The organism is Youhaiella tibetensis (assembly GCF_008000755.1).
Classification (GTDB): domain Bacteria; phylum Pseudomonadota; class Alphaproteobacteria; order Rhizobiales; family Devosiaceae; genus Paradevosia; species Paradevosia tibetensis.
Map to the genome: position 1 here is coordinate 56854 of NZ_CP041690.1, position 222042 is coordinate 278895.

A 222042-nucleotide genomic window follows, 5' to 3' on the forward strand; every position below is an offset into this window, starting at 1 on the left:
ACGCGCTTTCCGGGCTCGCCACCGCCTATGCCTGCAGCTCGCGCGTGCTCTATATCTGCGGCCAGATTCCGTCCGGGCTCATCGGGCAGAACCATGGCATGCTCCATGAAATTCCCGACCAGAGCGGCATTCTCAAGTCGCTGACCAAGTGGCATGGCATTGCCCGCCGGCCCGAGGATATTCCCGCCCTCGTCCATCAGGCGTTCGTCGAACTGCGCTCGGGCCATCCGCGCCCGGTGGCGCTCGAGCTGCCCCCGGACGTGCTCCAGGCCAAGGGCGTCAGCGCCGTCCTGCCGCGCGCCCAGCCCGATCCCCTGGTCCCGCCCGCCGCCGCCATTGCCGAAGCCGCCGCGATCCTTGCCGCTGCCCGGTTCCCGGTGATCCAGGTCGGGGGTGGCGCTGCCGCCGCCGATGCCGGCGAGGCCGTCCGCGCCCTGGCCGAATGCCTCCAGGCCCCCGTCGTCATGACCGATGGCGCCCGCGGCCTGCTCGATGACGATCATCCGCTGGCCCTGACCTCGCTGGGCGGCCGCGCCGTCTTCCCGCATGCCGACGTCGTCATCGCCTTCGGTACGCGCTTCATCGACGGCATGGCCAAGCCCACCCATGCCGACCCGGCAACGCGCTACATCTACGTCAACGTCGATGTCGGCGCCGCCGGCGCGCCGCGCGTGCCCGGCTGCTTCGTCGAGGGCGATGCCGCCGCAGCTGCCGCGGCGCTGCTTGCCGCGCTGCCGGCCGGCGAGCGCCCCTCGGCCGCCGCGACGGTCGCCAAGGTCAAGGCCTGGAGCGCGTCCCAGACCGACGCCATCCAGCCCCAGACCGACTACGTCCGCGCCATCCGCGCCTCCATGGCCGATGACGACATTCTGGTGAGCGAACTCACCCAGGTCGGCTACTTCTCCAACATCGCCTTCCCGGTCCACGCGACGCGCTCGTTCGTTACGCCCGGCTACCAGGGCACGCTCGGCTATGGCTTCAACACCGCGCTCGGCGCCGCTCACGGCAACCCGGGCCGTCGCGTCGTCTCGCTCAATGGCGACGGCGGCTTCGGCTGGGGCATGCAGGAACTAGCGACCCTGGCGCGCGACGGCTACGACCTTTCGGTCGTCGTCTTCGTGGATGGCCATTACGGCAATGTCCGCCGCATCCAGCAGCGCGCCTTCGGCAACACCTTTGCGGTGAACCTGGCCAATCCCGATTTCGCTCAGCTCGCCGGCGCCTTCGGCCTGCCCTTCGAGGGCGTCGATTCTCCGGCCGGCCTCGGTGCCGCCCTCGAGCGCGCCCGTGACCGCAAGGGCCCGGCCCTCATCGCCGTATCGGTGAGCGAGATGCCCAGTCCCTGGGCCTTGATCCACCCCTTCGTGCCCTCGCCCGTCGCGCCCCCACCCAATCCCCTGGGCGAACCGGCCAAGGCCTGAGGCCGCTTGAGAATGGATCAGGACCGGCCGGTGCAGACCGAAGCGACCATCGAGGTGATGGTGTGGCGCATCTCCTACGAGACGCCATCGGTCCTTTCCTTCGACCTGCGCGCGCTCGACGGGAGCCCCTTGCCCCCGTTCGAGCCCGGCGCCCATATCGACCTGCACCTGCCCGATGGGCTGGTGCGCCAGTATTCCCTGATCGGCCCGACCGATGCCGGCGGCTACCGCATCGCGGTCGCCCTCGACCGCGCCACCCGTGGCGGCTCGCGCTGGCTCCATGCCGGCGCCCGTCCCGGTGCGCGCCTGAGGATATCGCCCCCGCGCACCACGTTCGGCCTCGTCGAGGATAACCGCCCGGCCATCCTCATCGCCGGGGGCATCGGCATCACGCCGCTCCTCGCCATGGCGCGTCGCCTCGCCGAGCGGGGCGCCGAGTGGCGCCTGCACTATGCCGTGCGCTCGCGTGCCGAATGCGCGCTGATCGAGGACCTCTCCGCCCTTGGCGGCGATCTGCGCCTGCATGTCGATGACGAGAGCGAGGGCCTGCTCGATATCGCCGCGATCGCGGCCGGGGCCCCGCCAGAGGCGCACCTTTATTGCTGCGGCCCCGCGCCCATGCTCGCCGCCTTCGCCGAAGCCACCGCCGCGCGCGATCCGGCCGGCGTTCATTCGGAATCATTTGCCCCTGCCGTCCCGGCGGCCGACGACGGCGGCCTCACGGTCGTCCTCGAGCGCTCGGGCACGACCCTGCGCGTTGAGCCCGACCAGACCATTCTCGAGGCCATGGAGGCGGCCGGCCTGCGCCCGCCCCATTCATGCCGGAACGGGGTGTGCGGAACCTGCGAAACCCGCGTGCTGGAGGGCACGCCCGATCACCGCGACAAGGTGCTCAGCGATGAAGAGCGAGCCGCGGGAAACACGATGATGATCTGCTGCTCACGCGCCAGCACGGCGCTGCTGCGGCTCGATCGCTAAGGGAGGAAGACCATGACCAACAACGGATCGGCCTATTACCGGCCCGAGCCGACCTATTTCGCCGAGCTGACGCAAGTCGGGCGCGGTACGCCCATGGGCGAGTTGCTGCGCCGCTACTGGCACCCGATCGGGCTGGCCGCGGACGCGACCGCCACGCCCCGGACCGTGCGCGTCCTGAACGAGGACCTTATCCTCTTCCGCGACGGCAAGGGCCGTCCGGGCCTCGTCCATCCGCGCTGCGCCCATCGAGGGGCCTCGCTCTATTACGGGCGCGTCGAAGAGGCAGGCATCCGCTGCTGCTACCATGGCTGGCTTTTCGACACCGAGGGCAATTGCCTCGAGCAGCCGTGCGAGCCCGACATGGGTGCCCAGACGCGCGGCCATGTGCGCCAGCCCCACTATCCGCTCGAGGAGCGTTACGGGCTGATCTTCGCCTATATGGGGCCCCCCGAGCGCAAGCCGGTGCTGCCGCGCTATGAGGTGCTCGAGAACCTGGCCGAGGGCGAATTCCTCGAGACCGATGATTCCAGCATCGGCAGCGGCGGACCGGTGATCGTGGATTGCAACTGGCTCCAGCACTACGAAAACGTGCTCGACCCCTTCCATGTCCCGATCCTTCATGGCTCGTTCAGCGGCGACCAGTTCAACGCCAAGATGAGCCTGATGCCGCGCGTGACGTTCCACTACACCCCGCGCGGCGTCTCGAGCCTGCAACTGCGCGACCTCGAGGCCGGCGAGCACCAGCGCATTACCGAGGCCGTGGTGCCCACGATCCGTGCCGTCGCCAGCCCCGTCGCCACTGTCGACGGCCCCTGCAGCCTTCTCGGCTGGGTGCTGCCGATCGACGACACCTCGTTCCGCATCTATTCGGTCGGTCGGGTGAGCGAAGCGGGGACGCTGGCCAAGATCCGCTCCAAATACGCCGGCAAGTACTGGCACGAACTGACCGAGGCCGAGCACCAGAAGCTCCCCGGCGACTACGAGGCGCAGGTGGGGCAGGGCGCCATCACCTATCATAGCGAGGAGAACCTGACCTCGACCGACCAGGGCATCGGCATGCTGCGCCGCATCCTGCGCCGCCAGGTCGACGCGGTCGCGTCCGGCAATGATCCGATGGGCGTGGCCTTCGACGCCGAAGCCGCCCTCGTGCGGTTGGACGCCGGCTCGCGCGTCGTTCCCAAAGAGGCCTGATCGCCGTTTCCGGCCCGCCCCGAACGGGTGGGCCGGTTGCTTCTCGCCCTCAGCCCGCCTGTGGCGGCATCAGGGGCGGCACCACCCCGTCGGCATAGCGCTTCTGGATCTCGCGGGTCACCGATTTGACCGTGGCCAAGAGCTGCATGTCGGGCTCGGGAATGAGCAGCGAGGACGAGAGGATCACGCCCACCGAGGCGCAGATCTGTCCATCGGGCTCGAAGATCGGCGCGGCGATGCCGCCTAACCCGTTGCCGCGCGTATCGGTCTCGAAATCCACCCCGTACTTGGAAAGGTTCTCGAACACCCGCGGCGGGATCGGCTTGCGATTCTCGAAATAGTAGAAGAGCCGCGCCGCCGGCGAGCCGGGCAGGCTCAGCACCATGCCCGGTTGCACCATAATGCCCGGTTCGAAGGGGTTCGGCACGGCATGGACAACCATCGCCCCGCCCTTGGTCGGCGTGGTCAGCAGCGCCGTGTGACCGGTCTGCGCGCACAGTTCGCTCAGGTATGGCCGGGCGATCTCGGCGACATTGCTGCGATAGACCGCCGCCCGCCCGAACTTGAAGAGCTTGCGCCCGAAGACATAGCCTTCCCCGTCGCGCGCATGGTCGACCAGGCCCAGGCTCATCAGGGTCTGCAAATGCCGCGAGACGCGGGCTTTCGTCATATCGAGGGAACGCGCCAGCTCGGTGACCCGCACCGGTCCGGGAGCATCCGCAAGCGCATCGAGAATCTGCACCGCCACCTCGACACTCTTAACAGTAGCAGCCGATTTCAGGTCGTCGTCTCCGTCTGGAATGGATTGTTTCATAACCGATTTTTCCACTGGCCCGACATCTAGCATATGTCTCGCCAACCAAGAAGCATTTCCACCACGCGAGACGGACCCCGAGCGCGCCGCCCGCCTCCCGCAAGAGCCTCTCGGGGCAGGGGGCTTGCGCCGATCGCGCCGGAGGCGTAAACGGCCGCTATCGCGAGAAGCGACCGCCCGCCCCGATTTGGCCTTTTGGCAGGTGGGCAAAGGGACAAGCCCAACTGTCCCCGTGCGGTCGAATACACGCCACCCATGCCGTTCTCCGTGCATGGCTGGCCAGCGGTTCCATGACAACCCCGGCCCGATTTCGGGCCCCATGCGCGACGCCGGCGAGGCGCCTTCGGGCCGCTCGGCGCGCGCCGATCGGAACTTGCTATGAACAAGCCCCTTATCGTCATCTTTTCCGCCATTGGTCTCGACGCGGTCGGGATCGGCCTCATCTTTCCCATTCTCCCCCGCCTCCTCGAGGAGGTGACCCGGTCCGCGGACATTGCTCCACTGATCGGCATCATGACGGCGCTCTACGCCATCATGCAGTTCATTTTCGCGCCCGTCCTCGGCGCCCTGAGCGACCGCCTCGGTCGCCGGCCGGTTCTGCTGATCTCGCTGGCCGGCGCCACCATCAATTACGTGGTCATGGCCTTCGCGCCCCAGTTCTGGATGCTCCTGCTCGGCCGGGCCATAGCCGGGCTCACCAGCGCCAATATCTCGGTGGCCACCGCCTACCTCACCGACATCACGCCCCAGGAGCAGCGGGCGCGGCGCTTCGGTCTCTTCAACGCCATGTTCGGCGCCGGCTTCATCATCGGCCCGGTTCTGGGCGGTGTGCTCGGCGACCACTGGCTGCGCCTGCCCTTCCTCGCCGCCGCCATCCTCAACGCCATCAACCTGCTGCTTGCCTGCTTCGTTCTGCCCGAATCCCATCCGCCTACCCCGGGGCGCATCAACCTGCGCGAGCTCAACCCCCTGCGCCCGCTGCGCTGGCTGTTTTCGCTGCGGCCCCTGCTGCCGGTCGTGCTGGTCTTCTTCGTGCTCAGCGCCACCGGGGAGGCATATGGCACCTGCTGGGCGCTCTGGGGTCAGGATGCCTTCCAGTGGAACGGCCTCTGGATCGGTCTCTCGCTGGGTGCCTTCGGCATCAGCCAGACCCTCGCCCAGGCCTTCCTGCCCGGTCCCGCCGTCAGGCTCATGGGCGAGCGCGCCACCGTCCTCACCGGCATGGCGGGCGCGGGCCTCGCCCTCCTCGCCATGGCCTTCACCAGCCAGGGTTGGGTGGTCTTTGCGGTCATGCCCATATTCGCCCTGGGCGGCATCGGGGTCCCGGCGCTCCAGGCCCTCGCGACCCGCATGGTCGAGGAAAGCCGGCAGGGCCAGCTCCAGGGCGTCATCGCCTCGACGGTCAGCCTTGCGTCCATCGCCGGCCCGCTGGTCTTCTCCACGCTCTATATGGCCGTGCGCCAGAGCTGGCCGGGCGCCATCTGGCTTTCGGTCGTCGCCGTCTACGCGCTCGCCGCCATCATGGTTGCCGCCCTGCGCTTCGCTCCCGCGGCGGCCCCGCTCGAAGCCTGATTACCGGCGCCGGCGCTAGAGGTGCTTGAGCACTCGCGCCGGCACCCCCGCCACCAGCGTGCCGGCGGGAACGTCCCGGCTGACCACCGCGCCGGCCGCGACCACCGCATCGTCCGCGATGGTGACGCCCGGCAGGATGGTCGCGGCCGCTCCGATCCAGACATTGTTCCCGATGGAAATGGGCCTGGCCACGATGCCATTGCGCCGCTCGGCAGGAGACAGCGGGTGCCCGGCCGACACCAGGTTGACCTTGGGGCCGATCATCACGTCGTTCCCGATGCTGATGCCGCCCATATCCATGAAATGGCATCCCTGGTTGATGAAGACATTGTCCCCGATCGTGATGTTGAGCCCGCAATCGGTCGAAAACGGCGGAATGACCATGAAGCGCTGCCCGACGGGCTTGCCGATGAGCTCGCTGAACGCGGCATTGAGGCCCTCCAGGTCATCGAACCCGATCTCGCTCAGCCGCGCCGAAAGCCGCACGGCACGCTGGACGTTCTCGAAGCGGGCGCGACCTTCGGCGGAGCGGGCGGGATTGGTCATGATGGCGGGTTCCCCGGGGCGAATCGGCCGCGATCGTACCACCCTTCGCTCCTAGCCGGCCCGCCGTTCCTCCCCCGTACGGGCCGCCTCGACCACCGCCTCGAGTTCGTCGAGAAACTCCTGCTGCGCCCGGGTGGGCGACCAGCCGTCACGCAGCGTCAGCCCGATGGGCCGGAAGGTATCCGGCAGCGGCACGGCGAGCTCATGGACCGCGCCCAGGTCGAGATCGGGCTCGATCTGCAGGCGCGAGATGAACCCCAGATGGTCCGAGACCTGCAGCAGTTCGCGCATCAGCACCATCGAGCCGGTTTCGATCAGGCTTCGCGGCGCGAGTCCCTGCGTCTCGACCAGCCGCGTGAAGACCTGTCGGGTCGGCGTGCCCTCGGCGGCCACCACCCAGGGAAAGCCGGCGATATCGGCAACGCTCGCCGGAGGGGTGCCCCGGCGCAGCGGATGATCCTTGCCGCACACGATGATGAGTTCATCCTCGAACAGCGGGCGCTGCACCACGTCCCCGATCGGGGCGGGGTTGCGCAGCGCCCCGACCAGGAAGTCGATCTCGCCCCGGCGCAGGCTCGTGAGCATGTCCTCATAGGGCCCGTCGAGAACCTTGATCGGCAGTTTCGGCCGGCGAACGCGGAAGCGGGCGATGGCGCGCGGCAGAATATAGGAGCGCGATAGCGGCATGCCGCCGATGACGAGCCGCCCGACTTCCCGGCCCAGCAACTCGCCCAGCTCCGCCTCGCCCTGGTCCAGCTCCACGAAGGCCACCTGCGTGGCCCGCGTCAGCATTTCGGCGGCGCGCGTGGCGATCATGCCATGCGGGGTGCGCTCGAAAAGCGCGCGCCCGATTTCCCGCTCGAGCCCGGTAATGGCCCGATGCACCGTTGGCTGCGCCAGCCCAAGGCGCCGCGCCGCCAGCGTGAAGTTTTCCGCCTCCGTCACCGCCACCAGCGCGACCAGCTGCGCGGTGGTCGCGGTGATGCGCAGGCGTGGCGCCAGCTCGCTCAATGTCGGATCGAGAAGCCCGAAGGCGCGTCGCACGCGCCGGGCCAGCACGGTTCCGGGCTCGGTGACGAAAAGGCCCTGTGCGCGGCGCTGGAAGAGTTCGGTCTCCGGCTCCCGTTCGAGCTTGCGGATCGCCTGCGTCACGGCCGGCTGGGATACGTGGCAGATTTCGGCCGTGCGCGTGATCGAGCCGTGGTCGACTACCGCCAGGAACGCCCGCAAATGCCTCAGGTTCGCTCTCATCGTCGTGCCGCCAGCACCGCGTCGAGTAGCCCGGGCAGGGGCCCTGGCCCGACCTCGAGGTCCAGCGCGCCCATCTCGTCCTGCCAGAGGGCGGTGGCGGCCGAAAGCCGGGATGGCAGCCGGAGCTCGGTCAGCGTCGCCACCACCTCGCGCATCTCGGCCGCCCGCCGGGTGCCGTGCTCGAGCATGCGCCCCAGGTTATAGGCCGTGCGCGCGGCCCAATCGATCTCCGGATCGGACTGCGCGAACGAGGCCAGAACCGCCTCTTCCACCCCGGCGCGGCGCGCCGCCAGCAGGCACTCCGCGGTCAGCGCCTCGAGGCCCTTCACCAGCACCGAGCGGATCATCTTGACTGCCGAAGCGTCGCCCACCGCGGGCCCCGCAACCTGCCCGTCCATGCCGAGTGCCGTGATCGCTGCCAGCGCTTGCGTCGCCTCGGGCCCTGCCAGCAACACGGGCGTCCGGTGCCGGCGCGGATGGACCGGCGCCATGATGGCCATGTCGACATAGTGCCCCCCGGCCGCCTCGATGGACGCGGCTGCGGCGCGTTTGGTGCCCGGCGCGCTCGAAGAGCCATCGAGCCAGAACGTCCCAGTCCGCAGGTGTGGCGCCGCCGCGCGGGCCACCGCGACCGCCTGGTCGGTCGGCACCAGCGAGAACACCGTCGTCGCCCTTTCGAGGAGTGCCGCGGGCGTGGTGACGGGCACGACGCCCAGCTCGGCGCAGGCCGAGATCATCTGCGCCCGTTCCGGTCCCTCGACGAGCTTGAGATCATAGGCCGCCATCTCGCCTGCGGGCAGCGCCCAGCCGCGCGCAAAGGCCTGTCCCGCCTCGCCGAATCCCACCAGCCCCAGTTCGCTTTCTAAAGCCATTTGCGCCTCCCCGAGGCACCTTGCGCCCGCCTTGGTCCCAGGCAATTCCATTTCCCGGCGGGGTCATAAGTTTGCGCTATAGCAGACATCGCTCGCACCGCGAAATCGCCTGTGGGGTCTGGCCGCGCTCCTTGCTGGAGGGGAGAGGTGGCGTCGAGGCTATAGCAATTACTTATGGACCGGTGGTCGTTTTGAAATGGCTTCAGGTTCTGGTTTCTCCCAACAGTCTGCGGCATGCGCGGGAGGCTACGCACGCTGCCGCGACCAAATGGGAGGATCGACGATGATCGCAAAACGACTTCTGGCCGCCGCTGCCCTGGCGGCATTCTCGCTGAGCCCGGCCCTGGCCGACGAGCTCTCCTTCGCCAACTACATGGCCCCGACCAATCCGTACGAGGCGGGCGCCTTCATCCCGTTCACCGAGATGGTCAGGGACATGACCAACGGCCAGGTGACGGTAAAACTCTATTCGGGTGGCGAACTGGGTGCCGGCCCGGTCGAGCAGTACAACCGCGCCGTCGATGGCGTGGCCGACCTCGCCATCGGCCTGCCGGGCTATACCGCCTCCAATTTCCCGCTCACGCTCCTCTCCGAGCTTCCGGGGGTGCTGACCGAGGCCGGCGGCACCCAGACCCTCTGGGACCATATCGACCTGCTCAAGGACGAATATAGCCGCGTCCAGCTCATCAGCCTGTGGAGCAATGCCCGGAACGTGCTCTACATGCGCGACACGCCCGTCCGCACCCCGGCCGATATCGCCGGCAAGAAGATCCGCGTGCCTTCGCGCAATGCGGGCCTCATCGTTGAGAGCTGGGGTGGCTCGCCCGTCTCCATGCCGGTTTCCGACATCTACAACGCCCTCCAGACCGGCGTCATCGACGGCGCCATGATCGATGGCACCGCCACCGGCGCCTTCAAGCTGGGCGAAGTGGCCAAATACGTCACCACCGGCATGAACACCACCATCTCCCCCTTCTTCATCGTCATGAACAAGGACCGGTTCGATGCCCTTTCTGCGGACCAGCAGCAGGCGGTCAAGGAAGCGGGCATGAAGGCGTCCCTGCTCGCCAACCAGACGCAGCTCGAAGCGGCGCGCGCCGGCATCGAGGCCTTCAACGCCATGGACGGCAAGGAAGCGATCGCGCTTAGCGCCGATCAGGCCAGGGCGTTCGACGATCTTTCCGCCCCCATCCGCGATACAGTCGTCAACGAAGCCGAGGCCAGCGGCCTGCCCGCCAAGGCCTATGTCGCCGCGCTGATGGGCAAGTGAGTTGAGCACGCCGCAATCTGGGGGCGCCCGATGGCTGGCGGTGGCCGACAAGGCCACCCTTGCCCTCGCCACGCTGGCGGGGATCGGCTTGCTGATCCTCGTCGGGCTGGTGGCGGTGGGCGTGGTGCTGCGCTACGTCTTCGCCCGGCCCATCGTGGGCATCAACGAGATCGTGCAGATGGTCTCGGTCGCCGTGGTGATGCTGGCCTTGCCCTGGTCCACCTCCCAGGGAGTTCATGTGCGCGCCGATGTGCTCGATGAAGCCATCGGCCCCTATGGGCGCCTCCTCGGCGACATCCTTTCGCGCGCGCTCTCGATCGCCGTCCTCGCCATCCTCACCCAGCGCGCCTGGGTCAAGATGCTCGATACCCTCGCCTATGGCGATGCCAGCAACATGCTGGGCCTGCCCATCTGGCCGCTCCATGCGCTTCTGGCCCTGGGCGTGGCGGTGACCATCCCGATCCTGGCGCTGCAGATCCTTTCCGCCCTGGCGGACCATTTCAAGGTGCTCAAGTGAGCGGCACGTTTCTGGGCGTCATCGCCATTGCCGGGCTCTTCGCCCTTCTCATCCTGCGCACGCCCGTGGCTTTCGCCATGCTGATCGTCGGCTTCTTCGGCACCTGGATGCTGCGCGGCCTCAACTCGGCCGGTGCCGTGCTGATCACGGAGACCTATTCGACTGTCTCCAACGATTCCCTCATCGTCGTGCCCATGTTCATCCTGCTCGGCAAGGTCGCCTCGCGGGCCGGCTTCAGCCGGGGGCTTTACGACGCCGCCTATGCCTGGGTCGGCCGTTTCCGGGGTGGGCTGGCCTCGGCCTCCGTGCTCGGCTGCGCTGCCTTCTCGGCGGTCAGCGGCTCCTCGGTCGCCACCGCCATCACCATCGGCAAGGTGGCCCTGCCCGAGATGAAGCGGCTCGGCTATTCGTCAGGCCTGGCGACGGGAGCGGTTGCCGCCGGGGGCACGCTGGGCTTCCTCATTCCGCCCTCCACCGGCTTCGTGCTCTACGCCATCCTCACCGAGGAATCGATCGGGCGGCTCTTCATGGCCGGCATCCTGCCGGGCCTTTTGCTCACCGTCCTCTTCATGGTCACCATCTGGATCATCGCCGTGCGCGATCCCCGGGCCGGCCCGCGCGGCGAGGACATGAGCTGGCGGGCGCGCCTGAAGGCCTCCAGTTCCTCCGCGCCGCTCCTGGCCGTGATCGTGCTCTCGATCGGCGGCATCTATGCGGGCGTCTTCACGCCCGTCGAAGCCTCCGCCGTCGGGGCGGCGCTGGTCATCCTCATCGCCTTCGGCATGCGGGCCATCGGTCCGCGCGGACTCTGGGATGCGGTGCTCGAAACCGTCAAGACCTCGGCCATGCTCTACATGATCATGGTGGGCGCCAACGTCCTCAATCCGTTCCTGGCCATGACCGACCTGCCGCGGGCCCTGGGCTCGACCCTTACCGGGTTCGGGCTGGGATCCTATGGCACGCTGGTGCTGATCCTGCTGACCTATGTGGTGCTGGGCATGTTCCTGGATGGGCTGGCCATGCTGGTGCTCACCGTTCCGATGTTCTTCCCCGTGGTGACGGGGCTGGGCTTTGATCCCATCTGGTTCGGCGTCGTGGTGGTGGTCGTCATCGAGATGGGCATGATCACCCCGCCGGTCGGGCTCAATGTCTTCGTCGTCAAGACCGCGGCCCAGGACGTGCCCATGGCCACCATCTTCCGGGGCGTCACCCCGTTCCTGCTGGCCATGCTCGTCGGGCTCGCCCTCATCATCCTCGTGCCGCAGATCGCCCTGCTCCTGCCCAACTCGATGTTCGGCTGAGCCAGGCAAACCGCGGGGATCGGGCGGTTCCCGCGGCGTTTTCCGTCAACGCCATAGCGTCCGCTTATGGGCGGGCCCGCCTTTCGATTTGGCTAGTCCGCCCGGCCTTTGCCAAATGGGCGCAAATGGAATTCAGGAGGGGATAATTGACCCAATCCAAGACTGCTCTCGTCATCAGCGCCCATGCGGCCGACTTCGTCTGGCGCTGCGGGGGCGCCATCGCCCTCCATGCCGCCATGGGCTACGAGGTGACCGTGGTCTGCCTCTCGTTCGGGGAGCGCGGGGAGTCGGCCAAGCTCTGGAAGCAGCCCGGCATGACGCTCGATCGCGTCAAGGCGGCGCGGCGCGACGAGGCCGAGCGGGCTGCCGAAAAGCTGGGCGTGCATGACCTCGTCAGCTTCGATCTGGGCGACTACCCCCTGCGCCTCGACGACGAGGACAAGTTCCGCCTGGTCGACGTGATCCGCCGGGTGCAGCCGGCCTTCATGCTCAGCCACTCCCAGTACGATCCCTACAATACCGACCACATGTATGCCACCCAGGTGGCCCTCGAGACCCGCATGATCGCCCAGGCCTGGGGCCACAATCCCGGCCAGAAGGTGCTCGGCGCCTCCCAGCTCTATCTCTTCGAGCCGCACCAGACCGAGCAGATGGGCTGGAAGCCCGATGTGTTCCTCGACATCACCGAGGTCTGGGACAGGAAGCGCGCCGCCATCGAATGCATGGAGGGCCAGGAGCACCTGTGGGATTTCTACACCCGCGTCGCCCAGAACCGGGCCAACCACTTCCAGCGCAATTCCGGCGGCCAGTCGAGTGGACGCGCCGCCAAATACGCGGAAGGCTTCCAGTCCGTCTTCCCCCGCACCGTGGATGAGCTCTGATGGAACCCTGCTTCGACATCGCGCACCTGGCGCATGTAGAGGTCTATACCGACAGGTTCGAGGAAAGCCTCGACTTCTTCACCCGCGTCTATGGCCTTTCCGTCTCCGGGCGCGATGAGACCTCCGCCTACCTGCGGGCCTGGGATGACTACGAGTTCCACACCCTCAAGCTCACCCGCCACCACACCACCGGCATGGGGCACGTGGCCTATCGCGCCGCGAGCGAGGCGGCGCTGATGCGCCGCGTCGCCGCCATCGAGGCGAGCGGGTTCAAGACCATCGGCTGGGTCGATGGCGATCCTGGCCACGGGCGCGCCTTCCGCTTCGAGGATCCGTTCGGGCACGTCTTCGAGATCTATTGGCAGACCCGCCGCTTCGAGCCGCAGAGCGCGGGCGAACGCCCCGCCCTCAAGAATACCGCCTCGGCCTTCACCGGCGCCGCGCCGCGTCGGCTCGACCACCTCAACCTCCTCGCCGAGGACGTCAGCGAGTTCCGCCGCTTCATGCAGACCTGCCTGGGCACGCGCGTCACCGAGATGATCCAGCTCGACAATGGCCGCATCGGCGGCTGCTGGTTCACGGTCAACAACAAGTCCTACGATCTGGCCTGCACCGAGGAGCATGGCGGCGGGCAGGGCCGGTTCCACCACGTGACCTATGCCACCGATCAGCGCGAGGACATCCTGCGCGCCGCCGACCTCTTCCTCCAGAACGGCGTCCACATCGAGACCGGCCCCCACAAGCACGCCATCCAGGGCACCTTCTTTCTCTATGTCTGGGAGCCCGCGGGCAACCGGGTCGAGCTGGCCAATTCCGGTGCGCGCCTGGTGCTGGCCCCCGATTGGGAGCCGGTCGTCTGGACCGAGGCCGAGCGCCGCAGGGGCCAGGCCTGGGGCCTCAAGACCATCGAGACGTTCCACACGCACGGCACTCCGCCGGTGCCGAAAAAGGGAGGATGAGCCATTGTCCGGTATCGTCGTTCAGACCATCGCACGCGCCAGCGCGGCCACCATCGAGGGCCTTGCCGCTGCCGGTGTCGCCACCGTCCATGAGGCCCAGGGCCGCAGGGGCATGCTCGCCAGCCATATGCGTCCCATCTATGCGGGCGCCCAGGTCGCCGGCTCGGCCGTGACCATTTCCGTCCCTCCGGGCGATAACTGGATGGTCCATGTCGCCATCGAGCAGCTGCAGCCCGGCGATATCCTGGTCCTGGCCCCGACCTCCCCTTGCGACAACGGCTATTTCGGCGACCTGCTGGCGACCTCCGCCATGGCTCGCGGCTGCCGGGGCCTTATCATCGATGCCGGGGTGCGCGATATCCGCGAGCTCACCCGCATGCAGTTCCCCGTCTGGTCAAAGGCCGTCTCGGCCCAGGGCACCGTCAAGGAAACCGTTGGCTCGGTCAACGTTCCGCTGGTCTGCGCCGGCGCGCTGGTCGAGCCGGGCGACGTCATCGTGGCCGATGACGACGGCGTGGTGGTGGTGCGGCGCGCCGAAGCCGACGCCGTCCTCGAGGCCGCCAACAGGCGCCTCGCCAGCGAGGAGGCCAAGCGCCAACGGCTCGCCGCAGGCGAACTCGGCCTCGATATCTACGCCATGCGCGAGAGCCTGGCGGCCAAGGGGCTCAGATATGTCTGAGGGTATCCCCTGCCTCATGATGCGCGGCGGCACCTCCAAGGGCGCCTATTTCCTCGCCCGCGACCTGCCCGCCGACGAAGCCGCGCGAGACCGCTTGCTGCTGGCCGTCATGGGCAGCCCCGATCCGCGCCAGATCGATGGCATCGGCGGGGCCGATCCGCTGACCTCCAAGGTCGCGGTGCTTTCCCCGTCCAGCCGCGACGATGCGGATGTGGATTACCTCTTCCTCCAGGTGTTCGTTGACCAGCCCATCGTCTCGAGCGCGCAGGGGTGCGGCAATATCCTGGCCGGCGTCGGCCCGGCCGCCATCGAGCGCGGTCTCGTCCCCGTCGCGGGCGAGGTCACCGCGGTGCGCATCCACATGGTCAATTCCGGCGAGGTTGCCGTGGCCCAGGTGCGCACCCCGGCCGGCCGCGTTTCCTATGACGGCGATGCCCGCATCGACGGCGTGCCCGGCACCCACGCTCCCGTGCCGCTGATGTTCCAGAACATCGCCGGCTCGATGTGCGGGGCCCTGCTGCCCACCGGCAAGGCCCGCGACACCATCGAGGGCGTCGAGGCCACCCTCATCGACAACGGCATGCCCTGCGTCATCATGCGGGCCGCCGATTTCGGCCTTTCGGGCCAGGAGACGCGCGAGGAGCTGGAAGCCGATGGCGCGCTCAAGGCGCGGCTCGAAGCCATCCGCCTCGAGGCCGGTCCGCTGATGAACCTGGGCGACGTTGCCGCCGCTTCCGTGCCCAAGATGACGCTGGTTTCGCCGGCCACGGGCGGGGGCGCCATCAGCACGCGCAGCTTCATCCCGCATCGCGTCCATGCCAGCGTCGGCGTCCTCGCCGCGGTGAGCGTCGCCACTGCCTGCCTCACGCCCGGCAGCACCGCGGCGGCCGACCTTGCCCACATTCCCGCCGATGGGAGGTTCCTCATCGAGCACCCCACCGGCGCCCTCGAAGTCTATCTGGATCTGGCTGCCGATGGCGCCATCCGCGGCGCCGGCACCATCCGCACGGCCCGCAAGCTTTTCGACGGCCTCGTCTTCCCGCGCTGAGCGCCACCGGCTATTCCGGGGCGACGGCCTCGACGATATGGGCCTGGATGGGGGCGCTGACGGCGCCCTTCCCGTGCCGGGCGGCGATGGCGGCGGCCACCCGCTCGGTCGCCGCCGCGAGCCCGTGGGCGTCCCGCGCCTCGATCTCGTTGCGCAAAAGCGTTCCCTGGCAATAGGCCATGGCCGGTATGCGCGCCGAAGCCGCGCGGCTCTCTTCGGCGCGGGTCTCGATCGTGACCGGGGCGAATCCGGCTTCGGCCAGTTCACGCGCGATCAGCGTCCTGTCATGGTAGCCATGCGGCGTACGCGCCATGAAGAGCGGCGGATCGTCCGGAAAGATCTCGCCCAGCGTCCGCGTCGCCTCCTCGGCAAAGGCGTTCGCCTCGATGCGGTCCCAGACGCTGAACACGAACCGCCCGCCCGGCCGCAGCACCCGTCGCGCTTCGCGATATCCGGTGACCCGGTCGGGAAAGAACATGGCGCCGAACTGGCAGCACACCACGTCGAACGCGCCATCCTCGAACGGCAGCGCCAGGGCATCGGCCCGCTGCCAGGCGATTCCCGACCCCTCGGGTTGCCGGCTGGCGGCATAGTCCAGCATCGCCTGGTTGAGATCGGTGGCCACATAGCGCGCCCCGGGCGCCAGGAGCGGCGCCAGCACGCGCGTCACCACCCCGCTTCCCGCCGCCGTTTCCAGCACCGCGCCCGGCCCAAGCGCCGCCACGCGCCGCGCCATGTCCTGCGCATAGGGCTCGAAGATCAGCGGCACCATCCACCGGTCGTAGTTTTGCGGAATCGAGCCTGAAAAGGCCTTGTCGGCTTCGAGCATGACCTGCCTCCCGGGGCGATCGCACCGGGCAACAAATCTATCACCAAACCGGCGCGGCCGGGTAAGCCCGATTTTGTTACGCCGCGCAGGCCGGGTCGCGTGGAGGCCGGGTCGGCGCTAAAGACTACCGGTCGGCCGGCCGCGGCACCCAGTGCTCGGTGTCGTGGTCGGGGTGCTGGCGGTTTGAGGCCGTTATCCGCGGCAGAAAGCCCATCGGATCTTCCGAGTAGGTCGGCTTGTCCCCGGGCAGGTCGGGCAGGTACCCATACCAGGGCACCCGGCTTTCGATGCCGTATTGCACCACGGGCGGCACGCACCCGGGCTGGTCGAGCGCGCCCACCAGGACCCCGATATCGGGAAAATCCGGATAGTCGAAGATCATCGGCGTGCCGCAATTGCTGCAGAAGCCGCGCCGCGCCAGGTCCGAGCTGCGGAACCAGGAAAACGCCCCGCGCGTCACCCGAAACGAACTCTTGAGCACCGGGCAGATCACCGCGAACGGCCCTCCGACAGCCTTCTGGCACATCCGGCAATGGCAGACATGGACGTTCTCGGGCGGCGCATCAAAGGCAAAGCGCACCGCCCCGCACTGACACCCCCCACTCATGCTATATGGCTCCATGCCCCCCTCCAATCCGTGGGTGCCATTGTGCCCGGCGCGGGCGGCCGGTCAAGCCGACGGTGGAGCCAGGTCGACGAGAGCGACAGAGACCGCAATGGAGCCTGCCGTCCGACCCACGCCATCCGCTGTGGTTGGCGCCTTACTGCCCTACGTCCGGTCGCTTCCAGATCGAGGTCGGCATGGCACGCCGGCTCGAAGAAATCCATGTGATGCGCTGCGGCAAGAGCAACTGTGACACCCTGCGGCGGGCGGAAGGTAACAAAATGGGTGAATCCTTGAGGAGAAGGACCTATGAAGCACCGGAGTCAGAGGGCTATCACCAATGAAGCTTACGATTTTCGGGGCTGGCTACGTAGGCCTTGTCACCGGCGCATGTCTTGCAGATGTCGGCCATCAGGTGCTCTGCGTCGATGTGGATGCAAAAAAGGTTGCCCGGCTCAACGCTGGCGAAATTCCGATCCACGAACCAGGTCTTGATGCGATCGTCGCCCGAAACAGAAGCTTCGGAACGCTCGAGTTTACGATCGATGTCGCAAAGGCCGTCGACCACGCGGACGTGCTGTTCATCGCCGTGGGTACGCCGCCCGACGAAAGTGGGGCAGCGGACCTGAAATATGTGCTCGCCGTGGCCGAATCCGTCGGCAAGCTGATGGCCGAGCCCAAGGTGGTGGTGATCAAGTCCACGGTGCCGGTTGGAACCAGCGATAAGGTCCGATCCAAGCTTTCCCAGGTGCTGGCGTCCCGCAATGTCACACTGAACTTCGATGTCGTCTCCAACCCGGAATTTCTTAAAGAGGGTGCGGCGGTCGATGACTTCTTGAAGCCGGACCGCATCATAGTCGGCACCGAAACGAACTACGCGCGTGAGGTGATGAAGGAGCTCTACAAGCCCTTCAACCGCAACCATGACAGGGTTCTGTACATGGACTCTCGCTCTGCGGAGCTGACCAAGTATGCCGCCAATGCCCTGCTGGCAACAAAGATCAGCTTCATCAATGAGATCGCCAATCTCGCTGAGAGGCTAGGCGCGGATATCGAAGAGGTGAGAAGAGGTATCGGTGCCGACCCGCGCATCGGCTATCACTTCATCTATCCTGGCCTGGGATATGGGGGCTCGTGCTTTCCCAAGGACGTTCAGGCGTTGGGGCGCACGGCCACTGAGCTTGGGTACGACGCCCCGCTGATCGCAGCAGTCGAAACCGTCAACAACCGCCAGAAGACCACCATGTTCGGCAAGATCGCTGCACACTTTGGTGGTGCAGACAGGCTTGGCGGCAAGCGTATTGCCGTATGGGGTCTGGCTTTCAAACCCAACACCGACGATATGCGCGAAGCCCCATCGCGGACCTTGGTTGAAGCACTTTGGCGCAGCGGCGCCACCGTTACCGCCTACGATCCGGTCGCTATGCCCGAAACCAGGCGCATCTACGGCGATCGTCCGGACCTTGTTTTCGCACCCGACAAGTATACCGCGCTCGATGGCGCTGACGCGGTGGTGGTCTGCACCGAATGGCAGCAGTTCCGTGCGCCCGACTTCGACGAAATGGACAGGCGCCTCGCATCAAAAGTGATTTTCGATGGCCGAAATATCTACTCCCCGGAACATCTGAGGCGAGATGGCTGGACGTATATCAGCATCGGTCGCCCGCCAGTGACCGGTGGCACTTCCTCCCAGTGAAGTAGCCGACAATCGATGCACCCGGATCAGGGTGCCCTTCTCGCTGCCTTTTGCAGGCTTAACGCCACGCGTTCCGCTGTCTTCCCGTCCCACAACGGTATGGTGGCCGGCCTTCGGTGATGGAGCAGGGCCTGTGCCACGGCACCCTCTATGTCATCGACCCCAATAAGCCTGTTGGTGCCCAGCGACAGGGTGATTGGACGTTCCGTTGAATTACGCAGCGTAAGGCACGGAATGCCCAGATAACTTGCTTCTTCCTGGATACCGCCGGAATCGGTGAGCAGAAATGCCGCCTTCTTTATGAGAGCCATGAATGGCAGGTAACTGCAGGGCGGAATCATCCGCACGCCGGCGTCGGCCAATAGGGCATCCAACCCTTCGCGTTCCAGTGCCCTGGCGGTACGGGGGTGCACGGGAAACACCAGGAACGCCTGTCGGGCCGCAACGCAGAGGCGGTCGACGATCTCCTTGAGGATTTTAGGGACGTCCACGTTAGATGGCCTGTGGAGGGTCACCACGCCGTAGACCTCCGGTAGCGCAAATCCAAGGTCCGGGGTCAGGTCGTAGGCGTCGACGGCAGCCTCGAGGTTCACCAACGCGTCAATCATGATGTTGCCGACACGCTCGATCCGCTCGGCCCCGATGCCTTCGCGGGCGAGGTTCTCGTCTGCATCCGCAGAAGGCGTCCACAAGAGATCGGCAATCGAGTCTGTGAGGACGCGGTTGATCTCTTCAGGCATTGAGCGGTCAAAACTGCGAAGCCCTGCCTCGAGATGCGCTACTGGCAGTCCCAGCTTTTTCGCCGTCAGTGCGCAGGCGATCGTGGAGTCCACGTCTCCCACCACCACCACCCAGTCGGGCCTGTCCTGCTCAAGGCACAACGCTTCATAGGCCACCATGACCGATCCGGTTACGCGAGCGTGCGACCCTGTCTGTGCATTTAGGTGATGATGGGGAGCAGGAAGCCCGAGATCGCGAAACATCCAGTCGGACATGTTGAGATCATAGTGCTGGCCGGTGTGGACGATCACCGGTTCGCACCAGGAACTGTTCGACAGCACGCGCCAGAGTGGCGCGATCTTAACAAAGTTTGGCCGCGCACCCACAATCAGATGAACGCGAACGCGGCTTTGGCCCTTCTCCGTCATGGCGATCCTAGAGGCGAATATCGGTATCCCCGGCAGGGAAGAGATACTTGAGGTCGTAGACGATATGTGCGGACTTGCCAAAGCGGCGAATGGCCTGGCTCCCCATATCCCGGAACTGATCGTGGGCGACCGCCAGGACTATCGCGTCATACACCCCCTCGGCAGGCGTCTCGGTCAGGGTGACCCCGTATTCATGTGTGGCCTCCTGCGCGTTCACCCAAGGATCGTGGATGTCGACGGCGACGTTGTATTCGCCCAGCTCACGGACGATATCGATCACGCGAGTGTTGCGCAGATCGGGACAGTTCTCCTTGAACGCCAGTCCCATGATCAAGACGCGTGAGCCGTTCACGTGGATTCTCTTACGCGTCATGGCCTTGACGAGTTGGGAGACCACATAAGACCCCATCCCATCGTTGAGACGGCGGCCGGCAAGTATTATCTCGGGATGATAGCCGATGCTCTGAGCCTTGTGGGTCAAGTAGTATGGATCCACGCCGATGCAGTGCCCACCGACCAGCCCCGGCCGGAACGGAAGGAAGTTCCACTTCGTCCCCGCAGCCTGCAGCACCGCCTCGGTATCGATCCCCATCTTGTTGAAGATGACCGCCAGCTCATTGATCAGGGCGATGTTGAGGTCGCGTTGGGTATTTTCGATTACCTTGGCTGCCTCGGCGACGCGAATGCTGTCGACCTTGTGGGTCCCTGCCTGGATGATCTGCTTGTAAAGAGCATCGACCAGATCGGTGACCTCCGGCGTCGATCCCGACGTCACCTTCTTGATCGTCGCGACGCGATGCGTCTTGTCGCCGGGATTGATGCGTTCGGGGCTGTAGCCGGCGAAGAAATCGACGTTGAACTTGAGCCCCGACGTCCTTTCGAGAACGGGCACGCAGTCTTCTTCCGTAGCCCCAGGGTAAACCGTCGATTCATAAATGACGATATCGCCCTTCTTGAGAACCTTGCCGATAGTCTCGCTTGCACGCAGCAATGGGGTCAGGTCAGGGCGCTTGTGCTCGTCGATCGGCGTCGGCACGGTCACGATGAAGGTATTGCAGGCTTTGAGATCGTCGACGGCAGACGTATAGCGCAGGCTTTTCGATGCCAGAGCGAGGTCGGACTGGTCCACCTCCAGCGTGTTATCGAAGCCAGACGCAAGATCTTCGATCCGGCGCTGGTTGATGTCGAAGCCGACCACCGACCGCACCTTGCTGAACTCTATCGCCAGCGGCAGGCCCACATAGCCGAGGCCGATTACGGCCAGCCGAACGTCTTCAAGTTCCATATTTGCTATCCGTTCCGGCGTCAGACACTGAAGTAGTCGCGATACCAGGCGACGAAATTAGGCACGCCGGTCTCGATTGAGGTTGATGGGGCGTAGCCGGTGTCGCGTTGGAGCGCACTGATTTCGGCGCGAGTGCTGGCGACATCGCCGGGTTGCATATCCATCATGTTGAGGCTGGCTGTCTTACCCAGCGTCTTCTCGAGCACTTTGACGAAATCGAGGAGGAGAACCGGCTGACCGCGGCCGATATTATAAAGACGATAGGGTGCAATGCCGCTGCTGCCCGGCGACGGATTGGCCGAATCCCAGTTGGCGTCGATTGTCGGGACGACCTCCAGGACCCGCAGAATGCCCTCGACGATATCGTCGACATAGGTGAAGTCCCGCGCCATCTCGCCGTGATTGTAGATATCGATGGGCTTGCCAGCCAATATTCCCTTGGTGAACTTGAACAGGGCCATATCCGGCCGTCCCCAGGGACCATAGACCGTAAAGAACCTTAGGCCGGTGCACGGCAGGCCAAAAAGGTGGGCATAGGAATGCGCCATGACCTCGTTCGCCTTCTTCGTGGCGGCATAGAGGCTCATGGGGTGGGCTGTCCCGTGAGTTTCTGAAAACGGTTGGGTGCTGTTGGCGCCGTAAACGGAACTGGTCGACGCGTAGACCAAATGTTCGACCTGATTGTCTCGACAACATTCGAGGATGTTGGCGAAGCCTACCAGATTGCTGTTGATATAGGCCGACGGGTTCTCAACCGAATACCGAACACCAGCTTGAGCCGCGAGATTGATCACCTTCCGCGGCTTATGCTCTGCAAATACCTTGTCCAGAGCATCTTTGTCCGCGAGATCGGCGCGCACCTCCACGAAATTTGGCGACTGCCTCAAAATCGCGAGTCGGGCCTCCTTGATAGCCGGATCGTAGTACGCATTGACCACGTCATAGCCAACGACTTGTCTGCCTGCTGCCAGCAGGCGCCGGGCGGTGTGAAAGCCGATAAAGCCTGCGGTACCGGTGACCAGCACGGTCATAAGCAATCTCTTTGGGGATGGTAGAACTCCGCCGTTTAGTGCCCGATGGGCGTATCAAATGCAACTCCATTAGCTTCCAGCCGGTCGTCCCGTCCAAAGTTGCTCGAGGTGCCGCGTGGCAAAGCCGTTGCCCGGTACGGCGATGGCCCCTAAATAGCTCCACGGTCGCAGGTCACCTGGAAAGCGACCAAATACTGGCGGGAAGAAATGGCCGGGCAGCGTGTTATCATTTTTGGAAATCAGGCGTTCTCTCTCGTCAATTTTCGCGGTGCCCTCATGGAGGACCTGCGCCGACGCGGCCACGAAGTCCTGGCTTTGGCGCCGGACTTCGATGACAGCCTGCGCGAGCGCCTTGCCGCTTCCGGCATCGAGGCAGTCTCCCTGTCGTTGTCGAGAACAAGCGTCAACCCGCTCAAGGACCTGCGCGACCTCGCTCAACTTTGGCGCATAATGCGCGATCTCAAACCAGACGTCGTCCTGGCCTTCACCATCAAGCCGGTGGTCTACGGCACACTCGCCGCAACTCTTGCAGGAGTTACGCGTCGACACGTTCTGATCACCGGCCTGGGCTATGCCTTTTCCGCGAGCAGCAGCCTCCGCGACCGCTTCGTCCAGGGTCTTGCTCGCACGCTCTATCGAGTCTCCCTGCTCGCCGCCCACGTGGTCTTCATGCAGAATCGGGATGATGTGAACGAATTTGTCGCTCGCAGAATCGTAGCACGAGACAAGATCACTCTCGTCAATGGCACCGGGGTCGATCTCAAGGAATGGCCGGTCGTGGCCCTCCCCGATACACCGGTCGTGTTCGCCCTGGCAGCCCGGCTGCTGGGAGAGAAAGGCATACGTGAGTACGTCGCGGCGGCCCGGCGGGTAAAGGCCATCCACCCTGAAACGCGGTTCCTTCTCCTGGGAGGGCTGGATACCAATCCCGCCGCAATCTCCCTCGAGGAGGTGAAGGGCTGGGTCGAGGACGGGATAGTCGAATGGCCTGGACATGTCGAAATGCGCGAATGGCTGGAGCGCACGAGTGTCTATGTCCTGCCCTCCTACCGGGAGGGTGTGCCGCGCAGCTCCCAGGAGGCGATGGCGTCAGGACGTCCCATAATCACGACAGATGTTCCCGGCTGCCGTGAAACCGTTATTGACGGCGAGAATGGCTTCCTCGTGCCACCTCGCGACGTCGATGCGCTCGTCAGGGCGATGGTGCACTTTCTCGAAAACCCTCAGGACATCGCAGTCAAAGGACACCGCAGCCGTCAAATCGCCGAGGAACGGTTCGACGTTCACCAGATAAATGCGCGCATGTTCTCGGCGATGGGGCTTTGAACAGCCAGCCCTGCTTGACTATTGGCCCATGCATTGCCTGTCGAGCCAGTCCTGCAGCATCAACACTGTCCAGAGCGGATACTGCAGGTTTGCCTGACCGGAGAGGTGGGTAGTCCATGCGGAAGTGACCTGCTCGGGATCCAGCAACCCATGCCGGGCTATCGCCTGGGGCGACAGCAGATCCCCCGCCCATTCGGACAGTTCATTGCGCAGCCAGTGGTCGATCGGCACACCGAATCCCATTTTCGGTCGATTGGTGATTTCCTCGGGAACGTACCGCTTCAACACTTGCTGGAGCAGCCATTTGCCCTGGCCATTGCGATACTTCATGCGCATCGGCAGCCGCAGCGCGAATTCGATGACCCTGTGGTCCAGCAGCGGAACCCGCGATTCGAGGCTAACCGCCATGCTCGCCCTATCCACTTTCGTCAGGATGTCGTCCGGGAGATAGGTCAGCGTATCGAAATACTGCATGCGGTTGAAAAAGTCAGGAATACGTTCCGCTACGGTCTCATCCCACAGCATGCCCTTGTGCTCCCGTGCCCCCGGTACGAGGTTGTCGGGCTCATGCCACTGGCTGATCAGGCCACGATAGAGTGCATCTTGACCGTTTCCGTCATCGGAGAGAAATGTGCCTGCAAGCTTGTGCATCTTGTGGCCGAAGCGAGACGGACGACGCGATGGCGGAATGAGATGGCCCATCACGTCCCAAGCCTTGGCCGGCACCGTTTGAATGGCATTCCCCGCCAGAGCCATCGCCCACGACGGCACGCGATGTGTCTGCTGCCAGATTTTGGTGGCGTAGAAATAGCGGTTATAGCCGCCAAAGCTCTCGTCTCCGCCATCGCCTGACAGGCTGACGGTCACGTGCTGACGTGCCAGCCTGGAAACGAGATAGGTCGGAATCTGCGAAGAGTCCGCAAATGGTTCATCGTACCATTCGGTCAGATGCGGAACGACGGCCTGCGCATCGGCAGACGTAACGTAGAGTTCGGTATGGTCTGTGCCCAGATGCCTGGCGACCGACTTGGCGTGCTTGGCCTCGTCATAACCATCCTCGTGGAAGCCGATCGAGAATGTGCGTACCGGCCTATCGCTTTGCGCCTGCATCAGCGCCACGACGGTCGAACTGTCTATGCCGCCCGACAAGAAGGCGCCCAGGGACACGTCCGCCACCATCTGACGCTTCACCGCATCCCGCAGTAGATCGTCCAAAGCGACTATCGCTTCGGCGTCGCTGCCGTTGAAGGGATTGCGGTTGGCCGCCTCCAGTGCGTTGTCCAGGCCCCAGTACCGTACCGTCTCGGGATCTTTGCCATTGCGCAAAACCAGCATCGTGCCGGGCAGGAGCTTGTGGGTGTCGCGCCAGATCGTGAAGGGCGCAGGCACGTAGCCGTGGCGCATGTATGCTGCGACCGAATCCCTGTCGATGGAAGGCGTCCAGCCAGGGTAGGCGCGCAACGCCTTCAACTCGGAGCCGAATAGGAACACGTCGTCGTCCTGAGCCCAATAGAGGGGCTTGATTCCCACCTGATCGCGCACAAGGGTCAAGTTGCGGTCCGCCCTGTCCCAGAGGGCGAATGCGAACATGCCGATCAGCCGCCTCGCGGTTTCGGCCAGGCCCCATTCCTCGATGGCCGCCAGCACGACTTCAGTATCGGAGTGGCCGCGAAACGTTGCCCCCTTGCGCTCCAGCTCGACGCGCATGTCCTGGAAGTTGTAGATTTCGCCGTTGTAGACGATCACGTAGCGGCCGCTTGCCGAGACCATAGGCTGGTGGCCGGCCGGCGACAGGTCGACAATGGAAAGTCGCCGATGACCGAGGGCTATGCCCGACTCTGCGTCCACCCATTGGCCCTCATCGTCGGGCCCTCTATGGACCAGCCGATCGGTCATGGCTTTCAGCGTTTGCCGCATGGAGTCCGGTGACGCGGACCGTCGATCGAAAAAACCTGCAATTCCACACATATGGTTCTACTCTTGCGCCCCGGCAGCAATATTATCATCGGACCGAGCTCGCCAGGCGCGGCTTCCATTATTCAGCAAGAAGGCAGATAGGCCGATCATGCCAAAAACAATGAAAATTGCGGCGACATAAGGTGCCAGCGAAAACAATATTTCACGATTAACCTGAATTCCGTCCAGATATTCGGGGCTATAGTAGAGCTCGTTGTCTTCGCGACTAGCGACCATCTCGAAGATGTTGTCCATGTCGTCGAAGCCGACATTGGCGTAACTTGCGTCAAATCCCGCTCGCAGGCTCCGATCGTCAACGTCGTAGCGATAGGGCAATGCGCCGAAATCCGGGTCAACCAGGTATTCGCCGCCCTCAAGCTGTACAAGGGTAACCACATGCCCATTCAGGCCGAAAGCCGCCGCAGGTATCCCATTACTTTCAAGCACTCGAGCCAGGATTATCGCGCGCTGGTGGCAGAAACCGCAGAGCATCCGCTCCCCAAATAGCCCCTGACGCCAGTCGAATCGAAAGCCCAGGACCTTCATCAGTCTGGACGTTGCAAACTCTACCGCCGACAGGCTGTAGTCGGTCGGATTGCAGTGATAGGTGGACTGGTGGACCATCTCGTTTATGCGCGTGACATAACCGAGTTCGCCTTCGTTGACCCTGCGCGTCATTTCGGCAGCTTCGATATCTGCGAAACGACGTTCCGCGATGTAGTGGAAACCGGCAAAGCTCCCCTTCGGATCCCCAGGCGGCTGGTATGCGTGAAAGAAGTGCGCCGAACCCGATATTATTAGGAAGACACAGATCGTGACACCGAGGATCGATGCGAGGTGGGGCTGCCGCAAGGCGAAGAATTTCTCAACCAAGGCTGGCCTCTTTCCGACACGTATAGACTATGGTGACCCTTAGAACGCTCAAAGGGGAAGCGTCTTCGTCGTACAGCCGTTCAACCACCAAAACCGATGAGTTCATCAGCCCGTTTGTCTCAGATCTATATTTCATCCATCGCCTAGAAAATTTCGGGCCGAAGGCTCTTCGACAATCCGCGTCCATCCCGAACCGATTGATACAGAGTTTCGTACGCGTCGATACAGGCGTCGAGCGAAAAAAGTTGTTCGACACGCTCCCGCGCTGCCACGCCCATGAGCTGTCGGTCGCGCGCCTCGCCCAATCGTTCGAGCGCGTGAGCCAAGGAGCGTTCGTCGTGCGCCGGTACGACAAAGCCCGTCAAGCCGTCCGAGACCGCTTCAGCATTGCCGCCAACATCGGTTACCACCGCCGGCAGGCGTGCTGCCATGTATTCCAGCACGGCATTGGAGAAGCCCTCTTCGTGTGAAGCCAGGACTCCGACGTCTGCCGCCTTGAGCAGAGACGGTACGTCTGTTCGTGGCCCAGCCCAGATTACTCGATCCGCCAGACCGAGACTTTCGGCGCAAGCTCGCAGTGCACCGAGAATGCCATCATCGCGGCCCACGACGATCAATCGCCACCGCTCGGGCAACTCGGCGATTGCCAGCGCACGGAGCAGATCCTCGTGTCCCTTGTATGGGATAAGGTTGGCAACCTTGATAAAGACGAGCTCATCCTCGCCGATCCCCAGTTCAACGCGCACTGCCGCCCGGTCCTGGACGTCCGAGAAGGGGGCGAGATCAATGCCGTTGCGGATCAGCCCCAGCCGTTCCAGGGGCGCTCCCTCGGTCTTGAGGTCGGCGACCACCGGCAGAGAATTGCCGATGAGCGCGTCCATCTTTCCGTGCAGCCATCGTTCCACCCGCGCCATGGAAGGATGCTTGCGTTGGTAGAAGTTACGGCTTCGGCGGCTCATCACTTTTCGCGGTGACCCCGTGAGCAGGGAGCATAGTCCACCCAGCAGGTATGCCTGTGGGAGAAAAAAATGAACAGTGTTCGGTCGGGTAGTGAGTAAGTGAATCGACAAGGACCAAGAGGCTACGATCAGCCTCAGCATTCTGTAGGGAGCATTGGCAGGTCCGGGCGCTAGCGCAGGAGCGTAGACGCGTATCCCTTGTTCTTCGAGCAGGCGAGCCTGTGCGCCGGGCTCGGAAAGCGCAAAGACCTCCACCGTGTAGCCTCGCTTGGCAAGCTGCGGAAGCACCTGAACAAGGTGCCGTTCCGCTCCGCCGTAGTTGAGGGAACCAATGACGAAAAGGATTCGATCGCTCACAGCCGCCGGTCCGCCTCTGTCATCCGGTCTTTCCGTAAACGTCGATCGTTTCCTTGATCATACGCTCCACCGAGAAGCGTTCCCGCATGCTGACGGGCCCACGGTCTCGGGCGCGCTTCCTCAGGTCGGGGTCCTTCAGTACCTTGAGTATGCCGTCCACAAAATCGGAAACAGCCTGGCTGGGGATGATCACCCCAGTATCTCCATCAGTAAAGACCTCGCCAACACCCCCGACGTCTGACGCGACGACCGGGACGCCCTCGGCCTGAGCTTCCACCACCACGTTCGGCAGCCCTTCCACTGACGATGTGAGCAGGAAGACGTCCATGGCGGCCAGCAACTCAACCGCGTCGGGCCGGCGCCCCAGAAGGCTGACACTGCCTCTGAGCGGCGAAGACTCAATCCTTTTCTTGAGGTCCGCCATCATCGGGCCATCGCCAACAATAATGAAATGCGCGTCCGTTCGCGCTTCCTTCGTCCGTTCAGCAATATCCAGCCACAGATCGGGCTGCTTTTCCTGTGACAGCCGCATGATGGTGCCCACCAGTGCGGCGTCGACGGGAATGCCCAGGGTGGCACGAATGCGACGGGAAATGGCCTCGCGATCCCCGCTCAGTGCAGGAAAATCGAAACCGTTGCGGATCACGCGGATGTCCGCTGTGAGGCCCGCCCATTGCCTATAGTCACGGGCGCCCGCCTCCGAGTTGTTGAGGATCGTCACGTTGGGCTGCTTGGCAAGTAGCCTATAAAGCGGCCTCATGTACCTCTGATGGAAAGGAAAGTTGTGGGGCGCCAGGCTGCGGCAGCCGATCACCACCTTCGGAACGCCGGCAAGCACTGCAGCGATGCCGGCCGTCACGTTGATGTCATCGAGCCAGGTATGCACGATTTCCGGCCGCCGTTCGCTGAACACCCGGAAGTAGCTGAGGAAGGCGTCTCGGCGTACGCCGAGCCGTCCCATTGCCTGCACGACCAAAAGTTGGCGGGAGGTCAGCTCCCCCGTCGAACTTGCTCGCAGCGCCTCGTCCCAGAGGTGCAGGCAGGGAATCTCGGCTTCCTCGAGCGCCGGATAGAAGAAATCATACGGCGGCACCAGCGGTTGGGCGCACAGCAGTGAGATATCCGTGACCCCAGCTGCCTTAAGGCCCAGCAGCGTATTGGCGGTCTGGCGTTCGCTGCCACCCGGCCCCAGCGAACCAGTCACGAGCATGACCCGGCCGGCAACAGCTTTGGTTGGCGAGGGACGCGCGGCGATATTGCGCCGAATGACATCCACCGAAAATCCCGGCATGGCTTGATCGAGCAGCCGACCTACCGCAGCGCGGCTGAACCGGTATCGCAGAGAGCCAGCGCCGGCGGCAACGAGAAGTGCGGCTGTGCTGGCGCGCACTGTTCCAAGATCCCGGTCGTGGAACACCACGTGTCGAACCTTGCGCCGCATCAGATGATAGGTCGTCTTGACACCGAACGGCCACTGCGCTCCTGGCACGAAATAGTGAAGTTCTGCAGAAAGGCGTCCCGGAAGCGTCAGCGCCCCAGCCGCAGGGTCCCACCCACCGCAACGATCCGGAAGCAGATCTGCAAGGGCGGGATCGGCACCGGTCAGGATGACACTTTCGACGTCAGGCCGGGCCAGCAAAGCCTCCGCCGCCGAGGCATCCGAGTTCCACAGCATTGCCGTCACCGTTCCCTTGGCACGGCCTCTCCGTTCATCAAGAGCCGCAGCAACGCCTTCCGGCGACAACAGAGGAGGTTGCCGTTCTTCGCTTGCCGCGATTTTCGGACTTCCAGAAAGCAGGGCGGCCTCGAACCTCTCGGCTACCTGTTCAATCCCGAAAGCGTCCAAGCTTGCCCCCGAAGGGATTGGCCCAGCCGCACCGGAAGTCTCCCATTGCTGGAACGATTCAGCCAGAGCCGCGAGTATTCCCTCGTAGTCCTCAGGATCGACCACCGGGCAGCCGGCGCCTCGCAGCGCCTCGGCGGAAGCGCCGCGCCCAGGTGTGATGCCCAGGATCGGGCGTTTCAGCATGAAATAGTCAACGATCTTGCTCGGCAGGAACACACTCGTATCCGCCGGCGCGTCAATCAGGAGCAAAAGATCCGCCGACTGTGCACTCGCGAGGCTTTCCAGGTAGGTTTTGCTGCCCGTGAAGGTCACGAGTCCGTCCACCCCGAGATCGGTGGCGGTTTGTCGCAACGCGTCGTCCGCATGGCCGATGAGTTCGAGCCGCAGCGCAATGTTGCCGTGCCGCGCATCCGCCAGAGCCTTTACGGCGCGCAAGACAAGGTCGGGTTTGCGATGCCCGTAAAAATTGCCGGTGTGCACGATGCGCATCACCGGCTCCTGCGCCTTTGGTCGTTCCAGAAGCGGCAGCAGATCGGGCTCCATACCGTGCGGAACGACATGTACCTTTTTCTGCCATTCTGGCGGGTACTTGGCCATCACAAGATCGGCAGTGTACTGGTTGACGAATATCACAGCATCGGCCGAGCCGATCACATCCCGCTCTTGGCGCAAAGCTGCCGCGCGTTCGGTTTCACTCGAAAATTGTCGATAGGCGCTATCCACCCAAGGGTCGCTGAAGTGGGCGATCCACGGAAAATCGGGCAGGCTCCGCTTCAGCCTCAACCCCACCGCGTGGTCGACCCAAGGCTGCGCGAAGGTAATCATGGCGTCATGTCTGCCGTCGCGAATCTCTCGCCGCATAACTTGCGCGGCGCGACGCACCCAGTTGTCCGTCCTGATATCGGCAGGTGGCCGGAATCGCCGCCAGAGCCTTAGCCATATCGGGCTTGGCTCTTTCTCTTCACGAAGCTCGACTGGAATGCAGTGGTAGGCGCCGTTGTAGAAGTCCTGCAGCCCGCTATCGATCGTTGCAAACGGCTCCGCATCGGGGGTCACCGTCACTACGGTCGTTTCCCAGCCACGGGCCTGAAGACCTCGTAGAGACCGGGAAATTTGCAGCGAACGAGGAAAAACCAGCGGCGGCATCGTCCATGACAGGGCCAGCAATCGTCCTTTTAGACCAGCCATCGCCGCATCCACAACTCGAGTATCAGTACGTTCCAAAGCCGGTGTCGATCCATCATGCCGGCCGTCCGATCGGTGCCGGCGCGCACGACCGCGGCAAGGGCCTCTGGCGTAAGCCAGTTCGTCAGTTGCGCGGAAGGCGATAGCATGTCTTGGGCCCATTGCTTGAGTTCGGTCGACAGCCAACCATAAACCGGCACTGGAAACCCCTGCTTGGGGCGATCCACGATCTCGCGCGGCAACCGCGCCTCGGCATATCGCCGAAGGATCTCTTTGGAGCGATAGACACCGTTCACGGAGGGACCCGCCTTCAGTCGAGTGGGCAGGGCGCCCGCCCACTCTACAAGGCGATAATCCAAGAACGGCGTGCGCAGTTCGACAGAATTGGCCATGGACATGCGATCGGCCTTCATCAGCAAGTCCTCGACCAGCCAATCCTGCGAATAGAGGTACAATGCCTGGTTGAGGGGTGGCTGGTCTCCGAGTTGATCCAGGATCTGCCGCGGGCGATCGAAACTGTCAGGCCACGTCCCATTGGCACGAAGCAACTGCAGTTTGTCTGCCGAGGACCAGTAGTTGGTCATTGAAATGGGCTCAGGCACAGCACGCTGATCGCAAATAGTGGATGCATCGGACCGCAACCGGGCAAAGCGTCCCGAGATGCCTGCCAACAGCCCGCCCAGGCGGCCATTTGCCCAGCGAGGAAGGGCGGCCCTTGCTGCCGCCGCTCGATCCCAAAGCTGAGCTCTCTGCTCGAAGTTGTAGCCGGCGAAAATCTCGTCGCTCCCCTCCCCGGAGAGGGCTACCGTCACATGCTGCCCCGCAAGCTTTGAAACATAGTAGAGCGGTACGGACGCCAGATCGGCCATGGGCTCATCGGCATACCAGACCAGATCCGTGAGAAAACCCATGAAATCAGAGGCGCCGATGGACACCTCGTGGTGGTCAGTGTCGAAATACCGCGCAACCGTTCTGGCATAGGGCAACTCGTCGGTTTCCGGTGAACCGGCGAAGGAAACCGAAAACGTCATCAGCCTGTCGGTCGAGTTTCGCGCGGCGCTCACGACTGCGCTTGAGTCGAGGCCGCCACTGAGGGTTATGCCCACTGGCACATCGGCGCGCATGCGCAAAGCCACTGCATCCTCGAACAGGTCTGCAAATTCCTGATCATAGACCGCGTCTGGACGTTCTTCGCTCTTGTCCGGCGCCCGCATGGGCATTTGCCACCAGCGCTCGACACGGGGCAATGGATCCTCAAGTTCCATCGTCAAAACATGCCCTGGGGGCAGCTTGGATATTCCCATCCATATGGAATCGGGAGCAGGCACATAGCGGAAGGTCAGGAAGTCCCAGATCGCACGAGGGTTCACCTCCTTGTCGACCAGGCCGCTGGCGAGGATGGCCTTGATCTCCGAACCGAAGACGAGGCCACCTTTGACCGGCGCGTAGTAGACGGGCTTCACTCCGAGCCGATCACGAACGAGATGCAGGCGCTTTGTCCGTCCGTCCCAGATGGCGACGCCAAACATGCCGTTCATACGGTGAAAGCCGCTCAATCCTTCCCGTTCGTAGAGGCGAAGCAGAACCTCGGTGTCAGAAGAGGTACGAAAGGTACAACCCTGGCTTCGCATCTCCGCCCGCAGCGCCTCGTGGTTGTAGACCTCGCCATTTAGCATGACCCAGATATTGCCATCCTGGCTGGACATGGGCTGATGCCCGCCGGCCAGGTCGACGATGCTCAAGCGGCGAAAGCCGAACCCAACACCGTCGTCGACATGAAAACCTGAGTCGTCGGGGCCGCGATGCACGATCGCGTCGGACATGCGACGCAGGCGGGCTTCAGCCTCGTCGCTCCGGTCAAGATTGCCGATCCACCCCGTGATACCGCACATGAGCTAAAAACCGGCCCGCTCAAGACACTTTGCGGGCGATTACATGATGACTTGCATGATCCATCGTCCGTCGGATGTCGCCAAATCCAGCGCGCTGCAGCCACAATTGGATTTCGTAGAATGAATAGGTGTCGTTTATTTCGGGCGAAACCGCGTCGAACCAGCCGCCGGCCTGGTCCCCCTTGAGGCCCTGGAGGAACTTTAGCCGGTCGTCAAAGCTCATCACGCTAGTGTGGCGACGTAGGCTCTCAACCTCGGTGTAATATGCGAACTCTCCCGAATCCCGGCCGGTCGGCTCACCGTAGAGCATCAGGAAGATGTAGCCGCCGGGCTTCACCAGCGACGCAATGTTGCTGAAGGCCCCATAGGTGTTGCCGGTGTGATGCAATACCCCGAACGACCAAACCAGGTCGAACGTCGAGGATAGATCGATAGGTCTGGTGAGGTCGTGCTGCCGGACAACAACCCGATCACCGAACTCGGCGCAGGCCCTCCGGGTGTGATCGACACCGGACGCGGATTGGTCGAGAGCCGTCACCAAAGCTCCCATCGACGCCATCGCCCACGAGAACCGGCCAGATCCGCACCCGGCATCCAGCACCGTCTTTCCAGTGAACCAGTCCCGCGGAAGCCCGCTATACTGGCAGACAAGCCTGGGTTCACGCTCGCGAATCTCAGGGTGGTTGTCGATCCAGCTGCCGTCATCCGTGTGACCCCACTGGTAGTCAAAGCTATCCTTGGTCTGACGCTGCATAGGCAGGTCGTGAATGATGTCGGCCGTAAGGTAGCGGACAAGCGAGCGCAGCCGGCTGACTTCGAGCTGAAGATAGTCGCTTTCGTATCGCAACTTGCGGACTTCCTCGGCCAGGCCGGGGGGAGTAGTGGCATCCGCCGGCAGCAGACGCTGCAACAAAGTCCTCAAGCCCATTTCTATCCTGTTCTTTCACTGGGTTTGGCGCTTAGGGCCGATTTCCTGGCTGTGTCCCGATCAATGCGGCAGCTTCGGTGCCGGTCAGGGAAACGAGGCGACGAGCTGACAGGTGCTGCATGGCTCGTTCGAAAGGAGCCTGACCAATGACATGGGCCGGATCACCATACCATGACAGGATGCCCGGAATACCTTGCTCGATCAGGGTATCGACAGTTTCGATCATGAGGTCTGCATAGTCCTCGGACAATGCATAGTCGCGTCGATCCGTAAGGTAGGTCCAGGAATCGAGAATGGTCGTAGGTGCCCGGACAGATCCTGACGTGGGCAGTTCGACAAGGCCCCCAACGTCATAAACCGGGCCATGCGCATAAGCGGCCGTAGGACTGGTGGTAGAGCAATAGCGATAGCCAAGCTGGCGGGCCAAGGAGTAGACCAGTTCCAGGTGTTCCGGCTCCTGGAAATGTCCAAAATGCGGAGCGCGGAAGCCGGCCGGCGCCCGACCGATTACCTCCCTAACCGCTTGATGCCCTTGGCGGATATCCTCGGCGACGGCGGCTTCGTCCATTTCGTGATAAAAAGTCGTACTCACGTACCGGTCCTCGTGCCAGGCGGCATGAGGCAGGTATCCATGGTTGATGAATTCTACGCCTTGCGTGGCCAACGACTCATAGACGGCGGCTCCGTTGCGCAACTGCGTACCGGGAACGGCCATCGTCATCTTGATGCCAAGGCCGCCGAGAAAGGCATGAAGCTCTTCGGATGCGGCTATATCGAGATCGGTGTCGCAATCAAATGAAAGGAACAGATAGAGCCGGTCCAATCCGGTGTTCCTTGCTTTGTCGCCAAGAGCGGCAAATGGTCCAACTGCTGGGACGTACGGGGCGTTCCCCGCGTCGGCGCCGCTGAAACGGCGACTGATCACGCCCATTGGATCGTGCAGCAACCGCTTCAACCGTCTGCCAGCACGGTCCAGCTCTGCTTTCACCATTGTGGCTTCCCGCCGGTCATCCACAGGCTCCAGCCCCACCGGCGGGCCAGCGCTTTGGTGAAGGGGAGGGGAAACCGCCGTCCCAGTTGAGGAAGCCAAGTATTGAGGGCTTCCGGCACGTCTGTTCCGAGGATGCGAACGTCAAGCTCGTCAAACTGCGGCATCAGATCGCGACGAATTTCCTTGGGGGTCACGGGCCAGGTATGAGGGTTGCCTTCCTGCCGCGCGCCATCGCCATAGCGGCTGGATAGCTCGAGGCTGTCAAGGAACTCGCGCTCCATGTTGATGTAGCCCTCCTCCCATCCGACGAGGATCTTCGATAGGATCGAATGCCGGTGATAGAGCATGAGGCCGGCTCGCCCCCCCGGTTTCAAAACCCGGTACATCTCGGCGATCGCCTTGCGGATTCCCGGCGTATGATGCACGACGCCCCAAGAATAGACGAAATCGAACTGGGCATCGTCGAATGGAAGCCTTTCGGCATCGACCTGCCGGATATCCCCTTCCAGTCCGAAAACGGCGAAGCGCTGGCGTGTCTGCTCGACTGCCACCGGATTTAGGTCGATGGCAGTTATCTGGGCGCCCTGCCGGGCCCAGTTCATCGCCATGCAGCCCATGCCGCAGCCGATTTCGAGGACCCTGGCGCCGCGATAGCGATCATAATCGAAGATGCGACCGAATGGGGCATTCGCCAGGTGAATTGGCTGATTCCACCGATAGAATACCTGATCAGCAAGTTCGAAGAACCGGCGTGAACCCAGTTCAGCTTCTTCGATCTGGCCGTCGGGAAAGGTGTAGACCGCCCGGCCGTGGTCTTCACCATAGGTCATGGGCGCGGCCGCCCACCATCTGCGGATGTTGTCCTTCTTCTGACCTGCGAAGTCAGGTTCTTCGTGTTCCGGCCGGTGACTGTCGCTCATGTCCGCCCCCGCATGCCGTCCACGGTTGCCAGCACAGCACCGACCGGGAAGGCCACGACCCCCGCAAGGAGCTGGACCAGCCGTGTATTGGCAAGAAAACGTCGCCAACGCAGCTTGCGACGGGCGTTGTTGTCGAGTGTGAAAAGTCTCCGACGACCGTTTAGGACGACCACGCGCTCCAATGCGGCGGTCAGGGCCTGCTTTTCCATAGCAGTCCAGGAGAGACCGATCGCATCAGGATAGGTCAGAATGATGGTATCATACCGGTCCGCCGGGATGGAGGCGCGATGTGCGAGCTTGGCAACGGACACGCGACCGAATCCTGGCGGAGTCACGGTCTCAACGTCGCCGCCGAGGCTCGCATCGATCAGGAGATCACATGTGCTGAAATGCGCCTGGCCCAAGAGGGATTGTATCATGTCCAGCTGATACTCGCGGCTACGCGGATTGGCATAGTGATCGCGATAGGTCGCAACGAACTGGCGCAAGCCAAACAGTGTCAGGATATCGACCACACGGCCCAGTCGCGGCACATCAAGACGCCACGGCCCCTTGCGGGTAGCGCCTCCGCGATAGCCGCACAGCACCACGAGCGCATTGCCGACAAGCCGTGGGGGGCCGTTGAAACGGGCGGCTAACTCCAGTGGCTGATTCATTCAAACCCGTCATTGTTCGAGATGGTCACTTCGTGGCGACCACATACAACGATGACGCTTGCTTGGGCAACACAACCCTTCCCACCGCCTCGAACAGGTCATCGAGCACCTTATGTCGACGCAGTTGACCATCCAGTCGCCAGTCAGGAGGCCCCCAACCCATGTGCTTGACCTCGCTCACCGTGAACCCGGCCGCGCGCATCCTTTCGGTCAATACTTCGGCGGTGTAGAAATGCACGTGATCTGTGGTGGCCAGGACATCCGGCGCCCGGCGGTAAGCCCATTGCCACCACCATGCTCCCTCGTTCGGCGTTCCCAGAACCAGAAGCCCGCCCGGCTTGAGAATTCGATGAATGGTTTCAAGGGCGGCCATGTCGTCGGGGATATGCTCGATCACATGGTTGAAGAACACCACGTCAAAGGCATTGTCCTTGGCCGGATAGTCGAGGATATCGGCCAGGAACAAAGTGGCGTCGGCCATCTGCTTGCGGGCACGAACGAGCCGTACGGCATTGTAGTCACTGCCGTAGAGCTGCTCGGCGAACGCGCTGAGCCAGACCATATGCGTGCCGTCACCGCATCCCAGGTCGAGCAGTGCCTCGGCTTTTGTACGGCCACGCCGCGCCAATTCGCGCGCTAGCAGATCCTGCACATAGAGGCGCCGCTTCTTAAGATGGTGACGCCAGGGGGAAACTGCCTCCGCTGGCTGTTCTTCGAGGTACCAGCCTGGATTGACCTGCCGCGCTCGCGCGATATCGCTTTCATGCGCCACCGGATCGGCGACCAAAACGGCGACACCGTCTTCGGCGGGGTAATGAGCACCGCAAGCGGTGCAGAGCACTTCATTGTCGGATATCGCCAGCTCGCCGGATCGGCAGCGGGGGCAGCGCAGGCGGGAGTAGTCTGCAGCACTTTTCGTCATCAGGCGGGCATCCCGGGCACGGCGGCGCCGCGCTTCGCCAGTATAGTTCGATAGATCCCGGCGAACTTGGCCTCCGTGATCGCTGGCGACCAGTGCGCGTTGGCATGGGCAAAGGCCCTTCGTCCCAATGCCGCTCGCTCCTCATCGTCCTCCAGAAGCTGCCTCAGCGCTCCAAGATAGTCGTCGACGGTGTTTTCGACCAAACGCAGGAAGTCACCCTCTTCGAACTCTGGCACCGGAGCTCCGATGCGGCGGTTGATAACGACCGGGAGCCCCGTCAACACCGCTTCCAGCACCGACTTGCTGATCTCCCAGTATTCGGTGTGCACGGCGAATATATCTGACTCGGCAAGCAGGTCGCAGAGCTTGTCATTGGGAACGGCCGGCAAGAACTTAACTCTATCGGCCAAGTTCAAGTCGGCAACGAGTGCCTCCAGTCGAGGCCGGATAGGTCCGTCACCTACTATGCTGAACTCTACCCGTTCCATGAGGGCGATCGCTCGAATTATGTTCTCGGGATTCTTCTCCTCGAACAACCGGCCAACGTAAATGATGCGCGCCGGATCGTGGAGCGCATAGTCCGACTTCTTTCGCAGGTAGAGCTTGTTGAGGACGTTGTAGCAGACCTCGACGTGCTCGACGCCGACTCTCTCGAGGTAAGGAAGAATGGGCTTGTAAACCGGCATCACCAGGTCTGCGTTTCGCAGGGCCTCGCCTTCCAGGTAGTCATAAAAGCGATTATGCCGAACTTGGCTGGGCGCAAGATCCGCCCCGACGTGGCGCCGTACCGGGTTGACATCGGGGTTGATGTGGAGGCTGACGACGTAAGGTATGCCCAGACGAGCCTTGATGCGGCTGGCCAGATAGGTGTTCCAGTCGGCGCCGTGGCACCGGATCATGTCGGGAGCGATCTGCCGCGCGATCTCGACCCCGCCTTCTGCCCATTGCCGCAACCGCCAGCCAGCCAGCCAGGCCGGACGCTTCCCCACAAGGTTGAGATCGTCGGGATAATTGTGAACGGTGAGCCGGGCGCGCCCCACAGTGTGCTGCAATTGATCGAGCGGTGGCCGATCGTCAGTCGTGGTAAGAATGTGAACTTCGTCAAAGACGCCGCCGGGGTTGTAGTACTCCGGCTGGTATTCCCCCTTGATCAGGATGTCGGAAATCCGGTCGGGAACGATAACGAGCAGTTTGGCCACTAGGTGCTCCCAACGGGCTTGCGGGCGGAGAGGATAACGGAGGGTCTGCCTGGATTGTAGAAGTCAACGAAGCGTGGCCAGTAGCGCATCATATTTGCCAGATTTCCAGGTCGTAGCGCCATGGATAGGCCGGTGCCGAGTTCCTGCAGCTCAAATCCGCGTCGTCTTAGGCTCCCCAGCACTTCCCAATTGGTCCGGCAGAACACGGACGTTTCGAAATACCGTGAGTCCCGCCCCAGCGAACGCAGATATTCGGCGGCCTTCTTTCGGTCGTGGCGCAGTTCAGGTTTCCATGGCACATGGTAATGCGCCTCGAGACGCTTGGCTGCATAATTGGGGCATTCTATGAGAACCATCCCGCCTGGGCGCAGGATTCGAAAGGCAGTCTCCAGCATGTCGTCGCAGGATTCGATGTGCTCCAATACGTTCCAGAACGCGACCGCGTCCAGACTGTTCTGGGGGACGTCCAACTTGGTAGCGTCACCCATGATGAACACTGCTTCCGGGTCATCCTGGGGCCGGACGCGCTCCAGCCGGCGTCGGGCAAACTCTACCTCGAAGGGTGCTATTTCCACACCGGTGACATCGAAGCCGGCCTCACGACCCGCAACCACTGTACTTCCAAAACCGCAACCGATGTCGAGCACCTTCGCGCTGGCAGGCAGGCGTGCCAGAAGCACCTGAACGACATACCCCGCAAACGAATAGCCGACATAGTTGGCTAGATGGGCGCGGATGGCCTCCTCCGTGAAGGCACCCGAATAGAGGCGATGGAGATATTCCGTTAAGCCGTCTCTCTCGCTTTCGAGGAACGGAGGATCGCGAAAGTCCGAGTCCATTATCATTCATCTCTCGTCATAAAGACTCTGGAACCAAACAAACGAAAGACGTTTGACACAATTCATGTTCAGCACGGCCCGCCCTCCATAAACCGGTAGCCTTCGGTCACCCCAGATATAGCGGGCACCAACCTTCCAAGTCACCTAAAGGCAGGGTCGTTTGAAACTGCGGCAGCCAGTAAAAGAAAAGGCTCGTTTTAGCACTTCTCGCACACCAAAACGTGTCGGAAAGCATAACGTCGGAGGATCGGCAGCGAACTGATCCACTCATCGAGCATTCGTCCAGCGACGCGACGCGACAGAAGTGTCTTCCATCCAGGATGAAGCAACGGCCAGAGCCAGCGAGGCTTATCAGCCCACATAGGAAGAATCTGAAAGCATCGATGTTCGATGATTCGTAGTCCGCTAGCCTGGCATATTGAATCAATCGACGGCACATCAACTCCGCACAATTGCGAAAGGTCGGGATACTCTCTGCAGACAATTCCGTTTAGTGACCTTTCGTTCCCAAGGTCTAGAAGGCAGCGTCCGCCTTGGCGCAGCACCCGCGATATCTCAGAAAAAACAGATTCGACATCTGCGACATAATATAAAGAGCTAAGGGAGTATAGAGCATCGACCGCCTCATCCTCAATTGGGATACTTTTGGCATCACATTGTATGAAATCTACGTTACCAATCCCGCTTTGCTTCGCGGCTTTCTCGGCAAACTCGATAAATGGGGCGCTGAAATCCAGTCCGATACCTCTACGTCTTCCCCGCGCAGTTTCGTGCAGATGGACGCCTGAACCACAGCAAAGATCGACGATGACATCGCCCGGAAGATATTGCTCGATCAGGTCGAATTTTAGGCGCAACATCCTTTCGACGTAACTACCATCTGCAGATGGACGCGATAAACTAATTGTTTCAGCCTTATAGATGCCAGATGTGTATTTTTTGCGCGTGGCATCTTCTATAGCTCTTCTGTCAATCATGAAAGTTCTCGGCAAAGTCGCGAATGGAGCGCTTTATCCTCTTTAGTTCCTGCGTCGTCAGATTTGGTCGAATAGGAATGTTTAGAACGCAGCCTTTTAGAGCCTCCGTTCGCGGAAGCGCGCGCTGATTGTAGGCTGCAGCAAACGGACGCAAATGTAAGGGGAAGTACATTTCTTCAGTCTCGATACCCCAGTCCAGCAGGTGCGCTCGAAATCGGACCATCAAACTCGGGTTTGAGAAGACCACGGACAGCTTAGTGTATACGTGACATGCAGGCGTCTGAGTCTGAAATAGGTTAGGTGTCAACTCATAACGAAGAAATGAGGCATTGTTCTGTCGAGTGCTAACAATATAATCAAGCTTATCGATTTGACTAATCATGATAAGCGCGTCCCGCGAACTCATTCTGATAGTGCTATCGTATTGAGTAACTAATGAGCGGTCGATCGGTGTCGTATTACCTTCGTGCCGACGATTCCAGTACCGCTTGGCGAAATAGGAGAAGCGCCCGCGGGAAGCGTAGTCGGGCTCATCTTTTAGCATGAAGGCCGCACGCTGGATTTCGTTTTGGTAAACCGACGCGATCAATGCCCCGCCGGCGCTAGCCATAGCATTCTTACCCATGCCGAACGAAAGAATCCGTAAGTCGACGACTTGGCCCGACTGGGACTTTCCGAACGCATGACAGTCATCTTCAATGACAAAGACACCATAATTTCGAGCCGTTTCAACTACGCGATCTAAAGCCATCTGCTTGCCGCAGGTATTTACCGCTAAACAGGCCAGCACTGTGTTGTCAATGTGGCCAATGATATCATCTTCACTGGCAAGAAGATCGTCGTCCACATCGACGAAAAATGGTACTAAGCCTGCTTCAATAATAGGGTCGTAAATACCGCGACATCCAAAGCTTGGAAGCAATACCTTCTTGCGATCAGGATTTTGCTCTGCAAGGACTTGTAGTCCAAGGGCGAGAGCAGATCGACCGCTACCCGTGAGGACCAAAGCGTGTGATTCTGGTATCTCTAGTACGCTACGCAATTTTTGATCAAGACGGTGGCGGCTGCCGGCACTACCTGAGTTACTCATCGTTCCGACTGCAAATTCGCGCTTATCCCAGAACGGACGCATAAAGCGAATAGGCGTCCATGCGCCGCGTTGAATGCGGCGACAAGCGGCAAACGTCTTGGCTTGAAGTGAGCGCACAGCAAAGATGCCGCGCCAAACGACGTCTGCAGTCGCGGTCGACGTGCGTTCACCAAGTACTGCCGCTACAAGCCGTCTGCCGCTGGTGGCAAGTCCTCTTAGTGTCATAGCGATCTTTGCTTCAGCGGCGCGCTTTTCGAGGGAGGATTCATCGCAGCCATGAGGTTACTTTCTTGGCAAGAGTCCTTGCCCTGCCGGTGTGGGCCGGACCTCCACGAAGCACCTCGGCCGCCGCCTGTGGTTTGGCAAACTGCCGTCGTGCCCTAAACAGCCGATGCGTTTCGCCGCCAAACTTTGTCTTGAAAGTCGTAAGCCCCTGCTGCTTGGAGTTGTCGGTTCCTGGAAACACAGCGCCACAATCATACCACAAGATGCCGCTCCGTCGTGCTCCCAGCATCGCCTCCCAAAATAGAAGATAGCCCGAACCCGAAGTCGCACTTCCGGTTGCAGAGCATCCGGTGTGATAGTAGGCGGCCTCGCCGAACCAAGAGTCGTTGTGATACGCGACCGCGGTGCCGTCTTTATCCCGCACGCACCAAAGGGCAGCATTGCCCCGAGGGGCCATGCGCTCCGCGATCCCGGCGAAGTAGGATCGTGGGTGAGGGGGAACTCCCGTCCGGACATAGGTTTCGCAGTGTAGCGCGTAATAGTGATCGAGAGACTGGAGCCAGTCGACTCGCTCGACGCAGTAACCAGCATCCTGAGCTAATCGAATCTGCCTGCGCGCATCAGAAGAGAAACCCTGCCAGATAAGTTCCTCCGATACACTAAGATCAATAACCTGAGATAGGCCTGAAACATCCTCGAAACTGCTGAGCGCCAGTGGATTGACGCCCCATGCTGCTGTTAATGAAGTCTTGGTGACAGGCATCAGCGTCACCTCAAAGGCCGAAGCGCCAGCCCTTAGTGCAATCTCAGCACTCTGCGAGAGTGCTTCGTCCATGACTCTGCGCCTAGCTTTGGGCGTCAAACCAGCGACTAGTATTGGTCCCGCCCCGCCCCATCCCGAGGAGGCCGCAATGCCGCTGTGGGGGTTGAGCTGTAACGGCACCACCGCGATAAGCTTGCCGTTTTCCTGCATGGCGAAACTTAGGTCCTGGAGGCCCCATCTCTCAACCTGCAGGATTAACTCCTGCCATTCGTAAAGCGCGAAGGTCCAGCCGTCGGGGGAGGCGCGCACTATCGTATCCCATTCCAGTTTGCCAACAGCGTCTCGAGACAAAACCGCCCGACTGCTCCCGCTTGTCTTGCTCCCCATTAGGCTGTGCTCCCTACGCGCAACGCCAAGTAGCCACACAAGCTCTACGTATAGCCGTAGATTTGGGGCATCTCCGCCTGCACTCGCTCTTCGAGATCAGCAATTATCTCTGGGGGCAGCTCGGTTCGATAGCCTGCAACCTTCCCGTTCCTGATGTGAAACGCGTCTGGGTTGCTCCTGTCCCCGTCACCAAAGGCGTGAAACCCTGAAGATTTATAGACCAAACGAGTGCCGGAGGCCTCCAGCCCCTTAAGATTTTCGAACGATGAAAAGGATACAGCGTCGCGGATCGCGTTCTCGTCGACGCGCTCTTCGAGGAAAGCCACCAACCGAGACAACTGGCCAGTCGTATCCCTATGAGTGTCCTCATATCGCGCACAAAGAAAACTGCCAACCGCCGTGTGATGGTCAGCCCACAACTGATAAAATCGTAATAGCTTGTCCAAGCCAAAGACTGGGTCGCTAACGAAATCGCGTAACGTGCCGGAATATTGCGGCGTGGATCTGTGCTTCCAGTGCATAAAACTAGAAACGAGAGTATCAAGCGGGTGGCGGACGAGCAATATGACCTTTTGTTCCAGGAAAGGGGCTATTACATTCTGAAATGTAAGTTCACCAGAATCTTGGTCTGACCACTCAAGGGGCTGGTGAGTAAATATACCCGTAGGTCCATCGTAGCCGCGTGATTTCAGCTCCGCCATTTCGACTGGGTCGAAAAGTGGTAATTCGGGCAGGTTGTGTAAGCTGCGTACGTAACTACCCAGTAAGATGCGAGTCCATGTATTGCCTGTTTTGGGATAGCCTATCGAATAAAAGTCGAAGGCAGTTTTCGCTGGACGAGCGTTTTGCCTTCTATTCTGAAACCAGTTTCTAAGATAATTGGTCACCGCTATTTACCTCCTTCACGCAAAGCCCAAGTCGAGCGATGCGCTGCGCCTTGGTAGCTGTCGAGGCCAACGCCCGCGACGTATCCGCCTAGCTCGACGGCGACGGACATCGCATTCGGCACACAATCCAACGACGTCACCTGAGCGCGCGAACCGCCGTAGTTCCCGTGGTCAATCATGATATGGTATGTGCCCTCTCCGATGCGGAGTTCTTCGATGCGGCACTCGATAACACCGGAAGCGGGAACGGATAACTGTTCAGAACTGTGCGTGCTGTGAATGGTCGCAACCCGTTCAGCAAATTCGTTCTGCAACAACACCGAAAAGTACGGGTGGGGCGCGTTTGAATTTTCGTAGCCGATCCGCACTATGAAAGGTTCGCCCGTCTGGAATCGACGGGCCTCCGTACCGTCCGCCTTGTGCGTGGAGACCCAGCGTAGAATCGAATTAGTTGCACCGAGCCTTGGCGCGACGCTGATGTCGCTGCAGGCCACGTGGTCAGCCACCTGAACTATTTCTTCGTCGAAATGGTGCAGCTTCTGCATGTACTTGTTCAGCGCATCATTGGCGCTGCCTTGGAACACGCATTCCCCCGCCTCCAGGACGATTCCGCTCTTGCAGATTGATCGAACCGCCCGAGCATTGTGGCTGACGAACAGCACGGTGCGGCCGTCGTTGGCGATGGACTCGATATTCTTCTGGCTCTTCTCACGGAAAGAAGCGTCACCTACAGAGAGCACCTCATCAAGGATCAGGATGTCGGAGCGCAGCATCGATGCCACAGCATAGGCCAGGCGCACATACATGCCGCTCGAATAGCGTTTCACTGGCAGGTCGATGAATTTCTCGATGCCCGCGAAATCAACAATCTCGTCAAAGCGGGCGCGGATTTCCCGCTGCTTGAGGCCCAGCAAGGCGCCCGCCATGAACACGTTCTCGCGTCCCGACAGATCGGGATGAAAGCCAGTACCCACTTCAAGGAGCGAACCTATCCGTCCGTGCAGCTCCGCGCGGCCCGTCGTGGGTAGCGTAATGCCTGAAAGGATCTTGAGCAGGGTGCTTTTGCCCGAGCCGTTGCGTCCGAGAATGCCGACGATGTCACCGCGCTTGAGCTCAAAGCTAACGTCCTTGAGCGCCCAGAAGTAGTCTTGCTCTTCGTGGGCGAGAAAAGGCAGGAACTCGGCGAGATGGGACCGCGCCAGGTCCAGACCTTTCCTTTGCCCCTGGTGTGGCAGCAGGTAGCGCTTTCCCAGTCCCTCCACGCGAACGGCGATTTCGCTATTGGACATCGACCGTCACCTTCTCATACACGGAAAACACGAAGAGCCCGGTGACCAGCAGCACCAGCGTCAGGCCCATGGCCACGTAGAAGCTGGGGGTAAGGTGAAAGTCCTGCCCGAGCAGTATCCAGCGAAACAGCTCGACCGCCCAGTACATGGGATTGAGCTGGTAGATGGGCATGAACCGTTCCGGCACCATCGACGGACTGTACAGGATAGGCGTGAGGTACATGCCGGCCTGCAGAACGATGGTGAGCAGCGGCCTGATGTCACGCAACCGCACCATGAGGGCCGCGACCCACAGGCCTATCGCCGCCGCGCCCAGGCCAACCATCGCCAGAGCCGGCAGAATGAGCAGGTATTTCCAGCTGGGAAAGAACCCGTAGACGGCGGCGAGAATGATGAGAATGGCGACCGTGATGAGACTGTCGAAGAGCTCTCGAAACAGCGCCACCATGGGCAGGATCAAGCGCGGGAAATAGACCTTGGACAACAGCGCCATGTTTTCCTGCAAGGACCCTGCGATGGCTTGGGTCGCCCTGCTGAACAGAAGCCAGGGGATCAGGCCGGCGAAGGCAAAAACCGGGTAAGGAAAACCATTGGTGTCGACCCGAAGCACGGCACCGAAGACGACTGTCATCAGGGCAAGTGTCGCCAGCGGTTCCAGGACGGCCCATAGGCCGCCGAGCAGCATCTGCTTATAGCGGCCAGCGATCTGCCGATAGGTGAGCAGAAGGCCCAGTTCCCGGTGCTGCCATACCTCTCCTAAGTCCGGAAGTGTGCGGCGCGATTTCGCTTCGATGATCTTGAGTGTCATTTAACCTGAGGGCTTGTCCCGGTTTGCCTGAAGGCGGCGGCGGGACGGCGGCAAAGACGTAATCGGACCCAGCCGCAAATCGGGCGCACATAATCACGTTTCAGCGCCCGTGTCACGCCTGACCGAGGAGCCAGGCGGGGGGCATCTACCGTGTCTCGATCTATCGTGCGCCTCGGCTCAGCAAAACCGTGGCAACCGTCTTGAAGAGGATGAGGGCATCCAGGTCGAAAGAAAGGTGCTTAATATAATAAAGGTCGTACGATAACTTTGATAATGCTTCTTCGGAATTTCCGGAGTACCCGTAATTCACCTGGGCCCATCCGGTAATGCCTGGAAGCACGAGGAGGCGGGCAGTGTATTTTGGGATGTCGCGCTCATAGTTCCGAGCCAGGTCTATGGCCTCAGGCCGAGGGCCGATCAGGCTCATCTCGCCCCTCAGCACGTTGTAGAGCTGAGGCAATTCGTCAAGGCGGAGCTTTCTGAGAATGTCGCAGCCGGGGATGATGCGGCTGTCGCCCTCGCGCGTGGCGCCCCCGGCGGTTCCCTTGTACATCGTGCGGAATTTGTACATCCGGAAGCTGCGCCCGCCAAAACCGCGTCGCAACTGAACGAACAAGACCGGCCCACCATCTCGAAACCAGATATAGCCAGCCACGAAGACCGCAAGGGTAAGGCTCACCGGAAGGGTCAGCACGACCACGGCAAGATCAAGGAACCTCTTGGTCTGTGCGTAGAGAAATTGGGAATAAGTGTAGGCCAGGTGCGACACGTCGAAACTCGAAACGTCGAGCCGACCGTGCCAGATCTCGATGTACCTCGTCCATGACATGATCTCCACGCCGCCGAGGTAGCATTGCGCCAGCATTCCCGACCATTTTTCGGTGTGGTGTGCTTTGGGGTCGATCAGCAGCAGATCAATGTCCGAGAGGTCGGCATCAGGTCCGGAGAGGACCGGAATGTTCTTGCCGATCTGCCGGAGTACATCGTCCGTTTGAGAAAACGGCGCCAGGGCCACCCTGACGACCATGGATCGCTGAAAGCGGATATTGGCGTAGGCCATGACCACTGTCCCGACGGGGATGCAAACAGCGATGGCCACGTAGCTTATCGGCACCCGAAACGCGGACAGCATGCTGACGGCGAAGCTGTAGAGGACCAGCATAACCACGCCGGACGATACTATCGGAGCCTCGTTGCCTCGAAACGCAGCCAGTAATATCCCCGCAACGGCAGGTACAAATGCGAGTACGGCGACGGCAACCATGATGTTGAGCCAGTCATCCCGACCAGGCAAGGTCGTCAGGAACGCATAGAGCGCGACCTGAGCGAGAATTACAGTCAACGCCGGAGCAAGAAAGCCGCGGAGATCGCGCCAGTACCTGTGCTTGCGTCGACGGCCGCCTCTCTCTGTGAGATCGAGGAGGGCTTGAGCAGTCGTGATCGAGCGGCGTCCGCCTTTAGTCCGCTCGGTCATGGCTTGCAGTGGTCGAACGCTGAGAGTGCTTCGACAGTCAGCGCCTTCCTCATCCTCGTTCCCTTTTTATGACGACAGCATGGACTGCGATTGCAATATCAGTGGCAACCGACCCTGCCAATACGAGTTTCCCCACGCGCCTTCCTGTTCCCTTGGACGAGTGTGTTCGGGTTGAGACTGCGCGCCCGACCGTCGGGCCAGCGCCAGAGTGGGAGCGGCGAGCGTCGGGGCCGAAGGTAGCCACCAGGATGCGGGGCGAGACCGGAACAAATCCAATGACGTGAAATTGGCGCACCCGGCGAGATTCGAACTCACGACCTCTGCCTTCGGAGGGCAGCGCTCTATCCAGCTGAGCTACGGGTGCTCTGGATGCCGGGGCGGGGCCGCGGCTGATTGGGGCGCAAACTACAGAAAGCGGGGCGGTTCGGCAACTGGGGCCGAGCGGGTTTTTAGGAGGTGGGGAAAGCCCCTCAGAACGGGCAGCGAATGAGGAATTCCATCCACTGGCCCGAGCGCGGGTGGGTAAAGCCGAGCATTTCGGCGTGAAGCTGGAGACGGTCGGCGGCCGCGAGAGCTTCGCCTTCCGCATAGAACGGATCGCCCAGGATCGGATGGCCGAGGTTGAGCATATGGACGCGGAGCTGGTGGGTGCGCCCGGTGATCGGCATCAGCTTGACGCGCGTGGTGTTGCCATCGCGCGATAGCACCTCCCAGTCGGTCTGCGAGGGGCGGCCGCGCTCGAAATCGACGCGCTGGCGCGGCTTGCGCTCCCAATCAGTGGCGAGGGGCAGGTCGACGCGGCCCCGGTCTTCCTCGAGCAGGCCCCAAAGGCGGGCTTCGTAGAACTTTTCGGTCTGGCGTTTCTCGAACTGGATACCGATGCGCCCGTGGGCCCATTTGTTGAGCGCCATGACCACGACCCCCGAGGTGTCCTTGTCCAGCCTGTGGATGGTCGAGGCCGTCGGGTAGCGTTCGCGCGCGCGGCTTTCCAGGCAATCCTTGAGCTCCTCGGGCTTGCCGGGGACCGAAAGAAGACCGGAGGGCTTGTCGAGCACGATGATGTCCTCGTCCTCATGGATAACCGTCAGGTAGGGCTCCATGGGCGGGGTGTAGATGTACTGGTTGGGAAGCTCCGGGGTCATGGCCCGCCTCTTAGCAGAGGCAGGCCGCCCGGGACAGTGTGGTTTGAGCGCAGCGCAGTGGTGGCGCGCAGCTCGTATAGAGCCCGCCCAGTGCCGTATAGGCGCGAGCGGCGACCTGTAGTTTGAGCCACCCAGGCAAGTCAATCATCGCCGCTGGCCATGGCTGGTCAAATATGGCAATGACGGCGCTCCTGCCATTATGGCGCCGCTTTTGCACCATACTGGCGTTACTCTCGGAACTGTTGAGGACGCTCCGCCTTTGCCTTCCCGCCTGCGTTTCCTGCCGCTCGTCGCTGCGGCTGCCGTTCTGGTTTCCGGCTGTTCGATGTCGGGTATCAAGTTTGCCCATAACGGCTCGGGAACAAGTGCTCTGGCGGCGACCAGCAAGGTGGCCGAAGCCGCCGATGCGGCCGAGGCGAAGGACCTGCTGGCGGGCGCCGGCGGCGTCGAAGTCGCGGCGATCGATCCGGGGGCGGGCGCGGCAGACGCCTTGGCCTATGCGGCCCCACGCGACGGGCAGCTGGATGGCCTCATCGTCCAATACGCCGCTCTCTATCAGGTGCCGGAATCGCTGGTGCGGCGCGTCATCGTGCGCGAGAGCAAGTATAATCCCGCCGCACGCAACGGCCCCTATTTCGGGCTGATGCAGATCCGGCACCAGACGGCGCAGACCATGGGCTATTCAGGCCCGGCAAGTGGACTGCTGGACGCGGAAACCAATCTCAAATATGCGGTCAAGTACCTGCGGGGCGCCTATTTGGTTGCCCGCGGCAATCCGGACCAGGCGGTGCGCTTTTACGCCAGCGGCTATTACTATGACGCCAAGCGCATGGGCCTTCTCAAAGAGACCGGACTGCGCTGAACCCTCTCGACTGCGTGCGACAAGTAATAACAGCGAACAAGCTTTCCTCATGACTTCCCGCCGGTAACGGCGCTGCTAGAATCGGCGCCGGTTTGCATACTGGGGGAAACCATGGCAACTGATTCGTCTGCGAACATTTCGACACGGCGCCTGGGCGCCGAATTTCTTGGTACGTTCTGGCTGGTACTCGGCGGCTGCGGCGCCGCGGTTATTTCAGCGACATTTCCGCAATTCGGCATCGGCTTTCTCGGCGTGGCGCTCGCCTTCGGGTTGACGGTACTTACCGGCGTCTATGCTTTCGGCGCCATCTCGGGCGGCCATTTCAACCCGGCGGTGACGCTGGGCCTGGCGGTCGCCGGGCGCTTCTCGTGGGGCGGGGTCATTCCCTACTGGATCGCCCAGGTGGTGGGCGGGTTGCTCGCCGCGCTCGTGCTTTACATCATCGTTTCCAACGCCGCCGACTTCACCGGCGTAGGCGGCTTCGCCTCCAACGGGTTCGATGCCAACTCGCCTGGCGGCTACAACATGATCGCCGCGCTCGTCACGGAAATCGTGCTGACGGCAGTTTTCGTCATCGTGATCCTGGGGGCCACGAGCCCGGCCGCTCCGGTGGGCTTTGCCGGCATCGCCATTGGCTTCACGCTCACGCTCATCCACCTCATCTCGATCCCGGTGACCAATACCTCGGTCAATCCGGCCCGCTCGACGGCCGTGGCCTTCTTCGCCCAGAACGGGGCGGCGGGGCAGCTGTGGCTGTTCTGGGTGGCGCCGCTGGTGGGCGGGGCGCTTGGCGCCATCGTCTGGCGCGCGCTCTTCGGTCGCGACTGAATACACGACCCGGCCGGCTGATCGCAGCCGGCCGGGTCCGGTCAATGGCCCATCGAGAAGACCTTGATCATCGCCGGGGCGATGATGACGATGAAGAGCACCGGCAGGAAGAAGAGGATCAGCGGCACGGTCAGCTTGGGCGGCAGGGCGGCGGCCTTCTTTTCGGCCTCGTTCATGCGCTGTTCGCGACCTTCCTCGGCCATGACGCGCAGCGCCTGCCCTACCGAGGTGCCGTAGCGGTCGGCCTGGATCAGGGCGGTCATCACCGAACGCACGCCATCGAGGCCCGTACGCTTGCCGAGGTTCTCATAGGCGCGGGTGCGATCATCGAGAAACGAAAGCTCGGCGGTAGTGAGGGTCAGCTCCTCTGCCAGTTCCGGGCTTTGCTGGCCGATCTCCTTGGCCACGCGCTTGAAGGCGTGCTCCACGGACATGCCCGCTTCCACGCATAGCAGCATGAGGTCGAGGCAATCCGGCCAGGCGCGGCGCACCGATTGCTGCCGCTTGGTCGTGGTGTTCCTGAGCAGGAGCACGGGGATGTAGGAGCCGATGATGCCCAGGCCGATGGCGATCACGGCGTTGAGGTAGATGGGATTGTCCTTCATCACCAGGCTCAGGTACCCGAAGGCGAGGACGAGCAGGATGAACGGGGTCACGAAGCGCATGAACACATAGGTGGTCAGGTGCCCCTGGCCTCGATAGCCGGCACGCGCCAGGGAGTCGGCGGTGTTCTCGTCCACGAACGCCTTCTGGAGCGAGAAACGCTCGACGACGCGTTTCATGTAGTCCTTGCTACCCTCGCTTCGAGCGGTCTGCCGGGCGTTTTCGGCGCTGCCGCGCAGGCGTGCCATTTCCTCGGCGCGCATCTTCTCGCGCTCGAGCGCCACGCGCTTGATACGGTCCTTCATATTGGAACGGCCAAGGAACTGGGAGCCGAACGTGAAGACGACCGCGGCCGCCGAGATGGCGGCCAGTACGGCGATGAGGAAGTTCCGGTCGGTGACGAGGTTGAAGAACTTGTCCATGCTCAGAACTCGAACTGGACCATACGGTACATGACGAAGACGCCCATCGAGAGCATGAGGCCTGCAACACCCAACCAGAACATGCCGATGGTGGTGGTGAAGAACGGCCCGAGATAGGTGGGGCTGGTCAAGCTCACCAGGATTGCCACAACGAAGGGCAGCGAGCCGATGATGCCGGCGGATGCCTTGGCCTCCGAGGACATCGCCTTGACCTTGGCCTTCATCTTCTTGCGATTGCGCAGCACGCGAGAAAGGTTGGTCAGCGCTTCGGAAAGATTGCCACCCGCCTGCTGCTGGACGGTGATGACGACGATGAAGAAGTTCACCTCCGGCACCGGCACGCGGTCATAGAGCGTCACGATCGCCTCGGACATCGTCTTGCCGACCGCCTGCTGGTCGAGCACGCGCTGGAACTCGGTCTTGAGCGGCTCCTTGGATTCGCGGGCGACGACGCGCATCGAATCGTTGAGCGGCAGGCCGGATTTGACGCCACGCACGATGGCTTCGACGGCGTTGGGCAACTCGTCCAGGAACTTGTTGCGGAAGCCGTTGCGGCGACGGCCCATGTAGAGCTTGGGCAGGAGATAGCCACTGGCGATGCCGAAGACGGCGGCAAAGATCAACGGCACCTGCATGACGAGGGTCACGAGGAAGACGGCTACGCCCAGGATCACCGAATTCCGGATGAAGCCGGCCGGCTTGATCTTCATGCCTGCCTGATAGAGCTGGGCCTTGAGTGGCACGCGCTTCTTGCGCTCGTTGAGGGCATCGGTCTGCCCCTTGATGGCAGCCTGAACCTGCTTACGGCGGTCAGCGCGATTGCGTTCGGCGAAGGCCTCGCGACGATTGGCCTGGATATTTCCCTGCAGGGCCTTGCGCCGCTTTTCGGCGCGGCTGGACCCGAGCATTGACGGCACCAAAGCGAATACCAGGGTGCCAATCGACACCATTGCCAGGATGACCAGGATAATTGGGTTCACCGCTCGGCTCCTCAGGTCTCGAGCAGCGCGTGCTGTTCGACGTTGGACCGCTCCAGCGCTTCGACCAAATTGGCCTCTTCGTTGAAATAGCGGGCGCGCTCGGAGAAATTGGGCTTGGTGATGCCGGTCGAGCGGTGCCGCCCGATGAGCTGACCGTTCGAATCCTCGCCCAGGATGTCGTAGACGAAGACGTCCTGGGTCACGATCACGTCGCCTTCCATGCCCAGTACTTCGGAGATGTGGGTGATACGGCGCGAGCCGTCGCGCAGACGTGCGGCCTGCACGATCACGTCGATCGAGGAAGTGATCATCTCGCGGATCGTGCGGCTGGGCAGTGAATAGCCGCCCATGGTGATCATCGATTCGAGACGGGAAAGCGCTTCGCGCGGGCTGTTGGCGTGGAGCGTGCCCATCGAGCCGTCATGGCCCGTGTTCATGGCCTGCAGGAGGTCAAAAGCCTCCGGTCCGCGCACTTCGCCCACGATGATGCGTTCCGGACGCATACGCAGGCAGTTCTTGACCAGGTCGCGCATGGTGATCTCGCCCTCGCCCTCGAGGTTGGGCGGACGGGTTTCAAGGCGCACGACGTGAGGCTGCTGGAGCTGGAGTTCGGCCGAGTCTTCGCAGGTGATGACGCGCTCGTCGCGTTCGATGAAGGCGGTAAGGCAGTTAAGGAGCGTGGTCTTGCCCGAACCTGTACCACCCGAGATCAGCACATTGGCGCGCACGCGGCCGAGGACGCGCAGCACCTCGGCGCCTTCCGGCGAGATGGAGCCGTACTTGACCAGCTGCTGGAGGGTCAGCTTGTCCTTCTTGAACTTACGGATGGTCAGCGCGGCGCCGTCGATCGAGAGCGGCGGAGCGATGACGTTGACGCGCGAGCCGTCCGGAAGACGGGCGTCGCAGATGGGCGAGCTCTCATCGACGCGGCGGCCGACCTGGCTCACGATGCGCTGGCACACGTTCATCAGGTGCGCGTCGTCGCGGAAGCGCACATTGGTGAGCTTCACCTTGCCGCCGACTTCGATGTAGCACTTCTGGGAACCGTTCACCATGATGTCGGCGATGTCGTCACGCGCCAGCAACGGCTCGAGCGGCCCGTAACCCAGGACGTCGTTGCAGATGTCCTCGAGCAGGTCCTCCTGCTCGGAGATCGACATGACGATCGACTTGAGCGCGATGATCTCGGCGACGATGTCGCGGATTTCCTCGCGCGCCGTCTCCTGCTCCATGGTGGCGAGCTGGGAGAGGTCGATCGAGTCGATCAGGGCGTTGAAGATCGCCGACTTGGTCTGGAAGTATTCCTTGTCGCGCGCGGCCACGTCCGGGCTGCGCACGTCGATGACTTCGTCGGCGGTGCGGCGGCTGGGTTCAGGGGCGCGCATGACCGCTTCCATGCGCTCCGGACGAGCCGCGGGGGCCGGTATCGGGGCGGGACGCGGCGCGGGCGCGACGCCCGGGGTGTTGCCGCCAAAGGTTGTGCGCTTGCCAAACATGGTTTCGCCTAGCCGGCCTTCCTGCGTTTGGAGAACAATGACGAGAGCTTGAGGCTTGCAGCGCGGCCGGCCGTCTCGGGGGCCGACCGTCCGGTCACCTGCAGGCCCACGGCCCGGTAGATGTCGTTGATCTTGCTGGAGGCGGCGACCTCCGCGATCATCTGCCCGTTATTGGCGGCCGTGCCAAAGAGCGCGGCATCGAAGGGGATCTGTCCGAGCAGGCGACAATCGATCGAGCTGGCGAATTCGCTGGCGCTGATCTCCGGGCGCTTGGGCAGACCGACCTTGTTGACCACGAGGTTGGGCTTGCTCTCGGTGGGGCGCAGCGCCTTGATGGTGTCGGCAAGGTTCTTGGCATTGCGCAGGTTGGCCAGATCCGGCTCGGCGACGATCACGATCTCATCCACCGTAGCCAGCGTGTGTCGCAACCAGGCGGTCCAGGTGTGCGGCAGGTCGAGGATCACGACCGGCGTCGACTTCTGACTCATTTCCACGATCTGCTCGAAGTCGCGCTCGGCGAAGTCGCTGGTGCGCTCCAGCGTGGCCGGCGCGGTCAGCAGGTTGATGTGGCTGGCTGCCTTGGAGACCAGCCGGTCGAGCATGGTCTGGTCCATCTTGTCGTTGGCGGCGAGCGCATCGGCGATGCCGTTGGGCGGATCCTGGTTGAAGTTGAGTCCGGCGGTTCCGAAGGGCAGGTCCATGTCGAGGATCAGCACGTCCTGGCGCAGGGTCTGGGAGATCGCCCAGGACACGTTGTGTGCGATGGTCGAGGCTCCGGCGCCACCCTTGGCGGCAACGAAGGCGATGGTGCGCCCGATAGGCGCTGCGCCCTCAGCGACGAAGATCTCGCCGATGGCCGAGACGATGGTCTGGGCCGTGGTGGGCAGCACCAGGTATTCGGAGACGCCGGCGCGGACGAGCTCGCGGTAGAGCACGACGTCGTTGATATGGCCGAGCACGACCAGGCGCGTGGTCGCATCACAGACTTCCGCCAGCCGCGCCAGGGATGCCATGATCTCGTCGCGCTGGGCGCTGGTCTCGATGATGATGAGATTGGGCGTCGGATTGGACCGGTAGGTCTCGATGGCCCCTTCAATCCCGCCGTTATGCGTGGTCAAGGCCACCTTGGACATGCGGCGATCATGGACCGCTGATTCCACCAGCTGAGCCGTCTGGGAATGCTCGCAGAACGCCTGGATGGTGATGCGCGGGATCAGCCGCGCGCCGGCAGCGATTTCAGCGGCAGGAAGATCGTCAGCCGGCTTGGGATCGTTATTGAGAAAGCTCATGCCATAAACCCTTGAACGCCGGACTCAATCGAGAACAAAACCAACCGACCCCTGGAAGCCGCCGCGCATGCCGGCGGGCCCCTGGCCGACCGAGTAGAGCTTTTCCATGTGCCCCAGGAACACGGCCTCGGCATCGCTCGCGGCCTGATAGTTGTCAGTGGGCAAGGGCGGCGGGGTCATCGTCGATTGGGCGAGATAGGGGGTGACCAGGATCACCAGTTCGGTCTGCGCGTGCAGGAAGTCGCGCGACCGGAACAGGGCTCCGAGGATCGGGATATTGCCCAGCCCCGGCAGCGCGTTGACCTGCTGGCGCAACTGGTCCTGGATCAGGCCGCCGATAGCCAGCGTCGCGCCGGTGGGCAACTCGACCGAGGTCTTGGCCTGGCGTTCCTTGGTGGCGGGAATGGTGATTCCGCCCACGGTGAAGCTGCCATCGCTGGTAAGCTCGGAAACCGAGGTATCCACGACCAGACCGATGATCCCATTGGACTTGACGGTCGGGGTGAACTTGAGCTGCACGCCGAACTTCTTGAACGTATAGGTGACCTTGCCGTCCTGGACGTCGGTCGGCACCGGAAACTCGCCGCCGGCGAGGAATTCGGCTTCCTGGCCCGAAATGGCGGTGAGGGTCGGCTCTGCCAGCGTGCGCAGCGCGCCGCGGCGCTCGAGCGCCCGCAGCGTGGCATCGATCGAGACCGGACCGGCAGTGAGGTTGACGTTCATGGTACCGGTCGGGGCCGCGCTGCTCGCACCGCCGAGGCCCGGCGTATTGACCAGGCCGGTGGTGAGGGCACCGGAATTGATCGTGGCATTGAGGTTGATGCCGAGCTGCTTGACGGTCTCGCGCGCCACTTCGGCCACCGTCACCTTGAGCATGACCTGCTGGCCGCCGCTCACGTTGATGACATTGGCGACCTTCTGCGGGTCACCGGTGAACTGGGCCGCGATCGTAACGGCCTTCTGCACATCGTCCTGGGAGAGCGCGTTGCCTGAAAGCACCAGGCCCGAGCCGAACGCCTGGACCTGGATGGAAGAACCGGGCAGGAGCGCGGCAAGGGTCGAACTCAGGGTCGAGGAATCATTGCCGACCACGATCTCGATCACCGAGATGCGCCCACCATTGGCATCCAGGAACATGATATTGGTCGATCCCGAGCCAACGCCCTGTATGACGGCGCTGGTCTTGGTGCGCATCATGGCGCCGGCAATGGCGGGATTGGAAACGATCACCTCGCTGGCCTCGATCGGCAGGTCGACCAGCAGCGACTTGTTGAGCCCGACATTGACGTGCTGCGTCTTGCCGTATTCGGCGCCCGAGACGCGCAACTGGGAGACGTCGGCGGCCATCGCCGGTGCTGCAGCGAGAGCGGCGAGCAAAGGTAACGCCAGGGCGAGAGCCTTGAGGGGCTTCATGATCTGCGGCCTGTTCTGGGCGGGATTCGACATGGGTTTTCCTGGCGGATCGCTACTGCAGGGATGAGTTGTTCGAGCCGGTGGAGCCGAGCGCGACATCGCCCGTGGCCGAGCCGGCCATCACGTTGGCCTTGGTGCCGAACCGGATGATGCTGATGGCCTGGTTGCGGCGCGCCTCGGGTGCACCCGAGGCCACGAAATCGACCACCGAGCGCAGCACGAGCGAAAGCCTGCCGGTCGAGGAAGCGTTGATGAGGCTTTCGGACTGGATGGGGTCGAGTTCGAGCGTGGCCACGGTCTGGGCATCGAAGGTCTTGGATGCCGGATCGTTCGGATCGGGATTGCCGGCCGTGGCTCCGACTTCGCCGAGGCGCTTGCCGATCGCCAGCACCTTGACGTTGGAAAGGATGGTCTCGGAAATGTCTCCCGCTTCGCCCGAGCGGGTGACGACGACGTCCACGTGGTCATTGGGGACGATAAAGCCGCCCGAACCGGATTCCGGGGTCACCGTCACCGAGACGCCGCGCATGCCGGGCGAGAGAACGGCGGACAAGTAGCCCTGGTCGGAGCGCGCCAGCTTGGCGTCGCGAATAGGCTCGCCTGCGAAGAATTCGAAGCGCGCTACCGCATTCTTGATGTCTGTCGCGGCATCGGGAGCGGCAGCGATGGTCACGTATTCGGGCCGGACCGCTCCCTCAGGCCAATCCTGCCACTGCACCGAGTCGGCGGCCAAGCGCTCGCCAACCCCGATATCGCGCGCGGCCACCAGGATCTGCGTCTTGGGCTCGGCGACGACCTCGGTCTTGACCTGAGCCTGTTCTGCCGGGCGGTTTCCGCCACTGCCCAACACAAGGTAGGCAGCCAACCCGCCCGTAACGAGCGCCACTGCCAACAGCAGGACCTGCGACCGTTTCATCACCCAACTCCGGTTCCGGCATCGGGCGAACAGCCCGAGCCCCCGCCTGGCAATATGGAGGGCAAAGGGTCAAAGTTTGGTTAATCGTTGCTTTGCAGAGAAGGTTAACTTGTCGTTACGCGGCGCGGGTCAGGCGAGCTGACCGGTCAATTGCTGGAAGAGCGCGGTGTCCGAATAGACCAGCAGGCCAGCGGCGGCCAGGGCAATGCCGTAGGGAACGCCGGATCGTTTGTCGTGGAGCCGGTCGATCCACTTCACCTTGGAAAGCGACTTGGGCAGCGGGTGCCTTCGCACTGCGAGAAGCAAGAGCGTCAGGGCGCCACCGAGCAGTGCCGCATAGACAAGGTAAGGCAAGGTTACGGTGAAGCCGAGCCAGAGAGCGGTCGCCGCCGCCAACTTGGCATCGCCGCCCCCGACCCACCCCATGGCGAAGAGTGCGAAAGCGACGACAAGCACGGCCACCGCGCAGGTCACGTGGAGCGCAAGCTGCTGAAGAGGCATCTGCACGAATATGGCCAGAGCAAAGAAGGCCGCAGTCACGACGATCACCAGCTTATTGGAGATCTTCATCGTAATGAGATCGGAGGACGCCGCCGCTGCCATGAGGAGCGGGAAAACAAAAAGGGCGATCTGGCCGTACAAGGGTGCCTCCGGTCTTGTCTCGCGCGCATCATGGCCGAGGGCAGTTAAGGAACGACAAAAAGAAAAGGGGCCTTGCGGCCCCTTTTCAATCTCGAACGGTATCAGCTTACGTGGTCGGCGTGGCGCCGGCGAGCTGATCCTTGATGTAGTTGAAGGTCGTGCCGAGCTGGCCGCCCAGCAGGGTGGCGGCGGCGATGATGGCAACAGCGATGAGCGCAGCGATCAGACCGTATTCGATCGCAGTGGCGCCAGACTCGTCCTTCGCAAACTTTGCGATGATGTTCATTTATTGCTCCTAGCTCCCAGTCAGTATGCTGACTTCATGTCCGACGCGTCACACATCGAACTCGCCCATGACGCTAGGCAGGACTCCTTGAAATTGCGTTAACCCCTAAGGCAACGCCCGCCGATTTCGACAGCAATGATTTGATGACTAGCGCATCTATAAAGAAATGTCGTCAATTTTATTTATCAGGCCAAGACGTTGTTACTGGGGGAAGAAAAAGAACTCGTTAACGATGCGCGCTAAGAGGTTGCCGGTGGCTTTCGCGGCGCTCGACCGGACTTTGCCTACCCTCTTTGCCAATTATTCACCATTCCCGGTAACACTGTGGGCATCAATCGGGCACCGGGTGCGATCCATGTTGCGTTTCTCCGCCACCTTCCTCTTCGCCGCGCTGGCCTTGGCTCCGGTTCCGGCGCTGGCTGTCGAGGCCAATGCGAGTTCGGCGCCGATCAGCGTCAAGGTCAACATGGCGCGGGTGCTGCGCATCAATGCTCCGGCCTCCACGGTCATCGTGGGCAATCCAGGCGTGGCGGACGTCACCATCCAGGACCCGCAGACGCTTGTGCTGACCGGCAAGTCCTATGGCCAGACCAATCTCATCGTGCTCAATGCCGCCGGAAACCCGATCGCCGATACGCTGGTGGAGGTCGTGCAGGACCAGGCCGACCTCGTGACGATCTTCAACGCCGGCGCGCGTTACACTTATGCCTGCCCGACCCGCTGCGCACCCACCGTGATGCTGGGCGACTCGACCGGCTTTACCGAAGAGCAGACCAAGTCGTTGGGGCTGGTGAAGGGCGTCCAGAATTAAACAGGCGTTAAGCCTGCTACCGGGCAGACGCGCAATCTGCGTGTTTCCACTAACCTTAGATTAAAGACGAACCGCTACCTTTCCGGCGAATTTCAGTGTGCCGGGGCTCATGGTTCAGCGCGTCTCCAGATCGGGGTGGGTCAAGTCCATGGCCAGGCCATGGGCGCGCCGGTTCGTCCGCGACCAGCGCGGCGCCACCCTCATCGAATTCGGCATCCTGGCTCCGGTCTTCTTCGTGCTCATCGGCGCGACGCTCGAAACCGGCATCGTCTTCCTTGCCAATGAGGTCCTCGACAGCGCCGTGCAGGACAGCACGCGCAAGATCCTTACCGGCGAAGCTCAGAACCAGAGCCTTTCGGCCGAGGGATTTCGCGCCCTGATCTGCCAGGATCTCTACGGGCTCTTCGATTGCAACCAGCTGCGCATCAAGGTCGACGTCATCTCGGACTTCAAGTCGGCCGCGATCGAACCGCCGATCGATCCGAACGATCCCACCCAGTGGAAGATCCAGTCGACCTACAATCCCGGCCAGGCCTCGGAAATCGTGCGCGTGCAGGCCTATTACAAATGGCCCACGATCATGAACTTCGCCGGGTTCAACCTGGCGACCTATTCGGATGGGACGCGGCTGCTCGGCGCGGTGCGCGTCTTCAAGAACGAGCCCTTCCAATGATGGGCCGGCTGGTATCCCGCTGGCGCGACCTGGCGCGTTCCAACCAGGGGGCGGCGGCGGTGGAGTTCGCCCTCATCCTCCCCATCCTGCTGCTGCTCTATTTCGGCTCGATCGAAGCCAGCCAGCTGATCATCGCCGACAGGCGCGTGACCGTGGTCGCCGGAACACTGGGGGACCTGGTTTCGCGCAGCAAGGATTCCATTTCGACCTCGACGCTCGACAACTATTTCAGCGCCGCGTCCTCGACCATGGGGCCGATGTCGACCAGCGGCCTCATCCAGGTCGTCTCGTTGCTGAGCGTGGACAGCAATGGAGTGGCAACGGTCAAATGGAGCCAGGCCTACCCGGCCACCGCGACGCCGCGCGCCAAGAACTCCACTTATGACATGTCGGGGGCCCCCCAGATGCGTGATCTGGCCAAGGGCAAGGACATCGTAGTTTCCGAAGCCAGCTACACCTACCAGCCCATGCTCGATCTGGTGTTCAAGTCCAACATCCCCCTGGCGCGAACCAACTTCTACCTGCCGCGCTTCCCGGGCACCATCGCCTGCTCCTGCTAAGCGGCTTGCGCCGCCCCCGTCCCCATGCCATAGGCGGAGCCTTCCCTGCCCTCCTGCCGGATAGATTGCATGACCGATGATACGCTGATCCCCGTCTTCGACCTCGGTGGAGTGTTCGTTGACTGGAACCCCATGTATTTGTTCCGCAAGCTCTTCGAGACCGAGGAAGAGGCCGCCTGGTTCCACGAGAACATCTGTACGGCGGACTGGAACCTCGAATTCGACGCCGGCGACATCTATTCGGAAGGGGTCGCGCGCCTCATCACGCGTTTTCCCCGCTACTGGCGCGAAATCCAGGCCTACGACCTGCGCTGGAAGGAAACCTTCAACGGCTTCCATCAGGGCACGATCGACATCCACAACGAACTGATCGCCGCCGACATCCCCACCTTTGCGATCACCAACTTCTCCTGGGAGAAGTGGGTGAGCTGCCTGGGTGACTGGCCGTTCCTCGAAAAGTTCGACGGGGTCGTGGTCTCCGGGCTCGAAAAGCTCGTCAAGCCCGATCCGCGCATCTATCGCCTCTTCTGCGACCGCTACGGCTTGTCCCCGGAGAGCTGCGTCTTCGTGGATGACAACGAGGTCAACGTGGTGTCCGCGCGCAAGTTCGGGATGAAGGCCATCCACTTCTCCTCGCCCGAGGCGCTGCGCGCCGAACTGATCAGCTACGGCCTGCCGCTGAACGAATAGCCTGCACGTGGCAAAGCGCCTCGGCGAAAACCGAGGCGCTTGGAAACTACAGGACCCGGAGGTTCGCGGCGTCAGTGGACCCCGCTTCGGCGCTACTTGGTGCCGTACATGCGATCGCCCGCGTCGCCAAGGCCGGGCACGATATAGCCCTTCTCATTGAGATGATCGTCGATCGCCGCCGTGAAGACCGGCACGTCCGGGTGCGCCGCTGTGAACTTTTCGACGCCCTCCGGCGCTGCCAGGAGGCAGAGGAAACGCAGGTTGTTTGCACCCCGGCGCTTGAGCCGGTCGACCGCAGCGATGGCCGAATTGGCGGTGGCGAGCATCGGATCGACGACGATGATCAACCGGTCGTCGAGGCTGGACGGGGCCTTGAAATAGTATTCGACCGGCTGGAGCGTCTCATGGTCGCGATAGATGCCGATATGGGCGACGCGCGCCGCGGGGACCAGGTCGAGCATGCCTTCGAGCAGGCCGTTGCCGGCACGCAGGATCGAGGCGAAGACCAGCTTCTTGCCCTTGAGCGTGGGGGCCTGCATCTCCTGGATCGGCGTCTCGATGGTCGCCTGCTCCAGCTCGAGATCGCGCGTGACCTCGTAGCAGAGCAGGTGCGCGATTTCGCGCAACAGTCGCCGGAAGCCTGCCGTCGAAGTCTCCTTGTTGCGCATGATCGTCAACTTGTGCTGGATCAGGGGGTGATCGACTACTGTGACGTTGCTCATGGGGGACCTGCGGAGGAGCTAGAGGAAGGATCGGCCATGCGGCCCGGGCGCCAGACCAAGCCAGCGGGCCGCGCTTTCGCCAATATCTGCGAAGGTTTTGCGAATGCCAATCTCGCCGCGCGACAGGCTTGGGGAAAAGGCCAAAATCGGCACCTGCTCGCGGGTGTGATCGGAGCCCTTCCAGGTCGGATCGTTGCCGTGGTCGGCGGTCAGGATCAATAGATCATCCTGGCGCATGGCCGCGATGATCTCCGGGATACGGCGGTCGAAGGCTTCGAGCGCACCGGCATAGCCGGGCACATCGCGTCGGTGCCCGTATTCCTGGTCGAAATCGACGAAATTGACGAAGATCAGCGCCCCGTCCTGGCCCATTTCCATAGCGTCGAGCGTGCTATCGAAGAGCGCCATGTTGCCCGACGCCTTGAGCTTGTGAGTGACGCCGTGCCCGGCGAAAATGTCCGAGATCTTGCCGATGGCGAAGACCTGCCGCCCAGCGGCCTCGGCGCGATCGAGCAGGGTCGGCTCGGGCGGGGCGATGGCGAAGTCCCGGCGATTGCCGGTGCGCTTGAAGGTCTCTGCCGTCTCGCCGAGGAAAGGGCGTGCAATGACGCGCCCGATCCGCTTGGGCTCGAGGAGCCTGAACGCCACCTGGCAGATCTCGTAGAGCCGCTCGAGACCGAAATGGCTCTCGTGGGCTGCGATCTGGAAGACACTGTCGACCGAGGTGTAGCAGATGGGCTTGCCGGTGCGGATGTGCTCTTCCCCCAGCTCGGCAATGATGGTGGTGCCTGAGGCGTGCCTGTTGCCCAGGATGCCGGGCAGGCCCGCCTCCTTAATGAAGGCCTGGACGAAATCGTCCGGAAAGGCGGGCTCGGTCGCGGGAAAGTAGCCCCATTCGAAGGGCACGGGCACGCCTGCGATTTCCCAGTGACCGGACGGGGTGTCCTTGCCCTGCGAAACCTCGCGCCCGACACCGAACCGGCCGCCGGCGGGGATCGCCGAAAGACCGGGCGGGACCTGTTTGTTCGAAAGGGCTGCGGCGGCGCCCAGCCCGAGGGCATCCAGGTTCGGCAGGATCAGGGGCCCTTGGCGAAGGCCGGCCCTGTCCCCTGCGCCCCTGGCGCAGGCCTGGGCGATATGGCCGAGCGTATCGGCCCCTTCATCGCCATAGCTGGCGGCGTCGGGGGCGCCGCCGATGCCGAAGGAATCGAGCACTGCGAGGATGACCCGGGGCATCAACGATCTCCTGTTGGCATGATCCTGGCTGGGATCAGCGGATGGCGCGGCGCGCTCTCCCCGATTGCATAAGCCTGGCGGAAACGCCTTTGAGCCTCGACGAAATCGTCCTGGGACCGGAAATGCACGCGCGCAAGGGTGTCGCCGCGTTCGACCTTTACGCCGATGCCGATGATCCGGTCGTAGCCGACGGCATGATCGATAGAATCGGTCGGTCGGGTTCGTCCACCGCCCAGGGCCACCACGCCCATGCCGACGCCGCGCGTATCGATGCCGGAGACTATCCCGTCGGCCTCGGCTGTGATGTCGCGCACATGGGGCGCTGCCGGCAGGTAGTCGTTCATGCGCTCGATGAAGTCGGTGGGGCCGCCAAGGGCGCCCACCATGATGGCGAAGCGCTCGGCGGCGGCGCCACTGGCCAATGCCTGCTCCACCTTCGCCCGCGCCTCTCCAGCCGTGCCGAGACCGGTGATTTCAACGATCGCGGCGCAGAGCGCCAGGGTCACTTCCTTGAGGCGTTCGTCCTGATGGGTGCCGGTGAGGAAGTCGACGGCGTTGCGGACCTCGAGGGCATTGCCGGCCGCGGACGCCAGCGGCTCGTTCATGTCGGTTATCAGCGCGCCTGTCTTGAGGCCCGCCCCGTTGGCGACCGATACCAGGCTTTCCGCCAGGGCCCTCGACTTCTCGAGTGTCGACATGAAGGCGCCCGAACCCGTCTTGACGTCGAGGATGAGCGCCTGGAGACCGGCGGCGAGCTTCTTGGAGAGGATCGAGGCGGTGATGAGCGGAATGCTCTCGACCGTCGCGGTCACGTCGCGGATGGCATAAAGGGTGCGGTCGGCCGGCGCCAGATCGTCGGTCTGGCCGATGATGGCGCACCCGGCAGCCTCGACCGTCCTGCGGAAGAGGGCATTGTCCGGGTTCGTGGTGTAGCCGGGGATGGAATCGAACTTGTCGAGCGTCCCGCCGGTATGGCCAAGGCCGCGCCCGGAGATCATGGGCACGTAAACGCCGCAGGCCGCCAGGATCGGGGCGAGCATCAACGAGACGTTGTCGCCGACCCCGCCGGTCGAGTGCTTGTCTGCAACCGGTCCGGGAAGATCGGACCAATCCAGCACCTTGCCGCTGTCGCGCATGGCCAGCGTCAGGGCGACGCGTTCGTCCACGCTCATGTCGTTGAAATAGACGGCCATGGCGAAGGCGGCCGCCTGGGCTGGCGACACCGAGCCATCGACGAGCCCGGCGATGAAGCGCGCGATATCGTCCGCGGCGAGCGGGAGATTGTCGCGCTTCCGGGCGATGAATTCCTGGGGAAGCAAGGTCACCGCCTCACGCCCCATACGGCACCCAGACGTTCTTGACCTGCGTGGCGCGGCGCAGGAAGTAATCCCCCTCGAACTTTTCCCTGTCGGCAAGATCGTAATAGAGGCCGCGGCTGGTCCAGGTCTGCTTGAGATTGCCGGTCGAAGCCTTCTCGACCATGGTCGAGGTGCCAGCATCGCCGGCGCACCAGATGGCGTCGACGCCGTCATGTTCGGCCAGCGTCCTGGCCAGCACGGCGCTTTCACCGGTTACGATATTGACGACGCCCGAAGGCACGTCCGAGGTTTCGAGCACCTGATAGAGATCGGTGACCGAAAGCGGAGATCGTTCGCTCGGCACCAGCACGACCGGATTGCCCATGGCAAGCGCGGGGGCCAGCAGGGCAACCGAGCCGAGCAGCGGGCGGCTGGGGGGCGCGACAATCGCCAGGACGCCGATGGGCTCGACCATGGCCGCTGCGATGGCGCGCAGCGGTGGGTTATGGACGGCGCCATCGTACTTGTCGGCCCAGCCGGCGAAGGCGAACAGGCGCTCGACAGCGGCGTCGACTTCCGCCTCGCCCTTCTCGCCGGTCTGCTCCTTGATGCGCGCGGCGAATTCGTTGCGGCGATACTGCAGGTTTTCTGCCAGGTAGTAGAGGATCTGCGCGCGGTTGTGCGCGGAGGTCGTGCCCCAGCCCAGCGCTGCGCGTGCGGCTTCCACGGCATTGCGGATATCCTTGCGGTTGCCGTCGCCGACCTCGCCCACAAGATTGCCGTTGGCCCCGTAGACCGGGCGGGCATAGCCGCTATCGGGACGGGCCTGTTTACCCCCGATATACATCTTGGCCGTTTGGTCGATGCCCTCCGCGGCGTCGAGCGGATTGGTGGGCTTGGCGGCGACGGCCTTGGCGATGGGAGCAGGCTTGAGATCCTTTTCCCAGGCGGGCTTCATGTAGGCGCCCATGCCTTCCTTGCCGCCTTCGCGACCGAAGCCGGACTCCTTGTAACCGCCGAACCCGACGGCGGCGTCGAAGTTGTTGGTGCCGTTGATCCACACCACGCCCGCCTTGATCTTGGGAGCGATATCGAGGGCGAGGTTGATGTTCTCGCTCCAGATGGTGGCGGCGAGGCCATACTTGGTGTTGTTGGCGAGCGCCACCGCTTCCTCCGGAGTGCGGAAACTCATGGCCACCAGCACCGGCCCAAAAATCTCCTCGGCGACGACGCTATTGGCGGGCGACACGTTGGTGATGAGGGCGGGCTTGAGAAAGCACCCCTTGGCCGGCAGGTCCATGTCCGGTTCGTAGACATGGGCGCCTTCGGCTGCGCCCTGCTTGACGAGGTCGCGCACGCGCGCCACCTGCACCGGGGCCACGAGCGCGCCGATGTCGATGGCCTTGTCGAGCGGATCGCCGACGCGCAGCGTCGCCATGCGCTTCTTGAGCTTGGTGATGAAGCGTTCCTCGATCGATTCCTGGACGAGGAGGCGCGAGCCGGCGCAGCAGACCTGGCCCTGGTTGAACCAGATGGCATCGACCAGCCCCTCAATGGCGCTGTCGATATCGGCATCCTCGAAGACGATATAGGGCGACTTGCCGCCCAGCTCGAGCGACAGGCCCTTGCCGGTGCCGGCCGTTGCGGCGCGGATGGCCTTGCCGACTTCGGTCGAGCCGGTAAAGGCGATCTTGTCGATGTCGGGATGGGCGACGATGGCCTGGCCGGTCTCACCGGCGCCGGTGACGATATTGACGACGCCCTTGGGCAGGCCCGCCTTCTCGCAGATTTCGGCGAAAAGGAGAGCGGTGAGCGAAGTGAATTCGGCGGGCTTGAGCACCACCGTGTTGCCTGCGGCCAGCGCTGGGGCGATCTTCCAGGCCAGCATCAGCAGCGGAAAATTCCACGGTATGATCTGGCCGCAGACGCCATAAGGCACCTGGCCGGGGAATTCGCGGTCGCGGTGCTGGGCCCAGCCGGCATGGTGGTAGAAATGACGGGCCACCAGCGGAATGTCGATATCGCGGCTCTCGCGGATCGGCTTGCCGTTGTCGAGGGATTCGAGCACCGCGAATAGACGCGAATGCTTCTGGACGAGGCGCGCGATGGCATAAAGGTATTTGGCGCGCTCATAGCCCGAGAGCGCCGACCATGACTTGAACGCGGCCCTCGCCGCTTTGACGGCCTTGTCGACGTCTTCGGCCGTGCCTTCGCTCACCAGCGCCAGGCTCTCGCCCGTCGCGGGATTGTCCGACGAGAAGGTTTTTTCCGGCTTGGTCCAGGCGCCGTTGATGAAGTGACCGAAGACACCATCGTGCGCCTTCAGCCAATCGAGCGCCGGTTGCGCGCTTTCGGGAGCCGGGCCGTATTCGAGGGTTTCGAAGATTTGGGCGATTTTGTTCATTCCGTTTTCTCCTCCGCGAGGAAAGCGGCTGGGGCTCCCCCTCATCCGCCCTTCGGGCACCTTCTCCCCGAGGGGGCGAAGGACGATGTGGCGCCGTCTTGCCGCTCCTTCCCTTCTCCCCGTCGGGGAGAAGGTGGCGCGCAGCGCCGGATGAGGGGCTACACCATCGGCTGGCGGTAATCTGCCGAATAATGGCCCGTAAGATTGTGCTCGAGCTGCCGTTCGATGTCGGTCAGGAGCGAGGACGCGCCGAAGCGGAAGAGGTGGGGCTGGAGCCAGTGATTGCCCAGTTCCTCCTTCATCAGCGCCATGTAGTCGAGCGCGACCTTGGCCGTCGAAATGCCACCGGCGGGCTTGTAGCCGATCTCGATCCCGGTCTCGTCGTGGAACTCACGGATCATGCGGATCATGGCGAGGGACGTGGGCAGGTTGGCGTTGACCTTTTCCTTGCCCGTCGAGGTCTTGATGAAGTCGGCGCCCGCCATCATGCAGACAAGCGAGGCCTTGGCCACATTGGTGAGCGTCGCCAGTTCGCCCGTGCCCAGGATGGTCTTGATGTGAGCGTCCCCGCAGGCCTTGCGAAAGGCGCGGACTTCGTCATAGAGGGCCTGCCAATCCCCGCGCAGCACCATCCCGCGCTCGATGACGATGTCGATCTCCTTGGCGCCATCGGCAACCGAAGCCTCGATCTCCTTGATCTTGGTCTCGAAGGGCGCGAGGCCGTGCGGGAAGGCGGTCGAAACCGCTGCGACCGGGATGTTGGTGCCCTCGAGCGCCTTGACCGCGGTTTTCACGAACGTGTGGTAGACGCAGACCGCGCCCGGATGGATGTCGAGATCGCCAACGCCCAGCCCGTCGATGATGTCCTGGCGCAACGGGTGGCGCGCCTTGGCGCAGAGGCGTTCGACACGACCCGGCGTATCGTCGGAATTGAGGGTGGTGAGATCGATGAAGGTGATGGCCTTGAGCAGCCAGGCGGCTTGCCATTCCTTCTTGACCGTCCGGCGCGCGCCGATGGTTGCGGCGCGGCGCTCGAGGGCAGAGCGGTTCATGCGCGTGCGCTCGACCCGGTCGAGGTCGAGCGGGAAGCCCGGATTGCGCTTGTGCGTGACGGCCTCGTGGGCCTTGTCGACAACTCTGAGGTTCATGATGCCTCCGTGGGCGCGATGTTCACGCCCGGCCTTGTCGCGCCGTCTGACGCGGCGCCTTGGAACAGGTGACTAACGATACCACACCGGCTTCATTTGCCCAAAAATTCGGGGCCAAACGAATGCGGCAGCAGCGCGCCCAGGGTGGTCTCGAGCGGTTCGCCTTCGACGCCGTGCGAGATGACGACGACGTCAAGATCGGCAAACTCACGGATGCGCTGGCGGCAGCCGCCACAGGGCGTGACCGGCGCCGAACCGGGACCGGTGACATAGATGCGCTTGATGCGCCGTGCGCCCCCCGCGATCATTGCGGCGATGGCCGAGGCCTCGGCGCAATTGCCCTGCGGATAGGCGGCGTTCTCGATATTGCAGCCCGAATAGACCTTTCCGTCATCGGCCAGGATCGCCGCGCCCACCGAGAATTTCGAATAGGGCGCATAGGCCCGGGCGCGAATGGCCTCGGCGGCCGCGAAAAGTTCTGCGTCGCTCGCCATGCTAGCGCTCCTTGGTATAGGGCACGCCGCCCGCCTTGGGGCCGACGGCCTTGCCGATGAAGCCGGCGAGCAGCACGACGGTGAGGATATAGGGCAGCGCCTGGATCAGCTGCACCGGCACCTCCCAGCCAAGGCCCGGGATGGTCGTGCCCTGGAGGCGAATCTGGAGCGCGTCGAGGAAGCCGAAGAGCAGCGTCGCGAACATCGCCGGCACCGGACGCCACTTGGCGAAGATGAGGGCGGCCAGAGCGATATAGCCCTTGCCGGCGGTCATGTTGTTGCCGAAGCCCGAACCCTGCGCGATCGAGAAATAGGCGCCGGCAAGCCCGCAGAGGAGCCCGGTGATCAACAGGGCCTGGTAGCGTAGCCGGTTGACCGAAATGCCGGCGGTATCGACCGCCTTGGGGTTCTCGCCCACAGCGCGCAGCCGCAGGCCGAAGCGGGTGCGGTAGAGCACCCAGGCCGTCACCGGTACTGCGATGAAAGCAATATAAACGAGAATGTTGTGGCCCGAGATGAGGCCCGCATAGATAGGGCCAAGCACCGGGATGCCACCGATCTGCTCGGCGAAGGGCAGAGTGATCGGCAGGAACCGTCCGCCTTCGGGAAGCGGCGGCGTGCGCCCGCCCTGGTGGAACCAGGTGAGGCCGAGAAGCGTCGTTAGGCCCGCCGCCAGGAAGTTGATGGCCACGCCCGAAATGATCTGGTTGCCCTTGAGCGTGATCGAGGCGGCGCCGTGGATCATCGACATGACGATGGAGACGGCGATACCAGCCAGCAGGCCCAGCCACATGTTGCCGCTGACCGCGGCGACCGAGGCGGCGCCGAAGGCGGCCGCCAGCATCTTGCCTTCAAGGCCGATGTCGAAGATGCCGGAGCGTTCCGAATAGAGGCCGGCGAGACAGGCCAGGAGCAGCGGGGTCGTGAGCCGCAGCGTGGCTGCGAGCATTGAGATGAGGAGTTCGAAATCCATGTCCGTTCACCTCAACTGTCCGACGTTGCCGTTTCGCGGGCGACGGCCTCCGCCTTGTCCTCGGGTCGCCGCATCATGAAGGCGGTTTCGAGTCCGGGGCGGAGCAGGCCCTCCATGGCGCCGGTGAAGAGAATCACCAGGGCCTGGATGACCACGATCATCTCGCGGGTGATGGCAGGCATGTAGAACTGCAGTTCCAGCCCGCCCTGGTAGAGGGCGCCGAAGAGCAGGGCCGCAAGGGCGATGCCCACCGGGTGATTGCGGCCCATCAGGGCCACGGCGATACCGACGAAGCCGTAACCTGACGGGAAATCGAGCACAAGCCGGTTCTGGACGCCGAGCACCTCGTTGACCGCCACCAGGCCCGCCAGGCCACCGGAGATGGTCATGGTGATCATGATGAGCCGAGAATTGGAAATGCCGGCATAGCGCGAGGCGGTCGGGTTCTTGCCGAGCGTGCGCATGGCGAAGCCGAGCTTGGTGTGCCAGATCAGGATATAGGTGCCGATCAGCGCCAGGATGGCGAAGATGATGGTCACGTTGACCGGCGCGTAGCCGAAGAACGAGAAGAACTCGCGCAGTTGCGGGATCTTGCCGGCATTGGTGACGGAGGCCGAGGACGGCTCCATCTGCCCGACAGGCTTGAGCACGCGGTTGAGCAGGTAGACCATCAGCGCCGAGGCGATGAAGTTGAACATGATCGTGGTGATCACCACGTGGCTACCGCGCTTGGCCTGGAGGTATCCCGGGATGAAGGCCCAGAAGCCGCCAATGGCGGCAGAGGCGAGCACGGCGACCGGCAGCACCAGCAGCCAATGGGTCTGGTCGAGGAAGAGGGCCGCGAGGATGGCGCCGATACCGGCGACATAGGCCTGCCCCTCCGCGCCGATATTGAAGAGCCCGGCATGGGCGGCAATGGCGACGGCCAGTCCGGTGAAGACGAAGTTGGTGGCAAAGTGCAGCGTATAGCCGAAGCCTTCGCCGTAGCCGAAGGCGCCCCCGATCATGATGCGCAGCGCATCGATGGGGTTCTGGCCGATCACGAGCACCACGATGCCGGAGACGATAAAGGCCAGCAGCAGGTTGAGGGCGGGCAGCAGGGCGACATCGGCCCAGCGTGGCAAGGGACGGCGGGCGCTCATTGGGCTGCCTCTTCTTTTTTGTTGATACCGGCCATCATCAGGCCGAGTTCGCCTTCGGTTGCGGTGGCCGGATCGGCCTCGCCCACGATGTGACCGTCGAACATCACCAGGATGCGGTCCGAAAGCGAACGGATTTCGTCCAGTTCCACCGAGACGAGCAGGATCGCCTTGCCGGCGTCACGCATCTTGATGATCTGGTTGTGGATGAACTCGATGGCGCCTATATCGACGCCGCGCGTCGGCTGGCCGACGACAAGCACGTCCGGATCGTTCTCCATCTCGCGTGCCAGCACGATCTTCTGCTGGTTGCCGCCCGAGAAGTTTGCGGTCTTGAGCCGCGGATTGGCCGGACGGATATCGAACTTCTTGATGCGCTCGACGGCTTCCTTGCGGGCGGCGTCGATATCGAGAATGAAGCCCTTGCCGTATTGCGGCTCGTCCTGGTAGCCGAGAATGGAATTCTCCCATTCTTCGAAATCGGTGACCAGGCCCATGCGGTGCCGGTCTTCGGGCACATGGGCCAGGCCCGCCCGACGCAGGCGTGCCGCGCCATCGTCCCCCACGAACGAGACCGGATTGCCGTTGACCCTGACGCCGCCGAGCATGGGCGCGCGCATGCCCGCCACCGCCTCGAGAAGTTCGGACTGGCCGTTGCCGGCAACCCCGGCAATGCCGACGATCTCGCCGGCCCGCACCGAGAACGAGATGTTCTTGACGCGCGGCACCTTGAAGTCGTCGGTCACCACGAGATCCTCGACCTCGAGCAGGGTCTTGCCCGGATTGGCGGCCCCCTTTTCGACGCGCAGGAGCACGCGCCGCCCGACCATGAGCTCGGCGAGCTGCTCGGGGTTGGTTTCCTTGGTGGGCAAGGTCTTGACGATCTCGCCTTGGCGCATGACCGAGACGGTGTCGGTGATGGCCATGATCTCGCGCAGCTTGTGCGTGATGAGGATGATGGTCTTGCCCTGGTCACGCAGGGTGCGCAGCACGCGGAAGAGGTGGTCTGCCTCGGCGGGGGTCAGAACGCCGGTCGGCTCGTCCAGGATCAGCACGTCGGCGCCGCGATAGAGCGCCTTGAGGATCTCGACGCGCTGCTGGAGACCGACCGAGACGTCCTCGACGATGGCGTCGGGATTGACCTCGAGATTGTATTCGCTGGCGAGGCGCTTGAGTTCGGCGCGCGCCTTGGAAAGCGTGGGGGCCAGCAGAGGCGAATCCTCGGCGCCCAGCACCACGTTTTCGAGAATGGAGAAGTTGTCGACCAGCATGAAGTGCTGGTGGACCATGCCGATGCCCAGCGCCAGCGCATGGCGGCTGTCGGTGATGGCATGGGGGACGCCGTTGACGCGGATCTCGCCGCTGTCGGCGGTGTAGAACCCATAAAGGATCGACATCAGGGTCGATTTGCCGGCGCCGTTCTCGCCCACGATGCCGTGCACGGTGCCGCGCTTGATCTTGAGGTCGATGTTCTTGTTGGCATGCACCGCGCCGAAGCGCTTGTTGATGCCGGTCAGCTCGATCGCCCATGGGGATGCAGCGGCCGTTTCCGGCCGCTGCATGCTGTTGTTTTGGGTGCTCGTCATCTGCTTCGCGCTTACGGGCAGGTATTGTCCGAGGTGTAGTCGTGGACCTGGATTTCGCCCGAGATGATCTTGGCCTTGAGCGCCTCGACCTGGGTCTTCATGTCATCGGTGATGAGCGAGGCGTTGTTGTCGTCAAGCGCATAGCCGACGCCGTCATTGGCCAGGCCCATGACCTGCACGCCCGAGGTCCAGGTGCCGGTGGTGCCGTCGATGAAGGCGGTCTTGACCGCGTTGTCGACGCGCTTGACCATGGAGGTCAGCACCGAGCCCGGATGCAGGTAGTTCTGGTTGGAGTCGACGCCGATCGAGAACTTGCCGGCGTCGGCAGCGGCCTGCAGCACGCCCAGGCCCGAGCCGCCGGCAGCGGCATAGACGACGTCCGCGCCGCGGTCGAAGTCGGCCTTGGTCAGCTCGCCCGCCGCGACCGGATCGTTCCAGGCGGCCGGGGTGGTGCCGGTGTAGTTTTCGATCACGGTGGCCTTCGGATTGATGGCCAGGACGCCCTGCTTGTAACCGCAGAAGAACTTGTGGATCAGCGGGATGTCCATGCCGCCCACGAAGCCGACAGTGCCGGTCTGGGACTTGAGGGCCGCCAGGGCGCCGACAAGGTAGGAGCCGGTGTGCTCATCGAAGACGACCGAGCGCACGTTGGGCGCATCGACCACGGCGTCGATGATGGCGAACTTGGTGTCGGGGAACTCGGCGGCGACCTTGGTCAGCGCTGCGCCCCACGAGAAGCCCGGGATGACGATCGGGTTGGCACCCGAGGAAGCGAAGCGGCGCAGGGCCTGCTCACGCTGGGCATCGTTCTGCAGTTCCAGGTCCTGGAACTTGCCGCCGGTTTCCTTGGCCCATTCGGTAGCGCCGTTGAAGCCTGCCTCGTTGAAGGACTTATCGAACTTGCCGCCGAGGTCGTAGATGATGGCAGGATCGGCGAGCGCCGTGCCGGCCAAGAGGGCGCTGAGCGCCACGCCACCAGCCAGAACGCCTGCGCGGCCGGCCAGCTTCTTGGCGAGAGTTTTCACTGTCATGTTTATCTCCCTGTCGTGCGCCGGGCGACGGCCAGACGGCCGAAGGACAATCCCAGTGCGCTAACGGGCGATACAATCGTGCAAACGTTCTCCCCGCAAGAGGGCGCGCGCGTTATTTTTCCGGTTGGTCAAAAATTTTTCTGGCGGGATAAGCCAGCAAATGCGCCGTGTTGCGCACCGAACCCGCCATGCCGGCAGGCCGGGCACGAGCAGGTCTGGGCGAAAGCGTCGACCCTGGCCATGGCGGCGGTCGACTGTCGCGCGCTCGGATGCCAGAGGCCGGTGGCGCGGGCGGTGCTGCGAACGCAATGAAATTGGCGATCCATCGGTCAACCCCGCGCCGCGATGTGGCCGAAGACCTCGCCCAGCCCGGCCCCCGCCGTGAGCACGAGATAGGCCGCAAGGATGCCGGCGAGAAACAGAATGATCGTGTCGCGGTTCTGGGCGCTCATGACAATTTTACCTTTCCTGTTGAGGAGCAGGTAACCCAAATCCGGCGGTCAGATTGTGATGCTTTTGCGGCAGGTGAAGGCAGGGTTAAGCGAAGGTAAATTCGGGGGTTCTGGAAAGCCGGGCGACTGGCCTTTTCCCCGTAGTTGCTGATGTTTTTGGGTTGGGTCGAGAGGTTCTGCCGGCGTTGCCGTCACCACCCTTCCGCGACCAGGCCTCAGATCACCTCGATCGTCGTGCCCATCGCCTCCGCGAAGCGCTCGAAGAAGCCGTCGATGACCTTCTGGGCAGAGTTGCCGATCAGGCTGCGGCCAAGCCGCATGATCTGGCCGGAGGCGCCGCCGCGGGCCGTGAAGGCCAGTTCGCACCCCTCTCCGGCGTCATGGAGCGTGATGTCGGCCGCGCCTTCGGCGAGGCCGAGAATGCCCCCGCGCCCCTTGCCCGAGAGCGTATAGCTCTTGGCGGGGATGACATTGCTCAGCGTCAGGTCGCCGACGAACACGGGATGGACGACGCCGAGGCTCACCTTGATGTGCAATTCGAGCGTTTCTCCCGAGGTCCATTCGATGCGTTGGCAGCCCGGAATCGTGTCCTTGAGAACGGCCGTGTCGTTGAGGGCCGCCCACACGTCATGGCGGGAGGCCGCCAACTTGTATCTTCCGCCAAAATCCAATGTTCACGCCCCTTTACGTGGTGCTTTTTGGCACCAATATGGGCAAAATAAGAAGCCTGTCGGCCAGTTGCAATTGTCAGCGGGCAAGCCAGCGGGAATCTATGGCCGCAGGCGTCCAACAGCGTCAAACAAGGAGTGGGACCCATGGCCAGTGAAACGACGACCGCGGAACAGGCGACCGCCGTCACCCCCGTTACGGAAAAGCCCCTGCAGTACCTGGACAAGGCAGTCGGTGCGATCCGCAATCTGGGCCTCTGGCCGGAGCAGCAGCAGGAGCAGCCGATCACCGCGCTCCTCAAGGAAATCACCGAGCTGGACGAGACGCGCGTGATTCTCATCGGGCGCACGCTCAGCCAGGCCTCGGCCTTCAACGAGGTGGTGCGCGAGCAGGTCGCGGCGATGAATATCGGCGAGCGCTACGAGGACATCACCAAGGGCTTCGATTCCATCCGCGACGACGCCAAGATGCTGGTCGACCAGCTCGACGACAACAAGATCGATTTCCGCGAGCGCATCCAGAACGTTTGGATGAAGGTTTCGCGCGGCGACATCGCCACCCGCTTCGACAAGATCCGCGACACCTATCTCGCCGTCTCCAAGGACACCAAGGACCAGGTGGACCGCGAGCACACGATCCTGGAGGCCTATCGCGATTTCCGCGGGGCGCTCAAGCAGTCCGAAGTGATGGCGCTCGAGCTGCTCGGCATTGCCGAAAAGAAGCTCACCGAGCGCAAGGAAACGCTCCAGAAGTCCGCCGACGCTCTCTCCGCCTTCTCGGAGGGCACGCCGGCCGAGCGGGCGCGTCTCGAGCTGGATCGCGACGAGAAGCTGCGCGACATGCAGAACGAGGAGCGCCGCTACCAGATCGTCAAGGACCTCTCGGATAACCTGACGATCTCCTACAACACCTCCGAAGTGGTGATGGCGCGCCTGATGCAGACGACCAACGCCAAGGAGCGCGTCTACCAGCAGGCGATTTCGTTCTTCTCGACCAACGAGACGGTGCTTACCGCGCTTTCGGCCTCGTTCACCGGCATGTTCGGCCTCCATGAAGCCACCGCCACGCTCGATGCGATGAAGGAAGGCGTCTCCAAGAGCCTCGAAACGCTCTCGGAAGTAGGCGACAAGGTGCAGGAAGAAGCGGTGCGCGCCGGCTACGGCCCGACCGTTCGTGCCGATGCGGTCAAGAAACTGGTCGACAGCGTCGTCAACTTCCAGGAAAAGTCGCAGACGATCATCAACGAGATGCGGGCGGCCTCGACCAAGAATTCCGCCGAAATCCGCGATGCGGTCGAGGACGGCAAACACCGTCTCGCCCAGCTCGCAGCCGAAGGCAACGCGTTGCTCCTGGAAACCAAGAAGGCGTAATGCCCCGGGAGCGGCGACTGGGACCAAAACGAAGACATGAGTGACACGACAGCCACCCCGGCTGCCCCTCTCGACGAAGTCATGCTGGCCATGGACGTGGTGGATACCCTCCGCCATCGTCAGGATCTGGTCGATCGCGAACTGGACGAGGATGCGCGCGAAAAGCAGCTCCTCGCCAAGTTGCGCGACATCTACCACCAGCAGGGCATCGAGGTTTCCGATGCGGTCCTGCGCGAAGGCGTGGAGGCTCTCAAGGAGAGCCGCTTCGTCTACACCCCGCCCAAGCCGGGCCTGGGCACGACCCTGGCCCGTCTTTACGTCACGCGCGGGAACTGGGGCCGCTGGGCCTTCGCCGTGGTGCTGGCGCTGGTGGTGGGACTGGGCGGCTACTACCTGGGCTACAAGCCCTATCGCGCCGCGCAGGCCGAACAGGCGCGCCTCGAACTGGCCGAGGGCATGCCCAGCCAGATGGACGCGCTCTACCAGACCATATTCGACGAGACCAAGGTGCAGCAGGCGGTCAACGAGGCCGACCAGTACCGCACCCGCGGCAAGGCCGCCGCGGCCGAAGGCAATCGCGCCGGGGCGCAGGCGGCGATCGACAACCTCACTGCGCTTCGCGATACCCTGCGCCAGGAATATACGCTCAAGATCGTCAACCGGCAGGGCGTGCAGTCCGGCTTCTGGACCTTCCCCGAGATCAATACGGAAGCGACCAATTACTACATCGTCGTCGAGGCCCTCGACCCGCAGGGCAACGCCCTGAGCCTGCCCGTCACCAACGAGGAGAACGGGCAGACCGAGACGGTCAACATCTGGGGCGTGCGCGTGCCCGAAGCGGTCTATAACGCGGTGGCGGCCGACAAGCAGGACGACGGCATCATCGAGCGCAACGTGGTGGGTATCAAGCAATACGGATTTCTGGACGTGGACTACGTGATCCCGGTCCTCGGCGGCGCGGTGACGCGGTGGTGACCAATGAGCATTAGCGGACCGGAAGCTCTCAGCTCGCTCGAAGAAGCCTTGCGCGACATCCGGCGAGAGGAAGACGAAATCTCAAAGCGCCTGGCCCGCTCGGCCGAGCGCATCGCCAAGTTTCGCGAGAACGAAGGCGAACTGTTGCGCCAGCTCGCCATGGTCCGCCTCGATCCGGCCACCCAGGCCCAGCTCGACAAGACCATTTCGCAGGCCGAAGCGCAGGCGCGCGACATGATCAAGCGCCATGCCGGCGAACTCGCCTCGACCGAGGACGCCCTCAAGACGCTCGACGCGGCGATCGCCCAGTTGACCCAGGACCGGGCCGCGGCGCTCGCCGTCGTCGACAAGCGCCAGGCCGAACTCAAGGCCCTCTCGGCCAAGATCGCCACCGCTATCGCCAAGGACCCCGCCTATGCGCAAAAGCGCAAGGAGGCGAGCGACCTGCAGGTGGTAGCCGCCGAGAGCCTGCGCAAGACACAGCAGGCAGAGGCCGACCGCGAGCAGAAGGGCCGCCCCTACCGGGACGATCCGCTGTTCATGTACCTGTGGAATCGCGGCTACGGCACGCGCAACTACCAGTCCAACAATCTCTTCCGCTGGCTGGACGGCAAGGTCGCCTCCCTCATCGGCTTCAATGGCGCACGCCCGAACTTCGCCATGCTCAACGAATTGCCGCTGCGCCTGCGTGAGCACGCAGAGCGCCAAGCGGCTAATGCTGCGGCGGCCGAAAAGGAAGTGGACGACCTCGAGAACCGCGCGATCGATGCGGCCGGCGGCCAGCCGGTTCGCGAGGCGATCGAGAAGGCGCAGGCCAGCATCGCCGAGATCGACGGCAAGATCGTTGCCGCCGAAGACGACCGGGACGAGCGCGCCAAGGCCATGCGCCAGCTAGCCCAGGGGGCAGATCCGGCTTTCGAGCGCGCCATCTCCGCCTTCGCCGAAGGCCTGGGCCGGGAGGACATCCAGTCCCTCCTCGCCGAAGCCAGGCGAACCGCCACCGCCCAGGACGACGCCATCATCGCCCAGATCGATGACATCCGCGTGCGGGTGCGCGAAGAGGATGCCGAGACGGCCGACCAGAAGGAACGCCTCAAGACCCTGGCGACCCGGCGGCGCGAGCTCGAGGACATCAGCTACGAGTTCAAGAAGCAGCGGTACGACGACCCGCGCTCGACCTTCCGCGAAGACAAGCTGGTGGGCGACCTGCTCAACGATTTTCTGCGCGGCGGTATTGCCGCGGCTACCTACTGGGATCTCTGGCGGCGCAGCCAGAACTGGAGTTCGGGCACCTCAGACTGGGGTGGCGGCTATGGCCTGCCGCGCAACGGGCGCAACCCGTGGCCGGATAGCGGCGGCGGGTTCAACTGGCCCGACAACAGCTTCGGCGGTGGCAGTTCGCGCGGCGGATCTTCCGGCGGCGGCTTCGGAGGCGGCTGGGGCGGCGGCAGTTCAGGCGGCGGCGGCTTTTCGAGACCGCGCACCGGCTCGGCGGGAACGCGCAAGACCGGCGGCTTCAAGACCGGGGGCGGTTTCTAGCAGGGCGCCAGCGCGGTCTGGTTCGAGAGCGCCAGGGCGTTGGCAAGGACTTCGTCCCTGATCAGGGTCGCGCCCTCGGCTGTGCCCGGCAGGCTGACCTTGACCGAGAATCTGGCCTTTTCGACATCGACCGGCCCCGTGCCGCAAAAGCGCGGCGCCACCGACAACCCGCCGGTGGCCGAGGCATTGCCCGTCGAGCGCGCCCACGCCTGGGCAGCGCGCAGCGCCTGCTTGTCGGCAGGTGCGAAACCCATGAAGTAATAGGCCCGCCCCGCCGCGGGCGGCGGCAACGCGGCAGCCAGATCGCCCGGATCGGCGAGCGCCAGCACTGCGTCGACGCGCCTTGCAGGCTGGCCGGGTACCGAAAAGCTGACGCTCATCGTGGTGGTCTCGGGGACCGGCTGCACCTCGGACGGCAGGTCGAGGATCAGCACCAACTCGGAAACATCCTGGCGCACCGGATCGACCGCCTCGAGCTTTTTCTGGGTTTCGGGAACGAGAGACGAACAGCCCGCGACCAGCAGGCCGCAGAGCAACGCCGCGAGCGGACGAATCGGAAAACCACGCATCCTCATGCCCCCAGTCTAGTGATGCGGGTGGCGAAAGTGCAGCGGGGTGCGCAAGAAAGCCGGGCAAATCGGGGGATGGTGCCGTTGGCATCGCGCCGGTGATGCGGCAGACTTCCACGCGGAGGGGGCCGAATGGATTTTCCGCGTGCACTTGCCGTCCTATTGCTGGCACTGGCCGTAAGCGTATCTCCGGTTCGCGCCTCCTGGGAGCGCGGCCTGGCCGAGTACGAAGCCGAGCAGTTCGAGGAGGCCTTGTCGCTCCTGTTGCCCCTGGCCGAGGCGGACGATGTCCGGGCCCAGGAGATCGTCGCCGACATGTACTTCTTCGGCCAGGGCACTGAGCCGAACAGCCTTGAAGGCCTCAGGTGGTCGAGGCGCGCCGCCGCGCTCGGCAGTGGGGAGGCGGAGAACGATCTCGGCGTCGCCTACGCCCTTGGCGATCAGGTCGAGCAGGACGACGCCGAAGCCCTTCGCTGGTTTCTCAAGGCCGCCGCGCACGGCAACGCCAAGGCGCAGATTTCGCTGGCCAAACGCTACCTTTATGGTCTGGAAGGCGTCAGCCGCGACGTTGCCCTTGGCCTGCGCTATCTCGAGGCCGCTGTGAGCAGTGATCATCCCCGCGCCCTGACGAGCCTCGCCCAACTGACCGAGCAGGGAGCATTCGGCCTGCGGGCCGACCGGCGCGAGGCTTTCCGCCTGCTGGAACGTGCCGCCGAGCAGCGCTTCGCGCCCGCGCAGATGAACCTGGGCTTCCATTATGCGATGGGGATCGGCGTGCGTCGCGACCCGACCAGGGCCATCACCTGGTTCATGATCGCGGCCAAAGGCGGCTGCATCCGTGCCGCCCAGATGGCCGAACCCTGGGTGGCCGGGCATACGGACAAGGCGGTCGAGACGGTCCGGCAACTGGTGGCGGAGTGGGAGGCGGCTCACCCGCCGCGTCAGCGCCGCAATGCCAACGACCTCGGCCCGGATTCGAGCTGCGCGCCGATCGCGCACCCAGGTGCTCTCAAGACATAGAAAAAGGGCCGGCGTCGCCGCCGGCCCTTGTCGAAGTCCTACCCGTTGCGATCAGGACGAACCGGTGCCATCCTGGCGCACGAAGGCGATGCGCAGCATGTTCGTGGCGCCGGGCGTGCCCAGCGGAATACCCGCCGTGATGGCGATGCGGTCGCCCGGCCGCGCCAGGCCTTCCTGGTAGGCGATGACGCAGGCGCGATCGACCATGTCCTCAAGGTTCACCGCATCCTCGGTTTCCACGCAGTGGATGCCCCAGACGATCGAAAGACGGCGCACGGTGCGGTAGTTCGGGGACAGCGCCAGGATCGGCTTGCTGGGACGCTCGCGCGCCGCGCGGATCGCGGTCGAACCCGAGGAGGTGTAGGTGACGATGGCGGCCAGGTCGAGAGTCTCGGCCACCTGGCGTGTCGCCGCCGAGATGGCGTCGGCAGCGGTCGCCTCGGGCTCGGTCATCTGCGCACGGATGATCGAGCGGTAGTTGACGTCGTTCTCGACGGCAACCGCCACCTTGTTCATGGTGGCGACGGCTTCCACCGGGTACTGGCCCGAGGCGCTCTCGGCCGACAGCATGATGGCGTCGGCGCCTTCGAAGACGGCGATGGAGACGTCCGAAACCTCGGCGCGGGTCGGAACCGGCGAGGTGATCATGGATTCGAGCATCTGGGTGGCGACCACCACCGGCTTGCCGTAGCGGCGCGCGATGCGGATCATGCGCTTCTGCAGGCCCGGCACCTGTTCGAGCGGCATTTCGACACCCAGGTCGCCGCGGGCGATCATGAAGGCGTCGCAGAGCTTGATGATCTCCTCGAGCCGTTCGACGGCTTGCGGCTTTTCGATCTTGGCCATGACGCCGGCGCGGCCCTGCACGATCTTACGGACATCGATGATGTCCTCGGGGCGCTGGACGAAGGAAAGCGCGATCCAGTCGGCGTCGTTCTCGAGCGCCTTGAGCAGGTCGGCATGGTCCTTTTCGGTGAGCGCACCAACGGAAAGCAGCGTGTCGGGAAGGCTGACGCCCTTCTTGTCCGAGAGCTTGCCGCTGTGGACGACCGTGGTTTCGATCGAGCCGCCGCCCACGCGCGTGGCGCGCAGTTCGATCTTGCCGTCATCGAGCAGCAGCCGGTCGCCGACGCTGACGGCCTCGAGAATTTCCGGATGCGGAAGGTGGACGCGATTGACGTTGCCCGGTTCGGGCGAGTTGTCGAGCGTGAAGGTGGCGCCGGCCGTGAGCATGACCGAGCCGCCGTCGAACTTGCCGACGCGCAGCTTGGGGCCCTGCAGGTCCACCAGGATCCCCAGGGGATGCTTGATGACCTTTTCGACGTTGCGGATGCGCGTCACCGTCTGCGCCAGCAGCTCGTGGCTGGCATGGCTCATATTGATGCGGAACACATCGGCGCCGGCCCTTGCCAGCTCCTCGATCGTTTTCTCGTCCTGGGAGGCCGGTCCCAGGGTCGCCACGATCTTTACGCGTCTCAAACGTCTCATGAATCAATCCGAACTTTGAGTAGTGGCCGGAGAATCCGGCGCGGGAGTGGTCTGGTCGTCGGGCGGCGGGGCGTCCGAGCCGTCAGGGGAGCCGCTTTCATCACCGAGCGGTGCGCCGCTCACGTCGTCGCCTTCCGGCACGGCATCGCGGTTTTCGGTGAGCTGCAAGGTCCAGTCCGAGCGGTTCTGCGTGTCGACTTCGAAAAACCCGGTGCGCTCATAGCCCCGCGCCAGGCAATCCTCAACACCGAAAATGGTGAAGCTTTCGTCGCGCGTGCACATATAGACCGAGCCGTCCCAGGCTCCGCCCCCGATATCGTCGGCGACATAGAGATAGTAGAAGCGCGAGTTGAGATCACCCTGGTAGACCACCGCGCATTGCTGCGGGGCGGCGACCCACCAGCCTTCCGACTGCCAGCCGCGCTCGGCCCGGTAACCCAATGCCACCGATACCTGATTGCCCGTCTCGTTGCAGACCCGCAGGTCCGCATAGGCGGGTTCAATCGATACAAACGGGCTGCACAGCAGCGCGCCGATCAGGGCAAAACCGAGACGGGTGTTAAGCAACAGATTGCCGAATGCCATGAAAAGAAGTCCTGTTTGTGCGCAAGCGCTCCAGCCAAGTCAACCGCTAATGACGGGATTTGACCGAATTGCGAAGGTCAAGCGCGCCCAGGAGTGGATTGCACCGGAAACCGCTTGAATGCGCGGCCTGCCTGCGGTTGAACGGGGCTCCAAAGAGTCTAAGGAATCGACAATGGCAGAAGACAGCGTCGCCCAGGATCAGCTCAGGGCATTCATCGAGCGGATCGAGCGCATGGAAGAGGAAAAGGCCGCCATCGCCGCCGATATCCGCGAGATCTACGCCGAGGCCAAGGGCAACGGCTTCGATACCAAGGTGCTGCGCCAGGTGGTCAAGATCCGCAAGCAGGACCACAACGAGCGCATGGAGCAGGAAGCGATCCTGGACCTTTACCTCTCCGCGCTGGGCATGCAGGCGGCTCCGCCCGAGGACATGTAGTCCTCGGTGCCGGCCGGTAAGGGCCGGCCATTAAGGGTCGGGCAGGCATGGCGCGCGTTTTCCTCGCCTCCATGCATTGCGCCTCCCCTCCGAATGAAGGTATTTTTCGCACTATTGTTACTTTAGGTATTTTCCGAACAACGGGTGCGGGGGCTGATCACATATCTGCGCGTGAGAGACTGGTGAGACGCCTCAGGCAGGCGTTTCTCGACTATGGCTATGAGCAGATTTCGATGAGCGCGCTGGCCGAGATTTGCGGCCTGACGCGGCGTGCCCTCTATCACCACTTCTCCAACAAGGAAGAAGCCTTCCGCTACGTGCTGCAGTTCGACGGCGAGGTGGCGATCCGCGACGGACTGGCCGCCGGCCGCGCCCGCATCGAAAGCGGCGCCTCGGCGGTCGAAGTCATTACCGAGATCATGGACATCCGCTACGGCGACAATCGCCGCCGCCTGGCTGCCTCGCCCCACGCGCTCGAGATCAACGACCAGGCGTTCCGGCGGGCACGCGATATCATGGTGCAGGCGGCCGTCGACTTTCAGGCTCAGCTCGCCGTCGTCATCACCGAGCTCCACGCCAAGGGCATGCTGTGCCTGCGCGCCAATGTGCGGGCCGAGACGCTGGCGCAGATGCTTTCGGACGGCGCGCGCGGCAGCAACCAGGCCCTGCCACCCATTCCCCTCGACCAGCTGCGCCAGCGCTACGCCACCATGACCGAGGCCATTCTCTATGGCTCGGCCAACCGAGCCGCCGACCAGGATCGGCAGGGCAAGGTTGGCGCCTCCCGGCTAACTGCCTGATTCTTCAGCAAAGCTCGCCAAAGTTCACATGTTGAGCGAGTCGTCTTGACTTTTTGGCGCGGACACCCACAGATTGAAACCGGTTTCACAGTGGCGCGGCAGGAGGACACTTGCGGCTCGACCTCTCAATCCTGGTGCCTCACCTCGGCTTCCTGGCCGAGGGCGCACTGCTGACGGCGCAGGCCTGCGGGCTGGCGCTGATCGGCAGCCTCATCATGGGGGCGCTGGTCGCCATCGCGCGGACATCGTCCTCCCGGGCGATCCGGGGCGTCGCTTTCGCCTATGTCGACCTCTTCCGCAACGTCCCCTTCATCGTCCAGCTGTTCTTCTTCTACTACGGCCTGCCTGAGCTCGGGATCTATATCGACGCCTTCACCACGGGCGTGATCTCGCTCTCGATCGCCGGCGGCGCCTTCGCCTCGGACGTGATCCGCTCGGGTATCCTGGCGATCGACCCGGGCATCATCGAAGCGGCGGAGGTGAGCGGCCTCTCGCGTCGCAAGACCTTCACCAGGATCGTGCTGCCCATCGCGCTGCGCACCTCGGTGCGCCCGCTGGGCTCGGTGTTCATCAACCTGATCCTCACCTCCTCGATCCTCTCCACCATCACGCTCAACGAGCTAACGGGAACGGCCAAGATCGTGGCCTCCGACACGTTCAAGCCGTTCGAGGTCTATGTGGTGCTGCTGGTTGTCTACGCGGCGCTCACCTACCTGGTCTCGATCCTCATCGGGCTCCTCCACAAGCGGCTCAACCGCGATCTCGTCGAGGGAGCGGTCGCCTGATGCGCTACACCGATTTCACCCCGTTCGACCTGGTATTGCTGGCGCAGGGCCTCGGCGTCACCATCGGGCTCTTCCTCGCCACCACCGTCATCGGCCTCTTCATCGGCACGGCGCTGGCGGTGATCCGCTTCTACCGCGTGCCGGTATTGACGCAGGTCGTGACCTTCATCACCGAGCTCCTCAAGAACTCGCCGGTGCTGGTGCAGCTCTTTCTCGTCTTCTTCGGCCTGCCGGCCTTCCTGCGGATCAACGTGACGCCGGTGGAAGCTGCCGTCATCACCATGTCTGGCAATACCGCGGCTTTCATCTACGTCATTGCAGTCTCGGCCATCGAATCCATCGGTCGCGACCAGATCGAGGCGGCGCGCGTTTTCGGCCTCACCCGCTGGCAGGTGCTGCGCCACATTATCGCCCCACAGGCTACCGCCTTTGCCATCGGGCCGCTGACGGGCCTCCTGGTCAACCAGTTGCAGGTCACTTCGCTCATCTCGGTGATCGGCGTCATGGACCTCACCAAGATCGGCAATACCCTCAACCTGCGTACCCTGCAGCCCTTTATCGTCTGGGCCGTGGTCGGGGTGCTCTACTACCTCTGCGCCAAGCTGATCGCCTGGCTGGGCTCGCGTCTGGAAACGCGGCTGCGCGCCCACACCGCCTGGAAGGGCCTCTGAAATGATCAAAGCCGAAAACGTCAAGAAGGTCTTCGGGCCGGTCACCGTCCTCGAGGACGTCAACCTCACCGTCAATCCGGGCGAAGTGGTTTCCATCCTCGGCTCGTCCGGTTCGGGCAAGTCCACGCTCATCCGCTGCATCAACGGGCTCGAGCGGCTCGATGGCGGCAAGATTACCGTCGACGATTTCGACGTCTCCAAGCCCAGGGAACTGGCCGAAGCGCGCAAGCGCTCGGGCACCGTGTTCCAGCTCTTCAACCTCTATCCGCATATGACGGCGGTCGAGAACGTGACGCTCGCCCCCATCGAAGTGCTCAAGCGCCCCAAGGCCGAAGCCGAGAAGGAAGCGCGTGCGCTGCTCGCCTCGGTCGGCCTTTCCGAGCGCGCCGACGCCTATCCGGCCCAGCTCTCGGGCGGCCAGCGCCAGCGCGTCGGCATCTGCCGGGCCCTGGCGATGAAGCCGCGCTACCTGCTGCTGGACGAAGTGACCAGCGCCCTCGATCCCGAAATGACCGCCGAAGTCCTCAATATCCTCGCCAAGCTGGCCGAGGAGGGGACGACGATGGTGTTCGTGACCCACGAAATCGAATTCGCCCGCCAGATCTCCGATCGCGTCGTGTTCCTCGAAAAGGGCAGGCTCGTGGTCGACCTGCCGACCGAGCAGTTCTTCGCCGAAGATGGCGGCATGGCCAATCCGCGCGTCGCCCAGTTCCTCTCCAAGATGCGCAAAGACTGAGTAATCTTCATGCTGCTTCTCGCAAATTCAGAAGCCTATCCGGGCTTTGAAACCTCCATCGACCTTCTCAGAAAGGGCGAGCATGGCCTGGAGGCCATGGTCGCGGGCATCGCCCATGTCGAGCGCGACGTGCGCGTGCGCTCGGTCGGCTTCGGCGGCTGGCCCAACATGGTGGGCAAGATGGAATTCGATGCCGGCGTCATGGATGGCACCACCCGTGAAGTCGGCTCGGTTGGCGCCGTCCCCGACACGTTGCCTGTCGCCGCCCTTGCGCGCCAGGTGATGAAGCGTCTGCCCCATGTGATGCTGACCGGGGACGGCGCGCGCCGCTTTGCCAGTGAAACCGGTTTCGCAGTCGACGAGACCCTCTACGAGGACTCCAAGCGCGTCTGGTGGGAGCGTCTCGAAAAGGAGCTGTCGCCCGAAGACCTGGCCAAGTTCCCCAACATTCCGCTGGCGCCGCTGAGCACGACCATCACCGATCCCGAGCGCGTGCGCGACACCACCGTGTTCCTGTGCTCGGACGCCAGCAAAGGCATTCACGCCGCCACCTCTACTTCCGGCTGGGCCTGGAAGTATCCTGGCCGGCTGGGCGACAGCCCCATTCCGGGCGCCGGCTTTTATGCCGATAGCCGCTATGGCGCGGCCGCCTGCACCCATACCGGCGAGATGACCATGCGCTGCTCGACCGCGCGCACCGTCGTTCTGGCCATGAAACTCGGCCACTCCCTCTCCGACGCGATCAAGCTCGCCGTCGAGGAATTGGCCGAACTCACCGAAGGGTTCCTGGCGGGCGTGGTGATCCACGCCATCGACGCCAAGGGGAACCACGAGGTCGTCAATTTCCGGTGCCCGGGCGAGATCGCCTACTGGGTCTGGGATGAATCGATGTCCGCCCCGGAAAAGCGGGCAGCGAAAACCGCTTGATCAAGAGAGGAACCCCATCATGAAGCGCATTCTGACTACCCTTGCCGCGCTGGCGCTCGTCGCCTCGACGGCCCTGCCGGCCGCCGCCGGCATGATCGACGACATCCGTTCGCGCGGCGTCGTGCGCATCGGCGTGTCGCTGGGCGGCGAGCCGATCGGCTTCCGCGACCAGCAGAACAACCCGGTGGGCTACGACGTCGACGTCGCCACCATGCTCGCCGAGAAGCTCGGCGTGCCGGTCGAATTCACCGACGTCTCGGGCGACGCCCGCGTTTCGATGCTGGTCTCGGGCCAGCTCGACATCGTGGTCGCCAATACCTCGGCTACCCTCGAGCGCGCCAAGTCGGTCAACTTCTCGATCCCCTACAACCGTGCGGGCCTGCGCATCATCGTCCAGAAGGATGCCGGCATCACCAAGCTCGAAGACCTGGCCGGCAAGAAGGTCGTGGTCGGCCGCGGCACGACCGGCGAAGCCTTCCTCAAGAAGGCCGTCCCGACTGCCGAGCTCGTCTACACCGACAACTTCTCGCCCGATGGCGTGCTGCTGCTCCAGCAGAAGCGCGTTGACGCCGGCATCGAGGATTCTTCGCTCCTCGACTATCTCGCTACCAAGAACGACACGCTGGTGACCCTGCCGGGCCTCTATTCGAACGACCCGATCGGCATCGCCGTCGCCAAGGGCGATCCGGAATTCGTGCGTTGGATCGACATGTTCGTTTCCGACTACATCCAGTCGGGCGCCTACGAGGCCAACTACAAGAAGTGGTGGGGCGAAAGCGCCAACCCGCCGGCTCTGAACCCGCTGTGGTAAGCTGAAGAGAGAAACGCCGCGGACCAGTCCGCGGCGTTTTCGTATCCTGGGCTCTTTCTGAGGAATGCCCAACCAAGGACCTTCGTCCGGGAGTGTCCAGCGGCGGGGGCCAGCCCGGCGCCGACAAGCACCTACGCCGTCAGGCGCGGGACGAAGCGGGTTGGCACGCGGATCGGGTCCTGGCCGGGCTTGAAGGCCGCCGGCTCGATGAGGAACTGCACGATATGTTCGACATAGGCGGCTTTGTCGTAGCCGATCGAGGCGATCGGATAGGCGTCGAAATCGGTGAGCGAGAGGTTGTCGAAGCCATAGAGCCGGAATTTCCGCGGGCGGTTATGCGGGAAGTCGGCGCGGCAGACATCGAGAATGCCCATGGCCATGGCGTCCGAGGTGCAGAACACCGCGTCCGGGCTGTCCCAGCCGGTCAGCGTGGCGGCCGCCTCATGCCCGCTTTCGTAGGAATAATCGCCCTGGACGACGCGCACGAGCTCGATCCCGTGCTGAGCGAAGGCCTTGCGGTAATGCTCGACGCGCGCCTGCTCGACGAGCGAGGAGGAGCGCCCGGTGACCAGGCCGGCGGATTTGACGCCCTTGCCCGCGGCATCGGCCACCGCCTGGTTGATACCCACCGCCTCATCAGGGATGACCGCGGGCGAGAGCCCGTCGTGCCTGCCGTTGAGCATGACCACCAGGTCCGAGCGGAAAAGCCTGCGCACCGTTGCCGCGTCGGCAAAATCGGAGAAGACCAGGGCGGCATCGACGTGATAGGCCACGCCCTGGCGCAGGAATTCCTCGACCCTTTCGACCGAGCCGACGCGGATCAGGATCACCTGCTTGCCGATCGACTGGATGCGGTCGAGAAGGAGGTCGAAAAGGTCGAGGTCGGAAAGATCGTGGATGTGATTGACGACGACGGCCACCAGATTGACCGTCTTGGTGGTCAGGCTTTGCGCCAGCAGGTTGGGCTTGAATCCAAGGCGCTCGGCGGCCTCGAGCACGCGCTCGCGCTTGTCGGCCGAAACCGGGCGTTTTTCACTCGAAAGGGCGCGCGAGGCGACGGCGCGCGACACCCCCGCAAGCTTGGCCACGTCCCCGATGGTGGGGGCGCCGTGTTTGGGTTCAGCCATGGCCTATATCGTTCCCATCTTGCCAAGTCGCATCGAATCGCGGGGCTAGTGGCAAATCCTAGCGCGCCGTTCATTTGAAAGCTGTTAAACCCAATGACGACCATCGTTTGTTTTGATATCGGCGGCTCGGCCATCAAGGGCGCGCTGGCGACATCGCCCGAAGCCATCCGACCGCTGGGACGCGTGCCGACCCCCCTCGATGACTTCAACGCCTTTGCCGAGGCCCTGCGCGGCGTGGCCGACGCGGCCGATGCGGCAGCACCGATCTCCATCTCCATAACCGGGGTCGTCGACCCGCGCACCGGGCGCATCAAGTGCGCCAATATCCCGTGCATCGATGGCCGTACCCTGGCCAAGGATCTCGCCGCCATCATGGATCGTCCGGTCCATGTTGCCAACGATGCTGATTGCTTCGCACTGGCCGAGGCCATGGCGGGCGCCGGAAAGGGCGAGAGCATCGTCTTCGGGGCCATCCTGGGAACCGGCGTCGGCGGCGGGCTCGTCGTCGATGGCCGGCTGGTCAACGGCGCCGGTGGTTTCGCCGGGGAGTGGGGCCACGCGCCGGTGGCCGCCACCCACGCCGGCACGCCGCCGGTCGCCATTCCCTCCTATCTGTGCGGCTGCGGACAGATCGGCTGCGTCGATACGGTCGGGGGCGCCCGCGGCATGGAGCGGCTGCACCTTCATCTTCACGGCGAAAGCCTGCCGAGTACGGCCATCGTCGCGGCCTGGGAAGCGGGCGACGCCGCGGCGGTCCGCACCATCGATTGCTTCCTCGATCTCGTGGCCGGACCGCTGGCGCTGGTGGTCAATGTCGTGGGGGCCGACATCGTGCCGGTGGGCGGCGGTCTCTCGGGCTCGCCTCGCCTCATCGCCGAACTCGACGCGGCGGTCCGCCGGCGCATCCTGCGCCAGACCGACGCCCCACTCGTCGTGCCCGGTCTTTGCACGGTCGAGCCCGGCCTCATCGGCGCGGCCATCCTGGCGGGAGCAGCGGCATGACCCTTCTCGAAGTCTGCGTCGCCGATCCACAAAGCCTCATCGCAGCCGTTGCCGGGGGCGGACAGCGCATCGAGCTCTGCTCGGCGCTCGAACTGGGTGGCGTCACGCCCTCGCCCGGCCTCATGCGGCTGGCCGCCGAGGCGCCGATTCCGGTCTATGCCATCGTGCGGCCGCGCAGCGGCGATTTCGTCTATGACGCAGCCGACCTCGACTGCATGTATCGCGAGATCGACACCATCCGCGAATTCGGGCTCGCAGGCGTCGTGCTCGGGGCCTCGCTCGGCGACGGCCGGCTCGATGCGGCAATGCTCGACAAGCTGGTGCGCCACGCCAAGGGGCTGGGCACCACGCTCCACCGCGCCTTCGATCTGGTTCCCGACATCGCCGAGGCCGTCGAGCTTGCCGTTTCCCTCAAGTTCGAGCGCATCCTGACTTCGGGGGGCGCGCCGACGGCGCCGGAGGGGACCGAGGGGCTGGCGGCAGCGATCGAAGCGGCCAAAGGGCGGATCGGCATCATGGCCGGCTCGGGCCTGCGCGCCGACAATGTGCGCGCGCTCCTCGACCGACTCCCGCTCGAGGAGGTGCATTCCTCCTGCGCGGTGGCGGTGTCCTCGCGCGGGGAAGCGGCCATGCGGCTGGGCTTTGCCGCCCCGACCCGCAAGCAAACCAGCGCCGAAGCGGTGCGGGCTTTCAGGGCCGCGATCGCGGCTCCGGCCCTATAGCGCCTTGACCATCAGCACGGTGGTGAGGCCGCTTTTCCATTCCTCATCGGGATATTGCGCCGCCTCGGCATAGCCGTGGGCGGCGTAAAAGTCGCGCGCCGGCCTGTTGAAGGTGTCGGTCTCAAGCTGGGCGAACCTGACGCCCCCGGCCCGCATGGCGGATTCCGCATGCCCGAGAAGCGCGCTGCCGATACCACGCCGCGCCTCATGGGGGTCGACATGGAGCGCCCCGATGAAATCGCCCTGCCAGTGCACCATGCCGACGACCTGGCCAGCGCTCTCGGCGACAGTGAATTGCTGCCAGCAGCCATCCACATAGTCGGCGACGCGCGTGCTGGCGCGGAAGGCGGCCTTCGCCTCTTGCGTCAGTTGGGGTTCCCAGGTCGAGTGAAAGGTGGCCTCGAGGAGGCGCAGCAGCGCCTCGCGGTCCTCCGCGCGCGCCGGACGCAGCGCGACCGGGCCGGTCAAGGCAGGGTCTTGTCGGCCAGTGCCGTCTTGAGGAGGGTTTCGTCGGCGCCCAGCGCCTCGAGCGCTGCCGTGACGATGCCGGCACGGTCGAGACCGGCAGCGGCGTACATGGCGTCCTGGCTGGCCTGCTCGGTGAAGACATCCGGGATCATCAGGGGCCGGAACTTCACCTTGCCGTCGAGAAGGCCGTTGCGGGCGAGGAAAGTCGCCACATGGCTGCCGAAGCCGCCGATGGAGCCCTCCTCGATGGTGAGCACGACCTGGTGCTCGCGCGCGATCCGGGCGATCAGCTCCTCGTCGAGGGGCTTGAGGAAGCGTGCGTCGACCACCGTAGGGGCAAGGCCCAGGGCGGCGAGCTTGTCGGCGGCGGCGAGCACTTCGCCAAAACGCGTGCCGTAGGAGATGAGGGCGATCGGGCCGCCCTGGCGCACCAGCCGGCCCTTGCCGATGGGCAGGATCTCGCCGCGCGCCGGCATGTCGACGCCCAGGCCGTCGCCACGCGGATAGCGGAACGCGATGGGGCCCTCGTCATAGGCAGCGGCGGTCGCCACCATGTGGCGCAGCTCGGCTTCGTCGGCCGCCGCCATCTGCACGATGCCGGGAACGGCCCCGAGATAGGCGGCATCGTAATTGCCGGCATGGGTGGGACCATCGGCACCGACATAGCCGGCACGGTCGATGGCGAAGCGGACCGGCAGGTGCTGGATGGCCACGTCGTGGACGACCTGGTCATAGGCGCGCTGCAGGAAAGTCGAATAGATGGCCACGAACGGCTTGAGGCCCTCGGCCGCCATGCCGGCGGCGAAGGTCACCGCGTGCTGCTCGGCGATGCCGACATCGAAGGTGCGGCTCGCGAAGAGCTCGCCGAACTTGTCGAGCCCGGTGCCCGAGGGCATGGCCGCAGTCACCGCCACGATGCGTTCGTCGCGCTCGGCCTCCTGGATGAGGGTCGAGGCGAAGACGCTGGTATAGGACGGGGCGTTGGAAGGCGCCTTGGCCTGGGCGCCGGTGATGACGTTGAACTTGGAGACGCCGTGATACTTGTCGGCTGAATCCTCGGCCGGGGCATAGCCCTTGCCCTTCTTGGTCACGACGTGGACGAGGATCGGGCCGTCCTGAGCGTCCCGGACATTTTCGAGCACCGGCAGCAGGTGATCGAGATTGTGGCCGTCGATGGGGCCGACATAATAGAAGCCGAGCTCTTCAAAGAGCGTGCCGCCCGTCCACCAGGAACGCGCGAATTCCTCGGTGCGCCGCGCCGGCTCGTGGAAGAACTGCGGCAGCGCCTCGACGATCTGCTTGGCGGTCTTGCGCACGCCGCGATAGACGGGGCCGGAAACCAGCCGCGCCAGATAAGCGCTCATGGCCCCGGTCGGGGGCGCGATCGACATGTCGTTGTCATTGAGGATGACGATGAGGCGCGCGTCCATGGCGCCGGCATTGTTCATCGCCTCATAGGCCATGCCCGCCGACATGGCGCCGTCGCCGATCACCGCCACGACATTGCGCTTCTTGCCCTCGAGCTGGGAAGCGACCGCCATGCCCAGGCCCGCCGATATCGAGGTCGAGGAATGGCCGGCTCCGAAAGGATCGAAGGCGCTTTCGGCGCGTCGGGTGAAACCGGAAAGACCATCTTTCTGGCGCAGGGTGCGGATGCGGTCGCGCCGGCCGGTCAGGATCTTATGGGGATAGGCCTGATGGCCCACGTCCCAGATCAGCCGGTCATGGGGCGTATCGAAGACGGCGTGGAGGGCCACGGTCAGCTCGACGACACCCAGGCCCGCGCCCAGATGGCCGCCGGTCACCGAGACGGCGTCGATCATCTCGGCCCGCAGTTCATCGGCGACCTGGCGCAGTTGTTCACGCGGCAGGCCCTTGAGCTGGGACGGGTCGTTGATGGTGTCGAGAACTGGAGTAAGCGGCTTGTCGGTCAAATGCCGATCCTTTTCGCCGGCCCTAATGGTGTCGCTAGTGCTTTAGAGAGACACAATAGGCATTGCAACCCGACACTTCAACGGGAGGCGACGAGAAGCGGCCGGCCGGTCACAAAACGGCTCGATTCGAGCGTTTGGCCACCTTCGGTGACGAATCCGAGGCGCGCCACATAGGGCCCGAGCTCGGTTGCCGGGTCGAGATCGCCCTCATCGGGCTCCCAGAGCACGCCGTAGGTGGCGCTGGAAAGCGCCTGGGGCTGGGTGAAGATTTCGGCGACGTGGTCGAAGTCGGGCGCCACCAGTTCGACACTGCGCGTGGCGACCCCGGCGATGGGCTGGCTGGCCGCGAGCTGAGCCGCGGCCTTGGCCGCCGGAGCGCTGGTGCCGGCCTTGCCGACCGCGTTCCAGGTGGTATCGAAAAGGCCGGAAAGCCCACCCTTCGGGACCGCGCCGCCGCCGAGGGATGCGGTGCGGATATTGCTCGGATCGATGACCGGCTTGGGCGGCAGGCTGGCAGTGGTATCGCGCGAGATGATCATCTCGAGAGCGCGCTGCGCTTCCGGATCCTGCTGGGGCTGGGGCGCATAGGCGGTGACCAGCTCGGCCGGCGGATTGGTCATGAGCACGCGCGCCGCAGGCACCGGGGCTTCGAGCGAAGCGAGCGCCACCACGGCGGTTTCCGCACTCGCCTTGCTGTTGGTGGCGACCATGAGCCGCTCGGACTTCTGCATGGGGATGGGCGCGACCTCTCCGCTGCCGGACAGTTCGGCCTGGGTCAGCGGCGCGCTGGCATTGTTGCCGAAGGGCAGAGCTGGTGCCGCCGTTTCAAGGCTCGCGGTCTGGACGACGGCAGCCTGGCCGGGGCGCTCGGCGGCGGGCAGCGGCACGGGCGCGGTGACTTCCACGGTCTGCACCGCGCGCTGTGCCGGACCGTTATCGGCCACCTGCACGACGGGCGACTGCTTCTTGCCGAAAAGCGAATCGAAGATATTGCCGCCGCCACCGACGGAATCGCCGACCCCGCAGGGCACGGAATGGCACTTCTGCCATTCGGCCATGGCATATTGGCGGCCGGTCGAGGAGAGCGGCTTGCCGTCGGCCGGCAGGTGCAGCGTCTTGCCGTCGGGGAAGACGCGCTTGAGCTGGGCGGTGGTCATGCGCGGCCAGGCGCGCACGCTCCCGGTATCCAGGTGCACGAACGGGCTGCCCGAGGTCGGGTAGTAGCCGACCCCGCCGACCTGGAAGCGCATGGCGGTGGCACGCAGGGTCGCCAGGTCGATGCCCGGGATGAAGAAGTCCATCGCCTTGCCCTTGATATGCTGGGAATTCTCGGCCACCCCCGAGGAGGAGGCGCGCAGCATGGCGTTGGTCTTGGGCGAGCGGTAGGAGGAAACGATGTTGATCGGCTGGGTTGCCCCGACCGACTGGTAGACCTGCCAGACCAGATCGAAGAGCGCCGGATCCATGGTGGTCGGCTCGTTCGTCCGCCAGTCGCGCAGGAAGTAGTTGAGCTTGCGCAGGCCATCCTGGTCGTAGCGGCCGTTGCGCTTGAAGGTGATCTGGGCCGTCTCGCCGGTATGGGTGTGATGCAGATAGAGCGTCCGGTCACCCGAGGCCGCAAGGGCGGGTGTGGTCACGGGCGGAACGATGACCGTCAGTGCCATCAGCACTGCCGCCAAAACACGCCCAAGCCGCTGCCGAAACCGTGGTGCTGAAGACACGCCCTACTACGCCTATTCCCCAAGTCGCAATGTCAGGAGCTTAGCAGCTAGTCGCAACGAGTTTGTTAACGCTAACGCCCCGTAACCGCCGCCCCGGCGGCCCTCACCCAATATTGATAGCCCAAAACCGGGCCGAACCAAGGCGCAAAGTTTAAGCGGGGGTTAATCGATTGGCGGGTCCACCCGCCCGGAAACGTCGACCAATCGGTAAAATTTGAATCAATCCAGGCCACTTTTTTGCCGAGCCCGCCGCACCGGCCTCGCGCCATAGCTCCTCCTTATGGTTCGTCAAAGGAAGTAATTTCGGGTGCAACGACCCCATCGGCTAGCCTCCGGATCGACGCCGCTCGCGGGCGGCCAACGGAGGAGTCTCGTGAAAAAATCATACCCCATGATGGCCGCCGCCCTGGCCGGCCTGATCCTCATGCCGGCTCCGTCGGCTTTCGCAGCGCCGCAAACCCTCGAGGTGGTGGCACCCGTAAAGGCGTGCGGCGACCTCCTTTCGCTCGACCTCACGCAGGTTGCCGGCGCCGGCAGCGCGGTGGCGACCGCGGCGGAAACCACGTCCGACGGCATTGCGGTCTGCAACGTCGAGGGCACGCTTGCGCCTGCGATCGCCTTCCAGGTGATCCTGCCGCTCCGGACCTGGACGCAGCGCTATCTGCAGGTCGGCTGCGGAGGCCTTTGCGGCTCGATCACGCTGCGCTCGGGCGCCTCGGCCGGCTGTCCTGTCCTCAACGACGGCGGCTTCGTGATGGCGGCCACCGACATGGGCCACGAGGGCAACGACCCGCAATGGGCGCTCGACCCGATCAAGCGGGCCGACTTTGCCTATCGGGCCCAGCACCTGACGGCGCAGGCGGCCAAGGCCCTCATCGCCGAATTCTACGGGCAGGCGGAAAAGTACGCCTATTTCAACGGCTGCTCGGATGGCGGCCGCGAGGCCTTGATGGAGGCGCAGCGCTATCCGGACGATTTCGACGGCATCATCGCCGGCGCGCCTGCCGCCCTCTTCCAGGTGCAGAACACCCTCTATCATGGCTGGCAGGCGCGCTCGAACACCGCAGCCGATGGTTCGGTGATCCTCACATCGGGCCGCCTGCCGCTGCTCTACGCGGCGGTGATGGCGGCATGCGACGGCACCGACGGGCTGGAGGACGGGCTCATTTCCCAGCCTGCCGCCTGCGCCTTCGATCCGGCCAGCATCCAGTGTCCTGCCGGCGCCAGCGACACTTCGGCCTGCCTGACGGCAGCGGAGGTCGACACGGTGCGCAAGCTCTATGCAGGACCGCAGGACCAGGCGAGCGGCGCCTATCTCACCGCCGGCCAACCGCTCCCGGGCTCCGAGCTCGAGTGGCAGGGCGTGTTCGTCGCCGACAATGCCGATCAGCCGCTATTCTCCAGGATCATCACCGACCCGGTGCTGAAATTCATCGCCTATGACAAGGCGAACCCGGAATTCGGCGTCGACGACCTGCAGTTCACCGCGGCGAGCCTGGATGCGGCGCGTGCCCGCCATCCGCTGTTCGACGCGACCAATCCCGACCTTTCCGCCTTTGCCGCAGGCGGCGGCAAGCTGATCCTCTGGCATGGTCTCTCCGACCAGCACATCGCCCCGGCCAACACGGTGAGCTACCACAAGGCCCTGATCGGCCAGTTGGGCGAAAAAGCCGTAGAGGGGTTCGAACGGCTCTACCTGCTGCCGGGCGTGGGCCATTGCGGCGGCGGGCGTGGCCCTGCCAATGTCGACATGCTGTCGGCCGTGCTCGACTGGGTCGAGAGCGGCGCGGCGCCGGACGGGTTGATGACGGCGACGACCGCCAAAACCTCTTCGTTCGGGCAGCCCGACCACCCGGCAGCCCAAGCCAGGCAGGGCGGGCCGGAACGCATGGCCATCGGCCCCCAGCCGCTGCCGGACATGACGCGCCCGGTCTACCCCTACCCCTATGTCGCCGCGTTCAGCGGCAGCGGGGAATGGACGGACGGCGCGAACTGGAAGAAAGGCGCGGCCTCCGAAATCGTCGCCACCCGCGCCTGGCCCGGCGAAAACCTCTTCACGCCCTACGAGCCCATGGTCGTCAACCAGTAGACCAACCCCAAAGAAAAGCCCCTGCACGCGAATGCGGGGGCTTGCTCCGGAAGAGGATGCGACCGGTCTCTCGCTAGCCTTCGAGTGCCCCTCGAATTGGCTCGATACCGCGAACTGTGAAACGCGCGGCCCGGATACCGGGTAGGCCGTTCCGTCAGCTCCCCAGCAGCTCGATCAGCTTCTTGTTGTGCCCGTACACGTCGCCATACGACCGAATGGTGCCATCCTCGTCGACGCGGAGCGTGAAGTAGGCGAGGTGCACCGGGACGTGGGTTTCGAGGTTCACCCAGCGCTCGGAGGGGCCGTACATCGATTCGAGCTTGGCGGCGTCGAGATGGCTCGGTTCGTGGGCGAGCAGGGCGTCGGCGAAGTCCATCGGGTTCTGCACGCGTACGCAGCCGTGGCTATAGGCGCGGAACGAGCGGCCGAAGAGGGACTTGGAGGGGGTGTCGTGGAGGTAGACGTCGTGTGAGTTGGGGAACAGGAACTTGACGTTCCCCAGCGCGTTGCCGGCGCCCGGGCGCTGGCGGACCCGGAAATTGCTGATGGAGGTCGTCGACCAGTCCACGGCGGCGGCGTTGACTACCTTGCCGCCGTAGAGCAGCTCCATGTTCTGCCCGTCCAGATACCCGGGATTGCGCATCAGCGCCGGCCGGATTTCGTTGCTGGCGATGGAAGGCGGTACGTTCCAGTAGGGATTGACCACGATGTGGCGGATATTGTCCGAGAAGATCGGGGTCTGCGTCGTCGCCTTGCCGACAACGACGCGCGTCGTATAGGTCACCTCGTCGCCCTGCATCACGGCCAGGCGGAACTCGGGGATGTTGACGAAGACATTGAACTTGCCCAGGTCCTCGGGCATCCAGCGCCAACGCTCCATGTTGGCGATGATGTCTTCCTTGCTGGTGGCCGATCCGCCGTTGAGGGCCGCGATCGTCGCCGGGCCGGCAATGCCGTCGGCCAGCAGGCCCAGGCTGTCCTGGAAATTGGTGACGGCTTCGGCCACGGCCTTGTCGTAGATGGCCGGGTTGCCGTCCTCGGCCGCCGGCACTTCGAGGCGCTGCCGCAGCAACGGTACGCGTTCGTCGACCATGCCTACGCGCAGCGTGGCGCCATCGGGGATCTTGACCTGTTCCTGCGCCGCGCCGCCGTCATAGAACTTGGCCAGGGCCGCCTTGAGGGCGACGAATTCGCGGTGCTTGGGGTCGAGTTCGGCCAGGATCTTGGCCGGATCGTCGCTCGCCGCCAGGCGCGGCAGCAGGTCGGGCTGGTCGAGCAGGCGCGGCTTGATGTCGATATTGGCCGAGACCTGGCGCGGGTCGACCCGACCGCCGTAAAGGTTCTGGGCGTAGCGCATGACAGCGCCGGAAAATTCCGTCTCGAGCGCCGCCAGCTTGGCCGGGTCGCCCTGGGCGCTGGTCACGTCGAGCGCATCGGTCAGGTAGTCGGAGGGCCGCAGTCCCTCGTATTCGGCCTGCCTGAAGATGGCGATGAGTTTGTCGGCAACCGGCGAGAACGCCACCTTGCCGCTGGCATCCTGGCTGAGCCAGAGCGGCTCGAAAGCCCGTTCCCCGTAGAAGAAATAGAGCTTTTGCGCCTGGTTGTAGGCGGCATCGTCCCGAGCGCCGTAATAGGCCGAGGACAGGCCCGCCTTGATGGTCCGGGCGAGGTCGGTCTGTGGCGGAGCGATGACGACGCGCACGGCCTCGGTGCCGTCCACCGTCACGGTTTCCTGCCCGAGGGCAGGGGAAGCCAGCGCCAGCGCGAGCAGGGCACACGCCATCATGCTTCTCATGGGGAACCGTTCGGCAATCATCTCTCTGGCAACCCTTTCGGCGGCGGTGCGCGGTGGAGGAGAATCGCGCTTCACGCCCCATCAATATTGGCAGTCATTACTCCGGAAACCTTAACAGTCGCAATTCCTCCACACTTTGTGATCGGGACATGTGACTGCCCTGCAACGCCCTGTCGCCGGGCATTTCACGGCGATCGCGCGTCTCGGGGCCGGCAGAAGGCCGGGCGCGCGATTAACCATCTGAAACTGAACGAGAGTTGCTGGCGCACAAGCAAAGGGGCGCCAGTGGCGCCCCGCTCGAACCCTTAGGCGTCTTCGAAGACGCTGGCGCCGCGGTCGGCGGCTCCGACCAGATGGCGGAAGCCGGCGAAGAGCTCGCGGCCCATGCCGAAATGCTCGGGCCGAAGGTCTTCGGTTGCCGGAGTGCGGCTGAGGAGTTCAGCCTCGTCGCCCAGGAATTGCAGCGTCCCTGCCTCGGCGTCCAGCCGCACCAGGTCCCCGTCGCGCAGCTTGCTGATCGGGCCGCCGTCGACCGCTTCCGGGGTCATGTGGATGGCCGCCGGCACCTTGCCCGAGGCCCCCGACATGCGCCCGTCCGTGACCAGGGCGACCTTGAGGCCACGGTCCTGGAGGATGCCCAGCGTCGGGGTCAGCTTGTGCAGTTCGGGCATGCCGATGGCCTTGGGACCCGAGAACCGGATGACGGCGATGAAGTCGGAGGTCAGCTCGCCCGCCTTGAACGCATCCTGCAGGCCCTGCTGGGAATGGAAGACGCGGACCGGCGCCTCGACGAACCTGTGCTCGGGCTTGACCGCCGAGATCTTGATGACCGAGCGCCCGAGGTTGCCCTTGAGGAGTTTGAGGCCGCCGGTCCTGGAAAAGGCTGCCGATGCCGGCGCCAGGATCTTTTCGTTCCCCGACTTGGCGGGAGCGGGTTCGAAGCTGAGCTTGTCGTCCACGAGCTTGGCTTCGACCGAATAGCCCGAAAGCCCCGTGCCCCAGACGGTCTTGACGTCTTCGTGCAGGAACCCACCGTCCAGCAGTTCACGAATGAGGAAGCCCATGCCGCCTGCGGCGTGGAAATGGTTCACGTCGGCAAGGCCGTTGGGATAGACGCGCGCCAGCAGAGGCACGGCGTCGGAAAGGTCGGACATGTCATCCCAGGTCACCTTGAGCCCGGCCGCGTTGGCGATGGCGATCAGGTGCATGGTATGGTTGGTCGACCCGCCAGTGGCGTGCAGGCCCACCATGCCGTTGACGATCGCCTTCTCGTTGATGATGTGGCCGATGGGCGTGTAGTCATTGCCCTGGGCCGTCAGCGAAAGGGCGCGCTTGGCCGCTTCCCGGGTCAGGGCCTCGCGCAGCGGCGTGCCCGGATTGACGAAGCTCGAGCCGGGCAGGTGCAGGCCCATGATCTCCATGAGCATCTGGTTCGAATTGGCGGTGCCGTAGAAGGTGCAGGTGCCCGGCCCGTGGTAGGACTTGGCCTCCGCTTCCAGCAGTTCGGCGCGGCCGACCTTGCCTTCCATGTAGAGCTGGCGGACGCGGCTCTTCTCATCATTCGGAAGACCCGAGGTCATGGGGCCAGCCGGCACGAAGACCGCCGGCAGGTGGCCGAAGGTCAGGGCGCCGATCATCAGCCCCGGCACGATCTTGTCGCAGATCCCGAGGAAGACGGCGGCATCGAACATGTTGTGGCTCAGCGACACGGCCGTCGCCATGGCGATGACGTCGCGCGAGAAGAGCGACAGATCCATGCCCGGCTGGCCCTGGGTGACACCGTCGCACATGGCGGGCACCCCGCCCGCGACCTGCGCCGTCGCGCCGATCTCGCGGGCCGCTTCCTTGAGCACCTGCGGATAGGTCTCGTAGGGCTGGTGGGCGCTCAGCATGTCGTTGTAGGAGGTGACGATGCCCAGGTTGAGGGCGGTATCGCCGGCCAGCTTGGCCTTGTCGGAGGGCGCGCAGGCGGCAAAGCCGTGAGCCAGGTTGCCACAGGAGAGGACCGATCTGTGCACGCCCGCGCCGCGGGCCTTTTCGATGCGATCGAGATAGTCCTTGCGCGAAGTGGCGCTCCGTGCCGCGATGCGATCGGTCACGTCCTGGATTGCCTTGATGACGGCCATCTTAACTCCTTGCCGCGAGCCCCCTTCGGGTCACGGACACCAGTAAATATTCAGCGGCTTGTCGGTCTGGCGCAGGATCGAACGGATGGGCATGTCCTCTACGGGACCTTCTCCCATGGCCTTGTCCAGCACTTCGACCTTCCCCTCCCCCTCGATGTGCAAGTATAGACTTCTGGTCTCCAGCAGGCGCTTGCGACTCAAGGTCACGCGGGCCTCACCCGCTCCGGGCGCGTGCATGGCCACGATGGGGCCATCACCCTCCAGCGCCTCGGCGAGATTGTCTCCTCCCGGAAAGAACGAAGCCGTGTGGCCGTCATTGCCCATGCCCAGGACCACCGCGTCGAACGGGGTGGGAACGCCGGCCAGGGCGGCATCGGCCTTGGCGATGCCGGTGGCGTCAGGCTCCTCGCCACCCTGGTAGAGCGGCACGAAATGCGCCGAAGCCGCCGGCCCCTGCAGCATCTTCTCATTGACCAGCATGCCGTTCGAGCGGTCGGACGTATCGGGAACCCAGCGCTCGTCGACCAGGGTCACCGTGACCTTTTCCCACTCGACATCCTTGCGCTTGCCGAGGGCTGCGAAGAACTTTCCCGGTGTCGAGCCGCCCGACACCGCCAGCGAAGCGACACCGCGTTCGGCGATGCCGGCCTTGAGGTCGTTGGCCACGGCCTCGGCCAGGGCCTTGGCGAGTTCGGTCTTGCCCGGAAAGTCGAAGCGTTCAGGCATCGTCGTCCTCGTGCCACGTGCGCCCGTCGCGCTCGATGAGCGCGATCGAACCGGTCGGGCCCCAGGTGCCGGCGGTATAGGGCTGGGGAGCATCGCGCGATGCGTCCCAGGCCTCGCGGATCGGATCGACCCATTTCCAGGCCGCTTCCAGCTCGTCACGGCGCATGAACAGCGTCTGGCTGCCGCGAACGACGTCGAGCAGCAGGCGCTCGTAGGCTTCCGGGGTCCGTTCGGCGAACGTTTGGGCGAAGGAAAGGTTCAACGGCACTTCGCGCAGGCGCATGCCGCCAGGGCCCGGATCCTTGATCATCAGGAAGAGCTTGACGCCCTCGTCGGGCTGGAGGCGGATGACCAGCTTGTTGGCCTTGGGCGCGCCCTCGGCATGCTCGAAGATCGAATGCGGGATGTCGCGGAACTGGATGACGATTTCCGAAACGCGATTGGCCATGCGCTTGCCGGTGCGCAGGTAGAAGGGCACGCCGGCCCAGCGCCAGTTCTCGATCTCGGCCTTGAGCGCCACGAAGGTCTCGGTGCGCGAGCCCTTCTTGTCGGCCGGCAACTCGTCCTGGTAGCCCTTGACCGAGGTGGTCTCGGAGGTGACGCCGCGATACTGGCCGCGCACCGTGTACTTGGCGACATCGGCGCCCTTGATGGGCTTGAGCGAGCGCAGCACCTTGAGCTTTTCGTCGCGCAGGGCATTGGCCTCGTCCGAGGCGGGCGGTTCCATGGCCACCAGGCACACCAGCTGCATGATGTGGTTCTGGATCATGTCGCGCAGCGCGCCGCTTTCGTCGTAATAGCCGCGCGTGCCGGCCCCGACGCTTTCCGAAACAGTGATCTGCACGTGGTCGATATTGGCCGAGTTCCAGATCGGCTCGAACAGCTTGTTGGCGAAGCGCAGCGCCAAAAGGTTCTGCACCGTCTCTTTGCCGAGATAGTGGTCGATGCGGTAGACTTGGTCTTCCTTGAAGATCGAGGCCACTTCGTTGTTGATGGCTTCCGAGGATTCCAGGTCGTGGCCGAGGGGCTTTTCCAGCACCACGCGCGCGTCGCGGCGGTAATAGCCCTTCTTGGAGAGATACTCGCAGATCGGCCCGAACAGGTTCGGGGCCACGGCCAGGTAGAAGGCGCGCACGATCTTGGGATCATCGCGCAGCTTTTCGGCCAGGTCCGTCCAGTTCTCGGGATTGGTCACGTCGTTCGAGACATAGGAGAGGATCGACACGAACCGGTCGATGGTCTTCTTGTCCTGGTATTCCGGCTCGACGAACTCGGTGATGGAATCGCGGGCCACCTTCTGGAATTCGGCGTCCGTCCAGACCGTGCGCGACACCCCGATGATGCGCGACTTCTCGTCGAACTGGCCATCCTTGAACCGGTAGTAGAGCGCCGGGATCAGCTTGCGCTTGGCGAGATCGCCGGTTGCGCCGAACACGACATAGTCGAAAGGATGGACCGGAATAATGCGTCTGGACACGGGAGAGGCGCTCCTTACGGAAGGAAATCAGGCATTGGCGAAGTGCTGGTGGGCCAGCAGCACCGCCCCGTGCAGGGGCTCGGAGCGCGGGTCCACGATGAAGCTGCCATAGCGTTCGACGAAGAGCGGATTGAGGCGCCGGCCGAAGCCGCCCACCACCGCCATCTTCTCCACGCCCCGGCGCTTGAACCAGCTCACATAGGCGTCGACATAGCTCAACTGCAGGTCCATGAGCTTGCGGGCGATCGGGTCGCCCTTCTCATAGTATTCGATAAAGAGCGGCATGAGCGAACCGAAATCGGCGGGCTCGGCCTTGAACGACCAGTCCATGAGCGTATCGAGGTCGCCGCCCAGCCTCTCGAGAACCGCCTGGGTCAGCGGGGTGGGGTCGAAGAACCCGTCATGAGCCTCGACCGTGATGCGGGCCAGTTCGCGGCCGAGGATCGCACCCGACATCTGGTCGCCGACCGGGAAACCCCAGCCGCCCACCTGATGGCGCTCCTCGCCCACCAGCGCCAGGCCGGCCGAACCGGTTCCCACGATGATCACCGCCCCGTCCTCGCCCTCATGGGCGCCGGCACGCGCGATGTCGATGTCGTCATAGACCTTGACCCTGGCGAAGGGCCAGTCGCGGGCTTCGAACTCGTCGCGGGCCGAGATCAGGCGGGCGCCCGCCATGCCGAAGCAGGCATAGGTATTGGCCGTTTCGGCATAGTCGATGCCGGCCTTCTCGAAAACCTGCCGCGTTCCGTCCATGATCGAACGGTAGGCCGGATCCCCGTCTTCCAGTTGCAGGTTGGACCGGCCGTTCGTGGCCTCGGCAAGGGTCTTCAGATTCTCGTCGGCGAGGCGAACACGGCAATTGGTGCCGCCACCGTCCACACCAAGATACAGCTTTGGCACGCGGGCTTCTCCATAACGTCTTTGCAGGACGTAATGTACTGATTTGGCGCGGACCATAATGCGAAAGATGATAAGACGAAAGTAGAATAAGCAATCGATTTCGGCCGATGCGCCGCGCGGCGGCGGCAGGAGCCCGAAGGCATTTTCTGGCAACCATGCCCGCGCCCACCCTGTTATGAGGCGATGTGGCACCTGAATCGGCGGCGGAGGTTTTGATGGGCGGTCATGTGTTGGTTTTGGGGGGCGCGCGCTCGGGCAAGACTGGTTTTGCCGAGCGCCTCTCCATGCACCTGGGCGACCGGCCGGCCTATCTCGCCACGGCCGAGGCGCTCGACAACGAGATGCGCGAGCGCGTCGCCACCCACCAGCGCTCGCGCGGCGCCCGCTTCGCCACCATCGAAGAGCCGATCGAGGTCCCCACGGCCCTCATCAAGGCGAGCAAGGATCACGACGTGATCCTGGTCGATTGCCTCACGCTCTGGATCACCAATCTCCTCGGCTCTGGCGACGACGTGGCGGCGGCCATGGAGGAACTCGCGTCCACCCTCACCCAGCTCAAGCGCTCGCGGGTGGTGCTGGTTTCCAACGAGGTGGGCCTCGGCATCGTGCCGGACAACGCGCTGGCGCGCACCTTCCGCGATCTGGCGGGAGCGGCGCACCAGCGCCTCGCCGAAATCTGCGGTCATGTCTATTTCGTGGCGGCAGGATTGCCGCTCACCATGAAGGGCCTGGCCCCGGACCTTCTGATCGAGACCGCCCAGGTGGAAGGCGAAGCCTGAACGCTTTCTGGAGAGCTAAAAGCCGCCCGACCACCGCAGGAGAGCGACGAGGACCGTCACCACCAGTGTGACGTTGAGCATCGCCCGGTAAAGGCCGAGCGCGCGATCGATGTCGCTGCCGCGCAAATCCCGCCGGCCTTCGCCCATCGTCGGCAACTCGATGGTCTCCCCGTCATAGTCGCGCGGTCCGCCCAAGGCGAAGCCCAGGGCCCCAGCCATCGCCGCCTCGGGCCAGCCGGCATTGGGCGACTTGTGGCCCCGCGCGTCCCGACGCGCCGCCTTCCAGGCCGAACTCGGGCTGGCGCCCGGCACCAGGAAGCAGGCGGCGGTCAACAGCATCGCGGTCAGCCGGGCCGGGATCCAGTTGACGAGGTCATCGAGCTTGGCGCTGGCCCAGCCGAAGTCGCGATAGCGGTCGTCCAGATGCCCGATCATGGAATCGGCGGTATTGATGGCCTTGTAGACCGCGATGCCGGGCAGGCCGAAGATCACCAGCCAGAAGAGCGGCGCGATGACGCCGTCCGAGGCGTTCTCGGCCAGGCTCTCGATCGCCGCGCGCGACACGCCCGCTTCATCGAGGTTGCTGGTATCGCGCCCCACGATGTGGCTCACCGCTTCTCGCCCGTCGGCCAGCGAGATCCCGAGGGCCCGTGACACCGAGCGCACCATGTCGCCCAGTTGTTTCTGCGCCAGGAAAGGAATGGCCAGCAGCGTCTCGATGACCCAGCCATGCTCGATGAGCGCGAGCACCCGCACGACGACGAGGCTGGCGACCAGCGTGACGCCAACCAGCACGGCGAGCGCCACCATGCCGGCCTGCTGCCGCTCCGTGTCGGCGCGCTCGGGCTTGTTGAGCCGCACTTCGAGGTAATCGATCAGGCGGCCATACCACATCACGGGATGGCCGATCGCATCGAGCAACAGCCGGGGGTAGCCGACGAACCGTTCGAGCAGGAAGGCGAGGGGAGCGAGAAAAGCGTGCATCAGCGATATGCCGGTTGGCGGGCCAGGGCGACGAGGGCGTCGAGGTCGAGGCTGGTTTCGAGATGCCGCGCCAGGGCATCGAGGATGGCTTCGACGCCCGCCTCATAGGCCGTCGTTCCGGTATGGGTTGCCCCCAGGCTGGCCAGGAACGCCGCCCGGAACCCGTCGGCCCCGAAGAGCCCGTGAAGATAGGTTCCCATCACCCGCCCATCGCTCGAGACCGCGCCTTCCGCCTCGTGCCCGACGCGCGCGAAGGGGCGCGCCGTGTCCGGTCCTTCCGTAACGCCCATATGCATGTGGTAGCCGGCCAGGGCCTCCCCGGTCGCCTCGTGCCGGGCGTTCTCGGTGCGCAACTGCTTGTTGGGCGCCAGCACGGTTTCGACGTCGATGAGGCCGAGCCCCCGGCTTTCCCCGGGCGTGCCTTCGACACCATCGGGGTCGGCGATGGTGCGCCCGAGCATCTGGTAGCCGCCGCAGATGCCCAGGATCCGCCCGCCCGCCAGGTGATGGGCGCGCAGCCCCACATCCCAGTTATTGGCGCGCAGGGCTTCGAGGTCCGCGCGGGTCGCCTTCGAGCCGGGAATGATGACGAGATCGGATTCGACCGGCACCGGCTGGCCCGGCTGGACGAGCACCAGCCGCACGCCCGGCTCGGACTTGAGCGGATCCAGATCGTCGAAATTGGCGATCCGCGGCAGGCGCAGCACCGAGACGACGAACTCCCCGTCATGGGCCTGCATGTGCTGGTCGAGCGCCAGGACGTCTTCGGCGGGCAGCTTTCCCGCATGGGGGAAGTAGGGAACGGGCCCAAGGCAGGGGACGCCGGTGCGCTGGGCGATGAAGGCTTTGCCGTCGTCGAAAAGCGACGGATCGCCCTGGAAGCGATTGATGAGCGTGGCCGCGATGAGCGCGGCATCGTCGGGATCGATCACATGGAACGTGCCCACGAGCGAAGCGATCACGCCACCCCGATGGATATCGCCGATCAGCACCACGGGCGTTTCCGCCGCGCGTGCAAAGCCGAAATTGGCGATGTCGTTGTCGCGCAGATTGACCTCGGAGGCGCTGCCCGCGCCCTCGACCAGGACGATGTCGGCATCCGCGCACAATTCCTGGAAGGCCGAGAGCACCTCGGGCAGCAGCGCCGAGCGGGTGGCGAAATAGTCGCGGGCCGACATCGAGCTGCGCCGCTGCCCGCGCACGACGAGCTGGGCGCCCGTCTCCTGCTCGGGCTTGAGCAGGACCGGGTTCATCGCCGTGATCGCGGCCCGCCTGGCGGCGCGCGCCTGCAGCGCCTGGGCGCGCCCGATCTCGCCACCGTCTTCGGTCACGGCGGCATTGTTGGACATGTTCTGCGGCTTGAACGGGGCAACGCGCAGCCCGCGATTGGTGAAGGCGCGACAGAGCCCGGCGACGATCAGCGATTTGCCGACGTCCGAACCCGTCCCCATGAACATCAAAGCCTTGGCGGTCATGAAGAGGGGTTTACCGGGCTTCGGCACAACAAAAAAGGGGCGTCAGGCGCCTTCGATCACATGCGCATAGGAGCCGAGCACGCGTCCGACCTGAGCGCCCATCGGCTGCTGGGGCTCGCCCAGCGCGTCATTGGCGGCGAAAAGCGGAGGAGCTCCGGCTGCCCGCGCCGTCGAATAGTGGAACTCGTGACCGTAGAGCCGTTCCGGCCACGGCAGGGGGCTGGCATGAGCGAGGCGCCGGTAGCCGAGCTGGCGGCGCGGTCGATCGATCGCCGTATCCACCGGCAGGAGCCCCGTCATGGCATGGACGTTGCCCTGCTTGTCGGTGAGGCTGCGCCCAAGGACCATATAGCCACCGCACTCCCCGTAGATGAGGGCGCCCCGGTCACGGGCCTGCCGCATCCCCTCCTGGAACCCCGTGGCAGCGGCCAGCCGGCCGCCATGCAGCTCGGGATAGCCGCCCGGCAGGAAGACCGCATCCGCCCCCGCATCGGGAGCTTCGTCGGCGAGCGGGGAGAAGAAGCGCAACTCGGCTCCCGCCGCCCGCCAGTCGCGCAGGAAATGCTCGTAGACGAAGGCAAAAGCCTCGTCGCGCGCAATGGCGATCCTCTGGCCGAGCGGCGCCAGCCCGCCGCTACCCTTCGTCGCGACCGGAGGCCGGGCCAGGGCCACGAGCGCATCGAGGTCGAGATAATCGGTGACGGCCTGGGCCGCGGCATCGACCACGGCGGAAAAGCCCTCGACTTCCCCCGGCAGGACCAGTCCGAGATGGCGCTCGGGCAGCACCAGCGTATCGCGCCGGGGCAGGGCGCCGAGCCAGGAGAGGTCGAGCTGGCGCAGGGCATTGCGCAACATGGTCTCGTGGCGCTGCGTCGCCACGCGGTTGATGACGATTCCCCCCACCCGTACGTCCGCCCGCCAGTTGGCGAACCCGGCCACCAGCGGCGCAATGGACTGGGACTGTTTCTCGGCGTCCACCACCAGGATCACCGGCAGGCCAAGCGCCGCCGCCACGTCCCCGGTCGATCCGGCGCCGTCCGCCGCCCCGTCAAAGAGCCCCATGGCGCCTTCGACGATGAGGAGATCGGCATCGCTCGCCGCCAGGCCGCGCAGCCGCTCCGGCGCCATCGCCCAGGCGTCGAGGTTCATCGCCGGACGCCCCGCAACGCGCGAAAGAATGCTGGTGTCGATATAATCCGGTCCCGACTTGGCAGGCTGGACGCCATATCCGCGCCGGCGAAGGGCTGCCACGAGGCCAAGCGTAAGCGTGGTCTTGCCCGAACCCGAGCGCGGCGCCGCGATGACGAAGCCCTTAGCCAAGCCGGTTGCTCCGCATCTCGGGCGCGTACCAGTCGAGCGTCTGCCTGAAAGCCACCACCGGACCGACCACCACGATCGCCGGCGTCGCGATGTCCTGGAGCGCTCCTGCCTCGGCGAGCGTCGTCTCGATTACCGATTGCTGCGGGGTGGCGGCGTTCGAAACGATCGCCACCGATTCGTCTCCCGCCCGTCCAGCCGCCATGAGGCGGGAGGTGATGGTTCCGAGATGCTTGACCGACATGAACATCACCAGCACCGGCGCCGCCCGGTTGATGGCTTCCCAGTCGAGCGAGGCGACCTCGCCGGTTTCGTCGTGCCCCGTCAGGAACAGCACCGAATGGTTGGCGTCGCGATGGGTGATGGGGATGCCGGCATAGGCCAGCCCGCCCAGGCCCGAGGAGATGCCGGGTACGATGCGGAAGGCGATGCCGGCGCGGAACAGTGCGCCCGCCTCCTCCCCGCCGCGGCCGAACATGAACGGATCCCCGCCCTTGAGGCGCAGCACGCGCCTGCCGGCCCGTGCCAGGGCGATCAGCGTCTCGGAAATATCGGCCTGCCTGGGCGAGGGCTTGCCGCCGCGCTTGCCGGCATGGATGCGTTCGGCCTGGGGGTTGCCCAGGGCCAGCAGGTCCGGGCTGACCAGCGCATCGTAGACGATCGCGTCGGCCTGGCTCAGGGCATGGTAGCCCAGGAGCGTCAGCAGGCCCGGGGCGCCGGGACCGGCGCCGACCAGCCACACGCTACCCGGCGACAGCTCGGGGAAGCCGAGCCCGTCGAGATCTGAAAACCGGCTCATCGGGCACCTCTGTTCGATTGCGGCAAGCCCGCGTATAGATCGGGACCATGAGCGAGACGGCACAAACACGCGAGGACGGCTCGCCTTTGCGGCGCGGCTGGACGACGGGCGCCTGCGCGACCGCGGCGACCCGATCGGCCCTGCTCGCGCTCCTGACCGGAAGCTTCGAGGATCCGGTGACCATCACGTTGCCGGGCGGCCAGCGTCCCGCCTTTGCCCTCGCCGAGGAAACTCGGGGCGATGGCTTTGCCCAGGCCGGTATCATTAAGGATGCCGGCGACGATCCGGACGTCACTCACGGCGCGCTGGTCCTCTCCCGCGTCGAGCCCGGTCCCGCCGGCAGCGGCGTGCGCTTCCGTGCCGGGGAGGGCGTCGGCACCGTCACAAAGCCCGGCCTGCCGCTCCCCGTCGGCGAGCCCGCCATCAATCCCGTGCCGCGCAAGATGATGCGCGAGGTCATCGAGGCCCTGGCCGCGGAACACGGCATCGCGCCCGATTTCGCCGTCACCGTCTCTGTGCGCGATGGCGAGCGCATCGCCAGCAAGACCTGGAACCCGCGCCTCGGCATCGTGGGCGGCCTCTCCATTCTCGGCACCACCGGCATCGTCATTCCCTATTCCTGCTCGGCCTGGATCGCCTCGATCCATCGCGGCGTCGACGTGGCTCGCGCCATGGGCCTGTCGCACGTGGTGGGGTCCACCGGCGACACCTCCGAAAAGGCGGCGATGTCGAGGCTCGACCTGCCGATCGAAGCCTATCTCGACATGGGCGACTTCGTCGGCGGCCTGCTCAAATACCTGCGGGTCCACCCGGTCCCGCGCCTCACCATCGCCGGCGGTTTCGCCAAGCTGAGCAAGCTCGCCCAGGGCGCGATGGACCTGCATTCGGCGCGCGGCACCGTCGACCTCGAGGCGCTTGCCATGATGCTCGCCGACCTGGGCGCCTCGCCCCAAATGGTGGAACGGGCAAGGGGCGCCAACACTGCCAACGAGGTGCAGGTGCTGGCGCGCGAGGCGGGCCTTCCCCTCGCCGATATCGTGGCGCGCCGCGCCCGCGATGCCGCCCAGGGCGTGGTCGGGGAGGCCGTCAGCGTCGACGTGCTCGTCGTCGATCGGGCCGGCATCATCGTCGGGGAAAGCGGCTAGGCCATGAAGATACTGATCCTGGGCGGAACGGGCGAGGCCCGGGCGCTGGCCGAGAGGCTCGTCGATGCCGGCCACGACGTCACCACCTCGCTCGCCGGGCGTACCAGCGCGCCGCTGCTGCCGCAGGGTGCCCTGCGCATCGGTGGTTTCGGCGGCCCCGAGGGGCTTGCAGCCTGTCTCCGGACCGAAGCCTTCGACTGGCTGGTCGACGCCACCCACCCTTATGCGGGCCGTATCTCCGCCAACGCGGTTGCGGCAAGCGCGGCTTCCGGCATTCCCCTGCTGCGCCTCATGCGGGCGCCCTGGGACGAGCCCGAAGACGCCCGATGGCAGCACTTTGAAAGCCCCGAGGTAGCCGCCAAGGCGCTTCCGCCCGGCGCACGCGTGCTTTTGACCACCGGTCATGCCGGCCTCGACCACTTCCTGGCGCGTGCCGACTGCGGTTTTCTCGTGCGCGTCATCCAGGCTCCCCAAGCTGGCCTGCCGGACCATGCGCGGCTCCTGCTCGAGCGCCCGCCCTACGATCTCGACCATGAACTCGCGCTTCTGCGGGACAACGGCGTGACCCACATGGTGAGCAAGAATTCGGGCGGCGGGCAGACGGCCGCCAAGCTTGCGGCCGCCGGGGCGCTTGGCGTTGCGGTCATCATCATCGATCGACCCGCCTACCCGGCGGCCCGCGAGGTCGCCAGCGTCGATGAGGCCCTGGCCATACTTCATTCGGATGCCTCCCGCCGGTAGTGCGAAAAGCCGGCCTGGTAGAGCCGGCTGTCCCGGAAGCGCGCTTCCCCGAACACCTGTCCGACGAAGATGAGCGCGGTGCGACGGATGTCTTCGTGCGCCAGCCTTTCGACCATTTCGCCCAGCGTCGTCGCGACGATCCTTTCGTCCGGCCAGGTGGCGCGGTGCACCACCACCACGGGGCAATCGGCCCCGTAATGGGGCGTCAGCGCCTCGGCGATCGCCGGCAGGCTCTTCATCGCCAGGTGCAGGGCCAGCGTGGCTTTCGAGCGTCCCAGGATTTCCAGGCTCTCGCTCTGCGGCATCGGCGAAGCGCCGCTCGAGACGCGCGTCAGGATCACCGTCTGGGAGACGTCGGGAAGGGTGAGTTCGCTGGCAAGGCTGGCCGCCGCGCCCGCAAAGGCGGGGACGCCCGGCACGACCTGGTAGGGAATGCCCAGGGCATCGAGCCGGCGCATCTGCTCGCCGATCGCGCCATAGAGCGAAGGGTCGCCCGAATGCACGCGGGCCACGTCCTGGCCCCGGTCATGGGCGCGCGCCATCTCGTCGATGATCTGGTCGAGATGCATGGACGCGGTATCGAGCACGATCGCGCCGTCCGGGGCGCTGGCGACGATTTCGGCGGGCACGAGCGAGCCGGCATAGAGGCAGACCGGGCAGCGCTCGATGAGGCGCTGGCCGCGCACGGTGATGAGGTCGGCCGCGCCGGGGCCGGCGCCGATGAAATAGACCGTCATGGCGCAATCTCCGCTATCGCACAGGTGGCATGGGCGGATTTGGTCTTGCCCACGAGCAGCGGGCCGAAATGGAGCGCCGCCGCCTCGGCCACCCCGTCCAGTCCCGTGCGTGCCTCGGCGACCCGCGAGGGATGGGGCACGTCCTGGCGGGCCAGCGTGGCGTCATCGAGCAGCACCAGAGGCGCGCCCAGGCGCTCGGCTGCAGACGACAGCGCCACGTTCCCCGCCTTGCGCCGGGAACTGACAAGCACCTCGACCTCGCCTCGGAGGCCTGCAAGGCAGGACGTCACCAGGGCGACGATCTCGTCTGCCTCCGCGCGGCTGCTCAATCCGATTCCGACGGCGAGCTTCATGGCTTTCTCACCGTCCATTGCGTCACCGGCAGGCGCGGCCGCAACACGTGGCGCGAGCCGACGCTGTCGAGATAGGAGACCTCGATGCGCGTCAACTCGCCCCCATGGACGTCCTGCCGCTCGAAGAGCGCGCGGTCGCCCTCGATCGTCACCGAATTGGCCACCAGCCATCCCCCGGGCCGCAATGCCGCCCAGGCGGCCTCGAAGATCGCGCCATTGCCGACATCGCCGCCCAGGAACACCGCATCGGGAGTGGGCTGCCCGCTCAAGGTCTCCGGCGCGACGCCAGTGACGATCTCGATGCCGGGCGTTCCCAGGTTCCGGGCGTTCTCGGCGATGATCGAGGCGCGTGCCGGGTCGCGCTCGAACGCGATCGCCCGCGCCTCGCGCGCCGCGCGCATCCATTCGATGCCGATCGATCCCGATCCGGCGCCGACGTCCCAGAGCAGGGCGCCCGGATAGGGCGCCAGCTTGGCGAGGCTCGCCGCCCGCACCTCGCGCTTGGTGATCTGCCCGTCGGTGACGAAGGCGTCATCCGGCAGCCCCGGGACTGGCGGCAGCAGCGGCGCCTCCACGCCCGCGACGCAATCGATGGCGAGCGTCAGGAAGTCGCCGAGCTGCGAAACATCGATCTGGCGCGCGCTGGCGCTGGAGATGCGCTCGTGCGGGCCGCCCAGGTTCTCGAGCATGGTGAGCGTGCTCTCGCCATAACCGCGCGCGCGCAGCATCGCCGCGACGCTGGCGACCGTCCCCCGGTCCGTGGTGAGCGCCAGGATGCGGTTGCCGGGGAGGATGTGGGGCTGGAGCGCCGCATCGGCCCGGCCATGCAGCGACAGCGTCGCCACGTTCTGAAGCGCCCAGTGCAGGCGCGCCGCGGCGAGCGAAAAGGCCGAAGGGTGCGGGGTGATGGCAAAGGCCCCGGCCGGCAGGTATCGCGACAGCGTCACGCCGATCCCGAACCAGGAGGGATCGCCGGTCGCCAGGATCACGGTCGGTGTTCCGGCAAGCGCCTGCACCTGCTCGATCATCCGCGTCAGCGGCGATTGCCAGGCGAGGCGCTCCTGCCCCTCGCCAAGTCCGTCGAGCAGGCGCTGCGGTCCAAGGATAGTCGCGGCGGCGCCGACGATCGCGCGTGCCGCCGGCGATAGGTCGGCGACCCCGCCTTCCCCGACCCCGACGATATTGAGCCAGGCCGTCATGCGCGCGCTCCCGCCGCCAGGGCGTTGAACGCCGCGCTCGCCAGCGCGGAGCCGCCGCGCCGGCCGAGAACGGTGAGATAGGGGACGCCGGCAATGCCCTGCGCCAGGAGCGCCTTGCTCTCGGCCGCCCCCACGAAACCCACGGGAATGCCTATGATCGCAGCCGGCCTGGGCGCGCCCGCCGCGAGCAGTTCATAGAGGCGGAACAGCGCCGTGGGCGCATTGCCGACCACGACCACCGCGCCTGCAAGCGCATCCCCCCAGAGGTCGACCGCGGCGGCCGACCGGGTATTGCCCATGGCCTTGGCCAGCGGCGCGACCCTCGGATCGTTGAGCAGCGACAGCACGGGCGAGCCATCCGGCGGCGCGATTCCCTCGCGAACCATCTCGCAATCGCAGAGCACCGGCCTTTGCGCATCGAGCGCGGCGCCGACCGCATCGGCCAGGCCCGAATCGGCGCGGATGTCGACGACCAGGTCGACCATGCCGCTGACTTCGATCATGGCGACGACGGTGGCCTCCAGCGAAGCCGGCAGGTGCGCGAGCTGGGCCGCATGGGCAAACATTTCACGCCGCTGGGCGGCGTGTTCGGCGGGGTCGGTCAAGGTCTACCTCTCAAATCAAGAGGCAGAGTTCGCATCGAAACTCGTCAGCAGCTCCGGCCTTGGTCCCCGGGTTGGGTCGACCGCACCGGACTGTCTCTCAGTCCCTGTTGGAACGCTGCGCTAACTTCTTCTAGGCACGGCAAAAGCCCCGGTCAACCACGGGTTTCCCGCTGTTGCGAATGCCTCCTAAAACCAGTTGCAAAGATAGGCGTTGCACCGCGCCAAGGCGCCCGCTAGGAGGGCTGACGATCCCGATAGACGAGACCATGATGGCACGGCACAAGCATTCCCCTGTCGCGATACAACTGGCTATGGGCAGCCTGGCGGTGGGTCTGGTGGTGCTGGCGCTCAAGGGCTACGCGGCCTGGGTGACGGGCTCGCTGGCGCTCTTCTCCGATGCCCTCGAAAGCATCGTCAATGTCGTGACCGCCATCGTGACGCTCGTGGCCGTGCGCCTGGCGGCGCGTCCGGCCGACGACACGCTGCCCTATGGCTACCACAAGGCCGAATATTTCTCGGCGGTGATCATCGGCGTCTTCATCACCGTTGCGGCCCTTCTCATCTTCCGGGAGGCCTATTACGGCTTCATCACCCCGCGCCCCTTCACCGCCGATCCGGTCGGGCTGGGCGTGAGCATCGTCGCTACCGTCATCAACGGCGCCTGGGCCTATATGCTCATCTCGCGCGGCCGTCGCGAACGCTCGCCGGCCCTGCAGGCCGATGGCAGGCACCTTTTCACCGACGTTCTTTCCACCGTCGGCGTCCTCGTCGGTGTCCTCCTCGCCATCGTCACCGGCTGGCACCAGCTCGATGCGGTGCTCGCTGCCCTGGTGGGCATTTCCATCCTCTGGTCAGGCTGGCAATTGCTGCGCGACAGCGTCATCGGCCTGATGGACGTGGCCGTCGATCCCAAGCAGTTGCTGCGCATCAAGGAAGTCATCTCGGCCAATGCCGAGGGCGCCATCGAGGCGCACGACATCCGCACCCGGCGGGCGGGGAGCGCCACCTTCATCGAGTTTCACCTGGTGGTCCCCGGCTCGATGAGCGTGGAAGCGGCCCATGCCATCTGCGACCGCATCGAGGCCAAGTTGCGCGAGGAAGAGCGCGACGCCATGGTCACGATCCATGTCGAGCCCGAAGACAAGGCCAAGCATTCGGGCATCGTGGTGATCTAGGGCCCGACGGCCCGAAAAAAGGGCGCCGCGAACGGCGCCCTTTTCATTTCCATCGTGCCGTTATTCGGCGTGCGCGGCCTCGGGCGGCGCCACCGTCAGGTCGTCGTCGCCTTCCGCCGCAATGGCGGCGTCGCGCATGGTGATGGTGGGAACCGGCGCGGCCACCGCAAGGTCGGCGGGAGCGGGCTGCCGCATGAACATGGCAGCCATCGAGCCGATAGTGGGGCGCAGGTTGTGGCGGTGCACGACGGCGTCAACCATGCCGTGTTCGTAAAGATACTCGGAGCGCTGGAAGCCCTTGGGGAGCTTTTCGCGAATGGTCTGCTCGATGACGCGCGGACCGGCAAAGCAGATGAGCGCGCCCGGCTCTGCCAGGTGCACGTCGCCCAGCATGGCGTAGGAGGCCGTCACGCCGCCCGTCGTCGGGTTGGTGAAGACCACGAAGAACGGCAGCCCCGCTTCGCGCAGGCGCAGTACGGCGACCGTGGTGCGCGGCATCTGCATGAGCGAGAGGATACCCTCCTGCATGCGCGCCCCACCGGAGGCCGCAAAGAGGATGAACGGCGTCTTGCGCTGAGCGGCCGTTTCCAGGCCCGTGATGATCGCCTGCCCGGCAGCCATGCCGAGCGAGCCGCCCATGAAGTCGAAATCCTGGACGGCGACGGTCACGTCGAGCCCAAAAAGCTTGCCGGCGGCAACCAGCACGGCATCGTCCATGCCGGTCTTGTTGCGCGCTTCCTTGAGCTTGTCGGTATAACGCTTCTGGTCGCGGAATTTCAGCGGATCGAGCGGCACAGCCGGCAGCGCGATGCTTTCGTACTTGCCGTCATCGAGGAAGGTCGTCAGCCGGTCCTTGGCCTTGATCTTCATGTGGTAGCCGGAATTGGGCACAACCCACTGGTTGGCCTCAAGGTCCCGGTAGAACACCATCTCCCCCGATTCCGGGTCCTTGACCCAGAGGTTCTCCGGCGTTTCCCGCTTGTTCAGGAAAGAACGGATCTTCGGGGGACCATGTTACTGATCCAGTTCATGAGCAATTCCTCGCTGTGCTGCCGTGGCCGTCTGGCACATAGGCATCAATTGTGGCGAATATTATCAGCATGCGCCCCCGGGCGCAAAGCAGGGCCGGGTCTGTGGATTAATGGTGAACGCCGGCTTCAGGCCCGCGCCCGGCGCACGCCAGCCGCCAGCGCCGAGACGAGGTCGGTCACCGCCGGCACCGTCACCCGCGTGGCCTTGCCGCCTTCGAGGCTCTCGGCGATGGCATTGACCAGCACCGAGCCCACGACGATCCCATCGGCGTCCTTGCCGATCTTTTCGGCGTCTTCGGACGTCTTGATGCCGAAACCCACCGCCACAGGCAGGTCGGTATGGGCCTTGATGCGCTGCACCGCTTCCCCAACCGCCGCGCGGTTCTTGATCGCCGCGCCGGTGATGCCGGTCATCGAGACGTAGTAGACGAAGCCCGACGTGTTCCTGAGCACGGTCGGCAGGCGTTGGTCATCGGTGGTTGGGGTGGTGAGGCGAATGAAGTTGAGCCCGGCTTCGAGCGCGGGGATGCACAATTCCTCGTCTTCCTCGGCCGGCAGGTCCACCACGATGAGCCCATCGACGCCGACCTTGACCGCATCGGCGAGGAAACGCTCCACGCCATAGATGAAGATCGGGTTGTAGTAGCCCATCAGGATGATCGGCGTGTCCTGGTCATCCTTGCGGAAGGTCTCGACCATTTCGAGCGTCCTGGCGAGCGTCTGCCCGGCCGCCAGCGCCCGCTGGCCGGCGAGCTGGATGGCAACGCCGTCCGCCATCGGGTCCGAGAACGGCATGCCCAGTTCGATCACGTCCGCGCCGGCCGCCGGCAGCGACTTGAGCACTTCGAGCGCGGTGGCCGGATCGGGGTCGCCCGCCATGACGAAGGTCACGAGCGCGGGACGGTTCTGCGCCTTGAGCGCGGCGAAGCGCGTGTCGATGCGCGTGGTCATTTCATCTGCATCCCGAGATACTTGGCGACGCTCTCGACGTCCTTGTCTCCACGACCGGAGAGGCACAGCACGATGGTCTCGTCCTTGCCCATGGTCGGGGCCAGCTTCATGACCTGGGCCAGGCCGTGCGAGCTTTCGAGCGCCGGAATGATGCCCTCGAGCTTGGTGAGGAGCTGGAAGGCTTCGAGCGCCTCGTTGTCCGTGATCGGCAAGTAGGTGACCCGGCCGCTGTCCTTGAGGAACGAGTGCTCGGGCCCGACGCCCGGATAGTCGAGGCCTGCCGAGATGGAGTGGCCCTCGAGAATCTGGCCGTCGTCGTCCTGGAGCAGGTAGGTCCGGTTGCCGTGCAGCACACCCGGCCGTCCACCGGTCATGGAAGCGGCGTGGCCGTTCTCGACCTCGATGCCGTGGCCGCCGGCCTCGGCGCCGTAGATCTTGACCGAGGGTTCATCGAGAAAGGCGTGGAACGTGCCGATGGCGTTCGAGCCGCCACCCACGCAGGCCACGACCGCGTCGGGCAGCGCGCCCTCGGCTTCCTGCATCTGCGCCTTGATTTCGTCCCCGATCACCGACTGGAAGTCGCGCACCATCTCCGGATAGGGCGCTGGGCCGGCGGCGGTGCCGATGAGGTAATAGGTGTTCTCCACATTGGTCACCCAGTCGCGCAGCGCCTCGTTCATGGCGTCCTTGAGGGTGCCGGCGCCCGCCGTCACCGCGCGCACTTCGGCGCCCAGCATCTTCATGCGGACCACGTTCGGCCATTGCCGCTCGACGTCGGTGGCGCCCATGAAGATCGTGCAGGGCAGGTCGAACTTGGCGCACACCGTCGCCGTCGCCACGCCATGCTGGCCGGCGCCGGTCTCGGCGATGATGCGGGTCTTGCCCATGCGCTTGGCCAGGAGGATCTGGCCGAGGCAGTTGTTGATCTTGTGGCTGCCGGTGTGATTGAGCTCTTCGCGCTTGAGATAGACCTTGGCCCCCCCAAGGTGCTCGGTCAGGCGCTGCGCGAAATAGATCGGAGAGGGGCGCCCGGTGTAATGGGTAGCCAGGTCCTTGATCTGGGCCTGGAACTCCGGATCGTCCTTGGCGGCGCGATAGTGCCTTTCAAGGTCCAGGATCAGCGGCATGAGCGTCTCGGCGACGAAGCGGCCGCCGTAAAAGCCAAAACGACCCCGTTCGTCGGGACCGGTGCGCAAGGAGTTCGCCCCGTTCGCTACCACGATAATAGTTCCTTTATGTTCAGGCGGCTGCTGCCATGCGGGCGTTGCGGATAAAGGCGGCGATCAGCCGCTCATCCTTCTCGCCCGGCGCCGTTTCCACCCCGGAAGACACGTCGATGCCGAAAGGCTTCACCCTCTGGATGGCCTCGGCCACGGTATCAGGGGTCAGCCCACCGGAAAGCATGAATGCGATTGCCGGGTCAAGCGCCTTGAGCAGCGACCAGTCGAACGGAACGCCCAGTCCGCCGGGCCGGTCGGCACCCTTGGGCGGCTTGGCGTCGAGCAGGATGCGGTCGGCGACATCGAGGAACGCCGGCACCTGCGCCAGGTCCGCCGCGCTGCCCACCGGCAGCGCCTTCATCACCGGGATGCCGGCTTCGGCGCGGATGGCCTCGACGCGGTGCGGCGTTTCCGGTCCATGCAGTTGCAGCCAGTCCGGCCCGAGCGCGGCGATCTCGGCAACCACCGAATTGTCCGGGTTGACCAGCAGCACGCAGGTTTCGACCCGCCCGCGGGCCTGCGAGATCAGGTCCCCGATGGCTTCCACCCCGACATGGCGCGGGGACCGGGGGAAATGCGCGAAGCCGACCATGTCGGCGCCGGCATCGATCGCAGCCTCAAGAATGGCGGGAGTCTTGATGCCACAGATTTTGATGATGGGTTGAGTGCTCATCGCGATGGATTGGTGCTGGGGTGCTAGGGCTTGTCGAGGATATCGTCGACTTCTGAAAGAGCATTGCGGACGGGAAGCTGGCCGGTGGACCTGCGCAGGGCCTCGAGTTCGCGCGTCAGCGTCTCGGCTTCCTTGCGCCAGTGGCGCTTTTCCTGCCGGACCTTGCCCTGCGCGAACCAGGTGGCGATGCCCCCCGCGATGACGCCGAGCAGGAGCACAATGTAGATGACCAGGAAAAGCGGCACGCCATAGCCCGGCTGCGTGAGCGAGCCGGAGGGCATGAACGGGTTGAAGTTGACGATCACGAGCTGCCGGTTCGCCAGCGCGAACAGGATCAACAGCACGCAGAGCGGCACGAGGACGACCCAACCCACGATGCGTTTAACCATTAACCGTCGTCCCGACGCGAATCCTTCCAACCGCTATTCGCGGTTCAGGCGCTCGCGGATCTCCTTGCCGGCCTTGAACTGAGGCACGTATTTCTCGCCGACATCGACCTGTTCGCCGGTCCGTGGGTTGCGGCCGACGCGCGCCGGCCGGTTCTTGACCGAGAAGGCGCCAAAGCCACGCAGCTCGACCCGGTCGCCGCGCGCCATGGCGTCGCCGACCTCATCGAGTATCGCGTTGACGATGTTTTCGATGTCCCGCTGAAACAGGTGCGGGTTTTCTTCCGCAAGCTTTTGTACGAGTTCGGATTTGATCATCGCCGTCCCCGGTTGCGTTGCCGCTGGTCCGCCTGCCTCAAGATGTTGGTCCAACCTGCCAAAGCGAAACCAGCCCGTCAAGCACGATAGGCCCGGTAGGGTTTAAGCCCAAAGCAGTACGCGCCTGTGATCCAAGGAATTTTCCGACCCATCCCAAGCCCTGGTCGGGCAGCGGATAGCGAGTGGAAACCGGCAGCTTCGCCGCCAGTCCCTTCTCGCTTTCGAGCCAGGCGATGGCCTCCGCTTCCCCGCCGATGGCATCGATCAGCCTGGCGTCCACGCCCTGCCGGCCTGTGACGATACGTCCATCGGCAAGGGCCAGGGTCTCCGGCCGGGTGAGCCCGCGCCGCTCCGAAACGATGTCCACGAACCAGTCGAAGCTGTCACCGACCAGCGATTCCAGGCTCGCCCGCACTTCCGGCTTGATGGGGCCGGTAAAGTCCGGCTCGGCCTTGAGGGGGCCCGTGGCGACCTTTTCCATGTTGACCCCGATGGTATCGAGCAGCTTGCCGGCATCCACGTTCTGGTAGAGCACCCCGATCGATCCGACGATCGAGAGACGCCGGGCAAAGATGCGGTCGGTGGCGATGGCGGTCATGTAGGCGGCCGAGGCCCCCAGTTCCTTGATGACGGCGACGACCGGCTTTTTCGCCCGCAGCGCCGTCAGGCCCTCGTAGAGCTCCTCGCCGCCGGCGGTGGTTCCGCCGGGCGAATTGATGGCGATGATCACCGCCTTGACGTGTTCGTCATCGGCGAGATCGGCCAGCACCTTGAGGCGCGCCGGGTCCGTCGCGATGGTGCCGTCGATATTGATGCGGGCCACGTAGTCCGTGAAGGTGGCGCGATCCATGGCGAACCGGCCGACCAGTGCCAGCACCACCACGGCCAGCGCGAGGAACGCCGCCAGGCGCCAGCGCGAGCGCGACCGGCGCAGGATGGCGTTGGCGACGAGGGCGTCAGGCGTATCGCGCCGCGGCTCGGGATTGGTCGTTTCGGTCATGGCAAGCCACTCGGAGATCGAGACTATCCGGGGACTTACGCGGCGCTTGGGGCAAATGCAAGGCCGCTCGTCAGGGCAGGGGGCGGACCATGAAACAGGCCGCCTCCTCGTAACTGGCGAGCTTGCCCGCCAGTTCGGGCGCCTCGACCCGGGCGAAGCCCTGCCTTTGCCAGAAGCCGATCGAGCCGTTGACGGCCACCAGGCTCATCGTCGGGAAGGCTTCGCTGCGCGCCCAGTCGGCCAGCCGCTGCACCACCGCGCCCGCCGCACCCGTGCCGCGCGCCCTCTCGAGCAGCGCCAGGTCATGGATGTAGTAGGTATCGGCATCCTCGGGAAGCGCGGTGAGAAGCGAGTTGAGCGCGGGAAGCTGGCGCGCCCGCCAGGGATGGCTGAGCACGTACCCGGCCGGCTTGTCGTCCACCTCGAGCAGCAGCGTGCCCTTCGGATAGAGCGCCCGACGCTCGGCAAAGATTTCGGGCGCTTCGAAAAAGCCGGGATGCACCAGCCCCGCCATTCTCTCCACGGCCGGCAGGTCGGCCAGGGTCATGGGGCGCCACAGGGCTACGGGACGGATCATTGCTCACCTCGAAACAAAAAGGTCCGCGCTGTTGCCAGCGCGGACCCTGATCGGTCAAGCCGACGAAGACTTAGTTGTCTTCGTTCTTGCTCTTGAGCGCGGCGCCCAGGATGTCGCCGAGCGAAGCGCCCGAATCCGAGGAACCGTACTGCGCCACGGCTTCCTTCTCCTCGGCGATTTCCAGCGCCTTGATGGAGAGGGAGATGCGGTGGGTCTTGCGATCGTACTGGGTGACGCGCGCGTCGACCTTCTCGCCCTTGGAGAAACGCTCCGGACGCTGGTCGTTGCGGTCGCGGCTCAGGTCCGCACGGCGGATGAAGGCGGTCAGTTCGCTGTCGGCGATCTTGACCTCGATGCCGCCGTCGTTGACGTCGACAACGGTACCGGTAACCACGGCACCCTTCTTGAGGGTATCGCCGGCTTCTTCATACGGATCGTTGCCGACCTGCTTGATGCCGAGCGAGATACGCTCCTTCTCCACATCGACGTCGAGAACCTTGGCCTTGACCATGTCGCCACGGTTGTAGTCCTCGAGAGCCTGCTCGCCCGGACGCTGCCAGTCGAGGTCGGAGAGGTGCACCATGCCGTCCACATCGCCGTCCAGGCCAATGAACAGGCCGAATTCGGTCTTGTTCTTGACTTCGCCTTCGATGGTGGAGCCGACCGGGAACTTCTCGGCGAAGGCTTCCCACGGGTTCTGCAGGGTTTGCTTGAGACCGAGCGAGATGCGGCGCTTCTCCGGATCCACTTCCAGGACCATGACTTCGACTTCCTGGGAGGTCGAGACGATCTTGCCCGGATGGACGTTCTTCTTGGTCCAGCTCATTTCCGAGACGTGGATCAGGCCTTCGATGCCCGGCTCGAGCTCGACGAACGCACCGTAGTCGGTGATGTTGGTCACGCGGCCGGTGAAGCGTGCGCCCAGCGGATACTTGGCGGCAATGCCTTCCCACGGATCGGCCTGGAGCTGCTTCATGCCCAGCGAGATGCGGTGGCTCTCGTGGTTGATGCGCACGATCTGGACCTTGATGGTCTCGCCGATCGAGAGCACTTCGCTCGGATGGTTGACGCGACGCCACGCGATGTCGGTGACGTGCAGCAGGCCGTCGATGCCGCCCAGGTCAACGAACGCACCGTAATCGGTGATGTTCTTGACCACGCCGTCCACGATCTGGCCTTCTTCGAGCTGCTGGACGATTTCCGAACGCTGCTCGGCGCGGCTTTCCTCGAGGATGGCGCGACGCGACACGACGATATTGCCGCGACGCTTGTCCATCTTCAGGATCTGGAACGGCTGCGGCACGTTCATGAGCGGGCCGATGTCGCGGATCGGACGGATGTCCACCTGCGAACGCGGCAGGAAGGCGATGGCGCCTTCGAGGTCGACCGTGAAGCCGCCCTTGACCTGGTTGAAGATGACGCCTTCAACGCGCTCGTTCTTGTTGTGCAGCTCTTCGAGGCGCACCCAGCTCTCTTCGCGGCGAGCCTTCTCGCGCGACAGAACGGCTTCGCCAACGGCGTTTTCCACGCGGTCGACATAGACTTCGACGTCCGAGCCAACCTTGATGGTGCCATCACGGCCAGCCTGGCCGAATTCCTTGAGTGCGATGCGGCCTTCAGTCTTCAGGCCCACATCGATGATGGCCAGGTCGTTCTCGATGGCGATGACCTTGCCTTTGACAACGGTGCCTTCCAGCGGCTCGTTGTCCACGAAGCTATCCATGAGGAGGGCTTCGAAATCTTCCTTAGTCACAGTTTGCTGTGCCAAATCGGTCTCCAGATGCACCGGTTGTTCGAAGGTTTCTGAGGATCACGCGTCCGGACGCGGCAAATGCCGACAGACCCGGTGCAGGGGCGCATGATCCCGATTCTGATAGAACGAAGAATTCGCCAGCCGCTTCGGTTTTGTGACCGTCACGGGGTCCAGTGCCGCAAGGATGGATTTGGGCTAGTGCCCTGCCTTGCGCGCAATGACCGCATCGACGATCGCGACGGCTGCGCGGAGTGCGGCCTCTATATCCAGTTGCGTCGTATCTAGCAAGTGTGCGTCCGCAGCCGGATAGAATCCGCCATTGGGATTGGCGCGGTCCCGCGCGTCCCGCTCTTCTATCTGGGTATAGAGGGTCTCGAAATCAACAGCCTGCCCGCGCGCCGCGAACTGGCGGGCTCTCCGCTCGGCGCGCGCATGCGCATCGGCGATGATGAACAGCTTCACGTCGGCCTCCGGGCAGATCACCGTGCCGATGTCGCGCCCGTCCAGCACCGCCCCGCCATGGCGCAGGGCGAAATTGCGCTGATACTGGAAGAGCGCCTTGCGCACCTCCCCGATCACCGCGACCTTGCTGGCGAGGTTGCCGATCTTCTGGGCCACGAGGAATTCGGGGTCGAGATCGTCCGGATGCAGGTCCCGGGCCGCTTCGATGGCCCTGGCCTCGAAATCGGCCTGCCCCTCATGGGCCTCCACCGCCCGTCCGACGGCGCGATAAAGCAGGCCGGTGTCCAGGTGCGGCAGCCGGTAATAGCCGGCCAGTCCGCCGGCCAGAGTACCCTTGCCCGATGCTGCCGGCCCATCCACCGCGATGATCATCTTGCTGCCATCCGAACACGTTACCCGAAGCGGTCGGGTGAGCCCTTAGCATGGCGGTTCCGGCACGGCCAAGTCGCGCCGGCCGGCGAAGGCATGAAATGCCGCTGCCCGGGGGAGCATTTTGGGTTTGACAGGCCAAAAGTTTCCCCCTAACCGGACGAACGAAGGCGGGGAAAGCCCCGTGCACCCATCGTGAGGAAAGCAAGATTGGCTAGTTCCGACCGCGGCACCAAACGAACCGATCCCGAAACGGGCAAGAAGTTCTACGATCTGAACAAGGATCCCATCGTCTCGCCCTATACCGGCAAGAGCTATCCGCGCAGCTATTTCGAGCAGGTTCTGCCCGGCAAGCCCGCCCCGGCTCGCGCCCGCGCCGAGGATGACGAGGACGAGGAGAACGAAGAGGAAGAACTCGAGGACGCCAGCGCGCCCGAGATCGTCTCGCTCGAAGACGCCGACGAGGAAGCTGAAGGCGACGAGGATATTCCCGATGTCGAGGACGTCGAGGTCGAGGAAGACCTGGGCGACGACGAGGAAGACGTGTTCCTCGAAGAGGACGAAGACGAGGACGACATCGATTTCGACGTCGGCAACGAGGACGAACGCTAACGAAATCAAGCACTTCCGATAGTTTTGCAAAAAGGTCAAAATAGGCCTTGCGTATCGGAAAGAGCTTGAATAGGTTGCGCCTCGCTTCGGGAGGGTTCACCGCTTCCGAGGCGAAATCCCAAGGGAACAAGGGGCCATAGCTCAGTTGGGAGAGCGCTTGAATGGCATTCAAGAGGTCGTCGGTTCGATTCCGATTGGCTCCACCATCCCTCCCAAGAAAAGCCGCCGCAAGGCGGCTTTTTCTTTTCCCGCATCCGGCTGGAGGGCACCCGGCCGGCAGCAAGGGGATCGGCTTCCTGCCGACAGTGAAACCATCTAGATTGCACCCATGAACGAGGCGTCCCCCATCCGCCAATCAGCCTGCCCGGGCCTTTACCGGCTGGCGCCCGCGCGCGACGGCGGCATCTGCCGGGTCAAGGTCGCGCTGGGAACGCTCGATGCGCCCCAGGCCCGCGCCCTCGCCGAGGCCGCACGCCGATGGGGCAACGGCATCATCGAAATTACCAGCCGTGCCAACCTGCAATTGCGCGGCATTGCCGCCGGCGACGGCGATGCCCTCGTCCGCTGCCTCCTCGACGCCGGCCTCGGCGGCTCGAACTCGGGCGCCGACGATGTGCGCAACGTCATGGTGAGTCCCACCTATGGCATCGACCCCGGTGCGCTGCTCGAAACCGCTCCCCTCGCCCGCGCCCTGCTGGCCCTTCTCGACCGGCGCGCCGATTTCCATGCCCTCTCGCCGAAATTCTCGATCCTGGTCGATGGCGGCGAAGCGAGCGCCCCGCTGCACCACCCCAACGATATCTGGCTCTCGGCCACCTCCCGCGACACGTTCGCTCTGGGCCTGGGCGGCACGCTCCTCGATTCGCCCCTCGGCACGCTGCGCGCCGACGACGCGGTCGAACCCCTCGCCATTCTGATCGAACGTTTCCTTGCTACCGGCGCGACCCGCATGCGTGAACTCGGCACAGGCGCAGCCAGGCTCGTCGATGGCCTGCTCGCCGCTCCCACGGCTACCGCCGCGCGCGGCCCGTCCGGTCACCTCGGCACCCACGTGCAGTCACCCGGCGTTTCCTGGATCGGGGCCCGCCCGCCTCTCGGCCGGCTGACCCCGGCGATGCTCGATGGCCTCGCGACCCTCGCCGAGCGCGAGGGGGACGGCGCGATTCGCCTCACCCCGCACCAATCGGTGCTCCTGCCCGGCGTGGCACGGCCCGCGCCCGTCCTCGCCGCTTTGGCGGCGCTGGGCCTGGTCAGCGCGCCCGACCATCCGCTGGCCGACATGCTGGCCTGTTCCGGCTCCACCGGCTGCCGCTCGGCACTGGCCGATACCCAGCGCGACGCCATGATGCTGGCCGGCTTCGGCATCAATGCCGGATTGCATCTTTCGGGCTGTGAAAAATCCTGCGCCTCGGCGCGGGCTGCGCCCCATACGCTCGTGGCAGTTGCGCCCGGACGCTATGATCTCTATCGAAGGGCGGATGGTGCCGCCTCCCGCTTCGGGGAGAAGCTGGCGTCTTCGCTCACCGTGGCCGGCATCGCCCGCAAGCTCGCCAAGGCCTGACTTCTTTCGGGGAAAACGTGCTCGACTACATCCGCGACGGCGCCGAGATCTACCGCCGCTCCTTCTCGATCATCCGCGAGGAAGCGGACCTGTCGGCCGTCCCCGTCGATCTCGAAAAGCTCGCCGTGCGCGTCGCCCATGCCAGCGGCATGGTCGATGTGATCGCCGACCTGCGCGCCTCGCCCCGGGCTGGCGCCATCGGTCGCGCCGCCCTCGCTGCCGGCGCGCCGATTCTGTGCGATTCTCCCACGCTCGAGCGCGGCATCACCCGCTCCCGCCTCGAGGCGGGCAATGCCGTCGGCCTCCTCGCCGATGCCCCGACCCTCAAGGGAGCCGTGGTCGCCATCGGTTCGGAGAGCGCCGCGATTGCCGCCGTCCTGGCAGCCGCCGAGCCGCCGGCCCTGGTCATCGCCTTTCCCGCCGGCTTCGAGGGCGCCGCCGACGCCAAGGACGCGCTGGCCGCCAACCCCCGTGGCCTGGCCTTCGTGACCCTGCTGGGCACCCGGGGCGGCACTGCCATGGCCGCAGCCGCCATCAACGCGCTGGCGACCGAGCGCGAATGATGGCCGGCACGCTTTTCGGATTGGGCGTTGGCCCCGGCGACCCTGAACTGCTGACCCTCAAGGCCCTCAACCGCCTCAGGGCGGCGCCGGTCGTGGCCTTCTTCGCCGCGCGCGAACGCAAGGGCAATGCCTTCACCATCATCGAGGGTCATCTCGAGCCCAGCCAGCAATTGCTGCGCCTGCAATACCCTGTCACCCGCGAAAAGCTGCCCGACGGCGAGGACTACGAGACCCTGCTCGCCGGCTTTTACGACCGGGCGGCCGCCGATATCGCCGGCCATCTCGATGCCGGCCGCGACGTTGCCGTGGTCTGCGAGGGCGATCCGCTGTTCTATGGCTCCTACATGTACATCCACGACCGGCTGGCGCATCGCTACCCGACCGAAGTCGTGCCCGGGGTCAGCTCCATCTTCGCCAGCGCCGCGGTTCTCGGTGCGCCGCTGGTCTATCGCAACCAGAGCCTGAGCATCCTTTCGGGGACGCTTGCACCCGAGGACCTGCGCGAAAAACTCGCCCGCGCCGACGCGGCCGCCATCATGAAGCTGGGCGGCGGCAATCTCGCCAAGGTGCGCGCCTGCCTCGAAGATCTCGGCCTCCTGGATCGGGCGCTCTATGTCGAACGCGCCACCATGGCCGCCGAACGCATCCTGCCGCTCCGCGACGTCGAGGCGCAGAGTTCCCCCTATTTTTCGATCATCCTGGTGCCGGGGCGCAAATGGCTGAGCTAGGCCGGCCCGCCATCTTTGCCCTCAACGCGGTGAGCCTTGCCACCGCCCAGCGCCTCCAGGCGGCCTTGCCCGGCGCCGAGCTCTTCGGCCTCGAGGGACGCGTCGTCGGTGCCGACCGCACCATCGCCAATTTCGGCGATGCCCTGCGCGAGGCCTATTCGGCCGACCGCCCGCTCATCGCGCTTTGCGCGGCAGGCATCGTTATCCGTGCCCTGGCCCCGCTTCTCCAGTCCAAGCGTGCCGAACCGCCCGTGCTTGCCGTCGCCGAAGACGGTTCGGCCGTGGTGCCGCTTCTCGGGGCGACGCGTGGCGTCAACGACCTGGCCCGCACCCTCGGCGCCGCCCTCGAAACCGCCCCGGCCATCACCACCACCGGCGAGCTCCGTTTCGGGGTCAATCTCCTCAATCCGCCTGCCGGCTATAAGCTGCTCAATCCGGGCGACGCCAAGACCTTCGTTTCAGAGCTGCTCACGGGGCGCCCGGTCCAGGTGGATGGCGACGCCCCCTGGCTCGAATTCTCCGGGCTGGCGGTCGACCCTTCGGCGCGCCTGCGCATCGCCATCGTCGACTCCTCGGTCGAGCCCGGCCCCGGCGAACTGGTCTATCTGCACACCCCCGGGCCCGGGCGCCTGGCTGTAGTGGGGCTAGGCCCGGGCGGCGCCGCCCAGCGGACGCCGGAGGTTGCCGCCGAACTGCGCGACGCCACCGACATCCTGGGCTACCGCACCTATGTGGAAATGGCCGGCCCCTTCCGGCCCGACCAGCGCCTGCACGCCTCCGACAACCGCCAGGAACTCGATCGCGCCCGCGCCGCGCTCGACCTCGCCGCCGAGGGTCGGCGCGTCGTCATGGTGTCCTCTGGCGATCCGGGGGTTTTCGCTATGGCCGCCGCGGTCATGGAAGCCCTGTCGGGCGCCGACGCCGCCCCGCCCTGGGCCGACGTCGACCTCGCCATCCTCCCCGGCATCACCGCCGCCATGGCGACAGCCGCCAGGGTCGGCGCGCCGCTCGGGCACGATTTCGCCGTGATGTCGCTTTCCGACAATCTCAAATCCTGGGAAACGATCGAGACGCGCCTCGCCGCTGCCGCCGAGGCCGATTTCGTGCTGGCGCTCTACAACCCGATTTCGAAGGCGCGCCCGCACCAGCTCGAGGCAGCCATCGCGATCCTGCGCCGCCATCGTGCGCCCCATACGCCGGTCGTCATCGGCCGCGATGTCGGCCGCCCCGGCGAAAGCCTTGCGGTCACCTCGCTTGCCGATCTTTCGAGCGAGATGGTCGATTCGCGCTCCACCCTGATCGTGGGATCCTCGCGCACCACCCGCTTCGCGATGGGAAACCGCGAGTGGGTGTTCACGCCGCGCTTCTACCGCTAGCGCACCAGCACAGGCGGCGTGCAGCGCACGCCATAGACCTGCACGTCCGCCTCCCCGACCTTGACCCCGAGCGTGTTGAGCAGCGACGCCAGCACCGGGTCGAGCGCGGCGCCGAGGGGCGAGAGCAGGTTCAGCAGACCCGTCTTTGCCAGCACCTCGCTCAGCAGTCCGCCCAGCAGCCCCAGCACCGTCACGTCGAGCTTGAGGTCCGAGAGGAGCGAAGTCATCAGCGACTGGGTGATCGCGGTGGTCGAGACCGACTTGACCTTGCCGGCCGCGATCTCGGAGGTCGAAAAGCTCACCAGCTTGGGCTGCATCTCGGCCACCTGCACATGTGCCTTGCCGGTCGCCTGGATGAGCCCGAGCGCATTGATGAGTTTGGCTTCGCCCACCGTCGGAAAGGCCCCGAAATTGGCCATCGCCGCGTCGCTGACCTCGCCCAGCACCACGCGCGCCACGCCCGGACGCACCGCGATCGTCGCCGTGCCGCTCACGGCATTGCCGGTGGGGCAGGTGGCGGCCACCGCCGTCGCCTCGGCATTGGCGACTTCCACATAGACCGGCACATTGACCTCGAAGATATGGGGGATGCCGAGCAGCGCGAGCAGCGAGGACACCAGGCCCAGATCAAGAATATCGAGCGAGAGCCTGACATTGAGCTTGAGCCGCACCTGCGCGGTGCGCACGATGGTCCCGGTTGGCCCGATGGCGTACCAGCTTCCTCCCTGCGGCGGCTCGCCCACGGCCAGCTTGACCGTCGCACCCACGAGCCCGGGCACATTGATCCCGGTATTGAGGGCCACCTGGTGCGTGCCGTCGCTCAGCGCGGCGCTCACCGAAAGCACCTCGAGGGCCGAGACCTTGGTGAAGATCCCCGTCGCGCCCGTCCCGATGGCGAGGTTGGCATAACGCCCCAGGTCGAAGAGCTTGCCGATCGACACTTCCCCGTTATGGCCGGCGGCAAGGGCAATTGCCTGCATCGCGGTCTTCTCGGTGCCGTTGAGTGTAGCGGCCAGCGCCCTGGCGATGACGCCGTGATCCGCCCTGGCGTTGAGGATGTCCGCATAGGTGCCCGCGGTGATGTGCATTTCGCTGGCCAGCGCGTCGAGGAAGCCGAAGGCGCTGACCCTGGCATCGAGCAGTGCGTTGTAGGAGGCGGCTGCAATGCTGACATTGGTGCCCAGCAGCCCGTTGAGCAGCACATTGGCGAGCCCGTCCTTGAGGCTGAGCAGGCGGCTCCCCACCGAGAACGCCACTTCGGGCGTGGTGGTGGCCACCGCCTCCACCCCAATCGGGGGCGGCTCGCTCCAGAAACGTGCGAAATAGAGATTGCCCTTCTGCTCGTAGCGCACCCTCACCGCGTTATAGGGCGTCAGGCCCGGCTTGAAGCGCTGCCCCACCGGCTGGCTCGGATCGGGGGTGTACTGGCCGGACTCCACGATCAGGCGCTGCGGCTTGAGCGGGTCCTGCAATTGCTGCTGTGTCTCGATTCCCGTCAGGTACCCGGCCTCCACCATCGCGCCCCTGGCGATGGAAAAGGCGCTCGAAGGATCGCGCGTCGCCTGCAGCGCCGCCAGGTCGGCCGCCGATTGCATCATGCGCCGTTCGAGGTAGAGCGAGCCGGCATCCACCGCGAGCGCCGAGACCATCGCCCCCAGGATCATGGCCCCGGCGAACATGATCGCCATCGCGCCGCGCTCGTCCCTGAGGAACCGGCGCACCGCCCCCATGGTCACATCCCGCCCTTGCGGATGACCGATGTGAAGGTGATCACCTTGTTGGGCGAGGGCAGGGGGATGTTGAGGTTCCAGATCGGCAGGCTCGAGGCGTCGTAGCGCACCGTCACCACGTACTGGCTGGCATCGGTCGGCTTGTCGCCGATGGTGTAGGTCACCTTGCTGCCGTCGATGAGCATGTAGTCCCGCGCGTTTCCGTCGATGAACGATTTGACCAGGCTGTCGCGCTCGGTGGCGCTCAGCCCGGCTATCGATGTCCTGGCGGCGTCCGCCGCGATCTGCTGGACGGAATTGGCCGCGCCGAAATAAATGCCATAGGCCAGCATTCCCATGAGCATAAGGAGAAAGACGGGCGTGAGAATCGCAAACTCCACCGCAGCAACGCCCTGGTCATCAAGGCGAAATCCGGAAAGTCGTCGCCGAGGGAACAACATGCTACCCACCTCTGCATACGAACTGGCCGGTGAAACCTGCGTAGCAATATTTCAGCAATACTGATATATATTCAGGTTCCGCCGTGTTTCATTGTCCGCCCTTCACTGTTGAGAAAACCTTAACGGAAGGTTGCGCGCGTTTGCGGATACGGCTCGAACGCATATCTGCCAGTCCCCAAACCCCCTGCCTCGATTTTGTGCACGGCGCTACCAATGAGGCTGCGAGTGTTATCTGAAGCCAGGTGTGCCATCATGACCAAGCCCAGACTCCCCAGAATCGAAGTGTGCGTGGAGGGCGTGGATGGCCTTCTCGCCGCGCAGAAGGCCGGGGCGGACCGGGCCGAGCTCTGCGCCAGCCTGCTCGAGGGCGGCATCACCCCGTCCATCGGCGTGGTCCGCGAGGCGCTCAAGCTCTCGACCATCCCGTTCAACGTGATCGTGCGCCCCCGCGGCGGCGACTTCCTCTATTCCGAACACGAGTTCCAGGCGATGCTTCGCGACGTCGAGGCGTTGCGCGATCTCGGCGTGGCCGGTGTGGTCATCGGTTGCCTCACCTTCGACGGTCGCGTCGATGTCGAGCGCACCCGTGCGCTCGTGCGCGCCGCCAAGCCACTGACGGTGACCTTCCACCGCGCCTTCGACATGACGCGTGACTATGCCGAAGCGGTCGAGGACCTGGTCCATTGCGGCGTCGATCGCGTGCTGACCTCGGGCCAGCGGCGCACGGCCCTCGAAGGCATCGACATCCTGCGCCACACGGTCAAGCTTGCCGGCGACCGCCTGACCGTCATGGTCTGCGGCGGCCTCAACGCCGGCAATATCGGCGACGTGCTCGAACGGACCGGCGCCTACGAGGCCCATTTCTCCGCCGGCAACACGCTGCCGAGCGGCATGGCCTTCCATAACCCGCATGTCGGCATGGGCGGCACCGCGCTCGAGCGCGAATACGAGTTGACCGTGACCGACGAAGCCGCCGTCCGCTCGACCATCGCCGCGGCGCGCGCCCAGCTGGTTCAGCCCGCGTAAAATCCCCATAGCGTCCGGGCGATTTCCGTCATCCGGGCGCGCAGGTCAGGCGGCGCCAGCACCTCTATCTCGCAACCGATCTTGGTCATCTCGCGCGCCGCCCAGTCGTTCTCCTCGATCGGAACGGCCAGCACGGCCCAGCCCGTTTCGTCGGGCTCGATCGGCGCCGCTTCCACCGCCGCACGCACGGTCTGGCTGATGTCCATCAGCCGCCTGCGGCCGCGTTCGGAGGCCCGAACCAAGGCCGTTCCGATATAGACGTCCCGTTCGAACTGCTCGGTCGATTGCGCCCAATACCCCGGCAGGTCGAAGTCCGCCGGGCGCTCGAAACGCTCCTCCGAGAGGATCAGCGCCAGGATGCTGGAGAGCTTATAGGTCCGCACCGCCTCGTCCCGGCGCGCCACGACGTACCAGATGCCCCCCTTGAGCACGAGCCCAAGCGGCTCGAGCACGCGATCGGACACGCCGGTCCAGCTTTCGTATCGCACATGGATGCGCCTTTCGCTCCAGACGGCGTCGGCGACGGATTTGAGATGCTCCTGCACCCGCGCCGGCTGGAACCAGCCCTTGGGGTCGAGGTGAAAGCGCCCGCTGATGCGGCGGGCCTCGTCCTGCCAATCCGCCGGCAGGGCGGCCAGGAGCTTGAGCTCGGCCGCCGCGACATCGTCCGAAAGCCCGAGCTCGGCGGCCGGGCCGGGCAATCCTGAGAGAAACAGTGCCTTGGCCTCGGGCGCTGTCAGCCCGGTCAGGCGCGTGCGCCACCCATCGAGCAGGGCAAAGCCGCCATTGCGCCCGGTCTCGGCATAGACCGGCACCCCGGCCGCGCTCAGCTGGTCGATGTCGCGGTAGATCGTGCGGACCGAAACCTCCAGCTCTTCAGCCAGGATCTCAGCGCTCAGCCGCCCGCGCGTCTGGAGCATCATCATGATCGAAAGCAGGCGGCTCGCGCGCATTTTCCCGGTCCGTTCCTAAACCATGACATTCGATGTCAGTCTTTGAAAACTACAATGCTTTCCATGCTCGTAGCGACTCGGATCGATCTCGCCGCCAGTAATTTTCTGCACCATAGCATCAAAGGCTGACATTGGCTGTCAGGCTTTGGCGGCTAGCCTCGATCCCCGTTGGCGAACACTCAGGAGCTTGCGAAAATGTACCCCTCTCATTTCGATTCCCCGGTAGCCACGCTCTCATCGGTCACGCGCCGGACGCAGACGCCTCTGCTCTTCATCGACCTCGAACTCGAAGCCCTGTTCAGGGCCGGTCGCGTGTCCGAGCGTCCATCCCTCCTCGCCGTGGTCGCCGTCCGTGGCTGGCACGGGCTCGCCGGGGTGCTCACCAGCGCCGCCGCCCGGCGGGCCGTGCTCTAGGGAGACCGGCCGTGACCAGCCTCCCCATCGTCGAGTTGCGCCGCTATCGGCTCCACCCCGGGCAGCGTGACACTTTGATCGACCTCTTCGAGAACGAGTTCCTCGAAAGCCAAGATGACGTGGGGGCCCACGTGCTCGGCCAGTTCCGTGTCGATGGCGCGCCCGACCAGTTCGTCTGGCTGCGCGGGTTCGAGGCTTTCGACGACCGCCGCACTGCACTGGACGCCTTCTATGGCGGACCGGTCTGGAGGGCGCATCGCGACCGCGCCAACGCCACCATGGCCGATAGCGACGACGTGCATCTGCTTTCCACCATGGCCCCGCAGGACGGCTTCGTCCGCCCTGCGCGCCCGCGCCGGCCGCGCGGCGCCTTCGCCACCAACGGCTCGCGCTTCATCGTCATGCTCTATCGGCTGGCCGATAACGGCCGCGCCGCCGAGTTCGACGCGCGCCTGCGCGCCGCCCTTGCCGAAACCGGCATCGACCCGCTGGCGAGCTTCTTCACGCTCGCAGCCGAGAACAACTACCCCAGGCTCCCCATCCACACCGACGACCCGGTGCATGTGGTGCTCCTGCGCTTCGACAATGCGGTGGGCCTTGAAACCTGGCTGCAGGCCCCGCCCGCGGGGCTCTCCGACTTCCTCAAGGCACCGCCCGAAACCCTCATTCTGCAACCGACCGCACGCTCGCTGCTGCGCTGAACCGAAAGGTCCCTGCGATGAATTACCATCCCACCGATTTCGCCGCACCCACCGGCGCCGTCCACGACTTCGATTTCCTCCATGGCGACTGGATCGTCTCCAACCGGCGCCTCAAGCGCCGATTTGCCGGCTGCGAGGACTGGGACGAGTTCGAGGCCAGCTTTCGGTGCGAGCCGCGCCTGGGTGGCGGCGCCAATATCGATGAGATGCAGGCGCCGGACCGCGGCTTTTCCGGCATGAGCCTGCGCCTTTTCGACTTGGCCGCCCGGCGCTGGGCGATCTACTGGGTCTCGAGCCAGCAGGGCACCCTGTTTCCACCCGTGCAGGGCGGCTTCATCGGCGATCACGGCGTGTTCGTGGGCCGCGACGTCGACGGCGGTCAGCCCGTCAACGTGCAGTTCTTCTGGACCCGCCTGGGGCCCGATGCCGCGCGCTGGAGCCAGGCGTTCTCGCGCGACGGCATCGTCTGGGAAACCAACTGGATCATGAATTTCCGCCGCAAGGCCTGATCAGGTCTGCTTGCCGGCCCGGTTGCGGCTCGCCTCGCGCCGGGCCTGTTTTCTTTCGAGATCCTCGCGCGCCTGGGCCACGGCCGCATCGCCCATATGCGATGCCCCGCGCGCCCGGGCGAGCGCGATCTGGCGCTGGCGTTCCGCCACGCCCTGGCGCACCTCACCTGCGCAATGGGGGCAGCAGATGCCTTCCCTGTAGTCGGCATGCGCGCGGTCGGCCGGGGTCAGGGGCCGGCGGCAGGCCCGGCACAGCGTCGCCGCGCCCTCGCGCAACCCATGGACCACCGAAACACGCTCATCAAAGACGAAGCACTCGCCCTGCCAGCGGCTCTCCGCTTCCGGCACCGTTTCCAGGTATTTGAGGATGCCTCCTTTGAGGTGGAACACCTCTTCAAAACCCTTCGAGAGCAGGTAGGCCGACGCCTTCTCGCAGCGGATGCCGCCGGTGCAGAACATCGCCACCTTGCGGTCGCGTTCCGGATCGAGGTGCTTTTCGACGAAGTCCTTGAATTCAACGAAGCTCGCGGTCCTGGGGTCGATTGCTCCCTCGAACGTGCCGAGCCCGGCCTCGTAGTCGTTGCGCGTGTCGAGGAGCACCACATCGTCCTGGCCGATCAGCGCATTCCAGTCCTGCGCCTCCACATAGGTGCCGACCCGCTCGCTCGGCCTGACCTCGGGCGCGCGCAGCGTCACGATCTCCTGCTTGACGCGCACCTTCATGCGCAGGAAGGGCATGGCGTCGGCAGTCGAATACTTGAGCTCGGCGCCCTGGAACGGAAACGTCTCGTTGAGGTGATCGACCAGCGCATCGATAGCCTCGGGCCTGCCCGCGACCGTGCCGTTGATACCTTCTTCCGCCAGGATGATCGTTCCCCTGATCGCGCGGGCGCAGCAGAACTGGGCCAGATCGGCCTTGCGGCTTAGGAACCCGGAAAAGTCGGCGAATTTGTAGAAAGCCGCGACCTTGAAGGCCGGGGACGAAACGGGCAGATTGCTCATGCGCGGCTTTCTAGCACCGCGCGCCGCGCTGCGCCATCTGGCCGCCGCCACACTCGCCCAGGGAGGAAATCATGACCTATCGTGCCCATTCGGCGCGCTACGACACCATGCAATACCGGTTCACCGGTCGCTCGGGGTTGAAGCTGCCCGTCATTTCGCTCGGCCTCTGGCAGAATTTCGGTGGCACCCGCGACTATCCGAGCGCCTTCGAAATCCTGAGCTACGCCTTCGATTCGGGCATTACCCATTTCGACCTCGCCAACAATTACGGCCCGCCCTACGGTTCGGCCGAGGAACTTTTCGGCGACGTGCTGGCGCGCGACTTCCGTCCCTATCGCGACGAACTCATCGTCTCGTCCAAGGCCGGCTGGGACATGTGGCCGGGGCCCTATGGCAATTTCGGCTCGCGCAAGTATCTCATCGCCAGCGCCGACCAGAGCCTCAAGCGCATGGGGCTGGACTACTTCGACATCTTCTATTCCCACCGCTTCGATCCCTCGACCCCGCTCGAGGAGACCATGGGGGCCCTGGCCCAGCTGCACCGGCAGGGCAAGACGCTCTATGTCGGCATTTCCAACTACCCCGAGGCGCAGACCCGCGAGGCCTATCGCATCCTGGCGGACATGGGCGTGCCGCTGCTCATCCACCAGCCGAGCTATTCCATGCTCAATCGCTGGATCGAGAACGACAGGACCATCGAGGCGCTTGGCGAACTGGGTGTCGGCGTCATCGCCTTCTCCCCCCTGGCGCAGGGCATCCTTTCGGGCAAATACAACGCCAAGTCGGACCTGACGGGCACCCGCGCCGCCGAGAACTACTCGCTCTCGTCCCGCTCGATCGAGCCGCGCCTGCTCGAGGCCACCGAGAAGCTGGCCGGCATCGCCAGGGCCCGCGGCCAGTCCATGGTCCAGCTCGCCCTCGCCTGGGTGCTTCGCCGCAAGGAAATGACCTCCGCCCTCATCGGGGTCCGCACGCTCGACCAGCTCAAGGACAACCTCGGCGTCCTCTCCAACCTCACCCTCAGCCCCGAAGAGATCGCCGCGATCGATGAAGCAACCAAGGGCGCCCAGCTCGACAACTACCCGCTCAAGCGCTAGTGCAGGGCGCCTCCCTCGGGGAGGCGCCGCCCCGGCCGGCGATCGGTTGACCTGAGGGCGGCAAAGCGCCAGATTGCCGGACCTTCCGGCGGAGCCAGCCTTGCTCGTAAAATACCTGACAAACCTATCCGCAGCCGCTGCCCTGGGTGGAGGCCTGGTGATTATCTGCCTCTGGCCCGAGGCGGGAAACGTCTCCGTCATCGCGGCCCAGGTCCTGGCCCTCGGCATCTGCCTTTTCACCTGGAGCTGGGGCGACCTGCGCCGTCCCGCAGCGGCCCTGCCCCTGCTCGCCGGTTTGCTGCTCATCCTGGCTTTCGGTATCACGGCGACTTCGGCCCTCCACATCATCTCGGTTCTCGTGTTCGCGCCGCTCTTCCTGATCGGCCCGCTGATCACCGTATTCCGCCGCGCGAGCTTTCGCATTGATCCCGGCGTGATTGGTGGTTTGGCCGCACTCGGAGCAGGCCTGGCCCTGCTGGTGGCGATCTACGATACCTTTGTCCTGCACTCGACCCGCGCTGGCGGCATCGTGGCCAATCCGATTCACTTTGCGGACGTGGTCGTAGCCCTCGGCTTCCTCAGCCTTGTGGGATTGTTTGGAGGAAATCGGTCGAAATGGATCGCCGTGGCCGGGGCCGCATTTGCCCTGGTCACCGTGATTCTGTCCGGTACGCGCGGAGCTATTGTGACGATCATTCCAGTTGCCGGCCTAACGTTGGTCCTGGCGACGCTGTGGGGCGGCCTGGGGCGCCGGGCCTGGCTGGTGATCAGCGTGCTGGCGCTGATAGCGATCGGCGCCGTGGTGGGCACTGTCCAGGGTGGATGGAGTCCGGTCACGCGCGTTATCGCCACCGTCACCAGCGTCCTCGAAAGCGGAAAGACCGCCGATAGCTCGGACAACGAGCGGATGCTCATGTATCAAGCTGCCTACAACGCTTTCCTGCAGTCACCCTTCTATGGCCATGGGATGGTCGGCTTCACCAAGATCGCGGCCGACACCATGCCGCCCGAGCTGCACACACCCGTTTATGATCACCTGCATAACGACGTCGCCGATTTCGCCGTTACGGGCGGAATAATCGGCGTGATTGCCTACTTCTGCATCCTCCTTGCTCCCCTGGTCGAAGCCTGGCGGGCGGAGGGTCCCCATCGTCGAGCGGCCCGGCTGGGCGCCGTTGTCCTCGTTGCTGGCTATTTCCTCATGGGCCTCACCAACGCGACGTTCGGTATCCTGATGCTTACGGTGACGTTCGCCGTCGCCACGGCGGCCATCGCACACCTGTCGCGGCCGCCGGCCAGAGACTTGTCTCAGGCCACCGGCGTGGTAGACAGCCCGGGCTCCTCCACAAGGCTCGCGGACGCGCCCAGTGCCTGACAACAAGATCCACATCGCCCTGGCCTTTGACGACAATTTCTGGGCGCCGGCCTATGCGGTCATGCGCTCGATCTGCCTTTTCACCAAGCGCCGCAGCGACCTCGTCTTCCACCTGATCCACCAGCCGATCACCGACGAGCATCGCGCCGACCTGGAGAAGATACCGGCCGAGTTCGGCGCGACTCTCGTCTGGCATGATCTCACCCGGTCCGACGTCTTTAACGCCATTGTCTCTCGCGTGCCCTCGAGCCGGCAGTGGACCAGCGTGGTGTACGGGCGCCTGCTGATCGACACGCTTGTCGGCCCCGACGTTTCGCGTGTCATTTATCTCGATTGCGACATGATGGTGCGCGCACCCATCGAAGATCTTTATGCTGCCGATCTGGGAGAGTTTCCCATCGGCGCAGTACGCGACACTGCTGGCGCCCTGATCGTGGGCGGGCGCGACATCAAGAACAATCGCGACATCTTCGACCCCGCCGATCCCTACTTCAATTCGGGAATGGTCGTCATCGACGTCGACAAGTGGCGACAGGTGGCCGTACCCGAGCGACTCGAGGAACTGATCGCCTCAGGCGTCATGGCGCGCCTCTACTACGACCAGGATGTCCTCAACCTTGTCTTCAAGCATCGGTGGCAGCCCTTGCCGACCCGGTGGAACACCATCGATGCACGGCACCCGCACGAGGGGCTGGATCCCTCGATCCTGCACTACACGGGCCCAAACAAGCCCTGGAACCTGGTCTCCAACGTTGCCTTCCGCCGCATCTATCGACACGTGATGACCAACGAGCTTTTCTACCGTTTCATGCGTCATCGCTGGTCGACATACTGGCGGCGCAAGCTCGGCTTGCGCGGTCGAGCCTGAGATCGCTGCATGGCAAAGCTCCATATCGTTCTGACCTTCGATGACAACTTCTGGGCGCCTGCCTATGCGGTGATGCGCTCGGTTTGTCTGTTTACCCACCGTCGGCGGGACCTGGTTTTTCACCTCTGCCAGCGCGGCATCACCGACGAGCACCGTGCTGATCTCACTCGGATCGAAACAGAGTTCGAGGCCACTCTTGTCTGGTACGACCTCGACGCCTGGGACCTGTTTGCCGACATCGCCGAGCGCATGCCCTACAATAAGCGGCTGACAAATATCGTCTATGCGCGCCTGCTCATCGACCGGCTGGTCGGGCCCGATGTCGAGCGTGTCCTCTACCTTGACTGCGATATGCTGGTGCGCGCGCCGATTGAGGACATCCTGGAAATCGACATGCGGGGCCTTCCGATCGCCGCCGTTCGCGACACCAAGGGAGCCTTCATTGTCGCCGGCCGCGATCTCGCCAGTAATCGCGACATCTTCGACGTCGCCGATCCCTATTTCAACGCCGGCATGATCCTCATCGACATCGCGAAATGGCGCGACGCCTGCCTTCTCGATCGGCTGGAAGAAATGTTTGCCGACGGCACCATGGCGCGCATCTACTACGATCAGGATTTCCTGAATCTGGTGTTCCGCAACAACTGGCTCTATCTCGATCCGCGCTGGAACGTGATCGACGCCCGCCATTCCCATGAGGGCCTCGATCCAGCGATCCTGCACTACACCGGCTGGTCAAAGCCTTGGCACGTCTATTCGATCGTCGCCTTCCGCCGCATCTACCGTCACGTGATGACCAACGAGCTTTTCTACCGCTTCATGCGCCACCGCTGGAAGCGCTGGTGGCAGAAGAAGCTGCGGTTGCGCTAGAGGGCGATTCCCTCGAGTTCGCAAAGCTGCGCCAGGGCGCTGCCCTTTTCGGGAATCCCGATCCCCGCGCGTCCGCGATTGGTGAGCTGGCTGCGCCAGATATGGACGGCGAGCGTGCGCCCGGTCACGGCCGCCTCGATCGAGGAGCCGGCCAGCATCAGCGCCGGAATGCCCTCATAGGGCACGGGATAGAAGACGTCCGTCGGCTGCACGAACTGGGTCAGCCCACGTGCCCGCACATAATGGGTCAGGGCGAAGGGCCCGGTGGCGCCGTATTGCATGTATTCGGGCGGCACCCTGGCGCCGAACAGCCGCCGGGCCGCCACCTCCAGCCGCCGGAAGGGCGGCAGATGCGGCTCGAGTAGCGGCCGCTCGCCCTCGTCGAACACCGAAAGCAGGTCGTCGAGCAGCGGCGCATCATGGGGCAGTAAGAGGACCGCTCCGTTGATCGAGCCGCCCGTCCCATCCGCCCTGGGCGGACGTTCGTAGCCGAAGAGATAGGGCGGGGGAGCGGCGATGGGGCGCACGCAATACATGTCCGCGTCCGCCCAGATGCCGCGTTGCTGGCGCATCAGGCTCATGCGGAAGAGATCCGAGAACACCCCCGCCGTGCCGCGTCCCTTGTAGAACACCAGCTTTTCGCGCGGCACCACGTCCTGGGCGTCGCGAAACTCGACGCCTTCCGGAATCCCCGCGATGGGCTCGTAGCCGTAAAGGTGCACCGGATGCCCCTGCCGCACGAACGAGGAGAGGCAGAGGCGTTCGAGCCAGGAAAGCTCGCCGAACCAGAACGAAGCGATGGGCAGCAGGCCCGGCCCGCCGCCCCTGTCCGCCGTCATTTGCGCAGCGTCCCGCCGGTGGCCTTTTCGACCGCAGCGACAATGGCGCCCGAGATCTTCTCGATCTCCTCATCGTTGAGCGTCTTGTCCTGGGGCTGCAGCCTCACTTCGATGGCCACGGACTTCTTGCCCTCGCCAACATGGCTGCCTTCGAAGACGTCGAACACCGTCACGTCGGTGATCAGTGCCTTCTCGGCGCCGCGTGCAGCCTTGAGGATGGCCGCCGCCGGCACGTCGCGATCCACCAGGAAGGCGAAGTCGCGGCTGAGCGGCATGAGGTCCGAGAGGTTGAGCGCCGGCTTGGCGCGCGTCGGCTTCCGTCGTGGCTCGGGCAGGGCGTCGAGGTCGATCTCGAAGGCCGCCACGGGCCCGTCGAGGTCGAGTTCCTTGAGCCAGGCCGGATGCAACTCGCCAAACCAGCCGATGACGACCTTCGGTCCCAGCTGCAGGCGGCCGCCGCGGCCCGGATGGCTCCAGGCCGGGGCCTCGGCGACGAGCTGCACCTTCTCGATATCGACACCCAGCGCGTCGAGGGCCGCGCCCAGGTCGGCCTTGGCGTCGAAGACGCCGACCTTGCCGGCATTGCCCTGCCAGCTCCGGCCCCAGGCCTGTGCGCCGGCCGTGCCGGTGCGGATGCCCGTGGCATAGGTGTGCTGGCCCTCGGGCTTGTCGGACAGGAACACCTGGCCGACCTCGAAGAGCGCGATATCGGCGAAGCCGCGATTGGCGTTGCGGCGCGCCGCCGACAGCAGCCCGGGAAGCAGGGAGGGCCGCATGTCGGTCATGTCCGAGGCAATGGCGTTTGCCAGCTGCACCGCCTCGGCGCCGCCGCCGAAGCGCTCGGCCTCGGCATGGGAAATGAACGACCAGGTCACGGCCTCGTCGAGCCCGCGTGCCGCCAGGGCCCGGCGCACGATGCGGCGGCGGTTCTGGATGGTGGTGAGGATGCGCGGCGCCACGTGGTTGAGGCGCGCCAGCGGCTCGACCGGCACCTTGTCCACGCCCACCATGCGCATCACTTCTTCGGCGATATCGGCCTTCTGCGTGACGTCCGGGCGCCAGGACGGCACCGAGACCTTGAGCACCTCGCCGGTGCCTTCGACCTTGAAGCCGAGGCGCGTGAGGAAATGCTCCGATTCCTCGCGCGAAACGTCCAGGCCCGTCAGGCGCCTGGTTTCGCTCAGCGGGAAGTCGATCACCGTATTGGGGCTGCCGACCTTGCCGGCCACGGCCACTTCGTGGACCGTGCCTCCGCACAGGTCGAGCACCATCTGCGTCGCCCACTCGATGCCCGGCAGGACCGATTCCGGGTCGACCGTGCGCTCGAACCGGTAGCGGGCGTCCGAATTGATGCCGAGCTTGCGGCCGGCCGTGGCGATGGCCGTCGGCTCGAACCAGGCGCATTCGATGAAGACGTTCTGCGTCTGCTCGGTCGAGCCGGTGGCTTCCCCGCCCATGATGCCGCCGATGCCGAGCGGGCCTGAATTGTCGGCGATCACGCAGATCGTCTCGTCGAACGTATAGGTCTTGCCGTCGAGCGCCAGCAGCGTCTCGCCGGGCTTTGCCATGCGCGCATGCACGGTGCCGTTGAGCGTATCGGCATCGAACACGTGCAGCGGGCGGCCGCGATCGTAGGAGATGTAGTTGGTGATATCGACCAGCGCATTGATCGGCCGTAGGCCGACGGCGCGCAGGCGGGCCTGCAGCCACTCGGGCGAGGGACCGTTCTTGACGCCGGTGATGAGGCGCCCGGCGAACATCTTGCAGACCTCGACCTCACCGGGCTCGAAGCGCAGCTCGACCGGCACGGGGCTGGTCTTTTCAGCAGCAGGCACGGCCTTGCCGGTATCGGGCTTGAGCTTGCCGATGCCGAAGGCCGCCAGGTCCCGCGCCACGCCGCGCACGGCGGTGCAGTCGCCGCGATTGGGCGTGATCGAGATGTCGTAGACCACCCCGTTGAGCCCGGCGAAATCGACGTATTTCGTCCCCACCGGGGCATCCTCGGGCAGCTCGATGATGCCCGAATGGTCGTCCGAAAGCTCGAGTTCGCGACCCGAGCACAGCATGCCGTTGGAGGCGGCGCCGCGGATATTGCCCTTGCTCAGCGTGAAGTCGGAGCCCGGGATATAGGTGCCCGGGAAGGCGAAGACCGTCTTGAGCCCGGTGCGCGCATTGGGGGCGCCGCAGACGACGTCGATGAGCTCGCCCGTCCCCGCATCCACCTTGCAAACGCGCAGCTTGTCGGCATTGGGGTGCTTTTCGGCGCTCACCACGTGGGCGACCACGAAGTCCTTGAGCGCCTTGCCCTGGTCTTCCACGCTCTCCACTTCCAGGCCGACCGTGGTCAGCGCCTCTGAAATCTCCTCGGCATTCGCCGTGGTATCCAGGTGTTCCTTGAGCCAATCGAGGGTGAATTTCATCGGTACATGCTTTCGGTCGCCTCATGCTTTTCGAGGCTGGAGGAGATTGAAAAGAGTTTGACGAGAACGTTGGCAAAGCCGCGGGCATCGTCGATGGCCTTGTGGGTATGCTCGATATGGCCGTACCACTCGGCCGGCACGCGCTGCATACCCCAGTTGAGATAGGGCGCGCCGCGCAGCGCGCCGGCCATGGTGTAAAGGCACACCCCGCCGCCCCTGAAGATCTGCCGCGTCTTGAACGGCCCGCCCAGCACGCGCGTGCCGGCGAACTCGTCGAGATAATGGTCCATCCACAGGCCATCGAAGATCATCGGCGCCGCCGCGAAGACGCGAAAGCCGGGCAGGCTTTCCACCCAGTCGGCATAGCGCGGCATCACGGCTTCCGGTGCCTCGGCATTGGTGGTCGCCGCTGCCCAGGCCTCGGGTTGGGTCTGCCACCAGGCCATGGTGGTTTCGTCCGGCTGCCGGTCCGGGCGCGGCTTGAGCACCGCCTCGAACTCGCCGAACCGTTCCCCGGTGGCGCTGATGGCGACCGAGGCGAAGCTGAGCATCGAGGAATGGAGCGGGGTAGGCCCGTCCGCCTCGATGTCGGTGACCACGAACGTGGTTTGCGGTTCGATCTCAGTCACGGGAAAATACCTCGATCACCTTTAGCCGTTCGCAGACCAGCATCATGTCCGGCGCGAAACTGCCGTGGCGGCGGAAATAGTCCTCATGCACGCGCCGCCAATAGGCGAGCGTGCGGTCGCCCTCGCCCTCATCGGCCGCGAAGCGCGCATCCACCTCGTCGAACCGGCGCAACTCGACCTCGACGGTCTCGATCGCGCAGGCCGGACGGCCCCTGCCATCGAGCACCACGTCGCGCCGCCCCACAACGGGTATCGGCTCGGTCGCGCCATAGGTACCGACCGCGTCGCAAGTCGCGGTCTTCGTCCCGGCCAGCACGAGCGCAAGCAGTTCGTCCGCCAGCTCCGGGGAATCCCCGAAGCTGAACGTCACTGCATTCTCGTAGCCGGCGGGCAGCGGGCTCATCAGCTCGACAGCCCCCCGAACAGCGTCGGCAGGTCGAGCGGGCGGAAGCCGTAATGGTCGAGCCAGCGCTTGTCGGCATCGAAGAATGCACGCAGGTCCGGCATGCCGTATTTGAGCATGGCGAGGCGGTCGATACCCATGCCCCAGGCAAAGCCCTGGTAGACATCGGGGTCGAGCCCGGCATTGCGCAGCACGTTCGGGTGCACCATGCCGCAGCCGAGGATTTCCAGCCAGTCGCTGCCTTCCCCGATCTTGACCTCGTTGCCCGAACGGTCGCACTGCACGTCCACTTCCATGGAAGGCTCGGTGAAGGGGAAGAAGCTCGGCCGGAACCGCGTCTTGACGTTGTCGACCTCGAAGAAGGCCTTCAGGAACTCCTCGATCACCCAGCGCAACTGGCCGATATGGCTCGACTTGTCGATGACCAGCCCCTCCACCTGATGGAACATGGGCGTGTGGGTCTGGTCGCTGTCGTTGCGATAGGTGCGGCCGGGCACCACGATCCGGATCGGCGGATCGATCGGACCGGTGATGTAATTGGCCGCCGGCTTCTCGTTGGTCCGCTGCATGGCGCGGATCTGCACCGGCGAGGTATGGGTGCGCAGCACTTTTCGCGCGCCGTCGGCGTCGGGCTTCAAAAAGAACGTGTCGTGCATCTCCCGGGCCGGGTGGCCTTCGGGGAAATTGAGCGCCGTGAAATTGTAGTAGTCGGTCTCGATATCGGGCCCTTCGGCGATCGAGAACCCCATGTCCGAAAAGATCGCGGTGATCTCGTCGATCACCTGGCTCACCGGGTGGATGCGCCCGCGCGCCGTGGGGGCGGGCTGGAGCGGCAGCGTGACGTCGAGCTTTTCGGCGGCGAGGCGGGCATTGAGCGCCTCTTCGGCCAGTTCGCCCCCCTTGGCCTCGATCAGCGCCACGATCTCGTTCTTGAGGCCGTTGATGGCGGGGCCGGCCGATTTGCGTTCCTCGGGGGCCATGCCGCCGAGCGAAGCGAGCAGGGCCGAGACCGAGCCCTTCTTGCCCAGGGCGGCCACCCGCACCGCTTCGAGCGCGCCCTGGTCCTGGGCGGCGGCAATGGCGGCGCCGAGGTCGGCGCGCAGGGTATCGATCTGGGTCTCAAGGTTGGACATCGGGACTATTTCCGGTTTTCGAGCGTGAGGATGCCTAGCAAACGAAAAAGCCCCGCACCATCCCAAAGGGATGATGCAAGGCTTTGTTTTTGACCTCAGCTAGGCTGACGGGCTGATTAGCCGTTGACGCGGGCGTGAGTGGTGTCTTCGACACCCTTGAGATACCCGAGGGCGGCCTTGGCCTTCTCGACCAGGACGCCGAACGCTGCGGGCTCGGAGATCGCCAGATCCGAGAGCACCTTGCGGTCGACAGCAACCTCAGCCTTGCTGAGGCCGTCGATAAATCGACCGTAGGTCAGGCCATGCTCGCGCACGGCGGCGTTGATGCGCTGAATCCAGAGCGCACGGAAGTTGCGCTTGTTGACGCGGCGGTCGCGGTAGGCGTACTGGCCGGCCTTTTCCACGGCCTGCTTGGCAACGCGGATGGTATTCTTGCGACGGCCGTAATAGCCCTCGGCGGCCTTCAAGACCTTCTTGTGGCGGGCGTGGGCGGTGACGCCTCTCTTAACGCGTGACATGTGTCAGGTTCCTTTCTGGCGTTCGCTTAGCGGTTATAGGGCATGTACCACTTGACCAAGCCCTCATCGCCCTTCTGGAGCACTTTCGTGCCGCGCTGCTGGCGAATGTACTTGGCGTTGTGGCTGCTCAAACGGTGCCGCTTGCCGGAAACGCCGGCCTTGACCAGGCCAGACGCAGTGAACCTGAAACGCTTCTTGGCGCCAGATTTGGTCTTCATCTTGGGCATTTTGCGTGTCCTTTGTTAGTCGGATCGGTCTTTTGGGACCCATCGCATTCAAAGACCGCCACGGCATGCCTTTTGGCCGGGCGGTCCGGAAGAATGCGGGTGTATAGGGGCAATGGCGGCCAAAGGCAAGCGGAGTCTCGCCGCACTCGGCCCGGCAGAAGCAATGACCCACCGACCAGCGTCTTCCTAAGCCGCCAGCGCCCGTCCGTTGAGGTCGCGCAGCCAGAGCTGCCCGCAGGCGGCGGTGATGTCGCGGCCCTGCGTGTCGCGCACCACCACCGGAATACCCGCCCGCGCCAGGCGTTCCCTGAAGGCGAGGAGGGTCCGGTCCTCGGTGCGCCCCAGCTTGATCCCGTCGACCGGGTTCCAGCGCATGAGGTTGATGCGCGCCCGCTGCCCGCCCAGCATCGCCACCAGCCGCTCGAGGTCCGCCCGGCTGTCGTTGATCCCGGCCAGCAGCAGGTAGACGAAGGTAACGTCCCGGTTGTGCCGCTCCGCCCAGGAGAGCGCCCGTTCCACCACCTCCCTGACCGGGTGCTTGCGGCTCCCCGGGATCAGCGCCGCCCGGCTCTCGTCGGTCGTGGCATGGAGCGAGATGGTGAGGTTGATCCCCAGATGCTCCTCGCGCAGTGCCTTGAGGCCCTTGGGAATGCCGATGGTCGACAGCGTGATGCCGGTCGTCGGAAAATTGAGCCCGCGCCGGTCGCGCAGGATTCGGATCGCCTTGAGGACGTTGTCGTAATTGTTGAGCGGCTCCCCGATTCCCATGAACACGATGCGGTTGACCTTCGGTCCGAGCCGCGCCACCTGCTCGACGATCTCCCCGGCCTCGAGGTTGCGCTTGAGCCCGGCCTGCCCCGATGCGCAGAATCGGCAGGCAAACGCGCACCCCACCTGGCTCGAAATACAGGCCGTGTAGCCGTCGTGGCGCCTGATGAGCACGCTTTCCACAGCCAGCCCCTCGCGCAGCGCAAAAAGGAATTTCTGCGAGCGCGCCCCCCTTTCGCGCGACCGCAGCGTCAGGGCGCGCAGGTCCAGCCCCTGCGCTTGGGCCCAGCGCCTCGTGGCCTGGGGCAGGTCGGCATGGCTCGCGAACAGGTCGCGATAGGCGATCGGCCTCGTGCCGGTCATCGGCAGGCTGTCGAATTGCGCGGCGGTGAGGCTGAGGGCGAGGGGGCGTGTCGGCTGTGTCATGCTTCATTTATAACTAACGCGTAAGTTATAAACAAGCTGCGCTTGTAACCTCGCCTTTCCGCCGTGCTCTACCCTTCGGGAAAGAGGCTCTCGATCAGCCGTTCTGTCTGCATCAGGACGAAAGCGTTGAGCGGGCCGTCCTGCTCGATGAGCCACTGCATCGTGGCGCCCTGGATCACCGCCTGGATAAGGCTCGCCTGCACCTTGCGGGTCTCCGAAGCCGGCAACCGCATCTCGATGGCCTCGCGCACCAACCGGTTGCGCTCCCGGGCCAGCCGGTTGAGCTCATCGTCATGGACGTCGGACCATTCGAGCAGCAGATAGCCGGCAAAGCCCTCGCCCGATCCGAGTCCGCCGATGAGATCGCTCAACATCTCCCGCAGCGCGCCGACGCCCTCGACGATCGCCAGACCGGCGAAATAGTCGCGCACTTCCTGGGTCGAGCGTTCCATGACCTTGCGATGGAGCGTGGCCTTGTTCTCGAATCGCTGGATGATCGCGGCCCGGGAAACGCCCACCGCTTCGGCGACATCGGTAAGGGTGAAGGCCGCCGGCCCCTTTGCCACCAGTACCTGCTGGGCGATGGTCAGGATCTCGTCATCGCTGTGGAGCTTGGGGCGTGGCATGGAGCGGTTCTAGAAGCGCCTTCCCCTCCCGGCAATAGCCAATCGCCTGCCACAGTCGTCGCAAAGCGAACGATACGTTTCGCAACTCCTGCGAGCCAAATCCGCGAGGATGGGCGTAGAGTGAAGTTCTAACGTCTCGAAAGCGTCGTGTCTTTTCAAGGAGAACACTGCAATGAGCATCGCAATTCTGGGTTTGGGGAATATGGGCAAGGGCCTGGCCAAGCGCCTGGCCGGCAAGACCGATATCGTCTTCGGCGCCCATGACATGGCCAATGCCACCACCTTTGCCGGCCTGCTTCCTGGCCACATCAAGGTCGGTGACTATCGCGATGCGGCCAAGATTTCCGATGTCATCGTCCTGGCGCTGCCTTATGCGGCGGCCCTGGAGGAAGCCAGGAACAACCGCGAGTTCGACGGCAAGATCATCGTGGACATGACCAACCCGATCAACGCCGAGGGTAGCCTGGCTGTCGGCCACACCACCTCTGCCGCCGAGGAGATCCAGAAAGCCGCGCCGCGCGCCAAGGTGGTCAAGGCCTTCAACACCATCTTCGCGGGTGTCTTCGACGCCCCGCCCTCGGCAACCGCCGGCGTGCCCGTGTTCGTGGCCGGTGATGACGAGAAAGCCGTCGAGGTCGTGGCGGCACTGGCGCGGACCGCGGGCTTCGCCTCCGAGGTCGTCGGCGACCTTTCCCAGGCGCGCCTGCTCGAGCCGCTCGGCATGCTCAACATCCGCCTCGGCTACGGGGTCGGCAAGGGCACCGGCATCGCTCCGGCCTGGCTCACCATCGGCTGAAATCGCAAAACAAAAAGGGTGCGGCCGGGTCCCGGCCACACCCCAAACTGCTCACTGTCGATTCGGGCCCTAGTGGCCCGAAATCATCTGCGATTGCGGCGCCATTTCCAGCTCCGCATCGAATCGGCGCCGCGCCGCTTCGATCTCCGGGCGGTTCTCTACGGCGAAATCGCGCAGCGCTCCCAGCGCCTGCAGGAAGCGCATGCCCACTTCGGTCAGTTCGTATTCGACGCGGGGAGGGATCACCGGAAAGAATGTCCGCTTCACCAGGCCCTCGCGCTCGAGGTTTCTCAGGGTTGCGGCCAGCACCTTCTGGGAGATGCCGACCACGAGCTTGCGCAATTCGTTGAAACGCCGCTTGCCAGCGACGAGTTGGGCGATGACGCGAAGCGTCCATTTATCGCCGATCAAAGACAGTAACGTGCGAGTCGTATCGCCGCCTGTCGGCAGCGTTGTGGGTTGGTTCGTCAAATCGAAAAACTCCGGTTTCCCGGGCACTCGCAAGCGCGGTGCTCAATACCTTTGGCCATATAGGAAGGGCTTTTCCCCTTTCCAGAGCCGGCGGCAAACTCCGGTCAAAAACTGGCCAAATAACGGCAACCTGTGGCCCTTCCGCCATAAAATGAAGCGGGCCCGAAGGCCCGCTTCCGTCATCCCTAGAACTCGCTCCAGTCGGCCTTGAGGGCGGCGTTGCCCCGGGCCAGATAGGTGCGCGCCGCATCCACGGCCCGCTGCTGGAGCCCCTTGATTCCGCTCGCGGCCGGGGCCTCCTCGGGCTGCTTGGCCTCGATGGTGAACACGTCCACGATTCGGTCGAGCGCGCTCGCCTGGGCCTCGGTCTGCTCGATGGCGGCATTGGTCTCTTCGACGAGGGCCGCGTTGTGCTGGGTCATCTCGTCCATCTGCCGGATGGCCCCCGTCACTTCCTCGAGCGAGTGCGACTGGTCGCGGCTGGCTTCGGAGATGCCCTGCATGAGGTGGCTGTTCTCTTCCACCGCGTTGAGGATCGCCGCCAGCTTGTTGGCAGCTTCCGCCACCAGCCGGGAGCCGGACTGGACCTCGCCGGCGCTCTGCTCGATGAGATCCTTGACCTCGGCGGAGGCCTGCGCCGCCGACTGGGCCAGGCGCCGCACTTCGACGGCCACGACCGCAAAGCCCTTGCCGGCCTCGCCGGCGCGAGCCGCTTCCACCGAGGCATTGAGAGCCAGCAGGTTGGTCTGGAACGCGATATCGTCGATCATGCCGATGATGTTGGAGATCTTGGACGAAGACGTCTCGATCCGCTCCATGGCCTGGTTGGCGCGATCCATCACCGCGCCGCCCTCTCCGGCGAGCTGGGAGGCCGAGGTGGTCTTGTCGGCCGCCTGCTGCGCCTTGTTGGCATTATCCGCCACGGCATTGGCCAACTGCTCGATGGTTGCCGTGGTCTCCTGGAGTGCCGCGGCCTGCCGCGTCGTGCGTTCGGAAAGATCGTTGGCGCCCGAGAGAATTTCCCCCGTAGCGGTCTTGAGCGCCTTGGAGGTGTCGCGCAGCTCGCCCATCATCGAGGCGAACTTGTCGGCCACCGCGTTGGTATCGGACTTGAGGCGGGCGAAAGCCCCCTGGTATTCGCCCGTCATGCGCTGCGTGAGGTCGGCATCGGCCAGGGCCGACAGCACGCCGCCGGTCTCGGTGACGCCCCGATCGACCGTCGCCACCAGCTCGTTGACGCTCTGCGCCAGCGAGAGCAGCTCGGGGTTCTCGTAATGGGTGCCGACCCGGGCCGTGAAGTCTCCGGCCACCGCCGCTTCCACCACGCTTGCCACTTCGTGCTGCAGGGCATCGCGGAGCGACTGCTCCTCGGCCTGCAGGCGCTGCGTCTCGGCCTTCTCGGCATCCATCGCCTGCACGGCCTTGCCGTTGGTACGGAACACCTCGAGCGCCTGGGCCATCTGCCCCAGCTCGTTGCGGGCATCCAGATTTGCAAGCTCGAGATCGAGATTGCCGTCGGCAAGCTGGCGCATCGAGACCGTCATGCCGCGCAGGGCCTTGGAGAGCCAGCGCCCGATGAGCACCGCCAGCGCCAGTCCGGCGGCCATGGCCAGGCCCGTCACCACCATGAGCAGCGTCGTCGTCAGCGACGCGAACTGCCCGGCCGCTTCGCCCAGTTCATCCTGGCGCGTATTGATATTGTCCTCGATCACGCCGAACGCGGCCTGGATGCGCGGCCCGAAATCGTCGAGCTGCTCGGAACGGATCGTATTGCGCTCCTCGATCGCTCCGGCCAGTTCCTCCACGAGCCCCGCATAGATGTCGAGCTGGTCGGCGATCTGCTGGGTCTTTTCCTGCAGCGCCGGATCGAAAAGCCCGACGCTGAGCTCGGAGACCTGCTCGACCGCCTGGGCGCCGTTCTCGCGCACCCGGTCGAGATCGGCCGGATCGTTGGTGGCCATGTAGCGCTCGGCATTGAGCAGCATGAGCAGGGCGCTCTCGTTGACATGGCCGGCCTGCGCCACCGAGGAAATGTCCCCGCGCGAGGTCAGGCTCGTGATCAGGTCGTTGAGCAGGCTGCGGATCGTCTCGGTGCTGTCGTTGAGCGAAGCGCCCACCGACTTGCGCTGTTCTTCGAGCGTCACCGTCTGGGTGAAGGCGTCCCTGTAGGTCGCCAGATCCGTCTTGAGTTCGCCCAGCCAGGAATAGGATTCCTCGTCATTGGCGAAGACGTCCATGGATGCCTGGTCGTTGAGGCTATGGTCGGCGATCAGGCTGTCGAATTCGGCGGCCTTGTCGGCCGCGCCGTCCACGCGATAGCCCATCTCCACCATGCGCGCCGCATAGGTGTCGCCGACCATGCGTCCGATGGTGAGCGATTGCTGGGCTTCGTCACGATAATCGGCATAGGACTTGGTCAGTCCACCCACGCCGAAATTCCCCGCCAGGGCAACGGCGGCAAGCAGTATCAAAAGGACGCCGAAGGCGCCGAAAATGCGTTGAGCAATACTAAGACGGGAGAACATCCGGTACTCCAGGGGTCACGTTCTGTGAGGCGTCAGGTATGGTACGGACCATGCCCACCCGGAGTTAACAAATGCCGACCGCAAAGCCTTGAGAGCATTGGCAAAGGTCGAAATTGTCGCAGGCATCCCTTATCCGGTGCATTGGGAATTTCAATGACGCGGGGGGAGGTGCGGCAACAAAAAAAGCAGGCCTTGAGGCCTGCTTCCTGATCGGCTGGGAGATGCCGGCTTACTTGGGAGCCAGCACCATCACCATCTGGCGGCCTTCCGAGCGCGGCGCGCTCTCGACCTTGGCCTTGTCTTCCATCAGGTCGCGGACCTTGAGCAGAAGCTCCATGCCCAGTTCCTGGTGCGCCATTTCGCGGCCACGGAAGCGCATCGTCACCTTCACGCGATCGCCACCCTCGATGAAGCGTGCGACCGCCTTCATCTTGGTGTCGTAGTCATGCGTATCGATGTTGGGACGCAGCTGGATTTCCTTGACCTCGATGACCTTCTGCTTCTTGCGGGCTTCCGCAGCCTTCTTCTGCGCAGCATACTTGAAGCGGCCGAGATCGAGGAACTTGGCTACCGGAGGGCTGGAATTGGCGGCGATGAGGACCAGATCGAGTCCGGCCTCCTGGGCCATGGCGATGGCCTCGCGGGTACGGATGACCCCTTTGTTCTCACCCTCGGCACCGATGAGCTGGACTTCGGGGGCGGAGATATCCTCGTTGGAAAGCGGCCCATCTTTCTGGGGCGCAACGGGTCTCATGGGACGACGAATGGCAGGCGTTCCTTGTCTTATTGACGGTAGGGCGGAAGATCGCCCCTAAAATCGTGATGGCGTGTCCAGAAGTCAACAGGCAAACCGGTGCCACCACGCCGATAACGCGGGAATCTCGAAGGTGTTGCACGCTTGCGCGCACTTTGACAGCGCCCCCGGGCAAACCTTAAAAGCCAGGTTCGATATGGAGGCCGCCAATTGACCGACGACATGATGCCCGCGATCACGCCATCGACCCTTGAGGTCGGCACCGGGGCCAACAGCCGCCCCATAGCCGTCGAGCGGCGCGCCGGCGCCGCCCCGGGCCTTTTCTGGCTCAACGGCTTCAAGTCGGACATGGGCGGCAGCAAGGCCATTGCGGTGGATGCCTATGGCGCCGCGCATGGGCTGGCGGTGACCCGCTTCGACTACTCCGGCCACGGCCGTTCGGGCGGCGAATTCCTCCAGGGCACGGTGAGTCGCTGGCTCGAGGAGGCGCTCGCCGTCTTCGCCCTCACCGAAGGCCCCCAGATCGTGCTCGGCTCCTCGCTCGGCGGCTGGCTGGCCCTGCTGCTCAACCGCGCCCTGCGCCGCGCCGGTTCGGGCCGCGTCAAGGAGCTCATCCTCGTCGCTCCCGCGGTCGACGCCACCCAAGACCTGATGCTGGCCGGCTTCTCGCGCAAGGAACTCAAGTCGCTCGAGGAGCGCGGCTATGTCGAGCGCGCCTCCCAATACGGCCCCGAGCCCTATGTCTATACGCGCGGCCTTATTGAGGACGGCCGCACCCATCTCATGTTCGATGGCGTCATCGAGACCGGTTGCCCCGTGACCATCCTCCAGGGCGGCAAGGATCCGGACGTGCCCCAGGAGCATGCTCTCAAGCTCGTCTCCCATCTCCTGCACGATCCGGTGACGCTGACCCTCATTCCGGATGGCGACCATCGCCTGAGCCGGCCCGAGGACATCAGGCGCCTCGAGGATGCCATCGGCCGCGCCGTTGCCGACTAGAGCTTGCGCCGCTGGCGTCCCTCGGCGTCGAAATTGTCCGGCGCCAGCCACGCCTCGAGCCGCTCCCTGATCGCCGGCCATTCCCCGTCGATGATCGAGAACCAGGCGGTGTCGCGGTTCTCGCCCTTGACGATCATGTGCTGGCGGAAGACGCCCTCGAAGGTGAAGCCGAACCGGCGCGCCGCGCGCTTGCTTGGCTCGTTCTGGTCGTTGCACTTCCACTCGAGCCGCCGGTAACCGAGCGTATCGAAGACATAGGCGGCAAAGAGATAGAGCGCCTCGGTCGCCAGGCGCGTCTGCGCGACGCCGCGCCCCCAGAGGACGCCGCCGATCTCGATGACCCCATGGGCGGGCTCGATCCGCATCAGCGATTGCTGGCCGCCGGCGAGCCCGGTCGCCTTGTCGACCACGGCGAAATAGAGCGGATCCTCGATCGCCGCTGCTTCGGCCAGCCGCCGGCGCAGCTCCGCCTCGTCGGCGGGCGGCTGCGACATCAGCCAGCGATAGCGCGCCGCCTCGCCTTCTCCTGCGGTCGCGGCGAAAAGGCCCGCCGCGTGCCGGGGCTCGATCGGCTCGAGCCGGGCATAACGTCCTTCGAGTACGGTGCGTTGCGGCTTTTGGGCAGGGTGCGGCTGGCTCAAGATGCTATGGCTGAAAGCCCCTCGCGATAGGTAGAATAAAGCAGCTCGATCCCCAGCGCCGCCTTGATGGCGGTATTGGAGACTCGCTTGTTGTCCGCATAGAACGAGCGCGCCATCTCCGAAAGCTCGGCGTCCTCGAATGCCACCTCCGGCGGCGCCTCCACGCCCATCAGCCCGGCGGCGTAGGCCACAAGGTCCTGGGGCGGGGCGGGTTCGTCGTCGGCCAGGTTGAAGGCGCCGGCCAGCCGGCGCTGCGCAGCCAGCGCCGTGATCCGGCCGATATCGGCGACATGGATGCGGTTGAACACCTGCCCCGGCTTGACGATGCGCCGCGCCGTGCCCTCGCGCAGGCGCTCGAAGGTCGAGCGGCCCGGCCCATAGATGCCGGCCAGCCGCAGCGTGGCCAGCGGCACGCCGCGCTCGGTCGCGAAGGATTGCCATTCGTCCTCGGCCACCACGCGCTGGCGCGAGCGCTCGTTGACCGGATGGCGCGGCGCGCTTTCATCGACCCAGCCGCCGCCGAAATCGCCATAGACGCCCACGGTCGAGAAATAGCACAGCCACTCGAGCTCGCGCGCCCGCATCAGGTCCTGCCAGTGCTGCCGCAACACCGGGTCGCCCTGTGCGCCGGGCGGCGTCGAAATCACCACATGGCTCGCCCCGCTCAGAGCCTCCCCCAGCGCGCCCGGCCGTTCGCCATCGAAAACGCCGATGTCATAGCCCTTTTCCGCCAGTGCCTTCGCCTTGTTCCGATCGCGCACCGTCCCCGCGATCTCGACCGCCGGATCGGCCCTGCGCAACGCCTCGGCCGTCGCCTGCGAAGAATACCCCATGCCGAAAAAGAAGACGCGCATCACCCGCTCTCAACACCCGAAATGGCCCCGGCGGAATCGCGCAAGTCACCGGGCCGCAGACTAGGCGTTTCGCGATTCGATGAAAACCGGCTTGTCGCCGGCAGGAACAAGGGTGGGGGCCTATTGCCTCCCTCCACCCAAGTGGCGCGATCCATGCCCCCCGGCTCTCCGGCAGGGCAAGATCGGCACTGGCGGCAGGCAGAAGCGGCTCAAACCACCTCCGGCAACACCGCCGCCCACTCGGCGCGCACTTCTGCGTCCCGCTCCCCGGCCGCATGCGCCTCGGCGCTTCGCCGCACCCGTTCCCCGTCAGCCAGTTGCGCAAACGCCCACACCGCTGCGCCACGCACCAGAGCATCTTCATCCTCGAGCCGTGCCTCGACCGCTTCGAGCAAGGCTCGGTCGCCGCTATTGCCCGCCGCGATCAGCACGTTGCGCAGGAACCGCCCGTGCCCGATCCGCTTGATCGGCGATCCCGAAAACAGCGCCCGGAACCCCGCATCGTCGAGCGCCAGCAGCACGCTCAACGGCGGCTCGCGCAGATCTTCGCGCGCAAACAGCTTGGCCTCGCGCGTTTCGCTGGCGAACTTGTTCCACGGACACACCGCCAGGCAATCGTCGCACCCATAGATGCGGTTGCCCATTGCCTTGCGGAACTCGGCCGGGATCGGCCCCTTGTGCTCGATATTGAGATAGGCGAGGCACCGGCGCGCATCGAGCTGGAAAGGTGCCGGAAAGGCGTCGGTCGGGCAGACATCGAGGCATCGCCGGCACGAGCCGCAGCTTTCCGCCATCGGCTCGGACGCCGGCAACTGCGCCGAAGTGAAGATGGCGCCCAGGAACAGCCAGGAGCCGAATTGCCGGCTGACCAGCACCGTGTGCTTGCCCTGCCAGCCCAGTCCCGCCGCCTGGGCCAGGGGCTTTTCCATCACCGGGGCTGTGTCCACGAACACCTTGACCGCCTCGCCCGTCCGGCGCGACAGCAACCCCGCCAGCTCCTTGAGCCGGCCCTTGATGATGTCGTGATAGTCCCGGTTGCGCGCATAGACCGAGATATTGCCGCTCGACCGCCTGGCCAGCGCCGCCATCGGGTCGCTGTCCGGGCCGTAATTGACCCCGATCATGATCACCGAGCGGGCTTCGGGCCAGAGCGCCACCGGGCTTGCGCGCCGGTCGGCGGTCTCTGCCATCCAGTCCATGTCGCCGTGCCAGCCGGCAGCAAGCGCGGCCTGCAGCTTTTCGCTTAGGTCCGGGCGCGCCTCCGCCGCCGCGATGCCGAAGGCATCAAAGCCCAAAGCGCTGGCGCGCTGGCGCAGTTCGGAAACGAGATCGGCCATGGGCCTATTCTGGCCCGGCTCTAGCGCCGGGTCAAAAGTCGAGGTCGGCATAGCCGCGATGCGGCGGCATTCCGACCACGCGGTCGTTGAGGAGCGTCCGGAAGGCCGGGCGCGACTTGATGCGCGAATACCAGTCGCGCGTTTCGCCGGCCTTTTCCCAGTCGATGTCGCCCAGATAATCGAGAGTCGAAAGATGGGCGGCAAGCGCGAAATCGGCCAGGGTCATGTTGTCCCCCGCCAGCCAGCTGCGCGTCGCGCACAGCCAGGTGAAATAATGCATGTGCTCGGTCAGGTTCGCCTTGGCGATGCGCAGCACCGCCGGGTCAGGCGTGCCGCCCTGCCGGTCGCGCTTGACGATCTTCTCCTCGAGCACATAGCGCGTCACTTCGTCGTTGAGCTTGCCCAGCACCCACTCGAACATCCGCCACATCTCGGCGCGCTCGGCCGAAAGCGCCGGCACCAGGCCCGCCACCGAAGTCGGGGCGAACCGTTCCTCGATATTGAGGATCACCGCCAGCGGCCCCACCACCGGGGGCTCGGCATTGTCGAGCAGGATCGGCACCGTCGCCGCCGGATTGATCTCGAGGAACTCGGGCTGGCGCAGCCAGGGCTTGATCTCCTCCAGGTCCACTGGAACCCCGTATTCGGCGAGCATGAGCCTTGCCAGGCGAGCGGAGGGGTCTAGCGGGTGATGGAGAAGCCTTGCCATTTTCGTCTTTGCGATCCTTGCGCTTGCCATCGTTTTCTAGGAGCACTGCACAGCGTCAGCCCCATGCCGTGATTCGCTAAGCCCCTCGCGATCCCGGCCCGATGCGCAAAAAGCGCTGTTCGTTGATGGATAGGAGATCAGATGAACGTCGATCAAGGTCTTTTTGTGCCGCTTCTCCTTGGCATCATTGAAGGGCTTACCGAATTCTTACCGGTCTCCTCGACCGGCCACCTGCTGCTGGTCGAGCACTTCCTCGGTTTCGACAGCCCCGGGCGCGTCTTCGAAGTGCTCATCCAGCTCGGCGCGATCCTGGCCATCGTGGTCATCTATTTCTGGCGCCTCGTCGGCATCGCGCGCGATGTCTTCCTGCGCAAGCCCTATGCGCTGCGCTTCGCCCTCTGCGTGATCCTGGCCTGCCTGCCGGCCGCCATCGCGGGCGTGCTGCTGCACGATTTCATCAAGACGGTGATCTATGAATCGCCCATCCTCATCTGCGTGATGCTGATCGTGGGCGGGGTGGTGCTGCTCTTCGTCGACCAGCTCAAGCTCAAGCCGAAATACACCGAGATCTACAGCTATCCGCCCCTGATGTGTTTCTATATCGGGCTCTTCCAGATGCTGGCGCTCATCCCGGGCGTGTCACGCTCGGGCGCCACCATCGTCGGCTCGCTCCTGCTGGGCACCGACAAGCGCTCCGCCGCCGAGTTCAGCTTCTTCGTGGCCCTGCCGCTCATGGTCGGCGCCTTCGGCTACGATTTCTACAAGAACCGCGAACTCATCGGCCCGGAGCTCGGCCTCAACATCGCTATCGGCTTCGCCGCGGCCTTCATCGTCGGCACGCTGGTGGTCAAGTACCTGCTCGATTTCGTCTCGCGCCACGGCTTTTCGTTCTTCGCCTACTGGCGGATCTTCGTGGGCGCCATCGGGCTGTGGGGCCTGCTGCTCTTCAAGTAAGGGCAGCAGCCCTCGCGTCGGGGCTCAGGCCGCGATCTTCTCGAACTGGCCGTTGCGGCGGAAGCGCCAGAGGTAGGTCGGCAGGATCGTGTCCATGCTCACCGGCGTCAGGCCCAGCCCGAGCAGGGTGCGCTTCTCCTTGATCGCCGCCTCGGACACCACGTTGTCCTTGCCCAGCAGGATCACCTGGTCGGCGGTCAGCGGCGGCTTGGGCAACAGCCCCATCGGCATGGCGAGCAGCGTGCCCAGCCCTTCGGAAACCGGGAACAGCGTATTGTTGCGGCCGGTCTCGCGCAGTACGCGCTGCCAGAGCTGGCGGTTGGTCTCGATCTCGGGGCCGCCCAGTTCATAGACGCGCCCGGCCTTGATCTCGCCCGTCGCGGCGCGCACGATCACTTCGGCGACGTCGCCCACATAGACCGGCTGCATGCGCGCATCGGCTCCGATCAGCGGCAGCAACGGCAGCATGCGGGCAAAGGTGGCCATGCGTGTGAAGAAGCCATCGCCCGGCCCGAAGATCACCGAAGGGCGCACGATGGTGGCCTGCGGATAGGCGGCGAGCACCGCTTCCTCACCGGCCGCCTTGGAGCGGGCAAAGGCGCTGTCGCTATCAGCGGTCAGCCCCAGCCCCGAAATATGCACCAGGCTCGTCGCGCCCGCGGCGCGGGCAGCCTCGGCCACCGTGCGGGCGCCCTCGACATTGACCGCCTCGAAGCGCTGCGCGCCCCCTTCGATGCCGATGCCCACCAGGTTGATGACGATCCCCGCGCCCTCGACCGCGCGCATCACCGAGGCGGCGTTGCGCACATTGGCCTGCACCGGCACGATCTGCCCTACGGCACCCGGCATGCGCAGGTGGCCCGCCAGGTCCGGCCGGCGCACGGCTGCCCGGATGCGGTATCCGCGACGGGCCAGAAATTGCACCACCTGGGTGCCCACAAAGCCGGACGCGCCGAAAACCGTGACCAGGGGCAGTTGTTCCATGGAGAGCTCCGATTGCCGCTATTTGCCGCAGGTAAATTCCGTTGCCTTCTATCCCACCGCGCGCCGGCCTGTCGAGGGGGAGGGGCGTCTCTGCGCCGTTCGCCGCGCTCTTGACCGCGGATGGAAAATGTTCATGATTTGTTCGTTAATGGAGGATGGGAATGGAAATCGATCACACCATGCGCACCTATGACGGCCAGTGCCATTGCGGCGCCGTCCGCTACCAGGCCCGCACGGACCTTGCCGCGATGATGGATTGCAACTGCACCAATTGCCGCCGTCGCGGCTGGGTGCTGCAGAGCGTCCCGGCCGCCGATTTCCGGTTGCTGGCGGGCGAGGACGAACTCACCACCTACCGCTTCAACACCGGGCGAATCGCCCATCTTTTCTGCCGCCATTGCGGCATCCAGCCCTTCGCGCGCGGCCGCGATGGCGAGGGGAACGAGCTGGTCATGCTCAACGTCAACTGCCTGGAAGGCCTGCCCGTCATCGATCGCTCGACCATCATGCACTGGGATGGCCTGCACCGTTGATGATAAGATGACAAAAAGGGCATTTCGGCGATTGACAAGGATCGCCGCCCTCTACTAGTTAGGCGCGCTCACCAGTGCCCTGGTGGCGGAATTGGTAGACGCGCACGGTTCAGGTCCGTGTGCCGCAAGGCGTGGAAGTTCGAGTCTTCTCCAGGGCACCATTTCTAGAGGCGCTACCGAGCCTCTAACTCATTGAAATTGTTGGCGAAATACAGCCGCCCCTCGGGGCGGCTTGTGACTGACTGTCGTTCCGTGTCACTATGTGTGTCACCATTTGTGACACCAACTGTGCAACCAAAGGGTGCACCATGGGGCGGCGCGCTACACCTCAGACGGATCCTGATCGATATTTGCGGCTGCGAGTCGGGCAGTGGTACTATGTCCGGCGCATGCCTCGAAACCTGTGCGAAGAGCTCGGAAACAGATCCCACATCCGCGTTTCCTTGAAGACCACGGACAAGGCAGTTGCTCGCCTCAAGCGCGATCACCTCGAGGCGGCTGACAATGAGTACTGGGCCTCACTGCTGTCGGAGAAGGGGGGAGAGGTAACCCTGCGGCGATATCAGAGCGCCGTGAGGCGAGCTGACGCGATTGGGCTGACGTATCGACCGGCACAAGAAATCCTGCATCGTGAGAGCCTTCCGGACATCGTGGCCAGGTTCGAGGCGATCATGGATCAACGGACTTCCCCCGCCCTCGTGGAGGCAGCTCTCGGCGGCGTAGATGTTCCCCGCGTTTCCGTCACCGAGGCGTTCAAGGTCTATTGCGATGAGATAAAGCCGGCCGAGCTGAGGGGGAAGAGCGAGGCGCAGAAAAGATCCTGGAAGAAGGTGAAGCTTCGGGCGGTGAACAATTTCGTGGCGCTGAACGGTGACATGGCCATGGACGAAATCGAACGCCGGCACGCCTTGAAGCTCTTCGGCTTCTGGCGGGATCGCATAGCGCCCGCTGGGGCCGGAGCGCGTCCAACCCATAACCCTTCTTCGGGGAAGAAGGACATGGGAAACATGCGCCAGCTCTTCCGGGAGTATTGGGCCCATGTTGCGCCCGAGGAGCAGCGGGCAAACCCTTTCGATGGGTTGACCTTCGGGGATAGCGAAAACTCCCGGCCGCCTTTCACGCACGACTGGATGGTCACCAAGATCATGGCGGCCGGCGCCATGGCGAACTTCAACGATGAGCTGCGGGGAATCGCCTACATGGTTGCCGCAGTCGGCGCGCGTCCCAGCGAGATTGCAAACCTGGATGCGCCGGTGATCGTCCTGAATGCTCCGGTGCCCCATATCCTCATTGCGCCCCGAACCGATCCCGACGATCCCCGGCAAACGAAAACCAGGTCATCCATAAGAGCCATTCCGCTCGTGGGGTTGGCGCTCGCCGTCATGCAGCGCTTCCCCTCCGGGTTCCCTCGCTATTTCAACAAGGAGGGTACCCTCTCGAACACGCTCAACAAGGCGATGCGCGAGGCCGGGCTCATCCCGGACGACATCCCACCTGGCTATAATGTGGGGCATTCGGCCTACTCGATGCGGCACTCTTTCGAGGACCGTATGAAGGCCGCGGGGCTCGACGAGGAACTGCGCAAGATCCTGATGGGGCACGCCATCGACCGTCCGAAGTATGGCCTTGGGGGCGCGTTGGAGTGGCGAGCAAAGGAACTCGAAAAGGTCAACCTCCCCTTTGATAAGTCGTCGATCTGAGAGGAGACAGATCGGCGACGCCCGGTAGTGTCTCACTTTGAAATTAGTCGTTCTTGATGTACCTCGTAATTCAACCGGATTCGCTTATATGCTTGTCGGAGCATGGAGGCTCGATCATGCCAATCTTTGGGTACGAGCCAACCGTCAACGGACTTCGGGTCACAATAGACGGTCGGCCTTTCGGCGCGGGTGTGCGGACGCCCAGCGAAATCGACTATCAGGTCGGCCGTCTCAAGAATGAGCTAGATCAACTGACCGCGAAGATGAAGCGTGAAAGCCCGCAGCAGCACAAGGCGACCTTTTTAGACGGAATGTCCGATGCCAACCGGACCTGAAGGTGAAAAGCGCCCCGCCGATGCCATCGGTCTAGCCGTCCGTATTGCGCGGATTGCTACGGGTGAAGAATCAGAAAGCGCGCCGGTTCCCGCGAAGCGCTCTGCCGGAAAAGCGGGCGGCACAGCCAGGTCTAGGAAGTTAACGCCGCAACAGCGCTCGGAGATAGCACGTGTCGCGGCGGAGGCGCGTTGGAAAAAGTCGGACGACTAGGCGACCTTGTCCTCGTCGTCGCTGGCTTTCCGTATCTCGATATCGAGCGTGATATCCATCGGCAATTCAATGGGCTGCTCTTCCGGGTGCACGCTGTTCCAGTGGTCCAGATCCAGCGTGAGCTGATAGCCATCGCTTACGATCTGCTCCCGCCGATGCACCGCTGATTTGTGCATCTGTTTGCGGGTGGCGTCGTCGATATCGATGTAGACGAAGAGATTCATCTGTCCCGACTGGACGGGCAGCGCGTGGTAAGCACGATAGGGCCTGCCGGTGGTATCGTCATAGCGACGTTCGGCCTGTGCATCCTCGGCAAACTTCCTAGCTAAGAGCTCGATATCGGAAGGTGGCTGGGGCATTTCCCAGCCTTGGGCCTTCGCAAACTCTGCGACCTTGTGCATATCGATCTCGGTTTCGCCGGTCAGTTCCTTGTAGTGCCGAATGAAACGCTGGCGCTCTTGTCGTTGGCTCAATCTCAGTCCTTTCAGAAATCTACAGGGGCCACATCGCCCCAACCGTCCTTCATGGCGTTAGGAGAGATAGTCTCGCGCACCTTCGCCAGATGATCGCGGAAGCGATCATATCGGCCGGTTCGTCTTTGGAGTTGCCCGGCGATGATGCCGGGGTGGACCTTCACAACGCGAGCGAACCCAACAAGGTCGCGCTCAGAGAAGAAAGGGGCTTTTCGAGCCACGAACGCGTCCATCAGGTTCGACGGCACGCAGAACTCTTGTGCGGCCTGGTTGGCAACGCGCTCTTCCTCGGCAATGCCGGGGCCGGTACCCGCGCGATCCTTTTCAAGTTCTGCGTCAAGCATCGCGCCCTTCTGGCCGTGACCTTGCAGAACGTGCTCGATTTCGTGTCTCAACACGAACCAGAAATTGTCGATCCGGTCAAAACGAAGCGACATGCCGATGACCGGTGCGCGACCTTCCAGCCAGAAACAAACCCCGTCGATCTTTGCGGAACTGAGTGTTTCCACGAGAACGAAGCGAACGCCGCTCTCGTGCATGATCCGAGGAACGTCCGCCGCCCCTTCGGCCGAAGTCATCCGTGCCTTAAGCTTCGGTAGCGCCGCGCGGAGGTTGGCCGGGGAGTACGCTGGGACCAGCATGTCTTGGGCTATCTGCTTCACCCTGTACAGCCACGCGAGCTGCGCGGGAGTTGCGTCATGGCTAACTTCGGTCTTCTTCGCGGCGTGGGGTAGTATCTCGATATCGTCTACACGGTTCACGCCAAAGAACCGGACCAGTTCACCTTCGACTTGGCTGGTGTCGCGAACGCTTTCGGCTGTGATCCAGCCGCGCTTGATCATTTCTGCTACGGGCAGATCGCCGTAGAGGCGAGCACGGGTGGCGCGACCGGGGTCGGGCATGGTGGTTATCCGCGCCTTGGCCAGATCAAAGCTCTTCTGGATTTCGAGGAACTTTTCGGCTGGGACGTGGAACACGTCTTCGAGCGCCAATGCCAGCTGGGCGTCCACAGACCGCTTGTCGGCTACGAGCTTGTTGATGCCGGTTTCGTCCATGTTCAGGACGATGGCCAGCACCCGTTGGGTCCATCTCTTTTCAGCCAAAAGTGCCTGTATCAATTGTCCCGGCGTCTTGTAGTCCATGGTTGTTCTTGGCCCCAGTGATTCCGCACAATATGCCAACCTGCGCAAAATCGCAAACTGAACAAAATGCTTGGCGAGATTTGTTTGCAGGTCGTAGACAGAGCGCATGAACAAGCTCGATACAAAGACCCGCGCACAAATCCTCTCCCTTCTGGTTGCGGGCTCGTCCATGCGGTCAATCTCGCGCGCTGCCGGTGTGAGCATTAACACGGTGACGAAACTGCTTGAGAGCGCGGGCCGGGCTTGCGCCGCCTATCACAGCCTCAACGTGAGGGACGTTCAGTCCAAGCGCGTTCAGTGCGATGAAATCTGGTCGTTCTCCTACGCCAAGCAGAAGAACGTTGCCGCGGCCGAAGCTGCACCCGAAATCGCTGGCGACGTGTGGACCTGGGCGGCTATCGACGCCGACACCAAGCTGATTATCGCATATCTGGTTGGTGGCCGTGACACATTCTACGCTGAGACGTTCATGCACGATGTTGCCTGCCGGCTAGCAACGCGCGTCCAGGCCACGACGGACGGCCACGGCGCTTACCTCCGCGCGGTTGAAGGCGCCTCTGGCGTCGACGTCGACTACGCCATGCTGGTGAAGCTCTATGGCGCGGGTCCGGAAAGCGCCAGGGGCCGCTATAGCCCCGCCGAGTGCATTGGAGCGCGCAAGGAGCCGCGTGTCGGTTGCCCAATGCAAGGGCATATCAGCACGTCCTATGTGGAGCGCCAAAACCTGACCATGCGCATGTCAATGCACCGGTTCACTCGCCTAAGCAATGGCTTCTCGAAGAAGATCGACAACCACGTCCATATGCTGTCGCTCTACTTCGTCCATTACAACTTCTGCCAGATGCACAAGACGCTGCGCATGTCCCCAGCAATGGCCGCTGGTCTGGCCCATACGCTGCGCGACGCCGAGTGGATCGTGAGCCTGATTGACTCCGTTGCGCAGGAGCCTGCAATGCGCGGCCCTTACAAAGAAGCGCCTCGCCGAAATTTCAAACTGAGACACTAACCGCCGGAGGTGCTGACTTGAGCTTTGTGCGAGCACCAATATACTGGCGGGCGATGGGAATGGGGCTTCCCGATAATCGCCACGGTGGCTGATAGCTCCTGCTGGGCTGAGGCAATGCCTCGGCGATGCGGGAGCGTGCCAAAATACCCGCACCGTCGCGGGTTTTCTGTTGCCTCTGATTTCGAACGGAAGGGCAACATGGGCTATATTATCGTTTTCCTGGGCGCCGGAGTTGGTGGGGCTCTGCGCCACGGCGTGAACCTGCTGGCGGCGCGGTTTCTGGGCCTGGACTTCCCCTACGGGACCCTAGCTGTGAACGTCATCGGCTCGTTCGTGATGGCCGTGATCATCGCGGTTTTCGCCGAGAGTGCCGAGCTGCCTCAAGATCTGCGGCTTTTTCTCACTACGGGCATTCTCGGCGGCTTCACGACATTTTCGACTTTCTCGCTCGATACCATCGTCCTCTTCGAACGGGGCGAAGTGGGAATGGCCTGTCTATATGTGGGGCTATCCTTGGGTCTTTCGCTGGGTGCTCTGTTCGGTGGGCTCTTGCTCGCGCGCTCCTTTCTCGCACCGGTGGGGTGAGGGGCCGCGTGACGATCCACCTAATGGCCGCGATCATCTATGCTGGAGCGGCCCTGGCCGAGATTGGGGGATGCTTTGCATTCTGGGCATGGCTGCGGCAAGGGCAGTCGCCTATCTGGCTCCTGGCGGGCATACCAGCCCTGATGATCTTCGCCTGGTTGCTGACATTGGCGCCGGCCGAACACGCGGGGCGAGCTTTTGCTGCCTATGGCGGGGTCTACGTTGCAGCGTCACTGGTCTGGCTTTGGCTGGTCGAGCGGCGCCCGCCTGATCCGTGGGACCTAGCGGGCGGAGCGCTGGTGCTGTTCGGGGCGGGCGTGATCCTTTTCGCGCCCCGGGGCTGATTCTCAGCGGAACCCCCTCAATGCCGCTGCGCGCAGCGCAACCTGCATGACGATGATACGTCCACCGCGCCACTCGGCGGCGTCGGTGTCCTGGGGGCCGAAGTCCGACCAGGGCGAAGTCTCGCCCATCTGGGCGGCCTCTTCTCGATCATGCTCGCGCGCGGCGGCTTCGGCGGTCTCCTCGCTGATGACAAGGGCGTCGGGGATCAGGGCGTGCCAGCGCTTGTAGCCTTCGAACTTCTTCTCGATGCGATCGTCATCGGGCGTGATGCCCAGCCGAACTTCGATCATCGTCATGCAGGCGATGACGTCTGCCATTTCATCCGCCATCAGGTCGGCATTGGGGCGGTTCTTGTCCGGATCGACCTGCTCGAGACCGTGGCTGATGCATCGTGCGGCGCGGCCGGCGAGCTCGTTGCACTCCTCGATGAGCTTGGACAGCATGGCCAGGCGGAACGGGTCTTGCTCGGGAACCCACGGCGAGATCTTGCCTTCGGTCAATTGACGCCTCCCGTGCGGAGGATGAGGCCGATATAGATGGCGAAGCCGAAGACAAGGCATATGGCGGCGAGCCAGAGGATTTCGCGCGCAGTTGCGGGCGGGCTTGTCGCCACTGCCGCCTTGTCCCGCTTGAGCAGGATTCCGGTGCCGTTGCTGGTGATGTGGATCATGTCGGCCGCGTCTTCGTCGGCCGGGGCTGTGCTGGACATGATTGACTCCTTGCTGGCGAGGCTGATCGCCGCCGCCTCGCTATTCGGCGGCGCCATTCTTGAGGCGGCTCATGAGCCGCTCCCTGATGGCATCCTTGGAAAGCTCCCGGGCCCTGGCCTCGGCCAGCGCAGCCTCGAGGTACTCGGCATAGGGCAGGTAGACGTGCCCGCTCTTGCCGGCGCGGTGCACGATAACCGCCAGCCGGTCGAGGCATCGCTCGATCCGTTCGGCGCTGACGTGTTCACCGGCCGGCGCGGGTTTCATGGCCGCACGAGTCCGTACTGGGCGATGTCGCGCTTGAGCGCGCCGAGGAAGGCGGCCTCGGCGTCGGGCCAGGCGAGCGGCTTGATCGAGCGGATGCGCTTGAAGGGTGGTGTCTCGAAGGGCGCGGCGCCGTTGGCGTGCGGAATGAGCAGTTTCCATTCGGTGGCCAGGGCAACCTCGTCGGCGTGGGCTACGGCTGCGGCCACCTCCGGGGATGGCGGCAGCAGGCAGAGGGCCTCGAGGATGGCGCTGTCGACCTCGGCCTTGATATCGGCCACCGCCTTGCGCACCCCGGGCCAGTCGAGCGCCAGGCGCGCCACGATCGGCCGGATCTTGTCGCCGACGACGTATTCGTGGCCGTCATGGAGGCGGGCATGGATCACGTCCCCGGCAAGGGCCGGGTAGAGCGTCACGAAGATATCGGCCACGAGGTTGGAATGCTGGGCCACCGAGATCGGCAGCTCGGTGGCGCCAGCCCAGCGATTGATGATCGCCAGCCCGTGCGCCATCGCCTCGATCGAGATCGTCGAAGCCTGCGGCGCCGCCAGGTCGACAATGCCGGTGAAGGTGGCCACCGGAATGAAGGCGCGCTGCTTTAGCCGGCTGCGGCCCGCCTCGGTGATGGCGAAGTCGAGAAAGTGGACCTGGCGCGCCTGCCCCAGGCGTTCCAGGCGGGATGCAACCGCCCTGGTCGAAGAATGGGTGGCGATCACGCGGCCGCGGGCGAGTTGGGCGAGCAGCTGCAGCTCCTCGTCGACCGGATCGGCGTCCGCGGCTTCCTGAGCCGATGTCGTCAGCACGGGGCATCCTCCCGGATGACCTTCGTCTTGTGGATGTGGATGCGCTGGCTCTGGGCCTTGGCCCGGGCGAGCATGCGCTCGCGCGCATCGGCGGGGCTGGCGGCCTGCAGGTCGGCAGTTTGAGGCGTCCGCCTGGCGTCGGCGAGCAGATCGTAATGGACGCGGAAGTAGACCAGGGGGTGCGTATCCATCACGCACCCCGCGGCGGCTCGGAGCCCGCAAAGTCATCCGAAGCAAGAGCTATCGCCTCGGGCAGCAGATCCTCGATCTCGCGATGCGTAAACGCGTTCGACTGGAGACAGGCAACGATGATGAGCTTGTCGGGAAAGAGATCGAGGATGGCTCTGCGTGCCAGGTCGAGCCGCTTGGGGCGATCGTAGCGAGGCGCGTCCCTCACCATCTCATTTCGGGCGGCGTCGATAGCCTTGGAGGCCAATGCGCCGATCTGTTCTTTCGTGAAATCGCGAAGGAGCAAATCCTCATCGGATACGCCGACGCCCTGGCCACGCAGCTCCTTCAGCGTCTCAACCATGCGCCGGAACTCGGCGTTATCGTTGATCGGCAAGGTCGAAGTTAGAAAAGATTGCGGATGCGCATCAAGCATCTACGTTCACTCCCGACGGTTTTCGTTCGGCAGTGATGGTTGCGTTTAATGCAACATATGTCAATTACGAAAGTTGCGTGAAGCGCAACTAGAGTGCCTTCTTGTCCTTCGTCTCGCGTGGAAACGCCGCTTCCAGCGTTTGCTTGATGCGGGTTAGCTCGTCAAGCGACCTCTCCTGGAGGAACCTAACCATCCAATCGTCGTCCGGGTGGCGGAACAATCCTGTTACCTCGGTCGAAAAGAGCGCCGCGAGAGGCTCAAGGTACTTCTCCGAGGGCAATGAGCCGGAAAACCAGCGCGACACCACTGATTTGTCCGCCCCGATCTCTCGGACGATGTCGGCCTGCGAAAGGCCACGCTTCTCGGCCCACTCAACAATGAAGTGAATGCGGGGTGGGGTCTTGTCGCCGTGGATCGTATTGAGTTTCGCCATGCGCAACTGTATGGCCGCAGCAAGATTGGCGTCGTTAGCACCAAACGCAAGGTTGCGCTTGACGCAACGTTGCGTTTGACGCAACCTAGCCAACATGGAACACCCGCTTCGTATTGCTCGATCTGCCGCCAAACGCAGTGTTGAAGATGTCGCTCTCGAGGCGGGCGTCACCAAGTCCACGATATCTCGTGTCGAGACCTGGATGTCTGACCCGTCGGTCAGCCTCATCCGAACCCTGTGCGTGATGTTTCCCAGCTTGACGCCCAATGACTTCATCATTGTGGCCGAACGGAGCGAACATACGTGAGCTTGTCATTGCTCTTCGCGCTCCGTGGTGTGCCCGGACAACAGCGCGCCGTCGTCGGCGCTCTGCTGCCCTGGCGCCGTGGCGAGTGGTGTCCAGGGATCTTCCTGCTCAACTTGGCGGGCGGGCTGAGCCCCAGGCAGCCTGCCCGTCCTCTTGAGGGAGGCGCACGATGAGCCGATCACTGTTCCGTCGCCTTTCCGACGCCTGGTGGGCGTTCCGGACCGGCCATAGCCGACGGGACGAGGAGCGCGCCCTGGACCGCCGATTCTATCTGGTGGCGCGCAGGTTGCTGCGGCGTCAAATGTCGGCGGAATCGCTGATCCTGCGCTCATTTGATGCCGTGACCGGCGTCAGCCTCTATCCGCCGGAAGAGGTCGATAGCCTTCGCAAGCCCGCTTTCTCGACACAGGTCATGGTCGATCTTTGCCTCAGCCGGCAGCAATTGCCGCAGGTTGACGTGGGGCGTGAAATTCTGCGTCGCGCGCGCCAGCGCTTTCACGAGAGCCTGCCGCCTGCCGGCATCGCGCGCGACGATCTCGCCGGCCAACTCGCGGCAGATGGCGAGCAGGGCTCTGTTGCAGATAGCCTCGATGACGAGCTGTTCCTCGGTCGTGGGGATTGCCATGGCGTGCTCCGTTCTTCCGCCCTGTTTGGCGCAGTGCGGCAGGCTTTGCACCGTATAAATGCAGGCGATTTCATACATCGCTGCCAGAAGTGGTGGCGGCGATGATGGCGCGACGCCTCCCAAATCAGACCTATGGCCTCTTCAAGGCGCGGTTCGACCAGTTGCTGGATCGGTTCGGCGGCTCGACCGGCGCGGCAGGCTATACCCGTCTTTCCCAGCCCGACCTGAGCCGCTGCGCCTCCACCAGCGAGCACAATGCGGACCGGTTCGTCGCGATCGACGTCCTGGCGGATCTCGAAGACGCTGCCGGCGACCCCGTGGTCAGCCGCGAATTGTGCGCGCGCCTCGGCTTCCTGGTGGTGCCGCTGCCGAAAGGCGAGGGGCCTGCCCAGGTGCTCAAGGCCAGCGGTCGCTCGGCATCAGAAATGGGCAAGCTCATGGTCGAGGTCGGCGCGGCACTCGCCGACGGCCGCATCGATCTGCGCGAGGCCAACGCCATCCTCAAGGGCGTCAACCAGGTCATGATCGACCTCGCCCACCTCGCCGAGAGCGTCCGCCAGGAAGCCTTTCGAGAGGAGGAGCGGTCATGATGAAGTCGCGGCCCAGCCGGGCATCGCAGATCGTGGACGCACGCCGCCGCAGGCGCGCGCATTCGGGCAGGCTCGAATGCGTGGTGCACTACGGCATCAACGGCGATGACCTGTTCGAAATCGGCCATGCCGGTTATCCGGTGCCGCTGCTCATCGACCGTCAGGGGCTGCTCGAGCTCAAAGGGCTTCTGGCCGAGGCCGAGGAAAAATCCGAAGAGGCCGACCGTCGCGGGGCCGCTGCGCGCATGTTCGAGCGCTCGGAAAGGCTGCGCCCATGAGCCTGCCTTACCACCAATACGCCAACCTCTTTCCGCTGATCGAAGGGCGTGAATTCAGCGAGCTCGTGGCCGACATTCGCGAGAATGGCCTGCTCGACCCGATCGTGATGCTCGATGGCCGCATTCTCGACGGACGCAACCGTTTTCGGGCCATGCTGACCGCCGGCCTGCTGTCGGACGATGATCTGAACAGTGCGCGCAAGGGCTTCTCCAACCGGACTTTCCGGCAGTTCGTGCCCGAGACCCAAGGCGATCCATTGACCTGGGTGCTCTCGAAGAACCTGCGCCGTCGCCACCTCACGCCCGGCCAGTTGGGCATGCTCGGCGCCGATATCGCCACCATGCGCCAGGGCGAGCGCACCGACCGCAAGCCCGACCTTCCCGCAATTGAGGGAAGGTCCGAACCCAGCCAGCCCGTCAGCCAGGCGCAGGCGGCCCAGATCGTCGGCACGCCCGTGGCCAATGTCGAGCGCGCCCAGGCGGTCAAGAAGAGCGGTGCTCCCGAGCTGGTCGAGAGCGTGCGCAAGGGCGATGTTGCGGTGTCCGCGGCGCTCGAAATTGCCAAGCTTCCCGTCACCGAGCAGCTCAACGTGCTGCGCACGGCCGATCCGCGGGCCCTGGCGCGTATTGCCAAGGAGCGCCGGCAGGAAGTGCAGGAGGGCAAGCGCGCGCGCCGCGAGGAGCGGGAGCGGGAGCTGGCCGAAAAGGTGATGGCGCTTCCGGACCGGAAGTATGTGGTGATCCTGGCGGATCCCGAATGGCAGTTCCGTGTCTATTCGCAGGCCAGCGGCATGGATCGGGCGGCCGACAACCACTACCCGACCTCACCGACCGATGAGATCGCCGCGCGTGACGTGCGCTCGATCGCCGCCGAGGACAGCGTGCTGCTGCTCTGGGCGACCGTTCCGATGCTGCTCGACGCCATCCGCGTAATGGAGGCGTGGGGCTTTGCCTACAAGACCCATTGGATATGGCTCAAGGATCAACTGGGCACGGGTTTCTGGAACCGCAACCAGCACGAGCTGCTGCTGCTCGGCGTTCGGGGTGCGCCGCCGGCGCCGGCAATGGGCGATCAGTTCCGCTCTGCCCTGGCCCATCCGGTTGGCGCTCACTCCGAGAAGCCGCCCTTCGCGCACGAGATCGCCGAGCGCTACTTCCCGAACGTTCCCAAGATCGAACTCAATGCCCGCCAGGCACGCCCCGGTTGGGCCGCATGGGGCCTCGAGGCCCCTCTCGAAACCCCGGTCGCCGACATCCCCTCGTCGGCGCCGCACGGGGAGGGGTTCCCCTCATCCCTCCCCGATCCTTCCCAAGCGAAAGCTTCCACGGGCAACGGCGCGACCGAAGCGGCTGCGGCGATTGAAGAGCCGCTCGACAGCGTGGCGGGAGAAGCGAGTAGGGCGAGCGTCGGCGCCGGTACCGACGCATCCGCATTCAAGTCGACGCCCGCCACCGATGCCGTGATCAAGGCGGCCTACGGGGTTGGCGCGGTCGACCTCTCCGCGCTCGCCGGACAATTGGGCGCGACCAAGCTGCAGGTGCGCCGCCGGGCCAACCAGCTTGGCCTGAGCAGCCGCGAGCGCCAGCGCGCCGCAGTCACGGAATCCAACAAGCGTCGAAGCAAAACGGGAGGGGCACAGTGACCCTGCTTTACGATCCTTTCATCCCCACGACGGGCGCGCCGCGCCGCCCCACCCGCATGGAGCTGCCGGCCGCAGGGCCGGCGCGCCATGCCCGGAACGTGCGGGCGCGCACCACCAGCCGCTTCATGCTGCGGGCCCCGAGCGGCGAATATGTCCGCTTCGACCTCGGCGGCCTGGTGACGCGGCGCGATCATGCCTGGATCGGCTTCGCTTCCGAACTGGAAGCTGTGCGCCGCAAGCATCCTGAAATGGCCGCTTATGCGGTGATCGTCGTCAAACCCCCGGCACGGCCGATCAACTACTTCGTCGGCAAGCGGGGGCCGCGGTGAGCGACCGCACGGGCATAGAGTGGACCGAGGCCACGTGGAATCCGCTGCGTGGCTGCTCGCGCGTGAGCGAGGGGTGCCGGCATTGCTATGCCGAAGGCATCGCTGCGCGGTTCTCCGCCCCCGGCCAACCCTATGACGGGCTGGCTCGGCTCGTCACGCGCCCGGGTGGCACGAGCGAGGCGCGATGGGCCGGCAAGGTGGTGCTGGCTCCCGAGAGCGCGCTCAAGCAGCCGCTCCGCTGGACGCGGCCGCGGCTGATCTTCGTCAATTCCATGAGCGACCTCTTCCACGAGGCGGTGCCGGATGAATGGATCGACCAGGTGTTCGCCGTCATGGCGGCGGCGACCTGCCACACTTTCCAGATCCTGACCAAGCGCCCCGAGCGCATGCGGGCCTACATTTCCAGCCCGGCGACGGTCGATCGCATCCTGATGCGGGCACGCGAGCTCGATCCGGCGCTCTGGTATCTGGACTGGCCGATGCCGAACGTCTGGCTGGGCACCAGCATCGAAGATCAGCCGACGGCCGATACCCGGATTCCCTACCTGCGCCGCACGCCGGCAGCGGTGCGCTTCGTCAGCGCAGAGCCGCTTCTTGCTCCGGTCGATCTCTTCGCAGCGCTGGGCGTGTCGGTGCACCACCACCCGGCCAACCGCCAGACGACGGCGCTCAACGCCCTGGTGATCACGGCGGCGGGCCGCGCCCTGCAGGAAAGCGGCGGGTCCCGTATTCACCAGGTGATCGTTGGCGGCGAGAGCGGCCGGCGTGCGCGTCCGATGCATCCGGCCTGGGCCCGACTGCTGCGCGACCAGTGCAAGGCGGGCGGCATCGCCTTCTTCTTCAAGCAATGGGGTGAGTGGACCGACGCCGACGTCGCTTTCGACGGTGCCGCACCGCACCCGCTCAATTTTGCCGATGCCGGGCGCTTGGCCGAGCAGCTGGGCGTGCCGTTCGAGCATCACTCCGATGGTTCGACCCTGGTGCGCGTCGGCAAGCGCAAGGCCGGCCGGCTGCTCGATGGCGTGCTGCACGACGCCATGCCTGCTCCCCTCAACCCTCAATCGGCCTCACACGAAAGGATCTGGGCATGAAGTCCGCTATCCAACTCATCCGGGAGGCTGATCGCGGTCAGCTTCTCACCGACATGGAGGGTGCCCTCCAGGAGATCGTCAACGCCATGGAGCTCTATGGCGGCACCGGCGACATGACCATCAAGCTCAAGGTCAAGAAAAAGGGCGACGCCTACATGATCGGCAGTGAGCTCAAGTTCACCGTGCCGCAGCCGCCCCGCATCGAAGCGATGTTCTTCTTCGATGCCGACGAGGGTGAGTTCACCCGCCGCGACCCCCGCCAACCCCAGATCCCGTCAGTCGTCCAAGCCGCCGATTTCAATCCGCGGCGCAACCCAACGGAGTAACAGCCTATGGCTCCCAAACCTGAAAGTGCCGCCCAGCAGCTCGCCTCGGAGATCAGTCTTTCCGGCGACGTTGCTGCCATTCTCGATATCGGGCGGACCGTCGCCGCGCCCGTTGTCGTCGCCAGGCCCGACGGGGCGCAGATGCTGGTCTATGGCAAGGACCTTACTGCCCAGGTCATGCCGGCGCTCAACCTCATGCTTCCCGAGCGGGTAACCCAGCGCGAGGTGCTGGTCGAGCCGGCGTCGTTCGTCGATTATCTCATCCGCTTCAAGTCGACGACGGCGATCTGCCGCGCCTCGCTCTCCAAGAACTCGATCGAGGCCGTGCTCGACTATCATGGCCCCTCACGCACCGACACTGCCGATGGCGCAGTCCCGCAGCCGCTTTCCCATATCGTTGTTCTCGAGTGTCCGTTCGACATCGACTATGCGCGCTGGCGCGACGTGTTCGGCAAGCAGCTCAAGCAGGGCGAACTGGTCGAGCTGCTCGAGGACATGATCCACACGATCGGTGAGCCCTTCGCGGCCGATCTCATGGATTCGATCAACGAACTCAAGGTCGACCGCTCGATCAAGTTCAAGTCGGGCATCAACCAGACCAACGGCACCGTCCGCCTGACCTACGAGGAAAACGACACCGACGCGGGTGGCGTCGGCCAGGTGACCCTGCCACAGGAACTCAAGCTCATCGTGCCGGTGTTCCAGGGCGGCAATCCGGTCGAGATCGTGGCGAAGCTTCGCTACCGGCTCGATCGCGGCGCCATCGGCTTCATCGTGGCGGTTCCCGGGCTCGACAAGCTCGAACGCGACCAGTTCCGCAATATCGGCGAGCTCGTTCGCGAAAAGACCAATACCCCGGTCTACTACGCCGCCTAGCGCGGGCCTCGGCCCGCGTGCATGCCATGCGGGCCCTCATTCTTCCTTCCTTGGGGGCGGCATTGAACGATCTTCCGGAGATGGCGCTGTCGATACGGCAGCCTTGGTGCTGGGCCATTCTTGAGGCCGGCAAGGATATCGAAAATCGCAGCTGGTGGACGTCGCGGCGCGGGCCGATCTGCATCCATGCCAGCAGCGGCATGACGGGCTTCGAATACGAGGATTGCCTGGCGACCCTGCACGGGATCAGCGCCAGCCATCCGTTCGCCCCGGGCCTCAGGTTGCCCGCCTTCGATGATCTGCAGCGCGGTGGCATCGTGGGCGTGGTTGATATCGTCGATGTGGTCACGCGCAGCGCCAGCCCGTGGTTCTTTGGCAATTACGGCTTCGTGCTGGCCAATGCTCGCGCCGTCCCCTTCGTGCCCGTGAAGGGCAAGCAGGGATTCTTCCGCTGGCAGGAGCGGCTCTGATGGCGAAGCTTTCTCTCTGGCTGCATCGCGAGGAGCGCGATGCCTGGCTCGTCTCGCGCTCCGGCCTAGGCGCAGGCGTCTATCTGCCCAAGTCGCAGATCGCCCTCGATGAGGGGCACCCGCTGCCGCTCGCCGGCCCCGTGGGGCCTGTCGTCATCGTCCTGCCCGATTGGCTGGCGGAGGATCGTGGCCTCGTCGACCGCGAGGACGAAGCGCAGGGAGGGTTGTTCTGATGAACAAGTTTCTCCCGTCTCAGAATTGGGCGCTCGACGATCGCATGACCGTGGTGCTGTTCGCCGGCATGGGCGGCGGCTGTGACGGACTCGAGGACGCCGGCTTCCATGTGCACCTGGCGATCAACCACGACCCGCTGGCGATTGCGGTTCATGAAGCGCGCCACCCTCACACCACACATATGCGCTGCGACGTGTTCGAGGTGGATCCGCGCACGGCCACGCGCGGAAGAGGTGTCCGTGTCCTCCATGCCTCTCCCGACTGCACGCACTTCTCGGTCGCCAAGGGCAGCAAGCCTGTCAGCAAACGGCGTCGTTCTCTCGCCTGGGTGGTCATCCGTTGGGCTGGTCAGGTTCGGCCGGAAGTCATCACGCTGGAGAACGTGCGCGAAATCCAGACCTGGGGGCCGCTAATCGCCAAGCGCGACAAGAAGACAGGTCGTGTGCTCAAGCTGGACAAAACCGTTGCGGCCAAGGGCGAGCGCGTCCCGGTGGAGCAGCAATGGCTGGTGCCCGATCCGCGCCATAAGGGGCGCATCTGGAAAGCTTGGCTCAAGCACCTCGCTGCGCTCGGCTATAGCTTCGATGGCCAGGTGCTGGTCTGCGCCGACTATGGTGTTCCCACGATCCGGAAGCGGTTCTTCGGCGTGGCCAAGGCTGATGGCTCGTCCATTGCCTGGCCGGAACGCACCCATGCCCCGCGTAAGCTGGCCAGGAAGCTCAAGCTCAAACCTTGGGTCGGCGCGCACACGATCATCGACTGGTCGTTGTCCATGAAGTCCATCTTCGATCGCAAGAAGCCGCTCGCCGACGCCACGCTTCGTCGGATAGCTCGCGGCGTCATTCGCTACGTGATCGATGCGCAAGACCCATTCATCGTGCCGATTTGCCAGACGGGAAGCACCACGTCGGGGCGGCCCTCTTCTGAGCCGCTAGGCACACTCACATGTGCCAAGGGGGGCGAGATGATGCTGATTTCGCCCCGACTGAGCCCGAACGCCAACCGCATTCATGAGGAGTTCGATCGAATCGGAATTGCCAGGCCGCTGGTCGTTGACACCGCCCACGGCGAGGGTATGGGGCGAGGTGTTTCTGAATGGCCTGCGGAGGAGCCTTTGCGCACCCTCTCGGCCAGTCCTGGTAAGGCTGTCGCCGCGGTGCATCTGGCGAAGTTCTCCGAAAACGCCGCCGGATTTGACCCGCGAGAGCCGCTGAATACCATCATGGCGGGAGGCCAGGGGCACGCGGTCATTGCTGCCACCATGGTCCAAACCGGTTACGGCGAGCGCGACGGTCAGGCACCGCGAAGTCTCGACCTCGGTGAGCCCGCTGGTACGCAGGTCGCCGGCGGTTCGAAGGCGGCGCTCGTCGCCGCGTTCCTTGCCCAGCATAACGCCGATAGCCGCCGCGTAGGCGGCGTCAATCCGGGGAGAGATGCTCACGATCCGCTTGCCACCCTGACGATGCAATCGCAGGTGGGTGTGGGCGCGGTCACCCTTGGGCGTCTGCGCGGCGCCGATGTTGCCGGCCAGGACATCTGCGAGCCGCTTCCTACCCAGACCTGCGGTGGCGGGCATGAAATGCTCATCATGCCGTTCCTCCAAACCTACTACGGCTCGGGCGACAACAATCACAGCGCCCTCGATCCGCTTCATACGGTGACGGTTGGCGATCGGCACGGCCTCGTCACGGTTGAGGTTGATGGCCAGACAATGGTGATCACCGACATCATGATGCGCATGCTCGATTGGAGCGAGGGCGCTCGCGCCCATGGCTTTGAGCCCGAAAGCCTGATGCACGAAATTGAGGTCGTGGATTCTCGCGGTCGCGTCACGCGCCGAAAGCCCAACAAGACCGAATGCGGGCACCTGATCGGCAACTCGGTGCCGCCGCGCATGGTGAGGCTGCTGGCCGAGTGCAACGCTCGTCGGGAGCTCGTAGCAGCATGACCACCTCGCTCGAATGGGGGTTTCGCGAGCTTGATCTGCGGCGCGCCGAGGATGGTCGATTTCCGGTCGAACCGGTGCGTGGCACGGCTGAATGGGATGAGTTCGCGCGGATGAAGCGCGCGCGGGCCCGCCGGCGCAAGGCGATGGGATTCTCGCGGGCCCATGCGCGCTCGTGGGTCAATGAGGCAGCTCGCCGGGAAGGTGGGGCATGAAGACGATGCCGCTGACCCGGTTCACCGCAAATACCCGGGCGATCTGCTACGGGTGCGATGCCGCCTGGCACGGGCCTGCGGGGCCCAGGCAGGCCCGCGACCATGCCTTCGCCACCGGTCATCATGTCGAGGTCGAGACGGCCGTTACGGTCAACTACAACCCGCTCGAGCAGAGCGCGGAAGTAGCCGAAGCCGTCGAGCGAGCGCGTGCTGTGTGGCTCGAATTCGGCGAGCAGGATGGCGCTGCCGCATGACGTTGCTAGGCCGCTTCCACCAACACCACCAGCCGCTTGCCCAGCACCTTAAGGCCCGCCTCGAGCGCCTGAATCTTGGTCTGGTGATAGGGGTCGCGCATCCGCGCCACCTCGTTCTTGGCTTTGCCGAGCCTGGCCGCCATTTCGGCGAGCGAAAGCCCGCTTTCGTCGAAAGCTCGGATGAACGCGAGCTTGGCCGACGTGCTGGCCGAAACCGGGATCAGGTGCTGATCCTTGGCGGGCTTGGCCTTCGCGCTCGCCGGCTCCGGCAGCGCCTTGCGGTCGTTCGCCATGGTGAGCAGCATCACCTCGAGCGCGTCCTGCGCGTTCTCGATCGCCTCCGCCAGATCCTTGCCGGCCGATACCGCGCCGGGCACATCCGGGAACTGCACGAGCCATCCGCCCTCGTCGGGCGTGAATTGAGCCAGGTAATGCATTGTCCTGCCTTTCAGTCCTCTGCGAACTTAGATCAGAAGCCGGGGCTATTTAAGCCCCAGCTGCTTGCGGATCAGCTTCTCGTACATCGGGGTTATCTCGCCCGACTTAACGGTCGTCTGCATGTCGCCAAAAAAGACGATGCAGTGGCCGCCCTTGCCGCGCCCCATATTGACCGAGAACGGCACGCCCATGTCGCGGGCTTCCTTGTTCAGCTTCTGGATCAACTGGTTGCGCTTCATCGCTCGCTCCGTTCGATGACCTTTACATCGCACACATTTATGTGTACGGCAAGCGAAAACGGACACAAAATTGTGTGCGGGGGATTGCGATGAAACCGATGCGACCCGTGCTGCGCTGGCACGGCGGAAAATGGTTGTTAGCGCCTTGGGTTATCGAGCATTTCCCTCGGCACAGAGTGTACGTCGAACCGTTCGGCGGAGCCGCCAGCGTGCTGCTTCGGAAAGAGCGCTCTTTCGGTGAGGTCTATAACGACCTCGATGATCAGGTGGTGGCGTTGTTCCGGATTCTGCGTGATCCCGCCAAGGCCTCCTTGCTAGCCGACGCCATTCGGCTCACGCCTTTTGCGCGGCGGGAATTTGAAGCCGCATACGAGCCTGCCGATGATGAAATGGAAGTCGCGCGCCGGCTGATTGTCAGGGCGTTTATGGGGTTTGGGTCCAATGCCCATTCCGCGAGCTCGCGATCACGGACGGGCTTCCGCGCGAACTCTTGGGCGTCAGGCACGGTGGGCCCGCGCGAGTGGGCCACCTATCCAGATCACCTGCGTGATGTCGTCGATCGGTTCAGGGGCGTTGTGGTCGAGCATCGCGAAGCCCTGGACTGCATGCGGCAGCATGATGGGCCGGAAACGCTCCACTATGTCGACCCACCCTATGTCGCTTCAACGCGGTCTCCTGCCAACAAGTATGACCTTAAGCACCGCATGTATCGTCATGAACTGACAGACGCGGACCACCAGGTCCTGCTTGCTGCCCTGTGCGGCCTCAGTGGGATGGTTGTGTTATCCGGCTATCCTTCCCCGATCTACGAGAACGCGTTGACCGATTGGAGGCGCGTGGAGCGCATGGCCCTCGCCGATGGCGCTCGGCCGCGCACCGAAGTGTTGTGGTTAAACCCTGCCTGTGCGGCTCGACTCCGGCGCGAAGGTGTCAGTGAGCAACTGGCACTTGAGGGGCTCGAAGTATGACCCTCTCAGCCGCCATCGTTAGGGAGCTTGTCGCCGCCGGCTTGGCCGGGCGGGACCTCGTTGCCGCCTGCGAGCGCATCGAGGCCGCCGACGCGCCTGGCCGGTCGCCTGCGGCCGTCCGGCAGGCCCGGTACCGTGCGCGCCAGCGTGAGCTTGTGGCCTCGACAGCCGAGCCTGTTGGCCGGATTGAGGTGGCCGAGCGTTACGTAACGCGCGTAACGCCTGAGCCGGCCAATTCTGACCGGGTCGCCGCTCCCGCGGTGCGCTCGACCATCGATAAGCACGCCGCCCGACGCGGGGTGAATGCCGCGCCTGGATTGTCGCCATCTGCGCGCCGCGTGGCCCATCAGCTTATCGATCACTTCAACCGCGAAACGGGGCGATGCGACCCCTCACATGGCCGGTTGGCGGGGCTTTGCGGCCTTTCCGAGCGCTCGGTGCGGCGCGCGGTTGCGGAGCTCGATGCCACCGGCCTGATCGAGCGGCGCCGGCATGGCGGCCGTTATCATGCCAATGCCTATGCGCCCGATTGGGGCCGGCTCGTCGCGCTCGACAATGGCCGGCTCCCGGGCAGCGTAACACCCGTAACGCAACGGCCGGTTTTGGCCACCGAGCAGGCCAGAATTGTCCGCCAAACCCATATAGAGAACCTAGATTCAAGATCTGGGTATGTGGCACCTCGGCGGGCGCGTCGACCCAACCCTGCCCAGCGGGAAATGCTGTTGCCGGTGCCATCGTCCAGCGCAGCGCGGGAGGCCGCCCATCGGCGCCTCTGGGACGCAACCAATGCCCATCTGCGCCGGCTTGGCTCTAGCGATGCATATGCCAAGGCGCTTGCGGCGCTCACCGAGCAGGATTGGGACCGGGGCACTGACGCCGAGCTTCGTCGCCAAGGCTCTGGCCTTGCCGTCTTGCTCGCCGGCACTGGCCCGCCGATCGCGGCAACGGGCTAGCGCCGGTGGGCGTGGATGGATCGGGCATGGGCTTTGGAAAATGGAAAGAGGCGGAATTGACGGGCAAGGCGACCAGAAAGCGGATGGATGTCGAACGGCTGATCACCTGGGCTTTGCGCGATCAGGGGCTCGGCTGGGTGGGCAAGGAACGCGTCCGCGAGGATTTCTCGGATTACGGCACCTTGATCGATGATGGCGGCTATTCCGGCTCGCACCCGACAATTGGCTTGCTCTGCGACGACGACGCTGAGGCGGTCAAATATTGCATCGACTATGAGCTGCCGCGCGAAGCCGGCGCCTTGGTGATCCAGTATGGCCGCGCCGCGCTGCGCCCCGAAGCCAGCGACTCCGATCCGGTCAAGGAACCTTTGCGGGCACGCAATGGCAAGCCGCGCTGGCACTACGCTATCCCGGGCGACACCAAAAGCCGGAAGCTCGCCCCGATGATGGATGAGCACAAATACTCGGCCGAGTGTGAGTTGGTCGAGTTCCAGCGGGCGCAGTATGGCCTGTGGTGGCAGGCCTTGGTTGATCTCGTTCCTGTCCTCAACCGTCGCCTCGATCGGCATTACGCCACGGGCCCGGATGCTCCGAAAGAGCCCTGGCTGGTGTCGGCCCCGATTGAACCGCAAGCGGTTGTCGCTGATGCGGATGGCGACGTTGATGTCGATGATGAGCCCGTTTCCATTTCGCTCGATGAGCGCCGGCGCGCAGCTGGGGCGCATGTCCGCTCGGTGGCCGGTGATTGGGGTGCGCCAGGTGCGATTGAACCGGCCGGAAAAGGTCCGCTGACCATCGTCTATGCAGCACCGGAAAAGGCCCGGAAGACGCCTCGGGGCGAATCGCGCCGGGGAGGGCGGGCCCGGACTTCTTGACTTCCGCTTATAATTTGCGGCACATGAGAGGCATCCCAATAGGGATTCGCACGCGCTGCGGCCAACCGGCCCGGCGCGTTTTTTGTTGCCTGCGATTTCCTCCCCTTCACACACAGGAGTTTGCCATGCGCATCACCCGACTGTTTTCCGTCTTCGCCGTAGCCATGGCGGCGGTGCTCGCCGTCGTCGCCCCCAGCTATGCCGTCGCCCCTTCGGTGCTGACCTTCGATTACGTTCCCAATTTCGTGCTCGACCAGGCCGACACCGCACTGCAGCTCGATGGCATCGCTCACGTCGGCCTGGTCGCCGAAATCGGCCCCGACAGTCAGTGCTTTCTGGCCTTTGGTGAGCGCGCCCATCTCCATGATCGCTATTCGGCCGGCGCGTTCGCTGCCGATACCTGTCCGGTCCGCATCTAGCGGGGTTCCTTACCGGATTGGTGGCGCCGCCTTCGGCGGGAGGGCGGCGCCGTTTCCTTCTCCGACTTTCCCTCAATTGCGGGAAGGTTCGACAAGGGAGCGAAAGCGACGATGGCGACGGTATCGGTTCATTGGGCAGACGACACGCTCAAGCACTATGCCGAGCTCATTTCCCGGGTGGATCGGGAAAACCCGGTCATCATGCCGCGTATCGTCAACCAGGTGGGCAACCGGGCCAAGACGATCGTCATCCGCAACCTGACCAAGCAGACGGGCCTGCCGCGCAAAACCATCGTTAAGGCTGTGGGCGATCCGTCGAGGGCAACGGCGGGCAAGCTCTCCTACACCATGGTGACGCGCGGTGGCTTCATCCGCGTGAAGTATCTCGGTGCCCGTGAGGTTCGCGGCGGCGTTCGGGCCAAGCCCTTCGGCAAGTCGACGCTCTTCGAGGGCGCGTTCATGAAGGGCGGCACTTTCCCGCGCCGCGTCAACGTGCCAGCCTTCAACGGGCATGCTTATCGTCGGCTGAACAAGTCGGGCACCAAGATCACGCAGGTCCGCTCGCAAGTCCGCATCCCGCACGAGATGACCACGGGTGCGACGGTCAGGGCCTTCGAACAGGTCGCGGGCCCGCTCCTCGAGCAACGCGTGGTGCGGATGCTCGGTCGGTATTTCGCGAAATAGGCGGGCGGGCCCCCACCCCCGGGTTAGGGACCGTATCCGGCCCCACCCCTCCTGCGGGTCGGCGCGACTGCCGGATTTCGCCAGTCTGACGGCTTTTTACGAGCCTAAACAAATGAGCCTAAAGAGCTAAACAACCGATTTGAGCCGCTAAAGATGGATGCGCAGATCGTTTCAAAGGGCGAGTTCGCGAGGATGATCGCGGTCTCGCCTGGGCGCGTGAGCCAGATGATCAGCTCCGGCATGATCGGGCCCGACGCCCTCGTCGGCGAGGGGCGCATGGCCAGAATTCGAGCTGCGCTCGCGCTCTCTCAGATCAAGAGCCGCCGTGACATTGGCCAGGCGCTCGGTAATGGGTTGGGTACGCGGCTGGAAGAAACCGCAACCGCGCCCGCTGATTTCGGGCAACAGCCGCCTGCGGACGATGAGCCCCGGGTGCTCGGGACCGAGGAACTCATAAAGCTTGAGCGCCTGGCAATGGAACGCCGGCGCAACCGTCAGGCCGAAGAGGATGACGCCAGACGGCGCGGCGAGCTTATGGAAACCAAGCAGGCGCGAGCGGAAATGACCCGCATGGCGACCTCGATGCTCCAGTCGTTCGAGGGCGCTCTGCCTGATTTTGCAACCGCCCTGGCGGCAAAGTTCGAGTTGCCGCAGCGGGATCTTCTTCACGAGCTGCGGAGGAGCTTCGTCGCTTTTCGTGCAGCAGCAGCGGAACGGGAGGCCAAGCGCGCGGCCGGCTTGCCCGCGCATCGTGAGGCCGTGGTCACGAAGGGTGAGTTCACGTCATGACCGAAATGATCGTGACCGTGGCGAATGCCGAGCGCGTTGGTGCCGAGATTCTCGCCGACGTGCTGCTACCTCCTCCGCCCGTGGATTACTTGAACTGGGCGGTAGAGAACATCGAGTTCTCGAAACGCGAAAGCCAGTTCGCCGGTCCATATAACCGCGAACTCTTCGGGTATTTCGACGAGATTCTGCGGGCGCTTTCGCCCGACGATCCCTGCCGTATCGTCACGCTGATGAAGAGCGCCCAGCTCGGCGGTACCGTGCTTGCCAATATCTTTGTCGGCGGCTCGATCGATATGGACCCGGGCGATGTGCTCTACGTCCATCCGACCGAGGGAAACGCCCAGCGCTGGAGCAAGACGAAGCTCGCGCCGATGCTCAAAGGCACCACGGCGCTCGCCAAGCTCTTCCCGATGAAGAGCCGGGATGGTGCCGATAGTGTCCTCTACAAGGAGCGCGTCGACGGGAAGGGTGCCATCATCATAGGCGGCGCCAATTCGCCGGCGTCGCTCTCGATGATCACCGTCAGTCGCCAGGTGCAGGACGATCTCTCGAAATGGGAGATGAACACTGCCGGCGATCCGGAGGTGCAGGCCGATAGCCGCTCTCGCGGCCGGGAAGACGCGAAGATCTTCAAGATCTCCACCCCGTTGGTGGAGCCTGGTTGCCGCATCACGGAAAACTACAAGCAAGGGTCCCAGGAGCGGCTCCATGTTCCATGTCCTCACTGCGGGCACATGCAGGTGCTGGAGTGGGAGAACTTCGCCGCCAACATCGACGAGGCGCATCCAGAGAATGCGCACTTCGTCTGCGCCGATCCGGAATGTGGCGGGGTGATCGAGGAATACCATCGCGGCCAGATGATTGCCGGCCACGAGTGGCGGGCCGACAATCCATCGGCAAAGAGGTTTCACCGGTCGTTTGAACTCTGGTCCGCCATCTCATTGCTCCAGAGTTTCGAGCGAGTGGCGCGCGAGTGGATCGGGGCGAAGGGCGATCCTGCCGCGGAACAGGTGTTCTTCAATGATACCGTTGGGCGCGCTTACCGCACGCTTGGGGAGGCGCCAGGCTGGGAGGCGCTGCGCGATCGGGCTGCGGAATCCACGTACGATCGGGGCCATATCCCGGCAGGGTTTCCGATCGTTACCTGTGGAATCGACTGCCAGCAGGACCGCGTGGAGTGGCAGGTACTGGCCTTCGGTCGCGATCGGAAGCGGGCAATCGTCGATTACGGCGTCTTCCCGGGCCACATCAGCGAGGAGCGGTGCCAGCTCGCTCTGAACGGGTTGCTTGCGCAAACCTGGCCGAATGCATTCGGTCGGCGCATTGGGCTGGACCTGACAGGGATCGACGGCAACGCCTTCACCGAAGATGTCTGGGACTGGGTGAAGAAGCATCCAACGTCGAGGGTGATCATGCTCCGCGGCGTTGGTTCTGAAGCGGCACCCTTGCTTGCCCGGGTCAAGCGGGAGCGCGACAAGCAGGGCAAGCTCGTGAAGTGGTCGCGCCGGTTCTACAACTTCGCGGCGTCGGTCATGAAGATGGGCCTTTACCGCAACCTGGTGAAGACCGATCCCATGCAGCGGGGATACGTGGCTCTGCCCAGGGGCCTCGAGGATGAGTTCTTCCGCCAACTCACGGCCGAGAGCCGGAAGCCGGAGCGGAACAAGAAGACCGGCTTCGTCAGCTACAAATGGGTCAAGGCCCCAGAGCAGGCGAACGAAGGTCTGGACACCCACCTGCAGGCGGAGGCCACGGCCATAAAGTTCGGCGTGCGCTCGCTGCCGGATGCGCTGTGGGATCGCTACGAGGCCGAGCGTGAATCTACGCCCGAGCCAACGCAGGGTGACATCGAAGACCTCTTCAATGCTGTCGATGCAGCCCCAGCAGACCGCCGGGCTACCGAACTGCCCAAAGACAATGCCAGTTCGGTTGCTTCGGCGCGCGAAAAATACAGGAAAAGATCGAGATGAGGGTGCCGAACGTCGGGCGGAAGGCCGGGCCGAGCAGTGCTGAGAATGCGCCGCCGCGCGTCCGCGCAGGCTACCTGCGGGATACTCGCTCAGGTGTCATCCAGTCGCGTCCGGCGATTCTACGTGAAAGTCGCGATGAGATTCGCCGTGCCTGGCGCCGCTCGGCCGCGCTCGCCATGGACATCATGCAGAATTCGGGCCGCCTGCGCGGTGCGGCGGACCAGGTGATTGCCGACACCGTCGGTACCGAGCTCAACCTCAACTTGCAGCCGAATGCCAATGTCATGGCGCGGTTGGGCTACGACGAAAAAGAGATGGCCGATTTCGTAAAGCTCGCGAAGGAGAGTTGGAAGCGTTGGGCGTGGAACCCGCGCGAATGCGATCTCCGGGGCAAGTTCACCGTTCCGCAAATGGTCGATATCGGCCTGCGCTGGAACATGGGTTTTGGCGAGGTCACGGGTACGATCGTTTACCTGTCGCGTTCTGAGCAGCAGAAGTACGGGATCAAGACCGGCACGAAGGTGTGCCTCGTCCCGCCGCTGCGCCTCGTCCAGGATACCAACAGCCTGGAGAACCTGTTTCAGGGTGTCTACCACGACGAGTACGGCCGTCCACATTCATACCTCTTCGAGGAAAGCCTCAATGGCTTCAAATCGAAGCGGCGGTGGCCGGCCATGGACGCTGCCGGTCGCCCCGTAGTCATGCATATTTTCGACCCGGTCGATGCCACCGATGTTCGCGGCATCTCGGTTCTTGCGAGCGCGTTCCGGAAGCACATCCAGCACGAAATGCTGGACGATGCCACGTTGCAGACGGCGATTCTGCAAACGCTCTTCGCGGCCACGCTAACCAGCCCTGCGCCGTCTGCTGAGGCATTCGAAGCCATCGAGGCCATGTCATCGTCGGGCGATGACGGGAAGAATATCGGCGAGGAACTACTTGGTCTGCTCGGTGCGCAGCTCGACGCCGCACAAGAGTCAGGTATCCACTTCAGCGGCGATCCTCAGGTGTCGCACCTTGCTCCTGGCGAGGAATTCAAGCTCCACGGTGCCCAGACGCCTGGTGCTCAGTACCAGCCGTTCTCGGATGCTCTCAGCCGAGACATGGCGCGTGCCATCGGGATCACGTATGGCGGCCTGACTATGAACCATTCGGCGGCGACCTATTCGAGCGTCCGCATGGAGAACTCCTCGATCTGGCCAGTTGTGTTGCGCCGTCGCGAACGCATAGCGGCGCCCCAAGAGCAGATGATCTTCGAAGCGCATCTCGATGAGGAGATCGGCGAGGGGCGTATTCCCTTCAAGGGGGATACGAAGCCTATTTCGCCAATCGGTCTGCAATCTGCTGGTCGCAATGGCATGGGCCCAGCCGTCCGACGGCTGACGATTTCAAGAGCGCCAAGGCATCGACCGAGCGCCTGCAAAACGGCACGTCGGCGATCGAGATCGAGTCTGCTGATCTAGGAATCGATCCCGAGGAGCTCTTCGAAATGCGCCTCAAGCTACATCGCCGATACGTCGATGCCGGCATGGTATCTCCCTATGCCCCCAAGGCGTCGGCTCCGAAGGATGACGGCCAAACTCTAGAAGGTGATTCAAAGGATGCCTGACGACAGCGCGAACATGATCACCATCGGTGGCGTGTCGGTCGATATTGAACAGCCGTGTCTCGTTCTTCGCGAATTGCGGAAAACGGAGATTGCCGTCGCGGCAGGCGAATCCGTTTCCATGACGCGTTTCGACCAGGATGAGGTTCGGTTCACCCCGGCCACGATTTCCGGCCTTGGAGGGCTGATCGCCAAGTACGAGCAGCTCTGTGCCGCGTCACAGGGGAAACGCCGCCGTGGCGCGCGGGTAGTTCGCTGGGGAGTTCGCTGATGTCACTCGATCGCATTTCCAATCTGATCTTCGACCAGCCCCATCTCTACCATCCGCGTAAAGCAGAGACATTCGTTCACGCGTTTGGGCCCCGCCTCACTGGTTACCAGGTTGCCCTGACGAACGGCATGGGCGGTGTGGATCACACTGCCTTTGCCAATGGCCGCCCTTCGGCTGCAATCATCGGGGATGGCCTTGGTCGCGCGTATGACCGGAAGGGGTATTCGACATTCGATGTTGTGCAGGGGGTGGCGATCATCGGGGTTGAAGGGACGCTCGTTCAGAAGGGTGCCTGGATAGGCGCATCTTCGGGTGAAACCTCCTACCAGGGCCTTCAGACTCAGATTGCACGCGCCTCTGGCGACCACATCAAAGGGGTGGTTTTCGAGGTTGATAGCTTCGGCGGCCAGGTTAACGGCGCTTTTGAGACAGCGGCCATGATCCGCAAGCTCTCCGCGCAGAAGCCCACCATCGCGATCCTGACCGACTACGCTTATTCGGCCGCCTATCTGCTCGCCAGCCAGGCTCGCCAGATCATCGTGCCCCAGTTCGGAGGCGCCGGATCCATCGGCGTCGTCATGCTTCACGCCGACTGGAGCGGCAATCTCGAGCAGGACGGAATCAAGGTGACCTTGATCCACTCGGGAAAACACAAGGTGGACGGCAATCCTTATGAGCCGCTGCCGGCCGAGGTGCTTGCGCGTTGGCAGTCGCAGTCCGACCAGATCCGCGATCGGTTCGCCGAGGCGGTTGCAACTGGGCGTGGCAAACGCCTTTCCAAGGCTGCTGCGCTCAAGACGGAGGCGGAAGCCTTCACAGCGTCCGAAGCGGTTGAGCTCGGCCTCGCCGATGCCGTTGGCGATCCGCTCGCCGCATTTGATGCCTTCATCAAGGAAGTCAACCGAAAGGCCTGATCCATGTCCAACTCGATGTTGGTCGCAGTCCGCGAGGCAGTCCTCGGGGACCCGACCGAACTTACCCTGCGCGATCCCGATAGCGGGCTCGCCACCTCGCACCAAAGGAGTGTTCCCATGAGCGAGATTCCCGGAAAGCCCGCTGCCACAGTGTCGGGCATCACCCAGGCCGCTGCGTCGGCACTTGGCATCGCCCAGGCGGACGCCGATGCCGTCGTTGCTAGTGCCGTAAGCAGCGCTCGTAACGAAGGCCACGCTGCCGGCGTGAAAGAAGCCTCGGCGCGCTTCTCGTCGATCTTCGGCGCCGTCGGCATTGCCGGTGACGGCAAGCGGATGGCGGCGGCCATGTCCCTCGCCGAGAAATCGCCGGCCATGTCGGCCGATGACGTTGTGACCTTTGTCACAGGCAACGTGCCGGCGGCCTCCGTCGAGGCACCTGCTCCCGGTGGCGACGGCAACGCGAGGAGCTACGAGGCCAATCGGCTTTCCGCCGCCGGCCTCGCCGCTCCGGGCGGCCAGCCCGCCAAGAAAAACGCCAGCCTGAGTGCGTCGGCAATCTTCGCCGCGCGGCGCCAGCAGAAGGGAAACTGAAATGGACATCAAGGTGCAAGGTCCGCGCGACCTCGACTTCGTGCTGTCGGAGGCATCGGGCACCCGCTCGTATGAAACCGTCACGATCAAGGCCGGTGCAGGGAAGCTCAAGCCCGGCACCGTGCTGGGCAAGATCACCGCGGGGGGGAAGTATATCCCCAGCCCTGATGCCGAAGTCGTCGGCTCCGAGGGTGCGGAAACGGCCGTGGCCGTTCTCGGCTACGCCACCGACGCCACGACCGATGACACCCTCGCCGTGGTCATGAAGCGGGATGGCGAGGTCAAGAAGCCGATGCTGGTCTTTGCCGCCTCGGTCAATACCGACAACAAGATCGCGGCCAAGCTTGCGCAGCTGGCCGCGGCGAACATTCACGCCCGATAGGAGGGGCACGCAAATGGCTGGACATGACGTCTGGGATGGTGACGGCTTTACGCTCGAGTCCCTCACCGCGGCGGTAAACAAGGAGCCGTATCGGCCGGGGCAGGTGAGCGCTCTCGGTCTTTTCGAGGAAGACAGTGTCACGACGACCGTCGTGTCGATCGAGGAACGGGAAGGCAGGCTTTCCCTGGTCGAGCCCTCCGAACGTGGCGGCGCCGGCGAGACGACCGGCGACGACGATCGTCGTCGCATCCCGTTCGAGGTCGATCACTACCAGCGCGATGACTTCGTCAAGGCAGACAGCGTGCAGAATGTGCGTGCGTTTGGCGAAGAGGATGTGCTCGAAACTCTCCAGGAGCGCATCGAGCGACGGGCAATGGGGCACGCGCAGGACCTGACCATGACGCTGGAGCACCAGCGGGTTGGCGCCATCAAGGGCATCGTCACCTCCAAGTCCGGCAAGACGCTCCATGATCTCTACAGCCGGTTCGGCATTGCGGTGCCGGCAGCGGTGAGCCTTGAACTCGACGTCGATACGACCAAGGTCGGCTCACTGTGGCAGGATGTGGTCTATGGCCTCGAAGACGATCTCGACGAACCGTACTCGGGTATCCACGTTCTGACCGGTCGCGACTTCCATCGTTCGCTGTGGACGCACAAGTCCGTGCAGGAAACCTTTCTCTATCACAACGGCGCCGCCGTGCTCCGCCAGGATGTTCCCGACGTCTTCGAGTTCGGCGGTGCGACCTGGGAGCGCTACCGCACTGGCGCGAAGGCAACCGCCAATCTCGGCGCCCCGTACATCGGCGCGACCGAGGCCCGCGTTGTGCCGAAAGGCGTGCGCGAGCTCTTTATCACCAGGTTTGCTCCGGCCGACTATGAGGAAACGGTCAACACTCCGGGGCTGCCGTTCTACGCCAAGCAGTACCCGTCTCGAAACGGCAAGGGGCGCCACCTCGAGGTGCAAAGCAATCCGATCTCGCTCTGCACGCGCCCGGGCATCCTCCGGAAACTGACCCTTACCTGACCTCTCCGCTCCATCTAACCCTTCGAAAGAGCCCGGCACTGACCGGGCTCTTTCGTTTCTGGCGGGCGCTTGGACGAGAGCCCCCGCTTGAGACGAAAGGAAACTGAAATGTCCAAGTCCAAAATGAAGCTGATTGCCTTCCCGCATGGTGGCAACATTCCAGCTGCGTTTTCAAAGACCGGCCGTGCCGAAAAGGCCGGCGCGCACGCCCCCATCGAGGTGGCTGCCGAGTATGCCGATCAGTTGGTTGACGACCGGTTTGCCTACCTCGTCGGCGGCAAACCTCCTGTTCCCTCGGCGAAGGTCGAGAGCCCGGAAGAGGCTATCGCGCGCGCCAAGGAGATCATGGGGAGGGCGGAAGCTGACGCCAAAGCTGCGCTCGACGCGGCGGAGGGCAAGGCAAAGGAAATCGTGACGGTGGCGGAGGGCAAAGCCAAGCAACTGGTACTCGACGCCGAAACCTCGGCAAGCGCTAAAATCGGCGATGCCGAGGCGCGCGCCAAGGAGATCATGGGGAAGGCGGAGGCTGATGCCAAGTCTGCGCTCGACGCTGCCGAGGGCAAGGCCGAGGCGATCGTTGCAGACGCCGAAGCGGTAGCCAAGGCTGCCAAGGCGGCGGGCGGTCAATCCGGCGGCGCCTGATCATGCTTGCCGCCCGATATCATGCCTTGCGCGATCGCACGGTCCGTGCGGTCGATCGCGTCCTCGCCGAGCCGGTGAAGATCGTCAAGGCTGGTAACCCGCCCTTCGAAATCGAGGCCACACTGCGCACTGGCGACCAGGCAGGCATTGACCGTTCCGCGCGGTCGCAGGCATTTCAATCCACCATGGTTGGTGTCTCCGCCCGCCTGCATGTCGATGGCGCCGCGTACCCTGGCTTTTCGCTCTCGAAGGGAGACCGGGTGCAAGCCATCGCAAGGCGGGGCGCGCCTTGGTTCGAAGTGTTGAACACGGATCCGCGCCAGACCGCGCGGATCATCGTCAACCTCACCGAGGGCTAGGCCAATGTCGCTTGTGTGGGCTGGCCTACGCATCGCCGCCGTTGAGGCGCTCAAGGGGCGTACGGAAGCCGGCAACGAAGTACTCGATAGTGAGATCGGCGCTATTGAACCTCGTGCCGACGGCACCGTCGATATTGGTATTGAGCGGCGCTATGTGGCTGTCTACACCCAAGCCGGCGACGTCGAGGCCGACAGCCTCGATCCCCGTGCTCTCCTTGAGGGCGGAACGGTCGAACTTCTCTTCGAGGCCGGTGTCACAGCCACGATGCATGTCCGTGACGAACAGACGGGTGCGCAGCAGATTTTCGAAGGCATCCCTTCGACGGATGCAAATTTCGAACTCTACCTCGACCTCATATTCCGCCAGGTTACCAATGCATTGCTCGATCCCGACAATGAATGGGCCGAGATATGGCGATCCTTTGTCCTGAGGGTTGTCAAGGTTGAGCGCTTCAGGATCGCCGACGCGCAAAACGTTCGGCTTGCGGGTCGCCAGATGAAAGTCATCTGCCAGGTGGTGGATGACCCTCTTCAAGGCCAGCGGCTGGATTCCGCAGGCGCTTTGTCGATGCTTCTGGCCAGGCTCGAGGCGAGCGATGACGAACAGAACCGCAATCGTGCGGTGCTCCTGAGAGCCGCGATCGGCGCGCCGGGGCAGCCGGACTGGCGATCAGCTCAGCCCGCGCAAGGTATGACCGGAAATGAGTTCGCAGCACTCGGCCTCCAGCCTCCGGCTACCGATGATGGCAATGACCTGGTGGGTGCCACGGAGCTTGTTCTCGAGACCGATCTCGGAACCGTTGAAGTGACGCCATGATCAATCACTTCATCGAGCTCAAGGCGGACATTGAAAGCCTCAAAACCGCCTTTGGTGCGGCGCTGCGCGTAGGGGCAGTCGCGGCCGTCGACGCGAAGAAGGGCTTTCGCGTCAAATGGGGCGAGGATGGTGACGGGCGACCTTTCCTTTCACCCTGGTATCCTCATCCGGAATCGGGCGGCGCAACATCCACCTGGATGCCTTTGAGCGAGGGCCAGATCGTCGGCATCATGAACCCCGGCGGAGATCCGAGACAAGGGGTCCTGCTGCGAGGGGGTTTTTCGGACGTCAATCCTCCGCCGAGTCAGAGCCTTGATGAGAACGTGATTGCGTTCGGTTCGGTGCGACTGACCCTGCATCGCGACGGGCGCATCGTGGTGGATGCGGGTGGACCCGTCACCATCAACTCACCGGAAATCCATCTCGGTGGCGAGGGTGGGCAACCTGTCGCCCGGGTTGGTGATCTCGTTGAAGTTGGAAGCGGCTCCTCGGCCGGCATGTGGCCGATCGTCGAGGGCTCTTCCGTCGTTAGAGCAGTCGACTAAGAGGACCAGTGACATGAACAAGACTTGGTACCGCGCGGCCCCGGGGGTCGAGTGGGTGAACGGCGCACGCGTTCCGGACGATGGGCGGGTGCATCTCACCGCATTTGAGGCGTCCTATGATCTGAGCCTCGATCGTATCTCTCCCGATCCCGGAGACGAGGTAGCGCCGGCAACTCCTGGCAAGCCACGTCCTCGGGGCGTGAAGGTGGTCGAATGACCGGTATTGACCGGCACACCGGCGCGCGCATTGACAACTACGCCTCGGCACTTCAGGCGGTCGAGGTTGCGTTCTCGACCTCAATTGGCGAGCGCGTGATGCGCCGGCACTTCGGCGCCGGCCTGATCGAACTGCTCGGCCGCGCCATGACACCTCGGCTTTTTGCTGCATGGAAAATCCTCATGGCCGTCGGCATTGATCTTTGGGAGCCGCGTTTTCGCGTGCGCAGCGTCTCCGTGAACGCAAGCCCCGAAACACTTCGCCTCGGCAGCGCGTCCGTTGCGGTTGAAGTCGATTGGCGGCCTCGCGGTCATCTCGGGGATTTCACCGTCGAGGGCGTGCGTTCGTTCTCGATTTCGTTCGGCGGCTCCCGCGTGCAGGTGTCGTAGCTCATGTCGCTCCCTCCGGAACTTGCCAACCTTCCGCCGCCAAGCATCCTTGAGGCCATCAGCTTCGACGCGCGTTACGGGGAGTTGAAGGCGAAACTCGTCCAGCTCTTTGACGCTGCTGGTATCGACTACGACGTCGAGGACCTCGAATCCGATCCTGCGCAGATCCTTCTGCAGGTGGCGGGCTTTCAGGACATTCATCTGCGGCAAAGGATCAATGAAGCTATCAGGTCATGGTTTCTCGCCTATGCTGAGAACGGCGATCTCGACGTGCTTGCACAATGGTACGACGTGGCGAGGCTCGGCGGCGAAGCAGATGATGCTCTGCGCCGCCGGATCGTCATCAACATCCAAGGGCGCTCGACAGGTGGCACTGAGGCCCGATACCGGGCGGTGGCGCTCGGTGCCGATGTGCGCGTCGCAGACGTGGCTGTTTACACTGAGGGTCGTGACCCGACGATTCATGTTGCGGTGTTCTCGAGCGACAACTCGGGCATGGCGGATGCTGCCTTGCTGGCGAACGTCGATGCGGCGCTCCAAGCGCCGGCCGTGCGCATGGTCAACGATACAATCGTCGTCGCCAGTGCGGCCCAGTCGGAGATTTCTGTTACCGCCAGGGCGTGGCTTTTGCCACAGGCGCCCGAGAGCACCATCGCACTGATGGAATCGAATCTGCGCCGGGCATGGAAAGCTGCCATGCTTCTTGGGCGCGATCCCGCACGCTCCTGGATCACTGCCCAGTTGCAGGTTGATGGCGTTCAGCGTGTTGAGCTGCTCGAGCCTGCCACCGAAATCGAAATGCCCTTCAACCAGGCAGCGGCACTCGGGACGCTGACCATCCTCAAGATGGGTCGAGCCTACTAGTCATGACGTCAGCACTTCTGCCGACCAATGCCACGCCATGGGAGCGCGTGCTGGCCGACGCCATGTTGATTCCGCCCGTCGTATCCAGCGCGATCACCGCGATGCGGCGCGTAAAATACGTCTCGCCCAGGCCATCCATGTTGCCGTACCTGGTCTGGGAATACGGCCTAGGCGAACTCACGCCGTACGTTCCCAACCTTTACAACCTGATCGATCAGGGGGTGCGCTGGCAGCGACTGCGCGGCACCGTCAGCGCCGTGGCTGTCGGCCTGGCCTGGGTGGGATATTCAGCAACGCTGGAAGAGGCCTGGACGGGCCGGCGCTTCTGGAATTCGTTCCAGCTTCGCTTCCCGTCGTTGCCTGTGCGGGACCTGCCCGACCTCGAGCAGATCGAGGGCGTCACAGGCCTTTCGGTGCCAAAGAGGTCGATCCTGCGGCGGGGCGTCTTTCAATACAACGTTGGCGCCGTGGAAGCCGAAAGCACGCGCCTGGATACTTCCCTTCTCGATCACGAGAGTGGTGTCGCGGTCACGCAAGCCGGCACGATCTGGTCATTCGGCCGCACCCATTCGTTCGATCACACGCTCTCCGAAGCGGAGGGGCAGACCATTGGCAACTGGCTAGAGCCGGTCGAAGGTGGGCCACTACTCTGGATGAGCATCGAAACCCCCTGGGAGGAGGCAGAGTTCGCCTGGGACGAGGATGCTGCGTCGCAGAGGCAATCGGTCATGGCGGGGTGGTTCGTCGGACAGGCCATCCACTTGCGGCTCGCGGATGCGGAAGGGGCGACGATCGGGTATCGGCGCTGCCGAGCCGTTCGGGCGGTTCGCCTGGAATTCGATGGCGCCTACGCTTTCGGTGCAGACACATACAACCCCCTGCCGGGCGGCGGTCTCCTCTACCTCGAGGCGATGACCCAGTTCGGGGACGCATCCGAAATCACGTGCGGCCGGATCAGTGTCCTCGTCGGTGCCGCCCGGGCCGCCGGCGTCACACCCGGCCGCCTCTGGCTCGAACCGGACGAGCTGGTCGGCGGCAACGAGATAGCTGAGCAGGTCGTCGACATTCCCCTGCGCGCCACCGTGCGCGAGCAATTCAAAATTCTGATGAGGTTCTGATGGCATTCGAACATCCGAGTGGCCTTCCCTATGCGTTCCTGCGCGCCCGCGGGCAGCGCAGCCTGCAAGGCGTCACCTTTTACGGTCGGCGACCGTTCATCCAAGGTGGTGAACTCAACGACCTGCAGGAGATTGCCCGGGCGCGCCAGGAGCGGCTGGGGCGTTTGATCGCCAACAATGGCGACCGTGTCGTAGGAGGGCTTGCTCTGGTCGATCGGGATGCGGGGACGGTCGTTCTCACCGATGGCGAGATCTACATTGCCGGCGATGTGTTCCCCGTCGAGCAGGCAACGCTTGGCGACGTCCCGATGGCTGGCCGCGTGGAAATTGGCGTTCGCCTCGTGCGGACCTATGTCACCGGTGAGGATGACCCGACCCTGCTGGGTCTCGTGCCAGGCTCATTGGCGGAGGGCGAATTGGGAGCGGCGCGCGAGTCCGTCTCGATCGCCTGGGCCCGTGAGGGCGATGGCGGCGCCGGAGAATTCTACCAGGTCTATGTTCTTCAGGATGGCACGATTCTCGACCAGACGCCGCCGCCGCTCCTGGACGGGATCGCGCAGGCCCTTGCTGTCTACGATCGTCCGAACGGACACTACATCGTCAAAGGGTGCCGGGTGACGGCCCTTGGCCAGAATGCCGGCAACCAATTGTTCTCGATCGAGGAGGGCGAAGCCAACATCTTCGGCTTCAAAGTGACCCGATACTCTGCACTTCGCCACGCGGAGCCTGAGGATTGGGACGTCGCGGCAGTCCCAGGAGAAACGCACACCTATGCCGGCGGTGCTACCCAGACCGTCACGGTCGACAAGTTTCCGATCGACGAAATAACGACGATCCTGCTCACCAAGCAGAAGACCGTCACCCTTACGCGTGGGGCCCTGGCCAACGGTATCGACGGATTGCCGGACAGTTCCGTGATCGAGCTCGTCAGTGTCACGCAGGGTGCCACCACCTACGTGCAGGGCGCTGACTACAAGCGCACGGGTTCCGGGGTAGACTGGGCGCCGGTCGGCGCCGAGCCGCTTGCGGGAAGCACCTACCAGGCGACCTACAAGTTTCGCGACAGCGTGGCGCCTACTGCCTTCACCGAACGGACGATAACAGTGGCTGACGGTGTCGCCGGCGGCGACATCATCCTGGCGTACACGTATAAGCTTCCGCGGATCGACGTGCTCGGCCTGCTGCCGGACGGTTCTCCCAAGTACATCCGGGGGGTGTCGGCGGAAAGCCCGGTGATGCCGTCGATCCCCTTCAACGTACTGGCACTCTGCGAGATCCGCTACGACTGGATGGGAACGCCGCAGGTGGTCTCCGATGGCATCCGCACGGGGGTGGTCATGTTGTCGGTCGCGGAAATGGCGCGGTACTGGCGTGTCATCGAGGGGCATGGGCGCCTTATCCAGCTTGAGCGCCTCAAGTCCGGCGTCGATCAGCGGGACCCGGCCGCCAAGAAGAACATGTTCGTCGATCCCTGGGACAGTAACTACTACCGCGACGAGGGCGTGGCTCAGTCGGCAGCGATCGGCAACGGTATCATGCAGTTGGCAATCGAACCCACCTTCCATGACGTGGTGCTCGACACCCCGATTACTCTCAATTGGGTGGAGGAGGTTGTTGTCAGCCAGTCGCTCAAGACCGGGTGCGACAAGATCAATCCTTACCAGAACTTCCTGCCGCTCCCCGGGGCACTCGCGCTCACGCCGGCCGCCGACATCTGGAATCAGACGACGACCCAGTGGGCGGCAGATGCGACCATCGAGTTTCAGCGTGGCGTGCAGTCGTGGGGCGGGCCGCTCGTTACACAGCAGGTTGAGGTTGTCAGCCTGGGCTCGCGGACCGAAGCGCTGCCCAACCTGCGGGTCCGAAACGTGACATTCAAGATTTCGGGCTTCTTCCCGGGCGAGAACCTGGATGCGCTCGCCTTTGATGGCGTCGACATCAAGCCCGCCGGAGTCCAGACCGCCGATGGAAATGGCGAGATCGTCGGGTCATTCAACGTGCCCGCCAACATCCCTGCCGGCACCAAGACGGTGCGCGCAGTCGGGCAGGGAGGGACCGAGGCGGAGGCCTTCTACACCGGCCAAGGCACCCTGACGGTCGAAACGCTGCGCCGCGTGACGACGGTCAATCGCTGGGTGGCTCCTAGCTGGACCACGGGTGGCGGCGGGGGTGGTAGCGATGGCAGCGGCGGCGCCAGTAGCCTGTCGAGCGACCCTCAGGCGCAGATCTTCATGTTGCCTGCGTCCCGTCAGCTCCTGGGAGTTGACTTCCATGTCTGCAAGGTCGGCGATCCGGCCAACCACATTCTCGTGCACCAGGTGTCGGTCGAGAACGGCACTCCAACAACGGAGCTCCTGGCGGAGGCACTCGTGTCGATGACAGCCGCAGCGGTAGGTTGGAAGGGCGCCCGCTACCACCTGCCGGTCACCACGCCAAACGATCGCGACCACGCTTTCGTCATCAAGACAGACGATGGCGAGCACTCGATTTCGCTGGCCGCTCTCGGCGGGTTTGATGTCGAGGAACAACGCCCGGTGACAACGCACCCATATCCGATCGGGCCTCGCCTATCGTCAGTCAACGCGCGCACCTGGACGCCCCACCAGAGCGAAGCGCTCACCTTTCGCCTTGTGGCAGCTCGCTACCCCGCGACGACAAAGACGGTCGAGTTGGGCACTTTCGATCTCGTGCACTGCAGTGATTTGCAGGTGCGCGCCCTCGCGGAACTGCCGAGCGCCGCCTGCTCGGTGGTGTTCGAGGTCGAACGCACCAACGGTTCGATCTATCGTCTTCTCCCGTTCCAGGTGCTCCAACTCGCTGAGTGGATCACCGAGACGGTGACGCTGCGCGTCGTACTTGCCGGCACTGAAACCATGTCGCCGATCCTCTACGCGCCGATCCAACTCATCGCCGGCGACGTGCTGACCGAGGCCACCTATGTCAGCCGTGCGTTCGACCTCAACACTGCGGAGCGGGTATCGGCATACGTCAAGGCGTCGCTGCCTGCCGGCTCTGCCTTGGCGATGCATTTCGATCAGGCCGACGACGACTGGCAGGAGCTCGATCTCGATGCCACCGAGACCTCGCCCGATCCTGCCTGGGTCGAGCGCAATTACACCAAGTCAGGGCTTACGGGCCCGGTGATGCGCGTGAAGCTAACATTGACCGGCGGGGCGGCAGCTCGGCCCCGCGCGGCCGATTTCGGTCTCGGCGTGATGTAGGGGGAGGGGAGCCATGGCCACGACCGCAAATCGCGACTATCCACTTCCGGAGGCGGGGGCCTCGGTAAAGGACGAAATCGAGCGCCTTCAACAGGCGACTTTGCCCATGCTGGATGAGGACGTCCAAGCCCTCTTTGACGCCATCGGCGGCCTCTCCGAAATAGGCCACAAGCACCCGATTTCGGATGTTGAAGGCCTTTCGGCGGCGCTCGCTGCCAAGATGCCGGCGAGCAAGACGTTCTCCATTGGCGAACTTTCCGGGGTCGTCGGCGCCGACGACGCGCCGGATGGCTATGTCCTGGTGAAGGTGGGTGAAGAGTGGGTCGCCCAAGCGGCGCTTTCCGCCCTCGGGTCGCACGACCACGTCATTGCGGACGTCAGTGGCCTGGGCGATGCGCTCGATACGCTGACCGAGGCGGCGAGCGGAGCCCAGGCGACGGCTGATGAAGCCAAGGGGGCGGCGGTTCCGATCGGGATCGTGTTCATGCAGAACGGGCCGGTTGACCCTGGGTACCTGCGCTTCGGTGAAGGCGGCTCGTATGACCGTGCGAGCTACCCGGACCTTGCCGCATGGATGGATGCCAACGGACAGACCGCATTCGGTCTGACTCCTACGCAGATCGCCAACGGTGAGTTCCCGGACTGGCGTGACCACTCCCCGCGTACTGCTGGCGGGCCGCTCGGTCCATCTGTTGGCGCTTTGCAGTTAGACGCCATGCAGGGGCACCGTCACGCTGAAAAGTGGAACGGCATCCTCGGCAATTTCTACACATCTGGCGCCAGCGGCCAGGTCCGTAATTCGGCCGGAACCCCTCCGAGCGTCGATCCGCCCGCAGGATACAACGGCATCTTCGATCCGATCACCGATGGGACCAACGGGATTCCACGTACCGCGTCCGAAACCCGCGTGAAATCTTTCGGCGTTCGCTGGCAGATCAAGGCTTATGGTGCGTTCGTTGGCGGGGGTACCGCCGATCTTGTTGCCATCCAGCAGGACGTGCAGACGGTGAAGAACGGTGCCGTTCGAAAGGACGTGGACCAGAGCGGTTCCTACGGCGTCCCCGAGAAGGTCACCATCCTCAAGAACACCCTTCAGGCGTGGGAGCAGATTGGAGGTGAGGTCAAACCTGTCAACGTCTCAGCTATTGCCTGGACCGACCTCGATAGCTTTGCACGACTACGCCTGACCGGTTGGCTTCGACCCGTCACCGATGCGCAGAGCCTGTTCCTGCAAGTCAGTGCAGACGGCGTCAGCTACTACAACGCGTCCAACGCCTACAACCACCAGGTCTCAAATTCGGTGGGTGCCTCAATCACCGCCGCCACCGCCGACTATATCGGGTTTCGTATGGGCGGGATCACCATTGGCAACGCTGCCGACGAGTTGACGGCGTTCACCGTAATTCTTGACCGGTTTAACGAGAACGCCCGGACCCTCTATTCTTACCACGGTCAAGCCGTGGGAGCTGATGGCGTCCTGACTTGGTGTTCCATCGCTGGTAGACGAAGTGCCTCGGGGGTGGATACTGCCCTCCGGATATTCCCAAGCTCCGGCAACATTGCGGCTGGTAGCGTCATCCTAGAGGGGGTGCGCGGATGATTAAGATCGTCAACGGTATCGAAGTTGAAATGACGCCCGAAGAGGTTGCGTTGTGGGTGGCCGAGCAGGACAGCTACACGCCGCCCGTGCCGGACTTCTATGACCTCCCCAAGCGTATCCTCATCGAGCGCCTCGTGCAGGACGAAGACACCGACGAAATCACACCGGTGTTCGCCATGCTCGCCCAACAGCCTCAGAAGACGCAGGAGTTGTTCAACGCCTGTGACTACTTCAGGTCCACCCACCCGATGTTCGCGGTGATGCACTGGGGCATCTGGCAGGCGTTGGGCAGCGAGGAACGGGCGGACGAACTGCTCTCTCCAGAGGACTGATGGACGTTCCTTGAGGGGGTGTTTCGCCCTTTTCATCAACCGAAGCCCGCCTTCCCAGGCGGGCTTTTTCTTTTCCCAACCTTTAAAGGAGATACCCGATGACCGAACCGGTTTTCGGCATGACTTTCTCGCGGACGGATGAGGGGCCGGTGCCGGTATTGGGCGCCGACTTCTCCAAGGCGCTTCTGATCGAAACCTCGGCGGACGCTGATGCTGCCGCCTTTCCTGTCGGCCAGCCGGTCCGCATTTCCACGTCTGACGCGACGATGGTGGCCAAGCTTGGCACAGGTCTCCTCGCCGATGCCGTGAAGGGCATCAATTCCCAACTGACCGGCCTCAATGCTGGTGCCGATGTCACCATCTATAGGGTAGCGGAAGGCGCCGATGCCGAGGAGACGGCAACCAATATCGCCACTGCGCTGGCGCCCACCAACATTGCCGCGATCCCGTCGGCCGTGAACGCGACCCCCCGCCTCGTGTGGGCAGGGCGCACCCCCTGGCGCAAGGACCTCGTCACCACCAGTCCCGTCGTCGCCGCGCTGCATGCTGCGTGCGAGCGGCTGCTTGCGATCGCTGTCGTCGACGTTGACGACACTTCCAAGGCCAACGCCGTTGGTGCGCGCGAAACCATGAATTCCGAACGGCTCATGCCGCTTGGCATCGCAGCGCGCGTCTATGAGGGTGCTGCACTTGTGACGCGTCCGATGGGCCCGCGGATCGTTGGCCTTTTTCAGCGCGTCGACAACCTCAACGAAGGCAAACCGTTCGACCCGATCGCCAATCGACCGATCTATGGGCTGGCCGGGCTGTCGCGCAAGATCCCGTTCTCCCTGCTCGATGGCTCGACCGAGGGCCAGCAGATGCTCGAGGCGGAAGTATCGATCGTCGCGGAAGGCGAGGTTGGCGTTGATGGTTCGGTCGCCGACGGCGGCTTCAAGTTCATCGGCACCGATAATGCGACGACAGGTGAACTCTGGAAGCAGATTCACCAGGTGCGCGGGGCAGACTACCTGACCGTCAAGATCATGCAGATCACGCGCGAATTCCTTGGCCGCAAGATCACTGGCGACCTGGTCGAGGCGTGGCTCAACTCCATCAAGTTCATGTTGCGCGACCACCAGGCCGACGACGACATTCTCGGCTACGACGTGAAGTTCCTGCCGGCCAAGAACAGCCCCGAACAGATCCGGCTCGGCAAGCTCACAGTGAATATGGGCATCGAACCCGCACCGGCCTTCAAGGTCGCCAACCATGAGATTGCCCGGTATCGCCCGGCAATCGAAGGGCTCGTCAACGACATCATCGCTCGACAGAACGCGTCCAACTAAGGGCGCGGGCCGCGCGCTCCTGCCTATCCTTTTCAACTCAATGAGGTTCTCTCATGCTGTCACAGTATCTGCTGGCCGCCGTCGATGTGCGCCGCGCCCAGCAGCCCGGCTCCACCCGAGGCGGGCTTGTCACCAAACTCGCCATTCCCGGCATCAAGTTCGTCACCAGCGAGCACAATCCGGGCGGGGGCGTCATGGCCGTAAGCTTCGTCCAGCCCCGCATCGAGGCGCCGGAACCGAAATTCGAAGTCAAGGGCATCGACACCGACGTTTTCGGCGGCCTGGGCCAGGTCGATCGCTGGATATTCGCCGGCGCCTACCGTGAGAAAAAGCCTGGCGGCGGCGGGGTGGTGCCCGGCCGTGCCGTCATCGAGGGGGCGATCTCGGCCTGGGAGCCGGACGAAAGCGACCCCACCGAGTTCCAGGGGTGCAACCATACCTTCACCGAGGTGACGCACTACGAGTTCCACCTAGGCGACAACGAGCTCTTCTACATCGACCACTGGGAGCGCGTGCTGCGGGTCAACGGCGTCGACATCTTCGATGACATTCGCCGCGCGTTGGGGGCGTAAATGGAGTCCGCGCCCACGCTCACGCTCAAGCTCAAGCACCCCGTCGCCTTCGGCGACACTCAGTACAAGGTGCTGACCCTGCGCCGCATGAAGGCCCGGGATGCCCTTGTTGCCGAAGACGAGCAGAACAAGATCATGGCGGGCTATCTGATGTTCGCAGCGCTCGCCAATGTGCCGGTCGAGGTGATCCTCGAGCTCGACATGGAAGACCTTACCGAGTTGGGAAAGAAGGTGGCCCCGCTCATGGGAAAGCAGGGGGCGGCTCTGGAGGCGATGCTGGGGACGGAAGCCGCCCAGTCCCCTGGCGAGATATAATACTGGCGGTCGCCAGGCATACGAACACATCGATCGATGCTGTCGAAGATTGGGATGTCGACAAGCTGCTCAGCTACTCGCGATCACTTGCAAGGCAGCTCGCACGCGAGAAGGGACGGGCCGGCCGCTAGGCGGTACGGCCCGTCGTGGTCTTAGCTCACCGTCTCCTCGATGATGGTCTTTCGGCCTCGTGTCAGGAGGGCAAAGAGGCCAAGGATCACGGCGCCTGCGACCCAGATAAAGAGGATCATCCCCGCGCCGATGGCGGTGCCGATCGCGCGTCCCGCCTGCTCGGCCTCGCTTGTGGTTACAACGCTGGTCGCCGCGTTCATGCCGCCGATCATCCAGATCAACATGAGTACGTTGAAAAGGATGAAGAGGATAAGGAAAAGCCAGCCGAAGAAGCCGCGCTTCCGGGTTTCCTTGCGAATGATAGTAGCCAATTCAGCCCCCTACTGGATGAACTTGTACGATTTGGCCGTGCGAGCAATCTGAGTGCAGTGTGCGGTTTTGGCTGACTCGCTCATTCCCTTCAGATTGTAGCCCTGCCCCTGGATCATCATTTGAAGCGTGGCCGGGAAATCCATGTCATCGGCTGGCACATTGCTTTCGATGAAGGCTGAAATCGCGGCCTGGTCATACGAGAGCCCGCACAGTTTCTCCGAGGCGAGTACAGTTCCGAGCGCTGTGGCGATCTTCATGCTTTCGAAGCCTTGCCCGAAGGTCGGCAACGTCGCCGAAGCTAGTAGGGCGAGTGCAACAATTATTCTCAATCAAATGCCTCCTCTTATTGGTGCATAACCGATAGCGGCGGCGCTTTGGAAAGTCCATCCATGGCCGTTATTACCTCTAAACTGATCGTTGCTTTGGTTGATCAGCTGTCGGTCCCGGCGCGAGGCGTTGCCAGGGTTGTGAAGGACCTGCAGGCGGCGTCCCGCGCAAACGCCATGCAGATGAACGAAATGCGCGGCAGGATGGTGGATGCCGCCGCGGCTGCCTGGGCGGTGGGCAAGGCGCTCGCCGACCCGATCGGCAAGGCAGTCGAGTTCGAAAGCGCAATGGCTGACGTCGCCAAGGTGTCGGACTTCAGCACGGCCGGCCTCGACCAGTTCGGGCAGGATCTTCGCCGGCTTTCCACTTCGGAAATCCCCATGGCGGTGACCGAGCTTGCTGCCCTCGCCGAGAACGCCGCAGCGGCCGGCATCGATGATTCAGAGTTGCTCGAGTTCACGCGCTTGACTGCGAAGGCTGCGCTCGCATGGGGCGTGTCCGGCGCGCAGGCTGGCGAGGACCTGGCCAAAATTCGCGAGGCCCTGCGGCTCACCACTGGTGAGACGATGCTCTACGCCGACGCGATCAACTTCCTTTCCGATCGCACCGCGTCGACGGCGCCCGACCTTACCGAATTTACACGACGCGTTGCCGCCCAGGGCGAGTTCTTCGGGTTCACCAAGGAGGAAACTCTTGCCTTCGGCGCTGCGATGATCAGCGCGGGTGCCGAGGTGGAAGTTGCCTCGACTTCGTTCCGCAACATGGGGAGAGCCCTGACCAAGGGCACTAGCGCCAGCAAGAGCCAGCAGCGGGCTTTCAAGATGCTGGGCCTTGATGCGCGCAAGGTCGCCGCAGGCATGCAAAAGGATGCCGTTGGCACGACGATGGAGGTGATCAAGCGACTTGGTCAATTGCCTGCCGAACTGCAGGCTGCCGCGATGGGGGACCTCTTCGGCGACGAGGCTCGGGCACTAGCGCCGCTGCTTGGCAACATGGGCTTGCTCCGGAAGACGCTCGGCTACGTGACGGATGAGACCGACTATGCCGGCAGCGTCGCAGCGGAGTTTGCCCGTCGAGCACAAACGACGGAATTCAACCTGCAGCGTCTGAAAAACCAGGTTGATGGGGTGGCTCTGGCAATCGGCAATGCGCTTCTGCCGGCCGTCAATGGCGTTGCCGCCGCAGTGGGCCCAATGATCATTGCCCTTGCTGACTGGGCCGCTGCACATCCCCAGATCGTGCAGGCCATAGTGGCGATCATTGGTGGCCTTGTTGCTCTGCGGGTGGCGTCGATCGCCACGCGGTGGGCGTTCCTCTTCATGAAGGGCGGGATCCTCGACGCGGCGCTGCTCATGAGCAGGGCGGCGGCAGGCATCCTTGCCCTCATCAACCCGCTCAACCTGGTAAAGAACGCCGTCACTGCCCTGCGCGTGGCGTTGATGATGTCGGGAATTGGCCTCGCGCTGGCGTTGATCGCGGCGGCGGGCACGTGGATCTACAACAACTGGGACGGTCTGGTCGCCTTCTTCGAGGGCTTTGGCGAAGGCGTCTCCGCTGCGCTCGCGCCCGTCATGCCGGTCATTCAGCCAATCGTCGATGGCGGAAAGGCTATCCTTGATTGGGTGACGGGGCTTCTCGGACCGGTGGGGGCCAGCTCGGACACATGGCGCGACTGGGGCAAGGCGGCCGGAACAGCGGTCGGTGATGCCGTCATAGCCGTTGTCAACAAGGGGGCCGAGATCATTGCCTGGTTCGAGGCATTGCCGGGGCGCATCAGCTCAGGGGTGTCCGGGATGGCTGCGGCGGTAGTCGAACAGTTCAGCAAAATCGCGCAGCAGGTTTCCGAAGCATTCCTGTCGATCGACTGGATCGATATTGGCAAGAAGCTGATGAACGCCATCTGGGAGGGGATGAAGGCCATCATTCCGGCGATGCTCGACGGCCTCGGTTCGGCGATCGCGCAACTCAACCCATTTGGTGGCGGGGCCATCGAGGCTCCGGTGCAGGGACATGGCGGCAATGTCATCTACCCTGTCGGCCAGGCGCCTGGTGTGACGGCTGCGAAGGCCGCCGGTGGTTCGATCTCTGGCGGAAAAACCTACCTTGTCGGTGAGGAGGGGCCGGAGCTCGTGACGCCCGGTCGATCGGGCTGGGTTCATCCCGCTGACGCGACGGCGCGATTGATGGGGGCAGGGCGCCCCCCTGTGACGCTTTCCGTTTACCTGGGCGGCATCACCATCCATGGCGTAACCGATCCGCAGCAGGTTGCGGACCTGGCGATTTCCAGGATCAACGAAAAGCTGGGCGACGCCGTTGGCGGCATGTTCAGCGATATCGAGTTTGCGGGAGGATAAAGCCGATGCTCTATCAGTTGGGGCCGCTTGCGATCGACACCATGCCTTTCAGCGCAGACGCCATGAGCCGGGACGGCGGGGGCGACCTCGCTGCCAAGGATGTCATGAACAGGCTTCGCCCTCGCGAATTCATGGGCGAGGCCGACGAGAAGATGCAGATCAGTGGTCAACTGCTCCCGGCCAAGGTTGGCGGCCTGACCGAGCTTGAAATGGCGCATGCCATGAGCAGGGCGGGCACCGCTCTGCCGCTCATGCGGGGCGACGGGAAGATGTTCGGGTGGTTCGTCATCGAGCGCGTCTCGGAAGCGCATGTCGACCTCCTGCGGACCGGCGTCGGCTTCACGGTCAAGTACACCCTCGAGCTAGTGAAGGTGGAACCGGATTCGTCCGATCAGTCGGGGTCGCCTTCACCACAAGGCATTGTTGGCATGCTGCTCAGCTTGTTCGAGGCTCTGTAAAAAATGGAAACCATCATCGTTCAGCGCAGTCGTACCACGGTTGACCTGCTGCTTTGGCGGCGCTTCGGCATCGCGGGGGCGCAGCTCGTCGAAGCGACATTGCAGCTCAATCCCGGCCTGGCCGGGCTGGGGCCCATTCTGCCGATAGGAACCAATGTCGTATTGCCGGATGCGCCATCGACTGCCGCATCTGGCGCGACTCAGCGCCTGCTCGACCTTTTCGGAGGCGAGTGATGGTGTGGAAGGTGGACTGGGAGGTTTCCATCGATGGGCGGAACCTCACCTCAAAATGGGCATCCGTCCTGATCGACATCGAGGTCACAGACAAGGCTGGCGCAACATCCGATGCCTGTTCTCTGACCATCGACGACACCGGCGGGCAGATCCGCCTGCCTCGGGAAGGACAGCGTCTAGTCGTCAGGCTCCAGGGCAGGAAGGTGTTCGAAGGCTTTATCGAGCAACCTCAATCCTCGGGAAGCCGTAATGGCGGCCGCATCCTCAAGATCAAGGCCAAGAGCGCTGACACCGCCGGAAAGGCCAAGGAGCCACAGAACTTCCACACCGACGATGCCACGCTCGGGGAATTCCTGGGCGACGCTGCCAAGCGCGCTGGTCTGGACCTTGCCATCGATCCTTCCTTCGCCTCCGTCAGGCGTGACTATTGGTCGGCGGAAGGGGAGAGCTTCTTTGCACTGGGGGAGCGCTGGGCGCGGAGGCTTGGCGGCACGTTCAAGATCCGGGGCGATCGTGCTGTTCTTGCTCGCCGCGGGGAGGCAACCTCACCATCGGGCAGTGCTCTGGCAGCAGTCGCCGCTATCGTCGGGGTGAATGTCATCAAATGGGACATCACGCCGCGCGATCCCCGCCGCACTTTCAAGAGCGGCACGGCGAGATGGTTCGATCGGGCAGCTGCCAAGTACAAGTCGACGGGTCTCGAGTTCGACGGTGACGATCCCGGTGATGCCGACAATGTGGCTCGGTTCATCATGGCTGACGAAGACGAGGCAGGCGAACATCTCGACGCCCGCAAGCGCGAAAGCAAACGCGAAGCTGGCAGCGGTACCGTCGAACTCGACCTGACCGTTGATGCAGTGGCGGAGGGGCAGATGACGATCGAAAATGCGCGGGCCGGCGTCGATGGCACTTACCGGATCGAGTCCGTCAAGCACAAGGCCAGCCGGGGTGGCGGGGCCACGACGACGCTCGAACTCAAAGAACCGGCGGGTGGTGCCGGCAAAGACAAGCGAGGCGCCCCCGATTTCGCCCTGCCCAGATCCGAAACCCTTGGGTAAGTGACGCAAGCGGCGCATCGCCGGGTAGTTGGGAGGCTCGTTATGGGGTGCGCCGCCGGCCTTTGGAGGCCAACGTCAACGTGCGACCGATGAGTGGGTTGCGGAGCGCGGGCCGGGAACTTCACGACGCAGTGATGGTTGATTAGGCACCATTCCAACGAAAGCGAACCACCCCATGCAACGTCGGGCCATGGGCCGAGAGCGTAAGATCACGGTCGAAATTCAGAACGCGTTGCACACGGCCAAGGCGGTCCCTGTTTCTGCCTGGCATAGTCGCGCGCGAAAGCTGCGGCTGATGGCGGAGCGGAATCGTGATCCGGCCGATATCGAGGGAGCGGCGCAGTCCCTCAAGGCAGAGGTGAATGCATCGATTCAGGAACTCGATCAAATTTCCCGGTCGCTTTCCGGGCTGGCACTCGCCGACAGTCGATTTCAGGACAAGATATCCAACCTCACCGCGCTTGAGCGGGAGCTGGATGCCACCATTGCAATCTGCATCACGGGGCGCGCTTCATCGTTGGCGTCTCGATAGTGACCTTGCTTAACGCGGGTGGCATGTGCCCACCCGGCCTCCGGGCGGGGGCGGCTGATGGCCTCCCCCGCCTGCCACTCAAAGCTCCAGTGTTCGGGTGACGCGGACAATGCGGACTGCAATGATCGCGGTGGCCCAAAGCCCGCCCACGGCACAGACGACGTAGGTTACCCAGGCGACCAGTGACCCGGCGCCCGCCGCGATGGCGATGACCCAGGCGACTCCGCCGACTGTGATCCATAGGAGCATGAGGAGCAGGGCCAGCACTGGGAAGGCGTAGACGATTGACGCCAGAATTGACCGCCGAGCCGGGGGCTCGCGGTTATCTTGATCCGACATAGGTTCGGTCCTTGATTAGAGAAGACGAAGTTGAAGACTTCAGGTTCTCTCGGGAGGACCGCATGCGAAGTAGGGAGATGTACCGCATGTCCTTGCGGAAGGACGCTTTTGAGCGTGCAGGACAGAGCGGTTCGGGAAATGGGTAAGATCCAGGAAGGCGCCGGGAACCAAGCCGCCGTCATGCCCATGTGACGGGGCGGCCGCTACCTGGCGCTGGACCAGGGAAACCCGGTCGGAACGCGAAGGCATGACCCAGTTCGCGTCTGCAAGGCGGTATGCGGGGCTATCATGTCCGACATCGATAGCCTCCGAGCCCGCATGCGCAAGCATGCCGACGACCAGCAACAGCGCCACCAGGAGCGAGCCGAGTGCGTGTGCGGTCCTATTTGTGAGGTGGCCGGCTATGTCGAGGGTTCCCCTGTCATGCCGTTGCCTATAGCCGCAATTGTGCGCGGGGGCATCTCAAAACGCGCTGAGGAGTGGTGCGCCACCTGAATAGGGGGCTCGGTTGGGGCGCACCACTCTGCCCGTCACGGGCTCGTGATAACGCTCCTGCGTCTCAAGCGTTCCACCGGCGCAAAGAAGAGCCGCGCTGAGACGACGCGGCTCAAAGAGGCATTTGACTAAAGTGGATGTCAGGGTGGCGAGGCACTAACGAGTGCCTGCCACCTGATCAAACGCCTCGGAGCGGAAAAGGTTTCAAAACTAAGGCCCGTGTGGGCACGGGCCTTAGTTACGGGGATTTAGTAGTAACCCGCTTGGGCACGGGTGCTGAACCTTAGCATCACTCCGCGGATGTCGGCCAGACCCATCGTTACGGACGCCTCAGACCTTCGACCTTCGCCAGCCCGCAGCCCGGGCTTCCTCTTCGGAACAAAACCAGCGCTCCCCGTGGGAGGGCTGGATGACGGTGTCGTTGTAATATTTCTGGCCGGGCACATGATAGATGCGCTCGCCTTTGGTGTTGACGTTGCCCTTGATGTTGCATTCCCGCGCCGCAGCCAAGTCGGCGTTGCCGATGGCAGCTGCCACGGCAGCCACGATCCAAAGTAGTTTTCGCATTTAGAGCCCTCCCTCCTCCAAGGCAGCATCATTTTGCGGCCCTGGCAACTTTCGGCCGCCGCGAGTGGCCCTTTTTCTTTCCAACATCGATAGGAGGCCGACATGGCCAAAGGTAATCTGCCAGCGGTGCTGGCGGAAACGCTCGCCTATGAGGGCGGGTGGTCCGATCATCCGTCCGATCCGGGCGGCGCGACGATGAAAGGGATCACCCTTGCGGTATTCCGGCGGTATCGGCCCGGAGCGAGCAAGGAGCAACTGCGCGCCATTTCGGCGGCCGACGTCGAGCGCATCTACCGCGATGGCTACTGGGGTCCCGTCCGTGGCGACGACCTCCCCGAGGGTGTCGATCTCACTGTCTTCGACTACGGCGTCAACAGCGGCCCGTCTCGGTCGGCAAAGGACCTGCAGCGCGTCGTTGGCGCGACCGTCGACGGCAAGATCGGGCCGGCCACTATCGCACTTGTGAAAGCATCCGCGCCGCGCGCCGTGATCAAGGCTCATTGCGCACGGCGCCTGGGCTTCGTCCAGTCGCTCGCGATCTGGAACACCTTCGGGAAGGGTTGGGCGCGTCGTATCGCGGGCATCGAGGCCACCTCGCTCTCCTGGGTGTCGACCAAGGCCCAGCTCGAGGCTGATGCCAAGCAGGCCAGGAGCACGGCGGCCGCTCAGATCGGCAGCGCCGCCGGCACCGGCGCCGTCGGCGCGGTCGATCAGACCAACCACCTCTCCGGCCTCCCGATTGGCGTCGTCGTGGCGGCCTTCGTGATCGTGGCCGGCATCCTCGCAATCCGCATCGTCATCAACAACCAGCGGGCCGGCGCGCTCGCCAACGCGGCCAAGGAGGCCTGACCCATGCACTACCTCTGGGATTTCATCGTTCGCTGGCGCACCTGGCTCGTGAACGTGCTCGCCGGCCTGCTCCTCGTACTGCCGGACATTCTCACCGCCCTGCTCGGCTTCGACTGGAGCATGATCGTGCCAAAGGCCTACATGCCCTACGTCACGCTGGCGATCATCATCATCAACATCCTGATGCGTCCCCGGCCGGCGGTCCGCGCTGACGACCCCGAGGCGGAAGTCACGCGGCTGCGTAAGCAGGGCGTCGACTTCACCGGAGAGCAACTCTGATGGCGGCGCTGTCAAAGAAGCTTCGAAGCCTCGATGGCGGGCGGGTTGCCTTCTGGTGCCCTGGCTGCCGCGAGGCCCACCAGATCACCGTTGTGGACGCGCCGAGCCGCCAGGGCCCGGTATGGGGCTACAACGGCAACCCGGACGCGCCGACTTTCACGCCGTCCGTTCTTGTGCGCGGCGTACGTATCGAGGGCGGCGATGAGGAGCTTGACCGCATCCTTGACACCTGCAAGCTACCGGAGGACCGGGAGCGCATGCTTGCGGACAAGCGCATCAATACCGTGTGCCATTCCTTTGTAACCGATGGTCGCATTCAGTTCCTCGGCGATTGCACGCACGCGCTGGCGGGGCAGACGGTTGACCTGCCTGAACATTGGGAGGCGTGTTGATGCTTCTTCAGACCGTACTAAACTGGCTCGGTGGCGGCGTGATCAGGCAGTTCACCGGTCCTCTTGTCGAGGCCTACAAAGCCAAACTCGCGGCGCAGAATGACGAGCAGAGGCTCGCGGCCGAGATGGATATCGCCCGGATCGAGGCGGCGCGTGACATCGCCGTCGCCGAGGCGGGGCGCGCCTGGTCGGCGACCGCGGTCGGCCGCTGGCTTATCGTGGTGCCGTTCGGCATCTGGTGGGCGGCGATCTACCTAGTGCAGCTGATCAATCCGTGGTTCGGGCTTCACCTCGTCGTTATCGCCGTGCCGCCCGACATCATGGAGATGGCCAACATCCTCGTGCCGGCCATCGTCATTGCCGATGCCGGCGCGCTTGTCGGTCGCCGGATCGCTGCTCGATGACCCAGAGCGAAGCCTATCGTCTCCTGCTGACGATGATGCAGGACCTCAAGGACGACATGGCGGCCGAACGCGAGGCTTCCCGACAAAGCCGGGGAGCTATCCGCGATCGCGTCGAAGACGTCGTCGAGCGCTTGGGAAAGCTTGAAACGACCATAGCGATCTCCGGTCAGGTGGAGGCGCAGGTTCGAACCGAGCTCGACGCGTTGCGGGTGCTGGTAGAAGAGCAGCACGACACCGTACAGCCCACGATCGAAGAATGGCGCCGCATCAAGACGCTCGGGATCGGTCTATGGGGAGTGCTGGCCTTGAGTGGTTTGTCGGTTGTCGCGTTCCTGGCCTGGGCGGGCGAAGGGGCGGTGAACGCCATACGGGCTTGGTTGAGGATATCGTAGCTAGCTGTTGGGCCGCCTCGGCGGTGGTTGGGTGTACCGATCACTGCGCGCGACCACGCGATTCCTGTGGGCGCGGTATAGCTTCATGATGATCCAGATGATGAGTGCCAGCGCTGCCGCGACTGCCAGGTAAGAGAGAATGTGAAACACAACGTACTCCTGCCCACTGGATTGTGAGATGCCGCCACCTGACCGAAGATGGTAGTGCGCTCGCCACCCCCCGACCACTAGCCCAAGCGGCCTAGCGGGCTCGCGCAGGAAAAAACACCAGAATGCCGACCGGTGTCGGTACGGGTGAAGCGGCCATCGCGCGCCTTCAGCACGACGGAGGCGTCCGGCCCCTGCAACGAGCTGGCCATGTGGAGCTTGCCTGGCCGCGCGGGTAACAGGGCAGCCCTCCTCACGATCTGGTGGAATGGAAAGCGATCGCCATCGCACGAAAGTCGGCAGTGCAGCCAACTTTGGGGCATAGTGGGGCGTGACGGCGCCGGCGGCAGATTTGGGAACGACCGCCGGCGCCATCGTCCCCTCGCCCTTTCGGAGCAGTGCAAAGGACGAGGTTAGAAATAGAGGGGATATAGCGGGCGATATATAGATCGAATGATCTATCGTCAGCCTAGGGATTGGGCTTCACTGGCTATCCGCCGCTTTGCTTTTCCAGGTTTCCGAACTCCGGAGCCCCTGCATCGCTGCTCAGCGAGCATCACCAAATCAGGGACGCGCTAATCAGCCGCATGGCGAAAGCGGGCACGGCCGAGGATAGCCTGCTGGAGGCGGCCAGGACGCATGTGATGAGATGGTTGCGGCCCTACTGGATCGCCTAAGCGAAATTCGTCGAACAAATCGCTGACCAAAGACCGCAAGAAATGGTGCCCCACTGTGCCACCATATGTGTCACCATCTGTGCCACAAAATGAGCCACAATTAGGCATCAACATAAGGAAAATGCTGGAGTTGTTGCGACCGAAAGGCTGGGTCGTTGCTTCTCCAGGGCACCATTTTCCAGAGGCGCTACCGAGCCTCTGGCCCAATCCTCTCATCGCAGGCAGGTTCACCCCTCGGGGGAAGGCGCTGGTTATTCGCTCAGAATCCGGCCGTCTCGCGCACCTCGATCGAGCCCATCCGGGCGATCTCGCTGCGTCCGGCGATCTCCATGGCTTCGGCCAGGTCCCTCGCCTCGATGAGGAAGAACCCGCCCAGATATTCCTTGGTTTCGGCGAAGGGGCCGTCGGTCCAGGAGCGCTCGCCGTTGCGGATGCGCACCGTCTTGGCGGTCTTGGGGTCGGCCAGGGCGTTCGAGGCCAGGTATTGCCCGCTCCGGCGCAGGCTTTCGTTGAAGGCGAGCGAATCGCGGTCGATCGCCGCCCATTCGGCTTCTCCCGCCGCTTCGGCGAGCGTGGGGTCGATATAGACAAGGCACAGGTAGCGCATGGCGTTCTCCCTCTTTCGCCTCTGGTCGATCCGAGCCCCTGCGATTCGACAGGGCCCGCCGACTTTGCCGGCGGGCCGTGCAGGCCTCAGACCACCAGCACCGGCGAGCCGGCCGGCACGCGGTTGTAGAGGTCGATGATATCCTGCTGGAGCAGGCGCACGCACCCGCTCGACACCGCCCGGCCGATCGAGAGCACATCCCCGTTCCCGTGCAGGCGATAGAGCGTATCCGCCCCGTTCTGGAAGAGATAGAGCGCCCGCGCCCCCAGCGGGTTCATCAGGCTCGGCTCCATGCCGCGGCGATAGGGTTCGAGCTCGGGCTGGCGCTCGATCATCTCGGACGGCGGCGTCCAGGTCGGCCATTCGCGCTTGTACTGGATCTTGGCGCGGCCCGACCAGGCAAAGCCGTCACGCCCGATGCCCACGCCGTAGCGCATGGCCCGCCCGTTCTCGCTCACCAGGTAGAGGAACCGGTTGCCGGTATCCACCACCACGGTCCCCGGCTGCTCGCCGGTGGGGTCGGCCACCTCCTGGCGCCAGTATTTGGGGTCGAGCTTGGAGATGTCGGCGGCCGGAATCGGGAAGCGTTCCTCGGGGCGGGCCGCATACATGTCTAGGTATTGCTGGGGCACCGTCGCCGGTCCCTCGGCGATCTGGCGGGTATTGCCGGTCGTGGCGCAGCCCGAGAGCGCCAGGGCGGCGAGGCTCGCGCCGCCGAAGAGAAAATGGCGTCTGGGCAGGGTCATGGTTGCAGTCATAGGGGCATGGCTTTCGTTTTGGCGCGTCCGCGCCGGAGGGGAAATGCCCAATGGCCTGCTCCCGGCGCGAGCCGGTGCGGCATTGGACGATTGCATTGGGGGATCGGTGTCAGGCGCGCGGTGGCCGGAACTGCCCGTCGGGGTCGGCATGCTCGGTCATGGCCTGCGCCACGAACGGCACGGGCCGGGCTTCGGGCGGGCGATAGGTCAGCGCCAGCGGCTCGACGGGCAGGCACCGGTCGGTCTGGCACGGAATCGCCAGCCGGTTCTTCTGGCCCGCGCAGGCCTTGAGCAGGTGCGGCTTGGCCGAAAGCGCCTCGCTCGCCGTCACCACCAGGTCGGCCGCCTCGGCGCACATCTGGGCAGTTGGCGCGCTCAGGTGCGCCTCCGCGCGCGCATAGCCCGGCGCGCCCAGCCACAGGAGGGCCAGCCCGGCAAGAACCAGTGCGAGAACGGACAGACGTTGCATGGCTTTTGTCTTGGCCGAGGTTTGGCGCCAAAACAAGGCCGTCAAGCCCCAGGGTCAGACTTTCCAAGCCCAGTGTGGTATGGCATCAACGGCCCAGTTTGCGATTAGTGAGGGTCAGGATGACTGTTCGGCTGCACAAGGGCGATTTGCCCGATCTATCACGCTATGGCCGCGAGGTAGCGATCGATACCGAAACGATGGGTCTCGATCCCCATCGCGACCGCCTGTGCGTGGTGCAGCTGTCCCCCGGGGATGGCAGCGCCGATGTCGTGCAGATTCCGGCCGACGTCAACGAGGCGCCCAACCTCGCCCGGCTGCTGGCCGATCCGGCGGTCACCAAGATCTTCCATTACGCCCGCTTCGACATGGCCGTGCTCAAGAACCGGTTCGGCGTCGTCACCGGCCCGGTCTACTGCACCAAGATCGCCTCCAAGCTCGTGCGCACCTATACGGATCGCCACGGCCTCAAGGATCTCGTGCGCGAGCTGCTGAGCATCGACCTTTCCAAGCAGCAGCAGTCGTCCGACTGGGGCGGGGAGACGCTTTCCCAGGCCCAGCTCGATTATGCCGCCTCCGATGTCCTTTACTTGCACGACCTCAAGCGCCATCTCGATCGCATGTTGCGTCGCGAGGGACGCATGGAACTGGCCGAAGAGTGCTTCCGTTTCCTCAAGACCCGGATCGAGCTGGATCTTCTGGGCTGGGGCGAGACAGACATCTTCGCGCATAGCTAGGATTTTGGGCCATGGGCCGTTCGGCGACTGCCGATCAACGCGAGGCGATGTATGGGCGGCTCAACCTGCGCAATCGCCTCGTCTCGATCCTGCGCATCGGCGTGCCGGTCCTTGGCGCCCTGATTCTGGTCGGCATCGTCGGCCAGATCTACCTGGCGAGCCTGGGCATCGATTTCTCGATCGGCCGCGTGTCGGTCCAGCAGGACCGGATCGTGGTCGACGTGCCACGCTATGACGGGGTGATGGCCGATGGCGCCGTCTACCGCGTCACGGCCGAAAGCGCCTCGGCGGCCCTGGCCAATGTCGATATCGTCGATCTGGTCAACGCCGAGGCCTCGCTCCACCAGCCTTCGGGCCGCATCATGTCGGCGCGCGCCGAATCGGCCCAGTTGCACATGGGCAGCCAGCGCGTCGAAATCTCGGGCACTGCCGCCATCGAGGACAGTTTCGGCACCACCGGCACCCTCGCCGATGCCCTGGTCGACTGGCCGGCCCAGACCCTTATCGCACGCGGTCCGGTGCATTTCGAATTCAACGACGGCTCGGTGATCGACGGCGCCGGCTTGATCTATGATGCCGCCGCCCAGCTCTGGACATTCCAGCGCGCCACCCTCACCGTGCCGTCCCGGCAGATGGACGAGCAATCGCCAACCGACGAACAAGGATCGCAACCATGATCGCCCGCTTCGCCCTGGCCCTGATGCTGGTGCTTGCCACCGCCGGTTTCGCCCGGGCGGCCAACGAGGTCACCATCACCGGCGATAGCTTCGTGGTCGATGAGGCCAACCACCTCGCCACCTTCGATGGCAACGTCGTGGTCAAGACCCCTACCATCAACCTCTGGGCCAACAAGGTCGTCATCACCTATGGCGAAAAGGGCACCTCCGATGTCCAGAGCTTCGAGGCCACCGGCGCGGTGCGCATCAAGACGAGCGAGCAGGATGCCAGCGGGGAGAAGGCAGTCTACGATCCCAAGACCGAAATCCTCCACCTGACCGGCAACGTCACCGTGATCAGCGCCACCAGCAAGCTCACCGGCCCCGAACTGGTGGTCAACCTCAAGACCAATACCTCCACCTTCACCGGCTCCAAGGGCGGCCGCGTCCAGGGCGTGTTCAGCTCGCAATGAACCAGTCCGCGCCCCAGACCCAGACCCAGACCCGCATCGACCAGACCGGCTGGCTGGTGGCCCATGGCCTGGCCAAGCATTTCGGCAAGCGCGTGGTGGTCTCCGACGTGAGCCTGGCGGTGCGGCGCGGCGAGGCGGTGGGCCTGCTCGGCCCCAATGGCGCGGGCAAGACCACGGTCTTCACCATGATCATGGGCCTCATCCGCCCCGACCACGGCGAAATTCGCCTCGATGGCCACCGGATCACCCACCTGCCGCTCTTCCAGCGCGGGCGCCTCGGCATCGGCTACCTGCCCCAGGAGCCCTCGATCTTCCGCGGCCTTTCGGTCAAGGACAACATCCTGGCGATCCTCGAGGGGCACGTGCACTCGCGCGCCGAGCGCAAGCGGCGCCTCGAGGAACTGCTCGAGGAATTCTCCATCGCTCACCTGCGCGATTCCAACGCCCTGGCCCTTTCGGGCGGCGAGCGCCGCCGCGCCGAGATCGCGCGCGCCCTCGCTGCCGACCCGGTCTTCATGCTGCTCGACGAGCCCTTTGCCGGCGTCGATCCCATTGCCGTGGCCGAGGTCAAGGGGTTGGTGCGCCAGCTCACCGAGCGGGGCATCGGCGTGCTCATCACCGACCATTCGGTGCGCGAGACGCTCAGCCTCGTGGACCGCGCCTACCTCATCTACGAAGGCAAGGTCATGATCCAGGGACGCCCCGAGACCATCAAGGCCGATCCCGACGCCCGCCGCGTCTACCTCGGCGACACCTTCGATGTTTAGTTCTGCCGATATAAAGCTTTAGCCGGGACTGGCACGAAACTTGCCCTTTGGGCGCTTGTCCTCGCTGGCCCGATGAGTCATGGTGCCGCCGGTTGCGCGATTTGGGAAGTTACCGGCATGGCATTGACGCCTCGGCTCGAGGTTCGGCAGGCACAGAGCTTGACGCTGACGCCTCAGCTCATGCAGTCGATCCGCCTGCTCCAGCTCAGCCACCTCGAGCTCAACGCCTTCGTCGAGGCCGAGCTGCTGCGCAATCCGCTGCTCGAACGCGAGGAAGGTGCGCCCGACGACGGCGCCGAAGCGCCCGAACGCGCCCCTGAGCTGAGCGCCTACGAAGATACCGTCGATCATTCCGATCGCATCCAGTCCGCCGGCTCGATCGCCGATGGCCTCGATACGGCGGTGGAGAACGTCTTTCCCGAGCAGGTCGGCCAGGATTCGCTGTCCCAGACCTCGGTCTGGCCCGAAGGCCGTGGCGAGGGCGGGGAGGCCCCCGATCTCGACCAGTTCGTGGCGGCCAGGCCCAGCCTCTCCGATCACCTCGAGACCCAGGTCAACCTGATCCTCAAGGCTCCCGCCGAGCGCCTGATCGCCCGGGCCCTTATCGACAGCCTCAACGAGGCCGGATACCTGGCCGGGGACCTCGATGCCATCGCCGCCCAGCTCGGAACGGACGAGGCCATGGTCGAGGCGGTGCTGCTCAAGGTCCAGGGCTGCGATCCCGTCGGCGTCTTCGCCCGCACCGTGCCCGAATGCCTTGCCATCCAGTTGCGCGAAAAGGATCGGCTCGATCCCATGATGGCCAGGCTCCTGGCCAATCTCGACCTCCTGGCCGCCCACGATCTGGCCGGGCTCGCCCGCGCCGTGGGGGCCGACCGCGAGGACCTGGCCGACATGCTGGCCGAGCTGCGCGAGCTCGACCCCAAGCCGGGCCGCGCCTTCGACGGCGCGCCCATCGAAGCGGTGGTGCCGGACGTCTTCGTGCGCGAGGGCAATGGCGGCGCCTGGGCGGTGGAGCTCAATTCGGACGTCCTGCCCAAGGTCCTGGTCAACCGGGTCTACTACGCCACCGTTACCCGCAAGACCCGCGACGCCACCGAAAAGGCCTTCCTCACCGATTGCCTGCAGACGGCCAACTGGCTGGCCAAGAGCCTCGACCAGCGGGCCCAGACCATTCTCAAGGTCGCCACCGAGATCGTGCGCCAGCAGGACGGGTTCCTGGTCAACGGCATCGCCCATCTCAAGCCCATGACGCTCAAGATGGTGGCCGAGGCCATCGAAATGCACGAATCGACCGTCAGCCGCGTGACCTCGAACAAGTACATCTCCACCCCGCGCGGGCTCTACGAGATGAAGTACTTCTTCACCACCGCCCTGGCCTCGACCTCGGGGGGCGAGGATCATTCGGCCGAAGCGGTGCGCCACCGCATCCGCCAGCTCATCGATGCCGAACAGCCCGCCGATATCCTTTCGGACGACACCATCGCCGACATGCTCAAGCGCGAGCAGGGAATCGATGTGGCGCGGCGCACCGTGGCCAAGTACCGGGAGGGTATGAACATCCCCTCGTCGGTCATCCGCCGCCGCCAGAAGCGGGCATTGACCGCCACGCCGTGAGCGGCGGACGCCTCGGCACAGCCGGAAGAGGGATTTGAGGGGGAATTTCGATGCGGGCAGGCTAGCCCTCTCGACCCGGCCTGTCACCCCTGCAATTGCGCCTGTGACCAGTTTGGTGGGTTTGATCCCCGATTGCGCCGGGTCTACCATGCACCCTGCGGGAGAACCAACTTCAGTTGGCAGGGGCCCGCGCCGATCTTACGAACGAAGGGGGTAGCCATGACCTTACGTGTATCGGGCAAGAACATGGACGTCGGCGAGGCCTTGCGCAGCAAGGCGGTCGACCACTTCAATTCGGTAGTCAGCAAGTATTTCGACGGAGGATACAAGGGCCATCTGACCCTGAGCCACGACGGGGCCGGCTATAGCGCCGACTGCGTGGTTCATCTCGATTCGGGGACCACGCTCCAGGCCAGCGCCGAGGGCAACGATCCCACGCTCGCCTACGAAGTGATGGCCAGCAATATCGAGAAGCGGCTGCGCCGCTATAACAGGAAATTGAAGCAGCACCGCCGGCGTTCGGACGAGGAGGACACCACCGCGCCCGCCTATGTGCTTGCAGCGCCTATGGAAGATGACGAGCTGGACCTCGATTTCAGCCCCCCGGTCATCGCCGAAGGCACCGCCAGTCTGAAGCGTCTGACGGTCGGCGAGGCCGTCATGGAGCTCGATCTGATGCAGTCCGATGTAGTGGTGTTCCGTCATGCTGGACATGGCGGGCTGAATGTGGTTTATCGCCGGGCCGACGGCAATATTGGCTGGATCGATCCCGCCTTGAGCGCAAACTAGGGCTGTTTGCTGAACCCCATTCTACATTTACATCGAATAGGTTTCTTCAATGGAACTTTCAGACATCCTTGCAGAGGAGTCGGTTCTTGCGTGCACGGGCATAAAAACCAAGACGGAACTTCTAGAGGTCTTGAGCCAGCACGCTGCTAAGGTCACCGGAGTGGACCAGCAGGCTATCTTCACCGCCATTTCCGACCGTGAGGCTCTCGGCTCCACCGGCCTTGGCAACGGCATCGCCATTCCGCACGGCAAGATCGCGGGCCTGCCTGCGGTGACGGCCCTCTTCGCCAGGCTCGACCAGCCGATCGAATTCGATTCGATCGATGACCTGCCCGTCGATCTGGTCATGATGCTGCTGGCTCCGGTCGGCGCCGGCGCCGACCACCTCAAGGCCCTGGCCCGCGTGGCGCGCCTCTTGCGCACCGAGGCCCTTGTCGATGACCTGCGGCGCACCAGCGACCCGCACAAGATCTATGAGATGCTCATCCAGCCCCAGGCCGCCTACGCCGCCTGACCGGGCTTCTGGACGAAAACGGGAACGGCGCTCCGGGATACGGGGCGCCGTTTGCTTTTCCTAGTGGACGGCCACCAGGCCCAGATTGCGGTCCGAGAGCCATTCGTCGACCGCTTCGCGCGTATCGGCGACCATCAGCGGCGTGCCGTCGGCCGACATGACCAGCTGATAAAGCCCGTCCGGCTCGAAACCTTCTTCGGACAGCAACTCGGTGACCTGGGCGCCGAGGATGGGGCGCACGAAGGCCACCGCACTTCCGCCAAGCGCCATGAACTGCGCCGGGGTCAGGGTCTTGAGCGGATGGACCAAAGGATCGATGACGGTTTCGTCTCTATTCTGCATTTGCCCAACTCCTCTCACGAACTAATTTCGATGCGCCTTGCGACCTTTTCCGTCTTGGGGCGCATCACGGTGACAATCAGCATGCCGTCCCGGAGCGCAGCATCCTTGACGACAACGCCGTCGGCGAGGAGAAAGCTGCGTTGGAACTGGCGTGCGGCGATGCCGCGATGCAGGAACTCGCGCGAGGGATCGTCTTTCTGGCGACCCCGGACGACGAGTTGGTTGTCTTCCGAGATGACCTCGAGTTCGTCCTTGGCGAACCCGGCCACCGCAATGGAGATGAGGAAGCATTCGGCTCCATCGGCCGCGGCGCGCCGCTCGATATTGTACGGCGGATAACCATCCGCCGCCTTCGAGAGGCGGTCGACACGTTCTTCGAAGGCATCGAAGCCCAGAAGAAACGGCGCCGAAAAGAGTGAGATGCGAGACATCAACAACCGTCCTTGAATAAGCAACGCCGGAATTCGACCCGAATGAGTGGCATCGAATTCCTGAGCAAGATATGGGACGGGGCCGGGGGCTGTTCAAGATTGCCCTAAGGGCTATCGGCGGGGGAGAAAAAGCCATGGACGCACAGACCGTTGCGGTGATCACGCCCGCCTATCGGGCCCAGGCCACCATCGGCGCCACCGTGCGTTCGGTGCTGGCCCAGACCCATGGTGCCTTCGAGCACCACATCATTTCGGACGATGGCGTGGACTATCGGGAACTGCTCGCCGGCATGGGCATCGCCGATCCGCGCCTGCGCTTCCATTCCTCGGGCAAGGTCGGAGGGGGCTCGACCCGTGCCCGCAACATGGTGCTCGATACCCTCGCCACGCCCTATGCGGCCCTGCTCGATGCCGACGACCGTTTCAAGCCGCAAAAGCTCGAGCGGGCGGTCGCTGCCCTCGAGCACCGGCCCATCGTCGCCACCGCGCTCGAGGTGATGTCCGCCGACTTCATATCGCTGCGCACCGTGGGGGCCGGCCCGGACCGAGTGCTGCGCGCCTCCGAACACAAATGGGTGAGCCTCTCTATGGACACCATGCTGGTCTGGGACCGGCGCCGCGCCGACGCACGCTACGATCCGGACCTGCCCAACATGACCGATCTCGATTTCCTCATGGGGCTCTACCGCACCGCCGAAAGCGAGATGTACCTGGGCACCCCGCTTCACGACTACGTCAAGATTTCGAGCTCGATGAGCAACGGCGCCGGCTTTACCGAGCGCATGATCCATTCCAAGACGCTGCTCCTCAAGCGCCTCGAGGAGGGGTTCTACCCCATGGCCGATCCGGCCGCCACCGAGGCCATCGCCGCCTTCCTGCGCCTGTCGCTTGAGGCCGAAAAGCTCTATCCGCAGGTCCTGGCGCAAAGGCCCGGAGCGCTCTTCGAGGATACGATCGAGCCCATGATCCGGGCCGCCGGGCACTGAGCGGCGCCGCCCCGCTCCGGGGGCGGCGTTGCTGGTTCGATCAGGCCGTGGCCAGCGCGGCCTCGACCTCTGCGATGGTGGGAACCGCCGGCTGGGCGCCGGGCTTGAGGCAGGCGAGGCTCGCCGCCGTCGCCGCGCGCGTCATCGCCGCTTCGAGATCGAGCCCCGCATCGAGCCCGGCCGCGAGATAGCCGCAGAACGTATCGCCCGCGCCCACCGTATCGACCGGTGTGACCTTGAGGGCCGCCACGTTGATCAGGCCTTCGGGCGTCGCCGCCCGCGCCCCCGCCGCGCCCAGCGTCACGATCACGGTCTGGCCGTGCGTGCGGGCCCAGTTCTCCATCAACTGGTCGAGCGGCTCGGTCTTGCCGTCGCACAGCAGCGCGAATTCGGTTTCGTTGGCCACCAGGATCGAGGCCTTGTGCGCCATGCCCGGCGTATCGGGAAGGAACGGGGCCGTGTTGAGGATGGAGACCAGCCCCTTGGCCTTGGCGACGTCGAGCGCCCGCTCGGTGGCGGCCTGGTTGATCTCCTGCTGCATCATCACGATGGTCCCCGCCGGCAGCCCCTCGAGCGCCTTGTCGGCGTCGGCAGGGGTGAGCGTGGCATTTGCGCCCGGCAGCACGGCGATGACGTTCTCGCCCTTGGCGTCCACGAAGATCGAGGCGATCTGGGTCGCTTCGCCTTCCGCCACCTTGGTGGCGCCCAGGTCGACGCCCTCCGCCTTGAGCAGTTCGAGCGCGCGCTTGGCGAAATCGTCGTTGCCCACCGCGCCGGCAAAGCGCACCTGGCGCCCCGAGCGCTTGACGGCCATCGCCTGGTTGGCGCCCTTGCCGCCCGGGGACATGCCGAAGACGCCGCCCAGCACCGTCTCGCCGGGCGCCGGCAGGCGCGGAACGTTGGCGATGAGGTCAAGGCCGCAGGAGCCGAAAACGGTGATCATAAAAGCCCTCCAAAAGACGCGAAAGCGCCTGTTGGTTCAGGCGACCGCCTTCAAAATCGTGTTCCAGTTGCGCATGGTCGTGAGCGTTCCCTTGGGGAACTGTTTTTCGAGCGCATCCAGGCCCTCGCCGTATCGCCCGTTTGGCATGTGCCATGCAACAGCAAAAATCTCGGTGGGCGTGGTCGAGAGCACCTCGTAATTGCCCTCCTCGGCAAAGGGCAGGGCCAGCGTCTCGCCCACCGGTTCGCGCAGGAACAGCACGTAGAGCTTGGCGTCCGCATCCGCCGGCACGCCCCCGAACGGCGCGCGCTCGACCATTTTCTCGAGCTCCGCGATCGAGCGCAGCACCACCCCGATCGCAAGGCCGAACTTGGCCTCGAGCCCCTTTTCGATCGTCTCGGCAAGCGCTTCGTCGTCGGCTGCTTCGGCCTCGAACAGCACATTGCCGCTGGCGATGAGCGTGCGCACGCCCTCGTAGCCCAGGCTTTCGAAGGCCGCCTTGAGGTCGGCGCTCCTGGTCGTGCGCTTGCCCAGGCTCACCCCGCGCAGAAAGGCCGCGTAGCGCATCAGGGCTTGTCCTTGAACGCCTGGGGGTAGGGGGCTTCGCCCCGCGCCAGCATCTCGACGAACGTGGCGATCTTCTTCCTGCGCCCCGCTTCGGTCTTCATGTTGTGGGTGCGGAAGGCCAGCGCATAGCGGTTGGTGGCGTTGATCTGGGTAAACGTCACGTAGGCGGCCGGATTGGCCTCGATGGCCGCCAGCAGGTCCGGCGGCGTCTCCATCTTGCCGGGCGAGGCATAGGCCCGGTCCCAGCGGCCATCGGCCTTGGCCGCCTCGATCTGCCTGAGCCCGTGCTCGGTCATGCGACCGGCCGCGATGAGCTTTTCCACCTTGTCGCGATTGCGCTGGCTCCAGATGCTCTTGGCCTTACGGGGCGTGAAGCGCTGCAGGTAGGAATGGGCATCGAACGGCTTGCCGATCCCGTCGATCCACCCGTAGCACAGCGCCACGTCCAGCGCCTCGGCGTAGACGATGGTTCTGCGGCCCGAGCCCTTCTTGTGGTATTTGACCCAGATTTCGGTCTCGCCCCTATGGTTGGCCGCCATCCACGCTTCGAACTCGGCTTCGGTCTCGAATTCCCGGATCTTGTCCGGATTTGGGATAACGGGGGCCATGGCTCCTCAATCGACGGTCTGGTTCTGCTGGCTGGCCAGCACGCGCTCCAGCGCCGGATCGAGCAGATCCGCCGGCGGCAGCGCGATGCCGAACGTCTCGGACAATGCCTCGCGGATTTCGGCAACGCTTGTAAGAATGCGACGCTGCGGCTCCCCGCCGTCGCGCCCGTAGTGCGACAGGCGCAGGTCGCGCAGGGTGTGGCGCACGTCCTTTTCGGTGCGCGCCGCCACCAGCATGTCGGCAAACCTGGGATAGGTAGCCGCGTTGAGCGCGGCATAGTCGTCCTCGCTCTTTTCGATCAGGTCGAACGCGTAGACCGGCTTCCACTCCTCCCCGATCCGCACTTCTAGCCGGTAGCTCGGCGCCTCGCCCACCAGCCGGTAGGTGGCGAAGGGCGTTTCCTGCTCTTGGCCGCCACGCAGGCGCAGCGGCGTCGTCAGCGTCATCGAGCCGAAGCCCACGTCGGCCAGATACGTCGCCCCGCCCACGTCCACGCCCAGCACCATGTGGCTCACCGGACGCTCCTCGCCCTCCGGATGTCCCCACAGCACCCGCGCCCCGTACCCGGTCACCGGAAAGTCGAGCTCGCGCAGGATGCGCATGAACAGCATGTTGTGCTCGTAGCAATAGCCCCCGCGCTTGTCGTGGATGAGCTTTTGTTCGAGACTGGCCTGGTCGAGAAGGACCGGCAGGCCGATCAGGGGACTGAGGTTTTCGAAAGGGATGCTGGCTGGATGAAGGGCGTGCAGCGCTTCGAGCGTCGCTAGGGTGGGCGCGATGGAGCCCGAAAAGCCGATTCGCTCGAAATAGGCCGTCAGGTGGACGTGTTCGTTCATGCGAGCTTCCTTGGCCGATTCCGGGGCGCAATAATGGCTAACGGGCGCGCGCTTGTCACCCGTGGGTGGGCGCGAAGCTTCTAAAGGTAAGGTCCGTAATGGGAATTCTGGATTTTCTGACCGGCAGCAAAGCC

The 222042-nt window shown here is 64.3% G+C and carries 241 protein-coding genes, 3 tRNA genes, 2 pseudogenes and 1 riboswitch (2 of these 247 cut by a window edge); of the genes and pseudogenes, 121 read left to right on the forward strand and 125 right to left on the reverse strand.

All coding sequences use genetic code 11. The features are described 5' to 3' along the window. The 3 genes in view from FNA67_RS00255 to FNA67_RS00265 are tightly spaced (at most 12 nt apart) and all read left to right on the forward strand, a layout consistent with a single transcriptional unit that may run on beyond the window. Window positions 1-1421 carry the 3' portion of a thiamine pyrophosphate-binding protein gene (locus tag FNA67_RS00255; RefSeq protein WP_147654655.1) on the forward strand. The gene continues 262 nt to the left of window position 1, outside the view, so 1421 of the gene's 1683 nt are visible here — the last part of the coding sequence; its start codon lies beyond the left edge, outside the window; its stop codon occupies window positions 1419-1421. Between the two features lie 12 nt (window positions 1422-1433). Beyond that, window positions 1434-2399, forward strand: a complete 966-nt coding sequence (locus FNA67_RS00260) for a PDR/VanB family oxidoreductase (protein WP_147654656.1) — start codon at window positions 1434-1436, stop codon at window positions 2397-2399. A gap of 12 nt (window positions 2400-2411) precedes the next feature. Continuing rightward, complete coding sequence (locus tag FNA67_RS00265; protein ID WP_147654657.1) at window positions 2412-3590, forward strand: aromatic ring-hydroxylating dioxygenase subunit alpha; 1179 nt, start codon at window positions 2412-2414, stop codon at window positions 3588-3590. Between the two features lie 49 nt (window positions 3591-3639). Here the strand turns inward: FNA67_RS00265 and FNA67_RS00270 are convergent, their stop codons facing one another. Further along, on the reverse strand, window positions 3640-4404 hold the full coding sequence (locus tag FNA67_RS00270; RefSeq protein ID WP_170267153.1) for an IclR family transcriptional regulator: 765 nt from the start codon (window positions 4402-4404) through the stop codon (window positions 3640-3642). 378 nt (window positions 4405-4782) lie between these two features. Between FNA67_RS00270 and FNA67_RS00275 the strand changes: the two genes are divergently transcribed. Then, a complete protein-coding gene (locus FNA67_RS00275; RefSeq protein ID WP_147654659.1) occupies window positions 4783-5976 on the forward strand; it encodes a TCR/Tet family MFS transporter in 1194 nt (397 codons plus the stop codon). A 15-nt stretch (window positions 5977-5991) separates the two neighbouring features. Here FNA67_RS00275 and FNA67_RS00280 read toward each other — a convergent pair whose 3' ends face one another. From FNA67_RS00280 to FNA67_RS00290, 3 genes are read right to left on the reverse strand one after another with little or no spacing between them, the layout of a single operon-like run. After that, a complete protein-coding gene (locus FNA67_RS00280; RefSeq protein ID WP_147654660.1) occupies window positions 5992-6522 on the reverse strand; it encodes a DapH/DapD/GlmU-related protein in 531 nt (176 codons plus the stop codon). Window positions 6523-6573: 51 nt separating this feature from the next. After that, window positions 6574-7773: a LysR family transcriptional regulator gene (locus FNA67_RS00285; RefSeq protein WP_147654661.1), complete on the reverse strand. Its 1200-nt coding sequence runs from the start codon at window positions 7771-7773 to the stop codon at window positions 6574-6576. Further along, entirely contained in the window at window positions 7770-8645 is an 876-nt protein-coding gene (locus FNA67_RS00290; RefSeq protein ID WP_170267154.1) for an NAD(P)-dependent oxidoreductase, read from the reverse strand. The genes FNA67_RS00285 and FNA67_RS00290 overlap by 4 nt, the downstream gene beginning before the upstream one ends. 283 nt (window positions 8646-8928) lie before the next feature. On the opposite strand from FNA67_RS00290, the gene FNA67_RS00295 reads away from it, so the two are divergent. The 7 genes from FNA67_RS00295 (at window position 8929) to FNA67_RS00325 (ending at window position 15300) form a co-directional block, all read left to right on the forward strand. Further along, complete coding sequence (locus FNA67_RS00295; RefSeq protein ID WP_147654663.1) at window positions 8929-9915, forward strand: TRAP transporter substrate-binding protein; 987 nt, start codon at window positions 8929-8931, stop codon at window positions 9913-9915. Window position 9916: 1 nt separating this feature from the next. Further along, on the forward strand, window positions 9917-10432 hold the full coding sequence (locus tag FNA67_RS00300; RefSeq protein ID WP_147654664.1) for a TRAP transporter small permease: 516 nt from the start codon (window positions 9917-9919) through the stop codon (window positions 10430-10432). After that, entirely contained in the window at window positions 10429-11733 is a 1305-nt protein-coding gene (locus FNA67_RS00305) for a TRAP transporter large permease (protein ID WP_147654665.1), read from the forward strand. Before FNA67_RS00300 ends, FNA67_RS00305 begins: the two co-directional genes overlap by 4 nt. Before the next feature lie 146 nt (window positions 11734-11879). Further along, on the forward strand, window positions 11880-12614 hold the full coding sequence (locus FNA67_RS00310; protein WP_147654666.1) for a PIG-L deacetylase family protein: 735 nt from the start codon (window positions 11880-11882) through the stop codon (window positions 12612-12614). Then, window positions 12614-13573: a VOC family protein gene (locus FNA67_RS00315; protein WP_147654667.1), complete on the forward strand. Its 960-nt coding sequence runs from the start codon at window positions 12614-12616 to the stop codon at window positions 13571-13573. Before FNA67_RS00310 ends, FNA67_RS00315 begins: the two co-directional genes overlap by 1 nt. 4 nt (window positions 13574-13577) lie before the next feature. Next, on the forward strand, window positions 13578-14252 hold the full coding sequence (locus FNA67_RS00320) for a 4-carboxy-4-hydroxy-2-oxoadipate aldolase/oxaloacetate decarboxylase (RefSeq protein WP_147654668.1): 675 nt from the start codon (window positions 13578-13580) through the stop codon (window positions 14250-14252). Next, entirely contained in the window at window positions 14245-15300 is a 1056-nt protein-coding gene (locus FNA67_RS00325; RefSeq protein WP_147654669.1) for a 4-oxalomesaconate tautomerase, read from the forward strand. The genes FNA67_RS00320 and FNA67_RS00325 overlap by 8 nt, the downstream gene beginning before the upstream one ends. A gap of 10 nt (window positions 15301-15310) precedes the next feature. On the opposite strand, the gene FNA67_RS00330 is transcribed toward FNA67_RS00325, so the two are convergent. Both FNA67_RS00330 and FNA67_RS00335 read right to left on the reverse strand, forming a co-directional pair. After that, window positions 15311-16129, reverse strand: coding sequence for a class I SAM-dependent methyltransferase (locus FNA67_RS00330; protein WP_147654670.1), 819 nt, complete (start codon window positions 16127-16129; stop codon window positions 15311-15313). Between the two features lie 124 nt (window positions 16130-16253). Continuing rightward, window positions 16254-16751: a GFA family protein gene (locus tag FNA67_RS00335; protein ID WP_147654671.1), complete on the reverse strand. Its 498-nt coding sequence runs from the start codon at window positions 16749-16751 to the stop codon at window positions 16254-16256. Window positions 16752-17073: 322 nt separating this feature from the next. Between FNA67_RS00335 and FNA67_RS00340 the strand changes: the two genes are divergently transcribed. Next, window positions 17074-18429, forward strand: a complete 1356-nt coding sequence (locus FNA67_RS00340; protein WP_147654672.1) for a UDP-glucose dehydrogenase family protein — start codon at window positions 17074-17076, stop codon at window positions 18427-18429. Between the two features lie 26 nt (window positions 18430-18455). Here the strand turns inward: FNA67_RS00340 and wecB are convergent, their stop codons facing one another. The 3 genes from wecB to FNA67_RS00355 are packed head-to-tail and all read right to left on the reverse strand — an operon-like array spanning window position 18456 to window position 21893. After that, window positions 18456-19577, reverse strand: coding sequence for a non-hydrolyzing UDP-N-acetylglucosamine 2-epimerase (gene wecB / locus FNA67_RS00345; RefSeq protein WP_147654673.1), 1122 nt, complete (start codon window positions 19575-19577; stop codon window positions 18456-18458). A 7-nt stretch (window positions 19578-19584) separates the two neighbouring features. Continuing rightward, window positions 19585-20862 (reverse strand): Vi polysaccharide biosynthesis UDP-N-acetylglucosamine C-6 dehydrogenase TviB, encoded by a 1278-nt coding sequence (gene tviB, locus FNA67_RS00350; protein ID WP_147654674.1) that lies wholly within the window; start codon window positions 20860-20862, stop codon window positions 19585-19587. A gap of 20 nt (window positions 20863-20882) precedes the next feature. Further along, window positions 20883-21893: an NAD-dependent epimerase gene (locus tag FNA67_RS00355; protein WP_147654675.1), complete on the reverse strand. Its 1011-nt coding sequence runs from the start codon at window positions 21891-21893 to the stop codon at window positions 20883-20885. A 207-nt stretch (window positions 21894-22100) separates the two neighbouring features. Here FNA67_RS00355 and FNA67_RS00360 point away from each other — a divergent pair, with 207 nt between their 5' ends. Next, the gene (locus FNA67_RS00360) at window positions 22101-23219 is read left to right on the forward strand and encodes a glycosyltransferase family 4 protein (protein ID WP_049707202.1); all 1119 of its coding nucleotides are present in this window, start codon (window positions 22101-22103) and stop codon (window positions 23217-23219) included. 18 nt (window positions 23220-23237) lie between these two features. On the opposite strand, the gene asnB (FNA67_RS00365) is transcribed toward FNA67_RS00360, so the two are convergent. From asnB (FNA67_RS00365) to FNA67_RS00465, 21 genes are all read right to left on the reverse strand, one after another. Beyond that, complete coding sequence (asnB, locus tag FNA67_RS00365) at window positions 23238-25187, reverse strand: asparagine synthase (glutamine-hydrolyzing) (protein WP_049707203.1); 1950 nt, start codon at window positions 25185-25187, stop codon at window positions 23238-23240. A 6-nt stretch (window positions 25188-25193) separates the two neighbouring features. After that, window positions 25194-26048, reverse strand: coding sequence for a hypothetical protein (locus tag FNA67_RS00370; RefSeq protein WP_049707204.1), 855 nt, complete (start codon window positions 26046-26048; stop codon window positions 25194-25196). Between the two features lie 143 nt (window positions 26049-26191). Next, entirely contained in the window at window positions 26192-27364 is a 1173-nt protein-coding gene (locus FNA67_RS00375; RefSeq protein ID WP_082202326.1) for a glycosyltransferase, read from the reverse strand. Window positions 27365-27383: 19 nt separating this feature from the next. Continuing rightward, on the reverse strand, window positions 27384-30398 hold the full coding sequence (locus FNA67_RS00380) for a glycosyltransferase (RefSeq protein WP_147654676.1): 3015 nt from the start codon (window positions 30396-30398) through the stop codon (window positions 27384-27386). After that, the gene (gene asnB, locus FNA67_RS00385) at window positions 30386-32287 is read right to left on the reverse strand and encodes an asparagine synthase (glutamine-hydrolyzing) (RefSeq protein ID WP_147654677.1); all 1902 of its coding nucleotides are present in this window, start codon (window positions 32285-32287) and stop codon (window positions 30386-30388) included. The genes FNA67_RS00380 and asnB (FNA67_RS00385) overlap by 13 nt, the downstream gene beginning before the upstream one ends. A gap of 19 nt (window positions 32288-32306) precedes the next feature. Further along, window positions 32307-33197, reverse strand: coding sequence for a class I SAM-dependent methyltransferase (locus FNA67_RS00390; protein WP_170267155.1), 891 nt, complete (start codon window positions 33195-33197; stop codon window positions 32307-32309). A gap of 49 nt (window positions 33198-33246) precedes the next feature. Next, window positions 33247-34206, reverse strand: a complete 960-nt coding sequence (locus tag FNA67_RS00395; protein WP_147654679.1) for a polysaccharide deacetylase family protein — start codon at window positions 34204-34206, stop codon at window positions 33247-33249. Continuing rightward, window positions 34200-35126 carry a class I SAM-dependent methyltransferase gene (locus FNA67_RS00400; RefSeq protein WP_147654680.1) on the reverse strand — a complete coding sequence of 309 codons (927 nt, stop codon included), beginning with the start codon at window positions 35124-35126 and terminating at the stop codon, window positions 34200-34202. The genes FNA67_RS00395 and FNA67_RS00400 overlap by 7 nt, the downstream gene beginning before the upstream one ends. Next, window positions 35123-35782 (reverse strand): hypothetical protein, encoded by a 660-nt coding sequence (locus FNA67_RS00405; protein ID WP_049707211.1) that lies wholly within the window; start codon window positions 35780-35782, stop codon window positions 35123-35125. The genes FNA67_RS00400 and FNA67_RS00405 overlap by 4 nt, the downstream gene beginning before the upstream one ends. Window positions 35783-35807: 25 nt before the next feature. Then, window positions 35808-36704 carry a methyltransferase domain-containing protein gene (locus FNA67_RS00410; RefSeq protein WP_049707212.1) on the reverse strand — a complete coding sequence of 299 codons (897 nt, stop codon included), beginning with the start codon at window positions 36702-36704 and terminating at the stop codon, window positions 35808-35810. Further along, the gene (locus FNA67_RS00415; protein ID WP_147654681.1) at window positions 36704-37903 is read right to left on the reverse strand and encodes a glycosyltransferase; all 1200 of its coding nucleotides are present in this window, start codon (window positions 37901-37903) and stop codon (window positions 36704-36706) included. Before FNA67_RS00415 ends, FNA67_RS00410 begins: the two co-directional genes overlap by 1 nt. Further along, a complete protein-coding gene (locus tag FNA67_RS00420) occupies window positions 37903-38742 on the reverse strand; it encodes a class I SAM-dependent methyltransferase (protein ID WP_170267156.1) in 840 nt (279 codons plus the stop codon). Before FNA67_RS00420 ends, FNA67_RS00415 begins: the two co-directional genes overlap by 1 nt. Before the next feature lie 197 nt (window positions 38743-38939). Next, window positions 38940-39719, reverse strand: a complete 780-nt coding sequence (locus tag FNA67_RS00425; RefSeq protein ID WP_147654683.1) for a class I SAM-dependent methyltransferase — start codon at window positions 39717-39719, stop codon at window positions 38940-38942. Next, a complete protein-coding gene (locus FNA67_RS00430) occupies window positions 39712-41034 on the reverse strand; it encodes a DegT/DnrJ/EryC1/StrS family aminotransferase (RefSeq protein WP_147654684.1) in 1323 nt (440 codons plus the stop codon). Before FNA67_RS00430 ends, FNA67_RS00425 begins: the two co-directional genes overlap by 8 nt. A gap of 40 nt (window positions 41035-41074) precedes the next feature. Then, window positions 41075-41869 (reverse strand): GNAT family N-acetyltransferase, encoded by a 795-nt coding sequence (locus FNA67_RS00435; RefSeq protein WP_170267157.1) that lies wholly within the window; start codon window positions 41867-41869, stop codon window positions 41075-41077. Window positions 41870-42228: 359 nt separating this feature from the next. Then, window positions 42229-43071 (reverse strand): sulfotransferase domain-containing protein, encoded by an 843-nt coding sequence (locus tag FNA67_RS00440; RefSeq protein ID WP_170267158.1) that lies wholly within the window; start codon window positions 43069-43071, stop codon window positions 42229-42231. Window positions 43072-43073: 2 nt separating this feature from the next. After that, window positions 43074-44360 carry an ABC transporter ATP-binding protein gene (locus FNA67_RS00445; RefSeq protein WP_147654687.1) on the reverse strand — a complete coding sequence of 429 codons (1287 nt, stop codon included), beginning with the start codon at window positions 44358-44360 and terminating at the stop codon, window positions 43074-43076. Then, window positions 44350-45168 (reverse strand): ABC transporter permease, encoded by an 819-nt coding sequence (locus FNA67_RS00450; protein WP_049707220.1) that lies wholly within the window; start codon window positions 45166-45168, stop codon window positions 44350-44352. The genes FNA67_RS00445 and FNA67_RS00450 overlap by 11 nt, the downstream gene beginning before the upstream one ends. 160 nt (window positions 45169-45328) lie before the next feature. Further along, on the reverse strand, window positions 45329-46642 hold the full coding sequence (locus FNA67_RS00455; RefSeq protein WP_147654688.1) for a sugar transferase: 1314 nt from the start codon (window positions 46640-46642) through the stop codon (window positions 45329-45331). Window positions 46643-46929: 287 nt separating this feature from the next. Beyond that, window positions 46930-47006 (reverse strand) — tRNA-Arg (locus FNA67_RS00460). A gap of 106 nt (window positions 47007-47112) precedes the next feature. Continuing rightward, a complete protein-coding gene (locus FNA67_RS00465) occupies window positions 47113-47784 on the reverse strand; it encodes a pseudouridine synthase (RefSeq protein ID WP_210246415.1) in 672 nt (223 codons plus the stop codon). A 520-nt stretch (window positions 47785-48304) separates the two neighbouring features. Here FNA67_RS00465 and FNA67_RS22500 point away from each other — a divergent pair. Then, window positions 48305-48646, forward strand: a pseudogene (locus tag FNA67_RS22500) (transglycosylase SLT domain-containing protein); the annotation flags it as partial. 111 nt (window positions 48647-48757) lie between these two features. Next, the gene (gene aqpZ / locus FNA67_RS00475; protein WP_147654689.1) at window positions 48758-49474 is read left to right on the forward strand and encodes an aquaporin Z; all 717 of its coding nucleotides are present in this window, start codon (window positions 48758-48760) and stop codon (window positions 49472-49474) included. Between the two features lie 41 nt (window positions 49475-49515). Here the strand turns inward: aqpZ and FNA67_RS00480 are convergent, their stop codons facing one another. From FNA67_RS00480 to FNA67_RS00515, 8 genes are all read right to left on the reverse strand, one after another. Beyond that, the gene (locus FNA67_RS00480; protein ID WP_145976835.1) at window positions 49516-50499 is read right to left on the reverse strand and encodes a type II secretion system F family protein; all 984 of its coding nucleotides are present in this window, start codon (window positions 50497-50499) and stop codon (window positions 49516-49518) included. Window positions 50500-50501: 2 nt separating this feature from the next. Next, on the reverse strand, window positions 50502-51479 hold the full coding sequence (locus FNA67_RS00485; protein ID WP_049707228.1) for a type II secretion system F family protein: 978 nt from the start codon (window positions 51477-51479) through the stop codon (window positions 50502-50504). Window positions 51480-51490: 11 nt separating this feature from the next. Next, on the reverse strand, window positions 51491-52975 hold the full coding sequence (locus FNA67_RS00490) for a CpaF family protein (RefSeq protein WP_049707229.1): 1485 nt from the start codon (window positions 52973-52975) through the stop codon (window positions 51491-51493). Between the two features lie 8 nt (window positions 52976-52983). Continuing rightward, entirely contained in the window at window positions 52984-54264 is a 1281-nt protein-coding gene (locus FNA67_RS00495) for an AAA family ATPase (protein ID WP_049707230.1), read from the reverse strand. 24 nt (window positions 54265-54288) lie between these two features. Continuing rightward, complete coding sequence (locus FNA67_RS00500) at window positions 54289-55710, reverse strand: type II and III secretion system protein family protein (RefSeq protein ID WP_170267159.1); 1422 nt, start codon at window positions 55708-55710, stop codon at window positions 54289-54291. A 19-nt stretch (window positions 55711-55729) separates the two neighbouring features. Continuing rightward, window positions 55730-56593 (reverse strand): Flp pilus assembly protein CpaB, encoded by an 864-nt coding sequence (cpaB, locus tag FNA67_RS00505; protein ID WP_049707232.1) that lies wholly within the window; start codon window positions 56591-56593, stop codon window positions 55730-55732. Between the two features lie 129 nt (window positions 56594-56722). Continuing rightward, a complete protein-coding gene (locus FNA67_RS00510; protein WP_244616424.1) occupies window positions 56723-57235 on the reverse strand; it encodes an A24 family peptidase in 513 nt (170 codons plus the stop codon). Window positions 57236-57341: 106 nt separating this feature from the next. Next, on the reverse strand, window positions 57342-57521 hold the full coding sequence (locus FNA67_RS00515) for a Flp family type IVb pilin (RefSeq protein WP_049707233.1): 180 nt from the start codon (window positions 57519-57521) through the stop codon (window positions 57342-57344). Window positions 57522-57876: 355 nt separating this feature from the next. On the opposite strand from FNA67_RS00515, the gene FNA67_RS00520 reads away from it, so the two are divergent. The 4 genes from FNA67_RS00520 to FNA67_RS00535 all read left to right on the forward strand — a co-directional run bounded on the left by FNA67_RS00520 (window position 57877) and on the right by FNA67_RS00535 (window position 60255). Beyond that, window positions 57877-58332 carry a pilus assembly protein N-terminal domain-containing protein gene (locus FNA67_RS00520; protein ID WP_049707234.1) on the forward strand — a complete coding sequence of 152 codons (456 nt, stop codon included), beginning with the start codon at window positions 57877-57879 and terminating at the stop codon, window positions 58330-58332. A gap of 148 nt (window positions 58333-58480) precedes the next feature. Continuing rightward, window positions 58481-59005: a TadE/TadG family type IV pilus assembly protein gene (locus FNA67_RS00525; RefSeq protein WP_049708242.1), complete on the forward strand. Its 525-nt coding sequence runs from the start codon at window positions 58481-58483 to the stop codon at window positions 59003-59005. Then, the gene (locus tag FNA67_RS00530) at window positions 59002-59565 is read left to right on the forward strand and encodes a TadE/TadG family type IV pilus assembly protein (protein ID WP_170267160.1); all 564 of its coding nucleotides are present in this window, start codon (window positions 59002-59004) and stop codon (window positions 59563-59565) included. The genes FNA67_RS00525 and FNA67_RS00530 overlap by 4 nt, the downstream gene beginning before the upstream one ends. Before the next feature lie 69 nt (window positions 59566-59634). Next, complete coding sequence (locus tag FNA67_RS00535; protein ID WP_049707236.1) at window positions 59635-60255, forward strand: HAD family hydrolase; 621 nt, start codon at window positions 59635-59637, stop codon at window positions 60253-60255. Between the two features lie 92 nt (window positions 60256-60347). Here FNA67_RS00535 and upp read toward each other — a convergent pair whose 3' ends face one another. From upp to FNA67_RS00590, 12 genes are all read right to left on the reverse strand, one after another. Beyond that, the gene (upp, locus tag FNA67_RS00540) at window positions 60348-60977 is read right to left on the reverse strand and encodes a uracil phosphoribosyltransferase (protein WP_147654692.1); all 630 of its coding nucleotides are present in this window, start codon (window positions 60975-60977) and stop codon (window positions 60348-60350) included. 18 nt (window positions 60978-60995) lie between these two features. Continuing rightward, window positions 60996-62213 (reverse strand): phosphopentomutase, encoded by a 1218-nt coding sequence (locus tag FNA67_RS00545; RefSeq protein WP_147654693.1) that lies wholly within the window; start codon window positions 62211-62213, stop codon window positions 60996-60998. After that, window positions 62213-63532, reverse strand: a complete 1320-nt coding sequence (gene deoA / locus FNA67_RS00550) for a thymidine phosphorylase (RefSeq protein ID WP_147658101.1) — start codon at window positions 63530-63532, stop codon at window positions 62213-62215. The genes FNA67_RS00545 and deoA overlap by 1 nt, the downstream gene beginning before the upstream one ends. 10 nt (window positions 63533-63542) lie before the next feature. After that, window positions 63543-65915, reverse strand: a complete 2373-nt coding sequence (locus FNA67_RS00555; protein WP_147654694.1) for an aldehyde dehydrogenase family protein — start codon at window positions 65913-65915, stop codon at window positions 63543-63545. A 158-nt stretch (window positions 65916-66073) separates the two neighbouring features. Next, window positions 66074-67063: a deoxyribose-phosphate aldolase gene (gene deoC / locus FNA67_RS00560; RefSeq protein ID WP_147654695.1), complete on the reverse strand. Its 990-nt coding sequence runs from the start codon at window positions 67061-67063 to the stop codon at window positions 66074-66076. 92 nt (window positions 67064-67155) lie between these two features. After that, entirely contained in the window at window positions 67156-67557 is a 402-nt protein-coding gene (locus FNA67_RS00565; protein WP_049707241.1) for a cytidine deaminase, read from the reverse strand. A 1-nt stretch (window position 67558) separates the two neighbouring features. Next, complete coding sequence (locus FNA67_RS00570) at window positions 67559-68530, reverse strand: ABC transporter permease (RefSeq protein ID WP_049707242.1); 972 nt, start codon at window positions 68528-68530, stop codon at window positions 67559-67561. A gap of 11 nt (window positions 68531-68541) precedes the next feature. Further along, window positions 68542-69672, reverse strand: coding sequence for an ABC transporter permease (locus FNA67_RS00575; protein ID WP_049707243.1), 1131 nt, complete (start codon window positions 69670-69672; stop codon window positions 68542-68544). Further along, window positions 69669-71255 carry an ABC transporter ATP-binding protein gene (locus FNA67_RS00580; protein WP_244616425.1) on the reverse strand — a complete coding sequence of 529 codons (1587 nt, stop codon included), beginning with the start codon at window positions 71253-71255 and terminating at the stop codon, window positions 69669-69671. Before FNA67_RS00580 ends, FNA67_RS00575 begins: the two co-directional genes overlap by 4 nt. 11 nt (window positions 71256-71266) lie before the next feature. Then, the gene (locus FNA67_RS00585) at window positions 71267-72286 is read right to left on the reverse strand and encodes a BMP family lipoprotein (RefSeq protein WP_082202336.1); all 1020 of its coding nucleotides are present in this window, start codon (window positions 72284-72286) and stop codon (window positions 71267-71269) included. 329 nt (window positions 72287-72615) lie between these two features. Continuing rightward, the gene (locus FNA67_RS22365) at window positions 72616-72738 is read right to left on the reverse strand and encodes a hypothetical protein (protein WP_280176975.1); all 123 of its coding nucleotides are present in this window, start codon (window positions 72736-72738) and stop codon (window positions 72616-72618) included. Between the two features lie 215 nt (window positions 72739-72953). Then, window positions 72954-73385, reverse strand: a complete 432-nt coding sequence (locus FNA67_RS00590; RefSeq protein WP_170267161.1) for a CoxG family protein — start codon at window positions 73383-73385, stop codon at window positions 72954-72956. A 168-nt stretch (window positions 73386-73553) separates the two neighbouring features. On the opposite strand from FNA67_RS00590, the gene FNA67_RS00595 reads away from it, so the two are divergent. The 3 genes from FNA67_RS00595 to FNA67_RS00605 are packed head-to-tail and all read left to right on the forward strand — an operon-like array spanning window position 73554 to window position 77291. After that, window positions 73554-74777 (forward strand): cell surface protein, encoded by a 1224-nt coding sequence (locus tag FNA67_RS00595; protein ID WP_049707245.1) that lies wholly within the window; start codon window positions 73554-73556, stop codon window positions 74775-74777. Window positions 74778-74813: 36 nt separating this feature from the next. Then, window positions 74814-75752: a DUF6384 family protein gene (locus FNA67_RS00600; protein WP_049707246.1), complete on the forward strand. Its 939-nt coding sequence runs from the start codon at window positions 74814-74816 to the stop codon at window positions 75750-75752. Window positions 75753-75755: 3 nt separating this feature from the next. After that, entirely contained in the window at window positions 75756-77291 is a 1536-nt protein-coding gene (locus FNA67_RS00605; RefSeq protein ID WP_147654697.1) for a coiled-coil domain-containing protein, read from the forward strand. Here the strand turns inward: FNA67_RS00605 and FNA67_RS00610 are convergent. Beyond that, on the reverse strand, window positions 77288-77860 hold the full coding sequence (locus FNA67_RS00610) for a hypothetical protein (RefSeq protein WP_049707248.1): 573 nt from the start codon (window positions 77858-77860) through the stop codon (window positions 77288-77290). The genes FNA67_RS00605 and FNA67_RS00610 overlap by 4 nt on opposite strands. 132 nt (window positions 77861-77992) lie before the next feature. Here FNA67_RS00610 and FNA67_RS00615 point away from each other — a divergent pair, with 132 nt between their 5' ends. After that, window positions 77993-78880, forward strand: coding sequence for a tetratricopeptide repeat protein (locus tag FNA67_RS00615; RefSeq protein ID WP_147654698.1), 888 nt, complete (start codon window positions 77993-77995; stop codon window positions 78878-78880). A gap of 51 nt (window positions 78881-78931) precedes the next feature. Here the strand turns inward: FNA67_RS00615 and pyk are convergent, their stop codons facing one another. Both pyk and FNA67_RS00625 read right to left on the reverse strand, forming a co-directional pair. After that, window positions 78932-80368: a pyruvate kinase gene (gene pyk, locus FNA67_RS00620; RefSeq protein WP_049707250.1), complete on the reverse strand. Its 1437-nt coding sequence runs from the start codon at window positions 80366-80368 to the stop codon at window positions 78932-78934. A 3-nt stretch (window positions 80369-80371) separates the two neighbouring features. Beyond that, a complete protein-coding gene (locus tag FNA67_RS00625) occupies window positions 80372-80953 on the reverse strand; it encodes a DUF1036 domain-containing protein (protein WP_082202338.1) in 582 nt (193 codons plus the stop codon). 172 nt (window positions 80954-81125) lie between these two features. On the opposite strand from FNA67_RS00625, the gene FNA67_RS00630 reads away from it, so the two are divergent. From FNA67_RS00630 to FNA67_RS00660, 7 genes are all read left to right on the forward strand, one after another. Then, entirely contained in the window at window positions 81126-81389 is a 264-nt protein-coding gene (locus tag FNA67_RS00630; RefSeq protein WP_049707251.1) for a DUF2312 domain-containing protein, read from the forward strand. A gap of 182 nt (window positions 81390-81571) precedes the next feature. Further along, window positions 81572-82189, forward strand: a complete 618-nt coding sequence (locus FNA67_RS00635; RefSeq protein WP_049707252.1) for a TetR/AcrR family transcriptional regulator — start codon at window positions 81572-81574, stop codon at window positions 82187-82189. Window positions 82190-82299: 110 nt separating this feature from the next. Then, a complete protein-coding gene (locus tag FNA67_RS00640) occupies window positions 82300-82974 on the forward strand; it encodes an amino acid ABC transporter permease (protein WP_049707253.1) in 675 nt (224 codons plus the stop codon). Beyond that, window positions 82974-83645 (forward strand): amino acid ABC transporter permease, encoded by a 672-nt coding sequence (locus tag FNA67_RS00645; RefSeq protein WP_049707254.1) that lies wholly within the window; start codon window positions 82974-82976, stop codon window positions 83643-83645. Before FNA67_RS00640 ends, FNA67_RS00645 begins: the two co-directional genes overlap by 1 nt. Before the next feature lies 1 nt (window position 83646). Further along, the gene (locus FNA67_RS00650; RefSeq protein WP_049707255.1) at window positions 83647-84381 is read left to right on the forward strand and encodes an amino acid ABC transporter ATP-binding protein; all 735 of its coding nucleotides are present in this window, start codon (window positions 83647-83649) and stop codon (window positions 84379-84381) included. Window positions 84382-84390: 9 nt separating this feature from the next. After that, window positions 84391-85308 carry an isoaspartyl peptidase/L-asparaginase gene (locus FNA67_RS00655; RefSeq protein WP_147654700.1) on the forward strand — a complete coding sequence of 306 codons (918 nt, stop codon included), beginning with the start codon at window positions 84391-84393 and terminating at the stop codon, window positions 85306-85308. Window positions 85309-85327: 19 nt separating this feature from the next. Beyond that, on the forward strand, window positions 85328-86119 hold the full coding sequence (locus tag FNA67_RS00660; RefSeq protein WP_049707257.1) for a transporter substrate-binding domain-containing protein: 792 nt from the start codon (window positions 85328-85330) through the stop codon (window positions 86117-86119). A 131-nt stretch (window positions 86120-86250) separates the two neighbouring features. On the opposite strand, the gene FNA67_RS00665 is transcribed toward FNA67_RS00660, so the two are convergent. Beyond that, the gene (locus FNA67_RS00665) at window positions 86251-87246 is read right to left on the reverse strand and encodes a LacI family DNA-binding transcriptional regulator (RefSeq protein ID WP_049707258.1); all 996 of its coding nucleotides are present in this window, start codon (window positions 87244-87246) and stop codon (window positions 86251-86253) included. A gap of 93 nt (window positions 87247-87339) precedes the next feature. On the opposite strand from FNA67_RS00665, the gene FNA67_RS00670 reads away from it, so the two are divergent. Together FNA67_RS00670 and FNA67_RS00675 are read left to right on the forward strand one after the other, a co-directional pair. Then, the gene (locus FNA67_RS00670; protein ID WP_147654701.1) at window positions 87340-88248 is read left to right on the forward strand and encodes an ROK family protein; all 909 of its coding nucleotides are present in this window, start codon (window positions 87340-87342) and stop codon (window positions 88246-88248) included. Next, window positions 88245-88970 carry a copper homeostasis protein CutC gene (locus FNA67_RS00675; protein ID WP_147654702.1) on the forward strand — a complete coding sequence of 242 codons (726 nt, stop codon included), beginning with the start codon at window positions 88245-88247 and terminating at the stop codon, window positions 88968-88970. The genes FNA67_RS00670 and FNA67_RS00675 overlap by 4 nt, the downstream gene beginning before the upstream one ends. Here FNA67_RS00675 and FNA67_RS00680 read toward each other — a convergent pair. The 3 genes from FNA67_RS00680 to FNA67_RS00690 all read right to left on the reverse strand — a co-directional run bounded on the left by FNA67_RS00680 (window position 88965) and on the right by FNA67_RS00690 (window position 93036). Then, window positions 88965-89438, reverse strand: coding sequence for a GNAT family N-acetyltransferase (locus FNA67_RS00680; protein WP_147654703.1), 474 nt, complete (start codon window positions 89436-89438; stop codon window positions 88965-88967). The two genes, FNA67_RS00675 and FNA67_RS00680, sit on opposite strands and share 6 nt — an antisense overlap. Continuing rightward, window positions 89435-91372 carry a 1-deoxy-D-xylulose-5-phosphate synthase gene (gene dxs, locus FNA67_RS00685; RefSeq protein WP_147654704.1) on the reverse strand — a complete coding sequence of 646 codons (1938 nt, stop codon included), beginning with the start codon at window positions 91370-91372 and terminating at the stop codon, window positions 89435-89437. Before dxs ends, FNA67_RS00680 begins: the two co-directional genes overlap by 4 nt. Window positions 91373-91449: 77 nt before the next feature. Then, entirely contained in the window at window positions 91450-93036 is a 1587-nt protein-coding gene (locus FNA67_RS00690; protein WP_147654705.1) for a DUF882 domain-containing protein, read from the reverse strand. A 430-nt stretch (window positions 93037-93466) separates the two neighbouring features. On the opposite strand from FNA67_RS00690, the gene FNA67_RS00695 reads away from it, so the two are divergent. Beyond that, on the forward strand, window positions 93467-95182 hold the full coding sequence (locus tag FNA67_RS00695; RefSeq protein ID WP_147654706.1) for a tannase/feruloyl esterase family alpha/beta hydrolase: 1716 nt from the start codon (window positions 93467-93469) through the stop codon (window positions 95180-95182). A gap of 154 nt (window positions 95183-95336) precedes the next feature. Here FNA67_RS00695 and FNA67_RS00700 read toward each other — a convergent pair whose 3' ends face one another. The 5 genes from FNA67_RS00700 to FNA67_RS00720 all read right to left on the reverse strand — a co-directional run bounded on the left by FNA67_RS00700 (window position 95337) and on the right by FNA67_RS00720 (window position 102209). After that, entirely contained in the window at window positions 95337-96965 is a 1629-nt protein-coding gene (locus tag FNA67_RS00700) for a L,D-transpeptidase family protein (protein WP_170267162.1), read from the reverse strand. 317 nt (window positions 96966-97282) lie between these two features. Then, entirely contained in the window at window positions 97283-99103 is a 1821-nt protein-coding gene (gene edd / locus FNA67_RS00705; RefSeq protein WP_147654708.1) for a phosphogluconate dehydratase, read from the reverse strand. A gap of 30 nt (window positions 99104-99133) precedes the next feature. Continuing rightward, window positions 99134-99829 (reverse strand): 6-phosphogluconolactonase, encoded by a 696-nt coding sequence (pgl, locus tag FNA67_RS00710; RefSeq protein ID WP_147654709.1) that lies wholly within the window; start codon window positions 99827-99829, stop codon window positions 99134-99136. Further along, window positions 99822-101306 (reverse strand): glucose-6-phosphate dehydrogenase, encoded by a 1485-nt coding sequence (gene zwf, locus FNA67_RS00715; RefSeq protein WP_049707266.1) that lies wholly within the window; start codon window positions 101304-101306, stop codon window positions 99822-99824. Before zwf ends, pgl begins: the two co-directional genes overlap by 8 nt. 27 nt (window positions 101307-101333) lie before the next feature. Then, a complete protein-coding gene (locus FNA67_RS00720; protein ID WP_170267163.1) occupies window positions 101334-102209 on the reverse strand; it encodes a glucosamine kinase nucleotide-binding domain-containing protein in 876 nt (291 codons plus the stop codon). 215 nt (window positions 102210-102424) lie between these two features. Between FNA67_RS00720 and cobU the strand changes: the two genes are divergently transcribed. Beyond that, window positions 102425-102988 (forward strand): bifunctional adenosylcobinamide kinase/adenosylcobinamide-phosphate guanylyltransferase, encoded by a 564-nt coding sequence (cobU, locus tag FNA67_RS00725; protein WP_049707268.1) that lies wholly within the window; start codon window positions 102425-102427, stop codon window positions 102986-102988. 15 nt (window positions 102989-103003) lie between these two features. On the opposite strand, the gene cbiB is transcribed toward cobU, so the two are convergent. The 4 genes from cbiB to cobA are packed head-to-tail and all read right to left on the reverse strand — an operon-like array spanning window position 103004 to window position 107563. Continuing rightward, on the reverse strand, window positions 103004-103972 hold the full coding sequence (cbiB, locus tag FNA67_RS00730; RefSeq protein WP_147654711.1) for an adenosylcobinamide-phosphate synthase CbiB: 969 nt from the start codon (window positions 103970-103972) through the stop codon (window positions 103004-103006). Continuing rightward, window positions 103972-105447, reverse strand: coding sequence for a cobyric acid synthase (locus FNA67_RS00735; RefSeq protein WP_147654712.1), 1476 nt, complete (start codon window positions 105445-105447; stop codon window positions 103972-103974). The genes cbiB and FNA67_RS00735 overlap by 1 nt, the downstream gene beginning before the upstream one ends. Window positions 105448-105489: 42 nt before the next feature. Further along, window positions 105490-106767: a cobyrinate a,c-diamide synthase gene (locus FNA67_RS00740; protein ID WP_147654713.1), complete on the reverse strand. Its 1278-nt coding sequence runs from the start codon at window positions 106765-106767 to the stop codon at window positions 105490-105492. Beyond that, on the reverse strand, window positions 106760-107563 hold the full coding sequence (gene cobA, locus FNA67_RS00745; RefSeq protein ID WP_147654714.1) for a uroporphyrinogen-III C-methyltransferase: 804 nt from the start codon (window positions 107561-107563) through the stop codon (window positions 106760-106762). Before cobA ends, FNA67_RS00740 begins: the two co-directional genes overlap by 8 nt. 47 nt (window positions 107564-107610) lie before the next feature. Between cobA and FNA67_RS00750 the strand changes: the two genes are divergently transcribed. Together FNA67_RS00750 and FNA67_RS00755 are read left to right on the forward strand one after the other, a co-directional pair. Beyond that, window positions 107611-108708, forward strand: coding sequence for a cobalt-precorrin-5B (C(1))-methyltransferase (locus FNA67_RS00750; protein ID WP_147654715.1), 1098 nt, complete (start codon window positions 107611-107613; stop codon window positions 108706-108708). Window positions 108709-108711: 3 nt separating this feature from the next. Beyond that, window positions 108712-109449 (forward strand): cobalt-precorrin-6A reductase, encoded by a 738-nt coding sequence (locus FNA67_RS00755; RefSeq protein ID WP_147654716.1) that lies wholly within the window; start codon window positions 108712-108714, stop codon window positions 109447-109449. Here FNA67_RS00755 and cobM read toward each other — a convergent pair. The 4 genes from cobM to FNA67_RS00775 are packed head-to-tail and all read right to left on the reverse strand — an operon-like array spanning window position 109425 to window position 112343. Further along, window positions 109425-110186: a precorrin-4 C(11)-methyltransferase gene (gene cobM / locus FNA67_RS00760; protein ID WP_147654717.1), complete on the reverse strand. Its 762-nt coding sequence runs from the start codon at window positions 110184-110186 to the stop codon at window positions 109425-109427. The genes FNA67_RS00755 and cobM overlap by 25 nt on opposite strands. Further along, window positions 110183-110539 (reverse strand): cobalamin biosynthesis protein, encoded by a 357-nt coding sequence (locus FNA67_RS00765; protein WP_170267164.1) that lies wholly within the window; start codon window positions 110537-110539, stop codon window positions 110183-110185. The genes cobM and FNA67_RS00765 overlap by 4 nt, the downstream gene beginning before the upstream one ends. Beyond that, window positions 110536-111738: a precorrin-6y C5,15-methyltransferase (decarboxylating) subunit CbiE gene (cbiE, locus tag FNA67_RS00770; protein WP_147654719.1), complete on the reverse strand. Its 1203-nt coding sequence runs from the start codon at window positions 111736-111738 to the stop codon at window positions 110536-110538. Before cbiE ends, FNA67_RS00765 begins: the two co-directional genes overlap by 4 nt. Continuing rightward, complete coding sequence (locus FNA67_RS00775) at window positions 111735-112343, reverse strand: precorrin-8X methylmutase (RefSeq protein ID WP_371874367.1); 609 nt, start codon at window positions 112341-112343, stop codon at window positions 111735-111737. Before FNA67_RS00775 ends, cbiE begins: the two co-directional genes overlap by 4 nt. Window positions 112344-112612: 269 nt before the next feature. On the opposite strand from FNA67_RS00775, the gene FNA67_RS00780 reads away from it, so the two are divergent. Beyond that, entirely contained in the window at window positions 112613-113518 is a 906-nt protein-coding gene (locus tag FNA67_RS00780; protein WP_049708251.1) for a cation diffusion facilitator family transporter, read from the forward strand. Window positions 113519-113578: 60 nt separating this feature from the next. On the opposite strand, the pseudogene accD reads toward FNA67_RS00780, so the two are convergent. From accD to cmk, 10 genes and pseudogenes are all read right to left on the reverse strand, one after another. Then, a pseudogene (accD, locus tag FNA67_RS00785) lies at window positions 113579-114549 on the reverse strand (acetyl-CoA carboxylase, carboxyltransferase subunit beta). Window positions 114550-114675: 126 nt separating this feature from the next. After that, window positions 114676-115500: a tryptophan synthase subunit alpha gene (gene trpA / locus FNA67_RS00790; RefSeq protein WP_147654720.1), complete on the reverse strand. Its 825-nt coding sequence runs from the start codon at window positions 115498-115500 to the stop codon at window positions 114676-114678. After that, on the reverse strand, window positions 115497-116696 hold the full coding sequence (gene trpB / locus FNA67_RS00795) for a tryptophan synthase subunit beta (protein WP_244616426.1): 1200 nt from the start codon (window positions 116694-116696) through the stop codon (window positions 115497-115499). Before trpB ends, trpA begins: the two co-directional genes overlap by 4 nt. A gap of 43 nt (window positions 116697-116739) precedes the next feature. Beyond that, on the reverse strand, window positions 116740-117393 hold the full coding sequence (locus FNA67_RS00800; RefSeq protein WP_049707280.1) for a phosphoribosylanthranilate isomerase: 654 nt from the start codon (window positions 117391-117393) through the stop codon (window positions 116740-116742). Between the two features lie 23 nt (window positions 117394-117416). Continuing rightward, a complete protein-coding gene (locus FNA67_RS00805) occupies window positions 117417-117782 on the reverse strand; it encodes a LapA family protein (RefSeq protein ID WP_147654722.1) in 366 nt (121 codons plus the stop codon). A gap of 33 nt (window positions 117783-117815) precedes the next feature. Next, a complete protein-coding gene (locus FNA67_RS00810) occupies window positions 117816-118097 on the reverse strand; it encodes an integration host factor subunit beta (protein WP_049707282.1) in 282 nt (93 codons plus the stop codon). A gap of 37 nt (window positions 118098-118134) precedes the next feature. Next, the gene (sppA, locus tag FNA67_RS00815) at window positions 118135-119097 is read right to left on the reverse strand and encodes a signal peptide peptidase SppA (protein WP_049707283.1); all 963 of its coding nucleotides are present in this window, start codon (window positions 119095-119097) and stop codon (window positions 118135-118137) included. Between the two features lie 70 nt (window positions 119098-119167). Next, window positions 119168-119674, reverse strand: a complete 507-nt coding sequence (locus FNA67_RS00820; protein WP_147654723.1) for a GNAT family N-acetyltransferase — start codon at window positions 119672-119674, stop codon at window positions 119168-119170. A gap of 70 nt (window positions 119675-119744) precedes the next feature. Then, a complete protein-coding gene (gene rpsA, locus FNA67_RS00825; RefSeq protein ID WP_280176976.1) occupies window positions 119745-121460 on the reverse strand; it encodes a 30S ribosomal protein S1 in 1716 nt (571 codons plus the stop codon). Window positions 121461-121622: 162 nt separating this feature from the next. Continuing rightward, window positions 121623-122261, reverse strand: coding sequence for a (d)CMP kinase (gene cmk / locus FNA67_RS00830; protein WP_049707286.1), 639 nt, complete (start codon window positions 122259-122261; stop codon window positions 121623-121625). Between the two features lie 207 nt (window positions 122262-122468). Between cmk and FNA67_RS00835 the strand changes: the two genes are divergently transcribed. From FNA67_RS00835 to cobJ, 6 genes are all read left to right on the forward strand, one after another. After that, entirely contained in the window at window positions 122469-122870 is a 402-nt protein-coding gene (locus FNA67_RS00835) for a TIGR02300 family protein (protein WP_049707287.1), read from the forward strand. Window positions 122871-123000: 130 nt separating this feature from the next. After that, window positions 123001-123076, forward strand: a tRNA-Ala gene (locus FNA67_RS00840). Window positions 123077-123198: 122 nt separating this feature from the next. Further along, window positions 123199-124431, forward strand: coding sequence for a precorrin-3B synthase (gene cobG, locus FNA67_RS00845; protein WP_147654724.1), 1233 nt, complete (start codon window positions 123199-123201; stop codon window positions 124429-124431). Between the two features lie 17 nt (window positions 124432-124448). Then, a complete protein-coding gene (locus tag FNA67_RS00850) occupies window positions 124449-124994 on the forward strand; it encodes a precorrin-8X methylmutase (protein WP_147654725.1) in 546 nt (181 codons plus the stop codon). Then, window positions 124991-125722, forward strand: coding sequence for a precorrin-2 C(20)-methyltransferase (locus FNA67_RS00855; protein WP_147654726.1), 732 nt, complete (start codon window positions 124991-124993; stop codon window positions 125720-125722). Before FNA67_RS00850 ends, FNA67_RS00855 begins: the two co-directional genes overlap by 4 nt. Further along, window positions 125710-127098, forward strand: coding sequence for a precorrin-3B C(17)-methyltransferase (cobJ, locus tag FNA67_RS00860; RefSeq protein ID WP_147654727.1), 1389 nt, complete (start codon window positions 125710-125712; stop codon window positions 127096-127098). The genes FNA67_RS00855 and cobJ overlap by 13 nt, the downstream gene beginning before the upstream one ends. Here cobJ and FNA67_RS00865 read toward each other — a convergent pair. Together FNA67_RS00865 and FNA67_RS00870 are read right to left on the reverse strand one after the other, a co-directional pair. Continuing rightward, window positions 127095-128828 (reverse strand): TadG family pilus assembly protein, encoded by a 1734-nt coding sequence (locus tag FNA67_RS00865; protein WP_147654728.1) that lies wholly within the window; start codon window positions 128826-128828, stop codon window positions 127095-127097. The two genes, cobJ and FNA67_RS00865, sit on opposite strands and share 4 nt — an antisense overlap. 2 nt (window positions 128829-128830) lie before the next feature. Continuing rightward, entirely contained in the window at window positions 128831-129208 is a 378-nt protein-coding gene (locus FNA67_RS00870) for a TadE family protein (protein ID WP_244616427.1), read from the reverse strand. Window positions 129209-129520: 312 nt separating this feature from the next. On the opposite strand from FNA67_RS00870, the gene FNA67_RS00875 reads away from it, so the two are divergent. Continuing rightward, window positions 129521-130294 carry a copper homeostasis protein CutC gene (locus FNA67_RS00875; protein WP_244616428.1) on the forward strand — a complete coding sequence of 258 codons (774 nt, stop codon included), beginning with the start codon at window positions 129521-129523 and terminating at the stop codon, window positions 130292-130294. Here FNA67_RS00875 and FNA67_RS00880 read toward each other — a convergent pair. Continuing rightward, on the reverse strand, window positions 130282-131247 hold the full coding sequence (locus FNA67_RS00880) for a helix-turn-helix transcriptional regulator (protein ID WP_147654731.1): 966 nt from the start codon (window positions 131245-131247) through the stop codon (window positions 130282-130284). The genes FNA67_RS00875 and FNA67_RS00880 overlap by 13 nt on opposite strands. A gap of 195 nt (window positions 131248-131442) precedes the next feature. Between FNA67_RS00880 and FNA67_RS21775 the strand changes: the two genes are divergently transcribed. From FNA67_RS21775 to FNA67_RS00890, 3 genes are read left to right on the forward strand one after another with little or no spacing between them, the layout of a single operon-like run. Further along, entirely contained in the window at window positions 131443-131661 is a 219-nt protein-coding gene (locus tag FNA67_RS21775) for a hypothetical protein (RefSeq protein ID WP_170267165.1), read from the forward strand. 11 nt (window positions 131662-131672) lie between these two features. Next, complete coding sequence (locus FNA67_RS00885; protein ID WP_170267166.1) at window positions 131673-132362, forward strand: NIPSNAP family protein; 690 nt, start codon at window positions 131673-131675, stop codon at window positions 132360-132362. A gap of 17 nt (window positions 132363-132379) precedes the next feature. Continuing rightward, the gene (locus FNA67_RS00890) at window positions 132380-132871 is read left to right on the forward strand and encodes a hypothetical protein (RefSeq protein ID WP_147654733.1); all 492 of its coding nucleotides are present in this window, start codon (window positions 132380-132382) and stop codon (window positions 132869-132871) included. On the opposite strand, the gene trhO is transcribed toward FNA67_RS00890, so the two are convergent. After that, a complete protein-coding gene (trhO, locus tag FNA67_RS00895) occupies window positions 132872-133864 on the reverse strand; it encodes an oxygen-dependent tRNA uridine(34) hydroxylase TrhO (RefSeq protein ID WP_170267390.1) in 993 nt (330 codons plus the stop codon). An 80-nt stretch (window positions 133865-133944) separates the two neighbouring features. Here trhO and FNA67_RS00900 point away from each other — a divergent pair, with 80 nt between their 5' ends. The 4 genes from FNA67_RS00900 to FNA67_RS00915 all read left to right on the forward strand — a co-directional run bounded on the left by FNA67_RS00900 (window position 133945) and on the right by FNA67_RS00915 (window position 138083). Beyond that, window positions 133945-134970, forward strand: coding sequence for an aldo/keto reductase (locus tag FNA67_RS00900; RefSeq protein WP_049707297.1), 1026 nt, complete (start codon window positions 133945-133947; stop codon window positions 134968-134970). A gap of 100 nt (window positions 134971-135070) precedes the next feature. After that, window positions 135071-136345 carry an O-antigen ligase family protein gene (locus tag FNA67_RS00905; protein ID WP_170267167.1) on the forward strand — a complete coding sequence of 425 codons (1275 nt, stop codon included), beginning with the start codon at window positions 135071-135073 and terminating at the stop codon, window positions 136343-136345. Next, window positions 136338-137213: a glycosyltransferase family 8 protein gene (locus tag FNA67_RS00910; RefSeq protein WP_147654736.1), complete on the forward strand. Its 876-nt coding sequence runs from the start codon at window positions 136338-136340 to the stop codon at window positions 137211-137213. Before FNA67_RS00905 ends, FNA67_RS00910 begins: the two co-directional genes overlap by 8 nt. Before the next feature lie 9 nt (window positions 137214-137222). Further along, window positions 137223-138083: a glycosyltransferase family 8 protein gene (locus FNA67_RS00915; protein WP_147654737.1), complete on the forward strand. Its 861-nt coding sequence runs from the start codon at window positions 137223-137225 to the stop codon at window positions 138081-138083. On the opposite strand, the gene FNA67_RS00920 is transcribed toward FNA67_RS00915, so the two are convergent. The 9 genes from FNA67_RS00920 to FNA67_RS00960 all read right to left on the reverse strand — a co-directional run bounded on the left by FNA67_RS00920 (window position 138080) and on the right by FNA67_RS00960 (window position 146072). Continuing rightward, complete coding sequence (locus FNA67_RS00920; protein ID WP_147654738.1) at window positions 138080-138922, reverse strand: hypothetical protein; 843 nt, start codon at window positions 138920-138922, stop codon at window positions 138080-138082. The genes FNA67_RS00915 and FNA67_RS00920 overlap by 4 nt on opposite strands. Further along, complete coding sequence (gene pheT, locus FNA67_RS00925; RefSeq protein ID WP_049707302.1) at window positions 138919-141342, reverse strand: phenylalanine--tRNA ligase subunit beta; 2424 nt, start codon at window positions 141340-141342, stop codon at window positions 138919-138921. Before pheT ends, FNA67_RS00920 begins: the two co-directional genes overlap by 4 nt. Next, window positions 141339-141971, reverse strand: coding sequence for a 3'-5' exoribonuclease domain-containing protein (locus tag FNA67_RS00930; protein WP_049707303.1), 633 nt, complete (start codon window positions 141969-141971; stop codon window positions 141339-141341). The genes pheT and FNA67_RS00930 overlap by 4 nt, the downstream gene beginning before the upstream one ends. Further along, entirely contained in the window at window positions 141964-142374 is a 411-nt protein-coding gene (locus FNA67_RS00935) for an ASCH domain-containing protein (RefSeq protein WP_147654739.1), read from the reverse strand. The genes FNA67_RS00930 and FNA67_RS00935 overlap by 8 nt, the downstream gene beginning before the upstream one ends. Then, a complete protein-coding gene (gene pheS / locus FNA67_RS00940) occupies window positions 142374-143507 on the reverse strand; it encodes a phenylalanine--tRNA ligase subunit alpha (protein ID WP_147654740.1) in 1134 nt (377 codons plus the stop codon). Before pheS ends, FNA67_RS00935 begins: the two co-directional genes overlap by 1 nt. A gap of 116 nt (window positions 143508-143623) precedes the next feature. Then, window positions 143624-144025: a 50S ribosomal protein L20 gene (gene rplT / locus FNA67_RS00945; protein WP_049707306.1), complete on the reverse strand. Its 402-nt coding sequence runs from the start codon at window positions 144023-144025 to the stop codon at window positions 143624-143626. Between the two features lie 26 nt (window positions 144026-144051). Continuing rightward, on the reverse strand, window positions 144052-144252 hold the full coding sequence (gene rpmI, locus FNA67_RS00950) for a 50S ribosomal protein L35 (protein WP_049707307.1): 201 nt from the start codon (window positions 144250-144252) through the stop codon (window positions 144052-144054). Window positions 144253-144438: 186 nt separating this feature from the next. After that, window positions 144439-145446 carry a 23S rRNA (adenine(2503)-C(2))-methyltransferase RlmN gene (rlmN, locus tag FNA67_RS00955; protein WP_147654741.1) on the reverse strand — a complete coding sequence of 336 codons (1008 nt, stop codon included), beginning with the start codon at window positions 145444-145446 and terminating at the stop codon, window positions 144439-144441. Window positions 145447-145514: 68 nt separating this feature from the next. After that, window positions 145515-146072: a TetR/AcrR family transcriptional regulator gene (locus tag FNA67_RS00960; protein WP_147654742.1), complete on the reverse strand. Its 558-nt coding sequence runs from the start codon at window positions 146070-146072 to the stop codon at window positions 145515-145517. A gap of 172 nt (window positions 146073-146244) precedes the next feature. On the opposite strand from FNA67_RS00960, the gene FNA67_RS00965 reads away from it, so the two are divergent. Continuing rightward, on the forward strand, window positions 146245-146868 hold the full coding sequence (locus FNA67_RS00965; protein ID WP_147654743.1) for an NADPH-dependent F420 reductase: 624 nt from the start codon (window positions 146245-146247) through the stop codon (window positions 146866-146868). A 69-nt stretch (window positions 146869-146937) separates the two neighbouring features. Here the strand turns inward: FNA67_RS00965 and FNA67_RS00970 are convergent, their stop codons facing one another. The 3 genes from FNA67_RS00970 to infC form a co-directional block, all read right to left on the reverse strand. Then, entirely contained in the window at window positions 146938-147339 is a 402-nt protein-coding gene (locus tag FNA67_RS00970) for a winged helix-turn-helix transcriptional regulator (protein ID WP_147654744.1), read from the reverse strand. Window positions 147340-147524: 185 nt separating this feature from the next. Further along, window positions 147525-149864 (reverse strand): methyl-accepting chemotaxis protein, encoded by a 2340-nt coding sequence (locus tag FNA67_RS22145; RefSeq protein WP_053168133.1) that lies wholly within the window; start codon window positions 149862-149864, stop codon window positions 147525-147527. Between the two features lie 229 nt (window positions 149865-150093). Then, the gene (gene infC / locus FNA67_RS00980) at window positions 150094-150630 is read right to left on the reverse strand and encodes a translation initiation factor IF-3 (protein ID WP_244616723.1); all 537 of its coding nucleotides are present in this window, start codon (window positions 150628-150630) and stop codon (window positions 150094-150096) included. A 210-nt stretch (window positions 150631-150840) separates the two neighbouring features. Between infC and FNA67_RS00985 the strand changes: the two genes are divergently transcribed. Further along, window positions 150841-151617 (forward strand): alpha/beta hydrolase, encoded by a 777-nt coding sequence (locus FNA67_RS00985; protein WP_147658103.1) that lies wholly within the window; start codon window positions 150841-150843, stop codon window positions 151615-151617. On the opposite strand, the gene FNA67_RS22150 is transcribed toward FNA67_RS00985, so the two are convergent. From FNA67_RS22150 to FNA67_RS01005, 4 genes are all read right to left on the reverse strand, one after another. Further along, complete coding sequence (locus FNA67_RS22150; RefSeq protein WP_147654745.1) at window positions 151614-152258, reverse strand: GNAT family N-acetyltransferase; 645 nt, start codon at window positions 152256-152258, stop codon at window positions 151614-151616. The genes FNA67_RS00985 and FNA67_RS22150 overlap by 4 nt on opposite strands. Further along, the gene (locus FNA67_RS22155) at window positions 152255-153112 is read right to left on the reverse strand and encodes an SDR family oxidoreductase (RefSeq protein WP_147654746.1); all 858 of its coding nucleotides are present in this window, start codon (window positions 153110-153112) and stop codon (window positions 152255-152257) included. The genes FNA67_RS22150 and FNA67_RS22155 overlap by 4 nt, the downstream gene beginning before the upstream one ends. 209 nt (window positions 153113-153321) lie before the next feature. After that, window positions 153322-154500, reverse strand: coding sequence for a tRNA epoxyqueuosine(34) reductase QueG (queG, locus tag FNA67_RS01000; RefSeq protein WP_371874366.1), 1179 nt, complete (start codon window positions 154498-154500; stop codon window positions 153322-153324). Further along, window positions 154481-155158: a glutathione S-transferase family protein gene (locus tag FNA67_RS01005; protein ID WP_170267168.1), complete on the reverse strand. Its 678-nt coding sequence runs from the start codon at window positions 155156-155158 to the stop codon at window positions 154481-154483. The genes queG and FNA67_RS01005 overlap by 20 nt, the downstream gene beginning before the upstream one ends. A gap of 141 nt (window positions 155159-155299) precedes the next feature. On the opposite strand from FNA67_RS01005, the gene FNA67_RS01010 reads away from it, so the two are divergent. Further along, window positions 155300-156112 (forward strand): undecaprenyl-diphosphate phosphatase, encoded by an 813-nt coding sequence (locus FNA67_RS01010; protein WP_049707317.1) that lies wholly within the window; start codon window positions 155300-155302, stop codon window positions 156110-156112. Window positions 156113-156136: 24 nt separating this feature from the next. Here the strand turns inward: FNA67_RS01010 and FNA67_RS01015 are convergent, their stop codons facing one another. Next, window positions 156137-157096, reverse strand: coding sequence for a complex I NDUFA9 subunit family protein (locus FNA67_RS01015; protein ID WP_147654748.1), 960 nt, complete (start codon window positions 157094-157096; stop codon window positions 156137-156139). Between the two features lie 161 nt (window positions 157097-157257). Here FNA67_RS01015 and FNA67_RS01020 point away from each other — a divergent pair, with 161 nt between their 5' ends. From FNA67_RS01020 to FNA67_RS01035, 4 genes are all read left to right on the forward strand, one after another. Beyond that, window positions 157258-157629, forward strand: a complete 372-nt coding sequence (locus FNA67_RS01020) for a GFA family protein (protein ID WP_244616429.1) — start codon at window positions 157258-157260, stop codon at window positions 157627-157629. Window positions 157630-157705: 76 nt separating this feature from the next. Then, window positions 157706-157790, forward strand: a tRNA-Leu gene (locus FNA67_RS01025). 147 nt (window positions 157791-157937) lie between these two features. Next, window positions 157938-159329, forward strand: coding sequence for a DUF6538 domain-containing protein (locus FNA67_RS01030; RefSeq protein WP_147654749.1), 1392 nt, complete (start codon window positions 157938-157940; stop codon window positions 159327-159329). Window positions 159330-159445: 116 nt separating this feature from the next. After that, window positions 159446-159664, forward strand: a complete 219-nt coding sequence (locus tag FNA67_RS01035; RefSeq protein ID WP_147654750.1) for a hypothetical protein — start codon at window positions 159446-159448, stop codon at window positions 159662-159664. Between the two features lie 207 nt (window positions 159665-159871). On the opposite strand, the gene FNA67_RS01045 is transcribed toward FNA67_RS01035, so the two are convergent. Beyond that, a complete protein-coding gene (locus tag FNA67_RS01045) occupies window positions 159872-160348 on the reverse strand; it encodes a hypothetical protein (protein ID WP_147654752.1) in 477 nt (158 codons plus the stop codon). Window positions 160349-160359: 11 nt separating this feature from the next. Then, on the reverse strand, window positions 160360-161598 hold the full coding sequence (locus FNA67_RS01050) for a hypothetical protein (RefSeq protein WP_210246417.1): 1239 nt from the start codon (window positions 161596-161598) through the stop codon (window positions 160360-160362). Here FNA67_RS01050 and FNA67_RS01055 point away from each other — a divergent pair. The 3 genes from FNA67_RS01055 to FNA67_RS01065 all read left to right on the forward strand — a co-directional run bounded on the left by FNA67_RS01055 (window position 161597) and on the right by FNA67_RS01065 (window position 163425). Continuing rightward, window positions 161597-162496 carry an IS1 family transposase gene (locus tag FNA67_RS01055; RefSeq protein WP_147654753.1) on the forward strand — a complete coding sequence of 300 codons (900 nt, stop codon included), beginning with the start codon at window positions 161597-161599 and terminating at the stop codon, window positions 162494-162496. The genes FNA67_RS01050 and FNA67_RS01055 overlap by 2 nt on opposite strands. A 46-nt stretch (window positions 162497-162542) precedes the next feature. Beyond that, a riboswitch (Fluoride riboswitch) is annotated at window positions 162543-162604 on the forward strand. 90 nt (window positions 162605-162694) lie between these two features. Continuing rightward, a complete protein-coding gene (crcB, locus tag FNA67_RS01060; RefSeq protein ID WP_147654754.1) occupies window positions 162695-163081 on the forward strand; it encodes a fluoride efflux transporter CrcB in 387 nt (128 codons plus the stop codon). A gap of 23 nt (window positions 163082-163104) precedes the next feature. Further along, the gene (locus FNA67_RS01065; protein ID WP_147658105.1) at window positions 163105-163425 is read left to right on the forward strand and encodes a YnfA family protein; all 321 of its coding nucleotides are present in this window, start codon (window positions 163105-163107) and stop codon (window positions 163423-163425) included. Between the two features lie 3 nt (window positions 163426-163428). Here FNA67_RS01065 and FNA67_RS01070 read toward each other — a convergent pair whose 3' ends face one another. From FNA67_RS01070 to FNA67_RS01100, 7 genes are all read right to left on the reverse strand, one after another. Beyond that, window positions 163429-163926 (reverse strand): hypothetical protein, encoded by a 498-nt coding sequence (locus FNA67_RS01070; RefSeq protein WP_147654755.1) that lies wholly within the window; start codon window positions 163924-163926, stop codon window positions 163429-163431. Continuing rightward, window positions 163923-164135: a hypothetical protein gene (locus FNA67_RS01075; RefSeq protein WP_147654756.1), complete on the reverse strand. Its 213-nt coding sequence runs from the start codon at window positions 164133-164135 to the stop codon at window positions 163923-163925. The genes FNA67_RS01070 and FNA67_RS01075 overlap by 4 nt, the downstream gene beginning before the upstream one ends. A 40-nt stretch (window positions 164136-164175) precedes the next feature. Further along, complete coding sequence (locus FNA67_RS01080; protein ID WP_147654757.1) at window positions 164176-164400, reverse strand: hypothetical protein; 225 nt, start codon at window positions 164398-164400, stop codon at window positions 164176-164178. Continuing rightward, window positions 164397-165200, reverse strand: a complete 804-nt coding sequence (locus FNA67_RS01085; RefSeq protein WP_147654758.1) for a hypothetical protein — start codon at window positions 165198-165200, stop codon at window positions 164397-164399. The genes FNA67_RS01080 and FNA67_RS01085 overlap by 4 nt, the downstream gene beginning before the upstream one ends. After that, window positions 165194-165391, reverse strand: coding sequence for a hypothetical protein (locus FNA67_RS01090; RefSeq protein ID WP_147654759.1), 198 nt, complete (start codon window positions 165389-165391; stop codon window positions 165194-165196). Before FNA67_RS01090 ends, FNA67_RS01085 begins: the two co-directional genes overlap by 7 nt. Further along, the gene (locus tag FNA67_RS01095) at window positions 165391-165804 is read right to left on the reverse strand and encodes a hypothetical protein (protein WP_147654760.1); all 414 of its coding nucleotides are present in this window, start codon (window positions 165802-165804) and stop codon (window positions 165391-165393) included. Before FNA67_RS01095 ends, FNA67_RS01090 begins: the two co-directional genes overlap by 1 nt. A gap of 88 nt (window positions 165805-165892) precedes the next feature. After that, window positions 165893-166333, reverse strand: coding sequence for a helix-turn-helix domain-containing protein (locus FNA67_RS01100; protein ID WP_147654761.1), 441 nt, complete (start codon window positions 166331-166333; stop codon window positions 165893-165895). Here FNA67_RS01100 and FNA67_RS22435 point away from each other — a divergent pair. The 14 genes from FNA67_RS22435 to FNA67_RS01170 all read left to right on the forward strand — a co-directional run bounded on the left by FNA67_RS22435 (window position 166332) and on the right by FNA67_RS01170 (window position 175420). Continuing rightward, on the forward strand, window positions 166332-166544 hold the full coding sequence (locus FNA67_RS22435; protein WP_147654762.1) for a helix-turn-helix transcriptional regulator: 213 nt from the start codon (window positions 166332-166334) through the stop codon (window positions 166542-166544). The genes FNA67_RS01100 and FNA67_RS22435 overlap by 2 nt on opposite strands. Window positions 166545-166713: 169 nt before the next feature. After that, complete coding sequence (locus FNA67_RS01110; RefSeq protein ID WP_147654763.1) at window positions 166714-167274, forward strand: hypothetical protein; 561 nt, start codon at window positions 166714-166716, stop codon at window positions 167272-167274. Continuing rightward, entirely contained in the window at window positions 167274-167759 is a 486-nt protein-coding gene (locus FNA67_RS01115; RefSeq protein WP_147654764.1) for a phage regulatory CII family protein, read from the forward strand. The genes FNA67_RS01110 and FNA67_RS01115 overlap by 1 nt, the downstream gene beginning before the upstream one ends. Next, entirely contained in the window at window positions 167756-168037 is a 282-nt protein-coding gene (locus FNA67_RS01120; RefSeq protein WP_147654765.1) for a hypothetical protein, read from the forward strand. Before FNA67_RS01115 ends, FNA67_RS01120 begins: the two co-directional genes overlap by 4 nt. Further along, window positions 168034-169680, forward strand: coding sequence for an MT-A70 family methyltransferase (locus tag FNA67_RS22160; RefSeq protein WP_244616431.1), 1647 nt, complete (start codon window positions 168034-168036; stop codon window positions 169678-169680). The genes FNA67_RS01120 and FNA67_RS22160 overlap by 4 nt, the downstream gene beginning before the upstream one ends. Beyond that, window positions 169677-170009 (forward strand): hypothetical protein, encoded by a 333-nt coding sequence (locus FNA67_RS01130; RefSeq protein WP_147654766.1) that lies wholly within the window; start codon window positions 169677-169679, stop codon window positions 170007-170009. The genes FNA67_RS22160 and FNA67_RS01130 overlap by 4 nt, the downstream gene beginning before the upstream one ends. Continuing rightward, window positions 170006-171100: a DUF5131 family protein gene (locus FNA67_RS01135; RefSeq protein WP_147654767.1), complete on the forward strand. Its 1095-nt coding sequence runs from the start codon at window positions 170006-170008 to the stop codon at window positions 171098-171100. Before FNA67_RS01130 ends, FNA67_RS01135 begins: the two co-directional genes overlap by 4 nt. Beyond that, complete coding sequence (locus FNA67_RS01140) at window positions 171097-171426, forward strand: hypothetical protein (RefSeq protein ID WP_147654768.1); 330 nt, start codon at window positions 171097-171099, stop codon at window positions 171424-171426. The genes FNA67_RS01135 and FNA67_RS01140 overlap by 4 nt, the downstream gene beginning before the upstream one ends. Before the next feature lie 6 nt (window positions 171427-171432). Continuing rightward, the gene (locus FNA67_RS01145) at window positions 171433-172302 is read left to right on the forward strand and encodes a DUF2303 family protein (RefSeq protein ID WP_147654769.1); all 870 of its coding nucleotides are present in this window, start codon (window positions 171433-171435) and stop codon (window positions 172300-172302) included. 62 nt (window positions 172303-172364) lie between these two features. Next, window positions 172365-172772 carry an ASCH domain-containing protein gene (locus FNA67_RS01150; RefSeq protein ID WP_244616432.1) on the forward strand — a complete coding sequence of 136 codons (408 nt, stop codon included), beginning with the start codon at window positions 172365-172367 and terminating at the stop codon, window positions 172770-172772. After that, window positions 172772-173005, forward strand: a complete 234-nt coding sequence (locus FNA67_RS01155) for a hypothetical protein (RefSeq protein ID WP_147654770.1) — start codon at window positions 172772-172774, stop codon at window positions 173003-173005. The genes FNA67_RS01150 and FNA67_RS01155 overlap by 1 nt, the downstream gene beginning before the upstream one ends. After that, complete coding sequence (locus tag FNA67_RS01160; protein WP_147654771.1) at window positions 173005-174954, forward strand: DNA cytosine methyltransferase; 1950 nt, start codon at window positions 173005-173007, stop codon at window positions 174952-174954. The genes FNA67_RS01155 and FNA67_RS01160 overlap by 1 nt, the downstream gene beginning before the upstream one ends. After that, window positions 174951-175166, forward strand: coding sequence for a hypothetical protein (locus FNA67_RS01165; protein WP_049707338.1), 216 nt, complete (start codon window positions 174951-174953; stop codon window positions 175164-175166). The genes FNA67_RS01160 and FNA67_RS01165 overlap by 4 nt, the downstream gene beginning before the upstream one ends. After that, a complete protein-coding gene (locus FNA67_RS01170) occupies window positions 175163-175420 on the forward strand; it encodes a hypothetical protein (RefSeq protein WP_147654772.1) in 258 nt (85 codons plus the stop codon). Before FNA67_RS01165 ends, FNA67_RS01170 begins: the two co-directional genes overlap by 4 nt. Before the next feature lie 5 nt (window positions 175421-175425). Here the strand turns inward: FNA67_RS01170 and FNA67_RS01175 are convergent, their stop codons facing one another. Together FNA67_RS01175 and FNA67_RS01180 are read right to left on the reverse strand one after the other, a co-directional pair. Beyond that, window positions 175426-175857: a type II toxin-antitoxin system HicB family antitoxin gene (locus FNA67_RS01175; RefSeq protein WP_147654773.1), complete on the reverse strand. Its 432-nt coding sequence runs from the start codon at window positions 175855-175857 to the stop codon at window positions 175426-175428. Between the two features lie 45 nt (window positions 175858-175902). Then, on the reverse strand, window positions 175903-176097 hold the full coding sequence (locus FNA67_RS01180) for a hypothetical protein (protein WP_147654774.1): 195 nt from the start codon (window positions 176095-176097) through the stop codon (window positions 175903-175905). 89 nt (window positions 176098-176186) lie between these two features. On the opposite strand from FNA67_RS01180, the gene FNA67_RS01185 reads away from it, so the two are divergent. The 27 genes from FNA67_RS01185 to FNA67_RS01315 all read left to right on the forward strand — a co-directional run bounded on the left by FNA67_RS01185 (window position 176187) and on the right by FNA67_RS01315 (window position 199862). Beyond that, window positions 176187-177065, forward strand: a complete 879-nt coding sequence (locus FNA67_RS01185) for a DNA adenine methylase (RefSeq protein WP_147654775.1) — start codon at window positions 176187-176189, stop codon at window positions 177063-177065. Next, window positions 177062-178018 carry a helix-turn-helix domain-containing protein gene (locus FNA67_RS01190; protein ID WP_147654776.1) on the forward strand — a complete coding sequence of 319 codons (957 nt, stop codon included), beginning with the start codon at window positions 177062-177064 and terminating at the stop codon, window positions 178016-178018. The genes FNA67_RS01185 and FNA67_RS01190 overlap by 4 nt, the downstream gene beginning before the upstream one ends. A gap of 26 nt (window positions 178019-178044) precedes the next feature. Further along, window positions 178045-178893: a hypothetical protein gene (locus FNA67_RS01195; protein ID WP_147654777.1), complete on the forward strand. Its 849-nt coding sequence runs from the start codon at window positions 178045-178047 to the stop codon at window positions 178891-178893. Between the two features lie 125 nt (window positions 178894-179018). Further along, window positions 179019-179312: a hypothetical protein gene (locus tag FNA67_RS01200; protein WP_147654778.1), complete on the forward strand. Its 294-nt coding sequence runs from the start codon at window positions 179019-179021 to the stop codon at window positions 179310-179312. Window positions 179313-179423: 111 nt separating this feature from the next. Beyond that, entirely contained in the window at window positions 179424-179996 is a 573-nt protein-coding gene (locus FNA67_RS01205) for a hypothetical protein (RefSeq protein WP_147654779.1), read from the forward strand. A gap of 153 nt (window positions 179997-180149) precedes the next feature. Further along, window positions 180150-180785 (forward strand): hypothetical protein, encoded by a 636-nt coding sequence (locus tag FNA67_RS01210; RefSeq protein ID WP_147654780.1) that lies wholly within the window; start codon window positions 180150-180152, stop codon window positions 180783-180785. Beyond that, a complete protein-coding gene (locus FNA67_RS01215; protein ID WP_147654781.1) occupies window positions 180782-182755 on the forward strand; it encodes a phage terminase large subunit family protein in 1974 nt (657 codons plus the stop codon). The genes FNA67_RS01210 and FNA67_RS01215 overlap by 4 nt, the downstream gene beginning before the upstream one ends. Continuing rightward, window positions 182752-184218 carry a phage portal protein gene (locus FNA67_RS01220; protein ID WP_210246419.1) on the forward strand — a complete coding sequence of 489 codons (1467 nt, stop codon included), beginning with the start codon at window positions 182752-182754 and terminating at the stop codon, window positions 184216-184218. Before FNA67_RS01215 ends, FNA67_RS01220 begins: the two co-directional genes overlap by 4 nt. A gap of 138 nt (window positions 184219-184356) precedes the next feature. Then, on the forward strand, window positions 184357-184632 hold the full coding sequence (locus FNA67_RS01225; protein ID WP_049707349.1) for a hypothetical protein: 276 nt from the start codon (window positions 184357-184359) through the stop codon (window positions 184630-184632). Next, window positions 184632-185546 carry a S49 family peptidase gene (locus tag FNA67_RS01230; protein ID WP_049707350.1) on the forward strand — a complete coding sequence of 305 codons (915 nt, stop codon included), beginning with the start codon at window positions 184632-184634 and terminating at the stop codon, window positions 185544-185546. The genes FNA67_RS01225 and FNA67_RS01230 overlap by 1 nt, the downstream gene beginning before the upstream one ends. A gap of 117 nt (window positions 185547-185663) precedes the next feature. Beyond that, window positions 185664-186137 (forward strand): hypothetical protein, encoded by a 474-nt coding sequence (locus FNA67_RS01235; protein WP_147654782.1) that lies wholly within the window; start codon window positions 185664-185666, stop codon window positions 186135-186137. 1 nt (window position 186138) lies between these two features. Beyond that, entirely contained in the window at window positions 186139-186519 is a 381-nt protein-coding gene (locus tag FNA67_RS01240) for a head decoration protein (RefSeq protein WP_147654783.1), read from the forward strand. A 13-nt stretch (window positions 186520-186532) separates the two neighbouring features. After that, window positions 186533-187543: a major capsid protein gene (locus FNA67_RS01245; protein WP_147654784.1), complete on the forward strand. Its 1011-nt coding sequence runs from the start codon at window positions 186533-186535 to the stop codon at window positions 187541-187543. A gap of 123 nt (window positions 187544-187666) precedes the next feature. Further along, entirely contained in the window at window positions 187667-188185 is a 519-nt protein-coding gene (locus FNA67_RS01250; RefSeq protein ID WP_147654785.1) for a V-type ATP synthase subunit E family protein, read from the forward strand. Window positions 188186-188187: 2 nt separating this feature from the next. Then, the gene (locus tag FNA67_RS01255) at window positions 188188-188544 is read left to right on the forward strand and encodes a hypothetical protein (RefSeq protein WP_049707355.1); all 357 of its coding nucleotides are present in this window, start codon (window positions 188188-188190) and stop codon (window positions 188542-188544) included. A gap of 4 nt (window positions 188545-188548) precedes the next feature. Beyond that, entirely contained in the window at window positions 188549-189361 is an 813-nt protein-coding gene (locus FNA67_RS01260; RefSeq protein WP_049707356.1) for a hypothetical protein, read from the forward strand. Then, complete coding sequence (locus FNA67_RS01265; RefSeq protein ID WP_147654786.1) at window positions 189358-189906, forward strand: phage baseplate assembly protein V; 549 nt, start codon at window positions 189358-189360, stop codon at window positions 189904-189906. The genes FNA67_RS01260 and FNA67_RS01265 overlap by 4 nt, the downstream gene beginning before the upstream one ends. A gap of 13 nt (window positions 189907-189919) precedes the next feature. After that, the gene (locus FNA67_RS01270) at window positions 189920-190123 is read left to right on the forward strand and encodes a hypothetical protein (protein ID WP_145976849.1); all 204 of its coding nucleotides are present in this window, start codon (window positions 189920-189922) and stop codon (window positions 190121-190123) included. Continuing rightward, window positions 190120-190512 (forward strand): GPW/gp25 family protein, encoded by a 393-nt coding sequence (locus FNA67_RS01275; RefSeq protein WP_049707357.1) that lies wholly within the window; start codon window positions 190120-190122, stop codon window positions 190510-190512. The genes FNA67_RS01270 and FNA67_RS01275 overlap by 4 nt, the downstream gene beginning before the upstream one ends. Before the next feature lie 3 nt (window positions 190513-190515). Continuing rightward, window positions 190516-191376 carry a baseplate J/gp47 family protein gene (locus FNA67_RS01280; RefSeq protein ID WP_147654787.1) on the forward strand — a complete coding sequence of 287 codons (861 nt, stop codon included), beginning with the start codon at window positions 190516-190518 and terminating at the stop codon, window positions 191374-191376. A 2-nt stretch (window positions 191377-191378) separates the two neighbouring features. Continuing rightward, entirely contained in the window at window positions 191379-192494 is a 1116-nt protein-coding gene (locus FNA67_RS01285; RefSeq protein ID WP_147654788.1) for a phage tail protein, read from the forward strand. Next, a complete protein-coding gene (locus FNA67_RS01290; protein WP_147654789.1) occupies window positions 192494-195715 on the forward strand; it encodes a DUF4815 domain-containing protein in 3222 nt (1073 codons plus the stop codon). The genes FNA67_RS01285 and FNA67_RS01290 overlap by 1 nt, the downstream gene beginning before the upstream one ends. A gap of 13 nt (window positions 195716-195728) precedes the next feature. Further along, window positions 195729-197315: a hypothetical protein gene (locus tag FNA67_RS01295; RefSeq protein ID WP_147654790.1), complete on the forward strand. Its 1587-nt coding sequence runs from the start codon at window positions 195729-195731 to the stop codon at window positions 197313-197315. Beyond that, the gene (locus FNA67_RS01300) at window positions 197312-197647 is read left to right on the forward strand and encodes a hypothetical protein (RefSeq protein WP_147654791.1); all 336 of its coding nucleotides are present in this window, start codon (window positions 197312-197314) and stop codon (window positions 197645-197647) included. Before FNA67_RS01295 ends, FNA67_RS01300 begins: the two co-directional genes overlap by 4 nt. Window positions 197648-197745: 98 nt before the next feature. After that, on the forward strand, window positions 197746-198975 hold the full coding sequence (locus FNA67_RS01305; protein ID WP_147654792.1) for a phage tail sheath protein: 1230 nt from the start codon (window positions 197746-197748) through the stop codon (window positions 198973-198975). 53 nt (window positions 198976-199028) lie between these two features. Further along, window positions 199029-199547 (forward strand): phage major tail tube protein, encoded by a 519-nt coding sequence (locus FNA67_RS01310; RefSeq protein ID WP_147654793.1) that lies wholly within the window; start codon window positions 199029-199031, stop codon window positions 199545-199547. Beyond that, a complete protein-coding gene (locus tag FNA67_RS01315; RefSeq protein ID WP_147654794.1) occupies window positions 199548-199862 on the forward strand; it encodes a phage tail assembly protein in 315 nt (104 codons plus the stop codon). It abuts the gene before it with no gap. A 152-nt stretch (window positions 199863-200014) separates the two neighbouring features. Here FNA67_RS01315 and FNA67_RS01320 read toward each other — a convergent pair whose 3' ends face one another. Together FNA67_RS01320 and FNA67_RS01325 are read right to left on the reverse strand one after the other, a co-directional pair. After that, window positions 200015-200305: a hypothetical protein gene (locus FNA67_RS01320; RefSeq protein WP_147654795.1), complete on the reverse strand. Its 291-nt coding sequence runs from the start codon at window positions 200303-200305 to the stop codon at window positions 200015-200017. 9 nt (window positions 200306-200314) lie between these two features. Continuing rightward, window positions 200315-200635 (reverse strand): signal recognition particle, encoded by a 321-nt coding sequence (locus tag FNA67_RS01325; protein WP_244616433.1) that lies wholly within the window; start codon window positions 200633-200635, stop codon window positions 200315-200317. A 60-nt stretch (window positions 200636-200695) separates the two neighbouring features. On the opposite strand from FNA67_RS01325, the gene FNA67_RS01330 reads away from it, so the two are divergent. The 5 genes from FNA67_RS01330 (at window position 200696) to FNA67_RS01350 (ending at window position 205269) form a co-directional block, all read left to right on the forward strand. After that, entirely contained in the window at window positions 200696-202987 is a 2292-nt protein-coding gene (locus FNA67_RS01330; RefSeq protein ID WP_147654796.1) for a phage tail tape measure protein, read from the forward strand. Between the two features lie 5 nt (window positions 202988-202992). Further along, entirely contained in the window at window positions 202993-203445 is a 453-nt protein-coding gene (locus FNA67_RS01335) for a phage tail protein (protein WP_147654797.1), read from the forward strand. Window positions 203446-203448: 3 nt separating this feature from the next. Continuing rightward, window positions 203449-203679, forward strand: a complete 231-nt coding sequence (locus tag FNA67_RS01340; protein WP_049707369.1) for a tail protein X — start codon at window positions 203449-203451, stop codon at window positions 203677-203679. Further along, window positions 203679-204737: a phage late control D family protein gene (locus FNA67_RS01345; RefSeq protein WP_147654798.1), complete on the forward strand. Its 1059-nt coding sequence runs from the start codon at window positions 203679-203681 to the stop codon at window positions 204735-204737. The genes FNA67_RS01340 and FNA67_RS01345 overlap by 1 nt, the downstream gene beginning before the upstream one ends. 175 nt (window positions 204738-204912) lie before the next feature. Further along, window positions 204913-205269, forward strand: a complete 357-nt coding sequence (locus FNA67_RS01350; protein WP_147654799.1) for a hypothetical protein — start codon at window positions 204913-204915, stop codon at window positions 205267-205269. A 78-nt stretch (window positions 205270-205347) separates the two neighbouring features. Here FNA67_RS01350 and FNA67_RS01355 read toward each other — a convergent pair whose 3' ends face one another. Together FNA67_RS01355 and FNA67_RS22165 are read right to left on the reverse strand one after the other, a co-directional pair. After that, entirely contained in the window at window positions 205348-205608 is a 261-nt protein-coding gene (locus FNA67_RS01355) for a hypothetical protein (RefSeq protein ID WP_147654800.1), read from the reverse strand. Between the two features lie 825 nt (window positions 205609-206433). Next, window positions 206434-206670 carry a sunset domain-containing protein gene (locus tag FNA67_RS22165; RefSeq protein ID WP_308499097.1) on the reverse strand — a complete coding sequence of 79 codons (237 nt, stop codon included), beginning with the start codon at window positions 206668-206670 and terminating at the stop codon, window positions 206434-206436. Between the two features lie 102 nt (window positions 206671-206772). Here FNA67_RS22165 and FNA67_RS01370 point away from each other — a divergent pair, with 102 nt between their 5' ends. Genes FNA67_RS01370 through FNA67_RS01390 form a run of 5 tightly spaced genes read left to right on the forward strand, consistent with a single transcriptional unit; the run spans window position 206773 to window position 208986 of the window. Further along, window positions 206773-207519 (forward strand): glycoside hydrolase family 108 protein, encoded by a 747-nt coding sequence (locus FNA67_RS01370; RefSeq protein WP_210246420.1) that lies wholly within the window; start codon window positions 206773-206775, stop codon window positions 207517-207519. Between the two features lie 3 nt (window positions 207520-207522). Next, window positions 207523-207798: a hypothetical protein gene (locus FNA67_RS01375; protein WP_147654801.1), complete on the forward strand. Its 276-nt coding sequence runs from the start codon at window positions 207523-207525 to the stop codon at window positions 207796-207798. Beyond that, window positions 207798-208190: a DUF6527 family protein gene (locus tag FNA67_RS01380; protein ID WP_147654802.1), complete on the forward strand. Its 393-nt coding sequence runs from the start codon at window positions 207798-207800 to the stop codon at window positions 208188-208190. The genes FNA67_RS01375 and FNA67_RS01380 overlap by 1 nt, the downstream gene beginning before the upstream one ends. After that, the gene (locus FNA67_RS01385) at window positions 208190-208594 is read left to right on the forward strand and encodes a hypothetical protein (RefSeq protein ID WP_147654803.1); all 405 of its coding nucleotides are present in this window, start codon (window positions 208190-208192) and stop codon (window positions 208592-208594) included. The genes FNA67_RS01380 and FNA67_RS01385 overlap by 1 nt, the downstream gene beginning before the upstream one ends. After that, window positions 208591-208986, forward strand: coding sequence for a DUF1515 domain-containing protein (locus FNA67_RS01390; RefSeq protein WP_147654804.1), 396 nt, complete (start codon window positions 208591-208593; stop codon window positions 208984-208986). Before FNA67_RS01385 ends, FNA67_RS01390 begins: the two co-directional genes overlap by 4 nt. Window positions 208987-210069: 1083 nt before the next feature. Here the strand turns inward: FNA67_RS01390 and FNA67_RS01395 are convergent. The 3 genes from FNA67_RS01395 to FNA67_RS01405 form a co-directional block, all read right to left on the reverse strand. Continuing rightward, window positions 210070-210417 (reverse strand): YciI family protein, encoded by a 348-nt coding sequence (locus tag FNA67_RS01395; RefSeq protein ID WP_147654805.1) that lies wholly within the window; start codon window positions 210415-210417, stop codon window positions 210070-210072. 86 nt (window positions 210418-210503) lie between these two features. After that, the gene (locus FNA67_RS01400; protein ID WP_053168153.1) at window positions 210504-211163 is read right to left on the reverse strand and encodes a L,D-transpeptidase; all 660 of its coding nucleotides are present in this window, start codon (window positions 211161-211163) and stop codon (window positions 210504-210506) included. A 121-nt stretch (window positions 211164-211284) separates the two neighbouring features. Beyond that, window positions 211285-211644, reverse strand: a complete 360-nt coding sequence (locus FNA67_RS01405; protein ID WP_147654806.1) for a hypothetical protein — start codon at window positions 211642-211644, stop codon at window positions 211285-211287. A gap of 119 nt (window positions 211645-211763) precedes the next feature. Here FNA67_RS01405 and FNA67_RS01410 point away from each other — a divergent pair, with 119 nt between their 5' ends. The 7 genes from FNA67_RS01410 (at window position 211764) to FNA67_RS01440 (ending at window position 217194) form a co-directional block, all read left to right on the forward strand. Then, window positions 211764-212378 carry a ribonuclease D gene (locus FNA67_RS01410; protein WP_049707383.1) on the forward strand — a complete coding sequence of 205 codons (615 nt, stop codon included), beginning with the start codon at window positions 211764-211766 and terminating at the stop codon, window positions 212376-212378. 11 nt (window positions 212379-212389) lie between these two features. Next, a complete protein-coding gene (locus FNA67_RS01415) occupies window positions 212390-213055 on the forward strand; it encodes a hypothetical protein (RefSeq protein WP_147654807.1) in 666 nt (221 codons plus the stop codon). Then, window positions 213052-213507: a lipopolysaccharide transport periplasmic protein LptA gene (gene lptA, locus FNA67_RS01420; RefSeq protein WP_147654808.1), complete on the forward strand. Its 456-nt coding sequence runs from the start codon at window positions 213052-213054 to the stop codon at window positions 213505-213507. Before FNA67_RS01415 ends, lptA begins: the two co-directional genes overlap by 4 nt. Continuing rightward, the gene (gene lptB, locus FNA67_RS01425; RefSeq protein WP_147654809.1) at window positions 213504-214274 is read left to right on the forward strand and encodes an LPS export ABC transporter ATP-binding protein; all 771 of its coding nucleotides are present in this window, start codon (window positions 213504-213506) and stop codon (window positions 214272-214274) included. The genes lptA and lptB overlap by 4 nt, the downstream gene beginning before the upstream one ends. A 117-nt stretch (window positions 214275-214391) precedes the next feature. Further along, window positions 214392-215891 carry an RNA polymerase factor sigma-54 gene (gene rpoN, locus FNA67_RS01430; RefSeq protein ID WP_147654810.1) on the forward strand — a complete coding sequence of 500 codons (1500 nt, stop codon included), beginning with the start codon at window positions 214392-214394 and terminating at the stop codon, window positions 215889-215891. Between the two features lie 219 nt (window positions 215892-216110). Further along, on the forward strand, window positions 216111-216680 hold the full coding sequence (gene hpf / locus FNA67_RS01435) for a ribosome hibernation-promoting factor, HPF/YfiA family (RefSeq protein ID WP_049707388.1): 570 nt from the start codon (window positions 216111-216113) through the stop codon (window positions 216678-216680). A gap of 49 nt (window positions 216681-216729) precedes the next feature. Beyond that, a complete protein-coding gene (locus FNA67_RS01440; RefSeq protein ID WP_049707389.1) occupies window positions 216730-217194 on the forward strand; it encodes a PTS sugar transporter subunit IIA in 465 nt (154 codons plus the stop codon). Window positions 217195-217254: 60 nt separating this feature from the next. Here the strand turns inward: FNA67_RS01440 and FNA67_RS01445 are convergent, their stop codons facing one another. After that, window positions 217255-217536, reverse strand: a complete 282-nt coding sequence (locus FNA67_RS01445) for a DUF1150 family protein (RefSeq protein WP_049707390.1) — start codon at window positions 217534-217536, stop codon at window positions 217255-217257. A gap of 14 nt (window positions 217537-217550) precedes the next feature. Next, complete coding sequence (locus FNA67_RS01450; protein WP_049707391.1) at window positions 217551-217967, reverse strand: Hsp20 family protein; 417 nt, start codon at window positions 217965-217967, stop codon at window positions 217551-217553. A 134-nt stretch (window positions 217968-218101) separates the two neighbouring features. Here FNA67_RS01450 and FNA67_RS01455 point away from each other — a divergent pair, with 134 nt between their 5' ends. Continuing rightward, on the forward strand, window positions 218102-218953 hold the full coding sequence (locus FNA67_RS01455) for a glycosyltransferase family 2 protein (RefSeq protein WP_170267169.1): 852 nt from the start codon (window positions 218102-218104) through the stop codon (window positions 218951-218953). A gap of 40 nt (window positions 218954-218993) precedes the next feature. Here the strand turns inward: FNA67_RS01455 and FNA67_RS01460 are convergent, their stop codons facing one another. Genes FNA67_RS01460 through FNA67_RS01475 form a run of 4 tightly spaced genes read right to left on the reverse strand, consistent with a single transcriptional unit; the run spans window position 218994 to window position 221908 of the window. Then, complete coding sequence (locus FNA67_RS01460) at window positions 218994-219896, reverse strand: ribokinase (RefSeq protein ID WP_049707393.1); 903 nt, start codon at window positions 219894-219896, stop codon at window positions 218994-218996. 36 nt (window positions 219897-219932) lie between these two features. Further along, the gene (locus FNA67_RS01465; protein ID WP_147654812.1) at window positions 219933-220463 is read right to left on the reverse strand and encodes a DUF1697 domain-containing protein; all 531 of its coding nucleotides are present in this window, start codon (window positions 220461-220463) and stop codon (window positions 219933-219935) included. Next, window positions 220463-221071, reverse strand: coding sequence for a YdeI/OmpD-associated family protein (locus tag FNA67_RS01470; RefSeq protein ID WP_147654813.1), 609 nt, complete (start codon window positions 221069-221071; stop codon window positions 220463-220465). Before FNA67_RS01470 ends, FNA67_RS01465 begins: the two co-directional genes overlap by 1 nt. 6 nt (window positions 221072-221077) lie before the next feature. Beyond that, the gene (locus FNA67_RS01475) at window positions 221078-221908 is read right to left on the reverse strand and encodes an arylamine N-acetyltransferase family protein (RefSeq protein ID WP_147654814.1); all 831 of its coding nucleotides are present in this window, start codon (window positions 221906-221908) and stop codon (window positions 221078-221080) included. A 98-nt stretch (window positions 221909-222006) separates the two neighbouring features. Between FNA67_RS01475 and FNA67_RS01480 the strand changes: the two genes are divergently transcribed. Next, on the forward strand, window positions 222007-222042 hold the start of the coding sequence (locus FNA67_RS01480; protein WP_049707397.1) for a hypothetical protein. The gene runs 477 nt beyond the window's last position; the window shows 36 of its 513 coding nt (coding positions 1-36); its start codon is at window positions 222007-222009; the stop codon falls past the right edge of the window.

Coding starts and splice junctions, on each gene's coding strand:
- FNA67_RS00435 (WP_170267157.1), bottom strand. CDS start 41,869: ATGGACGAAGCACTCTCGCAGAGTGCTGAGATTGCACTAAGGGCTGGC.
- FNA67_RS01050 (WP_210246417.1), bottom strand. CDS start 161,598: ATGCGCTCTGTCTACGACCTGCAAACAAATCTCGCCAAGCATTTTGTT.
- FNA67_RS01380 (WP_147654802.1), top strand. CDS start 207,798: ATGGCGGCGCTGTCAAAGAAGCTTCGAAGCCTCGATGGCGGGCGGGTT.
- FNA67_RS01440 (WP_049707389.1), top strand. CDS start 216,730: ATGGAACTTTCAGACATCCTTGCAGAGGAGTCGGTTCTTGCGTGCACG.
- FNA67_RS00340 (WP_147654672.1), top strand. CDS start 17,074: ATGAAGCTTACGATTTTCGGGGCTGGCTACGTAGGCCTTGTCACCGGC.
- lptA (WP_147654808.1), top strand. CDS start 213,052: ATGATCGCCCGCTTCGCCCTGGCCCTGATGCTGGTGCTTGCCACCGCC.
- FNA67_RS01055 (WP_147654753.1), top strand. CDS start 161,597: ATGAACAAGCTCGATACAAAGACCCGCGCACAAATCCTCTCCCTTCTG.
- cobA (WP_147654714.1), bottom strand. CDS start 107,563: ATGAGCCGGTTTTCAGATCTCGACGGGCTCGGCTTCCCCGAGCTGTCG.
- rlmN (WP_147654741.1), bottom strand. CDS start 145,446: ATGACACAGCCGACACGCCCCCTCGCCCTCAGCCTCACCGCCGCGCAA.
- FNA67_RS00330 (WP_147654670.1), bottom strand. CDS start 16,129: ATGCTCGAAGCCGACAAGGCCTTTTCAGGCTCGATTCCGCAAAACTAC.
- FNA67_RS00650 (WP_049707255.1), top strand. CDS start 83,647: ATGATCAAAGCCGAAAACGTCAAGAAGGTCTTCGGGCCGGTCACCGTC.
- FNA67_RS00805 (WP_147654722.1), bottom strand. CDS start 117,782: ATGGTTAAACGCATCGTGGGTTGGGTCGTCCTCGTGCCGCTCTGCGTG.
- crcB (WP_147654754.1), top strand. CDS start 162,695: ATGGGCTATATTATCGTTTTCCTGGGCGCCGGAGTTGGTGGGGCTCTG.
- FNA67_RS00965 (WP_147654743.1), top strand. CDS start 146,245: ATGAGCATCGCAATTCTGGGTTTGGGGAATATGGGCAAGGGCCTGGCC.
- hpf (WP_049707388.1), top strand. CDS start 216,111: ATGACCTTACGTGTATCGGGCAAGAACATGGACGTCGGCGAGGCCTTG.
- edd (WP_147654708.1), bottom strand. CDS start 99,103: ATGGCCGTCATCAAGGCAATCCAGGACGTGACCGATCGCATCGCGGCA.
- aqpZ (WP_147654689.1), top strand. CDS start 48,758: ATGGCAACTGATTCGTCTGCGAACATTTCGACACGGCGCCTGGGCGCC.
- FNA67_RS22165 (WP_308499097.1), bottom strand. CDS start 206,670: ATGCGAAAACTACTTTGGATCGTGGCTGCCGTGGCAGCTGCCATCGGC.
- FNA67_RS00665 (WP_049707258.1), bottom strand. CDS start 87,246: ATGGCTGAACCCAAACACGGCGCCCCCACCATCGGGGACGTGGCCAAG.
- FNA67_RS00690 (WP_147654705.1), bottom strand. CDS start 93,036: ATGGCACTGACGGTCATCGTTCCGCCCGTGACCACACCCGCCCTTGCG.
- FNA67_RS01345 (WP_147654798.1), top strand. CDS start 203,679: ATGGTGTGGAAGGTGGACTGGGAGGTTTCCATCGATGGGCGGAACCTC.
- FNA67_RS00335 (WP_147654671.1), bottom strand. CDS start 16,751: ATGGAGCCATATAGCATGAGTGGGGGGTGTCAGTGCGGGGCGGTGCGC.
- FNA67_RS00800 (WP_049707280.1), bottom strand. CDS start 117,393: ATGAGCACTCAACCCATCATCAAAATCTGTGGCATCAAGACTCCCGCC.
- FNA67_RS00380 (WP_147654676.1), bottom strand. CDS start 30,398: ATGGCTGGTCTAAAAGGACGATTGCTGGCCCTGTCATGGACGATGCCG.
- FNA67_RS22145 (WP_053168133.1), bottom strand. CDS start 149,864: ATGTTCTCCCGTCTTAGTATTGCTCAACGCATTTTCGGCGCCTTCGGC.
- FNA67_RS01395 (WP_147654805.1), bottom strand. CDS start 210,417: ATGCGCTACCTGTGCCTTGTCTATATCGACCCCACGCTCGCCGAAGCG.
- FNA67_RS01115 (WP_147654764.1), top strand. CDS start 167,274: ATGGCGCGACGCCTCCCAAATCAGACCTATGGCCTCTTCAAGGCGCGG.
- FNA67_RS00425 (WP_147654683.1), bottom strand. CDS start 39,719: ATGATTGACAGAAGAGCTATAGAAGATGCCACGCGCAAAAAATACACA.
- trpA (WP_147654720.1), bottom strand. CDS start 115,500: ATGACCACGCGCATCGACACGCGCTTCGCCGCGCTCAAGGCGCAGAAC.
- FNA67_RS00410 (WP_049707212.1), bottom strand. CDS start 36,704: ATGACGAAAAGTGCTGCAGACTACTCCCGCCTGCGCTGCCCCCGCTGC.
- rpmI (WP_049707307.1), bottom strand. CDS start 144,252: ATGCCCAAGATGAAGACCAAATCTGGCGCCAAGAAGCGTTTCAGGTTC.
- FNA67_RS01005 (WP_170267168.1), bottom strand. CDS start 155,158: ATGGCAAGGCTTCTCCATCACCCGCTAGACCCCTCCGCTCGCCTGGCA.
- FNA67_RS00285 (WP_147654661.1), bottom strand. CDS start 7,773: ATGAGAGCGAACCTGAGGCATTTGCGGGCGTTCCTGGCGGTAGTCGAC.
- FNA67_RS01300 (WP_147654791.1), top strand. CDS start 197,312: ATGATTAAGATCGTCAACGGTATCGAAGTTGAAATGACGCCCGAAGAG.
- FNA67_RS01035 (WP_147654750.1), top strand. CDS start 159,446: ATGCCAATCTTTGGGTACGAGCCAACCGTCAACGGACTTCGGGTCACA.
- FNA67_RS01260 (WP_049707356.1), top strand. CDS start 188,549: ATGTCGCTTGTGTGGGCTGGCCTACGCATCGCCGCCGTTGAGGCGCTC.
- cobM (WP_147654717.1), bottom strand. CDS start 110,186: ATGACGGTCTATTTCATCGGCGCCGGCCCCGGCGCGGCCGACCTCATC.
- FNA67_RS00890 (WP_147654733.1), top strand. CDS start 132,380: ATGAATTACCATCCCACCGATTTCGCCGCACCCACCGGCGCCGTCCAC.
- FNA67_RS00290 (WP_170267154.1), bottom strand. CDS start 8,645: ATGGCTTTAGAAAGCGAACTGGGGCTGGTGGGATTCGGCGAGGCGGGA.
- FNA67_RS01350 (WP_147654799.1), top strand. CDS start 204,913: ATGCAACGTCGGGCCATGGGCCGAGAGCGTAAGATCACGGTCGAAATT.
- FNA67_RS01200 (WP_147654778.1), top strand. CDS start 179,019: ATGCGCATCACCCGACTGTTTTCCGTCTTCGCCGTAGCCATGGCGGCG.
- FNA67_RS01375 (WP_147654801.1), top strand. CDS start 207,523: ATGCACTACCTCTGGGATTTCATCGTTCGCTGGCGCACCTGGCTCGTG.
- FNA67_RS01030 (WP_147654749.1), top strand. CDS start 157,938: ATGGGGCGGCGCGCTACACCTCAGACGGATCCTGATCGATATTTGCGG.
- cbiB (WP_147654711.1), bottom strand. CDS start 103,972: ATGCACGCTTTTCTCGCTCCCCTCGCCTTCCTGCTCGAACGGTTCGTC.
- cobJ (WP_147654727.1), top strand. CDS start 125,710: ATGGCTGAGCTAGGCCGGCCCGCCATCTTTGCCCTCAACGCGGTGAGC.
- FNA67_RS01290 (WP_147654789.1), top strand. CDS start 192,494: ATGGCATTCGAACATCCGAGTGGCCTTCCCTATGCGTTCCTGCGCGCC.
- FNA67_RS00275 (WP_147654659.1), top strand. CDS start 4,783: ATGAACAAGCCCCTTATCGTCATCTTTTCCGCCATTGGTCTCGACGCG.
- FNA67_RS00520 (WP_049707234.1), top strand. CDS start 57,877: ATGTTGCGTTTCTCCGCCACCTTCCTCTTCGCCGCGCTGGCCTTGGCT.
- lptB (WP_147654809.1), top strand. CDS start 213,504: ATGAACCAGTCCGCGCCCCAGACCCAGACCCAGACCCGCATCGACCAG.
- FNA67_RS01190 (WP_147654776.1), top strand. CDS start 177,062: ATGACCCTCTCAGCCGCCATCGTTAGGGAGCTTGTCGCCGCCGGCTTG.
- FNA67_RS01470 (WP_147654813.1), bottom strand. CDS start 221,071: ATGGCCCCCGTTATCCCAAATCCGGACAAGATCCGGGAATTCGAGACC.
- FNA67_RS00405 (WP_049707211.1), bottom strand. CDS start 35,782: ATGAATCAGCCACTGGAGTTAGCCGCCCGTTTCAACGGCCCCCCACGG.
- FNA67_RS00855 (WP_147654726.1), top strand. CDS start 124,991: ATGATGGCCGGCACGCTTTTCGGATTGGGCGTTGGCCCCGGCGACCCT.
- FNA67_RS01285 (WP_147654788.1), top strand. CDS start 191,379: ATGACGTCAGCACTTCTGCCGACCAATGCCACGCCATGGGAGCGCGTG.
- FNA67_RS01195 (WP_147654777.1), top strand. CDS start 178,045: ATGGGCTTTGGAAAATGGAAAGAGGCGGAATTGACGGGCAAGGCGACC.
- FNA67_RS00810 (WP_049707282.1), bottom strand. CDS start 118,097: ATGATCAAATCCGAACTCGTACAAAAGCTTGCGGAAGAAAACCCGCAC.
- FNA67_RS00565 (WP_049707241.1), bottom strand. CDS start 67,557: ATGGCGAGCGACGCAGAACTTTTCGCGGCCGCCGAGGCCATTCGCGCC.
- asnB (WP_147654677.1), bottom strand. CDS start 32,287: ATGTGCGGTATCACGGGGTGGATCGGCAATCTTGACCGGAGCGACGAG.
- FNA67_RS00555 (WP_147654694.1), bottom strand. CDS start 65,915: ATGAACAAAATCGCCCAAATCTTCGAAACCCTCGAATACGGCCCGGCT.
- FNA67_RS01390 (WP_147654804.1), top strand. CDS start 208,591: ATGACCCAGAGCGAAGCCTATCGTCTCCTGCTGACGATGATGCAGGAC.
- FNA67_RS01265 (WP_147654786.1), top strand. CDS start 189,358: ATGATCAATCACTTCATCGAGCTCAAGGCGGACATTGAAAGCCTCAAA.
- FNA67_RS00660 (WP_049707257.1), top strand. CDS start 85,328: ATGAAGCGCATTCTGACTACCCTTGCCGCGCTGGCGCTCGTCGCCTCG.
- FNA67_RS01220 (WP_210246419.1), top strand. CDS start 182,752: ATGAGGGTGCCGAACGTCGGGCGGAAGGCCGGGCCGAGCAGTGCTGAG.
- FNA67_RS00780 (WP_049708251.1), top strand. CDS start 112,613: ATGGCACGGCACAAGCATTCCCCTGTCGCGATACAACTGGCTATGGGC.
- FNA67_RS01110 (WP_147654763.1), top strand. CDS start 166,714: ATGAGCCGATCACTGTTCCGTCGCCTTTCCGACGCCTGGTGGGCGTTC.
- FNA67_RS01295 (WP_147654790.1), top strand. CDS start 195,729: ATGGCCACGACCGCAAATCGCGACTATCCACTTCCGGAGGCGGGGGCC.
- FNA67_RS00450 (WP_049707220.1), bottom strand. CDS start 45,168: ATGACACTCAAGATCATCGAAGCGAAATCGCGCCGCACACTTCCGGAC.
- FNA67_RS00395 (WP_147654679.1), bottom strand. CDS start 34,206: ATGGTGAAAGCAGAGCTGGACCGTGCTGGCAGACGGTTGAAGCGGTTG.
- cmk (WP_049707286.1), bottom strand. CDS start 122,261: ATGATCATCGCGGTGGATGGGCCGGCAGCATCGGGCAAGGGTACTCTG.
- FNA67_RS00625 (WP_082202338.1), bottom strand. CDS start 80,953: ATGGCATTCGGCAATCTGTTGCTTAACACCCGTCTCGGTTTTGCCCTG.
- FNA67_RS00935 (WP_147654739.1), bottom strand. CDS start 142,374: ATGAGCCCGCTGCCCGCCGGCTACGAGAATGCAGTGACGTTCAGCTTC.
- FNA67_RS00585 (WP_082202336.1), bottom strand. CDS start 72,286: ATGACAGTGAAAACTCTCGCCAAGAAGCTGGCCGGCCGCGCAGGCGTT.
- FNA67_RS01315 (WP_147654794.1), top strand. CDS start 199,548: ATGGAGTCCGCGCCCACGCTCACGCTCAAGCTCAAGCACCCCGTCGCC.
- FNA67_RS00735 (WP_147654712.1), bottom strand. CDS start 105,447: ATGACCGCCAAGGCTTTGATGTTCATGGGGACGGGTTCGGACGTCGGC.
- FNA67_RS00655 (WP_147654700.1), top strand. CDS start 84,391: ATGCTGCTTCTCGCAAATTCAGAAGCCTATCCGGGCTTTGAAACCTCC.
- FNA67_RS01165 (WP_049707338.1), top strand. CDS start 174,951: ATGACCACCTCGCTCGAATGGGGGTTTCGCGAGCTTGATCTGCGGCGC.
- tviB (WP_147654674.1), bottom strand. CDS start 20,862: ATGGAACTTGAAGACGTTCGGCTGGCCGTAATCGGCCTCGGCTATGTG.
- FNA67_RS00915 (WP_147654737.1), top strand. CDS start 137,223: ATGGCAAAGCTCCATATCGTTCTGACCTTCGATGACAACTTCTGGGCG.
- FNA67_RS01370 (WP_210246420.1), top strand. CDS start 206,773: ATGGCCAAAGGTAATCTGCCAGCGGTGCTGGCGGAAACGCTCGCCTAT.
- FNA67_RS21775 (WP_170267165.1), top strand. CDS start 131,443: ATGTACCCCTCTCATTTCGATTCCCCGGTAGCCACGCTCTCATCGGTC.
- FNA67_RS00515 (WP_049707233.1), bottom strand. CDS start 57,521: ATGAACATCATCGCAAAGTTTGCGAAGGACGAGTCTGGCGCCACTGCG.
- rpoN (WP_147654810.1), top strand. CDS start 214,392: ATGGCATTGACGCCTCGGCTCGAGGTTCGGCAGGCACAGAGCTTGACG.
- FNA67_RS01160 (WP_147654771.1), top strand. CDS start 173,005: ATGAACAAGTTTCTCCCGTCTCAGAATTGGGCGCTCGACGATCGCATG.
- cbiE (WP_147654719.1), bottom strand. CDS start 111,738: ATGACGGCCTGGCTCAATATCGTCGGGGTCGGGGAAGGCGGGGTCGCC.
- FNA67_RS00400 (WP_147654680.1), bottom strand. CDS start 35,126: ATGAGCGACAGTCACCGGCCGGAACACGAAGAACCTGACTTCGCAGGT.
- FNA67_RS00985 (WP_147658103.1), top strand. CDS start 150,841: ATGATGCCCGCGATCACGCCATCGACCCTTGAGGTCGGCACCGGGGCC.
- FNA67_RS01255 (WP_049707355.1), top strand. CDS start 188,188: ATGCTTGCCGCCCGATATCATGCCTTGCGCGATCGCACGGTCCGTGCG.
- FNA67_RS01410 (WP_049707383.1), top strand. CDS start 211,764: ATGACTGTTCGGCTGCACAAGGGCGATTTGCCCGATCTATCACGCTAT.
- FNA67_RS00355 (WP_147654675.1), bottom strand. CDS start 21,893: ATGACCGTGCTGGTCACCGGTACCGCAGGCTTTATCGGCTTTCACACC.
- FNA67_RS01275 (WP_049707357.1), top strand. CDS start 190,120: ATGACCGGTATTGACCGGCACACCGGCGCGCGCATTGACAACTACGCC.
- FNA67_RS00455 (WP_147654688.1), bottom strand. CDS start 46,642: ATGACCGAGCGGACTAAAGGCGGACGCCGCTCGATCACGACTGCTCAA.
- FNA67_RS00575 (WP_049707243.1), bottom strand. CDS start 69,672: ATGAGCGCCCGCCGTCCCTTGCCACGCTGGGCCGATGTCGCCCTGCTG.
- FNA67_RS00265 (WP_147654657.1), top strand. CDS start 2,412: ATGACCAACAACGGATCGGCCTATTACCGGCCCGAGCCGACCTATTTC.
- FNA67_RS01120 (WP_147654765.1), top strand. CDS start 167,756: ATGATGAAGTCGCGGCCCAGCCGGGCATCGCAGATCGTGGACGCACGC.
- FNA67_RS01100 (WP_147654761.1), bottom strand. CDS start 166,333: ATGTTGGCTAGGTTGCGTCAAACGCAACGTTGCGTCAAGCGCAACCTT.
- pyk (WP_049707250.1), bottom strand. CDS start 80,368: ATGAGACGTTTGAGACGCGTAAAGATCGTGGCGACCCTGGGACCGGCC.
- pheT (WP_049707302.1), bottom strand. CDS start 141,342: ATGAAATTCACCCTCGATTGGCTCAAGGAACACCTGGATACCACGGCG.
- FNA67_RS01270 (WP_145976849.1), top strand. CDS start 189,920: ATGAACAAGACTTGGTACCGCGCGGCCCCGGGGGTCGAGTGGGTGAAC.
- FNA67_RS01065 (WP_147658105.1), top strand. CDS start 163,105: ATGGCCGCGATCATCTATGCTGGAGCGGCCCTGGCCGAGATTGGGGGA.
- FNA67_RS01175 (WP_147654773.1), bottom strand. CDS start 175,857: ATGCATTACCTGGCTCAATTCACGCCCGACGAGGGCGGATGGCTCGTG.
- FNA67_RS00615 (WP_147654698.1), top strand. CDS start 77,993: ATGGATTTTCCGCGTGCACTTGCCGTCCTATTGCTGGCACTGGCCGTA.
- FNA67_RS22155 (WP_147654746.1), bottom strand. CDS start 153,112: ATGCGCGTCTTCTTTTTCGGCATGGGGTATTCTTCGCAGGCGACGGCC.
- FNA67_RS01010 (WP_049707317.1), top strand. CDS start 155,300: ATGAACGTCGATCAAGGTCTTTTTGTGCCGCTTCTCCTTGGCATCATT.
- FNA67_RS01095 (WP_147654760.1), bottom strand. CDS start 165,804: ATGCTTGATGCGCATCCGCAATCTTTTCTAACTTCGACCTTGCCGATC.
- cpaB (WP_049707232.1), bottom strand. CDS start 56,593: ATGAAACGGTCGCAGGTCCTGCTGTTGGCAGTGGCGCTCGTTACGGGC.
- FNA67_RS01250 (WP_147654785.1), top strand. CDS start 187,667: ATGAAGCTGATTGCCTTCCCGCATGGTGGCAACATTCCAGCTGCGTTT.
- FNA67_RS01400 (WP_053168153.1), bottom strand. CDS start 211,163: ATGACCCTGCCCAGACGCCATTTTCTCTTCGGCGGCGCGAGCCTCGCC.
- FNA67_RS00465 (WP_210246415.1), bottom strand. CDS start 47,784: ATGACCCCGGAGCTTCCCAACCAGTACATCTACACCCCGCCCATGGAG.
- FNA67_RS00570 (WP_049707242.1), bottom strand. CDS start 68,530: ATGGATTTCGAACTCCTCATCTCAATGCTCGCAGCCACGCTGCGGCTC.
- FNA67_RS01230 (WP_049707350.1), top strand. CDS start 184,632: ATGTCACTCGATCGCATTTCCAATCTGATCTTCGACCAGCCCCATCTC.
- FNA67_RS01445 (WP_049707390.1), bottom strand. CDS start 217,536: ATGCAGAATAGAGACGAAACCGTCATCGATCCTTTGGTCCATCCGCTC.
- FNA67_RS00580 (WP_244616425.1), bottom strand. CDS start 71,255: ATGACGAGCACCCAAAACAACAGCATGCAGCGGCCGGAAACGGCCGCT.
- FNA67_RS01415 (WP_147654807.1), top strand. CDS start 212,390: ATGGGCCGTTCGGCGACTGCCGATCAACGCGAGGCGATGTATGGGCGG.
- FNA67_RS00525 (WP_049708242.1), top strand. CDS start 58,481: ATGGCCAGGCCATGGGCGCGCCGGTTCGTCCGCGACCAGCGCGGCGCC.
- FNA67_RS00490 (WP_049707229.1), bottom strand. CDS start 52,975: ATGTTTGGCAAGCGCACAACCTTTGGCGGCAACACCCCGGGCGTCGCG.
- FNA67_RS00280 (WP_147654660.1), bottom strand. CDS start 6,522: ATGACCAATCCCGCCCGCTCCGCCGAAGGTCGCGCCCGCTTCGAGAAC.
- FNA67_RS00600 (WP_049707246.1), top strand. CDS start 74,814: ATGAGTGACACGACAGCCACCCCGGCTGCCCCTCTCGACGAAGTCATG.
- wecB (WP_147654673.1), bottom strand. CDS start 19,577: ATGACGGAGAAGGGCCAAAGCCGCGTTCGCGTTCATCTGATTGTGGGT.
- FNA67_RS00325 (WP_147654669.1), top strand. CDS start 14,245: ATGTCTGAGGGTATCCCCTGCCTCATGATGCGCGGCGGCACCTCCAAG.
- FNA67_RS01155 (WP_147654770.1), top strand. CDS start 172,772: ATGGCGAAGCTTTCTCTCTGGCTGCATCGCGAGGAGCGCGATGCCTGG.
- FNA67_RS01145 (WP_147654769.1), top strand. CDS start 171,433: ATGGCTCCCAAACCTGAAAGTGCCGCCCAGCAGCTCGCCTCGGAGATC.
- queG (WP_371874366.1), bottom strand. CDS start 154,500: ATGCCGACCTCGACTTTTGACCCGGCGCTAGAGCCGGGCCAGAATAGG.
- FNA67_RS00820 (WP_147654723.1), bottom strand. CDS start 119,674: ATGATCCGTCCCGTAGCCCTGTGGCGCCCCATGACCCTGGCCGACCTG.
- cobG (WP_147654724.1), top strand. CDS start 123,199: ATGAACGAGGCGTCCCCCATCCGCCAATCAGCCTGCCCGGGCCTTTAC.
- FNA67_RS01140 (WP_147654768.1), top strand. CDS start 171,097: ATGAAGTCCGCTATCCAACTCATCCGGGAGGCTGATCGCGGTCAGCTT.
- FNA67_RS01210 (WP_147654780.1), top strand. CDS start 180,150: ATGGATGCGCAGATCGTTTCAAAGGGCGAGTTCGCGAGGATGATCGCG.
- FNA67_RS01465 (WP_147654812.1), bottom strand. CDS start 220,463: ATGCGCTACGCGGCCTTTCTGCGCGGGGTGAGCCTGGGCAAGCGCACG.
- FNA67_RS00530 (WP_170267160.1), top strand. CDS start 59,002: ATGATGGGCCGGCTGGTATCCCGCTGGCGCGACCTGGCGCGTTCCAAC.
- FNA67_RS01235 (WP_147654782.1), top strand. CDS start 185,664: ATGAGCGAGATTCCCGGAAAGCCCGCTGCCACAGTGTCGGGCATCACC.
- FNA67_RS01080 (WP_147654757.1), bottom strand. CDS start 164,400: ATGAAACCCGCGCCGGCCGGTGAACACGTCAGCGCCGAACGGATCGAG.
- FNA67_RS01075 (WP_147654756.1), bottom strand. CDS start 164,135: ATGTCCAGCACAGCCCCGGCCGACGAAGACGCGGCCGACATGATCCAC.
- FNA67_RS01015 (WP_147654748.1), bottom strand. CDS start 157,096: ATGGAACAACTGCCCCTGGTCACGGTTTTCGGCGCGTCCGGCTTTGTG.
- FNA67_RS00750 (WP_147654715.1), top strand. CDS start 107,611: ATGAGCGAGACGGCACAAACACGCGAGGACGGCTCGCCTTTGCGGCGC.
- FNA67_RS00445 (WP_147654687.1), bottom strand. CDS start 44,360: ATGTCCAATAGCGAAATCGCCGTTCGCGTGGAGGGACTGGGAAAGCGC.
- FNA67_RS01405 (WP_147654806.1), bottom strand. CDS start 211,644: ATGCAACGTCTGTCCGTTCTCGCACTGGTTCTTGCCGGGCTGGCCCTC.
- FNA67_RS00260 (WP_147654656.1), top strand. CDS start 1,434: ATGGATCAGGACCGGCCGGTGCAGACCGAAGCGACCATCGAGGTGATG.
- FNA67_RS00670 (WP_147654701.1), top strand. CDS start 87,340: ATGACGACCATCGTTTGTTTTGATATCGGCGGCTCGGCCATCAAGGGC.
- FNA67_RS01215 (WP_147654781.1), top strand. CDS start 180,782: ATGACCGAAATGATCGTGACCGTGGCGAATGCCGAGCGCGTTGGTGCC.
- FNA67_RS00900 (WP_049707297.1), top strand. CDS start 133,945: ATGACCTATCGTGCCCATTCGGCGCGCTACGACACCATGCAATACCGG.
- deoC (WP_147654695.1), bottom strand. CDS start 67,063: ATGAACCTCAGAGTTGTCGACAAGGCCCACGAGGCCGTCACGCACAAG.
- FNA67_RS00875 (WP_244616428.1), top strand. CDS start 129,521: ATGACCAAGCCCAGACTCCCCAGAATCGAAGTGTGCGTGGAGGGCGTG.
- FNA67_RS00675 (WP_147654702.1), top strand. CDS start 88,245: ATGACCCTTCTCGAAGTCTGCGTCGCCGATCCACAAAGCCTCATCGCA.
- FNA67_RS01475 (WP_147654814.1), bottom strand. CDS start 221,908: ATGAACGAACACGTCCACCTGACGGCCTATTTCGAGCGAATCGGCTTT.
- rplT (WP_049707306.1), bottom strand. CDS start 144,025: ATGTCACGCGTTAAGAGAGGCGTCACCGCCCACGCCCGCCACAAGAAG.
- cobU (WP_049707268.1), top strand. CDS start 102,425: ATGGGCGGTCATGTGTTGGTTTTGGGGGGCGCGCGCTCGGGCAAGACT.
- FNA67_RS01205 (WP_147654779.1), top strand. CDS start 179,424: ATGGCGACGGTATCGGTTCATTGGGCAGACGACACGCTCAAGCACTAT.
- FNA67_RS01240 (WP_147654783.1), top strand. CDS start 186,139: ATGGACATCAAGGTGCAAGGTCCGCGCGACCTCGACTTCGTGCTGTCG.
- FNA67_RS00595 (WP_049707245.1), top strand. CDS start 73,554: ATGGCCAGTGAAACGACGACCGCGGAACAGGCGACCGCCGTCACCCCC.
- FNA67_RS00605 (WP_147654697.1), top strand. CDS start 75,756: ATGAGCATTAGCGGACCGGAAGCTCTCAGCTCGCTCGAAGAAGCCTTG.
- FNA67_RS22365 (WP_280176975.1), bottom strand. CDS start 72,738: ATGAGCGCCCAGAACCGCGACACGATCATTCTGTTTCTCGCCGGCATC.
- pheS (WP_147654740.1), bottom strand. CDS start 143,507: ATGTCCAACCTTGAGACCCAGATCGATACCCTGCGCGCCGACCTCGGC.
- FNA67_RS00960 (WP_147654742.1), bottom strand. CDS start 146,072: ATGCCACGCCCCAAGCTCCACAGCGATGACGAGATCCTGACCATCGCC.
- FNA67_RS00865 (WP_147654728.1), bottom strand. CDS start 128,828: ATGGGGGCGGTGCGCCGGTTCCTCAGGGACGAGCGCGGCGCGATGGCG.
- FNA67_RS01245 (WP_147654784.1), top strand. CDS start 186,533: ATGGCTGGACATGACGTCTGGGATGGTGACGGCTTTACGCTCGAGTCC.
- FNA67_RS00480 (WP_145976835.1), bottom strand. CDS start 50,499: ATGGACAAGTTCTTCAACCTCGTCACCGACCGGAACTTCCTCATCGCC.
- FNA67_RS00430 (WP_147654684.1), bottom strand. CDS start 41,034: ATGACACTAAGAGGACTTGCCACCAGCGGCAGACGGCTTGTAGCGGCA.
- FNA67_RS00700 (WP_170267162.1), bottom strand. CDS start 96,965: ATGGCGTGTGCCCTGCTCGCGCTGGCGCTGGCTTCCCCTGCCCTCGGG.
- FNA67_RS00315 (WP_147654667.1), top strand. CDS start 12,614: ATGGAACCCTGCTTCGACATCGCGCACCTGGCGCATGTAGAGGTCTAT.
- FNA67_RS00420 (WP_170267156.1), bottom strand. CDS start 38,742: ATGGACTCGGACTTTCGCGATCCTCCGTTCCTCGAAAGCGAGAGAGAC.
- FNA67_RS01450 (WP_049707391.1), bottom strand. CDS start 217,967: ATGTCTCGCATCTCACTCTTTTCGGCGCCGTTTCTTCTGGGCTTCGAT.
- upp (WP_147654692.1), bottom strand. CDS start 60,977: ATGAGCAACGTCACAGTAGTCGATCACCCCCTGATCCAGCACAAGTTG.
- FNA67_RS01340 (WP_049707369.1), top strand. CDS start 203,449: ATGGAAACCATCATCGTTCAGCGCAGTCGTACCACGGTTGACCTGCTG.
- FNA67_RS01170 (WP_147654772.1), top strand. CDS start 175,163: ATGAAGACGATGCCGCTGACCCGGTTCACCGCAAATACCCGGGCGATC.
- FNA67_RS01090 (WP_147654759.1), bottom strand. CDS start 165,391: ATGGATACGCACCCCCTGGTCTACTTCCGCGTCCATTACGATCTGCTC.
- FNA67_RS01180 (WP_147654774.1), bottom strand. CDS start 176,097: ATGAAGCGCAACCAGTTGATCCAGAAGCTGAACAAGGAAGCCCGCGAC.
- pgl (WP_147654709.1), bottom strand. CDS start 99,829: ATGCCTGAACGCTTCGACTTTCCGGGCAAGACCGAACTCGCCAAGGCC.
- FNA67_RS00545 (WP_147654693.1), bottom strand. CDS start 62,213: ATGCCCCGGGTCATCCTCGCAGTGCTCGATTCCTTCGGCATCGGCGGC.
- FNA67_RS00765 (WP_170267164.1), bottom strand. CDS start 110,539: ATGAAGCTCGCCGTCGGAATCGGATTGAGCAGCCGCGCGGAGGCAGAC.
- asnB (WP_049707203.1), bottom strand. CDS start 25,187: ATGTGTGGAATTGCAGGTTTTTTCGATCGACGGTCCGCGTCACCGGAC.
- FNA67_RS00270 (WP_170267153.1), bottom strand. CDS start 4,404: ATGAAACAATCCATTCCAGACGGAGACGACGACCTGAAATCGGCTGCT.
- FNA67_RS01460 (WP_049707393.1), bottom strand. CDS start 219,896: ATGATCACCGTTTTCGGCTCCTGCGGCCTTGACCTCATCGCCAACGTT.
- FNA67_RS22435 (WP_147654762.1), top strand. CDS start 166,332: ATGGAACACCCGCTTCGTATTGCTCGATCTGCCGCCAAACGCAGTGTT.
- FNA67_RS00645 (WP_049707254.1), top strand. CDS start 82,974: ATGCGCTACACCGATTTCACCCCGTTCGACCTGGTATTGCTGGCGCAG.
- FNA67_RS01330 (WP_147654796.1), top strand. CDS start 200,696: ATGGCCGTTATTACCTCTAAACTGATCGTTGCTTTGGTTGATCAGCTG.
- FNA67_RS01225 (WP_049707349.1), top strand. CDS start 184,357: ATGCCTGACGACAGCGCGAACATGATCACCATCGGTGGCGTGTCGGTC.
- FNA67_RS00610 (WP_049707248.1), bottom strand. CDS start 77,860: ATGCGTGGTTTTCCGATTCGTCCGCTCGCGGCGTTGCTCTGCGGCCTG.
- FNA67_RS01385 (WP_147654803.1), top strand. CDS start 208,190: ATGCTTCTTCAGACCGTACTAAACTGGCTCGGTGGCGGCGTGATCAGG.
- FNA67_RS00500 (WP_170267159.1), bottom strand. CDS start 55,710: ATGTCGAATCCCGCCCAGAACAGGCCGCAGATCATGAAGCCCCTCAAG.
- FNA67_RS00920 (WP_147654738.1), bottom strand. CDS start 138,922: ATGACGGCGGACAGGGGCGGCGGGCCGGGCCTGCTGCCCATCGCTTCG.
- sppA (WP_049707283.1), bottom strand. CDS start 119,097: ATGACCGAAACGACCAATCCCGAGCCGCGGCGCGATACGCCTGACGCC.
- FNA67_RS01185 (WP_147654775.1), top strand. CDS start 176,187: ATGAAACCGATGCGACCCGTGCTGCGCTGGCACGGCGGAAAATGGTTG.
- FNA67_RS00535 (WP_049707236.1), top strand. CDS start 59,635: ATGACCGATGATACGCTGATCCCCGTCTTCGACCTCGGTGGAGTGTTC.
- FNA67_RS00880 (WP_147654731.1), bottom strand. CDS start 131,247: ATGCGCGCGAGCCGCCTGCTTTCGATCATGATGATGCTCCAGACGCGC.
- FNA67_RS00360 (WP_049707202.1), top strand. CDS start 22,101: ATGGCCGGGCAGCGTGTTATCATTTTTGGAAATCAGGCGTTCTCTCTC.
- FNA67_RS01020 (WP_244616429.1), top strand. CDS start 157,258: ATGGAAATCGATCACACCATGCGCACCTATGACGGCCAGTGCCATTGC.
- FNA67_RS01335 (WP_147654797.1), top strand. CDS start 202,993: ATGCTCTATCAGTTGGGGCCGCTTGCGATCGACACCATGCCTTTCAGC.
- FNA67_RS01310 (WP_147654793.1), top strand. CDS start 199,029: ATGCTGTCACAGTATCTGCTGGCCGCCGTCGATGTGCGCCGCGCCCAG.
- FNA67_RS01305 (WP_147654792.1), top strand. CDS start 197,746: ATGACCGAACCGGTTTTCGGCATGACTTTCTCGCGGACGGATGAGGGG.
- FNA67_RS00495 (WP_049707230.1), bottom strand. CDS start 54,264: ATGAGCTTTCTCAATAACGATCCCAAGCCGGCTGACGATCTTCCTGCC.
- FNA67_RS00755 (WP_147654716.1), top strand. CDS start 108,712: ATGAAGATACTGATCCTGGGCGGAACGGGCGAGGCCCGGGCGCTGGCC.
- FNA67_RS22160 (WP_244616431.1), top strand. CDS start 168,034: ATGAGCCTGCCTTACCACCAATACGCCAACCTCTTTCCGCTGATCGAA.
- FNA67_RS01455 (WP_170267169.1), top strand. CDS start 218,102: ATGGACGCACAGACCGTTGCGGTGATCACGCCCGCCTATCGGGCCCAG.
- FNA67_RS01355 (WP_147654800.1), bottom strand. CDS start 205,608: ATGTCGGATCAAGATAACCGCGAGCCCCCGGCTCGGCGGTCAATTCTG.
- FNA67_RS01280 (WP_147654787.1), top strand. CDS start 190,516: ATGTCGCTCCCTCCGGAACTTGCCAACCTTCCGCCGCCAAGCATCCTT.
- FNA67_RS00630 (WP_049707251.1), top strand. CDS start 81,126: ATGGCAGAAGACAGCGTCGCCCAGGATCAGCTCAGGGCATTCATCGAG.
- FNA67_RS00295 (WP_147654663.1), top strand. CDS start 8,929: ATGATCGCAAAACGACTTCTGGCCGCCGCTGCCCTGGCGGCATTCTCG.